222 protein-coding genes, 1 tRNA gene, 1 other RNA gene and 8 pseudogenes (2 of these 232 only partly in view) are annotated in these 226,643 nt (G+C 65.6%); 135 read left to right on the top strand and 97 right to left on the bottom strand.

Translation table 11 applies throughout. The features are described 5' to 3' along the window. Nucleotides 1-369: the 5' end (the start) of an FAD-dependent oxidoreductase gene (locus MSP7336_RS22615; protein WP_113964663.1), read on the bottom strand. It extends 996 nt beyond the left edge of the window; only the first 369 of its 1,365 coding nucleotides appear in the window; it begins with the start codon at nucleotides 367-369; its stop codon lies off the left edge, out of view. A gap of 68 nt (nucleotides 370-437) precedes the next feature. On the opposite strand from MSP7336_RS22615, the gene prfB reads away from it, so the two are divergent. From prfB to MSP7336_RS22565, 10 genes are all read left to right on the top strand, one after another. After that, the gene (gene prfB / locus MSP7336_RS22610; protein ID WP_069397931.1) at nucleotides 438-1,547 is read left to right on the top strand and encodes a peptide chain release factor 2; all 1,110 of its coding nucleotides are present in this window, start codon (nucleotides 438-440) and stop codon (nucleotides 1,545-1,547) included. Beyond that, a complete protein-coding gene (locus tag MSP7336_RS22605; protein WP_113964662.1) occupies nucleotides 1,534-2,508 on the top strand; it encodes a mechanosensitive ion channel family protein in 975 nt (324 codons plus the stop codon). The genes prfB and MSP7336_RS22605 overlap by 14 nt, the downstream gene beginning before the upstream one ends. Before the next feature lie 35 nt (nucleotides 2,509-2,543). Further along, a complete protein-coding gene (locus tag MSP7336_RS22600; protein ID WP_113965212.1) occupies nucleotides 2,544-3,017 on the top strand; it encodes an Rv3103c family proline-rich protein in 474 nt (157 codons plus the stop codon). Between the two features lie 48 nt (nucleotides 3,018-3,065). Then, nucleotides 3,066-3,755: a cell division ATP-binding protein FtsE gene (gene ftsE / locus MSP7336_RS22595; RefSeq protein WP_069397957.1), complete on the top strand. Its 690-nt coding sequence runs from the start codon at nucleotides 3,066-3,068 to the stop codon at nucleotides 3,753-3,755. Continuing rightward, a complete protein-coding gene (gene ftsX / locus MSP7336_RS22590; RefSeq protein ID WP_113964661.1) occupies nucleotides 3,756-4,649 on the top strand; it encodes a permease-like cell division protein FtsX in 894 nt (297 codons plus the stop codon). A gap of 2 nt (nucleotides 4,650-4,651) precedes the next feature. Further along, nucleotides 4,652-5,143 (top strand): SsrA-binding protein SmpB, encoded by a 492-nt coding sequence (gene smpB / locus MSP7336_RS22585; RefSeq protein ID WP_069397928.1) that lies wholly within the window; start codon nucleotides 4,652-4,654, stop codon nucleotides 5,141-5,143. Then, nucleotides 5,140-5,988, top strand: a complete 849-nt coding sequence (locus tag MSP7336_RS22580) for an EamA family transporter (protein WP_113964660.1) — start codon at nucleotides 5,140-5,142, stop codon at nucleotides 5,986-5,988. The genes smpB and MSP7336_RS22580 overlap by 4 nt, the downstream gene beginning before the upstream one ends. 22 nt (nucleotides 5,989-6,010) lie before the next feature. Then, nucleotides 6,011-6,850: a maleylpyruvate isomerase family mycothiol-dependent enzyme gene (locus tag MSP7336_RS22575; protein ID WP_113964659.1), complete on the top strand. Its 840-nt coding sequence runs from the start codon at nucleotides 6,011-6,013 to the stop codon at nucleotides 6,848-6,850. A gap of 111 nt (nucleotides 6,851-6,961) precedes the next feature. Further along, nucleotides 6,962-7,325, top strand: a transfer-messenger RNA (tmRNA) gene (ssrA, locus tag MSP7336_RS22570). A gap of 217 nt (nucleotides 7,326-7,542) precedes the next feature. Beyond that, nucleotides 7,543-7,881 (top strand): hypothetical protein, encoded by a 339-nt coding sequence (locus tag MSP7336_RS22565; RefSeq protein ID WP_069397926.1) that lies wholly within the window; start codon nucleotides 7,543-7,545, stop codon nucleotides 7,879-7,881. 443 nt (nucleotides 7,882-8,324) lie between these two features. Here MSP7336_RS22565 and MSP7336_RS22560 read toward each other — a convergent pair whose 3' ends face one another. The 18 genes from MSP7336_RS22560 to MSP7336_RS22475 all read right to left on the bottom strand — a co-directional run bounded on the left by MSP7336_RS22560 (nucleotide 8,325) and on the right by MSP7336_RS22475 (nucleotide 24,482). Next, nucleotides 8,325-9,095, bottom strand: a complete 771-nt coding sequence (locus tag MSP7336_RS22560; RefSeq protein WP_113964658.1) for an SDR family NAD(P)-dependent oxidoreductase — start codon at nucleotides 9,093-9,095, stop codon at nucleotides 8,325-8,327. Between the two features lie 102 nt (nucleotides 9,096-9,197). After that, entirely contained in the window at nucleotides 9,198-9,923 is a 726-nt protein-coding gene (locus MSP7336_RS22555; RefSeq protein WP_084226617.1) for a hemerythrin domain-containing protein, read from the bottom strand. A gap of 47 nt (nucleotides 9,924-9,970) precedes the next feature. Next, nucleotides 9,971-11,440: an MFS transporter gene (locus MSP7336_RS22550; protein ID WP_232321126.1), complete on the bottom strand. Its 1,470-nt coding sequence runs from the start codon at nucleotides 11,438-11,440 to the stop codon at nucleotides 9,971-9,973. Between the two features lie 66 nt (nucleotides 11,441-11,506). Further along, nucleotides 11,507-12,172, bottom strand: coding sequence for a nitroreductase family protein (locus MSP7336_RS22545; protein WP_113964657.1), 666 nt, complete (start codon nucleotides 12,170-12,172; stop codon nucleotides 11,507-11,509). Beyond that, on the bottom strand, nucleotides 12,169-12,561 hold the full coding sequence (locus tag MSP7336_RS22540; protein ID WP_069397923.1) for a Rid family hydrolase: 393 nt from the start codon (nucleotides 12,559-12,561) through the stop codon (nucleotides 12,169-12,171). The genes MSP7336_RS22545 and MSP7336_RS22540 overlap by 4 nt, the downstream gene beginning before the upstream one ends. Before the next feature lie 34 nt (nucleotides 12,562-12,595). Continuing rightward, the gene (locus tag MSP7336_RS22535) at nucleotides 12,596-13,483 is read right to left on the bottom strand and encodes an aldo/keto reductase (RefSeq protein WP_069397922.1); all 888 of its coding nucleotides are present in this window, start codon (nucleotides 13,481-13,483) and stop codon (nucleotides 12,596-12,598) included. Nucleotides 13,484-13,564: 81 nt separating this feature from the next. Beyond that, the gene (locus MSP7336_RS22530; RefSeq protein WP_232321125.1) at nucleotides 13,565-14,164 is read right to left on the bottom strand and encodes a cupin domain-containing protein; all 600 of its coding nucleotides are present in this window, start codon (nucleotides 14,162-14,164) and stop codon (nucleotides 13,565-13,567) included. Nucleotides 14,165-14,331: 167 nt separating this feature from the next. Further along, nucleotides 14,332-15,285, bottom strand: a complete 954-nt coding sequence (locus MSP7336_RS22525) for an NADP-dependent oxidoreductase (protein ID WP_244917509.1) — start codon at nucleotides 15,283-15,285, stop codon at nucleotides 14,332-14,334. Next, a complete protein-coding gene (locus MSP7336_RS22520; RefSeq protein ID WP_069397919.1) occupies nucleotides 15,278-16,708 on the bottom strand; it encodes a dihydrolipoyl dehydrogenase family protein in 1,431 nt (476 codons plus the stop codon). Before MSP7336_RS22520 ends, MSP7336_RS22525 begins: the two co-directional genes overlap by 8 nt. After that, nucleotides 16,705-17,118 (bottom strand): hypothetical protein, encoded by a 414-nt coding sequence (locus tag MSP7336_RS22515; protein WP_069397953.1) that lies wholly within the window; start codon nucleotides 17,116-17,118, stop codon nucleotides 16,705-16,707. The genes MSP7336_RS22520 and MSP7336_RS22515 overlap by 4 nt, the downstream gene beginning before the upstream one ends. Nucleotides 17,119-17,135: 17 nt before the next feature. Beyond that, nucleotides 17,136-17,570: a cupin domain-containing protein gene (locus MSP7336_RS22510; RefSeq protein ID WP_069397918.1), complete on the bottom strand. Its 435-nt coding sequence runs from the start codon at nucleotides 17,568-17,570 to the stop codon at nucleotides 17,136-17,138. A gap of 63 nt (nucleotides 17,571-17,633) precedes the next feature. Beyond that, complete coding sequence (locus MSP7336_RS22505) at nucleotides 17,634-18,554, bottom strand: NADP-dependent oxidoreductase (RefSeq protein ID WP_113964655.1); 921 nt, start codon at nucleotides 18,552-18,554, stop codon at nucleotides 17,634-17,636. Continuing rightward, on the bottom strand, nucleotides 18,554-18,784 hold the full coding sequence (locus MSP7336_RS22500; RefSeq protein WP_069397916.1) for a hypothetical protein: 231 nt from the start codon (nucleotides 18,782-18,784) through the stop codon (nucleotides 18,554-18,556). The genes MSP7336_RS22505 and MSP7336_RS22500 overlap by 1 nt, the downstream gene beginning before the upstream one ends. Before the next feature lie 94 nt (nucleotides 18,785-18,878). Next, nucleotides 18,879-19,625 (bottom strand): SDR family oxidoreductase, encoded by a 747-nt coding sequence (locus tag MSP7336_RS22495; RefSeq protein ID WP_069397915.1) that lies wholly within the window; start codon nucleotides 19,623-19,625, stop codon nucleotides 18,879-18,881. A 93-nt stretch (nucleotides 19,626-19,718) separates the two neighbouring features. Further along, the gene (locus MSP7336_RS22490) at nucleotides 19,719-20,078 is read right to left on the bottom strand and encodes a hypothetical protein (RefSeq protein WP_142706845.1); all 360 of its coding nucleotides are present in this window, start codon (nucleotides 20,076-20,078) and stop codon (nucleotides 19,719-19,721) included. Between the two features lie 26 nt (nucleotides 20,079-20,104). Next, complete coding sequence (locus MSP7336_RS22485; protein WP_069397913.1) at nucleotides 20,105-20,590, bottom strand: phosphoenolpyruvate carboxylase; 486 nt, start codon at nucleotides 20,588-20,590, stop codon at nucleotides 20,105-20,107. A gap of 363 nt (nucleotides 20,591-20,953) precedes the next feature. Continuing rightward, complete coding sequence (locus MSP7336_RS22480; protein WP_069397711.1) at nucleotides 20,954-22,738, bottom strand: sigma-54-dependent Fis family transcriptional regulator; 1,785 nt, start codon at nucleotides 22,736-22,738, stop codon at nucleotides 20,954-20,956. Between the two features lie 49 nt (nucleotides 22,739-22,787). Further along, nucleotides 22,788-24,482: a sigma-54-dependent Fis family transcriptional regulator gene (locus tag MSP7336_RS22475; RefSeq protein WP_244917508.1), complete on the bottom strand. Its 1,695-nt coding sequence runs from the start codon at nucleotides 24,480-24,482 to the stop codon at nucleotides 22,788-22,790. Between the two features lie 456 nt (nucleotides 24,483-24,938). Here MSP7336_RS22475 and MSP7336_RS22470 point away from each other — a divergent pair, with 456 nt between their 5' ends. The 26 genes from MSP7336_RS22470 (at nucleotide 24,939) to MSP7336_RS22345 (ending at nucleotide 54,354) form a co-directional block, all read left to right on the top strand. Next, nucleotides 24,939-25,151: a hypothetical protein gene (locus MSP7336_RS22470; RefSeq protein ID WP_069397710.1), complete on the top strand. Its 213-nt coding sequence runs from the start codon at nucleotides 24,939-24,941 to the stop codon at nucleotides 25,149-25,151. Nucleotides 25,152-25,291: 140 nt separating this feature from the next. Continuing rightward, entirely contained in the window at nucleotides 25,292-28,360 is a 3,069-nt protein-coding gene (locus tag MSP7336_RS22465) for a helix-turn-helix transcriptional regulator (protein WP_244917572.1), read from the top strand. Nucleotides 28,361-28,447: 87 nt separating this feature from the next. Further along, on the top strand, nucleotides 28,448-31,252 hold the full coding sequence (locus MSP7336_RS22460; RefSeq protein WP_113964653.1) for a LuxR family transcriptional regulator: 2,805 nt from the start codon (nucleotides 28,448-28,450) through the stop codon (nucleotides 31,250-31,252). Nucleotides 31,253-31,339: 87 nt separating this feature from the next. Further along, entirely contained in the window at nucleotides 31,340-34,147 is a 2,808-nt protein-coding gene (locus MSP7336_RS22455) for a helix-turn-helix transcriptional regulator (protein ID WP_113964652.1), read from the top strand. Between the two features lie 346 nt (nucleotides 34,148-34,493). Beyond that, on the top strand, nucleotides 34,494-35,447 hold the full coding sequence (locus MSP7336_RS22450) for an alpha/beta fold hydrolase (protein WP_069397716.1): 954 nt from the start codon (nucleotides 34,494-34,496) through the stop codon (nucleotides 35,445-35,447). A gap of 680 nt (nucleotides 35,448-36,127) precedes the next feature. Next, nucleotides 36,128-38,395, top strand: coding sequence for a winged helix-turn-helix domain-containing protein (locus tag MSP7336_RS22440; protein ID WP_069397706.1), 2,268 nt, complete (start codon nucleotides 36,128-36,130; stop codon nucleotides 38,393-38,395). Between the two features lie 289 nt (nucleotides 38,396-38,684). Then, complete coding sequence (locus tag MSP7336_RS22435) at nucleotides 38,685-38,948, top strand: tryptophanase (protein ID WP_244917507.1); 264 nt, start codon at nucleotides 38,685-38,687, stop codon at nucleotides 38,946-38,948. Next, the gene (locus MSP7336_RS22430; RefSeq protein ID WP_069397705.1) at nucleotides 38,949-40,295 is read left to right on the top strand and encodes an NAD(P)/FAD-dependent oxidoreductase; all 1,347 of its coding nucleotides are present in this window, start codon (nucleotides 38,949-38,951) and stop codon (nucleotides 40,293-40,295) included. A 179-nt stretch (nucleotides 40,296-40,474) separates the two neighbouring features. After that, a complete protein-coding gene (locus tag MSP7336_RS22425) occupies nucleotides 40,475-40,864 on the top strand; it encodes a four-helix bundle copper-binding protein (protein WP_198167773.1) in 390 nt (129 codons plus the stop codon). A 16-nt stretch (nucleotides 40,865-40,880) separates the two neighbouring features. Continuing rightward, nucleotides 40,881-41,348, top strand: coding sequence for a DUF5709 domain-containing protein (locus MSP7336_RS22420; protein ID WP_069397704.1), 468 nt, complete (start codon nucleotides 40,881-40,883; stop codon nucleotides 41,346-41,348). Then, nucleotides 41,336-42,754 (top strand): NAD(P)H-quinone dehydrogenase, encoded by a 1,419-nt coding sequence (locus MSP7336_RS22415; RefSeq protein ID WP_069397703.1) that lies wholly within the window; start codon nucleotides 41,336-41,338, stop codon nucleotides 42,752-42,754. The genes MSP7336_RS22420 and MSP7336_RS22415 overlap by 13 nt, the downstream gene beginning before the upstream one ends. A gap of 186 nt (nucleotides 42,755-42,940) precedes the next feature. After that, nucleotides 42,941-43,105, top strand: a complete 165-nt coding sequence (locus MSP7336_RS23935; protein WP_157123593.1) for a hypothetical protein — start codon at nucleotides 42,941-42,943, stop codon at nucleotides 43,103-43,105. After that, nucleotides 43,102-44,223: a transaldolase gene (gene tal / locus MSP7336_RS22410; protein WP_113964651.1), complete on the top strand. Its 1,122-nt coding sequence runs from the start codon at nucleotides 43,102-43,104 to the stop codon at nucleotides 44,221-44,223. The genes MSP7336_RS23935 and tal overlap by 4 nt, the downstream gene beginning before the upstream one ends. Nucleotides 44,224-44,262: 39 nt before the next feature. Continuing rightward, nucleotides 44,263-44,862, top strand: coding sequence for a molybdopterin-dependent oxidoreductase (locus tag MSP7336_RS22405; RefSeq protein ID WP_113964650.1), 600 nt, complete (start codon nucleotides 44,263-44,265; stop codon nucleotides 44,860-44,862). A gap of 8 nt (nucleotides 44,863-44,870) precedes the next feature. Next, on the top strand, nucleotides 44,871-45,611 hold the full coding sequence (locus MSP7336_RS22400; protein ID WP_069397700.1) for a ferredoxin reductase: 741 nt from the start codon (nucleotides 44,871-44,873) through the stop codon (nucleotides 45,609-45,611). Nucleotides 45,612-45,628: 17 nt separating this feature from the next. Then, nucleotides 45,629-45,901 carry a DUF6510 family protein gene (locus tag MSP7336_RS22395; RefSeq protein ID WP_113964649.1) on the top strand — a complete coding sequence of 91 codons (273 nt, stop codon included), beginning with the start codon at nucleotides 45,629-45,631 and terminating at the stop codon, nucleotides 45,899-45,901. Next, complete coding sequence (locus MSP7336_RS22390; RefSeq protein WP_113964648.1) at nucleotides 45,901-46,551, top strand: RraA family protein; 651 nt, start codon at nucleotides 45,901-45,903, stop codon at nucleotides 46,549-46,551. The genes MSP7336_RS22395 and MSP7336_RS22390 overlap by 1 nt, the downstream gene beginning before the upstream one ends. A 153-nt stretch (nucleotides 46,552-46,704) precedes the next feature. Then, complete coding sequence (locus MSP7336_RS22385) at nucleotides 46,705-47,220, top strand: YkgB family protein (protein ID WP_069397697.1); 516 nt, start codon at nucleotides 46,705-46,707, stop codon at nucleotides 47,218-47,220. A gap of 195 nt (nucleotides 47,221-47,415) precedes the next feature. Further along, the gene (locus MSP7336_RS22380; protein WP_113964647.1) at nucleotides 47,416-48,186 is read left to right on the top strand and encodes an SDR family NAD(P)-dependent oxidoreductase; all 771 of its coding nucleotides are present in this window, start codon (nucleotides 47,416-47,418) and stop codon (nucleotides 48,184-48,186) included. A gap of 33 nt (nucleotides 48,187-48,219) precedes the next feature. After that, nucleotides 48,220-48,714, top strand: coding sequence for a peptide-methionine (R)-S-oxide reductase MsrB (gene msrB, locus MSP7336_RS22375; RefSeq protein ID WP_113964646.1), 495 nt, complete (start codon nucleotides 48,220-48,222; stop codon nucleotides 48,712-48,714). Then, a complete protein-coding gene (gene msrA / locus MSP7336_RS22370; RefSeq protein ID WP_113964645.1) occupies nucleotides 48,711-49,265 on the top strand; it encodes a peptide-methionine (S)-S-oxide reductase MsrA in 555 nt (184 codons plus the stop codon). The genes msrB and msrA overlap by 4 nt, the downstream gene beginning before the upstream one ends. Before the next feature lie 93 nt (nucleotides 49,266-49,358). Next, nucleotides 49,359-51,065, top strand: a complete 1,707-nt coding sequence (gene ctaD / locus MSP7336_RS22365; protein ID WP_181786898.1) for an aa3-type cytochrome oxidase subunit I — start codon at nucleotides 49,359-49,361, stop codon at nucleotides 51,063-51,065. Nucleotides 51,066-51,121: 56 nt separating this feature from the next. After that, the gene (locus tag MSP7336_RS22360; RefSeq protein ID WP_113964644.1) at nucleotides 51,122-51,565 is read left to right on the top strand and encodes a hypothetical protein; all 444 of its coding nucleotides are present in this window, start codon (nucleotides 51,122-51,124) and stop codon (nucleotides 51,563-51,565) included. 65 nt (nucleotides 51,566-51,630) lie between these two features. Further along, nucleotides 51,631-52,656, top strand: a complete 1,026-nt coding sequence (locus MSP7336_RS22355; RefSeq protein WP_181786896.1) for an SIS domain-containing protein — start codon at nucleotides 51,631-51,633, stop codon at nucleotides 52,654-52,656. Nucleotides 52,657-52,666: 10 nt separating this feature from the next. Then, nucleotides 52,667-53,086 carry a hypothetical protein gene (locus tag MSP7336_RS22350; protein WP_142706843.1) on the top strand — a complete coding sequence of 140 codons (420 nt, stop codon included), beginning with the start codon at nucleotides 52,667-52,669 and terminating at the stop codon, nucleotides 53,084-53,086. Between the two features lie 29 nt (nucleotides 53,087-53,115). Continuing rightward, nucleotides 53,116-54,354 (top strand): thiolase family protein, encoded by a 1,239-nt coding sequence (locus tag MSP7336_RS22345; RefSeq protein WP_113964641.1) that lies wholly within the window; start codon nucleotides 53,116-53,118, stop codon nucleotides 54,352-54,354. 77 nt (nucleotides 54,355-54,431) lie between these two features. On the opposite strand, the pseudogene MSP7336_RS22340 reads toward MSP7336_RS22345, so the two are convergent. Beyond that, nucleotides 54,432-54,773: pseudogene (locus MSP7336_RS22340) on the bottom strand (cupin domain-containing protein); the annotation flags it as partial. Further along, nucleotides 54,758-55,750, bottom strand: coding sequence for an NAD(P)/FAD-dependent oxidoreductase (locus MSP7336_RS22335; RefSeq protein ID WP_181786894.1), 993 nt, complete (start codon nucleotides 55,748-55,750; stop codon nucleotides 54,758-54,760). The gene MSP7336_RS22335 and the pseudogene MSP7336_RS22340, both read right to left, overlap by 16 nt. A 150-nt stretch (nucleotides 55,751-55,900) precedes the next feature. Here MSP7336_RS22335 and MSP7336_RS22330 point away from each other — a divergent pair, with 150 nt between their 5' ends. The 4 genes from MSP7336_RS22330 (at nucleotide 55,901) to MSP7336_RS22315 (ending at nucleotide 58,410) form a co-directional block, all read left to right on the top strand. Continuing rightward, entirely contained in the window at nucleotides 55,901-56,515 is a 615-nt protein-coding gene (locus MSP7336_RS22330) for a GNAT family N-acetyltransferase (RefSeq protein WP_113964638.1), read from the top strand. Between the two features lie 28 nt (nucleotides 56,516-56,543). Further along, entirely contained in the window at nucleotides 56,544-57,233 is a 690-nt protein-coding gene (locus tag MSP7336_RS22325) for a TetR/AcrR family transcriptional regulator (protein ID WP_113964637.1), read from the top strand. Nucleotides 57,234-57,280: 47 nt separating this feature from the next. Next, a complete protein-coding gene (locus MSP7336_RS22320) occupies nucleotides 57,281-57,676 on the top strand; it encodes a GNAT family N-acetyltransferase (RefSeq protein ID WP_113964636.1) in 396 nt (131 codons plus the stop codon). 65 nt (nucleotides 57,677-57,741) lie between these two features. Continuing rightward, the gene (locus MSP7336_RS22315) at nucleotides 57,742-58,410 is read left to right on the top strand and encodes a TetR/AcrR family transcriptional regulator (protein WP_069397685.1); all 669 of its coding nucleotides are present in this window, start codon (nucleotides 57,742-57,744) and stop codon (nucleotides 58,408-58,410) included. Between the two features lie 11 nt (nucleotides 58,411-58,421). Here the strand turns inward: MSP7336_RS22315 and MSP7336_RS22310 are convergent, their stop codons facing one another. Continuing rightward, nucleotides 58,422-58,850, bottom strand: a complete 429-nt coding sequence (locus tag MSP7336_RS22310) for a Rid family hydrolase (RefSeq protein WP_113965208.1) — start codon at nucleotides 58,848-58,850, stop codon at nucleotides 58,422-58,424. A 140-nt stretch (nucleotides 58,851-58,990) separates the two neighbouring features. Here MSP7336_RS22310 and MSP7336_RS22305 point away from each other — a divergent pair, with 140 nt between their 5' ends. From MSP7336_RS22305 to MSP7336_RS22295, 3 genes and pseudogenes are all read left to right on the top strand, one after another. Next, nucleotides 58,991-59,428, top strand: a complete 438-nt coding sequence (locus MSP7336_RS22305; RefSeq protein ID WP_232321108.1) for a hypothetical protein — start codon at nucleotides 58,991-58,993, stop codon at nucleotides 59,426-59,428. Between the two features lie 52 nt (nucleotides 59,429-59,480). Then, nucleotides 59,481-59,720: pseudogene (locus MSP7336_RS22300) on the top strand (helix-turn-helix domain-containing protein); the annotation flags it as partial. Nucleotides 59,721-59,827: 107 nt separating this feature from the next. Further along, nucleotides 59,828-59,995, top strand: a pseudogene (locus tag MSP7336_RS22295) (response regulator transcription factor); the annotation flags it as partial. Nucleotides 59,996-60,037: 42 nt separating this feature from the next. On the opposite strand, the gene MSP7336_RS22290 reads toward MSP7336_RS22295, so the two are convergent. Beyond that, on the bottom strand, nucleotides 60,038-61,210 hold the full coding sequence (locus MSP7336_RS22290; protein WP_113964634.1) for a PPE family protein: 1,173 nt from the start codon (nucleotides 61,208-61,210) through the stop codon (nucleotides 60,038-60,040). A gap of 486 nt (nucleotides 61,211-61,696) precedes the next feature. On the opposite strand from MSP7336_RS22290, the gene MSP7336_RS22285 reads away from it, so the two are divergent. The 4 genes from MSP7336_RS22285 (at nucleotide 61,697) to MSP7336_RS22270 (ending at nucleotide 66,522) form a co-directional block, all read left to right on the top strand. Next, entirely contained in the window at nucleotides 61,697-62,188 is a 492-nt protein-coding gene (locus MSP7336_RS22285) for a DUF421 domain-containing protein (protein WP_113964633.1), read from the top strand. Between the two features lie 86 nt (nucleotides 62,189-62,274). Further along, the gene (locus MSP7336_RS22280) at nucleotides 62,275-64,887 is read left to right on the top strand and encodes a LuxR C-terminal-related transcriptional regulator (RefSeq protein WP_113964632.1); all 2,613 of its coding nucleotides are present in this window, start codon (nucleotides 62,275-62,277) and stop codon (nucleotides 64,885-64,887) included. 115 nt (nucleotides 64,888-65,002) lie between these two features. After that, nucleotides 65,003-65,224: a hypothetical protein gene (locus tag MSP7336_RS22275; protein WP_069397681.1), complete on the top strand. Its 222-nt coding sequence runs from the start codon at nucleotides 65,003-65,005 to the stop codon at nucleotides 65,222-65,224. Then, nucleotides 65,209-66,522 carry an acyltransferase domain-containing protein gene (locus MSP7336_RS22270; protein ID WP_139819718.1) on the top strand — a complete coding sequence of 438 codons (1,314 nt, stop codon included), beginning with the start codon at nucleotides 65,209-65,211 and terminating at the stop codon, nucleotides 66,520-66,522. Before MSP7336_RS22275 ends, MSP7336_RS22270 begins: the two co-directional genes overlap by 16 nt. Nucleotides 66,523-66,529: 7 nt before the next feature. Here MSP7336_RS22270 and MSP7336_RS22265 read toward each other — a convergent pair whose 3' ends face one another. From MSP7336_RS22265 to MSP7336_RS22250, 4 genes are all read right to left on the bottom strand, one after another. Next, nucleotides 66,530-69,718, bottom strand: coding sequence for an adenylate/guanylate cyclase domain-containing protein (locus MSP7336_RS22265; RefSeq protein WP_113964631.1), 3,189 nt, complete (start codon nucleotides 69,716-69,718; stop codon nucleotides 66,530-66,532). Between the two features lie 108 nt (nucleotides 69,719-69,826). Further along, on the bottom strand, nucleotides 69,827-73,027 hold the full coding sequence (locus MSP7336_RS22260) for an AAA family ATPase (RefSeq protein WP_113964630.1): 3,201 nt from the start codon (nucleotides 73,025-73,027) through the stop codon (nucleotides 69,827-69,829). 110 nt (nucleotides 73,028-73,137) lie between these two features. Further along, nucleotides 73,138-73,713 carry an N-acetylmuramoyl-L-alanine amidase gene (locus MSP7336_RS22255; RefSeq protein WP_280524372.1) on the bottom strand — a complete coding sequence of 192 codons (576 nt, stop codon included), beginning with the start codon at nucleotides 73,711-73,713 and terminating at the stop codon, nucleotides 73,138-73,140. A gap of 497 nt (nucleotides 73,714-74,210) precedes the next feature. Further along, nucleotides 74,211-75,344: a BTAD domain-containing putative transcriptional regulator gene (locus MSP7336_RS22250; RefSeq protein ID WP_113964629.1), complete on the bottom strand. Its 1,134-nt coding sequence runs from the start codon at nucleotides 75,342-75,344 to the stop codon at nucleotides 74,211-74,213. A gap of 249 nt (nucleotides 75,345-75,593) precedes the next feature. Between MSP7336_RS22250 and MSP7336_RS22245 the strand changes: the two genes are divergently transcribed. From MSP7336_RS22245 to MSP7336_RS22225, 5 genes are all read left to right on the top strand, one after another. Further along, nucleotides 75,594-77,252: a serine/threonine-protein kinase PknD gene (locus MSP7336_RS22245; protein WP_244917505.1), complete on the top strand. Its 1,659-nt coding sequence runs from the start codon at nucleotides 75,594-75,596 to the stop codon at nucleotides 77,250-77,252. A 36-nt stretch (nucleotides 77,253-77,288) separates the two neighbouring features. After that, nucleotides 77,289-78,083: a DUF1906 domain-containing protein gene (locus MSP7336_RS22240; protein ID WP_113964628.1), complete on the top strand. Its 795-nt coding sequence runs from the start codon at nucleotides 77,289-77,291 to the stop codon at nucleotides 78,081-78,083. 47 nt (nucleotides 78,084-78,130) lie between these two features. Then, nucleotides 78,131-78,829, top strand: a complete 699-nt coding sequence (locus MSP7336_RS22235; protein WP_113965200.1) for an Rv3717 family N-acetylmuramoyl-L-alanine amidase — start codon at nucleotides 78,131-78,133, stop codon at nucleotides 78,827-78,829. A 125-nt stretch (nucleotides 78,830-78,954) separates the two neighbouring features. Next, on the top strand, nucleotides 78,955-79,545 hold the full coding sequence (locus tag MSP7336_RS22230; RefSeq protein ID WP_220178580.1) for a LemA family protein: 591 nt from the start codon (nucleotides 78,955-78,957) through the stop codon (nucleotides 79,543-79,545). Between the two features lie 7 nt (nucleotides 79,546-79,552). Further along, complete coding sequence (locus MSP7336_RS22225; protein WP_113964627.1) at nucleotides 79,553-81,442, top strand: M48 family metallopeptidase; 1,890 nt, start codon at nucleotides 79,553-79,555, stop codon at nucleotides 81,440-81,442. A 5-nt stretch (nucleotides 81,443-81,447) separates the two neighbouring features. On the opposite strand, the gene MSP7336_RS22220 is transcribed toward MSP7336_RS22225, so the two are convergent. Then, nucleotides 81,448-82,452, bottom strand: a complete 1,005-nt coding sequence (locus tag MSP7336_RS22220; protein WP_113964626.1) for a synaptic vesicle VAT-1 family membrane protein — start codon at nucleotides 82,450-82,452, stop codon at nucleotides 81,448-81,450. 45 nt (nucleotides 82,453-82,497) lie between these two features. Between MSP7336_RS22220 and MSP7336_RS22215 the strand changes: the two genes are divergently transcribed. The 6 genes from MSP7336_RS22215 to MSP7336_RS22190 all read left to right on the top strand — a co-directional run bounded on the left by MSP7336_RS22215 (nucleotide 82,498) and on the right by MSP7336_RS22190 (nucleotide 88,760). Continuing rightward, nucleotides 82,498-82,908 (top strand): DUF4267 domain-containing protein, encoded by a 411-nt coding sequence (locus tag MSP7336_RS22215; RefSeq protein ID WP_113964625.1) that lies wholly within the window; start codon nucleotides 82,498-82,500, stop codon nucleotides 82,906-82,908. Further along, nucleotides 82,890-83,717, top strand: a complete 828-nt coding sequence (locus MSP7336_RS22210; RefSeq protein ID WP_113964624.1) for an LLM class F420-dependent oxidoreductase — start codon at nucleotides 82,890-82,892, stop codon at nucleotides 83,715-83,717. The genes MSP7336_RS22215 and MSP7336_RS22210 overlap by 19 nt, the downstream gene beginning before the upstream one ends. A 181-nt stretch (nucleotides 83,718-83,898) precedes the next feature. Then, entirely contained in the window at nucleotides 83,899-85,044 is a 1,146-nt protein-coding gene (locus MSP7336_RS22205; RefSeq protein WP_113964623.1) for a PecA family PE domain-processing aspartic protease, read from the top strand. A gap of 27 nt (nucleotides 85,045-85,071) precedes the next feature. Next, nucleotides 85,072-86,559 carry a PE-PPE domain-containing protein gene (locus MSP7336_RS22200; RefSeq protein ID WP_113964622.1) on the top strand — a complete coding sequence of 496 codons (1,488 nt, stop codon included), beginning with the start codon at nucleotides 85,072-85,074 and terminating at the stop codon, nucleotides 86,557-86,559. Between the two features lie 110 nt (nucleotides 86,560-86,669). After that, nucleotides 86,670-88,127: a PE-PPE domain-containing protein gene (locus MSP7336_RS22195; RefSeq protein WP_244917504.1), complete on the top strand. Its 1,458-nt coding sequence runs from the start codon at nucleotides 86,670-86,672 to the stop codon at nucleotides 88,125-88,127. A gap of 69 nt (nucleotides 88,128-88,196) precedes the next feature. Beyond that, nucleotides 88,197-88,760, top strand: a complete 564-nt coding sequence (locus MSP7336_RS22190; RefSeq protein WP_069395195.1) for a TetR/AcrR family transcriptional regulator — start codon at nucleotides 88,197-88,199, stop codon at nucleotides 88,758-88,760. Here the strand turns inward: MSP7336_RS22190 and MSP7336_RS22185 are convergent. Both MSP7336_RS22185 and MSP7336_RS22180 read right to left on the bottom strand, forming a co-directional pair. Continuing rightward, a complete protein-coding gene (locus MSP7336_RS22185; protein WP_244917503.1) occupies nucleotides 88,732-89,364 on the bottom strand; it encodes a TetR/AcrR family transcriptional regulator in 633 nt (210 codons plus the stop codon). The genes MSP7336_RS22190 and MSP7336_RS22185 overlap by 29 nt on opposite strands. Next, nucleotides 89,361-90,680, bottom strand: coding sequence for an aromatic ring-hydroxylating oxygenase subunit alpha (locus MSP7336_RS22180; protein ID WP_113964620.1), 1,320 nt, complete (start codon nucleotides 90,678-90,680; stop codon nucleotides 89,361-89,363). Before MSP7336_RS22180 ends, MSP7336_RS22185 begins: the two co-directional genes overlap by 4 nt. Nucleotides 90,681-90,831: 151 nt before the next feature. Here MSP7336_RS22180 and MSP7336_RS22175 point away from each other — a divergent pair, with 151 nt between their 5' ends. After that, the gene (locus MSP7336_RS22175) at nucleotides 90,832-92,592 is read left to right on the top strand and encodes an N-acyl-D-amino-acid deacylase family protein (protein ID WP_113964619.1); all 1,761 of its coding nucleotides are present in this window, start codon (nucleotides 90,832-90,834) and stop codon (nucleotides 92,590-92,592) included. 15 nt (nucleotides 92,593-92,607) lie between these two features. On the opposite strand, the gene MSP7336_RS22170 is transcribed toward MSP7336_RS22175, so the two are convergent. Next, entirely contained in the window at nucleotides 92,608-93,174 is a 567-nt protein-coding gene (locus tag MSP7336_RS22170) for a hemerythrin domain-containing protein (RefSeq protein WP_069395194.1), read from the bottom strand. A gap of 176 nt (nucleotides 93,175-93,350) precedes the next feature. Here MSP7336_RS22170 and MSP7336_RS22165 point away from each other — a divergent pair, with 176 nt between their 5' ends. The 6 genes from MSP7336_RS22165 to MSP7336_RS22140 all read left to right on the top strand — a co-directional run bounded on the left by MSP7336_RS22165 (nucleotide 93,351) and on the right by MSP7336_RS22140 (nucleotide 99,367). Further along, a complete protein-coding gene (locus MSP7336_RS22165; protein WP_113964618.1) occupies nucleotides 93,351-93,707 on the top strand; it encodes a DUF488 domain-containing protein in 357 nt (118 codons plus the stop codon). A 34-nt stretch (nucleotides 93,708-93,741) separates the two neighbouring features. Then, nucleotides 93,742-94,380 carry a GNAT family N-acetyltransferase gene (locus tag MSP7336_RS22160; protein WP_113964617.1) on the top strand — a complete coding sequence of 213 codons (639 nt, stop codon included), beginning with the start codon at nucleotides 93,742-93,744 and terminating at the stop codon, nucleotides 94,378-94,380. 146 nt (nucleotides 94,381-94,526) lie between these two features. After that, nucleotides 94,527-95,225 (top strand): hypothetical protein, encoded by a 699-nt coding sequence (locus MSP7336_RS22155; protein WP_142706841.1) that lies wholly within the window; start codon nucleotides 94,527-94,529, stop codon nucleotides 95,223-95,225. A 205-nt stretch (nucleotides 95,226-95,430) separates the two neighbouring features. After that, entirely contained in the window at nucleotides 95,431-96,105 is a 675-nt protein-coding gene (locus MSP7336_RS22150; RefSeq protein WP_142706839.1) for a hypothetical protein, read from the top strand. Beyond that, nucleotides 96,102-96,806, top strand: a complete 705-nt coding sequence (locus tag MSP7336_RS22145; RefSeq protein WP_113964614.1) for an ABC transporter ATP-binding protein — start codon at nucleotides 96,102-96,104, stop codon at nucleotides 96,804-96,806. Before MSP7336_RS22150 ends, MSP7336_RS22145 begins: the two co-directional genes overlap by 4 nt. Beyond that, on the top strand, nucleotides 96,806-99,367 hold the full coding sequence (locus MSP7336_RS22140; protein ID WP_113965195.1) for an FtsX-like permease family protein: 2,562 nt from the start codon (nucleotides 96,806-96,808) through the stop codon (nucleotides 99,365-99,367). Before MSP7336_RS22145 ends, MSP7336_RS22140 begins: the two co-directional genes overlap by 1 nt. Before the next feature lie 40 nt (nucleotides 99,368-99,407). On the opposite strand, the gene MSP7336_RS22135 is transcribed toward MSP7336_RS22140, so the two are convergent. After that, the gene (locus MSP7336_RS22135) at nucleotides 99,408-100,739 is read right to left on the bottom strand and encodes an acyltransferase (RefSeq protein ID WP_113964613.1); all 1,332 of its coding nucleotides are present in this window, start codon (nucleotides 100,737-100,739) and stop codon (nucleotides 99,408-99,410) included. 6 nt (nucleotides 100,740-100,745) lie between these two features. Further along, nucleotides 100,746-102,083, bottom strand: a complete 1,338-nt coding sequence (locus tag MSP7336_RS22130; protein WP_113965192.1) for a cytochrome P450 — start codon at nucleotides 102,081-102,083, stop codon at nucleotides 100,746-100,748. Nucleotides 102,084-102,699: 616 nt separating this feature from the next. On the opposite strand from MSP7336_RS22130, the gene MSP7336_RS22125 reads away from it, so the two are divergent. From MSP7336_RS22125 to MSP7336_RS22115, 3 genes are all read left to right on the top strand, one after another. Continuing rightward, complete coding sequence (locus MSP7336_RS22125; protein ID WP_113964612.1) at nucleotides 102,700-103,410, top strand: hypothetical protein; 711 nt, start codon at nucleotides 102,700-102,702, stop codon at nucleotides 103,408-103,410. Nucleotides 103,411-103,673: 263 nt separating this feature from the next. Further along, complete coding sequence (locus MSP7336_RS22120) at nucleotides 103,674-105,224, top strand: PE-PPE domain-containing protein (protein WP_113964611.1); 1,551 nt, start codon at nucleotides 103,674-103,676, stop codon at nucleotides 105,222-105,224. Nucleotides 105,225-105,605: 381 nt separating this feature from the next. Beyond that, on the top strand, nucleotides 105,606-106,340 hold the full coding sequence (locus MSP7336_RS22115; protein WP_113964610.1) for a hypothetical protein: 735 nt from the start codon (nucleotides 105,606-105,608) through the stop codon (nucleotides 106,338-106,340). Nucleotides 106,341-106,380: 40 nt separating this feature from the next. Here the strand turns inward: MSP7336_RS22115 and MSP7336_RS22110 are convergent, their stop codons facing one another. From MSP7336_RS22110 to crcB (MSP7336_RS22100), 3 genes are all read right to left on the bottom strand, one after another. After that, nucleotides 106,381-107,466, bottom strand: a complete 1,086-nt coding sequence (locus tag MSP7336_RS22110) for a DUF190 domain-containing protein (RefSeq protein ID WP_113964609.1) — start codon at nucleotides 107,464-107,466, stop codon at nucleotides 106,381-106,383. Then, nucleotides 107,463-107,822, bottom strand: coding sequence for a fluoride efflux transporter CrcB (crcB, locus tag MSP7336_RS22105; RefSeq protein ID WP_113964608.1), 360 nt, complete (start codon nucleotides 107,820-107,822; stop codon nucleotides 107,463-107,465). The genes MSP7336_RS22110 and crcB (MSP7336_RS22105) overlap by 4 nt, the downstream gene beginning before the upstream one ends. Before the next feature lie 105 nt (nucleotides 107,823-107,927). Continuing rightward, a complete protein-coding gene (gene crcB / locus MSP7336_RS22100; RefSeq protein WP_113964607.1) occupies nucleotides 107,928-108,323 on the bottom strand; it encodes a fluoride efflux transporter CrcB in 396 nt (131 codons plus the stop codon). A gap of 38 nt (nucleotides 108,324-108,361) precedes the next feature. Between crcB (MSP7336_RS22100) and pgm the strand changes: the two genes are divergently transcribed. The 4 genes from pgm to MSP7336_RS22080 all read left to right on the top strand — a co-directional run bounded on the left by pgm (nucleotide 108,362) and on the right by MSP7336_RS22080 (nucleotide 112,658). Continuing rightward, on the top strand, nucleotides 108,362-109,996 hold the full coding sequence (gene pgm, locus MSP7336_RS22095; RefSeq protein ID WP_113964606.1) for a phosphoglucomutase (alpha-D-glucose-1,6-bisphosphate-dependent): 1,635 nt from the start codon (nucleotides 108,362-108,364) through the stop codon (nucleotides 109,994-109,996). 29 nt (nucleotides 109,997-110,025) lie between these two features. Beyond that, complete coding sequence (locus tag MSP7336_RS22090; RefSeq protein ID WP_113964605.1) at nucleotides 110,026-111,228, top strand: MFS transporter; 1,203 nt, start codon at nucleotides 110,026-110,028, stop codon at nucleotides 111,226-111,228. Nucleotides 111,229-111,281: 53 nt separating this feature from the next. Beyond that, nucleotides 111,282-112,520: an NAD(P)/FAD-dependent oxidoreductase gene (locus MSP7336_RS22085; protein ID WP_113965190.1), complete on the top strand. Its 1,239-nt coding sequence runs from the start codon at nucleotides 111,282-111,284 to the stop codon at nucleotides 112,518-112,520. A 65-nt stretch (nucleotides 112,521-112,585) separates the two neighbouring features. Beyond that, nucleotides 112,586-112,658, top strand: a tRNA-Ala gene (locus MSP7336_RS22080). Nucleotides 112,659-112,757: 99 nt separating this feature from the next. Here MSP7336_RS22080 and MSP7336_RS23930 read toward each other — a convergent pair. The 3 genes from MSP7336_RS23930 to MSP7336_RS22060 form a co-directional block, all read right to left on the bottom strand. Further along, nucleotides 112,758-113,651, bottom strand: a complete 894-nt coding sequence (locus tag MSP7336_RS23930; protein WP_181786892.1) for a hypothetical protein — start codon at nucleotides 113,649-113,651, stop codon at nucleotides 112,758-112,760. Further along, the gene (locus MSP7336_RS24725; protein WP_425325772.1) at nucleotides 113,605-114,141 is read right to left on the bottom strand and encodes a PGRS repeat-containing protein; all 537 of its coding nucleotides are present in this window, start codon (nucleotides 114,139-114,141) and stop codon (nucleotides 113,605-113,607) included. The genes MSP7336_RS23930 and MSP7336_RS24725 overlap by 47 nt, the downstream gene beginning before the upstream one ends. Nucleotides 114,142-114,667: 526 nt before the next feature. Next, complete coding sequence (locus MSP7336_RS22060; protein WP_244917502.1) at nucleotides 114,668-115,576, bottom strand: TIGR03619 family F420-dependent LLM class oxidoreductase; 909 nt, start codon at nucleotides 115,574-115,576, stop codon at nucleotides 114,668-114,670. 320 nt (nucleotides 115,577-115,896) lie between these two features. Between MSP7336_RS22060 and MSP7336_RS22055 the strand changes: the two genes are divergently transcribed. After that, a complete protein-coding gene (locus MSP7336_RS22055) occupies nucleotides 115,897-116,475 on the top strand; it encodes an alpha/beta fold hydrolase (protein ID WP_244917501.1) in 579 nt (192 codons plus the stop codon). Here the strand turns inward: MSP7336_RS22055 and MSP7336_RS22050 are convergent. The 7 genes from MSP7336_RS22050 to MSP7336_RS22025 all read right to left on the bottom strand — a co-directional run bounded on the left by MSP7336_RS22050 (nucleotide 116,379) and on the right by MSP7336_RS22025 (nucleotide 121,577). Next, nucleotides 116,379-116,774 carry a hypothetical protein gene (locus MSP7336_RS22050; RefSeq protein ID WP_113964601.1) on the bottom strand — a complete coding sequence of 132 codons (396 nt, stop codon included), beginning with the start codon at nucleotides 116,772-116,774 and terminating at the stop codon, nucleotides 116,379-116,381. The genes MSP7336_RS22055 and MSP7336_RS22050 overlap by 97 nt on opposite strands. Before the next feature lie 20 nt (nucleotides 116,775-116,794). Further along, complete coding sequence (locus tag MSP7336_RS22045) at nucleotides 116,795-117,496, bottom strand: hypothetical protein (RefSeq protein WP_113964600.1); 702 nt, start codon at nucleotides 117,494-117,496, stop codon at nucleotides 116,795-116,797. Next, complete coding sequence (locus tag MSP7336_RS24530; RefSeq protein ID WP_264078086.1) at nucleotides 117,493-117,621, bottom strand: hypothetical protein; 129 nt, start codon at nucleotides 117,619-117,621, stop codon at nucleotides 117,493-117,495. Before MSP7336_RS24530 ends, MSP7336_RS22045 begins: the two co-directional genes overlap by 4 nt. A gap of 16 nt (nucleotides 117,622-117,637) precedes the next feature. After that, nucleotides 117,638-118,441, bottom strand: a complete 804-nt coding sequence (locus MSP7336_RS22040) for a CbbQ/NirQ/NorQ/GpvN family protein (protein ID WP_113964599.1) — start codon at nucleotides 118,439-118,441, stop codon at nucleotides 117,638-117,640. A gap of 23 nt (nucleotides 118,442-118,464) precedes the next feature. Then, the gene (locus tag MSP7336_RS22035; protein WP_113964598.1) at nucleotides 118,465-119,997 is read right to left on the bottom strand and encodes a nitric oxide reductase activation protein NorD; all 1,533 of its coding nucleotides are present in this window, start codon (nucleotides 119,995-119,997) and stop codon (nucleotides 118,465-118,467) included. 165 nt (nucleotides 119,998-120,162) lie between these two features. After that, the gene (locus MSP7336_RS22030) at nucleotides 120,163-120,885 is read right to left on the bottom strand and encodes a hypothetical protein (protein ID WP_113964597.1); all 723 of its coding nucleotides are present in this window, start codon (nucleotides 120,883-120,885) and stop codon (nucleotides 120,163-120,165) included. A gap of 86 nt (nucleotides 120,886-120,971) precedes the next feature. Then, nucleotides 120,972-121,577: a TetR/AcrR family transcriptional regulator gene (locus tag MSP7336_RS22025; RefSeq protein ID WP_069395078.1), complete on the bottom strand. Its 606-nt coding sequence runs from the start codon at nucleotides 121,575-121,577 to the stop codon at nucleotides 120,972-120,974. Nucleotides 121,578-121,686: 109 nt separating this feature from the next. On the opposite strand from MSP7336_RS22025, the gene MSP7336_RS22020 reads away from it, so the two are divergent. The 8 genes from MSP7336_RS22020 (at nucleotide 121,687) to MSP7336_RS21985 (ending at nucleotide 127,788) form a co-directional block, all read left to right on the top strand. After that, nucleotides 121,687-122,166, top strand: coding sequence for a helix-turn-helix transcriptional regulator (locus tag MSP7336_RS22020; protein WP_069395077.1), 480 nt, complete (start codon nucleotides 121,687-121,689; stop codon nucleotides 122,164-122,166). 5 nt (nucleotides 122,167-122,171) lie between these two features. After that, entirely contained in the window at nucleotides 122,172-122,594 is a 423-nt protein-coding gene (locus MSP7336_RS22015) for a VOC family protein (protein WP_069395183.1), read from the top strand. Between the two features lie 81 nt (nucleotides 122,595-122,675). Further along, entirely contained in the window at nucleotides 122,676-123,104 is a 429-nt protein-coding gene (locus tag MSP7336_RS22010) for a VOC family protein (RefSeq protein ID WP_069395076.1), read from the top strand. A 29-nt stretch (nucleotides 123,105-123,133) separates the two neighbouring features. Next, nucleotides 123,134-123,802 carry a TetR/AcrR family transcriptional regulator gene (locus MSP7336_RS22005; protein WP_069395075.1) on the top strand — a complete coding sequence of 223 codons (669 nt, stop codon included), beginning with the start codon at nucleotides 123,134-123,136 and terminating at the stop codon, nucleotides 123,800-123,802. Between the two features lie 11 nt (nucleotides 123,803-123,813). Beyond that, the gene (locus MSP7336_RS22000) at nucleotides 123,814-125,025 is read left to right on the top strand and encodes a cytochrome P450 (RefSeq protein WP_372507613.1); all 1,212 of its coding nucleotides are present in this window, start codon (nucleotides 123,814-123,816) and stop codon (nucleotides 125,023-125,025) included. Next, nucleotides 125,022-126,242, top strand: coding sequence for a M24 family metallopeptidase (locus MSP7336_RS21995; protein ID WP_069395073.1), 1,221 nt, complete (start codon nucleotides 125,022-125,024; stop codon nucleotides 126,240-126,242). The genes MSP7336_RS22000 and MSP7336_RS21995 overlap by 4 nt, the downstream gene beginning before the upstream one ends. Beyond that, on the top strand, nucleotides 126,232-127,353 hold the full coding sequence (locus tag MSP7336_RS21990; protein ID WP_069395072.1) for a M24 family metallopeptidase: 1,122 nt from the start codon (nucleotides 126,232-126,234) through the stop codon (nucleotides 127,351-127,353). The genes MSP7336_RS21995 and MSP7336_RS21990 overlap by 11 nt, the downstream gene beginning before the upstream one ends. Nucleotides 127,354-127,362: 9 nt before the next feature. Beyond that, entirely contained in the window at nucleotides 127,363-127,788 is a 426-nt protein-coding gene (locus MSP7336_RS21985; RefSeq protein ID WP_113964596.1) for a limonene-1,2-epoxide hydrolase family protein, read from the top strand. A 22-nt stretch (nucleotides 127,789-127,810) separates the two neighbouring features. Here MSP7336_RS21985 and MSP7336_RS21980 read toward each other — a convergent pair whose 3' ends face one another. Genes MSP7336_RS21980 through MSP7336_RS21965 form a run of 4 tightly spaced genes read right to left on the bottom strand, consistent with a single transcriptional unit; the run spans nucleotide 127,811 to nucleotide 132,639 of the window. Continuing rightward, the gene (locus tag MSP7336_RS21980; RefSeq protein WP_113964595.1) at nucleotides 127,811-128,575 is read right to left on the bottom strand and encodes an SDR family NAD(P)-dependent oxidoreductase; all 765 of its coding nucleotides are present in this window, start codon (nucleotides 128,573-128,575) and stop codon (nucleotides 127,811-127,813) included. Further along, on the bottom strand, nucleotides 128,572-130,917 hold the full coding sequence (locus MSP7336_RS21975) for a CaiB/BaiF CoA transferase family protein (protein ID WP_113964594.1): 2,346 nt from the start codon (nucleotides 130,915-130,917) through the stop codon (nucleotides 128,572-128,574). Before MSP7336_RS21975 ends, MSP7336_RS21980 begins: the two co-directional genes overlap by 4 nt. A gap of 10 nt (nucleotides 130,918-130,927) precedes the next feature. Next, nucleotides 130,928-131,899, bottom strand: coding sequence for an enoyl-CoA hydratase/isomerase family protein (locus MSP7336_RS21970; RefSeq protein WP_069395068.1), 972 nt, complete (start codon nucleotides 131,897-131,899; stop codon nucleotides 130,928-130,930). Beyond that, nucleotides 131,872-132,639 carry a TetR/AcrR family transcriptional regulator gene (locus MSP7336_RS21965; protein ID WP_113964593.1) on the bottom strand — a complete coding sequence of 256 codons (768 nt, stop codon included), beginning with the start codon at nucleotides 132,637-132,639 and terminating at the stop codon, nucleotides 131,872-131,874. Before MSP7336_RS21965 ends, MSP7336_RS21970 begins: the two co-directional genes overlap by 28 nt. Nucleotides 132,640-132,692: 53 nt before the next feature. Here MSP7336_RS21965 and MSP7336_RS24365 point away from each other — a divergent pair, with 53 nt between their 5' ends. Beyond that, nucleotides 132,693-133,682 carry a D-2-hydroxyacid dehydrogenase family protein gene (locus MSP7336_RS24365; RefSeq protein ID WP_084226343.1) on the top strand — a complete coding sequence of 330 codons (990 nt, stop codon included), beginning with the start codon at nucleotides 132,693-132,695 and terminating at the stop codon, nucleotides 133,680-133,682. 84 nt (nucleotides 133,683-133,766) lie between these two features. Here MSP7336_RS24365 and MSP7336_RS24720 read toward each other — a convergent pair. Together MSP7336_RS24720 and MSP7336_RS21950 are read right to left on the bottom strand one after the other, a co-directional pair. Further along, nucleotides 133,767-134,336 (bottom strand): annotated as a pseudogene (locus MSP7336_RS24720) (phosphatase PAP2 family protein); the annotation flags it as partial. A gap of 480 nt (nucleotides 134,337-134,816) precedes the next feature. Further along, a complete protein-coding gene (locus MSP7336_RS21950; protein ID WP_069395066.1) occupies nucleotides 134,817-136,355 on the bottom strand; it encodes an ATP-dependent DNA ligase in 1,539 nt (512 codons plus the stop codon). Nucleotides 136,356-136,476: 121 nt separating this feature from the next. Here MSP7336_RS21950 and MSP7336_RS21945 point away from each other — a divergent pair, with 121 nt between their 5' ends. Then, on the top strand, nucleotides 136,477-137,241 hold the full coding sequence (locus tag MSP7336_RS21945; protein ID WP_069395065.1) for an SDR family NAD(P)-dependent oxidoreductase: 765 nt from the start codon (nucleotides 136,477-136,479) through the stop codon (nucleotides 137,239-137,241). Nucleotides 137,242-137,329: 88 nt separating this feature from the next. Beyond that, nucleotides 137,330-139,495 (top strand): acyl-CoA dehydrogenase family protein, encoded by a 2,166-nt coding sequence (locus tag MSP7336_RS21940; RefSeq protein WP_069395064.1) that lies wholly within the window; start codon nucleotides 137,330-137,332, stop codon nucleotides 139,493-139,495. On the opposite strand, the gene MSP7336_RS21935 is transcribed toward MSP7336_RS21940, so the two are convergent. Then, entirely contained in the window at nucleotides 139,488-139,817 is a 330-nt protein-coding gene (locus MSP7336_RS21935) for a Zn-ribbon domain-containing OB-fold protein (RefSeq protein ID WP_069395063.1), read from the bottom strand. The two genes, MSP7336_RS21940 and MSP7336_RS21935, sit on opposite strands and share 8 nt — an antisense overlap. Before the next feature lie 50 nt (nucleotides 139,818-139,867). Here MSP7336_RS21935 and MSP7336_RS24715 point away from each other — a divergent pair. Then, nucleotides 139,868-140,210 (top strand): annotated as a pseudogene (locus tag MSP7336_RS24715) (thiolase family protein); the annotation flags it as partial. A gap of 56 nt (nucleotides 140,211-140,266) precedes the next feature. Continuing rightward, nucleotides 140,267-141,037: pseudogene (locus tag MSP7336_RS21930) on the top strand (thiolase family protein); the annotation flags it as partial. A gap of 57 nt (nucleotides 141,038-141,094) precedes the next feature. Here the strand turns inward: MSP7336_RS21930 and hypB are convergent. Both hypB and MSP7336_RS21920 read right to left on the bottom strand, forming a co-directional pair. Beyond that, nucleotides 141,095-141,844 carry a hydrogenase nickel incorporation protein HypB gene (hypB, locus tag MSP7336_RS21925; protein WP_069395061.1) on the bottom strand — a complete coding sequence of 250 codons (750 nt, stop codon included), beginning with the start codon at nucleotides 141,842-141,844 and terminating at the stop codon, nucleotides 141,095-141,097. Between the two features lie 12 nt (nucleotides 141,845-141,856). Next, entirely contained in the window at nucleotides 141,857-142,192 is a 336-nt protein-coding gene (locus tag MSP7336_RS21920; RefSeq protein WP_069395060.1) for a hydrogenase maturation nickel metallochaperone HypA/HybF, read from the bottom strand. A gap of 94 nt (nucleotides 142,193-142,286) precedes the next feature. On the opposite strand from MSP7336_RS21920, the gene MSP7336_RS21915 reads away from it, so the two are divergent. Together MSP7336_RS21915 and MSP7336_RS21910 are read left to right on the top strand one after the other, a co-directional pair. Further along, on the top strand, nucleotides 142,287-142,715 hold the full coding sequence (locus MSP7336_RS21915; protein WP_069395059.1) for a DUF302 domain-containing protein: 429 nt from the start codon (nucleotides 142,287-142,289) through the stop codon (nucleotides 142,713-142,715). A gap of 157 nt (nucleotides 142,716-142,872) precedes the next feature. Further along, nucleotides 142,873-143,352: a 2-isopropylmalate synthase gene (locus MSP7336_RS21910; RefSeq protein WP_069395058.1), complete on the top strand. Its 480-nt coding sequence runs from the start codon at nucleotides 142,873-142,875 to the stop codon at nucleotides 143,350-143,352. 5 nt (nucleotides 143,353-143,357) lie between these two features. Here MSP7336_RS21910 and MSP7336_RS21905 read toward each other — a convergent pair whose 3' ends face one another. Together MSP7336_RS21905 and MSP7336_RS21900 are read right to left on the bottom strand one after the other, a co-directional pair. Then, complete coding sequence (locus tag MSP7336_RS21905) at nucleotides 143,358-144,833, bottom strand: cytochrome P450 (RefSeq protein WP_113964592.1); 1,476 nt, start codon at nucleotides 144,831-144,833, stop codon at nucleotides 143,358-143,360. Nucleotides 144,834-144,909: 76 nt separating this feature from the next. Further along, nucleotides 144,910-146,388 carry a cytochrome P450 gene (locus tag MSP7336_RS21900; RefSeq protein ID WP_113964591.1) on the bottom strand — a complete coding sequence of 493 codons (1,479 nt, stop codon included), beginning with the start codon at nucleotides 146,386-146,388 and terminating at the stop codon, nucleotides 144,910-144,912. Between the two features lie 108 nt (nucleotides 146,389-146,496). On the opposite strand from MSP7336_RS21900, the gene MSP7336_RS21895 reads away from it, so the two are divergent. Beyond that, complete coding sequence (locus tag MSP7336_RS21895; protein ID WP_232320956.1) at nucleotides 146,497-147,162, top strand: TetR/AcrR family transcriptional regulator; 666 nt, start codon at nucleotides 146,497-146,499, stop codon at nucleotides 147,160-147,162. Between the two features lie 28 nt (nucleotides 147,163-147,190). Next, the gene (locus MSP7336_RS21890) at nucleotides 147,191-148,084 is read left to right on the top strand and encodes an SDR family oxidoreductase (protein ID WP_113964590.1); all 894 of its coding nucleotides are present in this window, start codon (nucleotides 147,191-147,193) and stop codon (nucleotides 148,082-148,084) included. Here the strand turns inward: MSP7336_RS21890 and MSP7336_RS21885 are convergent. Beyond that, entirely contained in the window at nucleotides 148,034-149,080 is a 1,047-nt protein-coding gene (locus MSP7336_RS21885) for a DNA polymerase IV (protein WP_113964589.1), read from the bottom strand. The two genes, MSP7336_RS21890 and MSP7336_RS21885, sit on opposite strands and share 51 nt — an antisense overlap. After that, the gene (locus MSP7336_RS21880; RefSeq protein ID WP_113964588.1) at nucleotides 149,077-149,673 is read right to left on the bottom strand and encodes a TetR/AcrR family transcriptional regulator; all 597 of its coding nucleotides are present in this window, start codon (nucleotides 149,671-149,673) and stop codon (nucleotides 149,077-149,079) included. The genes MSP7336_RS21885 and MSP7336_RS21880 overlap by 4 nt, the downstream gene beginning before the upstream one ends. A gap of 90 nt (nucleotides 149,674-149,763) precedes the next feature. On the opposite strand from MSP7336_RS21880, the gene MSP7336_RS21875 reads away from it, so the two are divergent. The 7 genes from MSP7336_RS21875 to MSP7336_RS21845 all read left to right on the top strand — a co-directional run bounded on the left by MSP7336_RS21875 (nucleotide 149,764) and on the right by MSP7336_RS21845 (nucleotide 157,017). Further along, on the top strand, nucleotides 149,764-150,312 hold the full coding sequence (locus tag MSP7336_RS21875; protein WP_069395051.1) for an NAD(P)H-dependent oxidoreductase: 549 nt from the start codon (nucleotides 149,764-149,766) through the stop codon (nucleotides 150,310-150,312). A 423-nt stretch (nucleotides 150,313-150,735) separates the two neighbouring features. Continuing rightward, on the top strand, nucleotides 150,736-150,975 hold the full coding sequence (locus MSP7336_RS21870; RefSeq protein ID WP_113964587.1) for a redoxin NrdH: 240 nt from the start codon (nucleotides 150,736-150,738) through the stop codon (nucleotides 150,973-150,975). A gap of 9 nt (nucleotides 150,976-150,984) precedes the next feature. After that, nucleotides 150,985-151,434 (top strand): class Ib ribonucleoside-diphosphate reductase assembly flavoprotein NrdI, encoded by a 450-nt coding sequence (gene nrdI / locus MSP7336_RS21865; RefSeq protein ID WP_069395049.1) that lies wholly within the window; start codon nucleotides 150,985-150,987, stop codon nucleotides 151,432-151,434. 23 nt (nucleotides 151,435-151,457) lie between these two features. Further along, nucleotides 151,458-153,575 (top strand): class 1b ribonucleoside-diphosphate reductase subunit alpha, encoded by a 2,118-nt coding sequence (nrdE, locus tag MSP7336_RS21860; RefSeq protein WP_181787018.1) that lies wholly within the window; start codon nucleotides 151,458-151,460, stop codon nucleotides 153,573-153,575. A 164-nt stretch (nucleotides 153,576-153,739) separates the two neighbouring features. Further along, the gene (locus MSP7336_RS21855; protein WP_181786890.1) at nucleotides 153,740-155,101 is read left to right on the top strand and encodes a tyrosine-type recombinase/integrase; all 1,362 of its coding nucleotides are present in this window, start codon (nucleotides 153,740-153,742) and stop codon (nucleotides 155,099-155,101) included. Beyond that, nucleotides 155,098-156,093: a toll/interleukin-1 receptor domain-containing protein gene (locus MSP7336_RS21850; RefSeq protein ID WP_181786888.1), complete on the top strand. Its 996-nt coding sequence runs from the start codon at nucleotides 155,098-155,100 to the stop codon at nucleotides 156,091-156,093. Before MSP7336_RS21855 ends, MSP7336_RS21850 begins: the two co-directional genes overlap by 4 nt. Nucleotides 156,094-156,096: 3 nt before the next feature. Beyond that, nucleotides 156,097-157,017, top strand: a complete 921-nt coding sequence (locus tag MSP7336_RS21845; protein ID WP_113964583.1) for an RNA-binding protein — start codon at nucleotides 156,097-156,099, stop codon at nucleotides 157,015-157,017. A gap of 85 nt (nucleotides 157,018-157,102) precedes the next feature. Here the strand turns inward: MSP7336_RS21845 and MSP7336_RS21840 are convergent, their stop codons facing one another. The 10 genes from MSP7336_RS21840 to MSP7336_RS21800 all read right to left on the bottom strand — a co-directional run bounded on the left by MSP7336_RS21840 (nucleotide 157,103) and on the right by MSP7336_RS21800 (nucleotide 164,751). Continuing rightward, nucleotides 157,103-157,606, bottom strand: a complete 504-nt coding sequence (locus MSP7336_RS21840; protein ID WP_113964582.1) for a hypothetical protein — start codon at nucleotides 157,604-157,606, stop codon at nucleotides 157,103-157,105. Further along, nucleotides 157,603-158,307 carry a hypothetical protein gene (locus MSP7336_RS21835; RefSeq protein ID WP_113964581.1) on the bottom strand — a complete coding sequence of 235 codons (705 nt, stop codon included), beginning with the start codon at nucleotides 158,305-158,307 and terminating at the stop codon, nucleotides 157,603-157,605. Before MSP7336_RS21835 ends, MSP7336_RS21840 begins: the two co-directional genes overlap by 4 nt. Before the next feature lie 2 nt (nucleotides 158,308-158,309). Next, entirely contained in the window at nucleotides 158,310-158,852 is a 543-nt protein-coding gene (locus MSP7336_RS21830; protein WP_113964580.1) for a hypothetical protein, read from the bottom strand. Nucleotides 158,853-158,918: 66 nt separating this feature from the next. Beyond that, nucleotides 158,919-159,497 carry a RuvC family protein gene (locus MSP7336_RS21825; protein WP_113964579.1) on the bottom strand — a complete coding sequence of 193 codons (579 nt, stop codon included), beginning with the start codon at nucleotides 159,495-159,497 and terminating at the stop codon, nucleotides 158,919-158,921. Continuing rightward, a complete protein-coding gene (locus MSP7336_RS21820; RefSeq protein WP_181786886.1) occupies nucleotides 159,494-160,510 on the bottom strand; it encodes a DUF2637 domain-containing protein in 1,017 nt (338 codons plus the stop codon). The genes MSP7336_RS21825 and MSP7336_RS21820 overlap by 4 nt, the downstream gene beginning before the upstream one ends. 34 nt (nucleotides 160,511-160,544) lie before the next feature. Continuing rightward, the gene (locus tag MSP7336_RS23925; RefSeq protein WP_181786884.1) at nucleotides 160,545-160,844 is read right to left on the bottom strand and encodes a hypothetical protein; all 300 of its coding nucleotides are present in this window, start codon (nucleotides 160,842-160,844) and stop codon (nucleotides 160,545-160,547) included. Further along, the gene (locus MSP7336_RS21815; protein ID WP_113964577.1) at nucleotides 160,841-161,176 is read right to left on the bottom strand and encodes a chromosome partitioning protein; all 336 of its coding nucleotides are present in this window, start codon (nucleotides 161,174-161,176) and stop codon (nucleotides 160,841-160,843) included. The genes MSP7336_RS23925 and MSP7336_RS21815 overlap by 4 nt, the downstream gene beginning before the upstream one ends. Before the next feature lie 196 nt (nucleotides 161,177-161,372). Continuing rightward, nucleotides 161,373-161,786, bottom strand: coding sequence for a hypothetical protein (locus MSP7336_RS21810; RefSeq protein WP_113964576.1), 414 nt, complete (start codon nucleotides 161,784-161,786; stop codon nucleotides 161,373-161,375). A gap of 26 nt (nucleotides 161,787-161,812) precedes the next feature. Then, entirely contained in the window at nucleotides 161,813-163,756 is a 1,944-nt protein-coding gene (locus tag MSP7336_RS21805; protein WP_113964575.1) for an FtsK/SpoIIIE domain-containing protein, read from the bottom strand. Further along, a complete protein-coding gene (locus MSP7336_RS21800; RefSeq protein ID WP_113964574.1) occupies nucleotides 163,756-164,751 on the bottom strand; it encodes a hypothetical protein in 996 nt (331 codons plus the stop codon). Before MSP7336_RS21800 ends, MSP7336_RS21805 begins: the two co-directional genes overlap by 1 nt. Nucleotides 164,752-165,058: 307 nt before the next feature. On the opposite strand from MSP7336_RS21800, the gene MSP7336_RS21795 reads away from it, so the two are divergent. From MSP7336_RS21795 to MSP7336_RS21775, 6 genes are all read left to right on the top strand, one after another. After that, nucleotides 165,059-165,952, top strand: coding sequence for a hypothetical protein (locus MSP7336_RS21795; RefSeq protein WP_113964573.1), 894 nt, complete (start codon nucleotides 165,059-165,061; stop codon nucleotides 165,950-165,952). After that, complete coding sequence (locus MSP7336_RS21790; protein ID WP_113964572.1) at nucleotides 165,949-166,533, top strand: hypothetical protein; 585 nt, start codon at nucleotides 165,949-165,951, stop codon at nucleotides 166,531-166,533. Before MSP7336_RS21795 ends, MSP7336_RS21790 begins: the two co-directional genes overlap by 4 nt. A 92-nt stretch (nucleotides 166,534-166,625) precedes the next feature. Then, nucleotides 166,626-166,778, top strand: coding sequence for a hypothetical protein (locus MSP7336_RS23920; protein ID WP_181786882.1), 153 nt, complete (start codon nucleotides 166,626-166,628; stop codon nucleotides 166,776-166,778). Beyond that, nucleotides 166,778-167,179, top strand: coding sequence for a hypothetical protein (locus tag MSP7336_RS21785; RefSeq protein WP_113964571.1), 402 nt, complete (start codon nucleotides 166,778-166,780; stop codon nucleotides 167,177-167,179). Before MSP7336_RS23920 ends, MSP7336_RS21785 begins: the two co-directional genes overlap by 1 nt. Beyond that, a complete protein-coding gene (locus tag MSP7336_RS21780) occupies nucleotides 167,179-167,559 on the top strand; it encodes a hypothetical protein (protein ID WP_113964570.1) in 381 nt (126 codons plus the stop codon). The genes MSP7336_RS21785 and MSP7336_RS21780 overlap by 1 nt, the downstream gene beginning before the upstream one ends. Before the next feature lie 2 nt (nucleotides 167,560-167,561). Further along, entirely contained in the window at nucleotides 167,562-170,051 is a 2,490-nt protein-coding gene (locus tag MSP7336_RS21775; RefSeq protein ID WP_113964569.1) for a hypothetical protein, read from the top strand. Between the two features lie 85 nt (nucleotides 170,052-170,136). Here the strand turns inward: MSP7336_RS21775 and MSP7336_RS21770 are convergent, their stop codons facing one another. From MSP7336_RS21770 to MSP7336_RS21760, 4 genes are all read right to left on the bottom strand, one after another. After that, complete coding sequence (locus MSP7336_RS21770) at nucleotides 170,137-170,742, bottom strand: helix-turn-helix domain-containing protein (RefSeq protein WP_181786880.1); 606 nt, start codon at nucleotides 170,740-170,742, stop codon at nucleotides 170,137-170,139. Further along, entirely contained in the window at nucleotides 170,739-170,960 is a 222-nt protein-coding gene (locus MSP7336_RS23605) for a helix-turn-helix domain-containing protein (protein WP_142706836.1), read from the bottom strand. The genes MSP7336_RS21770 and MSP7336_RS23605 overlap by 4 nt, the downstream gene beginning before the upstream one ends. 26 nt (nucleotides 170,961-170,986) lie before the next feature. Beyond that, complete coding sequence (locus tag MSP7336_RS21765) at nucleotides 170,987-171,274, bottom strand: glutaredoxin family protein (RefSeq protein WP_113964567.1); 288 nt, start codon at nucleotides 171,272-171,274, stop codon at nucleotides 170,987-170,989. A 111-nt stretch (nucleotides 171,275-171,385) separates the two neighbouring features. Further along, nucleotides 171,386-171,685 (bottom strand): hypothetical protein, encoded by a 300-nt coding sequence (locus MSP7336_RS21760; RefSeq protein ID WP_113964566.1) that lies wholly within the window; start codon nucleotides 171,683-171,685, stop codon nucleotides 171,386-171,388. A gap of 199 nt (nucleotides 171,686-171,884) precedes the next feature. On the opposite strand from MSP7336_RS21760, the gene MSP7336_RS21755 reads away from it, so the two are divergent. After that, nucleotides 171,885-172,859: a hypothetical protein gene (locus MSP7336_RS21755; RefSeq protein WP_142706834.1), complete on the top strand. Its 975-nt coding sequence runs from the start codon at nucleotides 171,885-171,887 to the stop codon at nucleotides 172,857-172,859. Nucleotides 172,860-172,918: 59 nt separating this feature from the next. On the opposite strand, the gene MSP7336_RS21750 is transcribed toward MSP7336_RS21755, so the two are convergent. The 3 genes from MSP7336_RS21750 to MSP7336_RS21730 all read right to left on the bottom strand — a co-directional run bounded on the left by MSP7336_RS21750 (nucleotide 172,919) and on the right by MSP7336_RS21730 (nucleotide 175,891). Continuing rightward, nucleotides 172,919-173,353 (bottom strand): hypothetical protein, encoded by a 435-nt coding sequence (locus MSP7336_RS21750; RefSeq protein ID WP_062894971.1) that lies wholly within the window; start codon nucleotides 173,351-173,353, stop codon nucleotides 172,919-172,921. A gap of 35 nt (nucleotides 173,354-173,388) precedes the next feature. After that, on the bottom strand, nucleotides 173,389-174,846 hold the full coding sequence (locus tag MSP7336_RS23600; RefSeq protein ID WP_142706832.1) for a hypothetical protein: 1,458 nt from the start codon (nucleotides 174,844-174,846) through the stop codon (nucleotides 173,389-173,391). Nucleotides 174,847-175,009: 163 nt separating this feature from the next. After that, on the bottom strand, nucleotides 175,010-175,891 hold the full coding sequence (locus MSP7336_RS21730) for a chymotrypsin family serine protease (protein ID WP_113964561.1): 882 nt from the start codon (nucleotides 175,889-175,891) through the stop codon (nucleotides 175,010-175,012). A 336-nt stretch (nucleotides 175,892-176,227) separates the two neighbouring features. On the opposite strand from MSP7336_RS21730, the gene MSP7336_RS21725 reads away from it, so the two are divergent. From MSP7336_RS21725 to MSP7336_RS21715, 3 genes are all read left to right on the top strand, one after another. Continuing rightward, nucleotides 176,228-176,422: a helix-turn-helix domain-containing protein gene (locus tag MSP7336_RS21725; protein WP_113964560.1), complete on the top strand. Its 195-nt coding sequence runs from the start codon at nucleotides 176,228-176,230 to the stop codon at nucleotides 176,420-176,422. A 95-nt stretch (nucleotides 176,423-176,517) separates the two neighbouring features. Beyond that, the gene (locus MSP7336_RS21720; protein WP_113964559.1) at nucleotides 176,518-176,889 is read left to right on the top strand and encodes a hypothetical protein; all 372 of its coding nucleotides are present in this window, start codon (nucleotides 176,518-176,520) and stop codon (nucleotides 176,887-176,889) included. Continuing rightward, nucleotides 176,886-180,122, top strand: a complete 3,237-nt coding sequence (locus MSP7336_RS21715) for a bifunctional DNA primase/polymerase (RefSeq protein WP_113964558.1) — start codon at nucleotides 176,886-176,888, stop codon at nucleotides 180,120-180,122. The genes MSP7336_RS21720 and MSP7336_RS21715 overlap by 4 nt, the downstream gene beginning before the upstream one ends. Before the next feature lie 710 nt (nucleotides 180,123-180,832). On the opposite strand, the gene MSP7336_RS21710 is transcribed toward MSP7336_RS21715, so the two are convergent. Beyond that, complete coding sequence (locus MSP7336_RS21710; protein ID WP_113964557.1) at nucleotides 180,833-181,255, bottom strand: hypothetical protein; 423 nt, start codon at nucleotides 181,253-181,255, stop codon at nucleotides 180,833-180,835. 116 nt (nucleotides 181,256-181,371) lie between these two features. On the opposite strand from MSP7336_RS21710, the gene MSP7336_RS21705 reads away from it, so the two are divergent. After that, the gene (locus MSP7336_RS21705; protein ID WP_113964556.1) at nucleotides 181,372-181,941 is read left to right on the top strand and encodes a hypothetical protein; all 570 of its coding nucleotides are present in this window, start codon (nucleotides 181,372-181,374) and stop codon (nucleotides 181,939-181,941) included. A 69-nt stretch (nucleotides 181,942-182,010) separates the two neighbouring features. Next, nucleotides 182,011-182,661 carry an 8-oxoguanine DNA glycosylase OGG fold protein gene (locus MSP7336_RS21700; protein ID WP_113964555.1) on the top strand — a complete coding sequence of 217 codons (651 nt, stop codon included), beginning with the start codon at nucleotides 182,011-182,013 and terminating at the stop codon, nucleotides 182,659-182,661. Between the two features lie 131 nt (nucleotides 182,662-182,792). Here the strand turns inward: MSP7336_RS21700 and MSP7336_RS21695 are convergent, their stop codons facing one another. Both MSP7336_RS21695 and MSP7336_RS21690 read right to left on the bottom strand, forming a co-directional pair. Further along, on the bottom strand, nucleotides 182,793-185,333 hold the full coding sequence (locus tag MSP7336_RS21695) for a DEAD/DEAH box helicase (protein ID WP_113964554.1): 2,541 nt from the start codon (nucleotides 185,331-185,333) through the stop codon (nucleotides 182,793-182,795). After that, the gene (locus tag MSP7336_RS21690; RefSeq protein WP_113964553.1) at nucleotides 185,330-187,420 is read right to left on the bottom strand and encodes a site-specific DNA-methyltransferase; all 2,091 of its coding nucleotides are present in this window, start codon (nucleotides 187,418-187,420) and stop codon (nucleotides 185,330-185,332) included. Before MSP7336_RS21690 ends, MSP7336_RS21695 begins: the two co-directional genes overlap by 4 nt. A gap of 309 nt (nucleotides 187,421-187,729) precedes the next feature. Here MSP7336_RS21690 and MSP7336_RS21685 point away from each other — a divergent pair, with 309 nt between their 5' ends. Beyond that, a complete protein-coding gene (locus MSP7336_RS21685) occupies nucleotides 187,730-188,737 on the top strand; it encodes a three-Cys-motif partner protein TcmP (RefSeq protein WP_062894984.1) in 1,008 nt (335 codons plus the stop codon). Here the strand turns inward: MSP7336_RS21685 and MSP7336_RS21680 are convergent. From MSP7336_RS21680 to MSP7336_RS21665, 5 genes are all read right to left on the bottom strand, one after another. Continuing rightward, nucleotides 188,734-189,480, bottom strand: coding sequence for a DUF5131 family protein (locus MSP7336_RS21680; RefSeq protein WP_113964552.1), 747 nt, complete (start codon nucleotides 189,478-189,480; stop codon nucleotides 188,734-188,736). The two genes, MSP7336_RS21685 and MSP7336_RS21680, sit on opposite strands and share 4 nt — an antisense overlap. 114 nt (nucleotides 189,481-189,594) lie before the next feature. Then, the gene (locus MSP7336_RS21675) at nucleotides 189,595-190,608 is read right to left on the bottom strand and encodes an ImmA/IrrE family metallo-endopeptidase (protein WP_065147231.1); all 1,014 of its coding nucleotides are present in this window, start codon (nucleotides 190,606-190,608) and stop codon (nucleotides 189,595-189,597) included. Nucleotides 190,609-190,612: 4 nt separating this feature from the next. Then, the gene (locus MSP7336_RS23595) at nucleotides 190,613-191,491 is read right to left on the bottom strand and encodes a hypothetical protein (protein WP_142706830.1); all 879 of its coding nucleotides are present in this window, start codon (nucleotides 191,489-191,491) and stop codon (nucleotides 190,613-190,615) included. A 49-nt stretch (nucleotides 191,492-191,540) separates the two neighbouring features. Continuing rightward, nucleotides 191,541-191,909 carry a hypothetical protein gene (locus MSP7336_RS21670; RefSeq protein WP_113964550.1) on the bottom strand — a complete coding sequence of 123 codons (369 nt, stop codon included), beginning with the start codon at nucleotides 191,907-191,909 and terminating at the stop codon, nucleotides 191,541-191,543. Between the two features lie 71 nt (nucleotides 191,910-191,980). Beyond that, nucleotides 191,981-192,508: a type II toxin-antitoxin system Phd/YefM family antitoxin gene (locus MSP7336_RS21665; RefSeq protein ID WP_113964549.1), complete on the bottom strand. Its 528-nt coding sequence runs from the start codon at nucleotides 192,506-192,508 to the stop codon at nucleotides 191,981-191,983. 505 nt (nucleotides 192,509-193,013) lie between these two features. Here MSP7336_RS21665 and MSP7336_RS21660 point away from each other — a divergent pair. After that, complete coding sequence (locus MSP7336_RS21660) at nucleotides 193,014-194,150, top strand: site-specific integrase (protein WP_113964548.1); 1,137 nt, start codon at nucleotides 193,014-193,016, stop codon at nucleotides 194,148-194,150. Nucleotides 194,151-194,162: 12 nt separating this feature from the next. Here MSP7336_RS21660 and MSP7336_RS21655 read toward each other — a convergent pair whose 3' ends face one another. Both MSP7336_RS21655 and MSP7336_RS21650 read right to left on the bottom strand, forming a co-directional pair. Further along, nucleotides 194,163-194,492: a helix-turn-helix domain-containing protein gene (locus MSP7336_RS21655; RefSeq protein WP_142706828.1), complete on the bottom strand. Its 330-nt coding sequence runs from the start codon at nucleotides 194,490-194,492 to the stop codon at nucleotides 194,163-194,165. Between the two features lie 30 nt (nucleotides 194,493-194,522). Continuing rightward, complete coding sequence (locus MSP7336_RS21650) at nucleotides 194,523-194,708, bottom strand: hypothetical protein (RefSeq protein WP_113964546.1); 186 nt, start codon at nucleotides 194,706-194,708, stop codon at nucleotides 194,523-194,525. A gap of 197 nt (nucleotides 194,709-194,905) precedes the next feature. Here MSP7336_RS21650 and MSP7336_RS21645 point away from each other — a divergent pair, with 197 nt between their 5' ends. From MSP7336_RS21645 to MSP7336_RS21625, 5 genes are read left to right on the top strand one after another with little or no spacing between them, the layout of a single operon-like run. Beyond that, nucleotides 194,906-195,250 carry a hypothetical protein gene (locus MSP7336_RS21645; RefSeq protein ID WP_142706826.1) on the top strand — a complete coding sequence of 115 codons (345 nt, stop codon included), beginning with the start codon at nucleotides 194,906-194,908 and terminating at the stop codon, nucleotides 195,248-195,250. Continuing rightward, nucleotides 195,247-195,873 (top strand): hypothetical protein, encoded by a 627-nt coding sequence (locus MSP7336_RS24600; protein ID WP_342353147.1) that lies wholly within the window; start codon nucleotides 195,247-195,249, stop codon nucleotides 195,871-195,873. Before MSP7336_RS21645 ends, MSP7336_RS24600 begins: the two co-directional genes overlap by 4 nt. Next, a complete protein-coding gene (locus tag MSP7336_RS21635) occupies nucleotides 195,870-196,157 on the top strand; it encodes a hypothetical protein (protein ID WP_113964544.1) in 288 nt (95 codons plus the stop codon). Before MSP7336_RS24600 ends, MSP7336_RS21635 begins: the two co-directional genes overlap by 4 nt. Beyond that, nucleotides 196,157-196,474 carry a hypothetical protein gene (locus MSP7336_RS21630; RefSeq protein WP_113964543.1) on the top strand — a complete coding sequence of 106 codons (318 nt, stop codon included), beginning with the start codon at nucleotides 196,157-196,159 and terminating at the stop codon, nucleotides 196,472-196,474. The genes MSP7336_RS21635 and MSP7336_RS21630 overlap by 1 nt, the downstream gene beginning before the upstream one ends. Further along, nucleotides 196,471-196,761, top strand: coding sequence for a hypothetical protein (locus tag MSP7336_RS21625; protein WP_113964542.1), 291 nt, complete (start codon nucleotides 196,471-196,473; stop codon nucleotides 196,759-196,761). The genes MSP7336_RS21630 and MSP7336_RS21625 overlap by 4 nt, the downstream gene beginning before the upstream one ends. 1 nt (nucleotide 196,762) lies before the next feature. Here the strand turns inward: MSP7336_RS21625 and MSP7336_RS21620 are convergent, their stop codons facing one another. After that, nucleotides 196,763-196,999: a helix-turn-helix domain-containing protein gene (locus MSP7336_RS21620; protein WP_113964541.1), complete on the bottom strand. Its 237-nt coding sequence runs from the start codon at nucleotides 196,997-196,999 to the stop codon at nucleotides 196,763-196,765. A gap of 437 nt (nucleotides 197,000-197,436) precedes the next feature. Between MSP7336_RS21620 and MSP7336_RS21615 the strand changes: the two genes are divergently transcribed. The 6 genes from MSP7336_RS21615 (at nucleotide 197,437) to MSP7336_RS21590 (ending at nucleotide 203,148) form a co-directional block, all read left to right on the top strand. Beyond that, complete coding sequence (locus MSP7336_RS21615) at nucleotides 197,437-197,958, top strand: hypothetical protein (RefSeq protein WP_113964540.1); 522 nt, start codon at nucleotides 197,437-197,439, stop codon at nucleotides 197,956-197,958. 63 nt (nucleotides 197,959-198,021) lie between these two features. Then, nucleotides 198,022-198,762 carry a TetR/AcrR family transcriptional regulator gene (locus MSP7336_RS21610; RefSeq protein WP_113964539.1) on the top strand — a complete coding sequence of 247 codons (741 nt, stop codon included), beginning with the start codon at nucleotides 198,022-198,024 and terminating at the stop codon, nucleotides 198,760-198,762. 539 nt (nucleotides 198,763-199,301) lie between these two features. Continuing rightward, nucleotides 199,302-200,825 carry a flavin-containing monooxygenase gene (locus MSP7336_RS21605; RefSeq protein WP_113964538.1) on the top strand — a complete coding sequence of 508 codons (1,524 nt, stop codon included), beginning with the start codon at nucleotides 199,302-199,304 and terminating at the stop codon, nucleotides 200,823-200,825. A gap of 113 nt (nucleotides 200,826-200,938) precedes the next feature. Further along, nucleotides 200,939-201,913, top strand: a complete 975-nt coding sequence (gene nrdF / locus MSP7336_RS21600) for a class 1b ribonucleoside-diphosphate reductase subunit beta (RefSeq protein WP_113964537.1) — start codon at nucleotides 200,939-200,941, stop codon at nucleotides 201,911-201,913. A 321-nt stretch (nucleotides 201,914-202,234) separates the two neighbouring features. After that, nucleotides 202,235-202,597 carry a hypothetical protein gene (locus MSP7336_RS21595; protein WP_069395044.1) on the top strand — a complete coding sequence of 121 codons (363 nt, stop codon included), beginning with the start codon at nucleotides 202,235-202,237 and terminating at the stop codon, nucleotides 202,595-202,597. A 152-nt stretch (nucleotides 202,598-202,749) separates the two neighbouring features. Next, nucleotides 202,750-203,148, top strand: a complete 399-nt coding sequence (locus MSP7336_RS21590) for a DUF3349 domain-containing protein (protein ID WP_084226356.1) — start codon at nucleotides 202,750-202,752, stop codon at nucleotides 203,146-203,148. On the opposite strand, the gene MSP7336_RS21585 is transcribed toward MSP7336_RS21590, so the two are convergent. Continuing rightward, nucleotides 203,137-204,180: an NAD(P)-dependent alcohol dehydrogenase gene (locus MSP7336_RS21585; protein WP_113964536.1), complete on the bottom strand. Its 1,044-nt coding sequence runs from the start codon at nucleotides 204,178-204,180 to the stop codon at nucleotides 203,137-203,139. The two genes, MSP7336_RS21590 and MSP7336_RS21585, sit on opposite strands and share 12 nt — an antisense overlap. Nucleotides 204,181-204,294: 114 nt before the next feature. Next, nucleotides 204,295-205,383: an iron-siderophore ABC transporter substrate-binding protein gene (locus MSP7336_RS21580; protein WP_113964535.1), complete on the bottom strand. Its 1,089-nt coding sequence runs from the start codon at nucleotides 205,381-205,383 to the stop codon at nucleotides 204,295-204,297. A gap of 156 nt (nucleotides 205,384-205,539) precedes the next feature. Between MSP7336_RS21580 and ctaD (MSP7336_RS21575) the strand changes: the two genes are divergently transcribed. The 5 genes from ctaD (MSP7336_RS21575) to MSP7336_RS21555 are packed head-to-tail and all read left to right on the top strand — an operon-like array spanning nucleotide 205,540 to nucleotide 210,950. Then, entirely contained in the window at nucleotides 205,540-207,288 is a 1,749-nt protein-coding gene (gene ctaD, locus MSP7336_RS21575; RefSeq protein ID WP_113965186.1) for an aa3-type cytochrome oxidase subunit I, read from the top strand. 19 nt (nucleotides 207,289-207,307) lie between these two features. Next, on the top strand, nucleotides 207,308-208,534 hold the full coding sequence (gene serB, locus MSP7336_RS21570) for a phosphoserine phosphatase SerB (RefSeq protein ID WP_181787016.1): 1,227 nt from the start codon (nucleotides 207,308-207,310) through the stop codon (nucleotides 208,532-208,534). 9 nt (nucleotides 208,535-208,543) lie between these two features. Further along, on the top strand, nucleotides 208,544-209,401 hold the full coding sequence (locus tag MSP7336_RS21565) for an ABC transporter ATP-binding protein (RefSeq protein ID WP_232320955.1): 858 nt from the start codon (nucleotides 208,544-208,546) through the stop codon (nucleotides 209,399-209,401). Continuing rightward, complete coding sequence (locus tag MSP7336_RS21560) at nucleotides 209,398-210,213, top strand: NUDIX hydrolase (protein ID WP_113964533.1); 816 nt, start codon at nucleotides 209,398-209,400, stop codon at nucleotides 210,211-210,213. The genes MSP7336_RS21565 and MSP7336_RS21560 overlap by 4 nt, the downstream gene beginning before the upstream one ends. Beyond that, nucleotides 210,210-210,950, top strand: a complete 741-nt coding sequence (locus MSP7336_RS21555) for an enoyl-CoA hydratase (RefSeq protein WP_113965183.1) — start codon at nucleotides 210,210-210,212, stop codon at nucleotides 210,948-210,950. Before MSP7336_RS21560 ends, MSP7336_RS21555 begins: the two co-directional genes overlap by 4 nt. Here MSP7336_RS21555 and MSP7336_RS21550 read toward each other — a convergent pair. Then, entirely contained in the window at nucleotides 210,931-211,536 is a 606-nt protein-coding gene (locus MSP7336_RS21550) for a TetR/AcrR family transcriptional regulator (RefSeq protein ID WP_069395036.1), read from the bottom strand. The two genes, MSP7336_RS21555 and MSP7336_RS21550, sit on opposite strands and share 20 nt — an antisense overlap. Before the next feature lie 82 nt (nucleotides 211,537-211,618). Between MSP7336_RS21550 and MSP7336_RS21545 the strand changes: the two genes are divergently transcribed. The 4 genes from MSP7336_RS21545 to MSP7336_RS21525 all read left to right on the top strand — a co-directional run bounded on the left by MSP7336_RS21545 (nucleotide 211,619) and on the right by MSP7336_RS21525 (nucleotide 215,775). Further along, the gene (locus MSP7336_RS21545; protein ID WP_113964532.1) at nucleotides 211,619-212,746 is read left to right on the top strand and encodes a histidine phosphatase family protein; all 1,128 of its coding nucleotides are present in this window, start codon (nucleotides 211,619-211,621) and stop codon (nucleotides 212,744-212,746) included. Nucleotides 212,747-212,892: 146 nt separating this feature from the next. Next, nucleotides 212,893-213,858 carry a class I SAM-dependent methyltransferase gene (locus MSP7336_RS21535; RefSeq protein ID WP_113964531.1) on the top strand — a complete coding sequence of 322 codons (966 nt, stop codon included), beginning with the start codon at nucleotides 212,893-212,895 and terminating at the stop codon, nucleotides 213,856-213,858. Further along, nucleotides 213,816-215,015, top strand: a complete 1,200-nt coding sequence (locus MSP7336_RS21530) for a class I SAM-dependent methyltransferase (protein WP_113965178.1) — start codon at nucleotides 213,816-213,818, stop codon at nucleotides 215,013-215,015. The genes MSP7336_RS21535 and MSP7336_RS21530 overlap by 43 nt, the downstream gene beginning before the upstream one ends. Before the next feature lie 67 nt (nucleotides 215,016-215,082). Continuing rightward, entirely contained in the window at nucleotides 215,083-215,775 is a 693-nt protein-coding gene (locus MSP7336_RS21525) for an esterase (RefSeq protein ID WP_113964530.1), read from the top strand. A 4-nt stretch (nucleotides 215,776-215,779) separates the two neighbouring features. On the opposite strand, the gene MSP7336_RS21520 is transcribed toward MSP7336_RS21525, so the two are convergent. Next, nucleotides 215,780-217,090 carry an outer membrane protein assembly factor BamB gene (locus MSP7336_RS21520; RefSeq protein WP_113964529.1) on the bottom strand — a complete coding sequence of 437 codons (1,311 nt, stop codon included), beginning with the start codon at nucleotides 217,088-217,090 and terminating at the stop codon, nucleotides 215,780-215,782. Nucleotides 217,091-217,318: 228 nt separating this feature from the next. Here MSP7336_RS21520 and MSP7336_RS21515 point away from each other — a divergent pair, with 228 nt between their 5' ends. From MSP7336_RS21515 to MSP7336_RS21505, 3 genes and pseudogenes are all read left to right on the top strand, one after another. Beyond that, nucleotides 217,319-218,056 (top strand): acyltransferase, encoded by a 738-nt coding sequence (locus MSP7336_RS21515; RefSeq protein WP_069395031.1) that lies wholly within the window; start codon nucleotides 217,319-217,321, stop codon nucleotides 218,054-218,056. A gap of 28 nt (nucleotides 218,057-218,084) precedes the next feature. Then, a pseudogene (locus tag MSP7336_RS21510) lies at nucleotides 218,085-218,436 on the top strand (PPOX class F420-dependent oxidoreductase). Next, the gene (locus MSP7336_RS21505; RefSeq protein WP_069395029.1) at nucleotides 218,429-219,766 is read left to right on the top strand and encodes a cryptochrome/photolyase family protein; all 1,338 of its coding nucleotides are present in this window, start codon (nucleotides 218,429-218,431) and stop codon (nucleotides 219,764-219,766) included. Before MSP7336_RS21510 ends, MSP7336_RS21505 begins: the two are co-directional and overlap by 8 nt. On the opposite strand, the pseudogene MSP7336_RS21500 reads toward MSP7336_RS21505, so the two are convergent. Then, nucleotides 219,705-221,798: pseudogene (locus MSP7336_RS21500) on the bottom strand (MMPL family transporter); the annotation flags it as partial. The gene MSP7336_RS21505 and the pseudogene MSP7336_RS21500 overlap by 62 nt on opposite strands. A gap of 97 nt (nucleotides 221,799-221,895) precedes the next feature. Between MSP7336_RS21500 and MSP7336_RS21495 the strand changes: the two are divergent. Continuing rightward, nucleotides 221,896-222,384: a TspO/MBR family protein gene (locus MSP7336_RS21495; protein ID WP_113964527.1), complete on the top strand. Its 489-nt coding sequence runs from the start codon at nucleotides 221,896-221,898 to the stop codon at nucleotides 222,382-222,384. Here MSP7336_RS21495 and MSP7336_RS21490 read toward each other — a convergent pair. The 5 genes in view from MSP7336_RS21490 to MSP7336_RS21470 are tightly spaced (at most 9 nt apart) and all read right to left on the bottom strand, a layout consistent with a single transcriptional unit that may run on beyond the window. Beyond that, nucleotides 222,381-223,739, bottom strand: coding sequence for a TIGR01777 family oxidoreductase (locus MSP7336_RS21490; RefSeq protein ID WP_113964526.1), 1,359 nt, complete (start codon nucleotides 223,737-223,739; stop codon nucleotides 222,381-222,383). The genes MSP7336_RS21495 and MSP7336_RS21490 overlap by 4 nt on opposite strands. 9 nt (nucleotides 223,740-223,748) lie before the next feature. Continuing rightward, nucleotides 223,749-224,510, bottom strand: a complete 762-nt coding sequence (locus MSP7336_RS21485; RefSeq protein WP_069395026.1) for an enoyl-CoA hydratase/isomerase family protein — start codon at nucleotides 224,508-224,510, stop codon at nucleotides 223,749-223,751. Further along, entirely contained in the window at nucleotides 224,507-225,268 is a 762-nt protein-coding gene (locus tag MSP7336_RS21480) for an alpha/beta fold hydrolase (RefSeq protein WP_113964525.1), read from the bottom strand. Before MSP7336_RS21480 ends, MSP7336_RS21485 begins: the two co-directional genes overlap by 4 nt. Next, nucleotides 225,265-226,320, bottom strand: coding sequence for an acyl-CoA dehydrogenase family protein (locus MSP7336_RS21475; RefSeq protein ID WP_113964524.1), 1,056 nt, complete (start codon nucleotides 226,318-226,320; stop codon nucleotides 225,265-225,267). The genes MSP7336_RS21480 and MSP7336_RS21475 overlap by 4 nt, the downstream gene beginning before the upstream one ends. After that, nucleotides 226,317-226,643 carry the 3' end of an acyl-CoA dehydrogenase family protein gene (locus MSP7336_RS21470; protein ID WP_069395023.1) on the bottom strand. Its footprint extends 822 nt past the window's final position, so 327 of the gene's 1,149 nt are visible here — the last part of the coding sequence; its start codon lies off the right edge, out of view; it ends in the stop codon at nucleotides 226,317-226,319. Before MSP7336_RS21470 ends, MSP7336_RS21475 begins: the two co-directional genes overlap by 4 nt.

The following is a 226,643-nucleotide window of genomic DNA, read 5'->3' as shown; positions in this document are numbered from 1 at the left end:
GATACTGCCCGGCAGATCCTCGCCGGGAATGCCCAGCGATCGATCCGATTGCGCCCCGACGGCATAGATCACCGCGTCGTAGCGCTCGGCCAGTTCGGCGGCCTCGATGTGCTCGCCCACCACCACGTTTCCGAAGAAGCGGAACCGGGGGTCGTCAGCGATCTTTTCGAATTGCCTGCTGACCGACTTGATCTTGGGGTGGTCGGGCGCCACACCGGAGCGCACCAGACCCCACGGTGTCGGCAGCATTTCCAGCATGTCCACGGCCACGTCGATTCGATCCGACGAATCGGCGGCGTTCAGCAGCGATGCCGCGGCGAAAAAGCCCGAGGGACCGGAGCCGACGATCGCGACGTGGTAAGGACGCATATACCTCGATGCTAACGGCTACCGGTGCGTAGGCTGCGTTGGTCGATCGGCCGGTAACCTGGGCAGCTGTGGAACCAGACCGTCAGGCCGACATCGCGGCGCTTGACTCCACGCTGACCACCGTGGAGCGGGTGCTCGATATCGAGGGTCTGCGTAGCCGCATCGAGAAGCTCGAACACGAGGCGTCCGACCCGAAGCTGTGGGACGACCAGGCCCGCGCCCAGCGGGTGACCAGCGAGCTGTCCCACGCCCAGGGCGAATTGCGCCGGGTCGAAGAGCTGCGCCGCCGCCTCGACGACCTGCCGGTGCTCTATGAACTGGCAGTTGAAGAAGAGTCTGCCGACGAGCTGGCGGCGGCGGACGCCGAACTCAAGGCGCTGCGTGCCGACGTCGAGGCCATGGAAGTCCGCACCCTGCTATCCGGCGAATACGACGAGCGGGAGGCGCTGGTCACCATCCGCTCGGGGGCCGGCGGGGTGGACGCCGCCGACTGGGCCGAAATGCTGATGCGGATGTATATCCGCTGGGCCGAGCAGCACAACTACCCCGTCGAGGTGTTCGACATCTCCTACGCCGAAGAGGCCGGCATCAAAAGCGCGACGTTCGCCGTGCATGCCCCGTTCGCCTACGGCACGCTCTCGGTGGAACAGGGCACCCATCGGCTGGTGCGGCTCAGCCCGTTCGACAACCAGCATCGGAGACAGACGTCGTTCGCCGAGGTCGAGGTGCTGCCGGTGGTGGAGACCACCGACCACATCGACATCCCCGAAGGCGACATCCGGGTAGACGTCTACCGCTCCAGCGGGCCCGGCGGCCAATCGGTCAACACCACCGACTCGGCGGTGCGGCTCACCCACATTCCCACCGGGATCGTCGTCACCTGTCAGAACGAGAAGTCGCAGCTACAAAACAAGGTGGCGGCGATGCGGGTTCTTCAGGCGAAGTTGTTGGAGCGCAAGCGCTTAGAAGAACGCGCAGAGCTCGACGCGTTGAAGGGGGACGGCGGCAGCTCGTGGGGTAACCAGATGCGCTCGTACGTACTGCACCCCTATCAGATGGTCAAGGATTTGCGCACCGACTACGAGGTCGGTAATCCGACGGCCGTGTTGGACGGGGACATCGACGGGTTCCTGGAAGCGGGAATCCGGTGGCGCAACAGGCGAGATGACGACTCATAGCTATCTCGCTTTTTCCATGGCCGACCGCTGGCACAACTTCTGGCACGGCGAGATCGGCGAATGGATTTTGTCCAAGGGCCTGCGGATCACCCTGCTGGTGCTCGGCGCGCTGCTGGCAGCCCGCTTCATCACGTGGATGGTCGGGAAAATCACCAAACGCCTCGAAGAGGGCTTCCAGACCGGCGACGCGTTGGTGCGCTCGGAGGCCTCCAAGCACCGCCAAGCCGTCGCATCGGTGATTTCCTGGGTTTCACTGGTGCTTCTGGGCGTCGTGGTTGCGGTCAAGATCACCAACATTCTCAACGTGCCGGTCGGCTCGTTGGTCGCGCCTGCTGCGGTGCTGGGTGCCGCGCTGGGCTTCGGCGCCCAAAAGCTGGTTCAGGACCTGCTCAGCGGATTTTTCATCATCACCGAAAAGCAGTACGGCTTCGGCGATCTCGTGCAGCTGAGCATGGTGGGCGCGCCCACTGAGGCGCTCGGGACCGTCGAAGAGGTCACTTTGCGGGTGACCAAGCTGCGGACGCCCGACGGCGAGGTTTACACCGTCCCCAACGGCAACATCGTCAGGTCGTTGAACCTGTCCAAGGACTGGGCGCGCGCCGTCGTCGACATCCCGGTACCGACCAGCGCCGACCTCAACCTGGTCAACGACGTGCTACATCAGGTGTGCGAAACCGCCATGGACGACACCCCGTTGCGGGACCTGTTGTTGGACAAGCCCGCCCTGATGGGCGTGGAGAGCATCGAACTCGACACCGTCAACCTGCGGATGGTGGCGCGCACACTGCCCGGCAAGCAATTCGAGGTGGGACGACGGCTGCGGGCTCAGGTGGTGCGGGCGCTCGGCCGTGCCGGCATCGTCACCGTGGGCGGCGCCTCCCCGACCATCGGGGCTATCGACCCGCCCGCGGCGGTCAGCGATTCTGAGGAAGAAACGCAGGGGTCGGTGCGCACGCGGTGAAATCCACGCTCGCACGCCTCAAAGACACGGTCAAGCTGTGGCTGACCGATGCGGTGAGGCTCAGACCGACCAAAGAAGGCAACGGTGAACGCGGCTGGCCGGGATATCTGTTCGGTGGTCGGGTCCGTACGTCCACCGTCGTGCTGATCGCCGCCTTCTGCGCGGTGTGGTGGACATACGACACCTACAAACCGGAACCCCCGCCACCCGCGCCGCAGGTCGTGCCGCCCGGCTTTGTGCCCGACCCCAACTACACCTGGGTACCCCGCACTCGCGTCCAGCAGCCGCCGTCGACGGTCACGGTGACCAAAACAGTGCCGCCACCGCCGACAACGACGCCCCCGCCGCCGACCACTACTACGACGACGCCCCCGCCGTTCCAGCTGCCGGTCTTGCCGCCGCCGTTCGGGCCGGCGACGTCGGCATCGACGCCGCCTCCTCCGACCCCGCCGCCTGCGCCGCCGCCGTTGCTTCCGCCGTTGCCGGGGTTGCCGGGACCGCCGCAGTAGCGGTTTGGTCGGTCCTGCCAAAACTCGCAGTTAGACTGGCGTGCCGTGATGATCGCCCTGGACCGTGTCAGCAAGCAGTACAAGTCGTCTGCTCGCCCTGCGCTGGACAACATCAACGTCACCATCGACAAGGGCGAGTTTGTCTTCCTGATCGGTCCGTCCGGATCGGGCAAATCCACGTTCATGCGGCTGCTGCTGGGCGCCGAAACCCCCACCACCGGCGATGTGCGGGTGTCGAAGTTCCACGTCAACACGCTGCCCGGACGCCACATCCCCAAGCTGCGCCAGGTGATCGGCTGTGTCTTCCAGGACTTCCGGCTGCTGCAGCAAAAGACGGTGTTCGAAAACGTCGCATTCGCGCTGGAGGTCATCGGTAAGAAACCCGACGTCATCAACCGGGTGGTGCCTGACGTCCTGGAAATGGTCGGCCTTTTTGGCAAAGCCAACCGACTGCCGCACGAGCTGTCCGGCGGCGAACAGCAGCGCGTTGCAATAGCCCGCGCGTTCGTCAACCGGCCGCTGGTGCTGCTGGCCGACGAGCCCACCGGCAACCTCGACCCGGAAACCAGCCGCGACATCATGGACCTGCTGGAGCGCATCAACCGCACCGGTACCACGGTGCTGATGGCCACCCACGACCATCACATCGTCGATTCGATGCGCCAGCGCGTGGTGGAGTTGTCGCTGGGCAGGCTGGTGCGCGACGAACAGCGCGGCGTCTACGGGATGGACCGCTGAGTGCGCTTCTCATTCCTGTTCAACGAGGTCCTGACCGGTCTTCGTCGCAACGTCACCATGACCATCGCGATGATTTTGACGACGGCCATCTCGATCGGCCTGTTCGGCGGCGGTCTGCTGGTCGTCCGGTTGGCCGACAACTCCCGCAATATCTACCTCGATCGGGTGGAGTCGCAGGTTTTCTTGACCGACGACATCTCCGCCAACGACTTAACCTGCGACAGCGCGTCCTGCAAGGCGTTGCGGGAGAAGATCGAGGCCCGCGACGACGTCAAGTCTGTGCGGTTCGTCAACCGTGAAGACGCCTACCAAGACGCCATCCGCAAATTTCCCGAGTTCAAGGACGTGGCAGGCAAGGAGTCGTTTCCGGCATCATTCATTGTCAAGCTGGAAAACCCCGAGCAGAACAAGGAATTCGACGACTCGATGCGGGGCCAGCCGGGCGTGCTCAACGTGCTCAACGAGAGAAAGCTGATCGACCGGTTGTTCGCGGTGCTCGACGGTTTGTCCAACGCAGCCTTCGCAGTGGCTCTGGTACAGGCAATCGGGGCGATCCTGTTGATCGCCAACATGGTTCAGGTGGCGGCCTATACCCGGCGCACCGAGATCGGCATCATGCGCCTGGTCGGCGCGAGCCGCTGGTTCACCCAGCTGCCGTTTCTGCTCGAGGCCATGGTGGCGGCCACCCTCGGCGTCATCATCGCGGTCGTGGGCCTGATTCTGGTACGGGGACTGTTCCTCGAGAACGCGCTCAAGCAGTTCTACCAAGCTCATCTGATCGCGCGGGTCGACTCCGCCGACATCCTGTACATCTCGCCGATCCTGCTGGTGGTGGGGGTGGCGATGGCCGCGCTGACGGCGTACGCGACCTTGCGTATCTACGTGCGGCGGTAGTTGTGGCCAAGAAGCCAACACCGTCCAAGACCGGCAGGCAGGTCCTGGCCACCAACCGCAAGGCGCGGCATAACTACTCGATTCTGGAAGTGTTCGAGGCAGGGGTGGTTTTGCTCGGCACTGAAGTCAAAAGCCTGCGTGAAGGACGGGCGTCGTTGGTGGATGCCTATGCCACCGTCGAGGACGGTGAGGTTTGGCTGCGTAACCTGCACATCCCGGAATATCACCACGGCACATGGACAAACCATGAACCGCGGCGGAAACGCAAATTGCTGTTACACCGCAAGCAGATTGACCATCTGACCGGCAAGATCCGCGATGGTAACCTCGCCCTGGTGCCGTTGTCCCTGTATTTCTCTGGAGGAAAAGTCAAGGTGGAGCTCGCGTTGGCGCGAGGCAAGCGGGCGCACGACAAACGGCAAGACCTGGCCCGCCGCGACGCACAACGTGAGGTGCTTCGTGCACTCGGTCGGCGCGCCAGGGGGATGAACTGATCGGGGCGGCGTACGCCCAGCTGTCCGCGGTCAGCTACGGCGTCAGCGATTTCGTCGGGGGCGTCGCCTCACGACGCGTGGCCGCGCTGCGCGTCATGCTGGTGTCGTACCCCGTGGCGGCGGTCATGCTCGGCATGCTGGCCATCCACGCCGGCGGGCCCATCCACGCGGGGGCCATCCTGTGGGGTTCGTTGTATGGGCTCAGCCAGGCCGTCGGCGTCTACTGGTTCTACGCCGCCTTGGGCGCCGGACCCATCTCGGTGGTCTCGCCGATCGCCGCCGTGCTCAACGCCGCCGTTCCCATCGCCGTGGGCGTGGCGATGGGCGAACGACCCGGACACATCGCCTCCATGGGCGTGGTGCTGGCCATGATCGCGGTCTTTTTGGTCGGCCAAGAGTCGCCGGACGACGAGGATGTCCGCACCCACCGGTTCACGCGCCGGGTGGCCTGGCTCACGGTCTGCGCCGGGGTGGCGTTCGGCCTGGATTTCGTGTTGCTGCATCAAGCGCCCGCAGAATGCCGGCTGTGGCCGTTGTTTTTCGCGCGGACGGCGGCCACCGTGCTGATTTTCACGGTGGCGGCGGCGACCGGAAACGCGAAGCTGCCGTCGAGGACGCCGCTGAGGCTGGCGCTGGCCGCGGCGATGCTGGACACCTTCGCCAACGTCGCCATGCTGATGGCGCTACACGCCTGGCTGCTGTCGTTGGCCAGCATGGTGGTTTCGCTGTATCCGGCGGCTACCGTAGTGCTGGCGATGCTGGTGCTGCGCGAACGGGTCACCCGCTGGCAGGGACTCGGCATGGTGATGGCGATGATCGCGGTGGCGATGATTACCGCGTCTTGACGCGCGTCTAGCATCAGGGCGCATGAGCAGCCCCTCGCGCCCGGTCACCCAACTCAGCAAATCCGACGTGTTGTCCGGTCTTTTCGCGTCGTGGGACGCACTGGACCGACTGCTGGCCGGGCTGTCCGAGGAGCAGTGGGCGACGTCGACGCCGCTGCCCGGGTGGGATGTGCGCGCGGTGGTCTCGCACATGATTGGCACCGAGTCGGCGCTGATGGGTGTGGCCACCCCTGATGTCGACCTCGATGTCTCCGCATTGGATCACGTGCGCAACGAGTTCGGCGCGACGAATGAGCGCTGGGTCCGGTATCTGAGCTCCGAGCCCGGGGAGAGCCTGCGTCAACGGTTCTTGGCGGTGACCGGCGACCGGCGTAAACGCCTGTCCGAGATGTCCGACGACGAGTGGAACGCGCCGACGCTCACCCCGGCCGGACCGGACAGTTATGGCCGGTTCATGCGGGTGCGGGTGTTCGACTGCTGGATGCACGAGCATGACATTCGCGACGGCCTGGGCCGCCCGGCCACCGATGCGGAGCTCGACGGCTCGGCGGCGCGGCTGGCGCTCGACGAGATGGCGGCCAGCATGGGCTACGTTGTCGGCAAACTTGGCAAGGCCCCCGACGGTTCGCGGGTCGCCATCGAGCTGACCGGCCCGCTGGCGCGCACCATCCGGGTGGTAGTGGAGGGTCGTGGCCAGGTGGTCGACGACTTCGGCGGGCTTGAGCCCACCGCGACGATCCGCCTCGACGCGCTGGCGTTCGCCCGGCTGGCCGGCGGGCGGGTGGCCAGCGCCCCCGTCGAGCTCGGCGGGGATGAGGCGGTTGGTGCGCGCATCGTCGAGCACCTGAACTACGTGATCTGAGCCCGCGGAGCTGGCGGCGGTCCACACCGGAAGATAAGGCGCTGGCTCCTTGTTACAGACGGCGTACCATTGATTGTCCTGCCGAAGGTCGGCAGGGATGCTCGAAGACTTGGGGCTGAACGGTTTCGACTTCGCGCATCGAATCAAGGGAAGCGTGCCGGTGCAGGCAAGAGACCACCGTAAGCGTCGTTGCAACCAATTAAGCGCCGTTTCAACACAGCGCGACTACGCCCTCGCTGCATAGCGACGGCTAGTCTGTCAGCCCGGGAGGCCCTCGGCCCGGATCCTGGCATCAGCTAGAGGGATCACCGATGTGTTCGGTCGCGGGGCACATCGGGACACCAACAGCGACTGGGATCGTCATCCCGGCTAGTCCGCGTGACCGGGAGATCCGAGAAAGACACAGCGGACTGCGCACGGAGAAGCCTTGAGGGTATGCCGTAGGACCCGGGTTCGATTCCCGGCAGCTCCACCACATAAGTGCTGGTCAGAGGCGTCGCGTCGATAAAGTCGGCGCGACGCCCTTTTTACTGACCCGAACAGCGGGGCCGCGCGCACATCAACGGTCCTGGTCAGAGCCGCGCCGGTGGGTTTCTTTAAATTCATGCTTTACGGGTACATCGTGTCCCGCTAATCTATGGGGTACATGACGTACCAAAAAGGTTACCGAGTGCACATTCAAAGGAACGATCATGAAGAAAACCCTCATCGCCGCCGGCCTGGCAGCCGCCGCACTGGTGTTGAACCCCCCAGCCCCCGCCCACGCCGACTTCGTATTTGAGGTCTGCCCATCTGGGATGGACGGGGTCGTGGCAGGCACACCCACGTCATGTCCGTTCGCCGACAACGTGCGGGCAAATTACTTCCGCTATGGTGGTGCCTCCGTCATCGGGGCATACAGTCCGGTCACCGACGTGATCTACCCCATGGACTGCAGTAGCGGCAGTTTCATCGCGGAGCTGAGCAGTGGTGCAATGCACCCGGGCGTCCTTTGCACCGGTGGCAACGGCGCTGCGGTGGTGATCTGGTAATGGCCACCAATGCAGCTATAAGAAACGTCATCACTGTGGTCGGCATTGTCGCCGCGGCCACCGCCACGCCGATGGTGGCGGCCGCACCCGCCTCGGCAGATCCCGGTCAAAACTGCAGGACCGAGTGGAACACGATGTACACCGTGCCCATCGGCGTCCGAACCATCTGTTACAAACCGGACGGCAGCTACCAGATGTGCACATCCCTCGGGACGGACGGTAAAGGACCCGGGACATGCATGGACTATCCAGCTCCCCCTCGGATGGGCGGACAGCCCACATTCAGCCCGCCGGTGCCGGGAATGCCGCCTCCACTGCCGGCAGCGTGATAGCCAACTACGAGCTCGTCGAAGTACTTCACCGATGATCCGCACTCTCACGCTTAAGTGCGTGCTCGATTATCCAGCGCGCCATAATGTTTCGGGCGGGCTACTCCGTCGGAGCTAGTTGCGGCCCGCCATGATGCCGCCATCGACGTTGAGGATCGCGCCGGTGACCCAGCTGGCCGCATCCGAAAGCAGATAGGTGACGGCGTTGGCGACGTCGGCGGGGGTGCCGACTCGTCCGAGCGGATGAATCGGCGCGAAACTGTCCATTGTGGCGTCGATCTCGTCCTTCGGGACCCACCGCTCCAGTGCCGGGGTCTTGACGGCGGCCGGTGCGACCGCGTTGACGCGAATCTTGTGCTCGGCAAGCTCGATGGCCAGGTTATGGGTGAGCGCATGCAGCCCGGCTTTTTGCATCGAGTGCCCACACGAGGGGGTCGCTCCGAGGGCCTGGTGCGCCCACATGCTGCCGATGTTGACGATGGAGCCGCCCTGGCCGTTGGCGATCATGCCCGCAACAACGGTCTGCGTCAGGAAGAACAAGCCATAGTTGAGCTCCAGGAACGAGTCGTAAAACTGGGGGTCGTACTCCAAAAACGGTTTGGGGATGAAGAATCCCGCCGCGTTGACAAGCTGGGTCGCGTCATCGTGCTGCTCGGACAGCGCGCGCTGCACGTCCGCGATCGCAGCCCGATCCGTCAGATCGGCGGTGATGCCCCAGGCTTGACCAGACCGGCTCGTCAGCTCAGCGACGGTATCTTCGACACGACCTTTGGACCGTCCGACAATCACCGCGCTGCCGCCATGGTCGACGACGTCGACCGCCACCTGCCGGCCGATGCCGGCGCTGCCGCCGACCACGATGACCTTCTTGGCCTCAAAATGCATTCGGAGTCCTTCCTGGTTCTAACAGCCGCAGCGGGACCGTCCGTAAGAGGACCGCCGGGTTGGGGCCGCACTGAGCCTCTGGCCACGCGGGGTGAGCTGTCATCACCTCAACCACCCCGGGTGAGTTATGCGCCCGAAGATCTCCGTGCTGCGTGACGGATTCGGCGTGCCGTGTATCAGTTGAGAATGGGCGGCAAATGCTTGTTGAGCCAGATCGCGGATCACCTCACGCAGCGGCGACGGCACACTGGCCACAGCCCGGTCGACCACCTCCGGGTCGGCCTCATACAGCATCATGCCGAACGCCAGCGGAACCGAGTCAGGATCGCCAGTCGCTCCAATAGCTCCACCCTTTGCGACGATCTCTTGAAGCTCGGCTGCGGTGATGTGACGCTCCATCAGCGGCACCAACTGTTCTTCTTCGGCACCCAGGTGCTCGTTCAGCAGCCAAACCAGTTGCTGTGTGTCCTTGGCCAGGATCTCGGCGACGTTTGCTGTCGGTGCAGCACTCCACTCGCGCACTCTCGTTTGCATCCCACTCAACGCATCGGCCAACTGTGCGTGTTGAGTTTCCATCGACTCGACCGGTGCAGCCGCCGCTGCCCCGACGCGCTGCAGCAGCAGCGGCCACACATCCTCATCTTCGCTTTGATGGTGGTGGTGCAGGGTAGCGGCGATGGCTTCGAAATGGTCCGCGACGATGCCTGCCCGCTCCGGGTCGGTGACACCGCAGAGTAGGCCCGGCATCAAACCGAACTCACGCCGAAACATCTTGTGCACCATCTCCATCTCGCGTCCGTCGAACCACTGGGTTGCGGTGTTGTCCACTATTTCCTTTCGATTTCCTTTCGATCTCTCGTTGAGCGGGTGACCGATCACCCTGAAGCAGACGGTTCCATCGCGGCCGGGGGGCCGCTGGCCAGGGCGGGTTGCGCGCCTGGTCGGTCGCGGCACAACGCGGCGATGTCGCAGGGGACAGGTTGGCACCCAGCAGGGGGATTGCTTATCGACAGCGCGGCGAATATCGCGCCCAGTGCGAATAGCGCGGCACTCACCTCTAACACGTGGGCGAATCCGGTCGCGCTCGCCGTGCCACCGGTGATAAGGCCGATGGACCCGATCGATATCAGCGCGGCCAGCCGTGCGACGGCGTTGTTGATCGCCGATGCCAAGCCGCTGCGTTCCGTCGGCACCGAGGCCAGTGTCACCGCCGTCAGCGGTGAGATAGCTGTGACCAGCCCGATGGCCAGCACGGTCATCCCGGGGATGAGGTCGGTAATCGCATGGAATCCATCAGGTTTCGGGCGGATCATCAACAGTCCGATCCCCGCCAAGGTGGGGCCGGTGATCACGAACGCGCGCGGTCCCATTCGCACGGCGATGCGCCCGACATGACGAGCGAACACGAACGACAGTGCCGGGATCGGCAGGGTGGCCAGCCCGGCCGCGGTGGCTGAGTAGCCGCCGATTTCCTGGGTATAGAGGGCCACGGCGAGCGATCCAAGTGTCAACGCGCCGTAGACGAACGCGGTGACAAGGTTGGCGGCAGCGAAATTGCGAAAACTGAACAGCGGCAACGGAAGCATCGGGCACTTGCTGCGCCGTTGCCAGCTCACGAATCCGGTCAGTGCCGCAATCCCGATCACCAATGGTGTGATGACCATCGGGTCGGTCCAGCCATCGTGTTGCGATTCGATCAACGCGTACACGGTCGCGGTCAGACCTACCGCCGATAGGCCCACGCCGACGGTATCGACGCGAGCACCTTCCACCCGCCCCGACATCGGGCACAACCAGAACGTCAGCGCATACCCGACCGCCATGGGGATCGCTGACAATACGAAAATCCAACGCCAGCCCAGGTAATCGACGCACATGCCGCCCAGCAGAGGGCCCAACGCAAAGGCGGTTCCTGTCCACCCGGTCCACACGCCGATCGCCGCGGACCGGTGTGCTTTGTCGAACACCGTGTTGATCAGCGCCAGCGAGCCCGGCACCAGGAACGCCGCACCCAGGCCCTGGATGATGCGGGCGGTGATCAGCATCGCCGGAGAGATGGCAACCGCCGCCAGAACGGATCCCACCCCGAAGGTCGACAGCCCGAACCGCATCACCGGAACGCGCCCGAACAGATCCGAGATGGACCCGCCGGGCAGGATCGCGGCCGCCATCGCCAACAGGTAGCCGTCGATGATCCATTGCTGCAACGTCAATCCGCCACCGAGGTCGTGCTCGGTGGCCGGCAAAGCAAGATTGATCACGGTGGAGTCGAGGAACGCCACCATCGACACCATCACCGCGACCGCCATCGCGCGGCTGGTCGGTGCCGCGTCGCGCAACGTCACTGCCGGGACCGCGGGTCGTCGCAGTCGCTGTCCATGGCTGTCCTCCTTGAGATTTGGCTCCCGCCCTCACCACCGGTCGAGATGCAACACATCGTCGAGCGGAAGCCGTTTGGCGCGGCGGAAGGTTGTGCCGGTGTAGTAAGCAGTGGGGACGGTTGTGGCGTGATAGACGTTGTCGGGCAGCCCGAGGATGGCCCGCATCTCGGCGTCGGCCATTATGGTCACCCCGGTCCACGTGGTCCCCAACCCCCGAGAACGCGCGGCGAGCATGTAATTCCATGTGGCAGGCATGATCGAAGCCCAATACTTGTTCGCGTTTTCGCCCGTCAGCGTGATGTCACCGTCGATGAGCTCGACGCACGGGATCATCAAGACGGGGACTTGGCCGATGTGCTCGGCGAGATACGTCGCACTGTCGGACACCTTGCGCTGCTCGAGGTTGCGCGCTGGGTCGTCCTTGAAGCGATCGGCGACCGCGAATGGGGAGGCGAGGATCCACTCCCATGTGCGCCGGTACACGTCGGCGATCGCGCGACGCTGTGCGGCGTCGGTGACCACGATGAAGCCCCAGTTCTGCAGGTTGGACGACGTCGGCGCCTGCACCGCGATCTCCAGGCATTCCCGGATCAGGCTCATGGGAACGGGTTTGGTCAAATCGAGCCGTCTGCGCACCGAGCGAGTCGTGGTCAGCAGTTCGTCGATGGACAAGTCGACGACGGGGTAATCGCTCACGACGGCAGGACGGCGATGACTTCCACTTCCACGCGCTGGTTGGGCCACACCAGCCCGTCGATGATGCTGAGCATCGCGGCGGGTTCGTGCTGAATGATCGCCTTGCTCACCGCCAGGTAGTCGGACACATTGTCGCGGCTGGTCAGCCATTGGCGCATGTAGACAATGTCGGTGAGCGTGGCGCCGGCCTTGTCGAGTGCGGTTTCGACGTTGGCCCAGCATTGCCGCGCTTCGTCGGCGAAGTCATCAGGTACGGTGCCGTCTTCGCGCAACCCGGGTGTTCCAGATACGAAAATCTGTGTACCGCTGCCGGATACGGCGACCGCATCGGCGTATCCAGGAGCGATATGGGCGCCGACTCCGGTGAAAATCCTATTGATGGTGGTCATCTCGAGGCTCCTTTGGTGTGAATTGGTGACCGAGCTAGAGGGCGCTGAGTGCTTTGAGGTCGTCATCGGTAAGGGTCACGGCTGCGGCGGCGATGTTCTCGTCGAGATGCTCCAACGACGATGTACCGGGGATCGGCAGCATGATCGGTGAACGCGCGAGCAGCCAGGCCAGCGCCAACTGGGATGAGCTGGCGTGGTGTGCGGCTGCGATCTTGCGCAACGGTCCGTCGGAGGCAGCCAGCGGGCCGGCGCCCAGCGGAAACCAGGGGATGAACGCAATACCCAGCTGCGTGCAAACGTTCACCAGTGGCTCGGCGTCGCGTGCAGTGAGGTTGTACAGGTTCTGCACGGAGGCGATCGGCGTGATCTGCAGCGCTTCCTCGAGCTGATCGACGCTGACTTCCGACAGCCCGATCAGCCCGATCTTGCCTTCGGCTTTCAGGTCGGCCAGCTCGCCGACCTGGTCGGCCAGGGGATAGTCGGGATCGATGCGGTGCAGCTGAAACAGTTGGATGCACTCAGTGCCGAGCCGGCGCAGGCTCATCTCGACCTGTTGGCGCAGATACTCGGGCTTGCCCAGCGGGGTCCAGGATGCCGGCGACGGTGTGTTCGTTCGGTCGGGACGGGTCCGCAGGAATCCGGCCTTGGTGGCCACGACGAGGTCGGCGGGGTAGGGGTGTAGGGCGGTGCGAATCAACTCCTCAGCGATGAACGGGCCGTATGAGTCCGCGGTGTCAATGAACGTGACGCCCAGCTCCACCGCGCGGCGCAGTACCGCTATCGCCTGGTGGGGGTCGCGGGGCGGCCCCCAGTTACCGGGCCCGGTTAGTCGCATCGTTCCGAAACCGAGTCGGTTGATGGTGAGGTGATCCCCGAGTTTCAGCGTGCCTGCGGCCGCAGCGGTTGGGCGATCACTTGTCATGCAACGACCTCTTGCTTCTCGATGGAGCCAAACCCGCGATGGGCCGAAATTTCTTGAGCATGAGTGGATTTCGAACCAGCGTCACAACAGGGGTTCGCCGGGGAATTTCAAACCGAAGCGTTTGCACAGCTCGGGCACGCTGTCGACATCCATCTCCAGGTCGTAGCGCACACACAGTTCGTGGAGGTCTTCTGGCGAGATTTTGTCCACACCGCCGAGGGCAGACAGCTCGTCGAAGTACTGCTCAAATCCTGCGGGGGAGATGATCTCAAGGATGCGGGCCGGCTCAGCGCCGGCGTTCCAGAATGTGTGCCACTGGTTTCGTGGCTTGAAAATGAAGTCACCGGGGCCGCCCTCGAGCACCTCATCGCCGAGCAACGCGCCCACGCGTCCTTCGATGATCCAGCTGTACTCATCTTCGTTGTGGTGGCGATGAAGCGGCGAGGCCAGCGCTCGCGGCGACATTGGATGCTCGAGGCAGGAGAAACGCCCTTCGGCTTCGAACTTATCGACGATGTGGCGCACACCGATCGTCCCAAGGAACACGGACTTGCCTTCGGTGCGGCCGACAGACCTAGCGGGCGGGCCGCCCGGCCTCAAGATGTCACTTGTCACTGCAATCTCCCCTTCTCCGCGATCTCTCATCTCAAAGGACACCTGAGGTTCACCGACGATCCGCATTGATGCCGCACGGTCCTGCAAGTACTGAGACTGCGCTCAGGCGGGGGAAGCTGTCATCACCCCAACCACCGATTCACCCGGGTGATTAACGCACCGCTATGAACGCAAGTGTGGACCGCTGAGGTTGTCGACCTTGCCCAGATAAGCGGCCAATCGGGTGGGCGACGTCACGGGATGTCATTTGTGACGACCACTCCGTTGGGCTCCTGGCCTGCGACGACCTGCGCGAGCGCGTGGCCGGCCTGATCCAGGCTGCAGGAACGCGGGGTCGGCATGCTCAACCAATGGGAGGCGAGAAGCGCGGTCAGGCGGTCAAGTTGAGTTCCGTCGGAACGGACGTAAACCGCGGTCGCGCTGATACCGCGAGTCGATGAAGGCAGGTCCGGGGTGATGGTGGCCAGTCGGCCGCCGTCGCCAAGCGCGGTCATCGCCGTAGCAGCACCCCCGGGGGCGGCGTTGGCGACGGCGTCAACAGAACCCTGTGCCAACGCCTTTGCGTGTTGTGGCCACATCCGATCCCGGTAGTCGATCACTTCGCGGGCGCCATACCGGCGGACTCGCTCGGCGCTGCGGGGGCCGGCGGTGGCGAGCACATCGACCCCGCGCAGGTTCGCCAGCTGGACGATGAGTCCGCCGGTGATTCCACCCGCGCCGTGAACCAGCAATGTTTCCCCACCGTGAAGTGCCAACGCTTCGCCGACTACCTGCTCGGCGGTCAACGCCGGCACCGGAAAGATCGCCGCGGTCTCCCACGAAATCCAGGGTGGTTTACGAGCGAGCGATCCGACGGGCGCAATCAGAAACGGCGCCCACGCGCCTTGGTCCCGCAGCGGCACAGGGTGGCACAGCACCTCATCGTCCACACTGAATCCGCTCGGGTGGGCGCCGACGGCCCTGACGACGCCGGCGGCTTCGACGCCGAGCGCCGTCGGCGGCCTCGTGCCAACGCCCCAGTCGCCGACCCGAACGATGTCGTCCCAGTTCCCAATTCCAGCGCCGCGGACCTCAATGAGGACCTCGTCTGGTGCCAACGGCCGCGGGTCGTCCACCTCGAGTGTCTCGACATCGCCGCCTAGGGCGCGCACCCCCGCCACAAGCATGGTCGCAGTCCCCTCACGCAATTTCGGATTCTTCGGCGAGCAGCGGGTCCCAGACCTGATTGACCGTTGGGTGTGGCGCGACAGCATGGCGTAGGAGAGTGGTGGGGACCTTCGCGAGGACGGCCAGGGTGGCTGCTTGGGCCAGTTCGGAGAACTGCGGGCCGACGAATGTCGCGCCGAGCAGTCTGTTGGTCGGGACCTCAATGACTAATTTCGCCCATCCATCGAAGCCGTCACGGTAAAGGGCGAGGAATGACACCGCATCGGGATAACGGGCGGTTCGCGTTCGCACCGTAAACCCTTCTGCGCGGGCCTGACTTTCCGTGCGCCCCACCCGGACTACTTGCGGCTCGGTGTAAATAACCTGCGCCAGATTGCCGGCATCCCGGGCTGCCAGCTCGTTCTCAGATAGATCTCGCCCGGCAGCTCGCGCAGCGATGATTTCCGCGACAAGACGCCCGTGGTAGGTGGAGATATGAGACAGTCGAGCACGCCCGGTGGTATCTCCCAGAGCGTAGAGCCAGCCGGCTTCGACGCCGACCGCCTGAAGATGGTCGTTCACAGAAATGGGCTCGCCGCACGACAGGCCAACGGTTTCCAGTCCGATGTCGTCGGTGTTGGTGCACCGTCCGGCGGCGAGCACGATCTCGTCTACCTCGATGGTCTGGTCGTGGAAAGTCGCGGTCACCGGCCCGCCTGCGGCGGGCCGGATTGCCGCCGACAACTCTGTCTCGAAGTGAATCTTGACACCTTTGCTCCGCAGCGATTGCGTGACCATCTCGCTGGCTTCGGGTTCGCAGTTTCGAAGCAGGGTCTTCGCGCGCACCAAAAGCGTTACCTCCGAGCCCAAACCGGCCAGGATGGTCGCGAACTCGACGCTGACCGGACCGGCACCCACCAACAGCGCGCGAAGTGGAACTTGGGTCATGGTCGTGAAGTCCCGATTGGTCCACGGGCGTGCTTGAGCCAACCCGGGTATCTCCGGTATGTATGGACGAGTGCCGGTCGCAACAACGACCGCGTGGCGTGCCATCAAGACAGTTTCGGTGTCATCGGCACAGGTCACTACCACCGTTCGTTCGCCGCTCAACCGACCGAACCCATGAAACACCGTTACACCGGCTTGTCGCAACGACGCGACTCGGTCTTGATCCGAGAGATACTCAATGATCGCGTCCCGTTTGGCGAAGACGCCGGCGACGTCCACCCTCTCACCTGAGATGGTCTCTCGCACACCAGGAACCGCTTTGGCGAGGTTGAACACCTCGATCGGACGAAGCAGTGTTTTGCTCGGGTTGCAGCCAAAGTAATGACACTCGCCACCGGCTAAACGATCCTCAACGAGCGCTACCGCGATGCCTAACGCCACAAGCTTTCGCACGGCAGCCACGCCGCCCACCCCGGCGCCCACGACGACCACATCGAAGTCTTTGCTTGCTTTCATGCGGTGTCAGTGCCCAGTATTGCGTAAGCGCCGGCCGCGCTTGCAGCGGAGAAGACACTGTAGCTAAGTGGTGATTCTATCCCGAGGGACACCGCCATCGCGGTTCCAAATATTATGAGCACCAAGGAAGCTGCCGCGCCAATGAGTTTTGGCCACCAGCCGGTTAGCAGCAAGACTCCCAGAGTTGTTTCGATGGCAGTGGCAGCCCATACGACGACGGTCAGCAACCATCCAGAAGCAAACGGAACAAGCTGGTGGGCATAGTCGGCGAAACGACTCATGTTCCCCCAGCTACCCTGCCCAAGCGGCTCCCACCAACCGAATCTGTCGGCAACAGCGGACAGGAAGGCCGCCGCGAGTGAGAATCGTAGTGCTGCACTGACAACCCGAACCGGATCGGGCTTGTGCATGTCCTTGACGCGCCAGCTCATCTCTCCGTGTTGTCGTCCGTGGTGAGCGGGTGGTCTCCGCTATCGACCAGGAATACTGCGAGCAATTCGGCGGGTTCGGTGCTGCTGGCATTTTCACTGATCGTGTGGTGCGCGCCGGGCGATTCACTCCACGTCTCACCGGCGTGATAGACACGTGCAGCCTCACCTTCGAGTTGGCTGCGGATCGCTCCGGAGATCACGTAGGCCATGATGAACGCCGATTTCGCGTGGTGGTGAGAGGCGCTTTTGCCTCCGGGCGGATAGCTGACGGTCACTGCTTCAAGTGATTTGCCTAGAAGGTTGGTAGGTTGATCGAAAACGGTTCGAACAACGGGGCTTTGACCTGATTCTTGCGGCGCCGGCTCGGCGTGAGCGGCGGGCACAAGTATCACAACAGCGATCAGTGCAGTGAGTAGTACTTTTCGGACCATCTGGCTGCCTTCCTTTCGACGTCGCTATACAGTGGGTAGTTGCCCACTGCATAGCGACAGCGGCTAGTCTTCGGATACGCGCAGGATCGTCTTGCCGGCGACGCGTTTTCCGGGGGCGAATGCGGCCGGGGCTTCGGCGAGTGGCAGCACGGCACCCACTACCGGCTTCAGGCGTCCGTCCCGCACCCGAGCGGCGAGGTTGGCAAGCTGGGTGCGATCAGCTTCGACAAGGAAGAAGATGGCGCGCCCATCACGCGGCTGCGTCTTCGGCGGCTCGGCGACGGTGACGAGCGTTCCACCAGACCGCACCATGGCCATCGAGCGTTCCATGATGTCTCCCCCGATCACGTCGAACACCACGTCGACTTCGCCCGCGTCCTCCAACTTTTCGGTCTCCAAGTCGAGGAAGGTGTGGACGCCGATCTCTTTGGCCAGGTCTTTGTCTGCGGTTCGCCCGGTACCGATGACGCGCGCGCCGACCTCGCGAGCGAGCTGCACCGCGGTCGACCCGACCCCACCCACGGCGCCGTGGATCAGAACCGTTTGGCCGGCGGCGAGGTGGGCGTGGTCGAACAGGCCCTGCCAGGCGGCCAAGCCGGAGATCGGCAGCGCCGCAGCCACCGTATGGTCGATGTCCATCGGCAGCGGTGCGAGATTACGGGCTTCCACTGCGGTGTACTCGGCCAGTGACCCGTTGCGGGCCCAGTCGGCGAGCCCGAACACTCGCTGACCGACGGTTAAAAGTGTGGTGCCGTAACCCAACTCAACCACCACTCCGGACAGCTCGTGGCCAGGCACGCTCGGTGTCCGGTTCCGGCCTCCGCGGTCGATCCAAGTGTGCGGCCAGTCAAGCTCCCCGCGTGTGAAACCCGCCGCGTGTACCTTCACGACGACGTCGTTGTCAGCAGCCTCGGGGTAAGGCAGCTCCGTCAGCGACAGGCCAGCGACACCGGCGTCACGATCTGAAACAGTGATGGCTTTCATTACAGGTCCTTCCTGATGTGGGTTCCCGCGGGCTGCGGTTCTAGGCTGACGAGCTCAAGGCCTAAATCGCGGACCCTGTCGAGGAGTCCGTAAAGCTGTGACTGGTCTCGGATTTCACCGGTGAACACGGTTTCGGTTGCGCCTGCCTCGAACCGCATCCCTTCCAATGCGGATCCCAGCCGCTCGGTGATTCGGCCTCGAATGCAGATCCGGTACATGGTCGGCTGCATCTACCCTCCGCTCGCCAGCTGCTGAGTCAGCATTCAACGACGCGGGGTGAGTCGTCATCACCCGGCGCGCCAATTCACCCGGGTGAGCGGGTGATCAGGAGTACGTGTCGATCCAGTCGGAGTATCGAGTGGAGAAGATCGTGGCGTTCTCATCGGGTGCGAGCGTCTGGTCGTCGATCACCGCGCCGAAGTATGGTGCCTGCGCGTCAGTCACGACCCGACGTTGATCACCAGTGGCAGCCAGACCCTTGCGGACAAAGTCGTCCATCCCCATCGCCTCGGGGCCGGCGATCTCCGCCACTCCGTTGATGGGAGGCGCGACAGCCACGTGGGCCACAGCGGTGGCGACATCGTCGGCGGCGATAGGACGGAACAACGCGTGGGGCAATCTAACGATGTCTCCGTCTGTCGCGGAATCAGCCAAGCCAACCGCGAATTCGTAGAACGGAGTTGCTCGCACGATCGAATAAGGGCGGCCCGAATCCCTGATCAGCTTTTCCTGAGCTGCTTTCGCGGTGTTGTAGCCGCTGTCCGGCATGTTGTCCGCGCCCACCACGGACAATGCGACGTGGTGTTTGACTCCCGCCTTTTGTTCAGCACAGAGAAGATTCGAGGTCGCGGTGGTGAAGAAGTGCATCACCGGTTCATCGTCGAACAGTGGCGAATCGGCAACGTCGACTAGGACATCCGCGCCGGCGACGGCGTCGGCGAGACCTTCACCGGTGAGCGCATTGACACCTGATCGGCGTGAAGCGGCGATCACGTCGTGTCCCTGCGCGCCGAGATTGGTCGCTACTTTGGAGCCGATGAGCCCACGTCCGCCAATGACTACGATCTTCATGGTGCACCTTCTCCTGTTGCGGCTCGTGTGTTACGCCGCGATTGAGTCAGGATTCACGACGGGGGATGAGTCGTCATCACCCGGCCAGGTAGTTCACCCGGGTGATACGCGGTTGATCAGGCTTTCCGCGGCGGGTGCGCTCATTTGAGAGCCGGCGCACGCCGCACATAAGCGCGCGTGCTGCCTGTCAACGAAGCTAGGTGATTCACATGCTTTTTCGCATGCGTCTCCGCATAACTGGCACTGTTGATCGGCGTTGGCCGCCTGCCGGTCACGGCGCTCCCAGACGGCCGCTCGTCCGCGCGCCATCGCCTTGCGACGTCGCTTGCCCGCGTACACGATCAGACCGGCCGCGATCAACGATCCGGCACAAATGCCGGCTGAAATACCGAATTCGATCAGCTGGCCATTGATTAACATAAGGACCGCGTAATCACCGGCGAGCACAGCCACGAACAAAGAGGCAATCCGCAACCGATTCACGGTGCCAGCCCCTCGGGCCCGATGAGGCGCACCGCGAAGACGCTGCGCAGATATTGAGTGGGACGCCCGCACGTGGTGCATGCCGGCGGGGTGCCGTATCGGGACGCCATTTCGCGCCGGTGGCTCACATACGCGGCCATCGCCGTCTGCACGGTGGCCAGGCATGCTTGGCAGAGTGTCTCGACGAGGTCGCCGTCTGGGCTCAGCCCCGTCTCGTCGCATTCGTCGACGGCGTGCACCTCGACGACCGCCATAGCCGGCGCACCGCAGCTGATGCCGGTCGATGCCCGCTGGGCACTGCAGGCGGGTTGCAGCGCCTGAAGCTGTTCCTCGATCGCCGGGACGGTGTCGATCGCGGCATCTGCGTTCCGATCCGCCGGACGCCGGGCGAAGGCGGCGGCATACCGGATTCGATGCAGCAGCCCCGGCGCTCGCGTGGCGCCGGAGCCGTTTTCAGCAGGTTTTAATTGGCGACGCTTCATCTGGGCTCTCCAATCTGTGGCGGTGGCGTTTCGAGGCGATCAACCAGCCCGCTCTTCCACCGTCATGCGACCCGGTGTTGCCTTATGCGGTCCCGAGCGCGGATCCGGCACCTGGTCAGCTCCACTGACCGTCCGCTCGCGATCCGCTAGCCAGCATTCATTGGCGTGGGATGAGTGGTCATCACCCGGCGAACTGGTTCACCCGGGTGACTTTCCTGGGGGTATTCGTGCACACAGGAGCAAGCGCAGCTGGACAGGGCCTGGCGGCCCCGGGCCGCGCGGAGGCTGCCGGCAACTATCGGGGCGTCGTGAGTCGCGATAATACTGTGGATCAATGCTTTTGGGATGAGAGCCCTAGAGGCGTTATGCGATGCCGTAGTCGTTTATCTTGCGGTAGATGGTCGCCCGCGACATTCCCAGTGCGCGTGCCGCCTCTTGCTTGTTGCCGCCGTTGTCTTGCAGGCTCCGGACAATCGCGTCGCGCTCCAGGGCTTCCATTTGAGTCAGCTTGCGCCGCGTGACTGCGCGGCACTCCGGTGGCAGCTTGTCGGCGCTGATAACGCCCGATCGTTGGCGGGCAACGGTTTCGGTCAGAACCCGCCGCAGCTGCGCAACGTTGCCCGGCCACGGCAGCCTGCTGAGTTGACGCATCGCGTCGGGCGCCAGCGCCACATCGGCTCCTCGGGTGATTTCACGCAGCAACAGCGGCACCAATTCTTCGAGGTCGTCAATCCTGTGTCGCAGCGCCGGCACGGTGACGGTATGAGTAAACAGCGGCAGCAGCTGCTTGATCGGTTTTGATGGAGCCGCGCAACTGCGAGTCAGCGCGATCCATCCCCGGCCTGCGCGGGTGGCCAGGATCGAGCTGATCGATTCGAGTGTGTCCTTGTCGATGTCATCGACGTCGGCGATCACCACTGCAAAGTCTTCATCGCCGGACGCAGCCGCCAGCTCGGCAACAAGACGCGCGGCGCTGGGAAATGTGTCGGCGCGCATGACCCGAACGGTCCGGCCCGGTTTCACATCCTGTCCGACCGCCTGCGCCAGTCGTGACCGGCCGGATCCTTTCTCTCCTTCCAGCACTACCCAGTCTCGGTCGTGGCAGTACTGGCGCACCTGATGGCAGCAGCGCAGCCAGGCCCTGTCATGACCCGCCAGGCCAGGGATTTGAGCGCGCGCCGGGTGGGCGATTTGCTGCGGCCCCGCGCTCGTCTCGGCGGAAAAGTCAACGTGGAAAACGACATTGGTCCGACCGGCACGCATCGTCAAGCGGTCGGCAGCAGTGATTTCGGCGATGCGCCCGCTTGGCAGAACAGCCAGCGCCGTGGCCGACGACGTGGAGCTGAGCAGATCCGAGGCGTGTTCGAGCAGCGCGGTCTGCTCGTTGCCGTCCAGCGCCCGGCGCAGGTAGGGGTTCATCAACACTACGTCGCCACCAATCGCGAGCACACCGCTCGAAGAGCGCCGTGTCTGTTCCAGATATGCCCCCAACAGCGCGGTCTCACCCTGATGAGCCACCAGCCGCATGCGATCCTCAATTTGGCGACCGGCGCTGGCAGCCAGCGCGAGTAACAGCGGATCGGATTCGTCGGCCAGACAACTCAGATTGACGGCGCCGATTACCCTGCGCGTTATAGGATCCCGGACTGGCGACCCCGCGCAGGCGAAACCGGTGAACATGGCGACGTAGTGCTCGCCGCCACGAATGAACGCAGGGCGCCCAGTCTCCAGCGCAGTGCCAATCCCGTTGGTGCCCGCCACCTCTTCAGCCAAGCTATAACCCGGTACGAGGCTCACCCTGTCCAACGCCTTGAGGATGGACACCTCCGGGGCCGTCCGTTCGACCACCACCCCGTCGGTTGATGTCAGGACAACGCTGACAGCTTGCGCAGCCAGATCATCGGTGACGCGCTGCAGCACCGGTGCGGCCGCGCGCGCCAACCGCGAGTCCATATTGGGTTCACGCACATACGGGAGCTCGACCCGGTCGGGGTGTATGCGCAGGACCTGCGACCGACGCCAGGAGTCCACCACACTGGGCTGCAAAATCTCACCATCGACTAAGCGCACCGCGTCAACGGACCCCACGGTCAGAAACTTTTCCCTGACCCGCTGAACCTCGGTCGTTCGGCCGGCCCGCGACCCCATCTTCCAGCTACCTCGACTCTGTCTCGCCGTCACAATACGGCCTGCCGGATCAGGCTATTCCGTAATCCCGCATCTTGCGATAGATGGTCGCGCGGGACATCCCCAAGGCTATCGCCGCCTGTAGCTTGTTGTTGTCGTTGTCTTCCAGGCTGCGGACAATGGCGTCTCGCTCAAGCGCCTCCATCTGGGTGAGTTTTCGTTTCGCAAGCGATCGACACTCGGGCGGCAGCTTGTCGGCGCCGATGATGCCTGAACGTTGTCGCGCAACGGTTTCCGCAACAACTCGCCGTAACTGTGCGACGTTACCCGGCCACGGCAGCTTACTGAGTTGACGCATCGCATCGGCGTCAAGGCGCACATCGGCGCCGGAGGTCAGCTCGTGTAGCAGAAACGGCACCAGTACCTCGATATCTTCAATCCGGTGCCGCAGCGCGGGCACTGTCACGGTGTGGGTAAACAACGGCAGCAGCAGCTGAACCGTCGGTGAAGGCGTCGACGAACTCATCGTCGCTGCGATCCATCCGCGACTCGCACGGGATTGCAACACCGGTACGACCGCTGCCAGCGTCTCCTCGTCGATGCAGTCGACGTCGGCAATCACCACGGCAAAGTCATCGCCATCGGTTTGGGTCACTATCTCGGCGACGAAAAGCGCTGGCGTCGCAAATGTTTCAGCCCGCAGTACCCGCACCGTCTTTATCGGGTGGGCGTGCTGTGCGACAGCCTGGGCCAGCTTGGCTCGTCCGGACCCCTTCTCGCCTTCCAGCAGTACCCAAACCCGGTCCTGGCAGCATCGCTCGACCTGCTCACAGCTGTGCCGCCATGAGCTGCTGCGCCCAACTACGCCAGGAATGTGCGACACGACCGAGTCGCGGGTCGAGATACGGTGCGTTGTTACCTGGGTCGACAGATGCACATGGAAAACGACGTTGATTCGCCCGCGGATCTCCGCATGGTCGACGACAGAAAGGTTGAGTGTCGTTCCGCTCGGCAGCACCGCCAGCGGATGTCGCATGGCCGTGGTGCTAATCAAATCCGAGGCGTGTTCGAGCAGTGCGATCTGGTCATTGGTGTCGAGCGTCTGGCGCAGGTAGCGGTTCATCAGCAACACGTCACCGCCGATTGCCAGCACACCGAATGGGAACCGTCGTGCCTCCTTGCGATACACCTCCAAAAGCGCGATCTCGCTGGCGTGGGCCGACTCTCTCAGCCTGTCTTCGATCTGGCTTCCCAGGCTCTTGACCAGCGGTAACAACACCGGATTCGAGCGACTGGCCCAGCAGGTGAGATCAACGACGCCGACGAGCCTCTGGGTTATGGGGTCGCGGATCGGCGCGCCCGCACAGGCAAGCTCGCTTAAGGGCCCGACGAAATGCTCGCCGCCACAAATGAACGCGGGCCGCCTGGTCTCGAGCGCGGTGCCGATCCCGTTGGTCCCGGCGAATTCCTCCGCGTAGCTGTAGCCGGGGGCGAGGCTCACCGAATCCAGTGCCTTCATGAAGGCCCTTTCGGAGGCTGAGCGCTCCATCACTACCCCGTCGGACGAGGTGAGGATGGCCGACATCGCGTCGATGGTGGCGTCTTGCGTGATCCCCTGTAGCACAGGCTCCGCGGCGTGAGCGAGTCGTGAGTCGCTATCCGGTTGCCGAACATAGGGCAGATCGAGGCGGTCGGGGTGGACCTGCATGGCCAGGGACCGGCGCCAGGAGTCCAGCACGGTTGGGGGCAAGGTGTCCGTCTCCAAGGATCCCTCGCACAAGAACCGTTCCCGCACTCGGCGAACGTCGGTTTGGATGTCGGCCCGGAAACTCATCGACGCGTGCACCTCGCTCCCGACCGCGCGGTGCAGCCGGCCCCCCGAATGCCAGCGTCCTCCGATTGAAACGCGCAATCCTGCTCAGATTGAGGCGTCCAGTATACGTCCGCGGCGGTGTCATGGGTCACGTCAGCTAATTGCACTCACGTGCATTGACCAGCGCGGAGGCGCCGCCTTGACTGGCAAGTCTGGCGGACGGCGACCACTGACTAGTCAGCATGCTGGTGCGCTGAACACCTGACGTTCAGTGGGTCAGCGGGTGTCTCACTTTGAGACGCGCATTCACCTCATGTTGAGACGCTCACCTTCCGCCCGCGGCGGTGTCATGGGTCATGTCAGCTAAATACACCGGCCACCCGGTGAACCAGCGAAAGGCGTGCAGAAATGACTACTTATCAGCTGACCGATCGCCTACACGGCCGTACCGTGCGCGTCCCAGCAGATCACATCGCAACGACCGTGGCCTCTTGGCTGGCCGAGTTGGGCGCCAGCAGTCCATTGGCAGAGGAGCTCGGCCAAGCGGTGCGCGATGGTGATTGGCCTGCAACACACGGCCTGGCCGACTATCTGTCGGTGGAAGTCCAGGTGGCAGCATGACGTCGGTCGGGGAGTCGAAGCGGCTTTACCCTGCTGAGCAGGCTCCGATGAGCGTTAAGCTGGCGGCTTCTGCCAGGTATGTTCCCTCGGATCATTTCCACACCCCGGGGCGGGTGAAGGTAGCGGGTTCATCGCAGCAAATGCTCGGGCGTGTGACGCATGCTGCGGCGCCCGCCCAGCGCGACAAGCCCCATCGCGAAGCGTCAGGGAGGGTGCGTTTACCGCCGATCCGTGGGCGTACGGGCGAGTTGCGGGCGATCGAAGCGTTGATCACGGCGGTCGCGCAGGGGCGCGCGGGCGTGCTGGTCATCGAGGGCCCGCCGGGCATCGGGAAAAGCCGCTTGTTGACTGAGGTTTCCGCGCTCGCCGAGAAGGCCGGCGTTCGGTCACTATTCGGCGAGGCGTTCGAGTATCAGCAGACGGTGCCGTTCTTCTCGCTGTTCATGGCGACCCTGCGCGCGGATCCTCCGGTCGGTGATGCGGAGGCTCTGCGCCACTTGGGTGCGTCGGCTGATCACCGCTACTGGGTGGTGCGCGATCTGCAATCCGCCATACAGGCGGCCGCGTTCCGAAAGCCCTTAGTGATCCTCCTCGAGGACATTCACTGGGCGGATAACGCAACCCTGCTCGCGCTGCGGTCACTGGCCGCGACACGGAGCGACGCACCGGTGCTGTGGGTGTTTACCGTGCGAACGGGCGCGGGCGGGCGGGCCGTTCGCGAGACGCTGACCGCGCTGGAACGCGAGGATGCCAGGTTTCTGCGGTTGACGGCCATGACAGCGAGCGCGATCGCCGACATTGTGCAAGACGCCGTGCGAGCCAACGCGGATGCGTCGCTGCTGAGCCTGGCCGAAAAGGCGCACGGCAACCCGTTTCTTTTGACTGAGTTGCTGCGAGGACTGGACGAGGACGGTCGGCTCGATGTCAGCGGCGGCCGCGCGGTCGCCACCGGAGACACCTTGCCGCGACGGCTCGGCGACACTATGCAGGAACGACTCGACCAGCTCTCCACTGCTGCGAGCCAAGTCGTGCGGGTGGCCGCAGCGCTGCCTGACCGGTTCTCGGCCCGGCTGCTCGCCGCAATGCTGGAACGCCCACCGACCGCCCTGATGTCGGCGGTAGAAGAGGCGGTCCGCGCCGATCTACTCATCGAAGACGGTGACCAGATGAGGTTTCGGCACGATCTGCTGCGCGAAGCGACGCGGCAGTCTTTGTCCCAGTCGCTGCGCCGGGCTATGGAGCGGCAATCGGCGACCATCATGCTGGACATGGGGGCAGCGCCCGAGGAGGTCGCAACCCAGCTCGCCCGCAGCGCCGAGGTGGGCGATCAGGTGGCGATCGCCGCACTCCGCGAAGCCGCGCGGTCAGTGGCCAATAGCGATCCGAGCGCTGCGTCGGATTTGAGCAAGCGCGCGTTGGAGCTCCTGTCGCCCCAAGACCCAAAACGTGGGCCAGTGATAACAGAAACGATCGTGCTGCTCAATCGGGCCACGCGCTACGAGGAGGCGCAACGGTTGGCCAGCAGCACCTTGTGTGCCGCGTTGGCGCCCGAAGAAGAGGCCAAGATTCGCCTCCGGCTCCCGACGGTAACCACAGAAACGACCACTCGACACATCGAGGAGAACCGCCGCGCACTGCAGTTGCCCAACCTCAGCGAGGTCACCCGGGCACGACATCTTGCATGGCTGGCGTACAACCTGGCGATGTATGGCCAACACGGACAGGACCGTACGGCAGCCAACGAGGCGGCGGCCGCTGCCGCATCCACCGGCGATCTGGAGTCGAGCATTCTGTCTGGAGTAGCGCTTGCCTGCCTGGACTGCGTAGACGGGAATGCGGACCGCGCTCTACACCGCATTGAGGAACTTCAATCCTTGACCCCTGCGGGCGATGTCACCTCTCATCACCTCGCGGCAATCCACCTGGCAAACCTGCTTGCCGTGGTCGGACGGTTGGACGATGCTGCAACGCTTGCCGCGGGCCGCACAGAAAAATCCCGGAAGGAACGCGATGGCATGGCGCTTCACATTTGGGCGCTGACTTCCGGGATGGTGCAGCTGGCTGCCGGTCGGTTGTCGGCTGCCCGTGTCAGCACCGAGTGGTTGCCGACGCCAGAGCGAACGGGATCGACCTTGGTCGACGCGATGCGCATGTTCACTCTGGCGGAGGTGGCGGCGCGCACCGACGACCGAACGTTGTTGCAAGAGATGGTGAGCGAGGCGCGCGAAGCGTACGCCGAGGGTTCACCTGCCGTACGTCGCGGGGCGGCGGGCGTGTTAGGGCTGGCAGCGTGGCAGCACGACGATGTTCATGAAGCGGCGCGCTGGCTTGGCGGCGACATCTCGCTCCTCGTGACGCCGCTTTTGCCGGCCGTCTTGGATCAGCTGACCTTGACCGCGCGAGTGGCGTCGGCCGCCGCTGATGCCGGCCTGCGAGCGCGTCTTCTGGACGACATTGACGTGCTCGAACGCGAGCGTCCCGGGATTGGGTTGTTCGCCACAGTCGCTCAGCACGCCCGCGGGATACTCGAGCGTGATGCCGGGGCATTGGTGTCTGCGGCGGAGTTGCTTGGCTCGTCGGGGCGGCCGCTTCTTTATGCCGGTGCTGCCGAGGACGCCGGCGGCGAGCTGGCTCGCGCACAGCGCAACGCTGAGGCGCTCGACCAGCTGAACGCGGCATTCGACACTTTCGTCGAGTGCGAAGCGATCGCCGATGCCCGCCGGGTCGCCCGCGCGCTGCGCCATCTAGGTGTGGAACGGCGCATCGTCACGCACTCGCGGGCAAAAACGGGNTTGCTTGGCTCGTCGGGGCGGCCGCTTCTTTATGCCGGTGCTGCCGAGGACGCCGGCGGCGAGCTGGCTCGCGCACAGCGCAACGCTGAGGCGCTCGACCAGCTGAACGCGGCATTCGACACTTTCGTCGAGTGCGAAGCGATCGCCGATGCCCGCCGGGTCGCCCGCGCGCTGCGCCATCTAGGTGTGGAACGGCGCATCGTCACGCACTCGCGGGCAAAAACGGGCTGGGACAGCGTGACCGATTCCGAGCTCAAGGTCGTCAACCTGATTGCCCAGGGCGCGACCAATCGTGAGGTCGCGACCGAACTGCACCTTTCCCCGCACACGGTCAAGACCCACGTCCACAATGCGTTTGCCAAACTGGGAATTACATCCCGCGCCCAGTTGGCGCAGCTCATGCGCGGTGGTGACTGACTGACAGCAAGTCGGTAGGTGACGTGGGCATGCCTACAATGACGTGCACTGCGGTGGCAGTCCGATAAACGGTAGACAGGACACCCGATGGGGCCTCCAACCGGCCTGTTCGACGTCGGCGGCCGGCGGCTGGTCACGCCGCCGATTCGGGGGCGGTCAGACGAGCTGAAACTGATCGGCGCGCAGATGACCGCGCTGACCCACGGACACGGAAGCGTACTGGTCATCGAGGGACCGCCGGGCATCGGCAAGAGTCGGTTGCTCACCGAGGTGTTGGCGCTGGCCGACAAGTGCGGGGTGCGCACCTTGTTCGGTGAGGCGTTCGAATACCAGCAGACAGTGCCTTTTTTCTCGCTGTTCATGGCCACCCTGCACGCCGATCCCCCGGTGGGGGACGCCGAGGCGCTGCGCCGGCTGGGCGGCTCGGCTGACCTGCGGTACTGGGTGGTGCACGATCTGGCCGATGCGATTCATGCGGCGGCCGCACAGACCCCGCTGGTGATTGTGTTGGAGGACATCCACTGGGCCGATAACGGCACGTTGTTGGCGTTGCGGTCGTTGACCACCGCGCCGGATGTGCCGGTGTTGTGGGTGTTGACCGCCCGCAGCGGGGCAGGTGGGCCGGCGGTGCAAGAGACTTTGTCGGTGCTGCAGCGCGCGAACGCCACATTTGTCCGATTGCCGGCAATCGCGCCGGACGCGGTCGCCGATATCGTCTGTGACGCAGTGCGGGCGAAAGCCGATGTGTCGCTGCTGAATTTGGCGGCCAAGGCGCACGGCAATCCGTTTCTGGTCACCGAGCTTGTCAGGGGGCTGGGCGAGGAAGGCCGGCTCACTGTCGACGGCGGTTGTGCCGGAGCCACCGGAGACGGGCTGCCGCGGCGTCTGGGCGCCAGCATGCAGCAGCGGCTGGACCTGCTCTCTGAGGGTGCTTCGGAGGTGGTGCGGGTGGCCGCAGTGCTGCCCGACCGGTTTTCGGCTGGCTTGCTGGCCGCGATGCTCGACCGCCAGCCGGTCTCGCTGCTGTCGGCACTCGAGGAGGCGGTGCGCGCGGACCTGCTCGTGGAAGATGGTGAGCGACTTAGGTTTCGTCACGATCTACTGCGCGAGGCCACCCGGCAGTCGTTGCCGCAGTCGCTGCGGCGGGCGATGGAGCGCCAGTCGGCGTCGGTCATGTTGGCGATGGGGGCGACGCCTGCCGAGGTGGCTACGCAGCTGGCACGCAGCGCCGAGCCGGGAGACAACGAGGCGATCGACGCATTGCGCCAGGCAGCTCAGTTGGTGGGCCGCGGCGATGCGAGCGAGGCCGCGGACTTGAGCAAGCGCGCTTTGGAGCTGTTGCCCTCAGATGACGCCGAGCACGGGTCACTGGTCGCGGAAACGGTGGAGTGGCTCAACCGGGCCAGCCGTTATGGGGAAGCCGAAGAATTGGCTGTTGCAGCGCTATCGCACGCGGCCTCGCCTGAAGAGGAGGCCGAGATTCGGCTCCGGCTCCCGACAATCAACATGCACAGCGCCCAGCGGCGCGTGCAGGAAAATCGGCGGGCGCTGGAGTTGAGCGACATCAGCGACATAACTCGGGCGCGACATCTGGCCTTGTTGGCTTACAACCTGCTGTACGACCAACCTGGGCAACAACGCAAGGCGGCCGACGAGGCCGCCGCGGCTGCGGCAGCAACCGGTGATCTCGAGTCGAAGATCGTGGCCGATGTCACCCTTGCTTGTCTGGACTGTGCGGACGGATATGCGGACCGCGCCCTGCGCCGCCTCGAGCAGGCTTGCGCGGTCGCCCAGGCGAGTGATCCGACGCCGGCCCATGACTTGCTCGCAGCGCACCACGCGAACTTGCTGGCGGTGGTCGGCCGGTTGGACGACGCTGCCGCTCAGATCGCCAACGGCACCGAGCAAGCCCGCCGGGAACGCAACACGATGGCCCTTGGCATTTGGGCTGATATCGATGCGTGGGTCCATCTCGCCGCGGGCCGGTTGTCCGCAGCTCGCGCCGAGGTGGAATCCCTGCCGCACTCGCCGCGGACAGGCGCGACCGACCTGGACATGATTCGCCTAGCGCTGCTGGCCGAAGTGGCGGTGCACACCGATGACCGAAACTTGCTGCAGCAGGTGGCCAATGACGCTCGCAACGCCTACCCAACCGGCGCATCTGTGGTACGTCGGGCAGCGGGGCAGGTGCTCGCGCTGGCGGCATGGGAGCGCGACGACGTCCATGACGCGATGCGCTGGCTCGGCGGCATCACCCTACTCGGGACGCCACTCACACCTGAGGTTTTTGATCTGGTGATCTTGGGTGCGCGGGTGGCCGCGGCCGCCGGCGATGCCGGCCTGCGCGCGCGTGTCCTGCAGGCCACCGACGCTCTGGAACGTGAGCGGCCACCGGTGCCGCTGTTCTCGGGGGTCGTCGGATACGCACGTGGGATCCTCGAACGTGACATCGGGGGATTGGTGTCTGCCGCGGAGTTGCTTGGCTCGTCGGAGCGGCCGCTTCTTTATGCCGGTGCTGCCGAGGACGCCGGCGGCGAGCTGGCTCGCGCACAGCGCAATGCCGAGGCGCTCGAGCAGCTGAACGCGGCATTCGACACTTTCGTCGAGTGCGAAGCGATCGCCGATGCCCGCCGGGTCGCCCGCGCGCTGCGCCATCTAGGTGTGGAACGGCGCATCGTCACGCACTCGCGGGCAAAAACGGGCTGGGACAGCCTGACCGACTCCGAGCTCAAGGTCGTCAACCTGATTGCCCAGGGCGCGACCAACCGCGCCGTCGCGGAACAACTGCACCTTTCCCCCCACACCGTTAAGACACACGTGCACAATGCTTTCGCCAAGCTGGGCATCACGTCTCGGGTTCAATTGGCGCAGCTCATGCGCGGTGGTGACTGACTGACAGCAAGTCGGTAGGTGACGTGGGCATGCCTACAATGACGTGCACTGCGGTGGCAATCCGATAAACGGTAGACAGGACACCCGATGGGGCCTCCAACCGGCCTGTTCGACGTCGGCGGCCAACGGATGGTCACGCCGCCGATTCGGGGGCGGTCAGACGAGCTGAAACTGATCGGCGCGCAGATGACCGCGGTGACCCAGGGGCGTGGGGGCGTACTGGTCATCGAGGGACCGCCGGGCATCGGCAAGAGTCGGTTGCTCACCGAGGTGTTGGCGCTCGCCGAAAAGGCCGGTGTTCGGGCGCTATTCGGTGAGGCGTTCGAGTATCAGCAGACGGTTCCGTTCTTCTCGCTGTTCATGGCCGCGCTCAACGCCGATCCACCGGTGGGGGACGCCGAGGCGTTACGGCAATTGGCCGGATCCGCCGATCTGCGCTACTGGGTGGTGCACGATCTGGCCGATGCGATTCATGCGGCGGCCGCACAGACTCCGCTGGTGGTTGTGTTGGAGGACATCCACTGGGCCGATAACGGCACGTTGTTGGCGTTGCGGTCGTTGACCACCGCGCCGGATGTGCCGGTGTTGTGGGTGTTGACCGCCCGCACTGGGGCAGGTGGGCCGGCGGTGCAAGAGACTTTGTCGGTGCTGCAGCGCGCGAACGCCACATTTGTCCGATTGCCGGCAATCGCGCCGGACGCGGTCGCCGATATCGTCTGTGACGCGGTGCGGGCGAAAGCCGATGTGTCGCTGCTGAATTTGGCGGCCAAGGCGCACGGCAATCCGTTTCTGGTCACCGAGCTTGTCAGGGGGCTGGGGGAGGAGGGTCGGCTCGATCTCTCCGGCGGTCGTGCGATGGTCACCGGAGACGGGCTGCCGCGGCGTCTGGGCGCCAGTATGCAGCAGCGGCTGGACCTGCTCTCTGAGGGTGCTTCGGAGGTGGTGCGGGTGGCCGCAGTATTGCCGGACCGGTTTTCGGCTGGCTTGCTGGCCACGATGCTGGATCGCCAGCCGGTCTCGTTGCTGTCCGCGCTCGAGGAGGCGGTGCGCGCGGATATTTTCGTCGAAGACGGTGAGCGGTTGAGGTTTCGGCATGACTTGCTGCGCGAGGCCACCCGGCAGTCATTGCCGCAGTCGCTGCGCCGGGCGATGGAGCGTCAGTCGGCGTCGGTCATGCTCGGGATGGGGGCGACGCCAGCCGAAGTAGCTACGCAGCTGGCACGCAGCGCCGAGCCGGGAGACAACGAGGCGATCGACGCATTGCGCCATGCCGCGCAATCGGTTGGCCATACCGACGCGAGCTCGGCCGCTGACTTGAGCAAGCGTGCTTTGGAGCTAATGCCCGCCCGCCACTCTGACTACGGCTTACTGGTCGCCGACACGGTGGAGTGGCTCAACCGGGCCAGCCGTTACGGGGAGGCCGAAGAATTGGCCGTTGCGGCGCTCTCGCAGGCGGCCTCGCCTGAAGAGGAGGCCGAGATTCGGCTCCGGCTCCCGGCACACACTAGGCACAGCACCCAGCGGCGCGTGCAGGAAAATCGTCGGGCGCTCGAGTTGAGCGACATCAGCGAGGTAACCCGGGCGCGACATCTGGCTTGGCTGGCCTACAACCTGGCGTTGCAGGACCAAGGTGGGCAACGGCGCACGACAGCCGATGAGGCTGCCGCAGCCGCGGCAGCAACCGGTGATCTCGAGGCCACGATCATGGCCGATGTCACCATCGCTTTGCTCGACGCTGGTGAGGGGTACACCAGCCGCGCCGTAGGTCGCCTCGAAGAGCTTTCCCCGCCCGCGTCCACGAACGATGCGGCGTTAGCGCAGGCGTATGCCGCAATGCATTACGCAAACTTGCTGGCAGTGGTCGGCCGGTTGGACGACGCGACGGCCCGGGTCGCCCACGGCATGGGCCAAGCCCGGAGGGAAGGGAACGCGATGGCCCGCGTTATCTGGGCCGTCTTCAGCGGGATTGTCCACCTCGCTGCGGGCCGGCTGTCGGCAGCTCGCGACGTGACGGAGTCGCTGCCGTCTCCACAGCCAACAGGCGCGACCGAGCCGGACATTCTGCGAATGGTGACTCTGGCCGAGGTGGCGGTACACACCGATGACCGAAATCTGCTGCAGCAGATGGTCAATGACGCGCGGAATGCCTACTCCGCCGGCTCAGCTGCGGTACGTCGAGGAGCAGCGTATGTGCTCGCGCTGGAGGCTTGGCAGCGCGACGACGTTCATGACGCGATGCGCTGGCTCGGCGAGGTCACCCTACTGGGGACACCACTTTTCCCCCATGCATTCGTTCGGCTGATCTTGGGTGCGCGGGTTGCCGCGGCCGCCGGCGATGCCGGTTTGCGCGCACGGGTCTTGCAGGCAATCGAGGTGCTTGAGCGTGAGCGGCCTGCGGTTTGGTTGCTGGCAGGCGTGGCCGGGTATGCCCGCGGGATCCTCGAACACGATGCCCAGGCGCTGGTGGATGCTGCACAGTTGCTTGGCTCGTCGGGGCGGCCGCTTCTCTACGCAGGCGCTGCCGAGGACGCCGGCGGCGCGCTGAGTCGCGCACAGCGCGACGCTGAGGCGCTCGAGCAGCTGAACGCGGCGTTCGACACTTTCGTCGAGTGCGAAGCGATTGCCGATGCGCGTCGGGTGGGTCGTGCGCTGCGCCGTTTAGGTGTGGAGCGGCGCATCGTCACGCGCCCGCGGGCAAAAACGGGCTGGGACAGCCTGACCGATTCCGAGCTCAAGGTCGTCAACCTGATTGCGCAGGGCGCGACCAATCGTGATGTCGCGACCGAGCTGCATCTTTCTCCGCATACGGTGAAGACCCACGTCCACAATGCGTTTGCCAAGCTGGGCATCAGTTCCCGCGCCCAGTTGACGCAGCTGATGCGCAACACCGATTGACCGACACGTCAAATGCGGGCCTGCTTAGTACTGCATCCATCCGGGCCTAAAGATCAACCCTCGGGCGATGGTTTTGCGCTACCCGCCCGACGACCGTAGTAGTCGACAACCAATCACACTCTCACTGATAGCGAGAGCCCAGCCAGGCTATGACCGCGCCGGTGAGCACACGAGGGAAAGAGCGAACAATGTTGAATGTCGCGCTCGGAATCTTGGCGATGGTGCCGGTGGCGTTCGGCGTCGCCGGGTATGTGATGGTGTCCCGGTGATCGCTGGTCAGGCCAGCTCGATCGCCGAATCGGCAAGCAGCGCACAGTCGCCGCCAATACGCCGCAACCGCAGGCGAATGCCCGACCCACGCCGATCGCTGGCCGGCAACCGCACAGTTACCACGAGCGATGGCGTTTCGTTGTCCGTTTGCGACTGGGGATCTCACGCCGCTGAACATACAGTCGTCCTTCTCCACGGCTTTTGTTTGAACAAAGAGTCCTGGAACATCCAGATGACGCAGCTGATCCGACGCTGGGGCAACAACATTCGGATCATCAGCTACGACCATCGTGGTCACGGCGACTCCGGCAATGCGTCAATGCATACCTACCGAATCGACAAACTCGCCGGCGATCTGGCCGAGTTGCTTGTCGCGCTTGGCGTTACGGGCCCGCTCACCTTAGTAGGGCACTCGATGGGCGGCATGACGGCGTTGGCCTATCTTCGCCGGCCGGCAAGCGAGCGTCCCGTGGAGCCAGACAACCTTGTCCTCGTCGCCACCGCCGCGGGAAATCTCGGCTCGCGCGGATTAGGCCGACTGCTGCGCACCCCCGCAACAAGCGTGCTCTACCACCTCGTCCACCGGATGCCTCGCGCGGGCACCGATGAAGTCGTTCAATTCCTGGCCCGGCCGGTGTGCGCGGCAGTGACCAGACACAGCGGATACGGTAAAGTCGCCCCGAAATCATTGGTCAACCGGTCCGCGGCCGCGGTCAACGCCACCCCGTCGACAACCAAAGTCGGGTTCCTGCGCGGTCTAAGAGAGTACGACTGCTCTGCGACCCTGAGCTCGATCACAGCCAAGACAACCATCATCAGTGGCGGAGCGGACAGGCTCACGCCAATGTGGCACACCCGCGAGCTGGCCGACGGTATCCCCGGGGCGATGCTCATCCACTGGCCCACCGCAGGCCACACGCTTTTGCATGAAATCCCGCAGGTGGTCACCGAAGCCATCAGTTCTACCATCGCGGCGGGCAGCCAGGTAGCTGAGGCGTCACCCGTCGAAGTTGAGCAGCGAGTGTCATGACGCGGCTGGCGGCGCGGCGTGGCGCGTCGCGGCGCAATTCATGCGGCGCTCAGATTGACCAGTCCGTCAAATACATGGGCCCGCTAGTTATACACCCATCCGGCACTAAAGATCACCCGTTGGGCGATGGTGCCGGCGGTGCCCGCGCAGCAACGTAGTCATTGCACTCCGGGTCGCCGCGACACCGCCGCTCAACTGGGAAACCGGCGACGGAGAGCAACACATACAGGAATCGAGAAAACGATGATGAGCACAGTGTTGGGAATGCTGATGATGATGCCGGTGGTATTCGGCTTCGGTGGCTACGTGCTGGTGTCCCGACGACCGTGAGACGCTCATTCACCTCATCCTGAGGCGCTCACCATCCGCACGCGGCGGTGTCATGGGTTGCGAGTCAATGCTTCGTCGAAAAGAGGAGAAATAAGGTGAGCGGCGAGAAAACCGTTGGGATCTTGGTGGACCGCGGGTCCGCAAGCCCCAACGGACACAGCCAGGATGCGCCCGAGGTAATCGCGGAGAACGCACCTGATTCAATAAGGTCGCCGCGATTTCCGAGCAGAACGAGCCCGGACGGCGCAAGGACAGACTGGGATGCAGACACGCCGGCGTCCTCCCCGGACGCTCCAACGCCGAATTTTCCTGCGCTGCTGCTGGGTTCAACGGATTCGCGGACTTCCGGCATGAGTGACTCAGCCGACCGCAACGACAACAGCGTTCCAGAGGCTGGTGCGTCAGCGATCTTGCTGGCCACCAAACTGCACGTCCCGGAGATCGGAGGCAATTTCGTCCACCGTGGTGCCCTGCTCGAAGCACTTTCGACGGGACGACACCGCAAGCTGACCTTACTGAGCGCTCCGGCGGGGTGGGGCAAGACGACATTGTTGGCGCAGTGGGCTCTGGGTGCTGGCGACGACGAGCGGTTCGGCTGGCTGTCGCTTGATGCTTCCGACAACGACCCGGTGTGGTTTTGGATGTACGTGATCGGCGCGCTGCAGAAGATCAGCCCCGGGGTGGGGATTCGCGCTGTCGAATTTCTGGCTATGGGTGCCGACCCAGTGCAGGTCGTTCTGCCTACTTTGCTGAATGATCTGGACACCATCGCCAACCCGATAGTGCTGATTCTCGATGACTACCACGTGGTGGTAAGTCGAGCGGTCCATGAGCAGCTGACATTCTTCATCAGCCACATGCCGGCGAATCTTCACTTTGTGTTGGCCACCCGATCGGATCCGACGTTGCCGTTGGCTCGGCTCAGGGCAAGCGGAGAACTCGCCGAGATGCGAACCGACGATCTACGTTTCGGCGAAAGTGAGACGGATCAGCTCCTGAACCACGTTCTCGGGCTGGACCTGACGCTCGCAGATATTCAAATGCTGCACCAACGCACCGAAGGGTGGGTTGCCGGTCTCTACCTGGCCGCGCTCTCGCTTGCCGGGCGCGCCGATGCCGCGGCTTTTATCAGGACGTTCGCCGGCGATAACCGTCATATCGTCGACTATCTGATGGCCGAGGTGCTCGACAGGCAATCGCCACAATTGCGCAGTTTCCTGCTACGTACCTCGGTCTTGGGGCGGCTCAGCGGCCCGTTGTGCGACGCCGTGCTGCAAACGTCTGGCTCGGCTTCGGTTTTGGCGAAGATCGAGCGCGAGAACCTGTTCGTGGTGCCACTGGACATGTCGCGTCACTGGTACCGCTATCACCAGCTGTTCGGGGAGTTGCTGCGCACCGAACTGCGTCGCAGCGAGCCCGATCTCGTCGCTGATCTGCACCGACGAGCCGCCGCCTGGTTCGAGACCGAAGGACTTGTCGATGAGGCAGTGCGCCACCTGATCGCTGGTGGTGACATCGCGCACAGTGCGGACCTCATCGCCGCGGACTGGGTCAACGAGTTCAACGGTGGCGGCCTGTCGACCGTTTCCGGCTGGCTCGACCTGCTGCCCGAGGCGACCGTGCTCGGCGATCCGCGGCTGGGCGTGGCGCGCGCCTGGATCGCCCTAAGCATGGGTCAACTCGATGACGCGGCCGAATGGATCGAGGCAGTCGAGGCCCGATCCCCGGCCGATGCTGACGCGATCAACGCGCAAGTCGTCGTGCTGCGCGCGCTTCACGCCTTCAAGACGGCTGAAGTCGGCGCCGCGCTCGAGCAGGCTCGCCGGGCGATCACCCTCGATCTCGGCGACGCGCCGTTGGGACGATCGAGCGCTTACTGCATCTATGGCTCCGCGCTGTATTTTTCGGGCAACACCCGGGAGGCGCAAGCGGCCTTCCAGCGGGCCGTGCGGCTCGCCGAAAAGGTGGGTGACCGTCGCGCCGGCGTCTACGCGTTGGGTTATCTGGCACTGATTTCGGCCGAACATGGGCAGCTCGCCGATGCCGAGCGTCAGATTCGCCGGGCGTCGGGCAGTTCCCGGGACCTGGCCGACCCCGAGCACTTCGTGGACGGGATGGTGTCGCTTGCCGCGGCGCACCTCCTCGCAGTGCGCGGTGACACGGCTGCAGCGGGGGTCCCCGCCGATATGGCCATTGCGTCGGCTCGCCAAGGCGGTGCAATTCTCGAGGTGGCCAAGGCGCTGTTGGTCAAAGCGGAGATCTTCGAGCAGCTTGGCGATCACCGAGGGGCGAAGGCGATTCTCGACGAGGTCGCCACGCTGGTGCGTGGGTCCGCGGACGCGAGCATCGCCTCGCCGCTGTTCGCGTCGGCCGAGCGGGGCGCGGGTGTTGCGGTGGGTTCGGGCAGCGACGGTGCTGTGGTCGGGGAGGCTCTGACTCCCAAGGAGCTTGAGGTTCTTCGCTTGCTTGCCACCCGGTTATCGCGGCGGGAGATCGGTGCGCGCCTGTACGTCTCGCTCAATACCGTCAAGACCCACCAGCGCGCGGTGTATCGCAAGCTCGGTGTTGAGCACCGCGGCGCGGCGGTCACCCGGGCGCGAGATCTGGGCCTGTTGTAATCCGCCTGCCCGGATCCGGCCAGCTGCGCCCAGTCATGCATCGTCGCCTCACATCACCCGGGTGAACACACGAGAAGGGCGATGACGATTCACCCCACCCGGCGGCAGCCTCTACCACAGCAGTGGATCCGCCGCCGCCAGGGAGACGGGAAGGAACCAGGACATGCTTACTGCAGCCATGAGGCCGCGGGCGCGATTGGTGTCGTCAACGACCCGGAGCTTCCCGAGCCGTGGTTCGCTGACGCAATCGCGTCCGACAACCAGACCACGGATCATCTCTGACGAGGACATGGCGTGGTTACTGGTCGAGGCGGTGAAGTCACGTCTGTCTGACGATGAGCGCTCGCTTGTCTTTGTCGAATTAGGCTGTGGGGAAAGCTATCTCGCGATCAAGCGCACCCTCAACGCCCTCACGTCAATCCGGATGCCATTGCCGGTATCGATGCTCGCAAAGCTGACCTGCTGGCTGAATGGTTACGCCGGTAGCCCAGAGGAGCCGCAACTGCGCATCATGCTCGCGGTTATTCGCCTACAGCAGCTCGGGGAGGTCTAGATGCGCAAGCCTCGAAAGACCGACCATGCTCCGTCAGTAGTGATCGTGGGTAGTGGGTTCGCCGGATTTGAATGTGCGCGACGGCTCACAACCTTGCTGCGCCGCAAGAGATCACCCGCGACCGTCACCCTCATCTCACCAGTGGATTATCTGCTGTACACGCCGCTGTTGCCGGACGTTGCAGGCGGCGTAATCGACCCGCGTTTCGTCACGATTCCGTTGAGCGACAACTTGCCTGGTGTGCGGCTGATCCGCGGCTACGTCGACGCGGTGGATTTCCCGGCACGAACTCTGCGCTTTCGCGATCAGGAAAATGCCACCCAGGAGCTGGCGTGGGATCGGCTCGTACTCACTCCGGGCTCGATCACTCGCCGCTTCGACATTCCCGGGCTCAACGAGCATGCCCGCGGCCTGAAATCGATCGTTGAAGCCCTCTATCTGCGTGACCACATCCTCGAACAGTTCGAGCTGGCCGCCATCGACCGCGACCCGCGCCGTGCGCAGGCACGCAAAACCGTTGTGGTTGTGGGAGCGTCGTATTCGGGCACTGAGCTGATCGCCCAGCTGTGCGCGATGGCGGCGTCGGCCGCGCGCAAATTCCAAATCCCGCGGGACGATATCCGGCTGATCTTGGTCGAACTGTCAGACCGGATGATGCCCGAAATCGGCCCGAAGCTCGCCGCGAGGGCCGAACGTGTGTTGCGGCGCCACGGTGTGCAGATCCAGATGGGTGTCACCCTCACCGAGGTCGGCCCTGATTACGCCATCCTCACCGACGGCACCCGCATCGATACATACACGGTGGCCTGGTTGACGGGAGTGGTGGCCAGCCCGTTGATCGATACGCTGGGTCTACCGACCGAGCGCGGTCGGCTCAAAGTCGGCCCGGACCTTGGTGTGCCCGGCATGCCAGGGGTATTTGCCGGCGGTGACGCCGCTGCGGTCGCCGACGTCACCAACCCCGGGCGCATCACCCCGCCGACCGCGCAACACGCCACCCGCCAGGGCAAAACCCTCGCTACCAATGTCGCCGCCAGTCTCGGCCACGGAAAGCCACGTAATTACCGGCATCGTGATCTGGGCACCGTTGTCGACCTTGGGCCGGGCTTTGCGGTGGCCAATCCACTCAACATCCACATGTCGGGGCTGCCGGCCAAGGCTGTCACCCGCGGCTACCACCTTTACGCGATACCGAGTGCCGCGAACCGCTGGGCCGTCTTCACGGCGTATCTGACCGCGCTCGTTTTCCCGCGTCCCATGGTGTCGTTGGGTGTGGCTCCGTCCTCCATCGCGCGTTTCTCGGTCAGTGAGGAGTTTGGTCCTCCGGCACAGAGCGCCGCCGGATAGCGCAACTCGCAGTCTCGTCACGCCGTTTATCACCCGGGTGAGTGGCTGAGGTGGGCGAGGACAGTTCACCCCCTTGCGCGCCATGCTCTTAACGTCCCCGCAGCTGTGTTCTGTTGTGTGAGACAACCCCCAACAACGAGGACCCTGACAAGGAGAACATAGTGAGCGCCGCCAGGAGAATGCTGGAGACTTATCCACGAGATCTAGGCCGGATCGATAAAGACAAGCTGGTCGAATGTATCGACGCCTGCATTGAATGCGACCAAGCGTGCACAGCATGTGCAGATGCGTGCCTCAGTGAAGACGACGTCCAGTACTTAGCCAAATGCATCCGTACTTGCCTTGACTGCGCGGATGTTTGCGCGACAACCGGCCGCGTCCTGTCCCGGCATACCGACTACGACGCCAACGTGACCAGGACAGTGCTCCAAACGTGTGCCATCGCCTGTAGGACAAGCGCGGACGAGTGCGACAAGCATGCGGCGCACCACGAGCATTGCCGCGTGTGCGCCGAGGTATGCCGTCGCTGTGAACGAGCGTGCCGCGACCTTCTTGGGTCGCTTGGTTGAGACATGCAGATACGGAATGGAGACGGCGCTGATGGGGATATCTGAATTCGACGACGTCGAGGCACATCTGCTGGTGCCGGAAGAGAGCGTGGACTCTGAACAGACCGGCGTCGACCTGGACGAAGGCTACTCACCCCCGGAACGCCCGCAGGAGTTGCAGGCGTGGGGTCTTACCGCTGCCGAAGCGCGTACCCATGAAAGTCTGACGCGCCGACTCTCCCGTGAGCTGCCCGACGTGACCGACCAGTGGGATGGCGACGGAATCGGCGATAGCCCCGACAGCGACGGCGAGCCGATCGACGATCAGGTCGGCGGCAGGCGCGCGGGCCGACTCGTCGCCTTCGACGTCGACCCTACCGATCCGGGTACCGATTACCTTGCCTACGACGTCGGCATCGACGGCGGCGCTGCGTCGGCTGAGGAAGCCGCCATCCACATCATCAGTGACGACGACACCAGTTCCGGTGGGGGATGGGGTCTTTGACCCGCGTTGTGATCCTCGGCGCCGGCCCGGCCGGTTACGAAGCGGCGTTGGTGGCCGCCGCCCGCGGTCCCGACGTAGCCGAAGTTACCGTCGTGGACTCCGACGGAATCGGGGGTGCGGCCGTGTTGTGCGACTGTGTGCCATCGAAGACATTTGTCGCCTCCACCGGGCTGCGCACCGAACTGGGCCGGGCGCCGCTGGGGCTCGACGTCGATGTCGGCGACGCCGAGATCGCACTGCCGGAAATCCACCAGCGGGTCAAAACACTGGCCGCAGCCCAGTCCGCTGACATCACCGCCGACCTGCTCAGCATGGGCGTCGAGCTGATCGCCGGTCGCGGTGAGTTAGTCGACCCGAATCCCGGGCTGGCGCGCCACTGTGTCAAGGTGACCGCGCCCGATGGCGCCACTACCCTGCGAGACGCCGACGTCGTACTGGTCGCGACCGGTGCCAGCCCACGGATCCTGCCGTCGGCACAGCCCGACGACGAGCGCATCCTGACCTGGCGGCAGCTTTATGACCTCGCTACGCTGCCTGACCATCTCATCGTGGTGGGCTCGGGTGTCACCGGCGCCGAATTCGTCAACGCCTACACCGAACTCGGTGTCCCGGTGACGGTGGTGGCCAGCCGCGACCGGGTATTGCCGTACGAGGACGCCGACGCCGCTGCGGTGCTGGAGGAGTCGCTTGCCGAACGGGGGGTAAAGCTCGTCAAAAACGCACGCGCGCAGTCGGTTACCCGCAGTGACGGCGGAGTTGTGGTGACCACGACCGACGGCCGCACTGTCGAGGGCAGCCACGCGCTGATGACGATCGGATCGAGCCCGAACACGGGCGGTCTGGGCCTCGAGCGCGTTGGCATCGAGCTGGGCCGCGGCGATTACCTGACCGTGGACCGGGTGTCGCGCACGTCGGTGCCGGGGATCTACGCCGCCGGGGACTGTACCGGGCTGTTGCAATTGGCCTCGGTCGCCGCGATGCAGGGCCGGATCGCGATGTATCACGCCTTGGGTGAGGCCGTCAGCCCGATCCGGCTGCGCACCGTCCCGGCAACGGTGTTCACCCGGCCCGAGATCGCCGCGGTCGGCGTGCCGCAGACGGCGATCGACGACGGCTCGGTGCCGGCCCGGACCATCATGCTGCCACTCGAAACCAATGCGCGCGCCAAGATGTCGGAGCTGCGTCACGGCTTCGTCAAGCTCTTCTGCCAGCAAGCCAGCGGCGTCGTGATCGGCGGCGTGGTGGTCGCTCCGATCGCATCGGAGCTGATCCTGCCGATCGCGGTGGCGGTGCAGAACCGGATTACAGTCAGCGAGCTGGCGCAGACGCTTGCCATCTACCCCTCACTGTCTGGCTCCATCACCGAAGCGGCTCGGCGGTTGATAGGCCACCATGACGTGGACTAACCGGACTAACGCACGGACGCAGCTTTACGTATCACCCGGGTGAATGGTGTTGGGGGGTGATGACAATCGCCCCAGGTTCGGGCCACGCTCGCTACCAATAGACCGCTGCGACGTGAATCGTCGCACACAAACCGAACGTTCAGCCCGGCTCGGCCGGTGAGCACGCTCGGGAGAAGGGAATCACCGATGGGCCCGGGGTTCAACCGCGCCAAGCGCCGCGCGTACTTGACGCCGCAGGAGCGCCAGATGCTCGCCGGCGCGTTCTGGCCGGTCATCGCGTCTGCGGCGCTGTTCGTCACTGACCGACTCACACGTCGGCGGCAGCGCCGACAGGAAACGGGCATCCAATGACACAACACCCCACCCTGTCCGCGCTGTCGGCGGCCGGTGTGTCCGTCTGGCTGGACGATCTTTCCCGCGACCGCCTGATATCGGGCAACTTACAGCAACTGATCGACACCCGATGCGTTGTCGGCGTCACCACCAACCCCTCGATCTTTGAGCGTGCAATCTCTCACGGGCAGGCCTACAACCAGCAGATCACCGAACTGGCCGAGCGCGGCGCCGACGCCGAATCAGCGATCCGCACCGTCATCACCGACGACGTGCGGCAGGCATGCGATGTCCTCCGCCCGCAGTGGGAAGCCTCCGGCGGCGTCGACGGACGCGTGTCGGTCGAGGTCGATCCGCGGCTGGCCCACGACACCGACAAGACGGTCAGCCAAGCCGTCGAGCTGTGGAAGATCGTCGACCGGCCCAATCTTTTCATCAAGATTCCTGCCACTTCGGCCGGTATGCCGGCCATCACCGCGACAGTGGCGGAAGGTATTTCAGTCAACGTGACCCTCATCTTCTCGCTCGAACGCCATCGTTGCGTGATGGACGCCTACCTGGCCGGCCTGGAAGCCGCGCAACGCGCCGGTAAAGACCTCAGCCAAATCCATTCGGTGGCATCCTTATTCGTCTCTCGCATCGACACCGAAGTCGACCGGCGGTTGGAGATGATCGGTACCTACGCAGCTATGGTCTTGCGCGGACGGGCGGGGATCGCCAACGCCCGCCTCGCCTATGCCGCCTATCAGCAGGTCTTCGAACACGGACAGCGCTTCGCCGCGCTCAGCTATGACGGAGCCCACGTGCAGCGCCCGCTGTGGGCCTCCACCGGGGTGAAAAACCCCGCGTATCTAGACACCATGTACATCACCGAGCTCGTCGCACCGCACACTGTAAGCACCATCCCGGAAAAAACGTTGGAGGCACTCGCTGATCACGGCGTAATTACTGGCGACTCCATCACCGGCACCTTCGTCGACGCCCAAACAGTGCTCGACGACATCAGCGCGGTCGGCGTCGACCTCAAGGATGTTTTCACGGTCCTCGAAAACGACGGTGTCGCCAAATTCGCGGCATCGTGGCGGCAACTGCTCGACTCGTATCCCGCCTCCGCAGATCCGCGGCCGGGAAACTGAGCTCGACGGCAAGCGCGCCTCGAAACCTGAGGAAGACCAATGAGCATCGTCAACAAAGGCTTTCGCGGCCGCCGCACTGAGTCAGCCCTCGAGCTGCCACCCGGTCAGCATCTGACCACGGACTTTCCTGTCCTGCAAACAGGACCGACTCCCCGCATCAACCTCGACGACTGGCGATTCACCATCCGCGACGAGCGCGGCGGCGTACACGCATGGACGTGGACCCAGTTGATGTCGCTGCCCAGCGAACAGGTCAATGTCGACATCCACTGCGTCACCACGTGGTCCAAGCTGGATACCGAGTGGGAAGGCGTTCCGCTGGACACCCTTTTCGAATCGACCGACACCACGGCCGAGTTCGCGCTGGTCGGTTCCTATGGTGGTTACACCACCAACTTGCCAATGCGCGACCTTCTCGGTGGAAGGGCGTGGATTGTGTACGCCTACGACGGCGCACCGCTGCGCCCAGTGCACGGCGGCCCGGCGCGACTGCTGGTGCCGCACCTGTACTTCTGGAAATCCGCGAAGTGGGTGAAATCCATTGAGTTGCGGGACAGCGACATACCGGGATTCTGGGAAGGGCTGGGCTATCACAGCTACGGCGACCCGTGGCGAGAACAACGCTACGCCGGGGATTGACGACGGCCGTGGACGTCCACGTGAAACCCAGGCTCGAGTGGCGGGTGGCGCGCGTGGTGCACTCCAGGCGCGAGACCGAGTCTGCGCGCACGATCGGGCTGACCGTGCCCGGCTGGCGCGGCCACTTGGCCGGCCAGCACATCGATCTCAAGCTGACCGCTGAGGATGGTTATAGCGCACAACGCAGCTACTCACTGAGCAGACCGGCCGACGGCGAGCGCATCGAGTTGACCGTCCAGCAGATTGACGACGGAGAGGTCTCGCCTTATCTCATCGGGCTTGCTGAAGGCGACGAGATCGAGCTACGCGGACCCATTGGCGGCTGGTTCGTGTGGAGCCCGGCCGAGCAGGCCCGCGTTCTGCTGGTTGCCGGCGGATCGGGCATCGTGCCGTTGATGGCCATGCTGCGAGCGCGGGTTGTGGCCGGCGTGTCGTACTTTCGGCTGGTCTACTCGGTACGCAGCCCGGCCGACGTCTACTACGCCCAGGAGTTGGGCCGCCTCGAGCGTGAGTGTGACTGGCTCCGGGTCGCGCTGGTCTACACCCGCTCGGCGCCACCGCAGACCGCGCGGACCCCAGGGCGTCTGCGCTCCGCCGACCTGGTGGCGACCCGGTGGACCCCCCGCGACGGTGTGCGCATCTACGTCTGTGGCCCAACGGGATTCGTGGAATCGGTGACAACCAAGCTGATCGAGCAGGGGCATCAGCACTCAGCCATCCGGACCGAGCGGTTCGGGCCGAGCAATTAATACAGGGACGAGGAACGATGGCCGAACCAACGTACGTTGACGGCAACGCCGCCGGCGGCGCCTTCGCGGCAGTACTCGGATTCGATGTCACGACCATGACGGTGAGCTGCGGAGGCTGCGGTCGGGTCGCCGCCTTCGCCGAGAACCATGTCTATAACCGCGGCCCGGGCATCGTGGTGCGCTGCCCGAGCTGCGAAGCTGTTCTGGCCCGGCTGGTGCAAACCCCCACCGATGTGTGGCTCGACTTCCGCGGCGCCCAGTCTTGGCGTGTGCCGCTCCGGGACCGGTGATGGAGTCCCTCGACGCACTCGCCGGGCGCGTGCGCACCGCCGACATCGTGGACGCAATGCGGCGACGGCACCAACATCGCTGTCATCTCCTCGATCTGGTGAGTCCGACACCGGGCCGCCGGCTCTTCGGTCCCGCCGTGACCATTTCGTATTTCCCGGCATGTCGGGCCGCTCTGCCGCCCGAGCGCTACAACTTCAAGAGATTGTTCTATGACGCCATCGACGGTGGCGGCGACGGACGCGTGCTGGTTCTGGCCAGCAACGGCTACACCGATGCGTCACTGGGCGGTGGGACCAAGCTGTCGCGGGTCTACAACCATCGGCTCGCCGGCATTCTCGCCGACGGTCGACTGCGCGACTTCGCCGAGCTCGAGCAGTATGACCTCGCCATCTTTTGCCGCGGCGAGACAACGCGGTCGGGAGGTGACGTCGTCACTCCTTATGAGGCAAACCGTCCGGTGGTGATCGCGGGGGTGGCGGTCCGTCCCGGCGACTATGTGTTCGCCGACGCCTCCGGCGCTGTGGTCATACCCGCCGCCGAAGTGCGGGCTGTACTGCTGGCCGCCACCCAAATCGTGGTGGAGGACGCCGAGTCGATCGTCGCCATCAAAGGCGAAACCCCAACCTCACTGGGAAGAGCGGAGAACTGATCGGCATCGCCGATGGCTCACCCGGGTGAATTGCGCGCCCGGATGAGGACAACTCACCCCTTGCGCAGAGATAGTGGTCGCTGATCTGAACCGCGACAGCGCGAGTTCAGCAACGAGCATCGATGAAACCACACAGGCAGAACGGAGACCGCCATGTCACAGAGTGAGGCCACCGCCGCGATGACTCATGAGCCGGCAAAGTTTCAACCAACCGCCGTCGCGGCTCTCGTCGCACGGTACGGTCTGGTGATAGTCCTGGCCTGGTTCGGCGCCATGAAGTTCACTTACTATGAATCCCACGGCATTTCGCATTGGGTTGCCAATAGCCCGTTCTTGAGCTGGTTTTACCACATCATGTCCATCGAGGCCTTTGGTCGATTCAACGGATCGATAGAACTGATCACTGCGGCGCTGCTGGCTGCCAAGCCGTGGTACCCGAAGGCCGCTGTGGTGGGTGGCATTATCGCCACGATGTTCTTCGTGACCACACTGAGCTTCATGGCCACGACCCCCGGTACCGGCGAAGCATCTGCTGGTGGCTTTCCCATCTTGTCGGCCGACGGGGAGTTCTTGATGAAGGACATTGCGCTCATAGGCTTAGCGCTGTTCCTGCTGGCCGATGCTTTTGAGGCAACCCGTAGGCAGGCGGCGGTCGCCAAAGCGGACTGACGCTGGCACATGTCCGCGCCTTGACCGGCTGGGCTATCGATCTGTAGGCGTATCTGTCACCGAAACCGGTTCCCGGTTCATGGATTTCGTTTATCACCCGGGTGAATAGGTGGTTCGGGTGATGCACGCTCACCCCGGGGAGTTGCAGCCTCATTAGGACCAGAGAAACGGCCGGGAACCAGGAAAGGAATTGATATGCATTTCGAGGGCAAGAAAATCGTTGTTGTGGGCGGTAGTGCCGGCATGGGTCGGCAGGTGGCCCTCGACGTGGTCGATCACGGCGGCAGCGCGGTGATCCTTGGACGGTCCAAGGACAGGGTCGATGACACTGTCGCTGAGCTGACGAGCCGGCGTGGCCAAGCTTGGGGCATCGCCGCCGAGCTGACGGACCGCTCTGCGGTCTCCGATGTGCAGCGCACGCTGTCCGAGCAGCACGACGACGCGACCCTGCTCGTCAACGCGGCCGGATACTTCATCCCGAAGCCGTTTCTCGAGCTCGACGCGCAGACCTATGACTCGTATCTCGAGTTGAACTATGCCTTGTTCTTCCTGACTCAGACCGTCGTTGCGGGCATGATCGCCAACGGTGAGGGCGGCTCCATCGTCAACATCGGCGCCATGTGGGCACATCAGGCCATTGGTGCGACCCCGTCGTCTGCGTACTCGATGCAAAAAGCCGGTCTGCACGCGCTCACCCACAACCTGGCCATCGAGCTTGCCGAGCACAAGATTCGCGTCAACGCGGTGGCACCAGCGGTCGTCAAGACCCCGCTGTATGAAAAATTCGTCCCGAAAGACGAGGTCGACGCCACCCTGGAGACTTTCGCGCCGATTCATCCGCTGGGACGAGTAGGCACCCCCGCCGACGTCGCCAACGCCATCACCTATCTGCTCTCTGATGCGGCCAGCTGGGTCACCGGCGCGATCCTCAACGTCGACGGCGGCATCATGGCCGGCCGCAACTAAATCCGACCTGCATTCACTTAACGAAGGAGCATCGTGACACACGAATACACCAAGAACCCAACCGTCGTCGACGCGTTGAGCCCTGAGCAGTACCACGTCACGCAGGAAAGCGGCACCGAGCGTCCATTCTCCGGCGAGTACTGGGCCAACAAGGAGCCCGGCATCTACGTCGACGTCGTCTCCGGCGAGCCGCTGTTCGCATCGGTCGACAAGTTCGACAGTGGCACCGGTTGGCCCAGCTTCACCGAACCCATCGACGCAAACAACGTCGTCGAGAAACACGACCGGAGCCACTTCATGGAACGCACCGAGGTGCGTTCTGCGCACGGCGACAGCCACCTTGGCCACGTTTTCCCTGACGGGCCGCGGGCTCAGGGTGGGCTGCGGTATTGCATCAACTCGGCGTCGCTGCGCTTCATTCACCGCGACAACCTCGAAGCCGAAGGGTACGGGCAATATCTGAGCCTGTTCGCGAACGGGGGTTCGGAGCCGCGCAGCGAGGCAACCCCAAGTGAGCAGACGTCATGACACACCACTACGAGATGGCGATCCTGGCGGGTGGCTGCTTTTGGGGCATGCAGGATCTGATCCGCAATCAGCCCGGGGTGGTGTCCACCCGGGTTGGGTACACGGGCGGTGAGAACGCGCACGCCACCTATCGCAATCACCCCGGCCACGCCGAGGCCGTCGAGATCGTCTACGACCCGGACGAGACGGACTATCGCACGCTGCTGGAATTGTTCTTCCAGATCCACGATCCGACCACCAAGAACCGCCAGGGCAACGACGTCGGCACCAGTTACCGGTCGGCGATCTTCTACCTCGACGAGGAGCAGAAGCGGATCGCCGAGGAGACCATCGCCGACGTCGACGCGTCCGGGTTATGGCCGGGCAAGGTGGTCACCGAGGTCAGTCCCGCCGGAGAGTTCTGGGAGGCCGAGCCTGAGCACCAGGACTACCTGCAACGGTTCCCGAACGGCTACACCTGTCACTTCATCCGGCCGGACTGGAAGCTGCCGCACCGGAGTGACCTTCGCGATGGCGCACCAGCGGCGACGCAGCCGAGCCGCGATGCTTGACCGCCGGCCGTCAGGCAATGGCTTGCCCGGCGTTCCTGCATCGTTGGCTAAAACCTAATCGCCGCAACCATTCACGCTGAGGAGACCGACCAAGTGTCCACGACCGTGCCGCCGCTGGAGGGGCTGGAGGCTCGCCGGCCCCTCCCGGGGCGCGGCGACGGTACGGGCAACCTGATCTACCGGCTGATCACTACCACCGATCACAAGCTGATCGGGCTCATGTACGTGGTCGCTTGCTTCACCTTCTTTTTCGTCGGTGGGTTGATGGCGCTCTTCTTGCGCGCCGAGTTGGCCGTTCCGGGGTTGCAGTTTTTGTCGAACGAGCAGTACAACCAGCTGTTCACCATGCACGGCACGGTGATGCTGCTGTTCTATGCGACGCCGATTGTGTTCGGGTTCGCCAACCTGGTGCTGCCGCTGCAGATCGGCGCTCCCGATGTCGCATTTCCTCGGCTCAACGCGTTGTCGTTCTGGCTGTTCTTGTTCGGAGCGCTGATCGCGCTGGCGGGATTCATCACCCCCGGCGGTGCCGCGGATTTCGGCTGGACCGCCTACGCCCCGCTTTCCGACGCGGTTCATTCCCCGGGCGCCGGAGGAGATCTGTGGATACTGGGGCTGATCGTGGGCGGACTGGGCACCATCCTCGGTGCGGTCAACATGATCACCACGGTCGTGTGCCTGCGCGCACCGGGTATGACAATGTTCCGAATGCCAGTGTTCACCTGGAACATCCTGGTGACCAGCATCATGGTGATAGTGGCCTTTCCGTTGTTGACGGCCGCGCTGTTCGGGGTGGCTACCGACCGCCACCTCGGCGCGCATGTCTTTGACCCGGCCAACGGCGGAGTTCTGTTGTGGCAGCACCTATTCTGGTTCTTTGGCCATCCCGAGGTCTACATTATCGCGCTGCCATTTTTCGGCATCATCTCCGAGGTCATCCCGGTATTTTCCCGCAAACCGCTGTTCGGTTACTCCACCATGGTGTACGCAACGATCAGCATCGGCGCGTTGTCGATTGCAGTGTGGGCTCATCACCTGTATGCCACCGGGGCGGTGCTGCTGCCGTTCTTTTCCTTCACGACTTTCCTGATCGCGGTGCCCACCGGGATCAAGTTCGTCAACTGGATTGGCACAATGTGGAAGGGCCAGCTCACTTTTGAGACCCCGATGCTCTTCGCGGCGGGCTTTTTGGTGACGTTCCTGCTAGGTGGGCTTTCGGGAGTGCTGCTGGCCAGTCCGCCGATCGACCTCCACGTCACCGACACCTATTTCGTGGTCGCGCACTTCCACTACGTGCTGTTCGGCACCATCGTGTTCGCCACCTACGCCGGCGTGTACTTCTGGTTCCCGAAGATGATCGGCCGGCTGCTCGACGAACGGCTGGGCAAACTGCATTTCTGGTTGACCTTCATCGGGTTTCATGCCACGTTCCTGGTGCAGCACTGGCTGGGGGCGGCCGGCATGCCGCGACGCTACGCCGACTACCTGCCCACCGACGGCTTCCAAACGCTCAACGTCGTCTCGACCGTAGGGGCGTTCATTCTCGGGGCCTCGGTGCTGCCGTTCGCGTGGAATGTGTTCAAGAGCTGGCGCTACGGCGAACCGGTTGCCGTCGACGACCCGTGGGGTTACGGCAATTCGCTGGAGTGGGCCACGCATAGCCCGCCGCCGCGGCACAACTTCACCGAGCTGCCCCACATCCGCTCCGAACGGCCCGCCTTCGAGCTGCACTACCCACACATGATCGACCGATTGCGCGCCGAGTCGCACGTCCGGCGGGTGGGCGCGAATGCGCAGTGACCGTCATCGAGATGACGACGCAATCGAAACAACTCAAGTCAAACTAGGAGGAGCGCGTGAACGGTTATTTCGCCGGCGCTATTAGTGGCGTTGTCGGCGGACTCAGCATCGCCGCGCTAGGCATGGCGTACGGCGGGGCAACCGGCCGGGGTCTTTGGGCGCTCCCCAACAGCATCGGTGGTCTCATTCTGGGCCCGAGTCGCGGAGGTGCTAAATCATTTGGAGTGCCCACCTTGGTTGGTGCGGCCTTGCACATCGTTTTCTCGGCCCTATTCGGCGTCATCATCGTTGTCCTCGCGCAGGGCGTCACGCACGCGTACGTCGCAACTGGTGTGGTGGCTGGCGTAGCGCTTTGGCTCATAAACTATGTTGGCATCGGCGCGATTCATGCGGCCTCTCGTGAGGTCGCCAAGCTGAATCCTGTCCCGATCGCGCTCGGACTTCACATCCTGTTCGGGTCGATTACCAGCGTGATCGCCGTCTTGATCCTGCGGTCGTGAGGTGTTCTCGTCATGACGAGGAGACGAGACCGCAAATCTGTTGCCGTCTGCGGCCCATGAGATCGATGACTGAGCCATTTCGGGTCGACCTCGAGAAGCAGGCGCAGGCCTTGCTTGATTTTGAGCGCGCGCCAATATCGTTGGGGCTCTACCCATTAGTGCGCAAACACCATGACCGGATCGTACTGACGGGTATGGGCGGATCGCATATCGCGGCGCTGCCGAGTTGGCGCCGTTTGGTGTCGCGCGGTAAGGCCGCATGGTGGATCGACACCGCGAGCCTGTTGGCCAGCCCCGAACTCATCACCGCCGGCTCTCTACTGATCGCCACGTCAGGATCGGGTAGGCGCGAAGAAATAGTCGCCCTGATGCAAAAGTTCGACGAGACCAGCAGGCCCGCAACCATCGTCGCGATCACCGAGGATGCCGCGAGTCCGTTGGCCCAGTGCGCGGACTGCGAGATTCTACTGCGTAGCCGATCCGTGGGCGGCTTGCCCGGATTTTTGAACACACTGGCCGCTCACGACTATCTCGCGTCGCTGATTCTCCGCGAAGACAGCGCCGACCTGTCATCCGCCGCGCGCGTTGTGGCCGCCACGACGTATCAATCCGTCCTAGGCGAGGTGGCAGCCCGGGTGGTGGCCAATCCGGAATCCGAGCTGGCTTACACCGGGTTTCGCGAACACGCGGCCACGTCCTTATACGCGGGCTTGCTCACCACGCGGACGACCGGCATCGCTGCCACGGGCTACTTTGGTCGGCAGCTCCGTCATGGCTCCCTGCGGCAGGTTGGCACGAATCTGACGGCCGTGCTGTTCAGCGGGCGCGATGCTGCAGCCAACACGGCAGCGGGGCGTCTGGCCCGCGATCTGGTGGCGGCGGGCTCAACGGTGATCGTTGTCGGTGACGCCGACGTGCCCGGAGCGATCGGTATTTGCAGTCCCGCAACGCACAGCAGCGGCCAAGTAGCTCACGGGGTGGTGATCGCCGAGCACTTCGTGTCTGCACTGGCGACAGAATCGGTATCGCTGACACCCCGTGATCGAGAAGTTCTGGTGGCCGCTAACAAGGGCGTGATCGGAGATGGCTGAGGGTGTTGTATTGACACGTGCGGCTGCGCTGCTGACCCTCACACCGGCGGGGCCGAGTCCGACCGGCAGCCTGTCGATCGTGGTCACCGCCCAGGCGCTTGCGGAGTACGATCTTCTGCTCGCCAAGTGTTGCGTCGATATCGACCTCGCCGACGTCCCCGGTGGTGTCCAACACACCTATGAGATGGTCACCAGGCCAATTCGATTGGACACGCTGAGCAGTGATCCGGCCGTAGTGATCCGCGCCATCGACATCGTCGGGCGCACCGACCTCGTGATGGCGGTGCGGTTTGAGCTGAATGACCGGTTCAAACAGCGCACCTCGGTGTTTCGTCACGACTTCGGAGACATCTGCCTCACCGCGGAATCACCGGTGGCCACCAGGCGACTGCCGCTGAGCCGACTCCCTGCTGCCAACGATGCGACGTGAGGGGCTCGCAGCGACGAAAGGATATTCCAATGACTGAGGCGTATGTCCTCGGCGGAGTGCGCACGCCGTTTGCCCGCTACGGGAGCATGCTATCGGCGATCCGTGCCGATGACCTTTTGGCAATGACGCTCAAGGGCGCATGCGAACGAGTGGGCGTTCCCCCGGACGCCGTCGAAGATGTCATCGCCGGGTGCGTGAACCCCGCCCATGAGGGGATGGGTGATATCGCACGATGGGCTGTACTCGCCGCCGGATTTCCCGACAGCGTCGCAGGATTGACGGTGAATCGGTTCTGCGGCTCGTCACTGAGCGCTGCGGTGAGTATCAGTCACGCCATCAAAGCCGGTGATCTCGGCGTGGGCATCGCCTGCGGAGTGGAATCGATGTCCCGGTCGGGCTGGGCGCTGATGAAAGGCGACGCGGCTTTCAGCCCGCGCGGGCCGGTGTTCATGCTCGACACCATGTGGAGTGGTGCCGGCGGCCCGCCGAACCCAGTGTTATTGGCGCGCAACGCCTACATCAGCATGATCGAGACGGCGCAAAATGTCGCGGATCGCTATTCACTGACCCGCGAGGAGATCGACGTATTTGCACTGCGATCGCATCAGCACGCTAAAGCCGCTCGCGACCGAGGGAGGCTGGCGAAAGAGATCATGCCGGTGCCCATCGCGGCGACCAAGAAGACGGCGGCGCGCTTATTTGAGCATGATGAGTTCATTCGCGATGACACCACCGCCGAGGCATTAGCGGCGCTTCCTGCTCAGCCGGGAACCACACAGATGACGGCGGGCAACTCCACTCCGTTGACCGACGGTGCGAGCGCGGTACTAATCGCTTCGGGGGAGCGCGCGGCCGAATTGGGCGTCCGGCCGTTGGCCAGAGTGGTGTCGAGCGCCGTCTATGGAATCGATCCGCTGATCATGGGTATTGCTCCGGCCTGGGCGATGCCGGCGGCGATCCGCCGCGCCGGGCTGACCCCGCAGCAGATCGACGTCTGGGAAATACACGAGGCCTTCAGCGCACAAGCTTTGGGAGTGCTGCGGGAGTTACCGAATCAGCTCGACGGCTTTGTCGTGCCTGATGACAAGCTCACACCCAACGGTGGTTCGGTGGCGATCGGACATCCGTTTGGCGCAACCGGAACGCGCTATTTGTTGACATTGTCCACGGAGCTGCGGGAACGTGGTGCACGCTACGGCGTGATCGGAGTGTGCATCGGCTCAGGGCAGGGTGTAGCGGTCGTAGTGGAAAACCCTGAGGCCGTTTAGCTTTCAGTTGGACTGGTGACGCTCAGTCCCTTTCGCGCCTCAAGCTCCTCTTCGGTAACCCATTGGCGCATCGGTTACCCTGGCGCGTACACCATCGTGAGAACGAAGCTGCAAGGAACGTCGGTGCGGTTGTTGGCGCCCTGGTAGTGGATCACGTCGCCGCCGGGTGCCCAGAACGCGTCTCCAGCGCGCAGCACGCATGGTGCTTGGCCCTCGAGCTCGAACAACATCTCACCATCAATCATGTAACCGAATGCCGGCCCGCCAGGAACGCGATGCGGCGGATAGCCAGGAGCACCCGGTGGATGTTTGATCACAACAGTCATCACATGAGCACCCTCAGGAATCATCGGTGGCTGTACTTCCTGCACCACGGTGATTGTTGATTTCGATTCGGAGTCAGTCATATCCGGCAACATTCGTTACTTCTCTTTGGTTGCGAAACGAACGCACAGTTGTGGGTGATCCAGTGCTCAGCGTCGAGCGCGGCCGCGCAGCCCGCGGCCGCAGCAATGACCGCTTGGCGGTATCTGCGGTCGATCAGGTCGCCGGCCGCAAACACGCCGTCCACTGAGGTGTGGCTCGTATCGTCGCGGGTCCGGACATAGCCCCGGTCGTCGAGTTCGATAAGTCCCCGCAATAGTTCCGAGCGAGGCACTTGCCCGACCGCGACGAATACCGCCGCAACGCCAATGTCGTACTCGGCAGTGCTATGCAGGTCGCGCACCCGCAGCCCAGTGACGTGGTGTGTGCCCTGCACGGCTAGCACTTCGGTGGACGTCAGGATTGTGACATTGGGATGAGTCCGCAGCCGGGCAACGGCGATAGCGGAGGCCCGTAATCGGGGGCGGTGGTGGACGAGCATGACACGGCGGGCTCGCGGTGCAAGATGGAGTGCCTCTTCGATCGCGCCGTCGCCACCGCCGACGACGGCCACGTCGCAACCGGTGAACTGGTCCCCGTCGAGTTTGGCGCTCGTGCTCAGTCCATGACCCGAGAACTCGCGTTCGCCGGGCACATTGAGGGACCGGCCGACGGAGCCCATCGCGAGGATCAGGGTCCGGGCACGACGCAGGCCGTCGCCAATCTCTACGGTCTTGACTTCGCCGTGAACAGCGAATCGATCGACGTCACCTGCGTGAAGCTCGGCTCCGAACCGCTGTGCCTGGTCACGCATCGCAGCCGCCAACGCTGGTCCGCACACGGACGGGGCCAGACCGGGAAAGTTGTCCACCTGCCCGGCGGTCACCAGTGCGCCGCCGGGCCTTTCGCCCTCCACGACGAGGGTGTCCAACCCAGCCCGCGCGCTGTAAATCGCCGCAGTGTAGCCGGCAGGACCTGACCCCACGATGATGACATCACAAATCCGGTCCGCGGATCGAAGGTTGGAGCCCATGCTCCACATCTAGTGGGTCATACGACCCAGTGCAAGTAACGAAGCGAAGTTGACAGGGCAGAGCCGCGGCGATAGCGTTGGGTCAAATGACCCAGTTCTGGGAACGCCGGACGCCAATCCGCGCGGGTACGCGCGGCGGTAGCGGGCGCCATGGCTGAGCATCGCCATGTCGAGCTGGATCCGGCGTCGCGAGAGATCCGCACCTACCGGTTGCTGTTGCGGCCCTGGCGCCTCGACGACGAGAGCGCCGCGCGCACGATCTATGGTGACCCCCAAGTGGCTTCGTGGTTGAGCCCGGCCCTGCCGACGATCGTGGATGCCCCCGAAATGCGGCGCGTGCTGAGTGTCTGGGTGGCTGAAAGCGACGCGACCGGGCTACCGTTGGGCCGCTGGGCGATCATCGACAACCATTCCGGACAGTTGATTGGGGGAGTAGCGCTGCTGCCATTGCCGCCCGGGCGAACCGACCTGGAGATCGGATGGCAAGTAGCCCCCGCCATGTGGGGCCATGGCTATGGAGCCGAAGCAGGTCATGCTGTTGCGCATCAGGCCTTTGACAGCGGGAACGTCGACGAGGTGTACGCGGTCGTGCGGCCGCGTAACAGCCGTGCGGTGGCCACCGCACGACGGGTGGGCATGGAATGGGTCGGCGAGACCGACAAATACTACGGGTTGTCCCTCCAGGTGTATCGACTCCGGAAGGCGGACCTGGACTTGCCGGAACCGGGCTGCGGCCCACCGCCCCGTGGCCTTGGACATGGGTGAGCGTCAAGGAGAGCGTAGGCTGGGTCGGATGACCCAATACGGTTCGGATCGCCTTCCCCCGACCGGGCGGGGGAAGGCGACACGCGACCGGATCCTTGGTTGCGCAGCCGAACTGGTCCTCACCGAGGGAGTTGAGGCTCTCAGTCTGGACAATGTGCGCCGGGCCGCCTCGGTGAGCGGCTCGCAGCTGTCACACTATTTCGGCGATAAGAACGCGTTGATCCGCGCCGTGATCGAGCGGCAGACCGAGGTACTGCTTGACTTTCACCGTCAGCCGGCCCTACGGAATTTGGACACCTTCGACGATTACGAAAAGTGGGTGGAGCTGACGCTGAAGTTCAGCGGCCGCGTGGCCCGCAACCATGCGATGCCGACCTACGGGGCGCTGGCCGGTCAACTGAGCAAGTACGACGAACAGACCCGGGAACTTCTCGCCGACGGCTACCGGCAATGGATTTCGTTGTTGCGCCGTGGTCTAATGCGGATGAAGAAGAAGGGCCTGCTCACCGAGATCGCCAACCCCACGGAGCTGGCTAACGTTCTGGTCAGCGCTCACCAGGGCGGGACTCTGATGACCGGGGCCTACGGCAAGACCTGGCCCGATCGCGACGCGTTGACATTCGCGCTGGCCTATCTACGCCAATTCGCTGCTGACCGGAGTGACAGGCGCTCAGCGACCAGCAAGACGGGACCCCGTCGGGTGGCCGCGCATGCTTGATATCCGCCGGACCGGCGGGTGTGAGGACATGGAAGGGATCCTTGATTGTGACTGAATCACCGACGCCGATGGGCAGTATCGAACGCAGCGCCCACGATGGCCTACGGACGATCATCACCGACGACGCCCAAGACAATCGGTTCGAGGTCGCTGTAGGCGACCAGGTGATCGGTTGGCAGCCCTACCGCCGCTACCGCGGCAACATCGTGTTGATGGCTACCCAGGTTGATGAGCAATGGCGTGATCGGGGTGTCTCCTCGGCCATGATCAGTGGTGTGCTCGCACTGATCCGCAAGGCCGGTCACACGGTCATTCCCCGGTGCAAGATCACGGCTGACTACATTCTGCGCCATCCGGAATACCGGGACATGGTGCCCGACCAGTATCAGGTATTGCTCCGCCCGGTGTCGCGCCCGCCTGCGCCGGCGGCTTCCGACGGATAACCGGGCTGCGTTACCCGTGTAATGAAACCGACTTGTCCGCTTCGGAATTGACACAGCACCACACGATGACCAGTCACAGCAGTGTCGGCTTGACCGCCCGTGGACGCGCCACTCACGCGCGCATCGTGGGGGCGGCTGCCGACTTGATCTATCGCCGCGGCCTGGGCAATACCAGCCTGCGCGACGTTCGCGATGCCGCTAATGCCAGCGGCTCCCAGCTGACGCACTACTTCAGCGACAAACATGCCCTCGTGCGGGGTGTGATCGCATGGCGCCGCGAAGAAGTGGTGGGCTTCCACACCAGGAGTCCGTTGGCCCGGTTGGACAGTTTTGAGGCTCTTCAGGACTGGGTCAATCTCAGTGTGCAGAGGCAACTCGACACCGACTGCGTCAACGGATGCACTTTCGGTTCCCTGGTCGGTGAGCTGCCGCGGGACGATGAAGACTTCCGGGCAGAGGTGAGTGCTGCCTATGACGAGTGGATTGCAGTATTCAGTACTGCTTTGGCCGCGATGCGCCGGCGCGGAGAGCTGCGCCCCGACGCCGATCCACGCCACCTGGCCCGGGCGCTGATCGCGGCCCACCAAGGCGGCTCGCTGCTCACCCAAACCACCAAGAGCGTCAAACCCTTGCGCGACGCCCTCAACGCCGCTGTGCAGTATATTCAGTCGTTCGCGACCAAACCGGTTGTCCCCAATCAACGACGCACACGAACACGTGGGCGCGCGGACTAACCGTAGCGGGCCTACTTGCTGCCGGATCCGACGACAGCGACAACCTCAATCTCAACGCGCTGGTCGGGCAGTGCAAGTGCCTTGACACCCACCGCAGTCCACAGCGGCAGACGTTCGCCGAACCGTTTCCGGAACTGGTCCACCATCAGCGACATGTGTTGACCACCAATGGAATCGTCAGCGGTGGGGACGTGGTAGGAGCGGACATTCACGACGTCACGCCAGCTGGCACCCGCCTCGGCGAGGGTCTTTTCGACGTTGTCACACGCCTTGGCGATCTCGTCCTCCAAGGAGGTGGCCGACAAGGTGAAATCCTCGCCCCAGCCGCCCTGGCCGGAGATCTCGACGCGATCGCCGATGCGTAGGGCTTGTCGGTATAGGTTGCGGCTGCGGGCAATCTCGCCGTATCCCGGGGTGTCGAAGAATTCCAAGTTGGACATGCGCAGTTTCCATTCGTAGCGGTTTGGTTGAGCGTGGACCGAGCCTGGGCGAACTGTCATCACCCTCCAGCACGATTCACCCGGGTGAACGATCGGCCGGGGTGATGACGGTTCACCCTACCGCGCGTCACGCTGCATTTATGAGCAGACCTGAGGAGGTCATCGCCTCGGTGGCGGCGCAGCGCCGCCGCGCCGCGACCACAACCCGAAGCGGAACCTTACTGGGGCGTAACCCGGCCGCTATTCCCCGCGAGATCGAACATCTCGATTTCTCGCTGCAGTGTCAGCTGGCCTTCCTGGACAGCGGGTTTCGATGCGACCGGCCTGCGGCGGCGTATGTGGAATTCCACATGGTCGGCTACTGCAAACGCTTTGACTGTGACGAGAATGGCAATGCGTGCGGCTACGTCTGCGCCAGCCACCTGGAGAGGTTGGGGTACACGGCCGAGTGCATCGCCGGAGAGTTGCAGCCGGCGGGTCTGGTGCGGCGGCTGTCGGGCCGTACCGCTCGATGCCCGAGCTGTGACCGCTCGATCCGGTCCGCCGCCGACATTCTCCAAGTCGTGGTAATCCTTTAGTGCGCAACTTGGTTGTTTGAGTTGGTGTCTGGTCGGTCGATAGCGGCGCATCATGCCTGACGCAGACGGGCTGGCGACATTCCTTCGGACTCGGCGTGGCCTGTTGAAGCCGGCGGACGTGGGGCTAGCCGAAGCCGAAGGGCAGCGCAGACGGGTGACGGGACTGCGCCGCGAGGAAGTCGCGATGCTGGCAGGCATCAGCGCGGAGTACTACCTACGACTTGAGCAAGGCCGGGAACGGCGGCCCTCGGATCGCGTGCTGGCAGGCCTGACCACGGCGCTGCAGCTGAGCGACGACGCCGCCGAGTACATGCGTAATCTGGCCCGCCCTGCAGGTCATAAGCGGCGGCGCGTACCGGAACAACGACTCGATCCCGGTGTTGAGGCCCCAAGGAGCTTGAGGTTCTTCGCTTGCTTGCCACCCGGTTATCGCGGCGGGAGATCGGTGCGCGCCTGTACGTCTCGCTCAATACCGTCAAGACCCACCAGCGCGCGGTGTATCGCAAGCTCGGTGTTGAGCACCGCGGCGCGGCGGTCACCCGGGCGCGAGATCTGGGCCTGATGTAATTCGCCTGCCCGGTACGTGGCGGGCCGTGACCAGTTGTCGTGTCAGTGCCACTTGGGCCGATCCGGCGTCGGCGGGTGTGCCGCGACCGCGGGGCGGTTCTGCGGGGCCGCCCCTCCGAGGCCGCGCAGGGCCGCACTCGCCAACACCGTCTCACCGAGCACGAAGTCGGAACTGACAGATTCGACGATCGTCGGGGCACCGAGGCTGGTGCTCGGCGATGCTGCCGCCAGTCGGGTGATCGCCGGTGCGGACGCGGCCCAGCTCGGCGGGACCGATATGGTGCCGATCGATGCGGCCTGCCCGGCGCTCGCCGACACCGATCCTGGGGTGCCAACGCGCGTGAAACCCGACGCTAGCTGGTTCGTTGGCGAACCGAGCTGGGCACCCAGAGCCGATCCGAGTGGTCTGTGCCCGGGTGCTGGTGCGGGCAGACCCGGTGGTCCCTCCGTCATGCCGCGGTGCGCTTGCGTCAAGCCGGCATTGATCGTCGCGAGTATCGCGGTATACGGAGTCGAAAGGTTCACGAACGACAAGGGATCAAACATGCTGAGAATTTGCGCGATCTGTAGAAGCCCAGAAGTCGACGACGGCGGCGAGGTGAGTCCGGCTAGCACTTGGGGCACAGTCGATATCAGCTGCGGGCTGGCGGCCTGGGCGACTGCTGCGGCTTGATCTGCCAGACCGGCCGGGTTGGTGGCCTGTTCGGGCGGCGTGAATGGTGTCAACGTCGCCGCGACCGCCGACGTGGCCGCATACCCGTACATCGCGGCAGCGTCTTGGGCCCACATTTCGCCGTAATGGGCTTCGGTAAGCAGGATCGCCGGGGTGTTTTGGCCCAGAATGTTGGTCGCGACCAGCATCATCAGCTGCGCGCGGTTGGCGGCGACCACCGCGGGAGGCACCGTCATCGCAAACGCTGCCTCGTAGGCCGCTACTGCTGCCCTGGCACCGGCGGCGGCCTGCTCGCACAGGGTGGCCGTCGCGATAAGCCACGTCACGTAATGTGCGGCGGCGCCTGCCATCGAAACCGACGCTGGCCCCTGCCAGGGCCCGCTGGTCAGCCCCGAGACCACCGACATGTAGGACGCTGCCGCGGAATGCAGGTCGGCGGCCAGCCCATCCCAGGCGGATGCGGCGGTCATCATCGACGCGGAACCCGGCCCCGAATACATGAGCCCGGAGTTGATTTCCGGCGGCAACGCACCGAAATCCATCGTCTACAACCACCTGTCCTTACTTTCGGCGCCGGGCACGCATGCCAGAACGCGCGACATGGGATGAGGCGACCACACCGGTGCTGCAGCAGCTGAATTGGTCGTCTCCGCAACGGATGCGGTGTCATGTTCAGCACATGATGTTTTTCGGTCAGCATTCGCCAACATGGGGTGATTGGTCATCGCCCGGCGAGCTGATCCACCCGGGTGAATTGCGCGGCATTCGGTCCGCAGTCGAACGATGGCGATCAGGCAGGAAGCGTCCGCGAGCTCACGATCAATTGTTTTGGGCTGCAGCCACGTTCACGGTTTGCCCGAAGACTTTGTCCTGGTTGTCGATCTTGCGATGCACGATGACGGGTGAAAGTGGTTCACCCGGGTGAGTAAGGGGTCGGGGTGATGACAGTTCACCCCACCTGGCTCCAGCCTTCTTGCAGAAGCCGGGAGAGGTCGCGTCGAGGACTCATTGCTGAAACGGAAACAGGTGTGGAACACATCGTTCATGTACTGATCGGTGACCTATCCGGCGCAGCCGATGCCGCGATCAAGACGTCGGCCCTGTTCTTCACTGCCGCGATCTTGCTTCGCTTCACAGAGCGGCGCACTCTCGCCGAATTCGCGCCGTTTGACTGGATCGCCGCCGTCGCTGCGGGCGCGATCGTCGGCCGAGCGGCCACCGCGACTGATACCTCGTGGCTGAGCGCAACCGTGGCGCTCGTCTGCCTGCTGCTGGCGCACGCGGTGTTGACGAGGTTGCGCTTCGTTCCCTGGATGCGCAGGTTTGTTGATCCTCCCCTGAAAGTACTGATTCGGGACGGGCAGGTGGACCGACGTAACCTCCGCCGATGCGGCCTCACCGCAGCCGACCTGCAGGCCGTGCTACGACAGCACGGGCACGACAGCGCCGACGGTGTTCACCTCGCTATCTTCGAAGCCAAGGGCGCGATCTCGGTCCTCTGCGCTGATGCGAGGAAGTAATCGCTTCGGCACTGAAATTTCAAGTTTCTTTGTCAAAGTCACCCGATGCCGCGCCTCGCGGGCCTAGCCGCTCGTACCCTTTTAGGGTGCGCTTGTCGTGGCCGTTAATAGGCCGCTCGCAGGAGATGCGAGCCATCGAGACCGCGCTCTGCGCATCGGATGTTTCCGGGATCGTCGTCCACGGGGCCGCGGGTGTGGGCAAAAGCAGGATCGTGCGCGAGGCCTTGTCGGTTGCTGAGTCGCGGGGATACGAAACCCGGTGGGCAGTCGGCACATCATCGGCGCGGACGGTTCCGCTCGGTGCTTTCACCGCATGGGCGCCCTCAGATGTCAGTGACACTGTCAAGTTGTTGCGGGGAGTGATCGAGTCGCTTACTGCGGCACCCGAAGGCGTCAGGGTGGTGGTGGCTGTCGACGACGTACAGCTCCTCGATGATTTGTCGATATTCGTGGTGCACCAGATTGTGCAGCGCGGCGAGGCGAAAGTGGTCCTCACGGTCCGCGACGGCGAACCGATTCCCCCTGCGATAACAGAGATAGTCAAGGTCGGCTCGTTCGACCAGCTCGACCTGCAGCCGCTGTCGCTCGAAGAGACCACGTCGTTGCTCTCGGCCGTCTTGGGCGGTTCGGTGGATCCCGATGCGGCTCAGCGGCTGTGGAAGCTGACTCGCGGCAACGTCTTGTATCTGCGCAACATCGTCGAACAGGAGGTCGCCGACGGCCGGCTCGTGCAACAGCATGGGTTTTGGCGGTGGATCGGGGATCCGAAGATGCCGTCAGGGCTGGTTCAGCTGATCGAATCCCGGATCGGGGCCCTGCCGGCGTCGGTGAGCGATGTCGTCGAGGCGCTGGCCGTGGGCGAGCCGATCGAGCTGGCGGCCCTGAAGCGGATCACCGATTCTGCGGCGGTCGAGGAGGCCGACACCCGTGGGTTGATCACGCTCGAGCCTGTCGAGGGTGGTGTGCAGGTCCGGGTGGCGCATCCGCTCTACGCCGAGGTACGCCGCAGGCGTGCGGCACCGACCCGGCTGCGTCGGCTGCGTGGACTGGTTGCCGACGAACTCGCCGCATCCGAGGACCGTGACGACCTCCAGGTCGTGGTGCGCCGGGCAGCGCTGAGTCTGGACTCCGACCTCACACCCGACGCTAACTTGCTCACTCAAGCCGCCCATGGCGCGGTCTGGCTGGCGGACCTGCCCCTGGCCGACCGCCTTGCCCAAGCGGCAGTCGCCGCCGGCGCGGGGCCGGAACCGAACTTTGTTCGTGCGCATGCACTTTCGTGGCTGGGGCGCGGTGAGGACGCCGACGCGGTGCTGGCTGAGATCCAGAGCAGCGAGCTGACCGACGTCGAGCAGGCCCGATTGGCGTTTTTGCGGGCCAGCAACATGCTCTGGGCGCTGGGTGATCCCCCGCGAGCGAAAGAAATCATCGACGATGCGTCGGGTGTCACATCACCGGAGGCCCGTAGCTATGTCGATGCCTTTCTCACCGTGTACTGGTTTGCGGTCGATGATCCGGACGCGGCCATCCGGGCCTCGAAAAAGCTTGTGTTGGAGGATCTTCCGGCTGTCGTCGGTGCGGAAATAGCGTGGGTTCTGGCTGACATATCCGCCGATGCGGGGCGCGCCACTGAAGCGGTGGACGTCGCGGACGCGGGTTATGCCGTTGCGGCACGCTCATTCGACGCGCCGCATATGAGATTCAACATCGCCGACGCACACGTCAGCGCCCTGCTGCTGGCGGGTCGGATTGCCGATGCCCTCGATGTGGCCGAGCGGGTGCGTCGGCAGGCGGCCGACCTTCCCGGGGCGGTGCAGTTGCTCGGTGCTGCCGTGGCGGGGCGGGCCGCCCTGGGTGCCGGACGCCTTGATTCCGCGGTGCCGTTGCTCGAGCAGGCAGCAACAGGACTGGCCGCCACGCATGCGCTGGGCTGGGGGTACCGCTATCAGGTCCCGCGCGCGACAGCGCTGGCCATGCGGGGTTCGACTGGCGAGGCCGCGGCAGCGCTTGCCGGCCTGGACAAACAACGACGCGCGTTCCGGTCGCTCGATTATGAATTGAGCCTGGCTCGGGCGTGGCTGGCCGCGGACCAGGGCGCCGTCAGCGAGGCGATCGCCATCTCGTTGGCAGCGGCCGAAAGGGCCCGTGCTGAGGGGCAGTTCGCGGCGGAAGTGCTATGCCTGCAGACCGCCGTGCAGTTCGGTGATTGCACCAGCACAACCAGGTTGCACGAGCTCGGATCAATGGTCGAGGGGCCGCGTGTCGGTCTGGTTGTGCGGTTCGCCGAGGCGCTGCGCAACAGCGACGCCGCCCAGTTGGCTGTGGTGTCAGAAGAATTCGAAAGCATGGGCGATCTGGTCGCAGCTGTCGACGCGGCCGCGCACGCCGCCGTCGCGTATCGCAGCCAAGACCTACGCGGATCGGCGCTGGGATGTGCGGCGCGGGCCGCCAGCCTGGCCGAACAATGCGGCGGGGTCGATACGCCGGCGCTTCGTCAGACCACAGGGTCGTTGCCGCTGACCCATCGCGAACGCGAGATCGTGATGCTGATCGGTGAGGGATTGTCAAACCGCGCGATCGCCGAGCGATTGACGGTTTCCGTGCGCACCGTCGAAAGCCACATCTACCAGGCGATGGCGAAGACCGGAACGACCAGCCGCGACGAACTGGCTGCGTTGCTACGACCGCAATCTAAGTAGGGCCGCGCCGAGACTCGGCAAAAGCTCAGTAGAGCGCTACTGGGCTGGTTCCACCGCAGGTGACCGACGATTTTCATCGCGGAGGCTGACACCAGGACGTGGACGGAGGAACGACGTGGGTAACGCAAAGCTCGCCGGTTGCGGCGCCGCTACGACGATCCGCCCACACGCCACCGGCCACAAACGGGCTAAGGACGGCACCCTGCTGCGCGTCGACCGCGAAGGCTGCACCGGCTGGATCGCCACCCGCTACGACCTGAACTTGCGGGTGATTGCGCAGGTCAGGGGTTCAGACGAAGAAGTGCACCGCACGGTGGCCCGGTGGGCGCAGGGCTAGACGTGGACATGAGCCCATCGGCCATGCCGTGGGTGTTGTCAGCGAAGTCGACGGCTGCGTTGGCTGAGCAAGCTGCCCGGTTGCGGGCGTTCGTCGAGCAGCGCCCAGACGCGGATCCGAAGGATGTTGCCTACTCGTTGACCGCCACCAGGGCGTCGTTTGACCACCGCGCCGTAGTCGTCGGAGCCCACCGTGACGAGTTGATGAGTGGATTGGCTGCTCTCTCCTCTGGTACGCCCGCGCCGAATACGGTCACTGGAAAGGCTGCTGCCACAGGCGGAATCGTCTTCGTTTTTCCGGGTCAGGGATCGCTGTGGCCCGGGATGGCTGTCGAGTTGCTGGACTCCGCGCCGGCTTTCGACGCCCAAATGCGGCTATGCGACGCCGCTTTCGCCGAATTCGTTGACTGGTCCTTGCTCGAGACCGTACGAGGGGTCGGTCTCGTCAGCATGGACCGTGTCGACGTTGTGCAGCCCGTGCTGTTTGCGGTGATGGTGTCGTTGGCGGCGCAATGGCGAGCGCTGGGCATTCAGCCAGACGCCGTCCTCGGGTATTCGCATGGTGAGATCGCGGCGGCCTATGTCGCGGGTGCCTTGTCGTTGCGAGACGCGGCGAAGGTGGTGTGTCTGCGTAGCAGAGCGATCAGGGCAATCGCTGGAACCGGCGGTATGGTCTCGATCGCACGGCCTGTCGCGGAGGTGTTTGCGCTCATCGAGCCATGGACTCAGTTGATTTGCGTTGCCGCGCAGGATAGCCCGTCTCTAACTGTGGTGAGTGGCGACGCGACGGTATTGGACGAGCTGACGATCGTGTGCGAGCGCGAAGATGTGCCGGCCATGCGGATTCCCGTCAACTACGCCTCGCATTCGGCACATGTCGAGGCACTGCAGGAGCCATTGCGGGAGTTGCTTTCCGGGCTGCAGCCGCGGACCGGCGAGATCGAGTTCATATCGGCGGTCACCGGCGCCGGAATTGACCCGAGCATCCTGGACGGCGACTACTGGTTCGCCAATCTGCGCCAACCGGTGTTGTTCGAACAAGCCATTTGGTGGTCGTACGAACATGGTTACCGTACGTTCGTCGAATCGAGTCCGCATCCGGTGTTGGTTGCGGGTATCCACGAATCATTGCAGGACTGCCGCAACGACCACAGTGTGGTCGGAACGCTTCGGCGTAACGAAGGTGGGATGTCGCGGTTCTTATTGTCAGCCGCTGAGATGCACGTACACGGCACATCGCCCAACTGGCAGAGCATCTTCGACGATGCCGGCGCGTGCCGCATTGATTTACCCACTTAGGCCGAGGCTATTCTGTGCATTCGATCATCGCCTCGGCCCAGGTGATATGTCCTTCGAAGCCAAGCGATTCCGCCATTTCGCGGTAGCGATTCACCAAGTCCCGGTAGCCAACGTCGTCGCCGCGGGCGCGGGCAAGCAGTGCACGCAGCCGCAACAGCGTGATCTTGCGCATCGCCGGACCTTGATCGGCCCGCAGTTTCGTCAACCGGTCGATCTCAGCCTGCGCTTCGGCCAGATCGCCCTCGGCACCACGCTCGAGCAGCGCCTCCACCAGAAAGCCGGTGCCCAGAAGGCCAAGACCGAGCCGTTCTGCTTGGTGTAGCTCGTCTACGGCTTTCCGCATCACCGCTATGGCGGCATCGCGGTCGCCTTGCCCGGCCCTCTCTCGGGCGGTCCACGATTCGACGATCTGGAGCATCTGAAGGCCGACCCGCTTGCGTTGCCAGATATCGCGGGCCTGCGAAATCAGCTCCAGCCCGCGACGCCGGTCGGCCGCTGCGTCGCTCATCAGCAGCACGCCACCTAAACCGTACTTGGCCACGCTCAGTGCGGTGTCGTTGCCGGCCCTCTCGGCGGTCTGCACCGCCCCCTCGATCGCTTGCACCTTGAAGTCATCGGCTCGAAGGACCCCGTAGTGAATCGACCAACCATAGGTCCAGGCCACGACGGTCGCGAGGGTTGCCGGGTCGCTGTTTTGGGCCATATCGACGGCGTCTTGAAAGTCTTGGCGCCACCCAGGGCGGCCGAGCCAATATCGAGCGATGCCGCGCCATGTCAACGTGACCGCCAGAGGCGATCCGATACCGAAGTCCGCTCCCATGGCGGGATCACCGGCGGCCAGGTCGATGACGGTCTGCGACCACCGCAAGATTTTGTCGAATTCACCGCTATCGGCCCAGTTGAGGAGTACCACGATCGCCAACCCCACGGTCAAGGTGGGATCCCCGATCGATTCGAGCAGCGCCAACTGTTCGGAGACCAGCCGCGAGCCCTCGCGGGAGCGCCCGGCGTAGGCCAGCTCGCTGGCCAGCGCGGACATGCCGATGGCCAGCGAGACCTTGTCCCCGGCCGCGGTGCACAACTCCCGAAGCTCCGCGAAGCGGCTCCGGCGGTCCTGGACAAATCGGCCATGCCACTCGGTGGCACACAGCATGGTGCGGGGGGCGATGCGCATCGACAGCTGACCGGGGTCGTCGGCAGGCAGGGTGTCGGCGATGCGGCGTGCCCGCTCCCAACTGAGCCGGGCGGCGTCGAGATCGCGGATGGTCGACCACGCGGCGGCGCGCATGTGCCAGTCGTATGCCGCGTGCGGATCGCCCGCAGACTCGAGATGTTCGGCGATCAGCGCCGCGTTGTCCTCTACCGAGCCCGGCTCGCGTTGTTGGATCGCGGCGGCCAGGCGCCGGTGCCATTGGGCGCGATCGGATTTCAATTGTGATTCGTAGGCCACTGTGCGGATGAGCGGATGGTGAAAGGCGTACTCGGGCCTTGGAGTGAACCGCACCTGATCGATCAGTTCCGCGCGCAACAGGTCGTCGACCACCGGATCGATTCCCAGCGCGACCAGCAGCTCGGCTTCGAAGCGGGCACCGATCACCGAGGCCGCGGTCAAAGTGCGCTTGGCTGCGGGGGCCAGTCGGTCGATGCGCGCTTCAATGGCGGCCTGCACCGTGGCCGGCACACTCAACTCGGCAACATTCGCCTGGCAGACGTGGCTCCCGCGCGCACCGCTCAGCACTCCGCGCTGCACCAACTCGCGCACCATCTCTTCGGCGAAAAACGGGTTGCCCGCGGCCCGTTCTGCGATGATCGCCGCTAGCTCACTGACCGAGGGATCGGTGCCCAGGAGTTCGCTCATCAGTGCTGCAATATCCGAATCACCCAGTGGCCCAAGCGCTATCGTCTGGAAGCCGGGTGCTCGGGTCAGCGCTCCCCGGTACTCGGGGCGGGTGGTGATCAGCACCATCGACGGGGTGCGCGGGATGACGGTGAACAGATCGGCCAGCATGGACTCGCTGACCGCGTCGATCCAATGGGCGTCCTCGATGATGTAGAGCACCGGTCGGGTGCGCACCAGCGCCGCGGTATTGACCAATGCGCTCAACCGGCGCCGACGGGCATCCGGATCGATCGCCGGCAGCGGCACTTCAGGGTCGGCGACGCCGAGCAGGTCCTCTAGCAGCAGCAGATCTTGCGGGTCGGCATCGGGCATCGCAGCGTGCAACCGCGCGCGGGCGGCGGGACCGTCAAGGCCGGCCACGCCGCTGGCCGATCGCAGCACCTGCGCCACCACGCCGAAGGAGATGTCAACGGCATGCGACTCACAGAACGCCCAATACACCTCGACCCCGCGACCGGCGGCCAATGCCGCAACCTCGCGGGCCACCCGGCTTTTGCCGATGCCCGGCGGTCCCATGACCGTCACCGCACCGCCGCGACCGCCGACCGCGCGGTCCAGCATGGCCTCCAGGGCCGCCATCTCCCAGCGCCGCCCGACCAGGCTTGTCTCGGCGGGCCCGACCAGCCCCTCTCGCGGGCCGATCCGCACTAGCCGGCGCGCGCGCACCGGTTCGTCGGCGCCTTTGACGCGCACTGACTCCGGTTCGCCCAGCATCGCGAGGTGCTCGACCAGCTGTGCGGTCGACTCCGAGAGCATCACCGCACCGGGGGGAGCCGCCGATTCCATCCGCTGGGCAAACCCGACCGTCTCGCCGACGGCTCGGTACCCCAGCGAGCCCGAACCGAGCTCACCGGCGATCACCCGACCCGAATTCAGGCCCACCCGCAACCGCAGCGCCACCCCATCGTGGCGCTGGACTTCTTCCGCCAACCGGTTGGCCTCCTGCTGCATGGCCAGCGCGGCAAGGCACCCGCGAAAAGCATGATCCTCCAACGCAACCGGCGCGCCGAAGATGGCCATCAGCCCGTCGCCGGTGTACTCCACGCGCCCGCCGCCGTAGCGCTGCACCACCGATGCCAGGCGCTCCAGCATCTCGGTCATGATCTCGCGCAACCGCTCCACGTCCACGGCCGCGGCGATGTCCATCGACCGCACCATGTCGGCGAACAGCACCGTCACCTGCTTGTACTCGGCGGTGTCGGCAGAAGACGCAATCCGGGAACCGCACTCGTCACAGAACTTGGCTTTCTCCCGCAGCCCAGCCCCGCATGACCCGCATATCACGCCCGCCGTCATCCGAGCACCACCGATCCAGGGCCCCGACAATCTTGATTGCCCAGAATAGGGCTTTCACCAGCAAAGTACGGCGTTATTGGGCTCCGATGTAATGCGGTGCGGAGCGCATCACGGATGGGTCGGCCAATTGCCGAGCATCGTCTCGGCCCAGGCGATGTGTCCTTCGAAGCCAAGCCTTTCCGCCATCGCGCGGTACCGATTCACCAAGTCCCGGTGGGCAACGTCGTCGCCGCGGGCCTGGGCCGCCAGCGCGCGCAGCCGCAGCAGCCAGATGTCGCGCATCGCCAGATCGTCGTCGGCTGGAGCAGACGCTAACCGCTCGATCATGGCCTCGGCTTGCGCCACGTCGGACTCGGTCCCATTCTCGAGCAGCGTCTCCGCCAGAACGCCTATCGCAGGAATGGCGTAGCCCCACGCCAGCGGTTGTCTGTCGCTGACCCGGTCACCGACAGCGGCGCGCATGAGCGGTATGGCCTCGTGGCGATCTCCACGGCGGGCCTTCTCACGCGCCAAGTACGCGTTGACGAGCGGCAACTCGGACAACGAGTGTCCGCGGCGCCGGAACGCTTCGCTGGCCTCCGTGAGCAGCTTCCGTCCGCTGGAACGCTCCGCATCCGTCTGGCGGTGTACCAGCGCGTGGCCCAGCGTAACCCGGGCCCAGACCACCGCCAGGTCATCACCGGATCGTTCGGCAATTCCCAGCGCATCCTCGATCTCGCGCAGGGCCGAGTCGTGGGGCCTCAGCACGCCGAACGCAATTCCGGGGAAGTAGACGTAGGTGACCACCGTGGCGTAGGACAACGGGTCGGCGCTGCGGGCCATGCTCATGCCGTGCCGCAGGTCGTCTGGCCATCCTGGGCGACCCAGGCAATACCGGGCGGCAGCCCGTGTCACCAAGGCCAGCGCCAACGGAGAACCGATGATGAAGTTCCCTTTGGACGCATCTCCGTCGGCCAGCTCGATGGCCCGCTGGGACCATCGCAGCAAGACATCCCACTCGCCGCTTTGTGCTTTGGCATAGGTCACCGGAAACGACAGCCCGACCGTCAACGTCGCATCGCCGATCGACTCGACGAGGACCATGGCTTCCGACGCCAGTTGCGACGCCTCGCGGATCCGGCCCTTGAATGCGTGATCCAGCACCAGTCCGGCCATGCCGATGGCCAGTGACGCGTTGTCGCCGGCTGTGCTGCACAGCTCGCGCAATTCATCGAAGCGATCACCCGCCACATCCATCTGGATTCGCCAGGCGATCCCGCACAGCATGGTGCGCGGCGCGATGCGCATCGCTGTCCGGTCGGGATCCTCGGCGGGAAGCGCGTCGGCGATCGCTCGGGCGCGCTCCCAGCTTCGTCGCGACGCGACGATGTCGCGGTAAGTCGCCCAGTTGGCGGCGCGCATGTGCCACTGGTACGCGGCGCGCAGATCCCCGGCGGCCTCCAGGTGTTCGGCGATCAACGCGGCATTTTCATCCGCCGCCGCCGGGTCGTGTGATTCGATCGCGGACGCGACGTGCTGGTGCAGCCTGGCGCGGTCCGCTTTCAGTTGCGATTCGTAGGCAACCGCGCGGATCAGCGGATGCCGGAAGGCGTACTCGGCGCTTGGGGTGAACCGCACCTGATCGATCAGTTCCGCGCCGAGTAGCTCGTCGACCACCGCATCGACCCCCAGCCCGGCCAGCAGCTCGGCTTCGAAGCGGGCGCCTATCACCGACGCCGCGGTCAATGTCCGCTTGGCCGGGGCGCTGAGCCGGTCGATGCGGGCTTCGATGGTCGCCTGCACCGTGGCCGGCACGCTCACCTCGGCGACGTCGGTGTGACAGACATAGCTCCCCGCCGCGCCGCTCAGCACCCCGCGCTGGGCCAACTCGCGAACCATCTCCTCGGCGAAGAACGGGTTCCCGGCGGCTCGTTCGGCGATGATCGCGGCCAGTCCGCCCGCTGAGGGATCCGCACCCAGCAGCTCAGCGAGCAGCGCCACCGTCTCCGAGTCGCGCAGGGCGGTCAGCGCTATCGTCTGGGCGCCGGGCGCCCGCATCAACGGCCCTTGGTACTCGGGGCGGGCAGTGATCAACACCACCGACGCCGTGTGGGGAACGACGGTGAGGAAATCGGCGATCATCGCCTCGCTGACCGCATCGATCCACTGGGCATCTTCGACGATGAACAGCACCGGTTCGGTGCGCGCCAACGATGCGGCGTTGATCAGCGCGGTCAGCCGGCGTCGCCGCGCGTCGGGATCGATCTGGGGCAGTGCCACGTTCGGGTCGGCGATGCCCAGCAGATCATCAAGCAGCAGCAGGTCCTGCGGGTCGGCGTCGCGAAATTGATCCCGGACCCGCGTGCGGGCGGCTTGGCCGTCGAGGTCGGCGACACCGCTGCCTGCCCGTAGCAGTCGCGCGACCACGTGAAACGAGAGGTCGCGGGCGTGCGATTCGCAGAATGCCCACACCACCTGCACCCCGCGACCGGCTGCGGCGTTCGCGGCCTCGCGGGCCATCCGGGACTTGCCGATGCCCGGCGGTCCCACCACATGAACCACGCCACCGCGGCCCCCGACGGCGCGGTCGATTATGGCGTCGAGGGCAGCCATCTCCCAGCGCCGACCGATCAAGCTCGCCTCGGTGCGCCCGACCGGGGGATGGCGCGGGCCGATCCCCAGCAGTCGGCGGGCGCACACCGGCTCGTCGGCTCCCTTGATGCACACCCAATCCGGCTCAGCCAACATCACGCTGTGCTCGACCAGGCGGGCGGTCGATTCCGAAAGCATCACCCCACCAGGCGGGGCAACGGACTCTATCCGCTGCGCCATTCCCACCGGCTCACCGGTCGCCGCGTACCTCAGCGGCCCCGAACCGACCTCACCGGCGATCACCCGACCCGAGTTGAGGCCCACGCGCAGCCGCAGCGCCACGCCGTCGCGGCGGTGCACCTCGGTCGCCAACCGGTTCACCTCTTGCTGAATGCCAAGCGCGGCCAGACACGCCCGAAAAGCGTGATCCTCCAACGCCACCGGGGCACCGAAGATCGCCATCACGCCGTCGCCGGTGTATTCCACGGTTCCGCCGCCGTAGCGGCGGACCACCGCGGTCACCCGCTCCACGAGCTCGGTCATGATTTCGCGCAACCGCTCTACATCCAGGGCGGCCGCGATGTCCATCGAGCGCACTACGTCGGCGAACAGGACCGTCACCTGTTTGTACTCAGCGGTATCGGCAATAGCCGCGGTCGGGGCACCGCATCGGTCGCAGAACTTGGCCTCCGCGCGCAGACCGGTGCCGCACGATCCGCACGCCACGCCCGCCGCCATCCGAGCACCGCCGATCCAGGGTCTGAGCGCCCCGATTTGCTGACAATTCTGAGTGCCAAGAATAGTGGGCGTGAGCTGCGTCGGTATTTAGTTGCTGGGATACGACTTCGTCACGGGCCGCCGTTCTCGATCGCTGCGACTCGTGCGGCAGCGTCGGGCCCGCAATAGCGCTGTAGATCCACCCGGCCGGCGGCAAGCAGGCCATCGATGCGGCGTTTGAGGTCACCGGAGGCGAGGTGGGCATAGAGGTTTGCGCCCGGGCACGACGTCCGGGCCAGGTCCCGGTGCCCGGCCAGCGTGGCGCTCGTGACCCCGAAGGTCTGGGCGGCCCATGCGAACGCAGCAGCGGTGCTGTGAAGCTGTGCCTCCGACACGGTTTCTTGATCGAAGTCGCCTTCGCACAGGACCAAAAAATGGCCGGTGGTGTCGTAGTCCGTCGCGGTGTCGCCGGCAAGCTCGGTGCTCCGCAGCTCGTAGATGTTGCCATCACGGTCGACGCCGACGTGATATGCGATGTCGATCCAGCCCAGCTGGTCCTGGTGGTATCGCTGGTCCTGGCGCAACCGGCCTGGGGCATTACGGTTTTCGCCGAGGACCACGGCCTCGTGGTGGAGAGTCAAACGGGTGATGGTGTGGCGCCTTCCCCCGGGGCGGGCGGGGCGCGCGCCCCATGCATCCCGGCACAGCAGTAGCGGTGAACCGGTGCTCGGGGCAAGCGGGGGCGGTGTGACGGGTGCTGCCGGTCTGGTCGTCAGGCCGACGGGAGACGCTGAGACACGGTCCGTTCGCGGTGTGGTCGCGGTCGAGCAGGCGCTGACCATTGACGCCAAACCGACGCTGCCCGCCAGGCGCAGCAGCTGACGACGGTTGACGCAATCCGGGCAGTGGTCGGGCCGTTCGGGGCCAGGCGCATCCATGGCCTCACGATACGGACGTAGTTTTCCGTCGCGAGGCGAAGTCCTCAAATCTGCTTTATGCCACCATTTCTCGAGCGTCTGCAGACCTCAGCGCTAGCTTGGGGATGACACCCGGCAGACCCCTCCTCAGCCGGGTGCCAGCACACCCTTGGGCGAGCACCGATAGGTCCCGGCACGCACATTGAGAGGTTCTCAACAGATCCTTGAGAAATTCTTGCGTCGGCGTGCCCGGGCACCGGACCAGCAGAGTTGGGCGCGGACTTTCTCTAGCGTGGACGAACGTGGAAGACGAACTCGTGGTGCCCGATCCGGATACGGTCGCCGTCGGAGAGGTCCGCGCTGGCGGCGATCCGCTGGCCCCGCACCTCGACGCCGTTGGCCGATCGCAGATCGATAATCATGAACTTCGTTCCGGTGTCGATGATTACGGCGTGGTGGCGGCTGATTTCCTGGTCGCCCAGGACGATGTCGTTGTCCGCGAGACGCCCGATCCGGGTGTCCGCCGATTCCAGGGGGTAGCGGCGTCCGGCGGTGTCGCACAGCTCTGCCACCGCATCTTGACGGGGCTGCGCCATGGGCACTGCGGAGGTGGCAATGGTCTTCACGGCGCTGGTTTGTGCGGCTCGTTTGGTGTCTAAAGGTTCTTGGCGCAGGATCCGTTCATACAAGGCATTGACCGCGGGATTGGGGTCGATGCCCAATTCGTCGGCCAGCGTCGCTTTTAGTCGCTGGTAGGCGTCCAGAGCGTCGGATTGGCGTTTGGCGTCGTAATAAGCGGTGATCAGCTGCTGCCACAGCGGTTCACGGTAAGGGTTCTCGGTGGTGAGTTTTTCGAGCTCACCGATAATGCCGTAGGCGCGTCCGCATGCGATTTCAGCTTCGGCGAAGGCGGTGTACGCGAGCAGTTTGTCTTCGGTCAGCGCGGGGGTCCATCGCTCGACGAAAGCAAAATCACGCAGGTCTTCGAGGACCGGCCCGCGCCATTCGGCCAGCGCGTCCGCCAGATGGCGGCTGGCCTGTTCGAATCGTCCCGCAGCGGCCGCGTTTACTCCCGCGGTCTTTGCGGCGATGAAACGCCCCAGATCGCAATCAGGATCTGCGATGTTGAGTCGATACCCCGGCGGTGCGCTGGCCAGCAGGCTGCGCCCGTCGTACCCGGCGCTGCACAAAACTCGGCGCAGGTTGGATACATAGGACTGGATGGTTGCGCGCGCTGCCGGTATCGGCGATTCGTCCCACACGGCATCGATCAATTCCTCGACACCAACAGGTCGATTGCGGTTCAGCACGAGCATGGCGAGCACCGCGCGCTGTTTCGGGGCGCCCAACGCCACGGGGGTGCCGTTCGCGCTCAGCTGCAGCGGTCCCAAAACGCCGAAGTCCAGACCGGACTCCCCCATTGCGTTACCAGCCTTTCAGTCCAACCGGGGGGCTCGGGTTCTCCCATTCTGCTGCGCCCCGCGTCCACTTCGGGCTCGATCGCAAAATTCCGAACGAGCGGCGCAAATAACTGCACCGGGTCGCATATTCATATCCAACCAACTGTTATTGCCAGCAGGTTCCCGAAATTGTCTTCGGTGTCGGTAGGCGATCGCATACTTGATGGCCTGAAGGTTTTCGACCGTCGCATGCTGAGGGGTGATCGCGTAGTGAACGAGCCGGCTGATGGCCCGCTGGGGCCGCGGGCGGGTTCACGGTTCGGCCACTATCTGCTTAGGCGGCTGCTGGGCAGCGGCGGGTTTGGCGACGTGTATGAGGCTGAAGACACCGTGATGGACCGCCTGGTCGCTTTGAAATTGATCACGGCTCCGTATTCGCGAAACGAGGTGTTCAGAGAGCGGCTGTTCCGGGAGGCCCGGCATGCCGGACGGTTGCACGACCCGCACGTTGTGCCCATCCATCACTGCGGGGAAATCGACGGTCAGCTCTACATCGACATGCGCCTGGTCGAGGGCACCGACCTTCAGGATGTGCTGGCCAACGAGGGACCGCTGAGCCCGCCCCGGGCGGTGGCGATCGTGCGCCAGGTCGCGGCCGCTCTCGATGCCGCCCACAACGCCCAGATGGTGCACCGCGACGTCAAACCGGCCAACATCCTGCTCACCGCGGATGACTTCGCTTGCCTGGTGGATTTCGGGCTCGCCAATGCCGCTAATGACGCCAGCCTTACCAGCTCTGGTACCACGATGGGCACGTTTGCCTACATGGCTCCTGAGCGTCTCAGCCACGCCGAGGTGAGTCACAGCACCGATATCTACGCCCTTGCGTGTGTGCTGTATGAATGCCTGACCGGCTGCCCGCCATACGCGACCGGGGATCTGCCCGCGCTGATCACCGCGCATCTGACGGCGCCGATCCCGCGCCCGTGCCAACGACGACCACACATCCCGGAGGGTTTTGACGAGGTCATCGCGCGGGGGATGGCCAAAAAGCCGGCTGATCGCTACGCCAGCGCCCGCGAGCTGGCCGTTGCCGCCCAGCGCGCACTCACTGCTTCGGGCCGAAATCTCGCAGACACGATCCCGGCCAGCACGCCAACTGTGGATCGTCCGTTGCCATCCCAGGAGGTGCTCCCATTCACCGCCCTGATCAATCCCTCGGGGGTTGCGGTGGACGTCGCCGGCGACGTCTACGTCGCCGACTTCAGTAACGTGCGGGTGCTCAGATTGCCCGCAGGTTCGAATACGCAGGTCGAGCTGCCGTTCACCGGTCTGACTGGTCCGGCGAGTCTCACGGTGGACATCGACCGCCATGTCTACCTCACCGACTACAGCAACCGGGTGCTGAAACTGCCGGCGGGCTCGACCGAACCGGTCGACCTGCCGTTCACCGGCCTGGTCTTGCCGCTAGGCGTGGCAATCGACGCGGCCGGCAACGTCTACATCGCCGACGCCACCAACAACCGGGTTTTGCAACTGGCCGCGAACTCGGACACCCCGACTGAGCTGCCATTTACCGGCCTACGCTTTCCCAACGCGGTGGCAGTGGACGTTGCCGGCGATGTCTACGTCACCGACTCCACGAACAACCGCGTGCTCAAACTGATTACCGCATCGAACACCCAGGTCGAGCTCCCGTTCACCGGGCTGAACAACCCCTATGGTGTGGCCGCGGACATTGCCGGCAACGTCTACGTCGCCGACAACCTCAACGCCCGAGTGCTCAAACTTCCGGCGGGGTCGAGCAGCCAGGTCGAGTTACCGTTTACCGGCCTCAAGGGTCCTGTCGGTGTGGCCTTGGACCACGCGTGCAGTGTCTACGTCACCGACTTCATTGATAATCGGGTGCTCAAGCTGCCGGCGGAGTAATGCTTGACAAGACGCAGATGACGATTGAGGTGACGAGTGCTTGCTCGAAAGCCTGACCGGCGGCTGGTCTTTTCGCGGCGCGAAGTCCTCAAATCTGCCTTGTTGTCGCCAATTCTTGCGGGCTCGGGAACGCTGGCCGCCGTGTTCGACGCCCCGCGGGCTTTTGCCGCAAACGGCAAGCTGATCGATTTCACCGAACGACTGGTCCCGGCCGATCAGATCAAGGCCGCGGGTTACGACGGCGCAGTGGTCTTTGTATCCGAGTCCCGGCCGGATGCAAATTTCGATTTCAAGCCGGTCACCCGTCAGTACGCGGATGAGCTACGCACGGCCGGACTTCAGATTGTCAGTAACTTCCAATACGGCAAGCCTGGTTGGCCGGATCCATCGGATTTCACCCGCGGCCGTGACGGCGGCCTCGCAGACGCTCAGACGGCTCAACGACTACACGCTGCGGCCGGAGGTGGCGCTTCGGCGCCGATCTTCTTCAGTGTCGATGAGGACATCGACCTCAAAACATGGAAAAGCGTTGCGGTCGAGTGGTTTCGAGGCATCAATTCGGTGCTTGGTGTTGATCGCACCGGTATCTATGGGCATTCACGGGCGTGTGGGTGGGCAATCGAAGACGGCGTTATCGGGCGCTCCACTACTGCAGGCCACTGGTGGGCGTGGCAGACAGCGGCGTGGTCACACGGTGAGCGCGAATCCCGGGCGGTGCTCTATCAGGCGGTGGTCAACACCCCGTCGAGCCCGGGTCCTCTGCTGGGCGGCATTCACGTGGACGTCGACGATGTGCTTGCAGCCGATTTCGGGCAGTGGGACCGTCATTAGTGTCAGTCAGATTGATCGCCATCGCACTAGTGGTTGCGGGTGTCGCCATGACGGCCGGAATTGAACCGCGCGCATCAGCGGCGCCGAATATCGCTGGAACGACGGTCTTTTTAGATGCGGGCCACAACGGTGTGGCCGACTCGTCGTTGACACGGCAGGTCCCGAACGGGCGCGGTGGCACGAAAGAGTGCAACACCAGTGGCACCGCGACCGACGGCGGCTATGCCGAGCATGCCTTCAATTGGGATGTCGCGCTGCGTGTCCGCGACGCGCTCAGCCAGATGGGTGTGCGTACTCAAATGTCCCGGGATGGCGACAATTCCGTGGGGCCCTGCGTCGATCAGCGGGCTGCGTTGGCGAACGCGATGCACCCGGACGCGATTGTCAGTATCCACGCCGACGCGGGACCGCCAACCGGCCGCGGATTCCACGTGAACTACTCCAGTCCGCCGCTCAACGACGTGCAGGCCGGGCCCGCCGTGCAGTTGGCGGAAACCATGCGTGATTCGCTGGCCGCGGCCGACCTGCAGCCATCGACCTATGTTGGGTCGAACGGTCTGTATGGCCGCGCCGACCTTGCCGGACTGAATCTAGCCGAATACCCGGCGGTCTTAGTCGAGCTCGGCAACATGAAGAACGCCGACGAGGCCGCTCAAATGGGCAGTCCCGAAGGGCGCGCGAAATTCGCGGCGGCGGTGGCTCAGGGGATAGTGGCTTACTTGAGCCTCAAGGCGCCTGCAAGTTAGCAGAGCGACTCAGAAGAAACTAGCGAGTCTCGCTCCAGTTGGAAAGTGCCTATTTGCTCTCTATCGCACAAGCATCTGAGCGACCATGTTGAGAACCGTTGGTGTCGAGAGCAAAGGTGGAGCACGTGGTCATCGCCCTTATTGTCGTCGGCGTAATCGTCGCGATCCTCGTGATAGTTGCGCTGAGCGTCTACAACGGATTGGTCCGTTCGCGGAACGGCTACAAGAACGCGTTCGCGCAGATCGACGTTCAGCTGACCCGGCGGCACGACCTGATCCCGAACCTCGTCGAAACCGCCAAGGCCTACCTGGCGCACGAGCGCGGCACGCTCGAAGCGATCATCCAAGCGCGCAACTCCGCCATTTCTGCACAGGCGGCAGCCACCGCCAAGCCGGGCGATCCCGATGCGATGGGTCAGCTGGCAGCCTCCGAGGGCGCGCTAAGTGGAGCGCTCGGCAGGCTGTTCGCGTTGAGCGAGGCGTATCCCGACCTCAAAGCCAACCAGAACATGATGCAGCTTTCGGAGGAACTGACCTCGACGGAGAACCGCGTCGCGTTCGCCCGCCAGGCCTACAACGACGCGGTCATGAGTTACAACAACAAGCGCGAAGTGTTCCCGGCTGCCCTGTTCGCGGGCATGTTCGGCTTCACCGCGGCAGCACCGCTGGAGGCGACCGGTCCGGAGGTGCGTGAAGTCCTGCACGTTGAGTTCTGATTAGGCGATGGACTTCTTCGAGCGTCAGCGGCAGGTGCGCGGCGCATCGAAAAGGTTGGTATTGCTATTCATCTTGGCAGTACTGGGAATCACCGCGATGGTGGATCTCGCTGTCCTCGCAGGAATCATGTACGGGGGCCGGGCCACGCCGGAGCGGTTGGTCGGCGTCTTGCTCTTCGTGAGCGCCGCTGTGCTGCTGATGATTGGCACAGTGTCGATTGTCAAGACGCTGTCGCTGCGTCGTGGGGGCGGGACCAAGGTTGCCGAAAGCCTGGGTGCAGTGCGGGTGCCGGACATGCCGACAGATCCAAATCTCAAGCGGTACCGCAACGTCGTCGAAGAAATCGCCATCGCATCGAGCACACCAGTGCCCGTGCTCTATTACCTGCCACAGGAGAGCGGGATCAACGCGTTCGCCGCCGGGTACACGCCGGCCGATGCGGCGGTGTGCGTCACCCAAGGCTCGCTGGACCGGCTCAACCGTGACGAGCTCCAGGGTGTGATCGCACACGAGTTCAGCCACATCGTCAATGGCGATATGCGGTTGAGCCTGAGGCTCATCGGCGTGTTGGCCGGCATCACCGCGTTGTCGGTTGTCGGTCGCATGCTGTGGTATTCGGACAGCGGGCGCGGTCGAGGCCGCGACAACGCCCTGCCGCTGTGGGTCTTGGGGTTGGTTGTTCTAGTGGCCGGCTGGATCGGGGTCTTCTTCGGCCGGTTGATCAAAGCGGCTGTCAGTCGTCAACGGGAATATCTCGCGGACGTGTCCGCGGTCCAATACACCCGGCAGACAAGCGGATTGGCAGGAGCGCTGAAGAAAATCGGCGGACTCGAGGCCGGCTCGCGCTTGCGCACCCCGAAAGCCGAAAACGTCAGCCACATGCTGTTCGGTGAGGGCATGACCTTGTCGTCGCTCTACGCGACTCACCCACCTCTGATCAAACGCATTCAGGCGCTCGAACCCGGCTTCACGCCAAGCAACCTCGATGAGCTGCGGCAGCGCTGGTCGCATCAGCCGCCGGACGGCCTGCAAGAGGATCAGCGGATGGGCTTGGCCGAACAGCCGGTAGAGCGAGCTGCTCCGCGCCGCGTCGACACCCGCGAATACGCAGCGGCCGTTGGTAATCCGACCGCCGCGTCGTATCACGCGGGAATCCGCATGCACAAAGCCATCCCGCAGCGAATTGCCGACCTTGCGCACAATCCCGCCACCGCGGTTCCACTGATCTACGGCCTCGTCTTCGATCGCAAGGAAAATGTCCGGCGGGCGCAGTATCAGATCGTGGCCCGGTATCACGGCAAACAACTCGCCGACGAGTCATGGCGGTGCGGTGGGGAATTGGTGCGCTTAGACCCGAGCCTGCGTCTGCCCGTCGCGTCGATCGCGTTCCCGGCTCTGCGCAACCGTGCCGAGGGCGACACCCAGCTGATGACTACCGTGCTCGGCGAACTCATCAACGCCGACGGTCAGATCGACCTCTTTGAATACTGCCTTGGCACATTGGTTTTCGTCGGCTTGCACGAGGCGTTGACATCGGCTTCGCCGTGGAAGAGCAAGCGGCAAAGCCTGGCCAGCGCCCAAAACGCAGTCGCCTGTCTGATCGCTTTGCTCGCGCAGGCCGGCAACAGCGATCCCCGGGCCGCTTCCGCGGCATTTCAGGCTGGGATCTCAGTGGCCTACCCGCACGCGCGGATCGCGTTCATGCCGGTTCGCGACGTGTTCGAGCTCGAACGCGTGTGGCCGGTGATCGACGGGCTCGAGGGCGACGACAAGGCCGCGCTGGTGCACGCCGTCATGGCGACCGTCATGGCCGACCGGACCGTCACTCAAGAGGAAGCCGAGCTGGTCCGCACCGTGTGCGCTGTGCTGCACTGCCCGGTTCCGCCGGCGATCTGAGCCTCTTATGGCACCAGGACAACCTTGCCGACGTTTTCTCGCGCAGCGAGGATGCGATGCGCCTCCGGCGCATCCGCGAACGGCACCGCCGCATGAACTATCGGGGATGCCGTGCCGTCGGCCAGTGCCGTTGATAGTGGTCCCACCCAAGGCTCGATCGTGCCGCGGTCGTCCCACAGGCGCAGCATGTTGAGGCCGATCACCGTCTTGGAATCGCTTAGCTGGTTGACCAGGTTGAACCCGCGGATCATGGCCAATAGCTGGGGCGCCGCCCGGCGCAGTGACCGCTTCTCTCCCTGCTGCAGCGACGAAAGACCATAGGCCACAAGGCGTCCGCCTGGGCGCAACAAGTTGTAAGACCGTCGCAACGACGTGCCGCCGAGCGGGTCCAGCACGATGTCATACGGCTCCAAGCCGTCCCACCAGCCCTTGCGCCGGTAGTCGATGGGGCGATCGACGCCTAACTCGGTGAGCTTGCTGTGCTTGCCCGGTGATGCGGTGCCGTGCACGATCGCGCCGGCCTTTTTGGCCAGCTGGATGGCCGCGATACCGACGCCGCCGGCGGCCGCGTGCACCAGCACGCGTTCGCCGGCACGCAGCGAACCGTAACCGTGCAGCGCGGCCCACGCTGTCGCATAGTTGACCGGGATCGCGGCGCCCTGCTCGAAACTCATCGACTCGGGAAGCGCGATGGTGTCGGCCGCGGAAGCGTTGACGATCTCGGCGTAACCACCGAAACGGGTTCCGGCCAATACCCGCTCGCCGATGCGTGCCGGGTCCACACCGTCGCCGACGGCCTCGATGGTCCCGGCCACCTCATAACCGACCACGCACGGCAGCTTCGGCGCGTCGGGGTAGAGCCCGACACGGGCCAGGTGGTCGGCGAAGTTCACCCCGGCCGCACGCACCGCAATGCGTACTTGGCCGGCCGAAGGCGACGGCGGGTCCGGACGATCCTGCACCGTCAGCACCGATGGTGGGCCGTGTTTAGTGATGACGACTGCCCGCATAGCTCCTCCGAGGTGTGCAAGTAACCGCGACTATAGGCTGCCCGCATGGCCATCGACCGCGCCGCGCTCGCCGCCGGGTCTATCCGGCTCGCGTCCGGCATCTCATTTCTCGTCGACCCTGTCCGGGCGAATCGACTCTGGGGTGATCCCGCCGAACCGGCAGCGACCACGCGACTGCTGTTGCGGTCGATGGGATACCGCGACGCCCTGATCGGCGGGCTGCTGACCACCGCGGCGCTGCGTGGCAAAAACACCCGCGGTTGGTTCCTGGCGTCCGCCGGCGCCGACGCCGCCGATCTGCTCGGCGGGATCAGTGTTCATCAGCAGATGAAGCGATCCCAGCAGCTCATTGGTCTGGGCGGCGCGGTCGTCGGCATCGCTGTCGGCTTGTGGGGCGCGGTGCGCCGGATCACGTCAGCGGAGGAAAGGAAGCGCGCATGCGAGTTGGTGTCCTGACATTTGTGACCGACGAGGGGATCGGCCCAGCCGAGCTGGGTGCCGCACTCGAGGAGCGTGGCTTTGAGTCGCTGTTCGTGGCTGAGCACACCCACATCCCGGTCAACGCCAAGACGCCGTACCCCGGCGGTGGCCCGATTCCACCGAAGTACTACCGCCCGCTGGATCCGTTCGTGGCGCTGACGGCCGCGGCCGGCGCTACCGAGAAGCTGGTTGTGGGGACCGGAATCGCGTTGGTCCCACAGCGCGACCCGATCCTGACGGCCAAGGAAGTCGCGTCGCTCGACCTGGTGTCGCAGGGACGGTTCCACTTCGGTGTGGGTGTGGGCTGGCTGCGCGAGGAAATCGCCAACCACGGCGTCGACCCTGCGGTGCGCGGGCGCGTAGTTGACGAACGGCTGCGCGCAATGATCGCGATTTGGACGCAGGAACAGGCGGAATTCCACGGCGAATTCGTTGATTTCGACCCGATCTATTGTTGGCCCAAGCCGGTGACGCAGCCGTACCCGCCGCTGTATTTGGGTGGGGGACCGGCGAGTTTCAAGCGCATCGCACGGCTGGGCGCCGGCTGGCTCGCGATGAGCCCATCGGCGAACGCATTGTCGGGTCAGTTGAACGAACTGCGGGCACTCGCCGACCACGACGTGCCGGTGATCAACATCCATTCGGGACAACACAGCGCGAAAGACCTTGAGCGGTACCTGGATGTCGGCGTCGGGCACGTATTGATCGAACTGCCGACCGAGCCGCGTGACGAGACGCTTCGACGGCTGGACCAGTTGCGGACCGAGTTCTCCAGACTGACGTAAGCGTCAACAGCGGGCAGCTGCGGTGCAGGTCATCCGCCTGAGCTGGCAAGAACCCACGAGCCACTCCAGTCACGGCGTCACCAGGACTGTCAATAGCGTCGCACAAAGCGCGTCGGTAACTTAATCTTCGCTGAGAAGGTCCTGGGGGTAATTGCCGCGCTTCGACGGAAGGAATTGGGCCATGCGAGGTCGTCAACCGCGCCGCAGGGGGCGAATCGGTCGGTGGGGTGTTGGCCTGGTCGCCGGCGCGTTGCTGGCATTGGGTTTGACCCCGTTGGCAGCGGCGCCGCGCGCCCACGCCGACTTCGACGACATCTTCGACCCGATTATCGACGCGATCGCACAATCGGTCGCTGCGGTGGATCCCAGCCCGACGCTGACGCTCGACTCGGGGCTGGACCTCAGCAGCATCATGGCGCCCGCACTGGCCGCCGACGCAACGTCGGCGCTGGCTGCCGAGGACCTACCGGAAAACGCCATCCCGCTGACGATGACCGCGGTCACCGAGCCGATAATCAATCTCTCGATAAGCGGCGGATCAGAGCTACCCATCCTGCTCGACACCGGATCCAATGGCCTGGTGGTGCCCTGGTACCAAATCGGCCTGGATAACCTCACGTTCCCCACCAGTTTCGGTATCGGCGCTTACAGCGGCGGCCTCCAGTACTTCTATGTCACGCTGCCGGAGCAGACCGTGGACTTCGGTCATGGCATTGTGTCCGGCCCGACCAGCATCGACGTCGAGCTGTTTGCGTGGCCGACGACCCTGCAGGGGTGGTTCTTGTACCCGAGCTTCGAGGCCTTCTTGCGACCCGCAGAAGCCGTCGGCGTGTTGGGAATCGCGTCCGATGCGGTGGGTCCCGACGACGGCCCCACTACCGTGATCTCAGCGCTGCCGGGCGACCTCAGCCAAGGGGTGCTCATCAACGAACCCGGAGGTTACGTGCAGTTCGGCCCCGACCCGCTGAGCGGGGGAGTCACCGTTGACGGCATCGCAAATGCCGTCCTCAACGTCCAGGTCGGTAACGGGGACAAGACGCTTGTCAACACAATTATCGACTCCGGCGGCGTCTACGGAACCATCCCGCAGGGGGCCCTTGACCAGGGCGGCACAATTGGCCAGACCCTGGCGCCGGATCAGCTAATCAACGTGTTCACCAAAGACGGCCAGACACTGCTGTACTCGTACACGACGACTGCGACGAACAGCCCAACCATCGTGCCGGACAGGCAATTCATGAATACCGGTTTCATGCCCTTTAACCTGGGGCCGATCTACATCGGATACGACCCCGCCACAACGACTTTCCACAGCCTGCCGACGTAGCTCTAAAAGTCGGTTACTGGCAAGCCGATGTGGCCCGGGTTGCAGGAGGTCGCATTGCGGGGCAAGGGTTTTCGTCGGTTGCGTCGCGGAGTGCTCGCCGGCACATGCAGCGGCGCGTTGGCGCTGACGTCGGTGCTGACCGCGTCGTCGGCGTTCGGCGACGACACCGCGGTGATCATGGGTGGCAGCGGAATGCCGATTCCGATACCGGAGTTCGTCCAAGCTGTCAACGAGCTCTATCTGCACTGCGACCCCCCGGCATGCAGCACAAATCCGCTGACCACCCCCGAGGGGTTGTATCCGCTGATCGTAGGACCCAGGGCGCTGACATTCGATGAGTCGGTAGCCCAAGGCGTATCGATCCTCAACAACGAAATCCAGCGACAGCTTGCCGAGGGCGATCACGTCACCGTCCTCGGGTATTCGCAGAGCGCCACGATCGCGTCGTTTGAGATGGCGAACCTCGCGGACGGATCTGCCGGCATAGACGCCGACCCAGACCAGCTCAGCTTTGTGCTCCTGGGAGATCCCAGCAACCCCAACGGCGGTTTGCTCACGCGCGCCGACATCTTGCCGGGTTCCGACCCCACCATCCCGAGTCTGGGTATCACTTTCGGCGGTGCAACGCCGGTCACCGATTACCCGACCGCCATCTACACAGCGGAATACGATGGTTTTGCCGACTTTCCCCGGTATCCGCTCAATCTGCTCGCAGACCTCAACGCGCTGTTGGGCATTGTTTTCGTCCACGGCAAGTACCCGATTTTGACTGACCTGTCGAGTGCCGTGGAGGTGCCGACGTCTGCCGGTTACGACGGAGCCACCACCTACTACATGATCCCCACCGAGAATCTGCCGCTGCTGGACCCGTTGCGCTCCATCCCCGTCGCCGGTCCGGTGATAGCTGATCTGCTGCAACCTAGTTTGCGAGTGCTGGTGAACTCGGGCTACGGCGACCCGGAGTACGGCTGGGTGAATGAGAACGCCGACGTGCCTACTCCCGCGGGCCTGTTCCCGAGCCTCGATGACCTGGAAAAGGTTCCTGGCCTACTGGTTTCGGGAGCAATAGAGGGGATTCAGAAGGCGATCAGTGACTTGGCCAACCCGTCGGAGTTGTTCTCGCTGGAGAACAATCCTGTGCTCAATTTGCTGGAGACGCTCCCCTCGAGGGAGTTGATATCCAACATCATCTCCTTCCCGCCGCCAACGGACACTTTGCAGGGAGTCGTGAACGCGTTCAGCGAGGCGGCCTCGAATCTTTACGGGACTGTTGTTCCCGTCGCGGACATCGTCAACGCCCTGATCACCACGCTCCCAGCCGAAAACATCGACCTGTTCACATATTGGCTTGATCAGGGGGACCTCGTCGCGGCGATCGGTTATCCACTCATGGCCAACGTCACGCTGATTCCGCTGGCAGGCCTGATCGCGCTGGCGACCGTTGGCGAGGGCGCCCTGATCGCTGCGCTTGACCTGGTGAGTCCGTTCGTCGACGTGGCAAGCCTGTTCCCGTAGCTCGGCAGGGCGACTCTAAAAGATTAGAGAAACTATTCCCAACGCCGACAAGCGTTGTTAGCATCGCTGCGTTCGACCGCCAGATAACGGCCGCGTTGTAGGAGGTCGCTTTGCGGGGCAATGGTTCTCGTTGGCTACGGTTAGCGTTGCTGGCCGGTGGGGCGATTGGTCTGACGTCGATGCTGACGGCGGCCGCGGCGTTCGGTGACGATACCGCGGTGATCATGGGCGGCAGCGGCATCCCCATACCGCCCCCGGTCTACGTGGACGGCATCAACGACTTGTATCTGCATTGCGACCCGCCGGCATGCACGCTCGGCCCCTTGGCGACCCCCGAAGGCTTGTATCCACTGATCGGCCCCAAAGAGTTGACCTTCGATGCCTCTGTGGCCCAAGGCGTCAGCATTCTCAACCAGGCGATCGGGCAGCAACTCGCCGAGGGAAACCACGTCACGGTCCTCGGCTACTCGCAGAGCTCCACTATTGCGTCTATGGAAATGACGAATATTCTCAACGGATCTGCCGGCATAAATCCGGATCCGGACCAGCTCAGCTTCGTGCTGCTCGGCGATCCCAACAATCCCAACGGCGGCTTTTTCGAGCGCTTCGACTTTCCGCCCGGGTCGGATCCGACCATCCCGAGCCTGGGAATGACGTTCAGCGGCGCGACCCCGGTCACCGATTACCCGACGGCGATCTACACCGCGGAATACGACGCCGTCAGCGACTATCCACGCTACCCCCTCAATGTCCTCGCCGACCTCAACGCCGTCTTGGGTTTCGCCTTCGTGCACACCCAGTACCCGAGTTTCACCCCCGAGCAGCTCGCAAACGCCGTGGAAGTGCCGACATCTCCCGGATACGACGGGGACACAACGTATTACATGATCCCCACCGAGAACCTGCCGCTGCTGGACCCGTTGCGCTCGATTCCCGTGGTCGGTCCGGTGGTGGCTGATCTGCTGCAACCGGATTTACGAGTGCTGGTGAATTTGGGCTATGGCGACCCGAACTACGGCTGGGTGAACGAAAACGCCGACGTGCCCACCCCGCTCGGATTGTTCCCCAGCCTCGGTGATTTGGAGAAGGTTCCCGGACTGCTGGTGAGCGGCCTTCAAGAAGGCATCCAAAACGCGATCAGCGATCTGCAAGACCCGTCGCGGTTGTTTTCGCTCGAGGGCAATCCACTGCTGGACTTGCTGCAGACGCCATATTTCACGGCCGTGGCCTCCGAGGACTTTTCCTTACCGGCTACCCCTGCAGACGGTCTGCTCGGAATCGTGAATGGGTTCAGCGCCGCCCTGTCCTCCGTGTACTCAGCGCTGCTTCCGACGGCGGACTTCGCCAATGCGCTATTCACCACACTCCCCGCCGTCGATGCCGACGTGTTCTCCTTCGAGCTCGCGCAGGGCGACCTCCTCGACGCCATCGGTTTACCGATTGCCGCCGACGTCGGGCTGCTGCCGATGTTGGGGCTGTTCGAACTTGCCACCGTCGGGGAAGGGGTCGCGTTCGCCGCCATCGACCTGCTCAGTCCGTTTGTCGATCTGTCCGGTCTCTTCTCGTAAAATGTGGCCATTGCCGAACGGAGAAGCCGAAACCCACAGCAGCGCCGAGAACAGTTGTGCGACGCGGCCATTGAGCTACTCGGCGCCGCTGGTGCGCGTGGGCTCAGCCATCCGAAGGTCGATCAATGCGCCGGTGTCCCGGCCGGGACGACATCGTTTTACTTCCGCACTCGCAAAGCGCTGCTGCAAGCCACCGCAGCGCGTCTGACCGAATTAGACAACAGCGACCTGGCCAGAATGTCGGAGCTGGCCCACGACGGCAGCGGCTCTTACTCGGGAACGGCGGGCTTGGCAACCATGGTCACGATGGCAGGAGTCGAGCCGTGGCTCACCCGAACCAAAGCGCGCTTCGAGCTCGCTTTGCAAGCCGGCCGCGATCCCGAACTCGCCGAAACGCTCGACCAAGCCGCCCGCCGCTTCCAACAGCTGATCCGAGAAGCGGTGAAGCAATGGCAACCCGCGGGCACTCGACCGCGTCGCGCTGTCATCGATGAACAAGCCTTCGCTGCCCTGCGTTTCATCGAAGGCGTCATGCTCGACTACGCCAGAGGCACCCGCACCACACACAGCGTCAAGCGCATCGACCGACTCATTCAAGCCATTCTCATTGGCGTGCGTGACGCTCCTCGATAGCTCTCAGCAGCGCGTCCAGGCCGTATTCGAAAACCGCGTCGTAGTCGGTGGGTGACTGAAGCGCTTCGACGAGCGCTTGATCCGGCCAGTCATCCGTCCACAGCGAAGGATCCTCTTCGTCATGCTTGGCGCCCCGAACAGCCGAGAACTGCATCACCGCTGAGGATATGACGTGAACCTGCACCGCCCGCAGAACCAGTGCGGCCTGCGTTCCGGCGATGCCTAATTCGGCCAGCTGTGCGGCCAAGGCCTGCTGAATCGGCAGGAACAGCCTCGGCGTGCGGTCGCGCTCGTGTGCGATGCGGAGCAAGTGCTGCCGGTCGATCAGAACCCGACGTTGCGAATGCGCAAGTGATGCAATGCGTTCCACCGCACTGTCACCTTCGATAGGCAGACTCGCCATTTCGGTGAGCAATCGCTCAACCAGTTTGTCGAACAGTGCGTCCTTGCCCCCGATGTGCCAGTAGATCGAAGTGACCGCTACCCCTAGTTGCTCGGCGAGGCGACGCATGGTGAAGGCGTCCACCCCATCGCGTTCGATCAGCCGGGCCGCGGCGTCCAGGATCGCCTCGGCGCTGACGGTATTACCCGGCGCTGTCGTCAAGGGGTTTCGCCCCCGGTTAACCGGTCGGATTCGGGCAGGTCCAGATAGCGTTCGAGATTGCGGTGCGTGCTGATCACCCGCCGTTCCTCATTGGACAGCACCAGGTGGGTGAAGCCAGGCTGGTGCAAACCGCGCTGAAGCCCGGCCAATACCGCGATGTCCTGACTGATCACCAGGTCGGGATCCGCCTCGTCCGCTGTCATCCGGACATCGACCGGTTTGCTTCGCGGCGCACCGGGTGGCATACGCGTCCACAACATCATCACCAGTTCGCCGTGATCGGGATCGGGCCCCGGTAATGCGGTCATAACCGTCAGGTGATCGGCATTGGCCAGCAACGTCATGTTCGGGAAGATGTTGTACTGGTGCAGCCGCAGCATTTGATCGGTGCTGGCCCAGCTCAAATCGACACCGCGCTCGGCTGCGAAAGCTTTTGTGCGGTCGGCGATCACGTCCGGTAGCGGCCGGTGCTCCCCATCCGGGAAAGGCGTGCCCTCCGCAACACCCATCAGCGCGCCCTGGGTGGTGACATACGCGTCCCACACCTCGCGGTCGCTGAGCGCTTCCTTGATACGCGGGCTGGGCACACCGTAGAGCTGCTCCGACTTGCCGGTGTGTCCCCAGATCACCTGCGGGGCATAGACGTCGTCCATGCAGCGGTGCAACTCCGGATGCAACGTCTGGATGTGGTAAGTCTCGCTGAAACCGTCGGCGATCGTCTTCCAGTTCGCGGCGACCTCGATGGTCATCGAGGCATAGCAGCGGAAATCGCCGAGCCCGAGCCAGGCGATGTCGCGCGGCACCATTTCCAGATAATCGGGCAACGGCATCGCGTCGACGTCGAGGTTGACGAAGACGAGCCGCTCCCAGGTATCGACGCTGACCGCGTGCAGCCCAAGCTCCGACATCGGCAGCGTCCCGAACGCTTTTCGGTTCGGGACGCGCTTGAGCGCACCGGCGAGATCCCATGTCCAGCCGTGATAGCCGCACCGCAGCTCCCGCAGCCCCGACCCTGCGCCCGCGCACAACGAGTTGCCGCGATGACGGCAGACGTTCTGGAATGCGCGCAGCGTGCCGTCATCGCCGCGCACGATGAGGACCGAGTATGGGCCGCAACGGTATTCGAAGTAGTCGCCCGGTTCGGCGACGTGATCGACACTACAGGCGACCTGCCACACCTTCGGCCACATCCGCTCCACCTCGAGCTGGGCGAACGCCGCCGAGTAGTAGCGCTCGGCGGGCACCAGGGTGGGCCGCTTCGGCGGGGTGCCGATGGCATCCTCGCGTCGGGTTTCACGCGCAGTTTCGGTCGTCATCGAAAGGCTCCCGTCGCCTCTGTAACGGTGTTACAGTGGCCCACTGTAGCTTGTGGGCGCCGAGATCGACGGCAGCGCGGAAAAATGCGAGTAGGTCCCACGCTGGCGTCGATCTCGACGCGCAACCGGCCCGGCAGGTAAGGGAGTAATCGTGTTCGACCTCAAGATCACGGGCGGCACCGTCGTGGACGGGACAGGCGCGGACCGATTCGCCGCCGACGTCGCCGTCAAGGACGGCAAGATCGTGGAACTATCTCGCCGCGGTCCGGATAGCCCCCCGCTGGAAGGCGAGGCCGCCGAGACGATCGACGCGACCGGCAAGATCGTCGCGCCGGGGTTCGTGGACATCCACACCCACTACGACGGCCAGGTCAGCTGGGACGACCTGCTCGAGCCCTCCAGCAGTCACGGCGTGACGACGATCGTCATGGGCAACTGCGGCGTCGGCTTCGCGCCGGTGCTACCGGGTCGGGAGGACTGGCTGATCGGCCTGATGGAAGGCGTCGAAGACATTCCCGGCGCGGCGCTCACCGAGGGCATCACCTGGGGGTGGGAGAGCTACCCCGAATACCTCGACGTCCTCGAAACCCACGAATTCGCCGTCGACGTGGGCAGCCAGGTGGCTCACGGCGCGGTCCGCGCCTACGCGATGGGTGAGCGCGGCGCCCGCAACGAGCCCGCCACACCCGAAGACATCGCGGCGATGGCGCGCCTGGTGCAGGAGGCCATCGAGGCCGGTGCGCTGGGGTTTTCGACGTCGCGCACCCTGGGGCATCGGGCGATCGACGGCGAACCGGTACCCGGCACCTATGCCGCCGAGGATGAGCTGTTCGGGCTGGGCCGGGCCATGGCGGCCGGTGGCCAGGCCGTCTTCGAGCTGGCCCCGCAGGGCGTCGCGGGCGAGGACATCATCGCGCCCAAGAAGGAACTGGAGTGGATGCGGCGCCTGGGCGCCGAGATCGACCGGCCGATCTCCTTCGGCATGATCCAGGTGGACGCCGCCCCGGATCTGTGGCGCGAGCAGCTGGAGATCTCGGCGGCCGCGCACGCGGCGGGGAGCCGGTTGTATCCCCAGATCGCGGCGCGACCGTTCGGCATGCTGTTCGGCTTTCCCGGGCATCACCCATTCACCCACCGGCCAACCTTTCGCCGGCTGAAGGCCGAATGCAGCCCCGAGGAACTGGCGCAGCGCCTCGCCGATCCCGCGGTCAAGGCGGCGATCGTGAACGAAGACGATCTGCCGCCCGATCCAAATCGGTTGTTCGACAACATGTTTGCCCTGGCTCAATACTCGATGGGCCGGATGTATGCGCTCGGTGATCCTCCCGATTACGAGCCGACCGACGAGCGAACCGTGGCGAAAATCGCCGCCGAGCGCGGTGAGGATCCGTTGGCCACGTTCTATGACCTGATGCTCGAGCGCGATGCCACAGCGATGCTGATGTTGCCGTTCTACAACTACTCCTACGGCAACCATGACGCGATCCGCGAGATGCTCACGCATCCTGCGGGCGTGGTCGGGCTTTCGGATGGCGGCGCTCACTGCAGCATGATTTGTGACGCGTCGTACCCGACCTTCCTGTTGACGCATTGGGCGCGGGATCGTCGCCGCGGGCAGAAGCTGCCGCTGGAGTACGTCATCCGCAAGCAGTCGCACGACACCGCACAGCTGTTCGGGCTCTCGGATCGCGGGGTGATCGAAATCGGAAAGAGGGCCGACGTCAACGTGATCGACATGGATGCGCTCACGCTGCACCCTGCCCGGATGGCCTACGACCTGCCGGCCGGCGGCAGCCGGCTCGTCCAGGGTGCCTCCGGGTACAGCGCCACGATCGTCAACGGCGTGGTGACCCGCCGCGACGGCGTCGACACCGGGGCGCGCCCGGGCCGGTTGGTGCGGGGAGCGCGCTGAGCGTCAACCCTCCCGTTAGCCGATGCCGTGCGCGATCAGGTCACGAGCGCGGTCGAGCAATGACGCGAACGGGCCGACCGCGAAATTCAGTTTCGCCGACTCCACGCCGGCATGCGGACGGGTGGGAGCGATGGCCTCGGCTGCTCGCACGGCGGTTCCCATCCTTTTGAGGTCGTCGTCGTTGAGTTGCCGCTGCAGTTTGGAGAATTCTTCGTTCTCCTCGTGCTGGGCGTGCTCGAGGACCGCGTCCCTGAGCTTGGTGAGCTCGTCGATGAACTGCTGCGACGTAACGTCGAGACCCTCGATCTTGGACAGCAGCTCCTTGGCCTCGTGCTCTTCTTTGAGTCGGGCGTCGACAATGGCATCGCCGGCCGCCAGCTCACCGCGGGCCCGGGGATGGACCACCATTTCCTCGGCTGTCTCGTGGACGGCGAGCAGCTGACGCAACTGTACGAAGGGCTTCTCCCGCGCTTGCGGGTCCGACGCGTGCAGCACCTGGTCGAACATGTCCTCAATAAGGTTGTGCTGCGCCTTGAGGAAGGCGATAACTTCGTCGGGCGATTGAATGATCATCTCGGACATGCCGAACACCTCCAGTGTGAGGTAAGGGGACAGATGGGGGCAGATTTGCTTCGCTTAGCAGCGCGGATACCCCGACCTGTGTGGAACTAAACGTTTGCAGATTGCTGGCGCGGCGTTACCAGAAAAGGCTGGAGGCGTTGACGTTTGCGCCGGGCGGCCGGAGCTATCCTCGCTTCATGGCCAAGACCCGTATCCGGGTAGCCCGGGTCTACGAAGACCCGACCAGCGACGACGGCCAGCGCATCTTGGTGGACCGGGTGTGGCCGCGCGGGTTCCGCAAGGACGACCCACGGGTGGGCATTTGGTGTAAGGACGTCGCCCCGTCCAAGCAACTACGCGACTGGTATGGCCACAAGCCGGAGCGGTTCGACGAGTTCGCGGCACGGTATACCGAAGAGCTTGCCGGCAGCGAGGCGCTGGCAGAACTACGCAAGCTGGCCAAAGCTGGTCCCCTGACGCTGGTGACCGCAACCCGTGACGTGGACATCAGCCAAGCAGCGGTGCTGGCCAAGCTGCTCAGAGGCCGACCCTGATTCACCCTGCGCTTCGGTAGGCTCCCTGGTCGACATGACTGACACCGAACCGATTTTGCCGCGGGAGCTGACCAAGGGTTTGCCCGATGAGGTCCGCAACGTCCCGGCACCGCCATCGGTGGCCGAGGTGCCCGAACCGTACGCATTTCGTCTGGCCGATCCGGTCCGCGACGCCGAGATGATCTCGGAATGGATGAATCGGCCGCATCTGGTCGAGGCGTGGGAATCGGCCTGGCCACCGGACCGCTGGCGGCGATACTTGGAGGCACAGATCAACGGGCAGTATTCCCGCCCGTTCGTTGGCAGCCTGGAGGGAAAGGACGGCGGCTACGTCGAATTGTACCGCGCCGCAAAAGATTCCATCGCGACGCGGTACGAGGCTGACCCCTACGATCTGGGCATACACGCCGCCATCGCCGACCTGGACCTGTTGAGCAAAGGCATTGGACCTTATCTGCTGCCGCATTTCGTGGCCAGCGTGCTCGGCCAGGAACCGAACTGCCGGCGCATCATGTTCGACCCCGACCACCGCAACACGGTCGCGCGTAAATTCTGCGAGCGGGCCGGGTGCGTGTTCCTCGGCGAACATGACATGTCGAATCGGCGGATGGCGTTGTACGCGCTCGTGCGTTCCCCCGACGACGTGCCACGGTTGCGCGATCAAGAGTCGTAGTGGGCCTGCTCGCGGGCGAGTCTAAGTAGCGCACGGCGAAACCGGGCGAAAGCTCAGTAGAGCGCTACTGGGTCCACGTCGCCGAATAACGGCGACGATTCCTCGAGATGAACTCGCAAGCGTGGTGACGTTCGAGGGAGATGATCATGCAGCGAGCACTTCGTCCCTTTGCCACAGCCGGTGTCGTCGTCATGGTCGGTGCCAGCCTCGTCGCCATCACCCCGGTGGTTGCACCCAATATCGAGCAGCGCGCGGTCGTGCTCGCCGCTGTCGAAGACATCATTGACCTGGGTACTCCTATCGAAGCGGTGGGCTTGGCCGATGCGCTGCCGAGCCTCGGTGATCTCAGCGCAGCATTCGGCGACGGACTGCCCGACCTCGGCAGCGCACTGAGCGCTGCCGCAGATCTCCCGGCGCTCGACGCGATCACCGACTTCTGGCAGGAGATCCAGGGATGGGTGGTCACCGGTCTTGCCGCTCTGTTCGGATTGCTTTTCTGGGGTGTATTGGTCCCAGGGGCTGGGTTTTTGCAACTCACCTGGCAGGCAATTGCGGATTTCTTTGGCTTCGACCCGTATCCGTACGCCGCGGTGGCATTCGACAGCGGCGTCCCAGATGTCTTTGGCGCGGGTGCAGTCGATGCTGTGTTGTCCGCCGGAGTGGACAGCACCGTGGGGGACATGTCCGCAGTGTTCGGTGGTGCAGAGGGGCTGTTGGATCTCACCACCGTCGTCCAGGATCTCACCGCCGCGTTCGATCCTGCTGAATTTGGTGACGTCGGCGAACTGGTAAGTGCCAGTTTGACCCCGGATATCGGTGACATTCTGAGCAGTCTGATCCCGTGATTGCTGAGTCAGCGCTTGCTGTGCGATCGGTAGTCGTATGCGGTTGACTCGAGGAGTTCGGGCCGACTCGCAGGCGAGCCTAAGTAGTGCACGCCGAAACCTGGCGAAAGCTCAGTAGAGCGCTACTGGGTTCACGCGGCCCGAATACCAGCGACGATTCCTCGAAATGAACTCGCAAGCGTGGTGACGTTCGAGGGAGATGGTCATGCAGTTAGCGCTTCGCCCCTATGCCACAGCCGGCGTCGTCGTGGTTGCCGCCAGCCTCATCGCCATCACCCCGGTGGTCGCGCCCAATACCGAACAGCGCGCGGTCGAGCTTGCCGCGGTTGAAGACATCATCGATTTGGGCGGCCCCATCGAAGCGGTGGGCTTGGCCGATGCGCTGCCGAGCCTCGGTGATCTCAGCGGGGCGTTGGTCGACGAACTGCCCGGCGCGGATATCCCGCTCAGCCTTGCCGCCGGCGACGACTGGTGGAGTGAAGCGTTGCCTTACCTAGGCGCCTTGACATTTAGCATCATCTTTTGGGGTGAAATTCTCCTTAGCCCCATCTTGGTGCCGATCGTTAATACCTTTTCCGCCATATGGGAGTGGCTGGGCGGTGTTTTCGGCTTCGATCCGTATCTGCCCGCCGTCGAGGGTTTGGCATCCGCGGCAAGCTTTGCAGATGTCATACCCGACACCCTGGCCGCAGAGGCGCTCGATCCTTTGACGGACACTACTTCGCTGGTCAGCAGTGCAGCGGAGGCTTTGGATCTCACCACGGTCGTTCAGGATTTGACCGCCGCGTTCGATCCCGCCGAGATTGGCGACATCGGCGAACTGATGAGCACCGGCCTGATCCCGGATATCGGTGAGCTGCTGAGCGGTCTGATCCCATGACGCCGGTACTGCAGCTCGACGGCGTTGCCAAGAATTACCGCCGGGGCGACGAGCAGGTGCGCGTCCTCGTCGACTTCGACTTCAGTTTGAACGCAGGCGAATTCGTCGTCGTGACCGGCCCATCGGGGGCCGGCAAATCTACCCTGCTGCATATCGCGGGCGGGCTGGATGCGCCGGACAGCGGCACGGTGGCGGTGGCGGGCCAGAACATGTGGGCGATGAGCACCGGTGCGCGCGCCGCGTTCCGGCGACGCAACCTCGGATTCGTGTTCCAGTTCTTCAACCTGGTGCCAATGCTGACCGCGGTGGAGAACGTCTCGTTGCCATTGGTTTTGGACGGTATGGCTGCCCGAGCAGCCGACGCACGCGCGGAGGAGCTGCTGGAACGGGTCGGACTCGGCAACCGCGCGCGGCACCGGCCGGCCGAACTATCGGGAGGACAGATGCAGCGGGTGGCGGTGGCGCGCGCGCTGGCGGCGCGGCCGTCCATCGTCCTCGCCGACGAGCCGACCGGAAACCTGGACAGCCACTCGTCGGTCGAGGTCTTGGATCTCCTGCGGTCACTGTCAGACGAAGACGGCACCGCGGTCGTCCTCGTGACACACGACCAGGCCGCGGTGCGGTACGGCTCCCGCGAGCTGAACCTCGTCGACGGGCGTGCGTGCATGGTCGAGGCTGCCGCACTCGTCGAGGAATGGTGATGCATCGGCTGCGCGCCGGATGGCTGGCTTTCCGGCGGATCCACCTCGCCGCATTGATTGCCGACTGGCGCCGGACACTGCTCAGCGTGATCGGCGTTGCGGCGGGGGTGACGGTGGTCCTCGGGGTTTTGATACTCAAGTCCGAGCTTGTCCGCCCGTTCGATTCGTTCGGTCCGTCGCTCACCCACGCCGCCGACAGCGGGGTGGTCGAGGTTACCCCGAACATAAGCGGCCGGTTGCCGATCGAGACGGTGAACCGGCTGCGCGCCGAGGTGCCAGGAGCAGAGGCGGTCATCCCGACCGTCGCCGGCTTGACCCCCGTGGACATTTCAGGCGGCACGCACGGGTTCTTTCTGCTGGGCGGATCGTGCCAGATCGAGCTGTTGGTCGGCCCGTTCAACTGCGAGCAGCGCGCCCGCGACGAGAAACCTGCTGAAGGCCCCGGCGTGCCCCTGCAGATCCCAACGCTCATCGCCCAGCGGCATGGCCTGCAGCTCGGTGACGAATTGCGCCTTCCCGGGCTGCCACCACGTTCGGCGCACCTGGGTTGGACGTTTTCGGAGTTCGACCGTGTCAAGGGCATCAACGACGGCTACGTGCTGCTAGCCCCCACCCCCGACATCGCCGCGAACCTGCTCTCCACACCTGGTTATGCCACGGCCGCGTTCATCCTGCCGAGACCGGGCGCCCAGATCAGGGCCGACATCGACCGGGTCATCGCCGGTGTCGCAAAAGCGGGCCCGCCCCGCCCGCAGCAGCCGGCCATCTTCGAGAACGGTGCGCAGAGTTTCAACCTGACCGTGATCGCCGGAGTGCTGATCGGCTTCCTCATCGCCGTCAACACCATCCTGCTGGCCATCGAGGACCGCCGTGCGGTGATGGGGACCATCGGCGCGATCGGCGCCAAACCGGGCGGGTTGTTCGGTGGAATGCTCGGCGAGGGCGCCGTGGTGGGTGTTCTCGGAGGACTGCTGGGGCTGCCCAGCGGTTTCCTGCTGGGGACGTATCTGGTGAACCGGTTCGGGCGATCCATGTTGGCTGGTTCCGGCGGCACCATCACTGCGCACTTCACCCCGGACTTAGTTGTGAGCGCGCTGGCCGCGGGGATCGTCTGCGGAATCCTCACGATGATCGGACCGGCCGTCAGGTTGGTCCGCGAAGGACCGTTGGCGTCGATGGCAAGCGCCGGTGGGGTGCAGCGCGCGCGGAAGATGCCGATGTGGCCGCTGGTGGTCGGGCCGGGGCTGCTGGCAAGCGCCGTCGTCGTGTTGAGGATCTTCGAGCACGGGTCGCTGCCGCTCAACGCCGGCATCAACGGCATGACGTTGGGGTTGTGCGGGGTGGTGTTGGTGACGCTGTGGTGTGCCCCGCGCAGCGCCGAGAGATTGATCGACCTGTTGACCGTCGCGCGTCCTGCGGTTGGGCGTCTGCTGCATGCCGATATCCGGCGCTACATGATGCTGTTCGCTCTCTCCGCCGCACTACTCGCCGAAGGCACCAGTTTTTCCATCGGCTCATACAGCATGCAGCTACTCGGCGCCAGGGAGGTTGCCGCGCAGAAAACTAACCGACTGCCGGCTTCCTTGGTGATCGCAGCCCAATCCGTACTCGATCAGCGAGACGGCCGGATCGCCGACTCGACGTTCAAGCTGGTAACCGGCGCCGCTGATGGGCGGAGCGTGTCGTCGCGCTGGCGATCGACAATCTCGTCAGAGACGTTGCCGCGCCTCGTCATTGGCGTCACGGCCGGTGATTGGTACAGCGAGGCGCTTTATGAGCCGACCGGTGGTGGCCATGACAGGCTGTGGCAGGGCTTGCGGGAAGGGGAAGTTGGCCTGAGCGAGATTGCCGCCAGTCGGCTCAAAGTCGCCGCGGGTGAAACGGTCGAGCTACCCACCGTCAAGGGCCCGAAGCGTTTTCGGGTGGCCGGGATCTTTCATCCACGGATGATCGATGACACAGCGGTGGGCGACATCGTCCTGGTGTCCGAGACACTGGCGCGCTCCGATTGGGCCGCGGTGCGCGACCAGGTCGCAGTGGCCTATCCGTCCGCCGCCGACGCGACCGCCCACCGCAACGATTTCGTCAACCTCGGCGCCGGATTGTGGGTGTACGACAGCGAGCGGTGGCGCTCGGTGGCCACCAGCGGGATCACCCGATTCCTGGAGCCATTCACGATCTCGGGGTACGTGGTGATGGCAGCCGCCGGCTTTAGCTTGCTGAACGTATTTGTCCTCGGACTTGTGCAACGCAGGCGTGAGCGAGCCGCATTGCGGGCGATCGGGGTCACCTCTGGCCAAGAACAGGCGGTGATCATCGCCAACGCCGGCCTGCTCGGCTCGCTGGTCGCCGGCTTCGCCGTGTTCGGGGGTATGGGTCTGACGTATCTCTGGTCGCTGGGCTCACCGGTGTACTACGGCATCAAGATTGATTGGGATGTGCTGGGGCTACCGCTGCGAACCGGAGTCGCAGGGGTTTTCGTACTGGTGCTGGCCGCCGCGGTCTTTCCCGTGATCCATGCGCGGCGGCTGGAGACGGCAGAGGTGCTGCGCACTAGTTGACGTGGTTCGGACACCAGCCCGCGGAGGGGGCGGGCTGGTGTCAATCACGCCTGTCAATCGCGCCGGCCACCGGGTGCAACCGCGGAATATCGTCGCCGGCGCTCCGAAACTGGTGAATGTATTCCCGAATCTCCGGGCTGGACATGGCCTCGTAGTCCTTGGGCGGCAACGCCGTATGGAGCACAACTCCACGACCCCCGGCTCCCTCGATTACCACACAGCCTCCCGCTATGGGTAGTCGCATCAACGGCGTGCAATAAGACGGGCGGGTGTCTTCGAAGCGGATGTCGTAGAGACCGAAGCCGCTCCAATTCGTTACGAGCGGGTTCCAGTGGACCGGATTGAATGCGCGCGTCACGCAGCGGGCGGCCCGCCATCCACCCGCGGCGTCGAGGAACCGTTGGTTGATTCGGATATCGCAGAGTTGGGTGAAGTCGTCTACCTTGCAGCGGATGCGTTCGGCAATCGAATTCGCAGCGTCGCCGCGTTGCAGGTCGATGTTCAGCGGTGTGATGATGTTGCCCAGGAGCATCGGATCAAGGCCACAACGCTTGCGGGCATTCACCGCGATCATCAGGGTGCGCTGGTCCAGCGCAGGATCCGCCTGCATGATCGCCTCGGAAAGATGACCGCACACAACGTCGTTCACCGACAGGCGCATTCTGGTCCCGTACGCATGGCGCATGCGGGTGATTTCGTCCTCGCCGAAGTAGATACTCAGGGTGCGCTGCTTTCGGGCATCCTTTGCCATGTAGAGCGCGCTACGCGCGGTTTCTGTAAGGCCGAGAAAACGCACGCCGGGCTCGGAAGCGCCACCGGCAGGAAGATGCTCGTCAAGGTAGGAGGCGCGGTTTTCGACGATCAGCGGCTCAGTGAGTGGCTTGTCGGCAGCCGCGTCGGCCCACGCGTTCATCAGGTGCATCACCGTGTGCATGTCGCCGACCGAGTGGTGCCATGACAAGCCGATCGCGGTCGCAGCGTCCGCCAGCTGTGTGACACGTACCGTGCACAGCGGGCCGCGCCCCAGTCGAGCTGTGGCTACGTTCACTTGGTCGACGAGCCAGCGTCCGGAGTCTTCCGAGACTGAACGGATCGCTTCACGCAGCGTGCGACCCGACGACTTCGACGTGAAGGGCACGCCTTGACCCCGGCACCGGATTCGCATTGTGCCGTCTGCCATAGCCAGTCGCCCCGCGAAGATCGGCAGATTTATGAGGGCCCGCTCAAACGCACGCCTGAGAACGTTTGTGTCCAGACACCGCTCGAAGAAGAAGACGATGTGGACCGCGAAATTCGCGACGATGGCGTCGCCCACATTGCAGCGGATGTCGAGCTGTTGCGGCTGTGTCGGCTTGATCAGTTGGGTCGACATCGTGGGCTACCTTCGCCGATTCACGACGATCAGGCCCCCGAGTTTCGGGGTGTGGGTGACGCCCCGAAAATGCACCTTCTCATCGGGGGCCGCATCGGTCTGGATCCGGAAGTTCTCTAGGACTGTCCGCAGTACGATGTCCATTTCGGCGGAGACGAATTCAGCGCCGACGCACCGCCGTGATCCCACACCGAACGGCAGCCATGTCTGTGGCGCGGGCCTGCTGCCGAGAAAGCGAGTCGGGTCGAATCGTTCGGGGTGAGGGAAGATCTGCGGATCATCATGGATATCGGCGATGCGCACGAGCACCGTACGGCCCTGCGGAATGCGCCACCCGCCGAGGTTGAAGTCCGACGACCTGACCTTGCGGCCAACGACATCGAGGACGGTTCGGGCGCGCAGCGACTCCGAAATTGTGGCCCGGCGAAATTCACTGCCACCCTCCTCGAGCTCTCTTATCAGTTCGGCCACAACGTCTGGGTGGCGTCGCAGCCGCTCAAACAGCCAACTCAATGCTCCTGTCGAGGATTCGTGGCCGGCAGCGATCAGGGTCAACAGCTCGTCGCAGATATCCATCGGCGGTATTGCGGTTCCGTCGTCGTTCCGGCTGCGCAGCAACAGTGCCAGGATGTCCCGCCGGTCGGCGAGATTCGGATCGGCCTCGGCCCTGTCGATCAGTGTGAATATGATGCGGTCAATCGCGCGCCGGGATCGATCGAGCTTGCCCCAGGGGCCGAGGCGCCCGGTCCGGAACGGCGGCCGCGGCACGAATGCCATGACCGATCCCAATTTCATGAACGACGGCAAGATTTCGCGGAGTTCGCCGAATTCGGGTTCTTCGGCGCCGAAGAGGGTCCGCAAGATCACGTTCAGCGCGATCCTGTTCATCGGCTCGAGAATCCGGAATTCTTTGTTCTCAGGCCAATTCGCGGCTTCGCGGAGTGTCTCTTCGACGATCATCTGTTCGTAGCCCTTGAGGCATTGACCGTGAAGTGGTGGCGAGAGCAGTCGACGCCGATCGCGATGTGGTTGGTCGTCGAGCGCGAATACCGATCCAGGCCCCAACAGGTTACCGATATTCGGCTGGACGTTGACCAGATCCTCGGCTCCCGTGGTGCACATCAACCGCACCAGGGCCGGGTCGGACACGATGACGGATCGACCGAAGAACGGCACATTCATTTCAAAGATGTGCCCGTACCGGTTGATCCAATGCCGCATCGAACGGCGGCGGAAAAAGGCGAATGCTGCGCCCTGCACGAGCTTTGGCAGGCGAATCCGCGGTGGATTCAACCCGTGCGGCGTCAATACTTCGCACGGATCGGCCTTCGCCGGATCGATCATGCGGTCTCCCAACTTTCCCAAGGGAAAAGCGTTGCTCGCGGGCGGTCCGGCGATCCCAGTAGTGCGCTACTGCAATCTCCCGGATCTCGGCGCGGCGGCACTGAGTCACGCGATCGCGCTGATGCGAGCCGCGGGTGTTGCCTCAGTAGTGGCGTCGCGGCCGACACGAGATTTCCGTAGCGCGCTACTGGGGTCGATAGTGCGGGGTTCGCGTCACGATGGTCGAACGACNTCTCCCAACTTTCCCAAGGGAAAAGCGTTGCTCGCGGGCGGTCCGGCGATCCCAGTAGTGCGCTACTGCAATCTCCCGGATCTCGGCGCGGCGGCACTGAGTCACGCGATCGCGCTGATGCGAGCCGCGGGTGTTGCCTCAGTAGTGGCGTCGCGGCCGACACGAGATTTCCGTAGCGCGCTACTGGGGTCGATAGTGCGGGGTTCGCGTCACGATGGTCGAACGACACAGGGGGAGGAGACAGCGATGTGTACCGCAATATCCCTCGCAGCCAACAACCCGCTGGAATGTCCGCGGTTTCAACTTGGTGGGCCCAGTCGATGGCCGTCGAAGAAGGCGCCCCAGCTCCTGATACGACGTCGTTATGTCCTAGCCGGAATCGTTGTGTTGTGCGCCGGCCTGGTCGCCGCCGACCCGGTTGACTCACCCGCTATCGAGCAGAGCGTGGTTGCGTTGATCGCCGCCGAGAACGACTTCGACATGGTTAGCCCGTTGGACCTGGTGGTCGGCGGCCTCGGTGGCGCCGACGGGTCGCTCAGCGACGCCCTGGCAGCCACGGCGGGAGCGCTGCCAGACCTTGACGATCTCGGCGGGACGTTCGTTGACGGACTGGCTGGCGCCGATATCCCCCTCGGCCTTGCCGGCGACGATTGGTTCACCCAAGCGTGGGACTGGTTGAACCAAGCGTGGGACTTCGTCACTCACTTTAACTGGATAATGGGTCCTCCCACTTTGCTTATTCTGTACCTTGCACCAATCTTGACGCCGATAGCGAATTATCTGTCCTCTATATGGGATTGGCTAGGTAGTCTTTTCGGCGTCGATCCCGACGCGCAGGCTGTCGAGGGCCTGGCATCCGTAGTGAGCTTTGCAGATCTCACCCCCGAGGCGCTGGCCACGGGAGCACTCGATGTTGCTGCGCCGGACACTGGCTCGGTGTTCAGCGACGCAGTGCAGGCGTTGGATCTCACCACCGTCGTCCAGGACCTGAGCGCGGCGCTGGATCTGAGCGGGATAATCCCCGGCCTCGACACGGTTTTCGACACCGCAGGCGTCGCGGACATCGGCGAGGTGCTGACCAGCCTGATCCCCTGATTCCTCAGAGTCGTAGGGCCCGCAATATCGGTGCCGTACATTTCGGCGCCGTCTGGGCAAGGGACAAAAGCGAACTCAGAACCGCAAACTGACGCAACATAAGTAGTCACCGAACGCAACATCAGTAATAACGCTCCGACGCCGGGCGAAAGTCCAGTGGCACGCTACTGAGGTCGTCGCATCGCGACCGAGTGACGATTCCTATCGCGAAGCTCAACTCGACATCGTGGCCATGTCTGCGAGAGGACAGATAGGGACCGACCATGAGTCCACGAATTCCGTCGGTCGCGGCGCTCACCATGAGTGTCGCCGTTGCTGGCGCCGGCCTGATCACCATCGATACAGTGCCGCCACGGACATCCGACGTCCAGGTCCGCGAAATCCAGCTCACCGGCGGTGACAACGCAGATTCGCCGCTGGGCGCCGGCACGGCGTTGGTTTACGACGGCAGCGGCATCCCCATACCAACCCCGCAATATGTGGATGCCGTCAATACGCTGTACCTGCAGCCGCGCGGCTTCACCGGCACCGTCCAACCCTCGTTCCTACCCAATGGGCTGTATCCGCTTACCGGTCCGAAAAGCCTCGGGTTCGGCACTTCGCTGGCCCAAGGCCAGGAGATCATGTTCTCCAATATCAAAGACCAAATAGACGCCGGCGGGGTGAGCCCTGAGAATCCCGTCGTGGTTTTCGGCTACTCCCAGAGCTCCATGGCCGCCTCGCTGGTTATGCAGCAGCTCCACGACGCTGGTGTGCCCAGCGGCGATGTGCACTTCATACTGGTCGGCGATACCGCTGCTCCCAACGGCAGTTTCACGACCACCTTCGATTTTCTACCGGGTAACCCGTCGCCGTTCGCCGCTTTCGACTCCGCCTCCGCACCTCCGACACCATCTGACCTCTACCCGACCGACATCTACACCATCGAATACGACGGTAGCGCCGACTGGCCGAGCTACCCGTCGAACCTGCTGTCGGATCTCAACGCCCTCATGGGGATTTTTTTAGCGCATTTCTTGTATGCGAATCTCACCCCCGAGCAGATCGACAACGCGATTCTCTTGCCGGGATCTGCGGCGCTCACCGGGGAAGGGTTGACCGACTACCACATGATTCCGAACGAGAATCTGCCGTTGTTGATGCCGTTGTTGTTGATCCCGGGGGCCGGAAAGCCGCTCTATGACCTGCTGGAACCGGTCACCCGGATCATGGTGAACCTGGGCTACGGCAGCATCACCGAAGGCTGGAATCAGGGTCCGGCGAATGTGCCGACCAGCTTCGGGCTGTTCCCCGATATCAACCAAACGCAGCTCTCCGAAGCACTCAGCAGCGGCTGGCAGCAGGGTGTCAACGACGCGCTTCATGCCATTCAGAACCCGGTCAGCTACGAAGAACAGATCGCACCGTGGATGCCGTTTGCGGAGTCGTTGTACACACATGGTTTCGCCCCGGAGAACCCATCGTTTGACGACGTGCTGGAGGGGCTGCTCAAGTTAGGCGGCTTCCCGGTTTCGGACGTGACGCTAAGCTCGCCGCCAACCGACATCATCAACATGATCAGCAGCACTCTGGCCTACGACTATTCGGCGTTGCTGCCCGCTGCCGACATGATCAATACGCTCCTCATTGGCCTACCCGCATACAACGCCGAGATCTTCATGGATCAACTCGAGGCCGGTGATCTCCTCGGCGCGTTCCTTGATCCGATCGCCGCCGACACCGCGCTGGTTCCGTACACCCTTCTGCTCGGTGCGGCACCGGCCCTGTATGCATTGCTGGGCACGCTGGACAATTTTGCGGAGTTGTTCTCGTAGCTGCCGGAGTCGCGTGAGAGGTTTCCCGCCAAGCCGGTCGTCGCCCATGACATTGCCGCAGCGAGGCGAGCGCTCTTCGAAGCCAAGCGATTCCGTCGTCACGCGATCGCGCTGATGCGAGCCGCGGGTGTTGCCTCAGTAGTGGCGTCGCGGCCGACACGAGATTTCCGTAGCGCGCTACTGGGGTCGATAGTGCGGGGTTCGCGTCACGATGGTCGAACGACACAGGGGGAGGAGACAGCGATGTGTACCGCAATATCCCTCGCAGCCAACAACCCGCTGGAATGTCCGCGGTTTCAACTTGGTGGGCCCAGTCGATGGCCGTCGAAGAAGGCGCCCCAGCTCCTGATACGACGTCGTTATGTCCTAGCCGGAATCGTTGTGTTGTGCGCCGGCCTGGTCGCCGCCGACCCGGTTGACTCACCCGCTATCGAGCAGAGCGTGGTTGCGTTGATCGCCGCCGAGAACGACTTCGACATGGTTAGCCCGTTGGACCTGGTGGTCGGCGGCCTCGGTGGCGCCGACGGGTCGCTCAGCGACGCCCTGGCAGCCACGGCGGGAGCGCTGCCGAGCCTCGATGATCTCGGCGGGACGTTCGTTGACGGACTGGCTAGCGCCGATATCCCCTTCAGCCTTGCCGGCGACGACTGGTTGACCCAAGCGTGGGACTGGTTGACCCAAGCGTGGAACTGGTTGAACCAAGCGTGGACTTTCGTCTTTACCTGGGTGTTTAACCCGAACTGGCTATGGGCTCTTACCTTCGTACTTCTTTGGAACTTTGCCCCCGTCATAAGCCCGATAGCGGATTCTATATGGGATTGGCTAGATGGTCTTTTCGGCGTCGATCCCGACGGGCAAGCTATCGAGGGCCTGGCATCCGTAGTGAGCTTTGCAGATCTCACCCCCGAGGCGCTGGGCGCGGGAGCACTCGATGTTGCTGCGCCGGACATTACCCCGGTGTTCAGCGATGGAGCTGAGGCATTGGATCTCACCACCGTCGTCCAGGACCTGAGCGCGGCGCTGGATCTGAGCGGGATAATCCCCGGCCTCGACACGGTTTTCGACACCGCAGGCGTGGCGGACATCGGCGAGGTGCTGACCAGCCTGATCCCTTGATTCCCAAGGGTCGCAGGTCGCGCGCAACGAAATGCGCAAGTCAGTAGTCGTACTCGGCCAATTGCGTGTCGGCGGGCCGGCTCGGCCGGTCGATGGACACCACCGCCGGAACCATCTCGCTGGTGACCACACCATGTTCGGCTGTCAGCTCGTCGACGATGTCGAAACTACGCGCAATCCACTCCGGTTTGTCGATGATGATGGTCACCACCGGGACCCGACGCGTCAACTGAAACAGCTTGTCACCGTGGGGTTTATGGTCGCCATGAAAGCCCCAGATGCCGCGCAGCACCGTCGCGCCGCGGGCCAACCCGGATTCCAGCAGGTGACGCACCAGCGCACGATGGATCGGGGCGCCGTCGTGTCCGGCGGCCTCGCTGGTGTGCACCATCAATTTCTGCCAGAGCGTCCGCCCGTGGTTGTCGGTGCTCGGCAGCCGATGAGGGCGGGTGAACAGCCGCCCGTCGCTCTTGCATAACCGGACCCGTTCGATGGTGAGCAGCGGGTTGGGAATGGCGGCGCTGAGCTCGGTGACGGCGGCCGACACCTGCGCTGCGCTCCCGATGGAGATGATCATCAGCGGCACGTTGACATTGCGACTGAAAAACCGTGCCCGGTAACGCTGGCCGTGCGCCGTGCCGTCGACTCCGAGAAACACTCCCGCGCCGGCGAATCCGAGCCGATACAACAGATCGCACACCGCCCGGTATGCCGGCAACCCGTTGACGCGTTCCTGGCGGCCGACGTAGACGGTGAGCTTGACGGCGTCTCGACCGTCAGCGTCCGAGACGGTGTCGGTGCCGGCCAGCCGCGCGCGCTCGAGGGTGATCAGGCCGCGGCCGGTCATCGCCACCACCTCGTCGACCAATCCGGTGATCTTCGACTCGACGTCAACCGCGGCGATCGCGACCGGTGGATCCTCGGACAGGCTCAGTGATTCATCGGTGCGCAGCACATGCCGCAGCCCGAAACCGCCGATGCCGCGCAACATCACGCTGGTGGCGATTTGCCGGTCGCCGAACAGATTCAACATCGCGTCGGCTAAGAAACCGTGCGGTACAACGTCACCCACCGTGCGTTGACGTTCACCGAAGTAACCGGTCAGCTTCAGGTACGGTTGGGTCATAGCCGCCCCGCGATCCATTGCCCGAGCGTCGCGGCGGCCATGCCCAGCACCACGCTCACCACGATGTTGGCGACCGCGGGCCACACCTGACGCTCCTCACCGAGCCGCTGAGTTTCCAGCATCCAGGTGGAAAAGGTGGTGTAGGAGCCGACGAACGCGGTGCCGGCAAGCAACGCGGCGGGCCGACTCAGCGCCAGCCCGCCGATCAACCCGAGCAGCGCTGCGCCGCTGACGTTCACCGCCAACGTTCCGACCGGAAACGAGCGTGCCGCCCGGCGCCCCACCGCGCCGTCAACCAAGAAACGCAACACCGCGCCGAAGCCGCCGGCCACCAGCACCCCAACCCACAGGATCATCGGCGCCGCTCCTCCTCATCGCTTCGCTCTGCATCGTCGCCGGCGGGCATCGTCGGCGACGCTCCTCCTCATCGCTTCGCTCTGCATCGTCGCCGGCGGGCATCATCAGCGCACTCGCACCCGGCGCACCGCTGCCGTAGCCAGATGCACCGCCACCAGCCCGGCAGCGATACTGGCCCCGGTGTAGCCGGCGGCCAGGCCGTATCGGTGGTGCTCGATCATCCGCAGTGTTTCGACCTGCATGGTGGAGAAGGTGGTCAGCCCGCCGCACAGCCCGGTGCCCAGCAGCGGGCGCCGATAACTCGACAGCGGTAGCCGCTCCAGCAGCCGGGTGGTGAAGTAGCCCACCAAGAGTGCGCCGACGATGTTCGCGGTGAACGTCGGCCACGGCCAGCGCGTCGGGTCGTCGACCGCCAGGCTGCTCAGGCCTGCGCGCGCCGCAGTGCCCAACGCGCCGCCGACGAACACCGCGGCCAACTCGCGGTAGTCACGACCAGGCATCCAAGCAGCGTATGCGGGAGATCGGCAGAATTGGTGTCATGGCGGCCCACCCACGAGCCGGTCAGCCGGCCCAACCCGAGGATCTCGTCGATCTGCCCCATCTGGTGACCGCGTACTACACGACAGAACCCGACCCCGACGACGTCGCTCAGCAGGTGGCGTTCGGAACCTCGGGACATCGGGGCTCGGCGCTGGACGGGGCGTTCAACGAGGCGCACATCCTGGCCATCACGCAAGCGATCGTCGAGTACCGCGCCGCGGCCGGCACCACCGGTCCGTTGTTCATCGGCCGCGACACCCACGCGTTGTCCGAGCCGGCGTGGGCGACGGCGCTGGAGGTGCTCGCCGCCAACGATGTCGTGGCCATGGTCGACGCCGCCGACCGGTACACGCCGACCCCGGCGATCAGCCACGCCATCCTCAACTACAACCGCGGGCGCGCCGACGGCCTCGCCGATGGGATCGTCGTGACCCCGTCGCACAATCCACCCCGCGACGGCGGTTTCAAGTACAACCCGCCGCACGGCGGTCCCGCCGGCAGCGATACCACGAGCGCAATCGCCAACCGCGCCAACGAAATTCTGCGCGAGGGACTCTCCGCGGTGAAGCGGATACCGTTCACCCGGGCGCTGAAGAACAGCTGGCGCCACGATTACCTCGACGCCTATGTCGATGATCTGCGCAACGTGGTGGACATCGCCGCCATCCGCGACGCCGGGGTGGTGATCGGTGCGGACCCGCTTGGCGGGGCCAGCGTCGACTACTGGGGCGTGATCGCCGAGCGGCACAACCTTGATCTGACCGTGGTCAATCCGTTGGTCGATGCGACGTGGCGGTTCATGACGTTGGACACCGACGGCAAGATCCGGATGGACTGCAGTTCGCCCGACGCGATGGCGTCCTTGATCGCGCACCGGGATCGCTACCAGATCGCCACCGGCAACGACGCGGACGCCGACCGGCACGGCGTCGTGACTCCGGACCAGGGCCTGCTCAACCCCAACCACTACCTGGCCGTCGCCATCGAATACCTGTACACGCACCGGCCCTTGTGGTCGGACAGCGTCGCGGTTGGCAAGACCGCGGTCAGCTCCTCGATCATCGACCGGGTGGTCGGCGGCATCGGGCGTCGGCTGGTGGAGGTGCCGGTCGGGTTCAAATGGTTCGTCGACGGCCTGTTCAACGGCACGATCGGCTTCGGCGGCGAGGAGTCAGCGGGGGCGTCGTTTCTGCGCCGCGACGGCTCGGTGTGGACCACCGACAAGGACGGCATCATTCTCGCGTTGCTGGCCGCGGAAATCCTCGCGGTCACGGGTTCCACGCCGTCGCAGCGCTACCGCGAGCTGGCTAGCAAATACGGTGAACCGGCCTACGCCCGGGTGAACGCGCCCGCCGACCGCGAACAAAAAGCCCGGTTAGCAGCGCTCACGGCAGATGAGGTGACCGCCACCGAACTGGCCGGAGAGCGCATCACCGCAAAGCTGACCACAGCCCCCGGCAACGACGCGCCGCTGGGTGGGCTCAAGGTCACCACCGAAAACGCCTGGTTTGCTGCGCGGCCGTCGGGAACCGAGGACGTCTACAAGATCTACGCCGAGTCGTTCCGCGGCCCGGAGCATTTGACCGAAGTCCAGCAGGCTGCCCAGGCGGTGGTGGATAAAGTCATCGGGTGATCTGTCTTGCCCAGCGCCCGCGGAGCACGATGCCACGCGAAGCCTGGGTGTTGATCGCGGCGAACGCGATGATCGCGATTGGCTACGGTGTGGTGTCGCCGGTGCTTCCCGCCTACGCCCGCAGCTTCGGGGTCAGCATCGGGGCGGCGACGTTCGTCATTACCGCGTTCTCCCTGACCCGGCTGTGCTTCGCCCCGGTGAGTGGCGTGCTGGTGCAGCGGTTGGGGGAGCGGCGCATCTACCTGAGTGGGCTGTTGATCGTGTCGGTGTGCACCGGCGCATGCGCGTTCGCCCAGACGTATTGGCAACTGCTGCTGTTCCGCTCGCTCGGCGGCGTCGGGTCGACGATGTTTTTCGTCTCCGCATTGGGCCTGATGATCCGGATCAGCCCCACCGACGCGCGCGGACGCGTCGCCGGGCTGTTCGCCACCGCGTTTTTGCTCGGCTCGGTAGCCGGGCCGGTATTGGGCAGTCTTACAGCGGGATTGGGTCTGGGTGCCCCGTTCCTCATTTACGGGATGGCGGTGTTGACGGCGCTGATGGTGGTGTATTTCAGCCTGCGTCATTCAACGCTGCCCGCCCCCGCCGACGAGTCGCAGCCGACCGTGACAGTACGCGTTGCGCTGCGACACCGCGCCTACCGCTCGGCGCTGCTGTCGAATTTCGCGACGGGCTGGTCGGTGTTTGGGCTGCGCATCGCATTGGTGCCGCTTTTCGTCGCCGAAGTGTTGGGCCGCGGCCCGCGGATGACAGGGTTGGCGTTGGCGACGTTCGCATTCGGCAATGTCTCCGCCGTCCTGCCCAGCGGCCACCTGTCCGACCGGATCGGGCGGCGCATCCTGCTGATCGCGGGGCTCTCGGCGGCCGGGCTGGCGACGATTTGGGTGGGCGCGTCAACTTCGGTGCCTTTGTTCTTGGTTGCGGCGTACCTGGCCGGCGCGGCTTCTGGCGTGTTCACGTCACCGCAGCAGGCCGCGGTCGCCGATATCTTGGGCAGCAATGCGCGCGCCGGCACCGCGGTCGCGACGTTTCAGATGATGGCCGACCTCGGTGCCATCGCGGGTTCCATGGCGGTCGGCCAGATCGCCCAACACCTGAGCTTCGGGTGGGGATTCGTCGTCAGCGGGATGATTTTGCTGGCAGCGGCGGTCGGCTGGATGCTGGCGCCGGAAACCCGGGTAGCCGCCAAGCCGGTGGTGCCCGGGCCATGGGAGGCGCCCGAGGTCGCCTGACGCCCGACTGAAGTCGCTAGGCTGAATTACGGTCGGGCATCGGGAGGTTCGTGATGGTTGGCGGCACACCACGATCAGCTATCGTGGCTGGCGCGGGCATCGTCGGGTTGTCGACGGCGTGGTTTCTGCAAGAGCGCGGCGTGGATGTCACGATGGTCGACCGCGTCGGCGTGGCTGCCGGCGCGTCGTGGGGCAACGCCGGGTACATCGCACCGGCGCTGGCGATACCGCTCAACGAGCCGCACACGCTGCGCTATGCGTTACGGGTATTGCCGAGAACCACCGCTCCCGTGCGTATTTCAATGTCAGCAGATCCGGCGTTGTGGCGCTTCCTGATTCGGTTCGCGGGCAATTGCCGTAACTCGTCATGGCGCCGGGCCGTACGAGCCAACCGTGCGCTGAGCGACGAATGCATCGACGCCTACGACGCGTTGGTCTCCCATGGCGTCGACGCGCCGGTCAACGAGGCACCGATCACCGCGTTGTTCCGCACGTCTCACGATGCCGAACACCATATGGACGAGCTGCGGCGCTTTCAGGATGCGGGCCAGCCGATGTCGGTCACCCAGTTGACCGGTGCGACGCTGCGCGAACAGGTGCCGCTGGCATCGGAGGCGGTGACCGTCGGGCTTCGCATCGACGGTCAGCGCTACGTCGACGCCGGTCGTTTCGTGACCGCGCTGGGTCGTTCGGTCGTCGAACGCGGTGCGACACTGCACATCGAGGAGGTTGCCGACATCTCGCCTTCTGCCGATGGGGTGAAGGTGGTGACCCGCGACGGTCCGGTGTTGTCGGCTGACGTTGCGGTGGTCGCGACCGGCGCGTGGTTGCCGCGCTTGGTCCGCCGCTGGGTGCGGATCCCGGTGCAGGCGGGGCGTGGCTATTCATTCACGGTGCCAGTGGGGCGTCCGGTGGCGTGTCCGATTCACTTGCCCGATGCGCGGGTCGCCTGCACGCCGTTGGGCGACAAGCTCCGGGTCACCGGGACAATGGAATTGCGCGATCCCGACCTGCCCGCGTCGGAAGCGCGGGCCGACGCCATCGCCGAAGCGGCGCGCCAATACCTCGACGGGGTTCGCTGGGAGCAACGCAGCGAGGTCTGGGTGGGGCCGCGCCCGCTCAGCCCCGACGGTCGTCCGCTGATCGGGCAGGTAACAGCGGGGGTCTACGTCGCCGGCGGGCACGGCATGTGGGGCATGACGCACGGCCCAGCGACCGGGCGGATGCTGGCTGAGCACATTGCTACCGGCAAGCAGGCGGCCGCCCTGCGGGAATTCGACCCCACCCGCTGAGACCGCTGGTCAGCGACTTTGTACGGAAGTTGCTGGTGGTGTAGCTTCGATGGGCACACCTTGATGGGGCTATGGCGCAGCTGGTAGCGCACCACACTGGCAGTGTGGGGGTCAGGGGTTCGAGTCCCCTTAGCTCCACTTATTTCGATAGCTGATCGCTCTACGTTCACCGGAGCTCGAACCCTCGCATCACCCGGGATGCGTTGCTGTCGTAGGCAACTGGCGTAAGCCCGCGGATTATCCGTTGTTTTGGCCTGGGCTACCGGGTGCTCCGGGGGTGCCGTCGGCGCTGCCATCGCCGCCGGGACTCCCGTTGCCGCCGGATTGGCCGTTGCTGCCGCTGCCACCGTCGCCACCGGTACCGCCGCTGCCGTCGCCATTCGGTCCGGGGAGTCCGCCGTGACCGCCGTGTCCTCCGCTGCCGCCGGTGCCGAGGTTGCCGATACCGCCGTCCCCGCCGGTTCCACCAGGGCTGCCGGTGCCGCCGATGCCGTCCCCGCCGTTCCCGCCGTACCCGCCGGCGCCGCCGACGCCCAATCCGTTGGCGGTGCCGATGCCGTCGCCGCCGTTCCCGCCGGTGCCGCCGGTGCCGCCGATTCCGCCGGGACCGATGCCCGTGCCACCGGTGCCACCCTGGGCGCCCCAGCCGCCGTAACCTCCGAAGACGGGGTGGAGAAATGTGCCTCGCAGCGCACCGGTCCCATTCCCGCCGTCGCCGCCCTTCCCGCCGGTGCCGCCGGTACCACCGGCCTGGCCAACACCGCCGCCGCCCCCGCCAGCGGGTCCCCGGCTGAAGCCGCTGCCGCTCGATCCACCCGCGCCACCCGCGCCGCCCTGACCACCGCGGCCGTCGCCGCCGCCCCAGCCGCCGCTGCCCCCGGTTCCGCTGGCCAGCAGGCCTTCCCCACCGCGGCCGCCGGCTCCGCCGACCGCCCCGCTGGCGCCGCTAATGCCATTACCGCCATCGCCACCGGTGCCGCCGTCACCGCCGATGGCACCGCCAGCACCGTAGCCCCCGCCACCGCCTCGGCCGGCGACGTGACCCGCACCGGTGGCGTCACCACCGTTGCCGCCGCGACCGCCGTCACCACCGTTGCCGACGTTGTCGGACAAGATGTTCCCCAACCCCATAGCGGAACCACCAGCACCGCCGAAGCCGCCATCGCCGCCATTTCCTGAGATGGTGCCGCCGGCACCGCCGTGACCACCGTTGCCGCCGTCCCNCCCCGCCGCGCCCGAAGATGAGGCCCAGTCCGTAGCCGCCGGTTCCGCCGAGCCCGCCATCGTGGCCCATCCCATTGGTCCCGCCGTCCCCGCCGGCTCCGCCGGTACCGCCGATGCCCATCAGCCAACCGCCGGCCCCGCCGGTACCACCGCTGGTGCCGCCGTCCCCGCCGTCGCCGCCGTTACCGAACATCCCGGCGTCGCCGCCGGGAGCACCACCGGCCCCGGTGGGATCGTGGAAACCATCACCGCCGTCGCCGAACAACAGTCCGCCGGGACCACCGCTGTGGTGCTCAGACGTTCCGTCGGCGCCGTTGCCGATCAGAAAAACCCCAAAGGTCAGGTTGATCAAGGCGTTGACCTGCTGGCCGAGCGGGCTGGTGATCCAGTCCTGCATGGCGTCGTGCATGGGCAGGTACACGAACTGCTCGAACCACGCCGTCGGGTCCGATGCGGGAACAGCGGCAGCGGCTCCCCAATCAAGACTGCTCGGGTCGAACAGGCTGCTCCAGTCGAAACCGGGTGACAGATCCACACTGGCGGCGTCCAGGCTCAAGCTGGGATCCAGACTCACCAGCTCCGGCAACGGCTCGAAGATCGGATCAAAGATCACATCCAGTAGGTCGGCCTTAGCTGGCGGCGCAGACGCCAACGGGGCCATCGCCAACACGAAGAACCCGCCCAAAGCGGTGCCGGCTCCAACCAGTCGGCCCCGAACCGCACCGGCTTTGTGTGGCCGTTGACCCACCCGATGCCTGCGATGAACACCCATTTGTCCGTGCTCCTGACCCGGCTATGTCCGTAGGAATCGTCGCTGGTATTCGGTGGCACAAGCCCAGTAACGCTCTACTGGGCTTTGGCCCGTTTCGACGCGGTACTACTTAGATTCGCTGCTACTTAGATTCGCTGCGACGCTGGTGCCGTTAGGAGTGCCGTTCGCGGATCTCGACTGCGGTTTCAAGCATTTGCTGAGTGCTGGTGAACCAGTCCTGCAGGTTCAAATCCACGATGAGCTCGTCGGCGCCGGCTTCGGCGGCCGTTTGGACGTCGTCCATGATCTGGTCGAGGGTGCCGACGAACGCCGACCGGTCGGGTCCTGCCGGACGGGGCGTGAAGGTGACGTTTCCCACCACGACCATTTCCATCCGGCTGGTGTCGCGGCCATAGTCAGAAGCCATTTCCCGGATGCGGTCCCAGCGGGCGCGCAGTTGCGCGGCCCCGGCCGCTCCGGGTGTGCCAAGTAGCGGCAGCCAGCCGTCCGCGCGTTTAGCGATGCGCTGCAACGCTTTTGAACTGGTGCTTCGGCCCAGGTTGCTGCCACCGCCGCCCAGCATCACCGGGATTTTCGAAACCGGCTTGGGCAACACTGCGGCGTTGTCGATGATCACGCGCGGACTCCGGAAGGTGACCGGGTCCGGACCCCACACCGCATCGAAAACGTCCAACGTCTCGTCGAGGAAGCGACCGCGATCCGCTCGGGTCGCCCCAGCGGCCCGAAGTTCGTCGGTGGACCAGCCGGTGCTCATGCCCGCGATCACGCGGCCACCGCTGATCTGATCGATCGTGGCCAGCCCCTTCGCCAGCTGGACCGGTGTGTGAAGTGCAGCAACGAGAACGGCGGTGCCGAGGCGCACCTTTTCGGTCACCGCCGCAGTGAGCACGGTCAGGGGATCGGCTGCCTGCCGCGAGGTTTCCGGCCACGGCATGTTGGGCGGGGCATACGGCTCGGCGGGCGCCTGCGGGAACAGCAGACGTTCATACGTCCACAAACTCGCGTAGCCGGCCGCTTCGGCAATCCTGGCTGCTTCGACCACGTCGTGTTGCAGGTCCACTCCCAACCTTTGAGGCAGACGAAGCCCAACTTTCACGTAGGGGATAGCGACGACAAGGAACCTTGAATTCCGGTGGTCTGCAAGGGTGTCCGTTTCTGTGGAAAACATGGCACATCCAGCGCGGCACGCCTGCGGCCAGTGTTGGCACCCTCGTCTCATGACGTCGCCGTTCGGCACACCCGCGTGGCGGCACGGAAGGAGACAGGCATGAAGCGCCTTCGCCAGCGACTCAGGCTGTGGCGCTACCGGCGATGGGAAACGCGCTATTTGCTGCGTTACCTCGACGGCTCCGACAGATTCGACGTGCTCTGATCGCCAGCATGACGACCGTAACTTCCCCCGACGGAACCGTGGTCGGCTACGAATCCGTCGGTGCCGGACCGCATCTGCTGCTTGTACACGGCAGCACGGGCACGCGCGCTCGCTGGTCGGTGGTGACGCCGACGCTGGCACAGCGCTACAGCGTGCACGCGATGGACCGCCGCGGCCGGGGACTCAGCACGGCCGAGGCTGAGCCGTACAGCTTGGCCCGGGAGGCCGAGGATGTCGCCGCCGTTGCCGAGGCCGTCGGCGGCGACGTCTATGTCATCGGGCATTCCTATGGGGCGTTGGCGGTCCTGGAAGCCGCCCTGATCACATCGGCTTTCCGTCGGATCATGCTCTACGAGCCACCTATTCCGTCGCCGGGCCTTGAGGTCACCTCGCCGGAGGGCATGGCATCGGAAGCCGCGGCAAATGAAATCCTGCGCGTTTCGCTGACTTTGCGGCGTTGGCTTAGTGGATGCCGGCGATCACGCTGGCTTTATGGATGGTGTTCGGCCTGCTGCCGGGCCACGCGCTCGTCGTGGATACGAACCAGTTCCCGGAACCCCAGCCGGTGGTACTTGGGAATCGGCTGAATGCCCCACTGGTCCTGGGCGGTGTCCTTGCCCTCGGCGCCCTCCGGCGGCCCCAGCGGGGGATAGGGGAACTTGCATTCCAAGGTGTCGTCGGAATACCGGATCTTCAACAGCTCACTGCAGATCTGGGTGAGGCTCAAAGTTGGGTAGCCGTAGTAGATCGCCATGAACGGCAGCGTGAAAGCCCCTTCGATGACAAGGGCGACCAAACAGACCAGCACTGCGCGTTTGATCCATTTGTGCATTCGGGCGTAGTAGGCCGTGGTTCCCGGCGGAAGGCCTTCTGATGATGGCGTCACTTGCTACTCCTTGAACCGGTTCAGTCAGAAAAGATTTCGCGGTTGACCGTGTGCAGATACGGGATGGCCAGGAAAGGGGTGATGTAGAAGATGTCGTAGAGCCACCAGCCGATCACCGGAAACACGACGCCGGCGTAGCGCACATCGGCGTACATCGTCATGTTGAACACGTAGGCACACCAGATGACGAGACCCATCCAGCAGGTGATGACCATCCATTGGTGGCCCCAGCGCTTCATCTGCAAGAAACCGATCGCGGCGGCGACCCGCATGGAAAACACCGTCAGAATCAGCCCGGCCACGTAGGCTTTCTCGCCCGGCCCGGCCGCGCCGCCGACCCACAACTCATTGTAGTGCCAGAAATAGCCGGCATCGAACATGTTTCCCCAGCCGACCATGAGCACCCGATTGATCAGGGTGTGGTTGGCGACCAAATCCAGCGCCCAGCCAAGGCTGTTGAGCATCCCGTCGACCAGCACCAGATAGCCGATGAGGGTGACGATCATCGGCCGGACCGACAGGCCCGCCCGCAGCGCCTGGCGCTGCAGCCACACACCGCGCATAAAGATGGGAAAGCCGATGACACCGGGCGCCCACATTCCCATCAACGCGGCACCGACGATCATCCATTTGTCGGCTCGGCGCTGAGCCAACCGCGATTCCTCGTGGTGGTGATCCAAGCCGACCGGAGCGCTGCTGGCCCCGATCACCGGCGAGCTCATAATTGCCACCAACCCCGGGCGAAGGACATGTACAACTGGATGAGGAACATCGTCAGCAGATACCCGTAGATGACCACCTGCAGAACGATCAGCGCTCGTTTACGTTTGCGTTCCTGGTAATCCATTGGAGCCGGTCCCTTCCTAGTTTCGTGTGCTCGGCGTATCGGCGGTGTCCAGACATGCCGCCGCGACCTCACGCAAACCCTCGGTAATGGCGCCGTCAGTGCTCAGCGGTGCCAGGATGCAGGCCTCTGCGGCTTCCAATTCGGTTGCGCCGGCGACGATCATCGCTGCCGCGGTCACCAGCACCCGGGTGGACGGCGGCTCGAAGTGAAAGGCCTCGTCCGCGGTGCGGATCGCGACCGCGCAATCAACGAGTCGCCGCGCCGTTGCCGCCGGTACCCCCGTTTCGGCGACGATCACCTGGGCCTCGCGATCGGGGGGCAGATAATTCAGCGCGAGCGTCACGAACCGTTGCCGGAAAGACGGTTTGAGCTCTTTCAGAGAGCTGCGGTAGGCGGGATTGTACGAGCAGACAAGCATGAATTCGTCTGGGGCGTGCACGACTTCGCCGGCCCGGTCTAGATACAGCGCGCGACGGTGATCGGTCAGCGAATGCAGAATCGCCAGCGAGTCGTGCCGGGCTTCGACCACCTCGTCGAGATAACAAAGGGCACCAGCCTTGACCGCTCTGGTCAGCGGTCCATCGGTCCAGACGACGTCCCCTCCGGTCACGATGAAGCGGCCGACGAGATCCGAACTGGTCAGATCGTCGTGACAGCTGATCGTGACGACGGGTCGGCCGAGCAGCAGGCCCATGTGCTCGACCAGCCGAGTCTTGCCGCACCCGGTCGGTCCGGTGAGCATCACCGGCATTCGCCGATCAAACGCCTGCTCGAACAGCTTGACTTCGTTGCCGTTCGCCAAATATGTGGTGGTCGTCATCTCTTCCTCTGCGAAGTCATGGATCAGGCCGCGACGAGCTCGCGGTGGACATGCGCCAGGACCCGCGGAAGTTCCTCCACTCGCCGGATCCGCTGGGAACGGCGGGGCCCGAAGACATCCGGGAGTGGATCAACACGAGTCGGACCGACACCGATGTAGTAGATCGAGACACCGGCATCGTTGGCCTCGGCCACCGCGTGGGACACGTCGGCAAACGCGTAGCGGCCCTCATAACCCTCGTCGGACATCAGGCCGTCGCCGATGACGATGAGCAGGCGCCGTTCGGACGGCTGCCCGAGCAGCCGACTGGTCAGATGGCGCACCGGAGCGCCGAGCCGCGTGTATCCGCCCGTCGTCAATCCCAGCCGGCTGGGGCGCACGAACCTCGCGTCCGTGAAGTCTTTCAGGCGCAGCACTTCCACTCGATGCCTGGTGTTGCCGGTGAACACGAAAACGCCGTGGCGCTCGCGGGCGAGCTTCAACGCCCGTGAAAGAGCATCCGCGCACGCCAATTCCAGCTGAAATATCCGACCGCCGTGCACTCCTAACGACGAACTGCCATCCAGCAGAAGTGCGGTGGTGACGTCGCGGCTGCTCGGCGATAGCTCGCGGAAGATTCGCGGCTCGGCCGCCTCGCCGGCCGCCAGGTCGACGAAGTGGTTGACGTATCGCTCGACATCGATATCGGATCCGTCCTCCAGACCGCTCGCCATCGCGCGATGGGTGTGCTCTTCAAACCACCTCCGCAGGTCGGGGGAGACGGCCGCGGGCGGCGACGTCGGTGCGGGAAGCGCGCGCTCGAGCACCGGGACATGGTCGCGGATGAAGCTGTTGGTCCACATGTTCCATTCGGGATACGGAATTCCGGGCCGGCGATCCGGGGCGAACTCGAGATCGCTGTCCTGCGGCCGGCTCGGCGGGGGCAGATTCGAATTGCGCACCCCGCCGTCGCCGCCTGCGGGCACCGAGTACGGACGCGGCATGCGTTTGTGCGTTGTCGTCCACGGCATCCTGCCGAAGGTCCTGCGCAGCTTGTCACTGAGTGCGTGGGGCCGGGTGTAAGCCAACGGAAGTTGGCCAAGCAGTGGATGCACGTTAAGGGGCCGATCGGTGGCCGCCAGGTGGATCGCCCGGTCCAGCATCTGCCCGGCATCCATATCCGCCGGCGCGATCTCGAGATCGGGAAGCAGCCTTTGTATTTCACGGCGTAACCCGGGCCAGCGCGCGGCGATCCACCCGAGGGCGACCGACGCCTCGACGAGTGTGAGTGCGCGCAGCTCCCGGGCTGACAGCTCATTCAGGCGGTATTCGGTGATACGTTCCTTCGATGGCGAACATTGCAGCGCCACACCGCAAGTCAGGGTTCGCCGGGTCCAGTCGCGGTTGACGGTCGGGTAGGGCACGTGGACATAGTTCAGCGCCGCGTTCAACCCGAAGCTGCGCCGATCTCCGGTGACTAGTCGCACCCCCTCGCGACGGTGCTCGCTGAATGCAACTGCGGACACGGCGCAACTGCGCTCGAGCGTCAGTGCGTGTCCGTTCCAGCGGTCGGCCATTGGCTCAGAACGTGCCGATGTTGGAAAACATCCAGTACCAGAACATGATGATCAGGATGGTGCCGCCCCAGGCTGCGGCGTAGCGGAGTAGCTCCCAGAGATACGCCATGATCTGCCTTCCTTAGCTCGCAGTCTCACTGACTAAAGTCATTTGGCGGGTCGCTGTCAGTCGGTGAACAGTTCGCGGTTGACCGTGTGCAAATAGGGGAGCGCGAGAAACGGGCTGATGTAGAAGATGTCGTAGAGCCACCAGCCGACCACCGGCAGCACGACACCGGCGAACCGGACGTCGGCGTACATCGTCATGTTGAAGACGTAGCCGCACCAGATCACGACGCCCATCCAGCAGGTGACGATCATCCACTGGTGGCCCCAGCGCTTCATCTGCAAAAAGCCGATGGCCGCCGCGATGCGCATGGTGAATACCGTGAAGATGAGCCCGATCTCCAAGCCCTTTTCGCCTGGGCCTGCCGCGCCGCCTATCCACAGCTCGTTGAAGTGCCAGAAGTATCCGGCGTCGAACATGTTGCCCCACCCGGTCAACAGGACTCGGGCCAAGAGCGTGTGGTTGGCCACCATGTCGAGTGCCCATCCCACCGTGTTGATGGCGGCATCGATGATCACCAGGTAGCCGAGCAGCGTGACGAGCATGGGCCGCACCGACAGACCGTCTCGACGGGCACGGCGCAGCAGCGCGACTCCACGGAAAAACAGCGGCAGGCCGAAGATGCCCAGGGCCGTGGTACCGATCAGAACGCTGCCCGAGATCAGCCACTTGTCGGCCCGGCGCTGCGCAAGTCGGGACTGTTCGAGGTGATCATCGAGGCCGAGTCCGTCGCCTAGACCGCCGGATCGAGGGTCGGCCGGGTTCTTCGTTGATCGAGTCACAGCAGTCCGTCCGTTTCGACGAGCCGACGGTGGGCGGGTTCCGTCAAGGTATCAAAGCTGACCGCAGTCAACAAGAACTGCTCGGTTCAGCTCGCCGGCGCCAGGCTGCGCAAAGTTCTGGTGACGAAGTCGTCCACGAGGGCGTGACGTGTCGGCCAGTCGTGAGTGGTGATCAGCAGCGCGTACAAACCGAGCAGAAAGAAGACGGCGCTGTTCATCGGATTTACCTCGGCGTCGATCTCGCCGCGGTCACGCGCGAGCTGGATCTGCTCGGCGACCAGAACGATCACGGGGTGGTCCCTGCCGTCCTCCGCGGCCGGCCGGGTCTGCGAGAAGTGCAGCGCCAGAAAGTCGTTGAACAGTACGTCGCCCAGCCGTCGCTCCAGGCCCAGAACCAGGCGCACCGCCTCAGCCAACACCGCTGGCAGGTCGCGCGGCACTTTGAGGAACTGGTTGAACTGCTTGACGATGCGCTCTTCCTCTCGTCGTTCCAACTCCAAAAGAACGTGCTCTTTGGTGGGGAAGTGAAAGAAGAACGTGCCGTGCGCGACGCCGGCGGCGGTGACGATGGTGCCGACATCGGCGTCGGCCATCCCGGTCCGCTTGAATTCCGCGATGGCCGCGCCCATGAGACGTTCCCGGGTCTGCAGACGTTTCGCCTCACGCACTGACACCCTGTCCGTCACGGCCATGCCCGAATCCTTCTGCGATTGAGTGGAATCACTAGACAGTATCGCTTGCCCCGGGAGCGCATACCCGAAGTGTAGGTGTTTGATGACTTGAGTCAGTTAGATCTGGGCAATGGCGCCGCGCCGTGGCACGATTTGTCAGGTGCCCCCTCGATGCGCACCAAATCAACGTCTGCGCGAGCTGAAGCTGCTGCGCCAGGTCCGCGACCGGATGGATCGCGAGTACGCTCAGCCGCTGGACGTCGAGGTGCTCGCCCGCGGGGTGAACATGTCGGCCGGACACCTGTCGCGCCAGTTCAAGATCGCCTATGGCGAGTCGCCGTACTCCTATCTGATGACCCGGCGCATCGAACGTGCGATGGCGCTGCTGCGTCGCGGCGACATGTCGGTCACCGAGGTCTGCTTCGCCGTCGGTTGCTCGTCGCTGGGCACGTTCAGTACTCGCTTCACCGAGCTGGTCGGCATACCACCCAGCGCCTACCGGCGCCGGTCGACCGACGCGATGGCGGGAATGCCGCCGTGCGTGGCAAAACAAGTGACCAGACCGATCAGGAATCGAGAAGCACGCGCCACCGAGCCGCACCTAGTGTGACGGCCATGGACATCACCATTCATTCGAGCTTCCTTCCGCACGACGACCCGGAAGAATCACTGGCGTTCTACCGCGACATCTTGGGCTTCGAGGTCCGTCTGGACGTGGGTAGCGGAAAGATGCGCTGGATCACCGTCGGTCCGCCCAATCAACCGGACACGTCGATCGTGCTGCACCCGCCGGGGGTGACGCCGGGGATCACCGACGACGAGCGCCGCGTCGTCACCGAGATGATGGCCAAGGGGACTTTCGGCATGCTGCTCTTGGCCACAAAAGATTTGGACAGCGCATTCGAGCGGTTGCAGGCCGGTTTGGAAAACAGTCAAGCCGAAATCATTCAAGAGCCGACCGAGCAGCCCTACGGTATCCGCGACTGCGCGGTGCGCGACCCCGCGGGCAACATGATCCGCCTCCAGCAGCGGCGCTGAACCCGTCGTCATGGTTGAGCACTTGACCTGAACTATGGTTGAGGTCCTACCGTCGAGGCCGTGACGAATCAGTTGACTTCGATGGGCGCAATCCGCTTCGCCCGCCGCTCCGCCAATTTCGCGGAGACCGTCGCGTTCTACCGCGACCTTGTCGGGCTGCCGCTGTGCGCGACGTTCGTGAACAGCTACGGCAGCACCGGTGCTATTTTCGGGTTACCCACCGCTGCAGTCACTTTCGAGATCGTCGAAGCGACCGAACCCGTCGCGGTCGACAGCCACGAGCAGTTGTGCCTGTATTTTCCGGACGAGGCGGCCCAGCGCCAAGCGACCGCCGGTTTGCGTGCCGGGAAGATCCAACCGACCGACTCGCACCCCTACTGGGCGGCGACCGGCGCGGTGACCTACCGAGATCCCGATGGGCGCGAGGTTGTGTTCGCCCCGTTTGTGTTCGGGGTCAACGAACCCGCCGAAGGTGCCGCTTCGGGTGAACACTGGACCCCGCCCCGCTAAATAAATCGCTTGATTTAAGCATCACGGGGGTGTTCACTGAGGCGGTGACGGCTGCGAGGGTGTTGCACACCGACCGGTCCATGGCGACCCGTGAGGCAATCCTGACCGCGGCCGAACGGCTGTTGGCCGAGCGCGGCATGTATGCGGTGTCCAACCGGCAAATCAGCGAAGCCGCCGGGCAGGGAAACAACGCCGCAGCGTGCTATCACTTCGGCACCCGCACTGATCTGCTGCGGGCCATCGAAAGCAAACACCGTGCGCCAATCGAAAACTTGCGCCGCCAGATGCTTGCCGACATCGGTGAATCCTCCGACTTGCGGGACTGGGTGGGCTGTTTGGTACGCCCACTCACCGATCATCTGGCCGCTCTGGGTACCCCGAGTTGGTATGCGCGTTTCGCGGCCCAGGCCATGGCCGACCCGACCTATCGCCAAGTCGTGGCCAAAGACGCGCTTGCCTCGCCGCTGTTGGTGCAGGCACTCGACGGCATCAGTCGTTGTCTTCCCGATTTGCCCAGGCGGGTCCGCGCCGAACGTACCGTCATGGTTCGCAATCTGCTGATGCACACCTGCGCGGAGCACGAAGGCGAGTTCGCGGGATCGCACTCATCGTCGGGTTGGACGCAGGCCGCCGACGGACTCGTCGACGCGATCGTCGCACTGTTACAGGCGCCCATCGGGACTACAAGCCGCACATGACGAGGAGCGCCATGGACGACACGCCGTATTATCCGATGACACGGTCGGCGAGTTGTCCGTTGGCGCCCCCGCCAAAAGTATTGGAACTCAACGCCGTCAAACCCCTGAGTAGGGTGCGCATCTGGGACGGCAGCACTCCGTGGCTGATCACCGGGTATGACGCCATCCGTTCGTTGTTCGGTGACTCGCGGGCCAGCGTCGACGACCGTCGGCCCGGATATCCGCACTGGAACGAGGGCATGCTGGCTACCGTGCACAAGCGCCCGCGGTCGGTGTTCACCTCCGATGCCGAAGAGCACACCCGGTTTCGCCGGATGCTGTCCAAGCCGTTCACGTTCAAGCGGGTCGAGGCGCTGCGCGCGGCGGTGCAGCAGATCACCGACGATCACATCGACGCCATCCTGGCCGGCCCGCAACCGGCCGACCTGGTGAGCAAGCTCGCGCTGCCGATACCGTCGCTGGTGATCAGCCAGCTACTGGGTGTGCCGTATGAGGACGCCGAGTTCTTTCAAGAGCAAGCCCACAAGGGGATGGGCCGCTACGCCACTGCCGAGGAATCCGCAGAGGGTGCAACGGCATTAGCGAAATATCTGGCGAACCTGGTGCGCGCCAAGGCAACCGATCCGACCGAAGATCTGGTGTCCGATCTTGCTGAGCGGGTCAACGCCGAAGAACTGAGCGTGCGCGAAGCCGCGCAGCTGGCCACCGGGGTGTTGATCGCCGGGCACGAGACGACGGCCAACATGCTCTCGCTGAGCGTCGTCGCGCTGCTGGAACATCCGGACCAGGCAGCGCTGCTGCGTGACAGCGACGACCCGAAGTTCATTGCCGACGCGATCGAAGAGCTGATGCGCTACCTGAGCATCATCCAAACCGGTCAGCGGCGAGTAGCCGTCGAAGACATCGAAGTCGCCGGCGAGGTGATCCGCGCCGGGGAAGGCATCGTCCTCGATATCCCACCGGCGAATTGGGACGCGGCGGTCTTTGCCGACCCGCACCGGCTGGACCTGCAGCGCACCGAAACGATGCCGCACGTTGGGTTCGGCTACGGCCGTCACCAATGTGTGGGCCAGCAGCTGGCCCGGATGGAATTGCAGATCGTCTTGCACACATTGCTGCGGCGGATTCCCACCCTGCGGCTGGCCGTCCCGATACAGGATTTGCCGTTCAAACACGACGCGCTGGCCTATGGGCTCTACGAACTACCCGTCTGCTGGACATGACGGCAGCACCGACGATCGAGATTCCCGACGAGCCGGATGTCGGCCGCATGCGCCGCGACATCGGTGCCCGGCTCCGGTCGGAGATGGCCCGCCAGGGCGTCGACGCGCTGATCTTGCTGATGAACGGCAATGTCACCTACGCGACGGGCGCCAGCTGGCCGTTGTTGGACGCGGGCCTGTCGCACGTCGAGCGCCCGGTGGCGATCGTGCTGGCCGACGACGAGTATCCGCATCTGTTCATGCCGTTTCGGGGCGGCGCGGCATCGGAGACTCAGCTGCCGGCCGACCACGTGCATGGCCCGCTGTATCTCGAATTCGACGAGGGGATAGAGCATTTCGCTAAGACGATCGCAGAGCTGATCCCGGCCGGCACCGTGGTGGCGGTCGACGAACTAACCGGGGCGATGCGGCGGGCAGCAGACCGGCTGTTTCCCGGCGGTCCGCCGTCAGACGCCGCGGCGGTGGTCGACGCGGCCAACCTGGTCAAGACTCCGGACCAGATCTCGTGTGTCCGCAGGGCGTCACGCATCACCGAACAGGCCGTCGTCGATGTGCAGCGTGCGCTGGCGCCCGGCGTGCGTCAGGTCGATCTGTCGGCGGCGTTCGTGCGTCGTGCCTTCGAACTCGGCGCGACCGCGAACATGTTGGAGGCGATCTGGCAGGTCATGCCGAGTTCTCGGGCCGAGGGGGTGTGGACGACTCACGGGGATCTGGCGCTGCCGCTGCTGACCACGGAGCGTGAACTGCAGAAGAGCGATGTGCTCTGGACGGACGTCAGCATCACCTACCGCGGTTACTGCTCGGACTTTGGTCGCACCTGGCTGGTCGGCGCCGATCCGTCGCCGCGCCAGCAGGACCAATTTCGGCAGTGGCGCAGCATCCTCGACGCGGTACTCGCGGTCACCAAAGCCGGTGCGACGTCAGGCGATTTGGCGCGCGCGGCGATCGCCGCGAACGGCGGCCGCAAACCGTGGCTGCCGCACTTCTATCTCGGCCACGGGATAGGCACCTACCCGGCCGAAGCACCGATGATCGGAACGGATCTGGGCGAGGAATTCGACGACAACTTCGTGTTCCCGGCGGGCATGTTGCTGGTGCTCGAACCGGTGGTGTGGGAGGACGGCACCGGCGGTTATCGCAGTGAGGAGATCATCGTGACTACCGAAGACGGGTTCGTCCAGATCACCGACTACCCCTATGCGCCGTATGGCTGCTGAGATCACGCCCGACGATCGGGCCCTGCGGACGGCGCGTCGCCGGCGTGCGCTGCAGCAGATGGAGGCACATGATCTGGACGTCCTGGTGCTGGGGCGACAAGCCAACGTCCGCTATGTCACCGGGGCGCCGCAGTTGTGGATCGCCGGGACCCGGCCGTTCGGTCCGGTCTGCGTTGTGGTGCGGGCTACCGGCGAAATTCACCTGAACAGCACTTGGGACGAAGGGATTCCGGAGGAGATCGGCCGCGACCATCTCTATGGCCTGGCCTGGAATCCGCTGACGCTGATCGCGGTGCTGAAGAACATCGATGGCGCATCCACCGCGCGGCGGGTCGGAACCGACGCGATCTCACCGACTTTCGCCAAGCTGCTGCCTTCGGCGTTTCCCAACGCCGAACTCGTCGACGCGGAACCGGCCATGGGGGCGGCGCGTCGAATCAAGACGTCGGAGGAGATCGCGGCGATGAGCACGGCTGTGCGGGTCGCCGAAGCGGGAATCGCCGCAGCTGTAGCGGAATTGCAGCCCGAGATGTCGGAGAAGACGTTGGCGGGCGCGGTGCTGGAGGCGATGGCCGCAGGCGGTGTCAGCACGCCCGCGACCCAGGACGCCGCCTGGGTGACCTCCCGGGAACATCCGTGGCGACGGGCCAACGGTGATGGGCGCGTGCGATCCGGTGACCTGGTCGCGTTGGCCGCTGGCGCGCTGGCCGGCGGATACCTCGGCGAAGTGGGTCGGACTTTTCCGGTGGGCCGGGTTGATTACAAGTCTGTCGACAAGCTCTATCAACGTTCGGATAGGTTGTGGGACAGCCTGTTTGCCGTGTGTCGCCCGGGCGCCCCAGCCAGCAGCCTGCTCGCGGCCTATGACGCGGTGGGGGAGCCGTTGCCGGCGATGCCCGTCGCGCACGGCCTGGGCTTGGGCTTCGATCCACCTGTGGTGTCTCCGGTGTTGTCCGCAACCGCGCAGCAGGAGCGACTCGATCCGGGAATGATCCTGGCGCTCACCGGCTATGTGTGGCAGCAGGGCGTGGGGGCGGTATTCGGACGGGAGGTCGTTGTCGTCACCGACGACGGGGCGCAGCGATTGACCAAAAGCCCCGGGGGTCCTTAGGAGTACAGCATGGGAAGCGAGATCGAACGGGTCGTGCTCGACTTCGTGCACGCCGCATACGGCGAGCATATGGATGTCGACGCCATGACGGCGTTGATGGCCGAGGACTTCGTGTGGCAGCTCAGTGTGCCGCTCTCACCGGTCATTTACGGACGTGACGCCGCGCGCGCCGAGCTGGAGAAACACAACCAGCTGTCGACGGGCATGATCGACGGCAGCGAGATCCGCGCGGTGGTCTCCAACGACAGTACTGTGGTGGTCGAGCGGGTCGACGTGAATCGCATCGGCGACACCAGGGTCACGTTCCATGTCACCGCCATCTTCGAAGTTCGTGACGGCGCGATTACCTGCTGGCGCGAATACTGGGATACCGGCGACATCGCACAGCAGCTCGGCATTGATCCGATGCAGATGTTCGCCCAAATCGGCCAGTGAACGCCGCGGCGCCGGTCGTCGATCACCAGGTCTGCTCGGCGGCGCGCACCAGCATGTGGTTGACCGCCACCCGGCGATCACGAGTCACCATGTAGCGCACCGCGTCGGCGATATCGTCGGGCCGCAGCTTGACCATGCCTGCGGTGCGACGGTCAAAGGCCTCGCGGGACTCGGCCGGCAGGTGGGTGTTGATCTCGGTGTCGACGGTGCCGGGTCCGACAACACCGACTCGAACCCGTTTGCCGATCAGCTCTTGGCGGATTCCTTCGCTGAATGCGTTGACCCCGAACTTGGTCAGCGAATAGACCGCGGTGCCCGGCCGAGCCACCCAGCCGGCGGTGGAGCTGATGGTGACCAAGTCGGCGACACCGCGCGGTGAGCTGGCCGCCGCATCGATGAGGTGAGGAACCGTGGCGTGCGTAACGTAGAGGACACCCTGAATGTTCACCGCTACCAGGTCATCCCAGTCCTGCAGCGTCGCCTCGGTGGCTGTCCCCATGCCCAGGAGGCCGGCGTTGTTCACCACGGTGTCGAGCCGGCCGAACTCGCTGACGGCGTGCTCGACCGCCGCCGCTACCTGGTCGGCCTTCGTGACGTCGGCCGGCGCCACCAGCGCGGTCCCGCCCGCCGATTCGATCTCGGCTTTCAGCTGCTCGAGCCGATCAGCGCGCCGTGCGACAAGGGCGACCGCGGCGCCCTCGGCGGCCAGCACCCGGGCGGTGGCCGCGCCGATGCCGCTGCTGGCTCCGGTCACCAGCGCGGCGGTGTTTTCCAGGGCGCCGGTCATATCACGTCCACGCCGGCACCGATGATCTGCTGGAAGACGTAGTCGTTGTGTTCACCCAAATCCGGTGCACCCCGGGCGATCTGCGCGTCTGTGCCCGACATTCGCCAGGGCGGTCCCAAAATAGGTCGCTGCCCTTCGCGATGGTCGCTGACGAAGCGGTAAAACTCGCGCTCCCACAGCAACTGGTCGCCGATCACGTCCAGTGATGTCGCGCTCTTGCTCGCCGGGATACCGGCCGACCGCAATCGCTGCGCCAACTGTTCGGCGTCATGGCGGACGGTGAGGCGGGCGATCTCGGCGTCCAGCGCCTCGACATGCTGTTGTCGGCCGGCCAGACTGGCGTAGCGCGGGTCATCGGCCAGCGCGCCGGCCTCGAGCACCGTGCACAGCTGACGCCATTGCGCGTCGTCAACCACCGCGACGCTGACCCACTCGCCGTTGGCGCACGGATAACAATTGTGCGGGCACATGTCGGGATGGGCATTGCCGTCCGGTTCGAGTTCCCGTCCGGTCAAGCCGTATTCGAAAAGACGGTCACCGATCATCGACGTTAGGGTTTCCACCGCCGACACGTCGACGAACTGCCCTTCTCCGCTGAGCTCCCGGTGCAGTAGTGCGACCGTGGCGGCGAACGCGGCCGCCGCGCCCACCGTGGAATCGCCGTAGCGCATACTGGCCCCCAGCGGAGCACCGCCCGGATAGCCCACCAGCGAAGCGAGTCCGGCCAGCGCCGCAAAGCATGGCGCATACCCGGTCTGGTAGCCCAGCGGTCCGTCGTTTCCCCACATCTTGATCGACACCGCGACGATGTCGGGCTTGATCGCCTTCAATTGCGGGTAGCCCAGACCCAGGCGTTCCATCGCGCCGGGCCGCAGGTTGTCGATGACGATGTCGCTGCGGGCGATCAGGCCACGCAGCCGATCCAGTCCGGCCGGTGACTTGAGATCCAGGTCCACGCTGAGGATTTCCGGGTTGATGCTGAGGAAAAACGGCGCGTGGTTGATGTCGGTGCCGCCGTAGGCGCGCATCTCCTCGGGGTTGGCGGCGGTCTCGACTTTGATCACTTCGGCGCCGAGAAACGCCAGCAGCTTGCCGGCGTACGGGCCGGCCCACACCTTCGTGAGCTCGACCACGCGAACTCCTTGCAACGGTCCGCCGCGCGCCGTCTTCGGGGTTTTGAGTTGCGGCGACTGCACGGCCGGGCGGGCGCGTGCGGTGGCGAGACCGTCGAGTACCTCGGCGGTGTGCTGACCGAGAGCCGGTGCAGGGCAGCGAATGTACGCCGGTGTGGTGCTCAAGCGGTACGGCACTGTGGGGTGGGTGACCGTACCCAGTGTCGGGTGCGTCACCTCCGCAAAGAAGCCGCGATGCCGGTACTGCGGCGAATCGCGCAGCGCGGCCGCGTCGTTGACCGGAACCAGCGGCACGCCCAGCTTCTGGGCCTTTTCGGTCGTCTCGTCTTTGAGCTGGGTCCGCACCCAGGACGCAAACCCCCGCTGGAAGGTCGCGACCTTCTCTGGGGTCACGGAGAATTCGAGCCAGTCGTCGTCGAATGCGTCGAGCCAGTGCGGATGGCCCAGCAATGTTTTCAGCCCGGCCCAGTGCTGGACGCTGGTCATATACAGGTAGACAAACCCGTCCGCGCAGGCGAAAAAAGAGGCCGGGCCCTGCTGGTCGTAGTCATCGCGGCTGTTTTGCGGGGCGATCTCACCGCTGATGAACCGACCCACGACGCAGTCGGCGCGCGACACCAGCACCGCCTGCTGGGATACATCGATGAACTGGCCCCGCCCGGTGTGCAGATGCCAGAACAGCGACGCCGCCAGGCACAGCGCGGCGTCGAGGCCAGCTTCGTAGTCGGCCAGGAAGCAGCCAGGTCCTTTGAGCGGTGGCTTCGCCGGGTCGGCATGACTGGGGGTGTGGTAGCCCCACCCGCTGCTGTGGAAGACGTTGAGGCTCTTGACGTTCTGTAGCTCCGGCGCTGCCTTTTGCCCGTACGGGGTGATCGAGCAGATCTGCACGGTTGGGTGCCGACCGGCCAGCTCGGCGTCGGACGAACGGTCGTCGATAACGGCGTCGGCGGACGCGATGACCTCGTGCAGCCGTTCGACTCCGGCCGCGGAAGTGAGGTCGAGTTCGACCGAGCGCTTTGAAGTATTGAGATAGGCGAACAGCCCGCTGGTTCCATCGACGATGGGGGCCATCGCCCGGGTCGCAGAACCGCACCCGGGTCGCTCGACCTTGATGACGTCGGCGCCAAAGTCGGCGAGTAGCTTTCCGCAGTATTCGCCGGCCACCGATTCGGCCAGCTCGACGATCCTGATGCCAGTCAGTACCGACATGCGCTTGCCATCAAGGCTTATTGCGTCCCGAGCGGGACAGGCGCCACTCGGGCGGGAAGTTCATGTCGTTGTCCTTGACCACGTTGTTCAGGCCCTTGCTGAACGTCCCCTCCGTCAAATCGACCTCGTTGACTTGATCGTTTTGGATCAACGGAAGCATGCCTTCCACCATGCCGGTCAAAAGGCTGCCGAAGTACTCACCCTTGTGCTGCTTGTACAGCTCGAGGAAGGTCTTCTGTACCGCAACGGTGTCGGTGGGGCGAGAGCGCGAGCAGGCCAGCGCGTACTTCATCGTCTCCTCTTCGAGTTTCTCGCGCGGCACGACGCTGTTGACGAACCCGCACTCGTACATTTCCTTCGCGCTGAACGGCCTGCCGGTGAACAGCATTTCGGAGAACTTTCGCAGTCCCATGGTTTCGGCCCACCACCACAGTCGCGGACCCCAGCCGACATAGCGAAACGCCGGATGACCGAACAGGGCGTCGTCGGAGGAGATAACCAGATCGGCGTCCCCGGCCTGATAGAAATGCCAGCCGTAGCAGTAGCCCTTGGCCTCGACGATGCTGATCTTGCGCAGCTCTTGAAGGGGCCGATTGCCGGCGGGCGCCTTGGCGTAGAAGTCGGTGACCGTCGACAGGTAGCGGTAGGAGCCACCCGGCGGATATTTGACGTTGTCGTCGTTGATCGCAAGCTCGTGCAGCAGTGGCATGCCGGGGTTCTCCAGCATGCCGCGCTGTTCGGGTAGGTCACCGCCGCTGCCGAAATCCTCGCCCTCGCCCCGGATTACGATCACCTTGACATCGTCGTCGACGTTGCACTTGTGGATCAGATCGGCATAGTTCTGGCGCATGCCCAGCGTGGTGGAGTTCTGCGCGTCCGGGCGATCGAAGGTGATATAGGCGATCCTGTTCTTGACGTCCTTTTCGAATTTGATGAACGGCGCGGCGTCTTTCTTCATTTGCTCATAGTCGTATTCAGGCATTGATCGTCTCCCGTCGTTGGTGCCGCCGCCAGTGTGTCAGCGCTGGAGCGGCTTTGGGTGGTTTGTACTTTCCGCTTAACCGGGGCAGGGTGGCGCGGCGCGCTGTCGTGAGTAAGGTGCCCCCGCTGCTTGCTCGTCAAGATGCCCGTGGCGATGGCCGCCAAGACTCCGTCGAGCTGCTCGGGCGTGTCGATGATCCGGTCGCCGTGTGCGAACCGCAGCAAGAGGCCGTTGATGAACGTCAGCGTGACGTTGCTCAGGTCGTCGACGACAGCAGGGTCCAGCTCCGCGCCGCGGGGCAGAAGCTGCACCAGGATGTCGTGATGCAGTTTGGTGAATGCGTCTGTGCCGCGCTGCAACGTCGCGGCCATCGCCGGGTCGCGGGTTGCCTGCATGGTGAGCTCGTAGCGCGCTTTCGTGCGGGTCAGTTCCGGCTCCTCACCGGATTCAATGACCAGTCGGGCCAACGTCGACGCGGTGGCACCGGCCTTTGACGGAGCACTGTCGGCGACGGACGCCAAGCGTGCGAGGTCGAGTTCGGCCATGCGTTCGGCGACCGCGCGCAGCAGTGCCGAGCGGGTGCGGAAGTAAAAGGACGTCGTGCCGGCGGGGACCCCGGCCCGGCCGTCGACCTTGAGATGGCTCAAGCCCTTGGCGCCGTCTTCACCCAGCAACTGGATCGCCGCGTCGCAAAGTTCGCGTCGGCGCTCGGCGGGGTTGGGCCTGCGTCGCTTCGCTATGGCAGTTCCGTTCGCGATCTCGATTCCGGTGTCGTCACGAAGGAGACTACTCTATGTTCGTAGTGTTTACGCCTAGCCCGATCGCCGTGTGCGACATTGGCACGGTGAAGGTTGCGATTCTCGACGATTACCAGAACGTCGCGCTGAGCATGGCCGACTGGTCACCGGTGGCGGCCCGCGCGGAAATCACCGTTTTCAACGATCACCTCGCCGAGCCCGACGCCGTTGTCGAGAGGCTGGCCCCGTTCGACGTGGTGTGCGTGATGCGTGAGCGAACGCCGTTGTCGCGCAGCATCATCGAGCGGTTGCCGCGGCTGAGGATGATCGCCTCTACCGGCCCGTTCAATGCTTCGATCGACGTGGCAGCCGCCAAGGAGCGCGGCATCCACATCAGCGGCACCGGTGGATACATCGAGTCCACGGTCGAATTGACCTGGGCGCTGATCCTGGCCGCTGCTCGACGCATCGTCGACGAGGCCTCGTCGGTGCGCGCCGGTGGCTGGCAGATGTCGGTCGGTCGGCAGCTCGGCGGAGCGGTATTAGGGGTGCTGGGTTTGGGCCGGATCGGAAGCCGCGTCGCACGGGTCGGCGCGGCATTCGGCATGGACGTCATCGCGTGGAGCACCAACTTGACTCCCGACGCCGCCCAAGCTGCGGGGGCTACCTATGTCGGCAAAGACGAATTGTTCAGCCGCGCTGACGTATTGACCATCCATCTGGTGTTGAGTGAACGCACTCGCGGACTGGTGGGTGCGGCCGAATTGGGGTTGATGAAGCCGACGGCGTTGCTAGTCAACACCTCGCGCGGGCCGATCGTCGACGAGGTGGCTTTGATCGAGGCATTGCGCTCCCACCGGCTCGCGGGAGCCGGCCTCGATGTCTTCGACATCGAGCCGTTGCCCGCCGAACACCCACTGCGCACGCTGAACACCGTGGTGGCCACCCCGCATATCGGCTACGTCGCCGACCTGGTCTACCGGACTTTCTACGGCGAGGCCGCCAGCAAGATCGCCCGCTGGCTCGACGACGTCGCTGCCGGATGAGCGGCGGCGCGTCCAGCGCGCCTCGAGGTAGCCGATCACCCACATCATGATCGCCGCCAGCGCCCACCCGAGCAGGATGTCGATGACGTAGTGCTCGGCCGAATAGACCAGAGCGAACGCCATCGTCAACGCGTAGACAACCAGCAGGGGACGCCACGTTGCTCGAACGCGGCGCCACAGGAACATCACGACCAGCGCCGACAGCCCCGCGTGCAGCGACGGGATGGCCGCCACCAAGTTCACGCTGGCCTGCCCGGAATTCACTAATGCCCCCGCGGACTGCAGGTGCAGCGTGCCCCAGCCGCGCGTGGAGATCCGCTCCACGAAGCTATGTGCGCCGGCCTGGTGGACGTGCATTGCACCCAGCAGGCCGCCGTCGGGCACGCCGGCGGGGCTTCGGTACATGCACGGCGGGTTCGACGGCCCGCCCGTGACGTCATGGGCGGTGCAGCGTGCGGCGGCCCACGGTGGCGCCGAGGGCATCACGATGTAGACGATCAGCGCGGTGAAAGACAGCGCGACGAACCGTCGCACGAAAGCCGCCCAATCGGCCCGGTCGCGTAGCCAGAGGAAACCGGCGACCACATAGGGCAGCAGGAAGAACGACATGTAGACGGCGCTGATAATGACTTCCCACCAGGGCGGGTCTGCCATCTTGAGGTGCTCCTGCAGCCACACCGTCGGGACCGTCCCGAAAAACATCCACCGGTCCGCCTGTGGCTGCAACTGCCACAGACAGGGCGCGCCGAGCAGCGTCGCCGCTCCGCGGCTGAGGTCGTACACCAGAAGCACCACGGCGAAGGGCAGCCAGTCGCGCACGACCGCGAACACCTTCTGACGGCGGCCGATGCTGGCGGCCATCAGCCCGGTCGCGATGTAGAGCAGCAGTAATTCGCGGTTGAACGCCAGCCCCGCGGTCACCGTCCGATAGACCACGACCAGCAGCCACACCGCCACCGCGATGCGGCGCAGCATCGTCAATCGCCGGTCACGGGTTTCGTCGATGGTTGCTGAGCACGGTACCGCCCGTTCATGGGCATCTTCACCGGTTGCCACTGACACCAGAGCAGACTCCCCATCGACGACGGCAATGCACTGTCTGTACATATTGCCGTAACCTTCGCCGGCGGAGCCTTAACTTCGGTCGTACAGTGCCCGCACGGTGTCGATCGTGTCGGCTTCGGCTGGGCTTTTGTCGTCGCGGTAGCGCAGCACCCGGGCGAATCGCAGCGCCAGCCCGCCGGGGTAGCGCGACGAGCGCTGGATCCCGTCGAACGCGATCTCGACCACCTGCTCGGGCCGTAGTTGCACCACATAGCCGGCGGTGCCGCCGACGGCCAGCTCGGTGAACCGGGCCGTCTGCCAGTCCAGCATGGCATCGGTCATGCCCTTGAACGTCTTGCCCAGCATGACGAAGCCGCCGGTGGCGGGATCCCGGGCGCCGAGGTGGATGTTGGAGAGCTTGCCACTACGCCGACCGGATCCCCACTCGACGGCCAGCACCACCAGGTCGAGGGTGTGCACCGGTTTGACCTTGAGCCAGCCGGCGCCGCGGCGCCCGGCCTCGTACGGTGCGGTCAGCGCCTTGGCCATCACTCCTTCGTGGCCGGCGGCCAGTGTGGCGTCGAGGAAGTCGGCGGCGGCGGTCGCGTCGCCGGTGACCAGCCGATCGACTCGATGCCGCGACGGTGTGATCTCGTCGAGCACCGCCGCCCGCTCGGTGGCGGGCGCGTCGAGCAGGTCCACCCCGTCGCGGTGCAAGACGTCGAAGAAGAACACCGACAGCGGCTGGGCGGTTCGGGCGGCCGCGATGTCGACGGAGCGGCCGAAACGCGACCCGGTGACCTGGAACGGATGCGGGCGGCCGTCGGGCCGCAATGCGATCGCCTCCCCGTCGGCGATCAGGTCGGTGACCGGCAATGCCAGCGTCGCCTCGACTACCTCCGGCAGCCGTGCGGTGACGTCGTCGAGGCTTCGGGTGTACACGGTGACCTGATCACCGGCCCGGTGCACCTGCACCCGCGCTCCGTCCAGCTTCGCCTCGAATATCGCTGTGCCGCCGAGCTTTTCGAGCGCCTCGGCAACACCGGCTGCCGTCTGGGCCAGCATCGGACCGACGGGTCGGCCCACCCGGAGGGTGAACTCGTCCAAAGCCGGTGCTCCGCCGGTGAGCGCGGCCGCCGCGACCGCGGGCAGGTCGCCGCCAAGCATTGCGGCGCGTCGTACCGCCGCGGCGGGGATCTGGGCGGCGGCGGCGACCGCATCGGCCATCACGCCGGCCAGCGCGCCCTGGCGCAGCTCACCGCCGAGCAGGCGCCGCAGGAATGTCTGCTCGGCTTCGGTGGCCGACGCGAACAACCCGGCGAGGAGGGCGGCGCGGCGGGCCTGCGAGCCCTTGCCCGACACGGCGCGGATCTCCGAGAGCGTGGCGTCGACCTCGATGACTGTCAGGCTCGGTTGCGCGGCGGGCGCCGGTAAGGACCGCAATGCCGCCCAGCCCACCCCGATTTGGCGTTGCGGCAGCTCACCGGAAAGCCACGACACGATGACGGCGACCAGTTTGGGGTCGGCGTCGGCTCGGCTGAGTAGTTCAGCGATCCGCGCGATTTTTGCTCGTCGGGATGCGGAGCCGCTCACGTCGACCGAGGCGGCGGCCACGTCGCTCAGCAGCACAGCCCAGCTTTACACGCCTGCCCGACAACGTCACGTGGCGCCGCGATAACGTGCTTGGTTAAGGCTGGCGACGATGCAGAGGAGCCGGGCCAATCGGCACCCGTCAAACAAGGAGGTTTGGATGGAGATCAACGGCAAGAAGGTGGTCGTCATCGGCGGCGCCTCGGGTATGGGCCGCGCCAGCGCCGAACTGCTGGCCGAGCGCGGGGCCAGCGTCGCGATACTCGACCGGGAGGGGTCCGACGGCAAGGACGTCGCCGCGGGTCTGAAAGGTGGCGGGTCGTTCTACCCGGTCGACGTCACCGACTTCGCCGGCACCGAGGAAGCCCTGCAGAGCGCCGTCGACGCGTTGGGCGGCCTGCATGTGGCCATCACGACCGCCGGTGGCGGCATCGCCAAGCGGACGATGTCGAAGTCCGGTCCGCACGATCTCGAGTCCTTCCAGTCGGTCATCGATCTCAATCTCATCGCCACCTTCAACATCAGCCGGCTCGCGGCGGCGCATATGAGCAAAAACGAACCGGAGGATGAGGAGCGCGGCGTCATCATCAACACCGCGTCGATCGCGGCGTTCGAGGGTCAGATCGGTCAGGTCGCCTACACCGCGGCCAAGGCCGGCATTGCCGGTATGTGCTTGACGATGGCGCGCGACCTCGGATCGCTGGGTATTCGGGTGCTCGCCATCGCGCCGAGCCTGTTCGCCACCGGGCTGACCAAGGGCATCCCGGAGGAGTACGCCGTTCAGCTGACCAAGGACGCGGCGTTCCCGAAGCGGCTGGGTCGCCCCTCGGAGTACGCCAAGTTGGCCGCGGCGATCGTCGACAACCCGATGCTCAACGGCCAGTGCCTGCGCCTCGACGCCGGACAGCGGTTCGCGCCCAAGTGATGCCACGCCGCGAAAGTGCAACTGCCGACGCGTTTACCGAGTAACCGCGTCGCTAGCTGCACTCTCGCGAAGTAGAAGAGGAGACCCCATGGCTATCGCACTGACCGACGACCATCGCGAACTCGCTGAGGTGGCGCGGGCGTTTTTGACCTCGCAGAAGGCCCGCTGGGCGGCGCGGTCGCTGCTGGATGCGGCCGAGGAGCCGCGGCCGCCGTTCTGGCACGACCTCGTCGAACTCGGCTGGCTGGGCTTGCATATCGATGAGGAGCACGGCGGATCGGGCTACGGGCTGCCCGAATTGGTGGTGGTGGTCGAGGAACTCGGCCGGGCGGTGGCGCCGGGACCGTTCGTGCCGACCGTCATCGCCTCGGCGGTCGTCGCCAAGGACGGCACCGCGGAGCAGAAGGCCCGGCTGTTGCCCGGGCTGATCGACGGCACTGTCACCGCCGGCATCGGGCTGGGTGGAGACGTCCGGCTCGACTCCGGCGTGGCCAACGGCGACGCCGGAATCGTCTTAGGCGCCGGGCTGGCCGAGCTGCTGGTGATTGCGGCCGGCAACGACGTGCTGCTGCTGGATCGCGGCCGCGACGGCGTGTCGGTCGAAGTGCCCGAGAACCTCGATCCGACCCGACGCTCGGGGCGGGTCGCCTTGAAAAACGTCAAGGTTGGCGACGCCGACATCCTGTCGGGGGCGCGGGAATCGGCGCTGGCGCGGGCGCGCACGCTGCTGGCGGCCGAGGCGGTCGGCGGGGCGTCGGATTGCGTTGACACCGCGGTCGACTACGCCAAGGTGCGCCAGCAGTTCGGCCGCACCATCGCCACCTTCCAGGCGGTCAAGCATCACTGCGCCAACATGCTGGTGGCTGCCGAGTCGGCGACCGCCGCGGTGTGGGACGCGTCGCGGGCCGCAGGCGAGGATGAGGAGCAGTTCCGGCTCATCGCCGCTGTCGCTGCGGCGCTGGCGTTTCCGGCCTATGCGCGCAACGCCGAACTCAACATCCAGGTGCACGGCGGCATCGGCTTCACCTGGGAGCACGACGCGCACCTGCATCTGCGCCGCGCACTGACCAGTCGCGCGCTGTTCGGCGGCGACGCCCCGGCCCAGGACGTATTCGACCGCACCGCGGCCGGCGCTACCCGGGCCAACAGCTTGGATCTGCCGCCCGAGGCCGAGGAGTTGCGTGGCCGGGTCCGTGCCGATGCGGCCGAGATCGCTGCGTTGGACGACAAGGCGCAGCTGGACAAGCTGATCGCCACCGGCTATGTGATGCCGCATTGGCCCAAACCGTGGGGCCTGGCCGCCGACGCGGTCGAGCAGCTGGTGATCGAGCAGGAGTTCGCCGCGGCGGGCATCAAACGCCCGGACTACCAGATCACCGGATGGGTCATCCTGACGTTGATCCAGCACGGAACGCAAAAGCAGATCGAAAGATTCGTCGAGAAAGCGCTGCGCAAAGAAGAAATCTGGTGTCAGCTCTTCTCCGAGCCCGATGCCGGGTCGGACGCGGCGGGCATCAAGACCCGAGCTACCCGAGTCGACGGCGGCTGGAAGATCAACGGGCAGAAGGTGTGGACCAGCGGCGCGCACTACTGCCACCGCGGGCTGGCGACGGTGCGCACCGATCCCGACGCGCCCAAGCACGCCGGCATCACCACGGTGATCATCGACATGAAGGCCCCCGGCGTCGAAGTGCGGCCGTTGCGCCAGATCACCGGTGGATCCGACTTCAACGAGGTGTTCTTCAACGACGTGTTCGTGCCCGACGAAGACGTGGTGGGCGAGCCCAACACCGGATGGACGGTGGCGCGCGCGACGTTGGGCAACGAGCGGGTCAGCATCGGCGGCGGCACGTCGTACTTCGAAGGCGTGGGTGCGCAGCTGGTGCAGCTGGCGCGGCAGGGGGCAGATCGATTGGCAGGAGCGTCGGTTCGCGTCGGGACTTTCCTGGCCGGCGAGCACGCGTTGCGGCTGCTGAACCTGCGTCGCGCCGCGCGCAGTATCGAGGGAGCCGGGCCGGGTCCGGAAGGCAACATCACCAAACTCATGCTGGCCGAGCACATGGGCGAAGGTGCCGCGATCGGCGCGGCGCTACTGGGTCCGGAGATGGCACTGTCCGATGGGCCCGGCGGGCTGGTCAGCCGGATGCTGATGGGCGCACGGGGCATGGCGATCGCCGGCGGGACCTCCGAGGTCACCCGTAACCAGATCGCCGAGCGGATCCTCGGGATGCCCCGTGACCCGCTGATCAAGTAGCCGGGCCGAAAACCAACCCCTGCTCGTGGTGTCGCACCTCAACCGGCATGCCGCAGACCACCGAATCGGGTTCGCAGTCAACGATATTGGCCGCGACCCGAAGCCCTTGTTGTTCGGCCAGTTCGATGATCGCGATCACGTATGGCGTCGGGATCTCGGGGTTGTAGGGATGAAAGTTGACCGTGTAGGTGAACACCGTGCCCCGCCCCGAGACCGGCCGGGCAACCAGCGGTCTGCCGCAATCGTCGCACGTTCCGGCGGGCGGGTGCACCCATCGCTCGCACTCGTCGCAGTGCTCGATATGCAACTTCGGGTCCGCCACGCGCAAGACAGTACACTGACCCGAACTCGCGGCGCGGACGGACGGTACTGATGCAACCCTTCGAGAAAGACGCCATCGTTTCCGGTATCGGCATCTCACGCATCGGACGTCGCACCGGTATCCCCGGACTCGAACTCACCTGCGAGGCGGCGCGCGCCGCGATCGCCGACGCCGGGCTGACCGCCGCGGACATCGACGGTGTTGCCACACTTGGGGATACGCCGGTGGCCGAAGTCAGTGCCGCGCTGGGCATCGACGCGCCCGACTATAAATCCGGATTCGGAACCGCCGGTCTGCTGACACCGGTGATGGATGCGTGTCAGGCGGTTTCGGAACGTCGGGCCCGCCATGTGTTGGTCTACCGGACGGTGCAGATGATCGGTGGATCCGTGCTGCAGTCGTCGGAGTCGAAGGAGAAAACCAGCGAGCCGGAGCGTGAAAGCCCCACCATCGGCGGAATGGACGATGTCGTCGAACTCATTGCCGTCCATGCGTATTCGGCGGCGAATTGGTTGGCGATGAATTGTCGACGGCACATGCATCTGTACGGGACCACCAAGGAGCAGCTGGGGTGGTTGGCGATCAACAGCCGGCGCAACGCGGCGTTGAATCCCCTTGCCGTGTACCGCGAACCACTGACCATGGCCGATTACCTGGCCGCCCGGCCGGTCTCCTCGCCGTTCGGGCTGCTGGATTGCGACGTGCCGGTCGACGGGTCGATCGCGGTGGTGGTCTCCACCGCCCAGTACGCCGGCGACTGCCCGAATCCGCCGGTCGCGGTGGAGGCCATGGGCGGGTCCGACGGCGCCGGAGGCTGGTTCCATCGACCGGATTACCCGAAGATGGCCTCGACTGACGCAGCGGCGCAGATGTGGTCACGAACCGACTTGACGCCGGCCGACATTCAGCTCGCCGAGCTCTACGACGGCTTCACCTTCCTCACCTTGGCGTGGCTGGAGGCCCTGGGCATCTGCGGTGACGGCGAGGCCGGGCCGTTTGTCCAGGGCGCCGAACGGATCGCCCGCGACGGCGTGCTGCCGCTGAACACCTACGGCGGCCAGCTCTCCGCGGGGCGCATGCATGGCTATTGGGTGCTGCATGAAGCCTGCCTGCAGCTGCGCGGTCAGGCCGGACAGCGGCAGGTTCCCCGGCGTCCGCAGGTGGCGGTGGCGGCTGTGGGCGGTGGCCCGATCGCCGGGTGCATGCTGCTGACCTGCTGAGTGAGCAGGTCGCTATTCGTCGGGCTTCTCCACCACGAAGCCCACATTGGCGCCTGGTTACCCGCTGGTGGTTGCCATGAATCGCCGCAGCCAGCCGAACCAGGCGGTCATGCCGGCGCCGGTGCGGGCACTGATCGGCAGGACCGCTGCCGACGGATTGACGTCGCGGACCCGAGCGACATAGGAGTCGACGTCGACATCCAGGTACGGGACGAGGTCGATCTTGTTGAGCAGCACCGCGTCCACCGCGCGGAACATCACCGGGTACTTCAGCGGCTTGTCGTCACCTTCGGTGACCGAGTAGACCATTGCCTTGGCATGCTCGCCGACGTCGAACTCAGCCGGGCAGACCAGATTTCCGACGTTTTCGATGATGACCAGATCGAGCGTGCTTAACTCCAGACCCTGCAGCGCGCGGTTGACCATGGGGGCGTCGAGGTGGCACTCGCCGCCGAACCCGTTGCCGGTATTGAGCAGCGACACCTGGGCGCCGCGCCCAGAGAGCTTGGCCGCGTCCATGTCGGTGGCGATGTCGCCCTCGATCACCCCGATGGCGAACTCGCCGGCCAGCTCGTCCAACGTGGCGCTCAGCACCGTGGTCTTGCCCGAGCCGGGCGAGCTCATCAGGTTCAGGGCGCGAATCCCGTTGCGCTCGAAGGCGTCCCGGTTGTAGCCGGCGCGGACGTCGTTTTCGGCGAAGATCGCCTCCAGCACGTCGATTCGCTGCGAGCCGGTCTGGTAGCCGCTGTGGTCATCGTGCTCGTGGGTGTGCACGGTGCCGTCGTCGTGTCGATGAAACCTACCCATGGCGTACACCTTTCAGGAAACGTCGAGCGAGGTGACCAAGAACTCGTCGCCGTGCAGCACCTCGACGTCGGCGCTTTCGCAGTTCGGGCACAACAAGCTCCACTGCGAGTTGGGTGTCGAACGCCGTCCGCAGCCGCGACACTGCACCTCGGTGTTGATCAATTCCAGCTCCAGCTCAGCGTCGGGCATGTCCTCGTAATCGCGGACAAGCGTCCAACAAAACGACAAGGATTCGGGCACCACCTGACGCAAGGCGCCGATCTTGACGCGGACCACGTCGACGTGGCGACCGTCGGCATACGGTCTGACGACTCCGGCGATTGCCTGGCACAGCGACAGCTCGTGCATGGCTGATCACCTCCGTCTCCGCGGAGTCATGAGAACCGTTGTACACCCGAGAGCGGCACAATGGGAGCAGCAGCCACGAGAGAGGACCCCGTCCATGGGAATCGCGCTGTCGAGAACACTGCACTCCTCGTTTGACGATGCGGTCGCCCGCACGCGAGAAGCGCTCGCCCAGAAGGGATTCGGCGTACTGAGCGAGATCGACGTGAAGGCGACGCTGAAGGCCAAGCTCGGCGAGGACATCGAAGACTATCTGATCCTGGGCGCGTGCAATCCGACGTTCGCCCACCAGGCGGTCAACACGTTCCGGCAGATCGGCGTGTTGCTGCCCTGCAATGTCGTGGTGCGCCGAGATCCGCAGAAGCCGGACACGATCATCGTCGACGCGATGGACCCGCGACTGATGGTCGACGTCACCAAAGAGCCCGGGTTGGATCCGATCGCCGATGCGGTGCGCGGGCTGCTGCAGGAAGCCCTCGACCAGGTCGCTTCCGGGAAACCAGCCGGGGAATCAGCCGGAAACTGAGTTGCACACCTCGCCCGTTAACGTCTAGTGTCGCGTTCGTGCAGAGTCTTCTGGTAGTAGCCAGCACCCGCAGCGGGGTCTGATTCTGACCGACCCCCCGCTGTGGGTCGCAAGCTACTGCCCGTCGGTCACCCTCCAGATCAGAGAAGACCGGCACATGACAACCCAGTTCATCCCCTCCCGTTTCCCCTCTCGTCTCAAGGGCGTTCCGCTGCCCCGAGGGATCCGCGAGGACGCCAACACCATGTCGTGGAGCACCTTCGTCGACACCTACGCGCCCAGCGCCGGACCGCTGCGGCTGGGTAGCTGGGAATGCGCCGACGCCGAACGGCCCGCCACCCGGCTGGGGCCTCAGGCACGCACGTACCGCGCCACCCTCGGATTCGGTGATCGCGTCGAAACCGCGACGGCCACCGCGACAGGCCCGGTCGCGGCGTTGACCGAGATGCTCTATGAGCACGGCATCCCCGTCGAGATGCTGCGATTCCACCAACTGCGCCCGGACGACAACCACGTCGCCACCTTTATCCAGGGCAGCGACGGACTCCGGGCCGAATGGGCGATGGGCTGGTCACCCGATGCGACTCAATCCGCGCTGCACGCGGTCATCGCCTGCGCGAACCGGCTGATGACCTGACCCGACTACAGCGGGCGCAGCACGATCGGCATACCGTCCATCGGCAGCGGCATGCCGCCGTAGTCCCAGCGCGGCTGGTAGCCGGGCCGGGGCAGCTCGAGCCGATAGCGGCGCAACAGCCGATGCACGACGGTCTTGACCTCGAGCCGGCCGAACACCATCCCGATGCACTTGTGCGCCCCGCCGCCGAACGGCGCAAACGCGTAGCGGTGCTTCTTGTGCTCGGCGCGGGGTTCGGCGAACCGCTCCGGGTCGAACTTTTGCGGTTCGGTCCACAGCTCAGGCAGCCAGTGGTTCATGCCCGGCCAGGTCACCACGTTGGTGCCGGCCGGCACGTAGTAACCCAGCAAGTCGGTGTCGCGCACGGTCTGGCGCATGTTGAACGGCAGCGGCGTCACCAGCCGCAGCGACTCGTCCATCACCAGGTCCAGCGTCTCGAGTTTCTCCAGCGACTCGATGTCCAGCGGGCCGTCGCCGAGCCGAGCCGACTCGTCGCGGCAGCGGTCCTGCCATTCCGGATGGGCGGCCAGGTTGTAGACCATCGTCGTGGTCGCCGACGTGGACGTGTCGTGGGCGGCCATCATCAAGAAGATCATGTGGTTGACGATGTCCTCGTCGGTGAAGCTGTTACCGTCCTCGTCCTCGGTGTGACACAGCACGGTGAGCATGTCGGTGCCCTCGGCGCGACGCCGTTCGGCGACCCGCTCGGTGAAGTAGTCCTCCAGCACCTTGCGGCCCCGCAGTCCCCGCCACCATTTGAACGGCGGTACCGGATGGCGGATGATCGCGCCGCCGGCGCGGGTGGTGATCGTGAAGGCCTTGTTCACCTTGGTGACCAGTTCACGGTCGGTGCCCGGCTCGTGGCCCATGAACACCATCGAGGCGATGTCGAGGGTGAGTTCCTTCATCGCCGGGTGGAACAGGAAGCGCGCGTCGTTGGTCGGCCAGTCGTGCACGATCGCCGTCGCCACCCGGTCGATGTGCTCGACGTAGCCGGCCAACCGGGTGCGGGTGAACGCCTCCTGCATGATCCGCCGGTGGTACATGTGCTCGTCGAAGTCGAGCATCATCAGGCCCCGGTTGAAGAACGGCCCGATGACCGGGTGCCAGCCCTTCTGCGAGTAGTCCTTGTTGCGGTTGGAAAAGATGATCTGGGTGGCGTCGGGGCCCAGGGCGACGATCGATGGCAGGACCGGCGAGTCGGCGAAGGTGACCGGGCCGCGGGTCTGGTAGAGGTGCAGCGCGAAACCGGGGCCGCCGCGGAACAACTCGATGATGTGGCCGAGAATCGGTAGGCCCGAGTCGCCGATGACCGGCTTGAGACCACTGCCGGGCGGCGGCTCGGCAAGTGTCTTCTTCTTCCAGTCGACGCTCAGCAGACGCTTTTCGAGCATCCCCATCCCGGGGATGTTGTTCACCGTCGGAGTCAGGCGGCGTTTGGCCTGATCGAGCAGGTAGTGGGGGGTGCTGATGGTCGCCATCGGGGCTCCTTACCGGTGGTGCCAGCCGTCAATGAACCCCATCCTGTCGGTGAAACTTGACGCCTGTCAAGTTTTTTTAGAGCGGGCGCAGGATGATCGGCATGCCGTCCACCGGGACGGGCATGCCGCCGTAGTCCCACTTCGCCTGGTATCCCGGGCGGGGCAGTTCTAACCGGTACCGGCGCAGCAGCCGGTGCAAGATCGTCTTGATCTCCAACTGCCCGAACACCATTCCGATGCACTTGTGCGCACCACCGCCGAACGGGGTGAACGCATAGCGGTGCCGATTGTGCTCATTGCGTGGTTCGGTGAACCGCTCCGGGTCGAACTTCAGCGGATCCGTCCACAGCTCCGGCAGTCGGTGGTTCATGCCGGGGTAGGCGATGACGTTGGTGCCTTCGGGCAGGTAGTAGCCGAGCAGCTCGGTGTCACGCACGGTCTGGCGCATCGCCCACTGCACCGGTGTCACCAGCCGAATCGACTCCTTCATCACCAAATCGAGCGACTCCAGCTTCTCCAGCGACTCGATGTCCAGCGGGCCGTCGCCCAGCCGGTCCGACTCGTCGCGGCAACGCTGCTGCCATTCCGGGTGAGCGGCCAGATGGTATGCCATGGTGGTCGCGGTCGACGTCGACGTGTCGTGGGCGGCCATCATCAAAAAGATCATGTGGTTGACGATGTCCTCATCGGAGAAGCTGTTGCCGTCCTCGTCCTCGGTCTGGCACAGCACCGTTAGCAAGTCGTTGCCTTGCTTGCCGCGTCGTTCCTGCACGCGCGCGGCGAAGTAGTTCTCCAGCAGTCGCCGCGCGCGCAGCCCTCGCCACCAGGTGAACGGCGGCACGCTGGTGCGAATGATCGCGTTGCCGGCGCGGGTGGTGATCGTGAAGGCCTTGTTCACCTTGGTGACCAGCTCGCGGTCGCTGCCCGGCTCGTGGCCCATGAACACCATCGAGGCGATGTCGAGCGTGAGTTCCTTCATCGCCGGATACAGCAGGAATCGCGCGTCATTGACCACCCAGTCGTTGGCGACCACCTGGGACACCACTTTGTCCATCTGCTCGACGTAGCCGGTCAGCCGTGTTCGCACGAAGGCTTCCTGCATGATCCGCCGGTGGAACATGTGCTCCTCGAAGTCGAGCAGCATCAGGCCGCGGTGAAAGAACGGCCCGATCACCGGAACCCAGCCCTGCTGGGAGTAGTCCTTGTTGCGGTTGGAGTAGATGATTTGGGCGGCGTCGGGTCCCAGCGCGGCGACCGTCGGCAGAATCGGCGAATCTCCGAATACCACCGGGCCTTTGGTGCGGTAGACGAACAACAGAAAGTCGGGTCCGCCCCGTAGCGCCTCGATGAGGTGGCCGACGATCGGCAGCCCCCGATCGCCCATGACGGGCTTGAGCCCGCTGCCCGGCGGGGGATCGGCGAGCTTGCGCGGTGCCCAGTCGGTGTTCAGCAGCTTGCGCTCGACGGCCCCCATGCCGGGAAAGTTGTTGATCGACGGCGTCAGCCGACGCTTGGCCTGATCGAGTAGGTAGTGCGGGGTGCTGATGGTCGCCATCGACGCTCCTCACCGAGATTGTGGCCGCCGTCACTGAAAACTTATCCTCAGAACATACTTGACGGCTGTCAAGTTTCGTTTTCTTCTGGTGTGGTGCAAGGTCGAAGGGTGAGCACCTCGCAGGACGCCCGGCGGACCGCCGATCAGGCACCGGCTGCATCGGCTCCGACCAAGCGCGGAGACAGACAGCGGCAGGCGATCATGCAGGCGGTGCGCGAGCTGCTGGAGGAAAAACCGTTCGCGGAGCTGTCGGTCAGCACGATCAGCGACCGCGCAGGGGTGGCCCGCTCCGGCTTCTACTTCTACTTCGATTCGAAGTACTCGGTGCTGGCGCAGATCCTCGCCGAGGCGAACCAGGAGCTTGAAGAGCTCACGCACTACTTCGCCCCGCGTGGCCCCGACGAGTCACCGGCCGCGTTCGCCAAACGGATGGTCGGCAGCGCCGCCGCGGTCTATGCACACAACGATCCGGTGATGTCGGCGTGCAACCATGCCCGTCACACCGATGCGGAGATCCGCGAGATCCTCGACCAGCAAGTCGACGGGGTGATCGAGCAGATCATCGGGATTGTCGAAGACGAGATAAAGGCCGGCACCGCCCATCCGATCAGCGACGACATCCCGGCATTGGTGCGCACATTGGCGGTCACCACAGCGCAGATGCTTTCCGGTGATACCGCGTATCTGGGGGCAGATGCCGATGTGCAGCGCGGCATTCGGGTGCTCGAACAGCTGTGGCGTTGCGCGTTGTGGGGCGGGTCGACCGACTCCTGAGGGTGCTACCAGCGGTATCGTCACCGCCATGGCGACAAAGCTTGGCGAGTACTACGCGGGCAAGAAGTGTTTTCTCACCGGGGCGGCCAGCGGCATTGGCCGGGCGACCGCGTTGGCGCTGGCGGCCTACGGCGCCGAGCTGTATCTGACCGACCGCAACGCCGAAGGTCTGGCCGAAACCGTGGCCGACGCCCGCGCGCTGGGCGCCAAAGTGCCCGAACACCGGGCGCTGGACATCGCCGACTACCAGGAGGTCGTTGCGTTCGCTGCCGACATCCACGCCAAGCACTCGAGCATGGACGTGGTGATGAACATCGCCGGGGTGTCGGCGTGGGGGACCGTCGACCGGCTCAGCCACGAGCAGTGGACCAAGATGGTCGCGATCAACCTGATGGGTCCGATCCACGTCATCGAAGCGTTCGTGCCACCGATGGTGGCAGCGGGCCGGGGCGGGCATCTGGTCAACGTGTCGTCGGCGGCCGGTTTGTTTGCGATGCCCTGGCATGCCGCCTACAGCGCCAGCAAATACGGGCTGCGGGGCCTGTCGGAGGTGCTGCGCTTCGATCTGGCGCGCCATCGCATCGGGGTGTCGGTGGTGGTGCCCGGTGCGGTGCGCACCGGTCTGGTCGAAACCGTCGAGATCGCCGGAGTGGACCGCGACGATCCGCAAGTGAGCCGGTGGGTGGCTCGCTTCGCCGGTCACGCGGTGTCCCCGGAGACCGCGGCCGACAAAATACTGCGGGGGGTCGCCAAGAACCGCTTTTTGATCTACACCTCGCCAGATATCCGGGTGGTCTACGCGTTCAAGCGACTGGCGTGGTGGCCCTACAGCGTGGTGATGCGACGGGTGAACGTGCTCTTCACCCGGGCGCTACGGCCGGCCCCGGTCCGGCATCTGCAGCTCGAGGCGCACCCCGAGTAGCCGGACCGGTCGATCGAGTTCGAACAAATCCAGCACGCGCAGTGCCGCGGCGACCACCACGTCGGCGTCGACAGTGGGTTCGTCCAGCTTGCGAATCTTGGTGCGGGTGAAGAACGTTGCGGTGCGCACGGTGACCGCCACCCGGGTGACGACGCGTGACTGCGTGATCACCTCGGCTAGTGCTCGTCGCGCCAATTCAGTTACCGCCGAATCCATTTCACTGCGCTCGGTGAGGTCATGCGGGAAGGTGATGACGTGGCTGCGTGACCGCGGCACCCAAGGCTCGGAGCTGATCTCGTCATCGCCGCCGCCGTTGGCGAGCAACAGCAGCCAGAGTCCCGTCTTCGGCCCGAACGTTGACGTGAGTAGCTCCGCGTCGGTGTGCGCCAACTGCCTGACCGTGTTGATATCAAGTGCAGCAAGTTTTTTCGCGGTTTTCGGGCCGACTCCCCACAGCGAGTCGACGGGTCGGTCGCCCATCACCGACATCCAGTTGGCGTCGGTGAGCTGGTAGATGGCCCCCGGTTTGGCGTAACCGGTCGCCACCTTGGCGCGCTGCTTGTTGTCGCTGATGCCGACCGAGCACGACAGCCCGGTGTTGGTCGAGACCACATTGCGGATCTGTTCGGCGAGCGGCATGGGGTCAGCGACGTCAGCGCCGACAAACGCCTCGTCCCAGCCCCACACCTCCACCGGATGACCCAGATTGCGCAGCGAGTCCATCACCTCCTCGGAGGCCGCGTCGTAGGCGGCCGGATCCGAGGGCAGGAAGGTGGCGTCGGGGCAGCGGCGCGCGGCGGTGCGCAATGGCATGCCCGCGTGCACGCCGAACTGCCGGGCTTCGTAGGAGGCGCAGGTGACCACCTTGCGCGGTTCGGTCGGATCACCGCTGCCACCGACGATGACCGGCAGCCCGGCCAGCTCGGGGTGTCGGCGCAACTCCACCGACGCCAGAAACTGGTCGAGATCGACGTGCAAAAACCAGCGTGGCCTCATGTGCCGCAAAGCTTGCGGGCCAGGCTTTCCCATGCATCACCGAGTGTCTGCATGGTGTGACCGCCGTGCAGGAGTTGGTGTTCGACGTAGTCGGCTTCGAGCAGCGCGAGCAACGCATCGGTTTGAATGTCGAGGTTGCCGGTGGTGCCGGCCGCCTCCAGCAGCACGCGTACGTGGGTGTGGTGCACTGCGGCGGGCGCGCCGTGGCGGGCTTGGCTGCTCGCCGCCGAGAGCAATTCGCGGTGGGCGTGCACGAAGCAGAGCCGCTCGCGGCCGAATGCCAGCAGCCGATCCAGCGGTGGCGCACCCGGGCCCAGCGGCGGCGGACCGAAAAGGAACGCCTCCTGACTCGCGCGCTCGTCCTCGTCGAGAAGCACCATCATCAGCCCGGCTCGACTGCCGAACCGACGAAACACGGTGCCCTTACCGACGCCGGCGGCGGCCGCGATGTCGTCGATGGTGACCGCGTCGGCGCCGCGCTCGGCGATGAGCCGGCGCGCGGCGTCCAACAGCAATGCGCGGTTGCGCGCGGCGTCACCCCGTTGCTGGGGGACCGAAAAGGGGAGGTCACGCACCCGATCACCAGGGCTCACGACTGTAGGGTAACGTGGCCGGAACAAAACGGACCATAGTCCGGTTTGATCGTGCAAAGATGTAGCCAACAACTGAAGGGAAATCGAGGCATGTCCGACATCAAGGTGCTGGCGTTGGTGGGGAGCTTGCGGGCGGCGTCGGCCAACCGCCAGATCGCCGAGCTGGCCGCCGAGGTCGCTCCGGACGGCGTGACCGTCACCGTGTTCGACGGGCTCGGCGATCTGCCCTTCTACAACGAAGACCTTGACCTCGACCCGGAGGGTGCGCCGGCCGCCGTCACCGCGCTGCGGACCGCCGCCGCCGAGGCCGATGCCGCGCTGGTGGTCACCCCGGAGTACAACGGCAGCATTCCCGGCGTGCTCAAAAATGCCATCGACTGGCTTTCCCGGCCGATCGGAAACGGCGCGCTGAAGGGCAAGCCGATGGCCGTCATCGGCGGAGCGCTGGGCCGCTACGGCGGCGTATGGGCCCACGACGAGACGCGCAAGTCCTTCGCCATCGCCGGTCCGCGCGTCGTCGAGGCGATCAAGCTCTCGGTGCCGCTGCAGACGCTCGACGGCAAGGCTCCCCGCGAGCACGCCGAACTGAGCGCCAACGTGCGCGACGTGGTTGGCAAGCTGGCCGCAGAGGTGAGCTGAAGGCTTTGCTGTAGCGCGACCGGAAGCGAACCGGGGGCCGCGCTTGTCGGTGGCCGGTGGTAAACCGTGTCGGCATGACTGGTAAGGGTCCGACGTGGCCGAACTGTGACCTACGACACGCCGATGACGGGGCTCCGAGACGGCTTACGACCAGGGAATTTCATGAATGTTGTTCAGAAGATGTGGTATCCCTTCTTATTGTCAGCCACTAGGTGTAGTGTTTCACCTCACCGACAGACCCGAGGTTCCCAAGGTCAGCCGGCCCGCACGGAAAGCTCGATATGTGGACGACATGTCAGCCCGACGTGGTCGGCGAGGACGGGGAATTTCGGGGCGTGGCGGTCTGCTGCACCAGCAGCGCAGATGAATTCCGGATAGTTGCCAGTCTGTCAGCTCGTCACCTTTGAAGGAGTCGTACCGCCGATGACCATCACCGTGTACACCAAGCCGGCATGCGTCCAGTGCAACGCCACCTACAAGGCGCTGGACAAAGAGGGCATCGCTTACCAGACCGTCGACATTTCCGTTGACAGTGAAGCCCGCGACTACGTGATGGCGTTGGGCTATCTGCAGGCCCCGGTGGTGGTGGCCGGAAACGAGCACTGGTCGGGTTTCCGGCCGGACCGGATCAAGGCGCTGGCAACCCCGGCGCTGAGCGCATAGGAGTCTTTCGTGGCATCGTGCAGCCTGGTGTATTTCTCCAGCGTGTCGGAGAACACCCATCGCTTCGTGCAGAAGCTGGGCATCCCGGCTACCCGGATACCGCTGCACGGCCGCATCGAGGTGGACCGGCCGTATGTGCTGGTGTTGCCGACCTACGGCGGCGGCCGGGCCACCCCGAACATCAACGACGGCGGTTACGTGCCCAAGCAGGTGATCGCCTTCTTGAACAACGAGCACAACCGCTCGTTGATCCGCGGGGTCATCGCCGCAGGCAACAACAATTTCGGTGCCGAGTTCTGCTACGCCGGCGAGGTGATTTCCCGCAAATGCGGTGTCCCTTATCTCTACCGCTTCGAGCTGATGGGAACCGACGAGGACGTGCAGGCCGTCCGCGCCGGTTTGGCTGAGTTTTGGAAGGACGACACGTGCCACCAACCGTCGCAACTGCAGAGCGTGTAACCCCCGCCGCCGGCCACGGCGCATTGCCGGGGGAGACGGATTATCACGCGCTGAACGCGATGCTGAATCTGTACGACGCTGACGGCAAGATTCAGTTCGACAAAGACCGGGAAGCCGCACACCAGTACTTCCTGCAGCACGTCAACCAGAACACCGTCTTCTTCCACAATCAGGACGAGAAGCTCGACTACCTGATCCGCGAGAACTATTACGAGCGTGAGGTTCTCGATCAGTACTCGCGCAACTTCGTCAAGAGCCTGCTGGATCGGGCTTACGCCAAGAAGTTCCGCTTCCCGACGTTCCTCGGCGCATTCAAGTACTACACCTCCTACACGCTGAAGACCTTCGACGGGAAGCGCTACCTGGAGCGATTCGAGGACCGAGTGTGCATGGTGGCGCTGACCCTGGCCGCCGGCGACACCGCGTTGGCCGAGAAGCTGGTCGACGAGATCATCGACGGCCGGTTCCAGCCGGCCACCCCGACGTTCCTCAACTCCGGCAAGAAACAGCGCGGCGAGCCGGTGAGTTGTTTTCTCTTGCGCATCGAGGACAACATGGAGTCCATCGGGCGCTCGATCAACTCGGCGCTGCAGCTGTCCAAGCGGGGCGGCGGAGTGGCGTTGCTGCTCACCAATATTCGCGAGCACGGGGCGCCGATCAAGAACATCGAGAACCAGTCTTCCGGCGTCATCCCGATCATGAAGCTGCTGGAGGACTCGTTCTCCTACGCCAACCAGCTCGGTGCGCGCCAAGGTGCCGGTGCGGTGTATCTGCACGCGCATCACCCGGACATCTACCGTTTCCTGGACACCAAGCGCGAAAACGCCGACGAGAAGATCCGGATCAAGACGCTGAGCCTGGGTGTGGTCATTCCCGACATCACCTTCGAGCTGGCCAAGAAGAACGAGGACATGTACTTGTTCTCGCCGTACGACGTCGAACGGGTCTACGGCGTGCCGTTTGCCGACATCTCGGTGACCGAGAAGTACTACGAGATGCTCGACAATCCGCGGATCCGCAAGACCAAGATCAAGGCGCGCGAATTTTTCCAGACGCTCGCCGAGCTGCAGTTTGAATCGGGTTATCCCTACATCATGTTCGAGGACACGGTGAACCGGACCAACCCGATCGAGGGCAAGATCACCCACTCGAACCTGTGCTCAGAGATTCTGCAGGTCTCGACCCCGTCGGTGTTCAACGACGACCTGTCCTACGCCCATGTGGGCAAGGACATTTCGTGCAACCTCGGTTCGTTGAACATTGCCAAGACGATGGACTCGCCGGACTTCGCGCAAACCATCGAGGTGGCGATCCGGGCATTGACGGCGGTTTCCGATCAGACCCACATCAGGTCAGTTCCTTCGATCGAGAAGGGCAACAACGAATCTCACGCGATCGGGCTGGGTCAGATGAACCTGCACGGCTACCTGGCCCGCGAGCGCATCTTCTACGGGTCCGAAGAGGGCATCGACTTCACCAACATCTACTTCTACTGCGTGCTCTACCACGCGCTGCGGGCATCGAATCGCATTGCGATCGAACGAGGTACGGCCTTCAAGGGCTTCGAGCGGTCCAAGTATGCGACGGGGGAGTTCTTCGACAAGTACACCGACCAGGTCTGGGAACCCAAGACCGCCAAGGTGCGTCAACTCTTCGACGACGCCGGAATTCGCATCCCCACCCAGGATGACTGGCGGCGGTTGAAGGAGTCGGTCCAGGCGCACGGCATCTACAACCAGAACCTGCAGGCGGTGCCGCCGACCGGGTCGATCTCCTACATCAACCACTCGACGAGCTCGATCCACCCGATCGTGTCGAAGATCGAGATCCGCAAGGAAGGCAAGATCGGCCGGGTCTACTACCCGGCGCCCTACATGACCAACGACAACCTGGAGTACTACCAGGACGCCTACGAAATCGGCTACGAGAAGATCATCGACACCTACGCCGCGGCCACCCAACACGTGGACCAGGGGCTGAGCCTGACGTTGTTCTTCAAGGACACCGCCACCACCCGGGATGTGAACAAGGCGCAGATCTACGCCTGGCGCAAGGGCATCAAGACGCTGTACTACATCCGGCTGCGGCAGATGGCGCTGGAGGGCACCGAGGTCGAAGGCTGCGTCAGCTGCATGCTCTAGAGGTGTTCTAGCTAAGTCGCAGGCCAGGGAAAATGTCCCCTGGCCAGCGTTTTTGTTCCTGGGGTCGCGTAGCAGCTTTTGCGCCCGATGAGCAAGAATGGGCACCGCGGGTGGCACGTACGTGGCACGCGGCATGGCACATGGCACGGCGGAGGGCGGCACGCATGGCACGGCAGTTCGGGAACATCCGGAAACTACCCAGCGGCCGGTACCAGGCGCGGTACCCGTCACCCGTCGATGGCAGCTCTACCCCTGCGCCGACCACGTTCACCACCAAGAAGGCGGCCTCCGCGTGGCTCGCCGACGTGCAGACCTCGATCGAGAAGAACCAGTGGAAGTCTCCCGAGCAGGTCGCCGCGGAGAAGGCCGAGCATGCCGCCGCCCGCGCTGAGGTGCTCACCGTGGCCCAGCTCGCCGAGGTCTGGCTGGAGACGATCCCGAGTGAGAACCACCGCGTGATCTCAATCAGCCGCGTGCGCAGGTTCATCAACCCGGAGCTCGGCGACATCCCGATCGACGAGCTCACCAAGGAGCGGTGCGATCGCTGGTACCGCGACATGCAGACGACCCTCTGCCCCGGGGCGCCGACTCAAGTTCGGCGGACGTTCGCGGCGCTGCACGCGATGCTCAAGATGGCCGTGCACGAGGATTGGATTCCGGTCTCCCCGCTGCGCATCAAGGGCGCGCTGATCGACACGCCGGCGCGGGAGCCGCAGACCGCGACCGTAGCGGAGGTGGACCAGCTCGCGGCCGCGATGCCGGCGGAGTTGTCCATGGCGGTGCAGCTCGCGGCGTGGTGCGGCCTACGCGCCGGTGAGGTTCTTGGGCTGCAGCTCGATGACATCGCCGAGGACCGCGCCGTCGCAGGAGAGGGCACCGGCGTGATTCGTATCTACCTCCGCCGGCACGTCGTGCAGGGGCGAGGCACCGGTTCGATGACGATCGTGCCGGGCACTAAGGCAGCCGACAAGGTCGAGTCTGTTGTGGTACCGCCGCACCTGGTTGCCCCGTTGTGGGCGCACGCCGAGAAGTACGGCCGGAAGACGGAGCCACGGTGGTTGTTTCCGGGCACGCGGACGGTGGACATGCCCTGCGGGTACGCGACGCTCGACCGGCGCTTCCGCCTCGCGAAGGAGGCATGCGACTTGGAGCACCTGACGTTCCACGATCTGCGCCGGACGGGGAACACGATCGCGGCGTTGGCCGGCGCGACAGCGGGGGAGATGAAGCAACGGCTTCGGCACCGCACGAGTGAGGCCGCGGAGAGGTACATCGTCGCGGCGAAGGGGGCCGACGTCGACCTCGCAAAGCGGATGAGTGAGCAGGCGATCACAGGCCACGCCGCGGTCAGCGTGGAGCACATCGACGCTGTGATCGAGACCGTCTCTGCGTTGGTGGAGCAGGTCCGGGTGGGCGGTGATGAGGAGTTGGCTCGGTATCTGCTCGACAAGCTCGAAGTAGTCAACGCGGCGGCGACCCGAGCCGGACAAACGGACGTCGAAGCCGGTGCGAACATATGCCGGTGACTACCGAACCACCCCAAGTCTTCATGTCTTACTCGCATGACAGTGAAGAGCATCGCGACTGGGTCCTGCAACTATCCCACCGGTTGCGCAGCAACGGTGTCGACGTCTGCCTGGACCGTTGGAACGTCAGCCTCGGCGGCAACCTCGCCCACTACATGGAGCGCGCCGCGGACCAGAAGTATCGCGTGATCGCCGTCGTGTCCGAGAACTACAGTCGCAAGTGCAACGACCGAGAAGGCGGAGCCGGAGTCGAGGGGCAGATGCTGTCCGCGCGGCTGTTCGCGGACTTGGGTTCCAACCCCGTGATCCCGATCATCCGGAACAACCCGGGCAACCCGCCGGTGTTGCCCGCATTCCTCGGCGGGCGGATGTACGAAGACTTCCGCGAGGACGCCTCCCAGGAGGACGCCTACGAGCGGCTGCTTCGCGAGATCCATGGAGTCCCTGTCGACGCCGCGCCGCCATTAGGCCCGAACCCGCTCGAAGGGCGCACGGCCGTCGAAGCGAGTCTGGCGATCAGGAACTCGCCGGAGCGGTGGCACAACCCGTCGCCCCACGGCGACGTCGAGTTCGTCTACTCCCAGAACAGCGGCAGGTACAAGCTCGGCAGCGGCACCGCGCAGTTCACGCTGGACGTGGGACAGCGCGGGCTCGGGACCGTCTACGTGCTTAACGATCCTGGCGACATCGCCAACGTCGCGGTGATCAACCGGGCTCGGGAACGCTCGGAGCTCCTCACTGATGTTTCCCGGTTCGATCTGAGCAGCAGATCCGTCACCCCCGGCGTGGGCGACGCCGTCGTGCTGCACAACCGGAACGGGTTCTGGGCGCTGGTGTACATCACGAAGATCCACGCGCGTGAGGCGCTGAACCGCGAACTCGTGATCAACTTCCGGTTTGAGATACAACTCGACCGGACTCCGAACTTCAGCGGATTCGAATTCCCCGACACGGACGCCCCGCAGAAGTCCGAGAGCCAGACGGAGCATTAGTAGATGGTCGTTCACCCCGAGCAGGATGAGCAGGTTCGGCACCGCCTGAACGAACTCGCAGAGCTCGCCGAAGCGTGCCGCGACGCATTCCTTGGCACCGCGGAGACTTCGCATTGGCAACCTGCCATCTCGTCTCCCGCTGCGAAGCTCAAGGTGGACCTTGATCAGCTCGACCCCGCCGGGTTCACCCTGGTCTCCGAGGTGATCGTCACCTACCTGGAGATCGCGGCCGGCCACCTTGGCGGACTCGCGGCGCTGTACCGCAGCGGTGAAGCGATGTTTCCGCCGCTGCCGCTCGCCCGGTCCGTTCTCGAACTCACAGCGCACGTGATGTGGGTGATCGGGAAGCCGCCGGTTGTGGCTGCGGACATCCTTGCGAGGGCGTACTTGGAGGAGTTCACCAGCCGCGAGACGGCGAAGCAGTCGGCCGGTCGCATGGACGCGAAGACATCCGCGCCGCACCAGAGGGCCAAGCGGGAGTGGATCGAGTTTCGCGACCGGGTGATCGCCACGTTCCCCAAGACCATCGCCGAAGACCTCGGCGGGAATCCGATCGGCCGCACGATCTCCGGCCAGGTGTTCCCCCGCCCCGAAGACTGCGTCGAGGAGATGTTCGATCAGCTCCACGCGGCGGTCGGCGGCATCACCAAGCGGCAGGCTTCCGGCGTGTACGGCTTCCTCTGCGCTGGAACGCACCCGTCGCTCTACCAGGCCAAGCAGTGGAGACAGTACGTCGACCACGGTGACCATGTCGGCACGATCCTCCGCGTCGGCGTCCGGGATCTCGAACGACTCCTCTTCGTTCCTGTCGCCGCGTACTACAACGCACTCTCGTACACGATCAGCTTCTACGGGTTGGACCTCGCCGCCCACGAGGAACTCACCCGCAAGATCGACAAGCTCATGCCGGGCGCACTGACCTGACCGATCGTGTCGATCTTGCGCTACCTGAACACGAAGCAGCCACCTCACCCGATCGGATGAGGTGGCTGTTCCCGTTGATCGCGGATTACGTGGGGACCCGTTGCGGGCGGGGATCAGAGACGTTCTGCCACAGTCCGTCAGTAATGCCCGGCCCGTAGCTGCCGCCGACACCACAGACAGGTACCCCGTTGCGATCGCAGGGCTCGTAGTCCGGTGTCGTCGGGGACAGGCACCCGCCCTTCGGCCAGCCGCGGCGACCGACTTCCCAGGTGTTGATGTTCGGCACGCCGCCGGGCATCACCCAGTACACCGCGCCGCGCGGAGTGCGCACGAAGCTGTGGCAGCCGTCGGCCCAGCGGTAGTCCTTGAAGTCCGCGGCGGCCGCGTCGGCAGCAGCTCTGTGTTCCGCCGGGATCTCGACGAAGCCCTCCGTCGCCGCGAGTGCGGGCGCATCACGCAGCGTGCACGGCGGCGACAGCCACAGGGACAGCCCGGCGGCCACCGCAACGAGCACCGCGGCCACCATCGTGACGGGCGAGAGGATCCAGTCGCGCACCGCGGTGGCCGCGGTGCGGATGCGGGCGCTCATCGGACGCCTCCCCGCGCGGAGCAGCCGTATTCCTTCACGGTGCGGTCGAGCGGGGCGCCGCCGATTGGCACTGGCCCGGTCTCATTCAGCACCCAGACATTCCCGTCGGGCATCAGCACCGCGGAGTGGCAGGCGGTGACGCCCCCACTCGGCGCGGCGAACATGAACGGCAGGCCGGCGCGCATCGCCCGCTGCGCTGCGGTCTGATCCACCGCCGTGCTGAGCGAGGAGAGATCCGGGACCCCTTCCGGCCGGGGCGATGTCGGGGCGGGGACGGCTGCGGCGATCGCGAAAGCGTCCCGACGCGTCTCCCACGAGTCCAAGCCGAACCCGCGATCGCCGCAGCCGAGGAGGTCCCGCCGAGGGCTGAAGGCGGTTCCGCCGACAGGAGCCGTGTCGGGATGGTTCAGGATCCACACCGCGCCGTCGGGCATCCGCATGTAGGTGCGGCAGGCCGAAACCTGGCCGCCCTCGTCGCGCTCGGGAAAGACGAACGGCTGCCCAGAGGCGGCCGCATCGCGCGCGCCGACGATGTCCACCCATGCGGGCAGATCGTCGACGCCGATCTTCTGCGGAGCGAGAGCGGGAGCTGCGACGGTCGCGCTGCTCGGGGCGGCGGACTTGGGCGCCGGATCGGTGGTGCAGCTGGTCAGGGTGACGGCGGCGATGGCGATGGCGGCGGCCATGTTGAGGATCTTCATGGTCAGTTTCCCTTCGGGGCGGTGGTCTGGCCGGGCAACGGGGTTCCGCCGCCCCCGTGCTGATTCGTCGGGCGTCCGGCGTCGACATCGTTCGGCGCCGCGCCGTCGCAGCCCGTACGACCGGCTTCCCAGGCCGTCACGGTCTCGGGGTCCGCAGCCAGCATCCCGCCTCCGCCGCGTCCGCCCCACTCGGTGGCACCCGCTGCTTGCCACAGCCTCCCGTCGCCGGTCCGCACGACGATGTGGCACACGCCGTCGACACCGAGCACAGTTTCGATGTCGGGTGCTGCGGCGGGCCGATACACCCCGGCGCCGCCGGAGCATGGCTGTGCTCCGGGCGGTTGCGTGCACGCCGGGCTCGGCGACGGGCACGGCTTTGCCGCGGCTTCTCCCGGCAGCACGGTGCCGTCATCGCAGCTGTGCAGATGCTCGTTGCTGAATGTGGGCGAAGGCCCTGTGTCGCGGACCAACGGCGGCGCCGAGCAGGCCGTGGCCAGAATCGAGCCGGTGACGAGGATCGACAGGGCGGGGACGGGGATCTTCATGGTGTTCTCCTTGGTGAGGAAGGTGGTGGGCGCTCATCCGAGGTCGGTTGGATGCGGAGTCTGGGGTCAGGCGGCGCGCAGCTGCGCGCTCGGTGGGCGGATCTTCGCCAAGGCCTTGCGGCGAGGGACGGTGATCTTGAACGGCAACACATCGCCGCGGCGGAGCCAGGCCACTCCGAGCGCGGCGGCGAACGCAGCGTCAGCGCGGTCCTGGATGTTCTTGTCGCGGGTGGCGGCAGGCCAGGCTGCCGCGTAGGCGGCGACCACCTCGGCCTTGCTCGCGTTGCCCTTGCCGGCCGCGAATTGCTTGATCTGAGACGGGGCGACCTCGATGATCGGAGCGCCTCCCGCGACGAGTCCCTCGGCCACGGCCCACCAGAGGAAGCCGCGGCGCGTCAGGCTCGAGTCCTTCTCCTTCACCGAGAACTGGAGGCCCTCGACCACGACCAGTTCCGGCGCGCACGCCAACACCTGCTGCACGATCCCGTCTACGAGTTCGCGGTGCCGCTGTACGTGCGCGCCGAGGTTGTCGTCCGCCGGAGCCGGGCTGCGGTGCACCGCGGTGGCCAGCTCTCCGGTCTCCAGGTTGATCGCTGCGATTGCAGACCCGGTCAACGACAAATCGAGTCCGATCACGGTGCTCATGCCGATGCCTCCGCCAGCTCCCGCGCCGCGGCCTGGATGCGACCGACGGCGGTGCTGCTGATGCCCACCTCGCTGGCGATCATCCGCTGCGAGGCACCCTGCGCCGTCATCTCCAGCACGCGGGTCACCTGCTCGACGGTGGCGGCGGTGCGACCGTCGGCGACGAGGTGCTCCGCGGTGGCGCGGTGCACCGCGATGTCCTCGGGGTCAAGGGGCGCGGCCGGTGCGGGGCGCGGGGCGGGAGCCAACCCGTCGCGGTGCACCTCGAAGCGGGGCAGCTGTGGGTCAGCCTGCTCCGCGGTGTCGGCGAGGGTCGGGGCGACCTGCTCCGCGGGCTGGACGGGGCGCGGGTCACGCTGCGGGTCGGGGCGCTGCTCCGCCTGTTCCGCGATCGGGGCGGTATCGACATCCTCGCTGGTCAGCGGCTGCCCCGCGGGCTCGGCGGGGCGGTGCACCGCGGGGTGCGGGTCAGCCTGCACCGCGGTCGGGGCGACCTCACGGGGCGGCTGCGGGGCGGAGTCTCGCACCTGCTCCGCGGGGCGCTCCGCGGTGCGGTGCACCGCCAGCTGCTCCGAGGCGGTGGTGCGGCGCGGTCGGGTCGCGGCCACCAGGCCCACGGTGCACACCGCGATCAGGCCGTCGAGGATCAGCGGGAACAGCGCGGCGTCCGCCCGGCCGTACCCGTAGTCGACGGCGAGGTCGCGAATCGCCGCGAAGCTGAGGCGGAACGCTGCGCCGGCCAGCATCACGATTGCCAGCAGGAAAAACCAGAAGATCGCCCGGCGGTCGCCAGCCGCACGCGTCCACGCGGCCATGAGGTGAAACAGGCCGAGCAGCGCGACCGGTGCCAGCATCGCAAACAGCACCGGGCCGATTGCCGCGACCCCGAAGTCGTAGCGGATCACGGCGTGCGCGATGTTCGCGGCGACACTCGCCACCGTCGCCGCGATGAGCAGGGCCCACAGGATGCTGCGAACCTCGTGCATCGGACGGGCGGTCTCGGTGGTCGTCATGGTGCGGTCCCTCCTCGGAACGGGTGTTGCAGGTTTAGATGGTCTGACCTGCGGAAACGTCTCGAACAGCCACAGTGGCTGTTTCAGACCAGCCACGGTGCGCTCGAACAGCCACGGTGGCCGGATCGGCTCGTAGCGCGGGATTGAGCGGCACTTTGAGCGACGCTTTGAGCGCCGGATTGAGCGCCGGCACGGTCTCCGCGACGGGTTCTGAGGGGCAAAAGCCCAGGTCGCGGGTCCGCAAACACATACCTGCCTCATCGGCGGGGTCGGTGCTCACCTTGAGGTCGGTGACTGGATTGAGCACGGGGTTGATCACGGTTGAGCGGCTCACGAGACGGTCTCCCGCTCATCCCGAGCGGCTGCGAGGCGCGCCGTCACGGCGGGCCGGCCGATGTGCATCAGCGTCGCGAGCGCTCGCTCCGATGCGCCGCACTCGTGGAGTACCAGCATCAACTCGTTCTCGTGACGGGCGATCTGCGCCTGCCGGCGACGCCACCGCGCGAGGGCCTCAGCGGCCGCGGTGGGGCTCGGAGCCTCGGGCTCGATGTCGCGCAGTGCCTGCGACGCTGCTTGGATCGAGCCTTGCAGCATCGATGCGGCGAGGGGCAGCTGCGCGGCTGCCCGGGCAGCCGCGGCGGTGTCGGTGACGACGAACCGGGTCATGGGGCACCTCCGAGCACGGGGATCAGACCGGCACCGGCTGACGTGTCCGCACCGGCACAGGGCAGGTGTCCCGAACCGCATGCCGTGTGTCCCGACCGCATCTGAGTGGGTGTCCCGACCGTGACTGGACCAGTGTCCCGACCGTGACTGAAGGTGTCCGCGGAAGAGAATGCCGTGGTCAGAGCGTTTCGGGGGCTCATGCGTTCATCCACACGCCGTTGGGCAGCTGCGTCATGGGCCGCCCACGCCCCGCTGCGCGGGTGCGGCGCAGGTTCTCGCTCAGGGTCTGCGGCCGCACCCCGACGGCCCGCGCCGTGGTCACGACCGGGGCGCCGCCGAGGACGGCCACCCCGAGCGCCGCGTACTCGAGCTTCCGGATGTCAGGCGCCGCCGACCGCAGCGCGACGACGGCGTCAACGAGCTGATCCGGCGTCGGCGGCGTCTCCTGCGCGGCGAGTTCAGCCAGCGGCCCAGTCGCCTCGACCAACGCGTCGAGCAACTTCTTCACTGCGTCGGGAGCGAGGTCGGACGCGGCCTGGACGTTGGCGGCGGTGGGCCTGCGCTTGAGGTGCTCGTCGCACGGGGCGTAGGGCTTCGGGTCCTTAGCCATGATGGTCTCCTGTTTCTTGAGGTGGATCAGTTCGTGTGGCCGTCGGCCAGGGGACGGGCACCGGGGCGGTAGCCCTCGTTGGCGGGGTCGTCGACCACGGCAGCCGGGATCGGGCGGCCGTCCTCGTCGTCCAGGTAGCGGGCGGGGAGGCTGTCACTGCTCGGCTCCGAGACGGGCGTCCAGTCGGCCCAGCTGCCGTCGGAACCGGGGGCATCGCCGCGGGGGAGGCGGTAGGCGAACCGGCGCTGCTTCGGCGCCTGACGCACCGCGGTGTCGAACCGGCGCTCTGCTTCGGACCGGGGTGGGTTGAAGTAGGCGCGGATTTTCTCGGCGCGGTTGGTGTCCGCATCGACTAGCACGCCGAGGCCCTTGTCCTTCTTCGTGATCGTGGCCGCGATCTCGGAGGCGCGCGACCGGGCGTCGGTGTTGAACAGGTTCGCCAGGTTGATCGGCTTCGGCTCGCCGAGCGACACCAACGTGTTTGTGTTCGCCCGGATCATCCCGGCGTACCCGTCCGAGTACGCGCTCTGGCCGGCGGTCACGTAGAAGATGCGGAATTCCCGCGCCTGCGATGCGATGAAGTTCAGGTGCGCCTGCGTCCTCTCGGCGGCCTTCTGCGCGTCGCCCTTCTCCTCCTTGAGGTCGAACAGCCATGCCGGGAGCTCATCGAGTACGGCGAGGATCGGAGTCGGTCGGTAGTCGATCCCGCGGTAGGACAACGCAGCGGCGATCGCCTGGCGGCGTTCGAGCTCGTCACGGAGCCAGAGGATGGCCCTGTGCAGCACCGCCTGCGAACCCGACGCGTAGTGCACCACGCCGGGCAGCCCCTCCCGCGCGATGTTGCGCATGTCCTTGCCGCGTTTTGCGTCCCACAGCAGGACCTGCGCGCCCTGCAGTACGGCGGCGCGCACCAGCTGGCTCAGCATGACGGTCTTGCCGCTGCCGGTACCGCCGAAGACGGCCCCGTGGGGCACCACGTCCTGCGGCACCAGGATCGGAATCTCGCGTCCCGTCTCCTCGTCGACACGCACTCCGAACGGGAGGAAGAAGTCCTTCACGGCGTAGCGCTCCGGTTCGGTTCTCGGCCGAGTAAACAGCTCGGGCCGAAGCAGTGCGGTCTTCGGGAGCTCGCGCGTGACGGCGCCAGTGTTGAGGTGGATGACCGGGAAGACGCCGCGGCCCTTCACCTCGAGCTCGGGTGCGTTCAGCGCCTGCCGCAACGCGTCCTGCTTCGCCTGCACGTCACGGAGCAGCATCCCCCCGCGCAGCCTCAGCTCCACGGTGCCGCCACGGTGGTCCGCCCCGAAGCTGTGCACGACCGGGTAGCGGCGCAGCTTCTTGTTCGACCTGTGCGTCTGAAAGAGGCCGGCAAGATCGAAGACCCGCTGCTGTCCCTCTTCGGTCTCGTAGAACAGCCGAGCCCGGGTTCCGTGTGCGCGCCACGCTGTTCCGGGTCCCTCGATCCCGCGCCGCTGCAGAGTGACGATGCGCGGGTCGGAGTGGCGCTTCACCTCGAACTCGCCGAGGTTGCCGCGCTCCCGGATCTTCGCCGCGAGGAAGTCCCCGACCGCCTTGCGGCGCACGTCCGGCGGGCACGTCACATTCGCGAACACGCCCCCGTTCTTGACGAAGACCTCGACCTGGAAGCGGCCTGGATCAGCGGGGGTGAGCACCTGGCGCACGCCCTCGGCGATCCAGTCCGCGCCCGACAACTGCCGGTCCTCGGACGGCTGCTGAGCGGGGAGCGGGCGGGCGGCTTCGATCTCCGGAAGCAGCCGCTCGTACTCGTCGGCCCACTGGGCCAGACGACGTTCCTGCGCTTCGGCGGCGGCTGCGGTCTCCTGTGCGGACTGCGGCTCGGGTGCGGGCTCGCCCGGAGTCACCAGGCGCAGCTTGGGCTCGGGTTCGGTCGGCTGCTCAGCGGGCTTGGCTGCGCGACCCGCCAAGCTCAGGGGGTTGACGGCGTTCATCAGACCCAGTCGCCGTCGTCGTTGTAGTCGATGGGAGCGGCCGGCAGTTCCTTGGCGGGCTGCGCCTGCCCCACCGCGGTCGGCGCCTTGTCCATGGACAGGCGCGTGGTGAACCAGTCGCGGGCCGCGTCACGCTGGAACGGGCTCGCCGACTCCACCCGGGCTGTGCGCTCGAGGTGCGGTCGCACCCGGTCCAGTTGCGTTGCGCCGATCGAGTAGTCGCGGGTGTCGACGCTGATCTCCACGTCGCCATCACCGACGGCGGCGATCCACGCCACAGTGGCTGCGGGGGTGAAGGTGCCGGTCTCCGGATTGGTCTCGCCGAGCCCCGCGAGCTGGCACGCCTGCAACCATGCGCTGCGGATCGGCGCGTCATCGCCGCTGCGGGTGATCGCCTGAGCGAACGCCGTGCCGGTCTCCCACGGCACATAGGCGCCGAACGTCGCGTACCGCTGCAGATCCTCGTCGCTCATCGGCGGTGCCGCTGGCAGCTCCGGTTGCGGCATCGGGGGCGGGGCGAGGCCGATCCCGTCGGGGTCGTAGACGGAGGGGTCGGGCATCTGCTCGGCCGCCAGTTCCCGCGCAGCCTGGACCTGCACCGCGTGGTGGTCAGCGGCGATGGCACGACCGCGAGCGAGGGTGGCCGCGTCGGCGCCGGCGGCGTCCTTCTCCTTGTCGGCGGTCTCGGAGCGCAGACCGGCGATCACAGCCCAGGCGATGAGGCCGCCGACGATGACCACGATCCAGACGGCATGGTCCGAGACCCAGTCGCCACCCGAGCCGGACGACGGCGCGGTGGTGGGTGCGGGGGTGGTGGTACCGAGCCCCTTCAGATCCTCGATGCCCTTGCAGAACTCGGCCATCGCAGGCGACGGGTTCTCGCAGCCGGTGGGGTCGGCGGCGGCCGGGGCGGCGGTACCACACGCCGCGGCGGTCACCGCGAGGGTCAGCGCGGCGGTGAAGCGGCCGTATCGGATGTTTGCTGTAGTGCGCATAACCCCACATGTACACCACATCTGTTCGGTACACAAGGCTGCGCGCGAATGGCGCATTGAGATGCCGGTCGATGGATTCTCCAAAATAGAGAATGGTTCGTGGGAGAAGCGCATCAGTCGAGGTAAACCGTGGCGTTTGGCGATCCTGATGAGCGGCGAGGCCCCATTCTCTGAAACGGAGAATGGGGCAGAAGGTCAGGCGTGGAACGCTTGTGTACGGAACAGACATCGTGTACACCAGAACTGTATATAGGTGAGCTAAAAACTTTGCTACACATTGTGTAGCGAGGTTTGAGGGAGGAGAACCGTGACCGAGAACAGTGCGGAGAAGTGGGACCGGGGTGAGCCACCGCCTCCGGGTACTCCGCCGCCGGCGGAGCCCGCGGTCGATGCAGTCGCGGTGCAGATCGACCCACCTGCAGAGCGGAAGTGGTACCCGCCGACGCCGTGGGACCCGCATGGGCTGGGGATCGCGTGGCCGGAGTCGGAGGAGCCGCCCGAGATCATCCCCGACAAGCACATGGACCCCGACGGGTACGCCCGAGCCATGATCGCGGTTCGACGCAAGCGGCACTGGAACGGGGAAACGGACTGGGAGCCACCCAAGCCGAACCCGCACATGCAGCTCGACGCACCAGTGTTCAGCTCCACCGTCGAGGTGGATCCGCGGCCGTACCTGAAGCCGCTCGACCCACGTATGGGCGGATGGCGCCTCTACGACCCGGACCACGCGGTGGCGCCGGAACGGTACCTGCTGCGACAGGGCACCGCGCAGGAACCGCTCGGTATCGGCGTGAGCGTGTACCGGGCGCCGAGCAGCATCTACTACAAGCCGTTCTCCACCGAGATCCTGTGGGAGAACCCCCACAGCGGTGAGCTGCGGTTCTGCGTCGCCCGGTACTACGCACCGTGGCGCGAGCCGTGGCAGAGCGACAACGACCGCATCTCGGCGGAGATTCGGCGGCGCACCAGCTGCATCTGCGGCTACACGGAGTATGCGGCCATGGACCTGAAGGTCGCGTGCTACTGCGAGCTGCCCGGCTGGTCCTACTACGAGGAGTACTGGACCGAGGTGACCAAGCCGGTCGACGTGCCGACCCCTCCCCGCACCCTGCCCGCGCAGCACCCGATGCACACGCGCTGGGGACGGTTCCGCGACCGGTGGTGGCAGCTCACGCATCGACGGGAGGCGCAGCGATGAGTGCCCGGGCGATGATGCGGGTGGTTCAGGACCTCGCGCTCGCCGCCGGTGATACCGCTGCGCGCACCGCGGTGTACGGCAGCATCGTGCAGGCTCTCGCGGAGCTGACCGGCGAGCCCGATGCGGACACTGCGAATATCCGTGACGACTCGGTGCTCGCCGCCGCTCGCCGTGAGGTCTCGGAGCAGACCGTGGCCGCGATGGGCGACTGGATCGGCTGCCGGTGGGGCGCGATCGCGGTTGATGCAGCGGTGCTCGACGCACTCGACCAGTTGAACCTCGAGCCGGTGTCTTCTCTCCCCGCCGGCGCCCTGGCATACCGAGCCGCAGCGGAGGATCTCGCGCTCGCGGCGGGTGAGAGCTGCACGGCTGTCTCGTGGGCCGGAGCCCAGGCAACGGCGAGGTGGCTGCGCCTCTATGGCGGGCGGGTGCTCAACAGTCTCGCGGAGCTCGCCGCTGTCGATCCGGTGCTGACGGCCGCGGGCCGCGAGCTGGCGGAGCGCGAGAAGGACCGCGTCACGGGCTGGGTGATCGAGGTCTGGGAGGCGATCGACGAGAGGGCAACGGAACCCGCTGCGTAGCGCCGGCGAGCGGCCGTGCGCCACGTACGTGCGACGTGACGCGCGGGGTCCGCCGGACCGACAGAGACCAACGAATCCTCAAGGAGCAGAAGATGACCAACCCCAACACCGCCGACGGCAGCGCCGAGGACACCCCGATCCGCACCTGGTCGAGGATGGACCTCCCCGAGCGCGAGCGGCCGGACGGCGTCGTCGACGATCCGTTCAGCTTCTTCACCGGGTCCGGCGACGAGGAGGGTCTGTGATGAGCTTCCACGTCATCGCCATCGACGACGGCCAGCACGAGCCGGCCTCACGGCTGCCTGAGGCTGCGGCGCAGCTCGCCGATGAGGTGCACGCGGCGGTCGACGCCTTGGCGGAGCTCGATTCCGATGCGTCGCCTGACGCGGTGCTCGCTGCGTTCGCGAAGTGGAGCCGCTCGCCGATCGGCCGCGCCGAGGGCGACCTGCTGCTGCTCATGCACGAGTGCGGAGTCTCGGTGCGCGCACTCGTCGAGGTCACGGGAATGAGCGACCACGCCGTCCGCGACCGCATCGGTTGGGCTCGTGCGGATCGTGCCCGGAACGCGGACTCCGCCCCTTCGTGGGAGTGGGACAGCGACCTCACCGTGCCCCCGGGCGTGGGTGTGCGCGAGGAGGACCGCTGATGGCCACCATCACCAACGCGGGGCGGGAGATGCAGCTCTACATGCACAGCCTCGCCTCCGCGCTCGCCTGCGCATACGGAGGTGAGGCGGCGCAGTTCCAGGTCTCCGGCCGCGAGCCCAGCCCCGCCGCGCAGAAGGTGCGCGTGCAGCAGGAACTGGACGTCACCCTGCATCACCTCGACCGCTTGATCCGCTCCAAGAAGGTGCCGCCCGTCGGTGTGCCGACAGCCACCCTCGGCCGTCGACTCGTCGAGCGCGGCGAGAAGTACGACGCCGTCAACGGCACCTACACACCGGGCCCCGGATTCGAGACGTTCCTCGGCGCAACGGTTTTGGACACCGCGGCCGCGATGGAACTCGCCGCACAGGAAGGTAACTGACTATGGCCATCAACCCCGACGACATCGACGTCGAGTTCGAGGAGGTCGACCCCAAGGTGAAGGTGACTCCCGAGCCACCTCCGCTCGACGTCGAGTACGAGGACATCGACCCCAACAACCCGAAGCCGGACACGGACTCCAAGGCCGGCGACACCAACGCGAAGACCGGCGACACGAAGCCTGACACCAACGCGAAGACAAGCGACGCTGACACCAAGACCGGCGACACCAAGACGAGCGACGCTGACACCAAGAAGCCCGACGCGAAGCCGAAGCCGGCGGACCTCCGCGCTGCGGGCAAGGAGCTCGCGGGCGCGTACGGCAACACCTTCAAGCACCCGGTCTCGGGCATCCCCGGGCTGATCCGAGCCGAGTACCGATTCGGTGAGAAGGCCGGTGACGACATCGCGACGAAGCTGGGCGACAAGGGCGCGAAGGCCGCGCTCGGCAAGGTGGCGAAGTACGGCGCCCGCGCTCTGCCCGGCGTGGGCATGTTGTACGGCGGCTACACGGCGGTGAAGGAGTTCAAATCCGGCGACTACGTGGGCGGTGTCCTCGGTCTGGTGAGCATGGTGCCCGGTCCGATCGGCTGGGTCGGAATCGGTCTCGGACTCGCCTGGGACACCTGGGGTTTCGGCCCCAAGGAGTTCGGCCAGTGGGACAAGCCCGACGGTGAGAACACCTACATGTTGCAGGCCGCGGCGAAGGAGGTCGCCGGTGTCTCCAACTCCGACGCGGCGCTGCGCACGGCTCAGGCGAACGTGTTCAGTTTCCTGGATGGGCCGAACGGCACGGTGTGGGACAGCAACCCGCCCGCAGCGCTCCGCCTCGACACGCCCGACGTGGCGGCCGCGGCGACGGAGTATCTGACCGGGATCAGCGAGCACTTCGCCGAAATCGACAAGGTGATGCAGCAGGCGGGGGAGCAGTACATCTCGGAGCAGCGGCAGCTCCTCGCCCCGCACTTCGCGGCGATGGCCAAGCTCAAGGGTGAGGTCAAGACGATCACCGACCAGCTGGCCGCGATCAGCAAGGGCGCCGAGACCAGCTACGACGCGGTGAAGGAGGCCAACAAGCAGGCGCGCAGCCAGCTGGCCGGCGGCGGCACCCTGTCCGATCACGGTCCGGCTCAGACGATGATCACGAAGTTGGAGCAGGGACAGGCGGCGGTGATCGCAGCCGAGGACAAGCTGACGAAGCTGTTCGACACGACACCGCCTCCCGTGGTGGCGGTGCGCTCGGGCACGCCGACGGGCACCACCCCGGAGAAGAAGGTGACGGAGACGCCGGCCAAGCCTGTCACCGCCACCCCCGCAGCGGTGACGCCCGCAGCGCAGACGCCGACCAAGACCGAGACGCCGAGCAAGACGAACGACGACCTGAGCAAGCTGCTCTCCCAGTTGGGGCAGCAGAAGGCGGCCACCCCGTCCACGTCGAACCCGCTGGGGTCCGGCAGCGGTCTCGGCGGCGGTTCCCCGCTCGGTTCCGGACAGGGGCTCGGCAGCGGACAGGGCGGCACCCCGCTCTCGTCGTCGAAGCCCGACACCTCGGAGAAGAAGGACGAGGGCAAGAAGCTCGGCGACGACCGCAAGCTCGGCGAGCGCAAGACGGACGACAAGGAGAAGAAGCTCGACGACAAGTCGCTCTCCGGCGCCAAGCCTGAGCAGGCGAAGGCAGCTGTGCCGAACCAGGAGCAGAAGCCCGGCGTGGTCGCGCCGGCGGCCACCGTGCCCGCTCCGGGTGCAGCTGCTCCCACCCCGGCGCAGCAGAACGCGGCCCACGCCGCCGCGGCACAGGAGCAGAACCGGGAGGTCGACGTGAAGGGGCAGAAGACCGTGTTCCCTGACGCGAAGACTGCCAAGCTGGCGCAGCTGCTCTCGCAGGCTGATCCCGCTCATCCCGTGTCGCTGGCCGATGCGGCTGCGCAGGCCGGGCTCACGCCTCCCGTGCCCGGACAGGATCCCGGGAAGCAGGTCTCGCCTGCCGATGCGAAGCCCGGCGACATCATGGTGGCCGGCGACAAGTCGTACATGTTGCTGGGAGAGGGCAAGTTCTATGACCTCACCGAGTACAAGATCGTCGGCGCTGCGGAGCTCCCACAGCAGCTCGGCGATCGCGCGGGCTACTTCCACCTCAACGACCCGGCACCCGGCGCTCCCGCTCCGGGACAGCCGGGTGAGCAGGCACCGCAGGGGCAGCAGCCTCCTGCGCAGCCGCAGGGTCCGGTGTCGGGTCAGACCGGCGGTGTGCCGTTCAACGTGCCGAACGCCACGGGTGCACCTACGGGACCGACCGACGGGTCGCAGGGCGGGCAGCAGCCTGGCGCTGCGGCACCGGGTACCGGCGGCGTGCCCAGCGTCGGCTCGCCCGGTGTGCCGAAGCCCGCAGCTCCAGGGGCGGGTCCGGCCAACGCTGCGGCCACCAACACGGGCACTGGCACCTCGGTGCCGTCGTCGACGCCCGGAGCGCTCGACCCGGGTGCGATCAAGTAGAAGTCCGGGCAGAAGAACACCCCGTCACCAAGTAGGTGGCGGGGTGTTCTGTTCCTCCTGGTCTCGGTCAGGTTACCGGCGCCGGTCAGCTGGGACGCTCGGGTACATCCGCCTCTCGGATCAGCCATGCGCCCGGAACCGGCGTGTCGGCGCCGGCACGCAGCGCGGCCTGCGTCCCCCGGCTGATCCGCACCTGCAGCGCCTGACGCGTGATGCCCAGCAGCTCGGCGGCCTCCGCCACGCTGAGGTATCCGTTCGCCCGGCGCCAGCTCGCGACGGCGGCGTGCTGGGTCGCCGCCGAGATGTTCGGCTTCCGCAGTTGCGACGCCCATGCGGCGAGGGCAGCGGGTTCGATGCCGTAGCCGTTCGGCCACGCCGGCGTCGTCGCCGGGAGACGACCGTCGCGGATCGCCTTCCGGATCGTGGTGTGGTGCACGCCAGCTCGCTCGGCGGCCTCGCTCACGGTGAGCATCCCGGCCGGGACGCGGCGCTGCGGGCGACGGCCACGGTGCGAGACTGCCACCCACTCCTTCTTCGTGACCCGGCGGCGCCCGCGGCGTTCTGCACGGAGTCGGCCGTCGAGGATCATCTTGTCCACGGTGAGGCGAGTGACGCCGAGCGCATCCGCCGCGTCGAGCACCGTGAGGAACCCGGCGGCGTGGATGGTCTCGGAAGACTCGTAGGCGGTCACGACTGCTGCCGCCCGGCGGGAACCCAGCCGTCCGCCCGCAGCCGGTACTCGATGACCTCCTGGCGCGAGAGCTTGACCCGCTGACCGATCCTCCATGCGCGGAGCTCCCCGCGCGCGATCATGCCGGTGACCGCCTTGGGGCCGGCGCCGAGGATGCGCCCGGCTTCGGGCCGGGAGATGAGCTCGTGCGACTGGGGTGTCGTGGTGTCGATGTCCATGTGCGTCGTCCTAGTTCCTGTTCCGGTCAGGCCGCGTCCGTGGCGCGGGTGAACCGGCGGAGGTGGGAGCGGATGTCGGGTCCGAACACCGTCGTTGCGCCTTCCGGGGTTGCGAGCAGCGTCACGGGGGTTGCGGGGCGCTGCCCGGGTCGGTGGCCCTCGTAGAGCATGCGGAGCGTGGCTTCTGCGGCGGCGTCTGTCGTCACGTCCCGTTCCGTGAACGGAACGGCGTGCTGTTCGAGAGTCTTCTTCACCCAGGTGCAGGGGGCGCAGCCCGGCTTGGTGAAGACGACGGCGGAGAGGGTTTCGATCATGTGGAACTCCTTGTTCGTGGAAGTGGAGCCGGCCGCCGCACCGTGGGGGACAGATGCGGCGGCCGGAGTCGGGGGTGGGTCAGGGCTGACGCCCTACCTCGCTGCGCTCGGTCAGAGCTTCGCGCCGGCGGCCAGTGCCGCAGCGAGGTGCACCAAGGCCAGGTGCAACTGCTGCTCGGCGGTGCGCGTCCACTCGCCCTCCCAGGTCTCCCCGCGCGCGACGTCGACGAGGAGGTCGCGGTCGGGGCCGATCCACAGCGCGTCGTCGTCGGCCGGCTCCGCGCTGGCGAGGATGGCGCGCACCCGGTTGGCGAGGCGGTCGGGGTCCAGCTCGGCGGTGATCGCGTCGATGCGCGCGGTGTGCTGGCAGCTAGCGCAGGTGGTGGGCAGGGCGGTGAGGGTTGCGGTCAAGGTGTGCTCCGTAGTTTGCTGAATCGGTGGAATCGGTCAAATCAAGCCTACCGGTCGAATCGGTGGCACGCCACGTATTGGTCTGGTGTAGCTGGTATTTGAGATAGTGAACCAGGTCGGCGACTGAGTGTGCAGGGTCGGCAATAGAGTTTGCTGTGTCGAGTGGCGAGTGCGGGCCGGGAGCAGGGAGACTAGAGCCATGGAGACGAAGGACTGGCCGGAGCAGTCGGCGAACCTCTACCGCCGCGCAGGCCAGGAGCTGGCGGCAGACCCGAGCAACCACAGCGCAGCGGGGGTGATCCTGCACGGGGTGTTCGCCGAGGCGCTCTACCTCTGGCGCACCGGCAGCACCTCGGGGGAGTCGCTGGACGAAGTGCGGTTGCAGCTGCTTGACCGGGGCGTTGCCGCATGCGCGGCCGAGCAGGTGTGTGCGTACCGGACGATGTCCACTGCGTCGTGGGTCGGCCAACACGAGCAGTGGCTCCACCAACGGGTCCGGGAGCTGGTGCTGGATGCCCCGCTCGCCGATACGGCCGAGGAGGCCGCGTACCGTGCCGCGGCGACGCAGCTGGGGATGTTGGCGTATGGCGAGAATGTGGACCTCTGCTACGCGGTCGTCGCAGGTGCCGCCGCCGTTGCCCGACTGCAACGGTTCAGCCGCGCCGACGTCGAGGGTGACATCGAGGACCAGATCGCAGACGCGGCGAAGGCCGACCCGCTCTTGGCGGTGGCCTGGGCCCACATGCCGGCCGATCACCGCGGTGGGCCCGTCCAGTGGGTGTTCAGCGCCTGGGAAGAGATCCGGTGTGCGGCTGAGGAACTGGTGGCCTTGGACCAGGTCGCACACGCACCGATCTCCGTTGAGCAGCGGATCGCGATCGCCCGCCACGAGGTCACGCACGGACTGCTCGCGAAGGCCCGGGACATCGAGGATGACAGGTTGCAACAGGGCTACCGCTCGGTCAAGACCTACGGGGAAGCCCTCGCTGAGGGGCGCGTGCGGTGGGAAGCCGCCGGCGGGTCTCCGGAAGGTGCCCAACAGGCGATGCGCCTTCACGCGGACACCGTCGCAGACGCGGAGGGGGTCATGCTCTCTGACGAGTCACGGAACACGCTGCTCAACGCGGTGCACGAACGGTGGGCGCAGCTCGCCCCGCCGGTGTCGAGGATCTGACCCCGAACACGCAACGGCCCCGGCACCCTCGCGGTGACCGGGGCCGCGTGCTGTCCGTGTTACTTCACCGCAGGGTACGGGGAGCTGCCGCCGGTGGTTCCCCCGGAGGTGCTATACGGCTTCGCCTGGGGTGCCGTGGGTTTCGGGTCCGCAGGCTTCGACGGGGTATCGACGCTGCTGCCGCCCGTCACCTTGTCGGCGCCCTCCTCTTGGATCACGGTGGCGCCGTTCACCCAGGTCTGCCAGCCGGTTGCGAGCGTGCCCAACGAGGTGGCCGCGGAGTCTGCGCGGGACTTCGCCGCGTCTCCCAGACCGGTGGGCACCTCGCCGTCGGCGCTCTCCCCGTCGACGGTGATCCCGAGCGCCTTGGTGAGGGCGTCGAACTCGCTCTTCAGGTCGTTGCCGATGCTGGTGATCGCGGTCTTCTGGGCGCCGAAGTCCTTGATCCCGGCGTCGACGGTGGCCTTGTCCTTGATCGAGATCTTGTCGGTCATGGAAGTGAATTCTCCTGTCGTTCAGGCCGTTTAGTTCAGGCTGCGGGCTTGTCTCTGTTCTGAGCGATGGTCCCGCCGTCGACGGCATCGCCCCGCTCGTGCATGAGGCCGAGGGGGTCGCTGTTGGACGCCACGCCGCGCTCCCGGTCGCCGTCACCGGCCTGGCGGCTGGCCGGAGCTGCACCGCCGGGGGCGCCCATCATGCCCGGCGCCATGGGCATCCCGCCGCCGGTCACCGGCCGGCCCTGCTGCTGCGTCTCGCCAGCCCGCTGCGATGCCGACTCGGCAGCGCCGGAGGTGTGCGTGCCGGGAGCCGGTTGGTTGAAGGCAGTGCGCTCGGTGCCCTGCGGGCGACCGGCCACATCGCTCGGCGTGGTCAAGTTGGCGGCAGACTGCCCCGACGTCACGGGGTTCTGCGCGGCGGTCGCACCGGAGAGAGATGGCGGCTTGAACTCGGGGCCGCGCAGCACCGTGCCGGCCTGCTGCGCCGCGGGAGTCGGGCTGGGACTGCTAGTAGTACTGGACGGGCTGCCGATTCCGGTGACGAGCCCGCCGAGACCAGCGGCCTCAAGTGCGGTGCGGTCGTTGGCCTCGGCCTCCTTGCGCTTGGCATCCGCCGCCGCCTGCTGCTGGTTCTGCTGCGGCACCTGCGGCATGGTCGGCATCTGCGCGGTGGGCTGCTGCGCGGCCTGCTGCGCCTGCTGCGGCTGCTGGTTCTGCTGACCCTGCGCAGCGGTGAGGAGCGCGGCCGTCTCGGCGGGTGTCAGACCGCTCGTGGAACTCGTTGTGGTGGACGGCGCGTTGGAGGAGGGAGTCGCCGCGGGGGTACCGGAGGGCTTCGCAGTCGGGGAGGCAGTGCGAGCGGCGGGGGTACCGGATCCGGTCGACTGGGTGCCGGTCCCTGAACCGGTGCCGGTGGACTGCCCGGGGAGGGTTACGCCGGTGGTGCCGTCACCGGTGACCTTCGTCTGACCACCGGTGATCCGCTTTGCCTTCGCAATCGCACGGGAAATCGCTTCGAGCAGTGCCTTGTTCGCGGCTTTGCGCTTGCGCTGCAAGTCGATCAGCGCCTGCTTCGCCTTGACCAACGCCTCACCCGCGTCGTCAGCCTTCTTCGCGAGGTCCTTGTCGTCGGGCGCGGCGTCTGCCGCTTCGTTGGCCTTGTCGCACGCTGCCTGTGCATCGGTGACGGCCTTCTCCGCGGTGTTCATCACCTCAGCTGTCGGCGCCGAAGCCTTCCACGCGTCGGCCGACTTCTTGAGGTCATCCCAGACATCCTTGGAGATCGCGGCGTCGGTGGCCAGCGCGGAGAGGGTTTTGCCGATCTCGGCGGCGTCGCCGGTGAACTTGTCGGGACCCTTACCGCCGGTGGCGCCGGCGACTTTGCCGGTAGTGCCGGAAACCTGCCCCGCGGTGTCGTTCACACGCGCGGAACTGCCCGTTCCCGCCGCGCGGGAGTAGATGGTCGAGAAGTCCGGGTCCGTGTACGTCATGGGCTGAGTCTACGTGCGTTTAGGCTGGTAGAGGCGTGGTGACGCGGATTCAGGGAGCTGGAGTCACCATGTCGATGCAGTCCGAGGTGATGGTCGATCTGGGATCCGTGATCACCGCGGTGTCCGCCGCTGCGCAGTGGGGATCGAGTTAGCTATATCGAGGCTACGGCGTGCTGATCCTCTGCGAGAACAGCCCCGGCTGTGGCGCGTCGAACGGGACGGTGTGCGGGTCTAGCTTCACCGCGGTGCCGGTGGCCATCAGTGCCGTCTCCAGATAGGTGGCAGACGTGACCGCCGAGAGGTCTGACGTGGTGACGATGCCTACCAGGGCGGCACGGCCGTCCCCGTTCACCAGGAAGACGGGGGAGCCGCTATCGCCGTGCTTCGCTCCGCTGGCGAACTGGATCATCTCGTCTGCGTCAGCAAGTCGGGCACCGCAACGCACACCGCTCACCGCTCCGTCGAAGCAGACGTAGGAGCCGAGCGGCACCAGCTGTTGCACACCCGCCGCGGTGAGCACGCCCGCGACGGGCCACGAGCCACTGATCCGGGTGGCGCCGATGGAGACTCGGCTGGTCTCGATCACCGCAGCGTCGACCGGACCTGCAACTACGGGGGTGGCGGTGCCGAGCAAGCGTGGGTCGCCGGTCGGGCTGCCCATCAGGTACTGGTCCGCGCTGTAGTCCTGCGCGCAGTGCCCCGCCGTGAGATAGCCCGCGGCGACGGCCGGACCGAGCGTGCACGGCACAGTGTCGCCGGCGTCGGAGCCCTTCGCGTGGATGATCTCGACGCCGGGCAGCGGGTCGAGGCCGAACTGCGCGCGGTACTGCGTGGCGTCCCGCTCGCCCTCATGCCCCAGACCGTCGACGTTCTTCCACGTGTAGGTCGCCGTGTTCACCGCAGCGCTCGTCGGAGCAGCAACCGCACCGCCGGTGCCGACGTTCGGCCACGGCTTCGGCTCGGCCGGTGCGGTACCCGAGCACGCCGACAGCACCACCGCGGCGGCTGCCGTGGCGGCGATCAGGGCGTACTTCCTGCTGCTCATGTGTTCGAGTCTACGGGGCGGATCCAAACGGAACGCCGATTCGACTGTCACGTCCCTCCTTGGGAAGGCTGTTGCGGCAGGGGATTACGGTGCGGTGATCGGGTCACCCGCCGGGGTGGAACGGTGGAAGATACTGAGGTGCAAGGTATTTCGTGAGTCGCATCGGTCGCGGCAAACATGGTTCATTCTCTGTTTTAGAGAATGAGCCCAAGGGGGACATGGTGATTCGACTTAGACCTGTGGTGAAGAAAGATGGTCAGCAACGTGGCGTGTGGCTTGCATCGGCCGGAATAGCTGGTACTACTGGTTGCAGGCAACCCAGCAAAGGAGGAACAGATGACCAAGACCGCGATCAAGAATCCGATCTTCGTCGAGTCGCCGTGTGCGGCCATGGAACTGGGCGTCACCACGCAGACGATCCGGAACATGATCGGCCGCGGCGAGCTACCGGCCATGCGCGTCGGTCGGCGCTTCAAGATCACACGCGACGACCTGGACGCCTACAAGGCGGCCGCCGTCGTCTCTGCCTGACCCTGACCCACCCCTGAGACAAGAAAAACCCGGCCGTGGGGGCCGGGCTTGTCTCTCGAACCGAAGTCCGAACTACACGAAGTTGTGAGGCCATTATGGCACATCTGCAGCATCCTGCTACCCCCTTCCCGTCCGACACGCCGATCCCGCCGGTCGCGCCCTACCGCCAGCCGGGAGTGATGCGTGTGCTCGCCCGGGAGCTCGGCGCCGCGATCGATCGCGCTGACTGGGCCTACGCGGAGAGCGTCCGCTTCGCGTTGAACGCGGTCGCTGGATCGACACCGCCCTCCGCGCCTGCGCCTGCGCCCGCTCCGGTGCGCCCCGGCTTCATCGCGGGGGCATGGCCGATGACGCCCGCCGAGACGAACGAGCGCATCCGGAGCTACCACGCCACGGTGATGCCCTCGGCGTCGTTCGACGAGGCCGAGGCGCACGCTGCGCGCTGCGGACTGGCGGTGATCCGATGACCGCCGCTTCGGAAACGCTCGTGTCGCAGCCCATCGACGTCGACGCTGCGCTCGCCGGCAGCCGGGCCATGGGGCAGTGGCTGCGCGACATGCGCGCCCACGTCGCGGCCGGCCGCGGCACGGAGGCACCAGCTGCCCCGGCTGCGGTCGACGACCCCGCCGCGCGCGCGGCGCTGATCGAGGCCCGCAAGCCGCACGTCGAGACTTGGCTCAATCGGTTCAGCGACCTGGGACTGCCGCTGGTGCGCGTCGCCCCGTTCGCCAAGAAGACGATCGACCGGGGGTGGCAGCAGACCACTCAGACTGACTGTCCGCTGATCGAGCAGCACGTGACCGGAACCGGTAACCCGGGCTTCGTCCTCGGCCAGGACGTCATCGGATGGGACGCCGACAACGCGTTGGGCACCGAGGCGTTCCGGGAGGCTGGTCTGCCTCTGTTCACGGTTTCGGCGGGGTCGCAGGACCCCGACTCGCGTCACCCCGGCGGTGTCCACGTCTTGTGGCGTCGCCCCGCCTGCTGGCCGAAGGGCATCACTCTCAGCTGCCCGGACAACGCGGTGAGGCTCGCGAACGGAGGCCTGGTCGACGTGCTGGTCGGCCCGCACCAGATGGTGCTCCCGCTCAGCGTCGTGGTGACCAGCGAGGGCGACCAGCCGTTCCGAGTCGGCGCGTACATGAGTGCGAGCGAGGCCGGCTACTGCGACCAGGAGCAGGACGGCTGGCTGATGGCCGACCAGGACGGTGACCTGCCCGAGCTGCCGATGTGGGCGTGGCCGGATGCGATGTTGCAGTACGCGCCAGCCGGATCAGTGCGCGGCGAGGTGCCCGCAGGGCTGGAGGCGTTGGTGGGCACCGTCGCGGAGGCGGTGGAGCCGGAGCCGCGGGCGCCTCGGGAGCCGGGCGACGGCGACGAGCTGACCGAGCAGATCGACGCGTTGCCTCTGCTCGACATGATCGAGGCGGCCGGAATCCTGGGTACCAGGGGCGGTTTCGACTCCTGCGGCGACTGTGAGACCTGGTTGCGCAACGGGAGCAGTGCCGAGAAGTCGATCACCATCCACGGCGGGTGCCCGCAGTACGGGCACGGGGTGCACGTGTGGACCACCGGCATCCCGACCCTCCCGCAGGGCACCCACTCCCGACTCGACGCGTTCATCGGGCTCAGCGGTGGCGACATCGAGACTGATCGTGGTCGGGCGATGCAGGGTCTGGGTCTGATCACCCCGAAGTCCATGGACTTCGCCGACGCGCTGGACCGTGCGGCCGAGAAGTTCGAGGACCGCGCCGACGATCCGGAGTCGTGCACGGGTGAACTGGTGCCGATGCCCGACCCGGCCGAAGCTCCGGTGACGGTCACCCAGACCGGGCTCAGTGGCAAGGGTGGCAAGCCGGTCACCACCGTCACCCGACGGAGCGGAACCAGCTGGGTGGGCTACCCGGCCACGGCCGAGCACTGGCTCGAACAGGCGGCGAAGTGCAGGGCGACCGCCCGCACGCTGCGCGCCGCTCAGCCCGGCGCGGAACCGACCGGCGGGGAGACGGTGACCGCCGCGAGCCAGCAGGTACTCGGAGCTGCCCCGACTCAGCCGATCCCGCAGCCGGCAGACCTCAACGAGCCGATCGACGCTGAGACCGTCGAGGTGCCGGGTCAGCCGGAACCGGCTGCGGGCACCGACCTGGCTCCTGACGATGCGATCGAGGGCGAGCTGGTCGGCGGTGTCGACGCGGTGGAGCTGGAGAAGGTGATCCGCGACCTCCGGGCGAAGATCATCGTGATCGAGGACCAGATGCGTGAGCTGGAGGTTCCCGCGGTGCAGCGGATCTGGGACTACGCCGAGTCGCAGGGCGTGTATCCGCACGGGCTGACCTGCGCGCTGCTGCCCCTCGCTGTGTCCTCGGTGCCTCCGAACGTCGTGCTGCCGGCCCGTAACGGTCAGACCACGGCCAAGGTCATGGGGCAGGGGGTGAACATCTACTCGGTGAACGTCGCCGTCTCCTCCGCGGGGAAGGGCGAGACGGAGAACGCGGCCGACGCCGCGATCCCGCTGCAGCAGGGCGTCAAGCGGCTCGGTCTCGGCACCGCTGAGTATTACGCGAAGGAGTTGCGCGGCGTCGACGACGGGGAGCCCGTCATCCACACCACCTCCATCCTGAACGTGATCGACGAGATGGACCAGCTGAACGCGTACCTGTCGCAGCCGGGTAACAAGCTGCCTGGGTTCATGACCATGGCGTACCAGAACGGCCAGGGCGGCCAGGGGACAAGCAACAAGGACAACGCGTCGGTGCTGCCGAAGCACGGCTCGCGGATCGGGTTCATGGTCAACTCGCAGCCGGAGAAGATGACCGTTCTGGCCCAACACAACGCGATCGGGGCCGAGGCCCGGTTCATCGCCGGCAACACCGGCCTGATCCACCCCGATCACCTCGGGCCGCTGTACGGCCTCACCGTGGCGCCGGTGATGGCGGATCAGAGCTCCCAGCCGTGGCACCACACCGGCCACGTCGCCGACCCTCCGATCCCGTGCCAGCAGCCGCAGAGCGCCCGCGCCGCAGCGGCTGCGGTGCCGAACATCGGGAACATCGGCAGCCACCGTGCTGAGGATGGCGAGGAGAAGAAGGGGCACCGCGGCTGGGATGACGCACCACCGATCTGGGTGACGCTGCCGCCGAAGGCCGAGGCTGCGCTCGCCGAGTCGCACCGCATCTCCGCAGAGCTCGCGGCCGATCCGACGCTGGCGCTCAAGGCGGACGTGAGTGCTCACCGCGTCGTGACGATCTTGCACGCGTCGGTGGGCTTCGCGGTGCTCGACGGTGGGTACAACCCCACCGATGCCCAGTGGGAGGCTGCGGAGTTGCTGGTGACCGGCTCCGACCTGGTGAAGGAAATGTGCCGCGCGTACATCGCGCTGAAGACGCAGACGGCGGCGTTCGAGGAAGGCAAGATCAGGGGCGCCGGGAACGCCGGCAGCCGCGCCGCCGAGGCCGCGATCACTACGAGCGCCCTGCACAGCGCGATGAACGGGATCCTGGACCGTCTGCAGAAGGCTGGCGGTGTGGCGACGCCTCGCGATGTGCGCAACGGCGTGACGGGAAAGTTCGGCGGACTGAGCAAGCCGCAGCGGAACCAGATGTACCCGGCCTTCACCGCGTTGGAGCGCGCGCAGCGGGTCCACCTCGGCGGGGACGGGACGTGGCGCATCGGACCGGCCCCCGCGGTGATCACCAGCTAGCAGCGGAGTACGTAGACGCCCCGATCGATCACCGGTCGGGGCTTCTTCGTACCCGAACGGCCTCTGTGCGGCGTGGTGTCAGATAGCGCACGGAACGTGGTCCGAATTCACTTCCTTAAAGTCGAAATCGGACATGTGGGCTCTGCAGCAGCCCACACCCGTTTCGAAAACACCCTCTGACCTGCGATGTGGGCTTGTGGGCTTGTGGGCTTGTGGGTTGGGGGGACACTCGCGGATGCAGGGGCTCTCTCTAACTCTCCAACATCTAATTTTCTTTACTAACGTGAATACTGAGACCGTCTACCCCGCTGTGAATGCCACCCCGGCCCACAGAGCCCACACGGCCCACAAGCCCACATCGCAGGTCAGAGCATGTTTTCGGTGTGGGCTCTTCGGATGGTGTGGGCTGCCGATGTCCGATTTTGACTTCAGGACAGTGCATTTCGGGCACATCAGGATGCACCAGCTGAGTCGTCACCCGCTGAGCGGTCACAGACTCACCGGAACATCCCGCCGCGCCGACGCCCCCGGCGACACGTCGTCCACGGAACGCCGCTGCCATGGACATACACGTGGGAGCCGCACCCCGACGCCGGCGAGCGCCTGACGCTGGAACTCAGGCTGTGGTCGCGGACGAACGGGACCGGGTCGGCAACCGCACGCCCGACACGCAGTGACGGTTGTTGAAGTGCTGGCGGACCTACCGCGAATCAGATCCCGTCCAGGCGCCGCCGGACCACGTCGACGTCCCGCGACCGGTCACGGACGAACCGCCGCGACTTCAAGGTGAACTCCGACTTCTCGATCACCACCAGCTTCAACCCACGCTCAGGGATCAGCGTGCGCTTGCGCTCGTCGTAGAGGCGGCGCTGCTCGCCGCGGCCGACCCCGGACACTGTCTGCCGGCGGTCAAAGAACGGCGAGGGTTGTGAGTGCTGCTCCTCCTGGAACTCGACGACCAGCCGCAGCTCCGGCCAGTACCCGTCTACGGGGAGCGTCGAACCTCGGGGCCGTGTGGGAGACGGGTCTCCACGGAGCCAGTCGAACCTCTCCTGGCGGCGGCCAACCACGCCGAGGATCTCGTCGCAGAGGTCGAGGACGTAGTGCTCATCGGAGTCCGAGCGACCGGCCATCGCGCGATCGTCTCACCGATCCCCACCGGTTGCCCACACCCCTCGTGGGAACCACGCCGCGCCCCGTCCACCGAACTCCGCCACACGTCGGTCCCTTCCCTTACGCTGCCTTCACCATGCAGAGCAAGGAGCCGTGGCGCCCGCCGCCGAAGCTCGAAGAGATCGCCGCCGTGGTGGCCCGCGTCGAGCTGATCCCCGCCGACCGCCCGCTCACCGCGCGGGAGATTCGGATGCTCGACAGCCTCGCGGCCCAGCTGCGGCGGCGGTCCCTGAATGACCGGTCCGAGGGGCTCCTCGACCTCCTGCGCCGCGTGTCGGCGGTCCGTACCGGCAAGCGCGACGCCGGTGGTCCCGCACCCGGCGCGAAGAACCCGGCGGAGGAAGGTAGAGGACGAGTCGGTCGCATTCACCGTGAATTGTCCGAGTTGGCGGCCATGCAGCCGCTTCAGGGGAAAAGCCTCGGGCGACTCCATGAGATCGTCGAAGAGACGGCGCGACTGGTCGAGAAGGGTCCCGCGTACCGGCGCGCGTACGAGCGGGCGCTGCATATCCAGAAGAAGGCCCTGCGGCCGCCGCAACAGAAGAAGGCGACCGGCAAGTCCCGCGGGCTCGTCAAGAACCCGGAGCTGTTGTACGGCGGCCGCGAGGTACTCGGCGGGGCACCGTCGACGGGGCGCCGGCGCTGACGGTGTCCGACACCTGCCATCTGAAGTTTCGGTGACCTGATCGACGAGGTGTAGGAGGGCGGACGTCACGTGGAGTTCCCCACCGACGAAGAGGTCCTGGCTCACGGCTTCCGGTTCCGGCCGGCATGGTGGACGCCGAGGGTGCCGCAGGGATGGGGTGACTTCCTGTCGCAGCTGCCGGCACGGGACCGCGGCTACCGCATCATCACGCGCGCCGACCTGCTCGACGCCGCGACGAGTCACGGGCTGCCGCAGGCATTGCTTGCCAGCTACGTGTGGGGGACTGGTTCCTCGGCGTTCCTCGTTGGCCGCCGGGCACGGGTGTTCCGGGACAACGATGTTCAGCGCATGGGCGACTCGCTGCGGGCGGTTGCCGACGCCTTGCGCAGCGACGATACGGTCGAGGCGTACACGTCGATGCTCCGAGGACATCCGCACAACCTCAAGCACCTCGGCCCGTCGTTCTTCACCAAGTTCCTGTACGCCGCGGACGCACGTGACGGCCAGCCGGGAGGAGCCTTGATCCTCGACCAGTTCGTGGCTGTGGCGCTGAAAGAAGTTGATGGATGGGAGATTTCGCGGAACGGGCCGTGGGATCCATCCACCTATGAGAAGTGGATCGACCACGCCCACAAGATCGCGACCGCCGAGGATGTCCGGGCCGACGCGGTCGAGATGGCCTACTTCAACCACGGAAGGGCGATCGCTTCACGACGCTGATCGATTGGGCACTGCGAAGCGAGCACGGGGAACGCGCGTGACCGCCCTCTGCGCGACGACACGCCGGAACCGCACACAGAGGTGCTCGCGGGCACGCCGCCGAATAGCCCATGTAGGTAATGGGTCCAGCGTTACGCGTACGCCATGCCCTCCTCGGCGAACAGCGCCTCGATCAGGTTCTTGTTCGTGGCCGCGGCGATGCGCTCGTCGACGCCATTCTTGGTCAGATCGAGAGCCCGCATCACGCCATCGATCTCGGCCACCGCCAAGCACCGCCGAACTCGGTCGGGGTGGTCCTGGGCATACTTGGAGAGCGCCGCCCACTTCGCGTGAGTGTCGGCGAGGCTGTGGTTGTGCGGATCGACGATGTCCATGACGTACTTGCCGTCACCCTCGTCATGCCAAAACAGGAAGTCGGGGTGCATCAGCTGGTACTTGTCGCCGAACTCGTACGGCACCGCGAGTGCGTGCTTCCCCGAGGACGGGTTCCGGTACCAGCCGACGAGCGTGGTCGCATCCAGCTCAGCTTTGAGCACCGCGGCCTCCCACGACGAGCGGGAGGTGTCGACGGGGAACTCGCCGGCGTTCGGCTTCCCGTCCGGGATCACGTACAGATGCGACGGGTACGTCGTGATCGGCTCAGTGGTCCCACCGCGCACCTTCTCAGTCGCCGCGGCGTAGACATCGCGAGCTTCGACCGTCGTCGGCAGCATCGGCGTGGAGCCGGTGTGCCACAGCGGTTCGATCTGATCCCGGATGTGGCGGGGACGCCTTGACACCTCGGACTGATACTGGTTGCGCCATGTGTCCATCAGCGCCGCGGCCTGTGTCTCGACGGTCTCTTTGAAGCCGAGCTCGGCCATCGCGGTCAGCCGCGCCATTGCGTCGACCTCGTCCTCGCCGCGGTCACACAGGTCGTTGAAGTACCAGTTGGCCGAGCCGTCTGGGAGGACACGGCGGGCGCGGCGGAAGTACCCGTCGAGATCACGCTCGTTCGTAGGAGCGTCGCTCTTCCCCTCGCTGAGCATGATCATCTCGCCGTACTCGACAACCGTGGTGTTGATCGTCAGCGACAAGATGTCCTTGGTCTTCGCATCGACTTCGCCGCTACGCTGGCCGTCCGCGGCCCGCATCTGGTCGACGATCCACTGTCTGGCCTTCGCCGACCCCTGCTCCACGAAGCCGTGCTCGGTGAGCGCCGCAGCGAGACGCATCAGCTGCGCGGTACGTGAAGCGAACGTGGCCCGCTGCCGCGTGTACGAAGGCAAGGTGTCGAGCAGTTCGAACACCTCCGTCGGCACCTTCGACGAGCGCCCGCACACCACCGGGGCCACCACGATCTCGACCTCGACGGTCTCGTCCTCGGTCAGCGCGTTCACGACCCGGGCGACGTGCTCGGCCCGGAAGCCCGGCAGGTACGCGGCCACCTCGTTCAGGCGGTCGTTGCCGTCGACGCGCTTGGCCAGTGGGGTACGCACGAGTCTGCCGATCAGCTGCGCGATCTCGGTGTAGCTGTCCTTGTTCTGGAAGCTGATCATCACCTCCGCGCGGGGGCAGTCCCAACCGGTGGTGAGCGCTGACTTGAACAGCACGACCCGTGCACGGTCGTCACCCGCGATGGCCTCCGGGGCGATGTACCGCACGGTCTTGTCGCCCACCTTGAGCGGGCCGTGCGGGTCACCGAAGGCGTGGGCGATCGCGTAGTCGGTGAGCTCCGGCCAGGTCGACGAGATCACCGACAGGATCTCTACCAGCCGTGCCTCGGTGACCTTCGGCTCCACCTGGACCACAAGCAGCGGTTCCACCGGCCGGTCGCCCGTGGTCTCGTGGTGGGTCCGCCACGCCTCGTCGGAGGTCTTCAGGTCCTCGACAGCCAGGGCGAGCATCGTGTTGTCGGCCGCCTGGGTCTCACCGACGCTGCGGAGCAGGATCCGGTCCTTGAGCAGACCCGACTCTCGTACCTCGCCGGCCCTGACCGCGTGCAGTCTTCGAACGCGATTAGCCGCCGTCATGGCAGCCTCGAACCGATCCGGGGTGGCCGAGATGCCGAGGACCACGGGTGCTGGCGGTTGCACCGTGCCGATGTTGGTCGGGCCGCCGCCGACGATAGTGCCGGCGATGGTCTTCCGCTCGTTGTTGCTCGTACCGGAACCGCGGTGGGCCTCGTCCCAGATCACGATGAAGTCCTCGCCGCGCTCGCGCACCGTGTTGGCGATCATGTCCCACACGCCGTGGGTCCGCTTGTCGTTGCGGGTGCCGTCGGCGCGGACCGCGTGCAGGGTGGAGTTCTTCTGCATCGCCTGGATGTGCACGAAGTAGATCAGCCCCGGTTCGAGGGTGCGCTGATCTTCCTCGGCGAGGAACCGGATCCGGTTGACGTCGATCCTGCCGCCGGACGCGGTGGTGATCTTGCTGATCGTCTGCGCGTTGAGGGCGCGGTCGTCGGTGATCCACAGAACGGTGGTGTTCGGCCTCGGCTCGCGAGTCGGGGTGCCCAGGTAGATCCCTTCGAGCACCGCGGTCGCGATCACGGTCTTGCCCGCGGCGGTCGGGGCGGTGAGACCGACGGCCGTCAGCTCGCCGTCCTCCAGGTAGTCGCGGCGTGCTTTCGCGAGGCTCGACAACAGGACTTCGACGGCGGTGCTTTGGTACGGCTCCAGCGTGAACTTCACCGCACACCTCCGGCGAAGTTGTCGGTGTAGTTCAGCAGGTAGTCCTCGTAGAGCTGGACGGTGTCGATCCCGATCGGTAGCCGCTCTACCGCCTGCTGATACTCGGCGAGGGAGTCGGTGACGATGAACAGCACCCCGGGTGGTTCGCCGGTGGTAGCGGCGGTGGTGACGGCATCCGCGAACGCAACGAGGGCATCGATCTCGAACAGCACCCCGTAGGTGCCGGTGAGCGCCCAGCCCTCACCGGGGTCGGCTTCGATCCGATCCCCACGGGCTCCGCCTTGGAGCCAGAACAGCGGTGCCAACCTGGGGAACTCGATGCCCCGCCGGGCAGAGGAGGGGTCGAGGTAAACGAGATCGAACATCTCCACGTTCGCCGGCAGACCGTCGGAATACTCGGACCCGTCCGGACGCACCCCCTTCACCACGGTCGAGATCCTCGGGCGGCACACGTACTCGAACACGCCCTTGGACTCCCACTCGGCGTCGCCCGGATGCAGGCCGGCCTTCCGCAGCTTCTTAGCCTCGGTGGCCGACAACTCGTTGTTGGTCACCAGGATGGCCTGCCGGTTCCCGCCGTCGAAGGTGTTGAGCTCCATCACCGCCTCCACGGTGGTGCCCGATCCGCCGAAGAAGTCGAGGATGACGGCGTCGCGGTTGCCCTGGCTGAAGCCCATGACGATGTCGATGATCAGCTCGACCGGCTTGGGATAGGGGAACCGCTTGCTGCCGAGGATCCTCTTCAGGCGCGAGTTCCCCTCCGTCGTGCGGTGCGTCAGTTCGTTCCACATCGACGGGATCTTGTCCCCGGACACCATGTTGGCTCCGAGGATGACCGTCGGGACGCCGGGCTCGTGGCCGAGGACTTCCGTCTCTCCTGACTCGACCTTGGCGATCTCCCCCTCCGACAGGTACTGGATACCGAACGGCGCGATGGCTGCGGCTTTTCCCTTCTTCCGGAGCACCTTGATGTAGCCCTTGTCCCAGTTGGCCATGAAGGACTCGGGAACCAGCCGCCACACGCAGTGGTCACCCTTGCCGGTGATGGGCCAGATCGCCACCGTCCCTTCCGGCGCCGGCATCTCGTAGGGATAGTCGGCCCGATCGCCGGTGTACTCGCCGCTCTTCTCCAGATCGGCGAGCGTGGGGCCGGTGGAGTGCACCGCGCCCGTCTTCTCGTCGATGAAGATCGGGAAGGCCTGGTTGGGGCGCTGCGTCTTGTCGAACGCCGCGAGATTCATGGCGTGCCACGCGGCTCCGGGCTTGTTGCCGGTGAACGTCATCTGCTGGGGTACGAAGTCCGTCGGCGTGATGCAGACCAGGTGCTCGTGGACGAAGTTGAACCCAGCTTTCGGGTTGACGGCCTCGCTCGTCTGCAGCGTGACCAGCTGGACATTGTGGGCACGGAAGGTCTGCTCGGCGAGCAGCTGGAGGCGGTGCGCTTCCGCGTAGCCGATGCTGATGCAGATGACGCCGTTCGGCTTGAGCAGGTCCCTCGCGATGAGCAGTCGCCGCTCCAGGAACGACAACCACTTCGACGACTTCGCCCGGTCGGCCTGGTCCACGTACCGGTCGTTGTAGATCCAGCCGTCGTTGCCGGTGTTGTATGGCGGATCGATGTAGATCAGGTCGATCTTCTCGCGGTGGGTCGTGCGTAGCGCCTGCAGAGCGTGGTAGTTCTCGCCGTTGATCACCACGTGCCACGGGGCGTCCTCTGGACCGTTCGGGATCCGTTCCACCGAGCGCAGGCCGGGGTAGATCGGCTCCCCGAACTCCCGGACGACGGCGAGGTCATCCACCGGTCGCTCGCCACCATCACCGCTGAGGACGGCGACCTTGCGGTCCTGGTCGGCGAAGCCCACCACGATCCAGGTCTCGGTGCTCGACTCGTCGCGCAGCGAGACGCGGACGCCCTTGCGGATCGGGTAGTCGACCAGGCGGACGGACTCCGGCAGGTGCCGGTCGAAGACCAGACCGAAGTGGCGGGAGCCGCGCAGCAGGTCCACCTCACGGGCAAGGTGGCTGCGCAGTGACTCGTCAGGGACGCGACTGATCAACTGGTCGAGGATGTTGGTCTCGTCGGCCATGCGGTCCTTCCAATACGGGCAGCTGGTGGATACGAAGAACTTCTAAGCACCTGTAGACGGGATTCACCATCGCGAATCCCGTCATGGACCAGCCTAATCTGTGGCGGCGACAACTCCCGGTGCGCCTCAGCTGCCGTGTCGGTCTTACCGTGAGGGTTATCGGTTCTAGCCTATCGGCGTGCACCCCTCGTGGACGTGGGGCACAGCCGCGACACGCTGAGGTCCCGGGCAGCGTCGATCCGGACAGCTAATCTCAGCGATGGCAGACGCACACGCCGAGGCCGTGTGTGCGAAGCGGGGAGGCGCTGCATGTCGCGTGAGTGGTCCTACTGGACTCGCAACAAGCTTCAGATCCTGGCCGACTACCTGCCCCGGTTCAACTCAGCGAGCCAGCGGTCCGAGCAGCGGATCTATCTCGACCTGATGGCCGGCGAGCCCGACAACGTCGAGAAGCACACCGGTGAGAAGTTCGACGGATCACCTACCGTCGCCCTGAAATCAGACCCCGGGTTTACCACGCTCCGGTTCGGGGAGTTGGGCACCAAGGCCGACAAGCTGTCTGCAGCCCTGGCCGAACGGTTTCCCGGCGACAACAGGTACCGGGTCGTCAAGGGTGACTGCAACGAGACGATCGATGAGGTGCTCAGGGAGCTCCAGCCCCTCAACTGGGCGCCCACGTTCGCCTTCCTCGATCAGCAGGGCGCCGAGATCCACTGGGACACCATCGAGAAGCTGGCACGGTTCCGGCGGAACAAGAACAACTGGAAGACGGAGCTCTGGATCCTGATGTCACCGGCGATGATCGCCCGCGGCGTGCGCGGGACCAACGCCGAGGAGTTCGAGCGGCAGGTGTCACTGCTCTACGGCGGCGACGACTGGCTCCGCATCAAGCGCGCGTTGCACTCCCGCGCGATTACAGCTGGCCAGTATCGGCAGGAGATGGTCAACCTCATGCGGTACCGACTGGAGACAGACCTCGGCTACCAGTTCACCCACCGGATCCCGATGACGATGTCGACCAACAAGATGACGATCTTCGACATGGTGTTCGCGACAGATCACTACGTCGGCGACCGGATCATGCAGCACCTCTACAACCAGGCTGCGCAGCGTGAGCCCGAGATGATGCGCCAGGCCCGGGCGGCGAAGGAAGAGAGGGAAGCCGAGGAGGCCGGAGTGGTGGGGCTGTTCGACACCCGCGACCTCACCGTGAAGCCGGATGCCAAGCTGGGACAGGTGTTGTGGCAGCCCGAGCCGACTTGGGATCCTGCCTCACGTGACTGGTGGTACGCCGACGAGGACAGCGGCTACCACTAACCGGTTGCTGCACCGGGCATCTCGTCCCACAGCTGACCGTCGAGCTCGCGGCCAGCTGCCTTCGGGGTGCGGCCGCCCCACTGCTTGAAGAAGAACGGCACGCCCTCGTCACGACAAGCATCGCGGATCCCTCGTGCCCACGACAGTTCCATCGGCCGGTACCGAGGACCGGACTCGCCGCCGGCGATCACCCAGCCGATGCCGGTGAGGTCGATGCCGTCGAGCGGGCCGAGAAGCGGTTCGCACGACAGGAACCTCACCGCGGCCGGCACCTCGCGGAGGTGGTCGACTCGGCTCAAGACGTCGGAACTCTCCACCGAGACGCCCATCCAGAGGTTGTCCGGCCAGTCGAGCTTGTCGGCGACGCGGCGCAGTCGCAGACTGCGCTTGGTCAACACCTGATACGTGTGCTGCGGGGTGTCACGGCACACGTCGAAGACGTCGCGGATGAAGTCCAGCGGCACCCGGGCGTGGAACAGGTCGCTCATCGAGTTGACGAACACCACCCGGGAGTTGCGCCACCGCCGCGGCTCGTCGAGGGCCTGCGGGTGCACCGTGATTCCGAAGCCGGGGCCGGACGTACGCGGGTCGCCGTCCTGCTGGTACTTGTCCGAGCCCATCGCTTTGAGGCGCTTGGCCAGGGTCATCGCGTAGCAGTGGTCGCAGCCGGCGGACACCCGGTCGCAGCCGGTCACAGGGTTCCAGGTGGCCTCTGTCCACTCGATCGCCGAACGATCAGCCATTGGACTCTCCTCACCTGCGGTTTCCTGCTTTGGCCGCCACTCTATGGTGTGGTACCGACTCCCACTCGGTGTTGCAACTGTGACCGGTGTGTCGCAAGTGATTCAGTCGGCGGTTCACCAGCACTCGTGGTTGCCTGACGCCATCTCGGCTACGGAGTACTCCGTGAAGCAGGATGGGCACCTGGTCGGGCGCGGAGGTGCCGTGCAACTGCACCGGTTGCAGTTCGGGCACTTGAAGTCCGTGCAACTGTCGCAGCGGCCGCTGGACATGCGCGTCTGGAATGTCTTCCCGCACACCGGGCTGGAGCATTCCTGCGACTGGTACTTCCATGTGCCCGAGCCGTTCACCGTGGTGGGACGCAGCGCGAGGAAGACGAACCGTTCCTCGTAATCGAGCGCGGCCTCGACGCGCAGGTCGTCGAGTATCGAGCCGGTCTTGTATTCGATCCCCTCGTGGAACTCCCGCCGTACGGCGGAGTCCACCGCCTCGGCGGCGACGCGCCTGAACCCTTCCTGCGCGAGGCCCTTCGGTGGCTGTGGGTCGTCGTAGGTACTCGCGGCCGCGGTGACGACCCCGTCGAGGTCGGCGACCGCGAGGATCCACCGGGAACCGGCCGGGAGCATCTCAAGCACCCGCATCATGATCGCCGGACGAGAGGCCTCCAACCGGGCGAACAACCCGGCCATCACATCGGCCGGATGGAGCGAGGCATCGAGACGGTCGCCCGTGCCCACGGGCATCAGGACCTGCGCGGCGAACTGGTCAGACACCTGCTCCTCAATCTTGCGCCGGACGCCGTCGGCCATATCGATCAGCGCGAACCCCCACTGGTCGTGTGTCTGCTGCAGGTGGTGGCCGAGCTCGTGGAGCAGGGTGAAGTTGTCACGGCGATAGGTGGCCGGGTGGAGGTGAATCGTGGGCGGTGACGGGCGGTAGTACCCGCCCCCGCCGCAGCCGGTGTCGACGAGGTCGTCCTCAATCTCGACCTTGATCCCGGTGCTCCGCGACAGCGTCCCGAGTGGATCGCTGCCCAGCGCCGACAAGTTGAAGGTCGTGCACTCCTCGATGATGCGCGCGGCTATAGCCCGGGCGTCGCGGTTGGCGGCAAGCTCATCCCACCCGTCCACCGGACTACCTGGTGTCCCGGCCAGCGCGGCTGATGGCGTCGCGCAGTTTGGTCTCGCGCATGGCGTCGCCGTCGTTGCGCGCCGCGAGCAGGAATTCGCGCCTGGCGAGGCGGCGGATGTCAGCCTCTCCGAGACCGGTCTCGGTGGTACGCGCGGTGATCAGACGCTTGTAGCGAGGCTGGGCCATGTCAATCACGACGTCGGCGAGGGGGTCAGCGCCGACGAGCGAGTCCTCCTCGACGCCGAGCCGCTCAGCCACGGCGGCGAGCTGCTCCGAGGTTGCCGGCACGACGCCTGTCATCAGCGACCGCAGTTCCGGCAGCGCGAGTCCCAACACCTCGCCGACGATCCGCGAATTGCCGCCTGCCTGCTGAACCTTCGCCGAGTCGAGGAACAGCCCCTCCTCGGCGCCGCCGGAGTTGAAGCACAACTCGGTCCAGTGTTCGACCATCAGGCGGTCGGCGTCGGTGTTCTCCGCGTCGCGGGCCGAGCCCGCCGCGAAGTCCAGTCCGGGGTCGTCTCCGTCATCGAGCGCGAAGGAGATCGGGGGGATCCGATCGGGCGGGAGCAGCCGACCGAGGCTGCGATCCAAGAGGTGGTTGCCGATCCCGGTCTCCCGCGTAGGCCACAGGGTGACGGGAACCTCGAGCGGCGAGTCCTCCACAACCAAGCCGGGAGCGAACGACACCTCACCGGGAAGAGTCACCGGCCACGCCAGCACGAACCCGTGCTTGGCGGCGGCGATCACCGCAAGCCCGACGACCTCGCCCTCCCAGGACAGGATCCACAGGTCGCCGGTGCGGACGTGTTCGCTCTGCGCACCGCGGTCCCAGAGCTCGTGCGCAGAAGCCGGTACGCCTACCGGGCGATCACCGACGCTCACTGCTCACCTCCCACGGTCGTCGCTGCAAAAAGAATCGCCAGAGTACAGGTCATGAGTCGAACAGCCGATTCTGGTAGACCTCTCGGGCCACCTTCACCTCGTCCGCAGGCAGTTTGCCCAGGTACTCGCATTTGCCGGTATGCCCCGTGACGGCCTTGTAGACCGGATGGATGTAGCGCGAGGTCCACCACCCTGCGGCACCCAGGCGGGTCGCGTGGATCTCCGGCATCGCCTTGCTGGGCAGGTCCTCGGGCTTCTCGTCGCTGGTGATCCGGGACAGACCAGCCCACGTCGTGTCGTCGCGGCGCTCCGCCATGCACGCCATCGGCCGCACCGATTTGCCGACGCGCGCCGGGTTCTTGGTGGCCTCCTTGGTCACCCAATAAACATCGCCGAACTTGGCGTCCCCACCTGGCATGGGCGGCAGCCTACAAGCGCATGCCGACAGCTCCGGTGTGCCGCGCTGCGGTGCACCTGCGTGTTGCGGGCCTACCGGCGCCGAGCCTGAGCTCCGCGAGTCACGCAACGCAGCGGCTGCGTCGTCTCCCGCAGTCCGAACTCCGACTGCACGGCGGCGAGGCGGGCGTGCACGTGCTGGCGCAACTCCGGCGACATCTCGGATTCGAAGTGCAGCAGCGCCCGTAGGACACCGTCCTCGTGGCCGGCCTCGGCCTTGGTGCGCGAGGGTTCCGCGTCGGCGACCTGGTGAACGGCGCGGCGGAGGTCCACGATCCTGTCGAGCTTCACCTCGTCGCGCTTGGCAGCCGCCTCCGCGATGGACAGGCCGGCATCCTCGTCACGAAGAGCGTTGCCGTAGTGGCAGTCGGCGCTGCGGAGAAAGGTGAGGACCTCGTCGCGGTAGGGCGCAGTGTCCTCCAACGCGACGAGCGCGGCCACCGGCTTGCCGCCGCGCACGATGACGATCTGTTGGCCTGTCCGGATCACCTGTTCGACTGCGGCGTCGAGCCCGTCGGCCAGTTGAGAGGTGGTCATGCAGGCGGTCTCGGTAGAGGTCATGAGGGGACCGTAGCGGTACCGGCGACGCCGGTGATCAGAACGGGCCGGTCATTCCCGGTCCCGTTCCTCGTCGTCCCACTGCTCGCCGTCGTTGCGGTGATCCTCGTTGTCGTACACGTCGCGCTTGTCGTCCATGCCGGCACCGTGCCCTCGGCGCTCCCGTTTCGTCCCCCGCGGCGCGCCCGACACTCCCGAAACCCCAGCTCACCGCCCCCAATGAAACCCAACCCCCGTCACCTACGAGAATTTCTTCCCACCTCTTCTTCTCACCCCCACCTGCTGCTTTCCGAAGCCCGAAACCGCCTCCGCGCCAGCCCATCACAGTCACATCCGGTTTCTGTGCGGTGACCGACGGGAATTTTGATTCCCGCAATTATCGACTCTGTTACCAGGGGAAATAGCTTGAGAAACTAGGCGTTCCCGCAGAGGCCGCAGGTAGACGCCGAGGCCGTGCGGACGCGCCGCGTTCCCCGCCGCAGCGGACGCTGCGCATAGTTTCCGCGCCATGATGCTTCCCGCAGTGACCACCGCCGCGCAGCCGCCGGACCTCGCACCCGATGTGGTCGCACGGATCCGGTCCGCCACCATCTCGTCACAGTCGGAGGGCACCCGTCGCGCCTACGTTTCGGCGTGGCGACGGTTCGAGGGTTGGTGCCGGCGCAGCGGGTACGAGTCGCTGCCGGCCCACCCGACGGTGATCGCCGCGTACCTCGTCGACGCCGCCGAGACCATCGACGAGTCCGGTGAGCGCGCCTACTCGCCGCAGTCGTTGGGGAAGTGGATCGCGGCGATCGGGGACCGGCACCGCCGCGTCGGTATCGATCCGAACCCCGCAGCGCATGAGCTGGTGCGGCAGACGATGTCGGGGATCAAGCGGCAGTACGCCAGTCGAGGTGACCGGCCCCGGACGCCTCGTACCCCGCTGCTCACCGACGACGTGATGCTGTTGGTGATGGCCGCGCGAGAGCAGATCGACGGGTGGGTCAGCGCGGTCTACGAGCGCCGAGACTCCGCGCTGCTGCTCATGGGATTCGCGGCCGCACTGCGGCGCAGCGAGCTCACCGAACTCACCGGCGCCGATGTCGAACTACACACGGCGGACGGCGTCCATGTGCACCTGCGGAAGTCGAAGACGGACCAGATGGGGTCGGGCGCCGTGTACCCACTGCCGCGCGCGAAGGACCCGAGGCGCTGCCCACCTTGCGCGTATGTTCGTTGGGCAGCAGCAGTTTCCGCGTTCGACGGCGGCGGGAAGGACGCGGTGATCGCCCTGATCGCCGACACCCCGGAGTTCGGGGGGCGACATGTGTGTCGTTCGCGCGCGGCGAAGTTAGCCCGCAGTGCTCCGTTGTTCCGCTCGATCCGGCGCAACGGGATGCTCACCGCCACGGCGCTTTCCGGTGCGGGGGTGCACGCCGTGATCCGGCGGCGAGCAGTGCGCGCGGGATTCGATCCCGAGGCTGTCGAGAGACTTGGCGGGCACAGTCTGCGGGCGGGATTCGTGACGCAGGCGGCGCGAGCCGGGGCCGACCACCACTCGATCATGCGGCAGACCGGTCACCGGTCGCCCGCGATGGTCACCAGGTACGTCAGGGAGAGCGCACCGCTGATCGGGAACGCGGTGACGCAGCTTGGGCTCTGACCGGCGCGGGCGTCAGATCTCAGCGGTGGCGGCGTGGAACAACGCCACGCGATCGACTCCGTAGGCATCCGCCAGTGCGGCGAGTTCCGCCACCCTGCATGGGCGCTGACCCAGCTCGATGCGGGTGACCACAGACTTGTCGATGCCGGAGGCCTCCGCCGCCTCGCGCACCTGCATCCCCGCCCGCTCACGCGCTGCGGCGAGTGCCTGCCCGATCTCGACGTCGGCCTCCGTCACCCGTTGCGGCACCCACTTGGAGTCGTCACCCATCCGGACATTCTCCAGTGTGGGTTCAGACGTGACGGTGCGGCCCTCCCGGTTGCCGGTTCCTACTCCGCCCACGCCACGACCTCAGCGCCTGCCGCAGCTCGCCTATCCCGCCGGCGACTCCGCGACGATCATGACCAGGTGCCGTTCCGTCGGCGCGGACACCTCGTCGGACGCGGACGTGATCATCACCGGAGCGTCGAGGAGCATCGACAAGAACTCGGCCAGTCGAGCGATGTCGGAGACGCTGGCGCGGATCACGGGGCGGGTGGTGGTGGTGATGTTGCTCATCTCTGCAGAATGGCACGCCGCGTCGGCATCTGACACGTCGAAAATTCCCCCTCTGCAACAAAGTTCACTGATCCTGCAACACGTCGACGAGTCTCGGCAGGTCTCGGAGGTGTTGCCGGTTCGGATGCACCTGCACCGGATCGTGCATCGAGGAATTGGCTCGCGGGGTGTCAGTGCTGCCCGACAGACTTGGCGGCATGACCGAGAACGGCGACGGCCACGGCTGGCCTCCGATCGACCCTGCCGACGGCTGGGCGAAGCTCCTCACCGAACTCAGAGCGGACCTGGAGCGCATCGATCCGGGACTCGTTGTGCGGCAGGTGAAGCAGAAGGGAGGTCAGCTGTGCGTATGGGCCGAGGCGAGTGACCCCGCACTGGCCGAGGCAGTACACGCGCGGATCGCCGAAGCCGAGCAGCAGTCAGCCACCACCTGCGAACGCTGCGGGCAGCCCGGGCGGATCCAGCAGCGCCCCGACGGTTGGTACCAGGCGTTGTGCCCCGAGCACTCGGAAGCCGCGAGCGAGACGGAGGGGCAGTCGTGAAGTGGATCCCCGACACGAAGACGCTGGAACTCACCGCCCGCAACATCGCCGCGCTCACCGCCAAGCTGGATGATCCCGCCTCGGCTCGGATGCTGCAGTCCGGCGACGGGAAGGCCACCGTCCATGCCGTCGAGACCGCCGCCGCCGACAAGGTGACTGCGGCCGCCGCCGAGGGCGTGGTCACCGTGACCCGCGCGCAGCTGGCCGAACTCGCGGTCGAGGGCGCCATCGTCACCGTCGCCGGGATCACGGTGGTGAGCGTGCCGGACAGCGCGCACTACTCGGACCGTCCCAGCGGCGTGGTGCTCATGCCCAGCTCGGGCGAGGTGCTGGAACCGGACACCTCGCACTGGCATCTGCGGCACGTCTGCGAGGTCTGCGGCAAGACACAGATCCTCACACCCGCTGAGGCTTTCGACGCCGGTTGGGATTACCCGCCGCGGATGGGCCAGTTCGGCGTCATCAGCCCGAGGACGTGCGGGGACTGCCCGATGACCGAGACCGTCTGGGCGGCGCTCACGCTGGAGCAGCGCAGCCGGGAGGACCTCAGCGATGAGCAGCTCGACACGATCGCCCGCATTCTCGCCGAGCCGATGTCGATCACGGTGGAGCAGCCGGAATGATGTCGGTCCGCGAGCTCATCGAGCAGCTGTCCGAGCTCGACCCCGAGGCCCCGATCTTGGTGACCGGCTACGAGTCGGGCTTCGAGCCGTGCATCCTCAGCGTGGTCGAGGTGCAGGAGCTGGACCGCGGTGACGACCAGGAGTACCTCGGACGGTTCGAGACCGTCGACGAGGCGCGGCGGCAGGCTGCGCAGGATCCGCAGGGCTGGGTGTCCATGGTCGGCGTCCCCACGCTGGTCGGCGAGCCGGTCACCGCCGTGGTCCTGTGCCGGGATGGTCGGTGATGGAGCTGCACTCCCACCTGCCGAAGAACCTCACCGACACTGATGTCGTCGCAGTGGAGGTCACCGCACCGTTCCGGGTGCGCGTCACCCACCGCGACGGCACCTCGACCGTGCACCGGTTCAGCTCGGAGGAGTTCACCGGCATCGCAGAGCCGCTGCGGAACCCCAAGGTGTTCGCGTCGGCCGCGGTGATCGGCCACTGCCTCGGGTGGGATCTGCACGGTGGCCTGTACGACCGCGGTGGCGACGCCTTGTGGCTGCACGCGCACGGCTGGTGCGACGGGAGCCACGATCTCACCGCAGTGGTGGAGCGGTGACCGACACCGAACCACACCGGTGGCCCGGCTGCCCATGGCCCGGGTGGGCGCAGCTCTACGCGAGGCTGATCAGAGACGCGCGTGCCGCTGACCCGGAACTGGTAGTCGAGGACTTCGAGCCGGGGTCAATCCATCCGAACAGCATCACCTCTTCGCTGTCGCCGGCCGCTGCCGACAGACTCTTCGACCGCATCGAGGAGGCGGAGCAGCTGTCCGAGATCACCTGCGTGGTGTGCGGCGGCGAAGGCGCCGGGTGGCCGCCGCTCTGCGGCGAGCACGGTGGGTGACCTACGCCGCGCCGCGTCCGTGCTTGTCGGGGCGCACCGGCTCACCGGTGGCCTCCAAGTCGCTCACCGCGATGCGCAGGCCACCGGACGGCATCTTGCGAGCGTCCAAGTGCCCGTTGGTGATCCAACGGCGGATTGTCCAGTGGGAGCAGTCCATCAACTGGGCGGCGTGCTCCACGGAGACGTACGAGGGGGCGACGCCCCCGACGGTGAGGGCGGACAGGTCGAGCTTCGGCACGGGGAACTCCAGGCATCGCGAACGATGCTGGTGCACCCCCGGAAGCCCCCTCCGAGGCGGGGTCCGGGCGGCATGTCCAGCTGGTGCGGCACTCGCCTGCGCGGGGGAGCGGGTCACCGCTCCCGGGCAGCCGCGCTCGGAGTCGCGACCTGCCAACAGTGTGCAGGTTTGGTGTGACAGGCTCTACTGAGACGGGCGGGATGCCTTCGGCGTGTCGCGGCAGAAGAGATGGCACGGAGATGGCACATCGGCGAGCTGCTCGACGTCTGCGGCCTCGTTACCAGCAGCAATGCCCGACTGGGGAGCTGCGTGTCCTGCATGCTGTAGACCCGGTCAGACCTGGTCGCCGAGTGTGGGCCTTATGTACGCCAACCTCCGGCTGAGCGTGCACAAAGCCCACACTCGATGGAAGGTGTCTTGGTTAAGGACCCGAAAAGATGAATGCTGCCACCGCCCATCCGATCGTCGACTCGACGTTGGAGCGTTATGCGGACGCGCTGGGCGATGATCTTCCCGCCTACCGCAATCATGTGTATCGGGGACTGACCTACCACCAAGAACTGTGCGGTGCGGCGCTGCCCGATTGGGTCGCGCTCGCGTGGGCCGTGCATGACCTGGGCATCTGGACCGCGGGCACTTTCGATTACTTGGAGCCTTCGTGCGACCTCGCGTCGGCGCTGGCCGGCGAGTTCGGTATCACCGAAGTCGGCCGCGCACGAACGATGATCGCCGAGCATCACAAGCTGCGCGCCCTAGACGACCCGATGAGCGAGGCGTTTCGCGTCGCCGACCGTATCGACGTCAGTCGTGGCCTCTTGACCGGTTCCCTTCAGCGATCCTTCGTCAAAGGGGTCGTGAGGGAATTGCCGTACCTGGGGTTCCATGCCTTCCTGGTACGCGGTCTCCTCGGTTACGCCGCCACTCACCCACGCCGCCCTTTTCCGATGCTGCGATGGTGACGTGGCGCCCTCGGTCTGCGCAGGTCAGCGGGTCCCGCGCGGTATGGTGCTGATGTGGTGAGAATGCCGCGGCCCCCTCGGCCCCACTCCAGCGTCAAGCCCGGGGTCAAGGTCGACGCGCGCAGTGAACGCTGGCGCGAACACCGCAAGAAGGTGCGGGGCGAGATCGTCGAGGCGGCATTCCGCGCCATCGACCGGCTCGGGCCGGACCTGAGTGTGCGGGAAATCGCCGAAGAGGCCGGCACCGCGAAACCGAAGATCTACCGGCATTTTCGCGACAAGTCCGACCTGTTCCAGGCGATCGGCGAGCGGCTGCGCGACATGTTGTGGGCGGCGGTCGTCCCGTCGGTCGACTTCACCACCAACTCGGTGCGCGAGATCATCCGACGCAGCGTCGAAGAGTACGTCAACCTTGTCGACGAGCATCCCAACGTACTTCGGTTCTTCATCCAGGGCCGTTTCCCGGAGCGCTCGGAGTCGACGAGGCGGGCTCTGAACGAGGGCCGAGAGATCACCTTGGCAATGGCCGAGATGTTCAACAACGAGATGCGGGAGATGGAACTCGACCGCGCCGCGATCGAACTCGCCGCTTTCGCCGCGTTCGGGTCAGCGCAGTCGGCGACCGACTGGTGGCTGGGCCCCGCGCCCGAAAGCCCGCGCAGCATGCCCCACGACAAGTTCGTGACCCACCTGACCACCATCATGATGGGGGTCATCAGCGGCACCGCCGATCTGCTGGGCGTCGCGCTAGACCCCGATCAGCCATTCCACGACGCGGTGCCGCGCAACTCGGCGGCGAGCTAGGTCTGATTTTCCAGTCGCCCGACGGCGCCCTCTGGTAACTTCCCCGACCGAAGGTGCCTTTGCTGGGTGCCGCCAAACGCACGCTCGACGAGGGATGACAATGACCATAGCCATGGCCAAGACAAGCGTGGTCGCCGCTGCCGCGATCGCGACAGCAGCCCGCAGTCGCGCTCCCACCCACCGCGTGGGCCGACCCTGACCCGCATATCCCCAACGGAGCCGCCGACTGGTGCCCAGGCGGCCAGCACGGCGGATACGGAGGCCAGAAGTATTGTCTCGGCGAATCATTCGCCGACGGCACGTTCTACGCGGAAACGTGGAGTTTGGGCCCGAGCGGTCCGTTCGGCCCAGGCGCTTGGACCGGCTCTCCCTATTGCAGCCGATGGATTGAAGGTTCTATACAGGGGGGGCCAAGGCGGATGCGGCGGTGGCCCTCAATGGCTCAACAACTAGCTTAGCTAGTTTGCGCAGCGGCATCCGAAGGCCACGAGCAGCGCGCAGAAGTACCCGGTACCGCCGTTCCCAGGTACGATCGCGGCATGACGATCGCAGAGTCGACGACACAACCCGACACCGCCGCGCGGCCGGTTCGCACCCGTGCGCTGATCATCGGGACGGGGTTTTCCGGACTGGGCATGGCGATCGCCCTGCAGCGTCAGGGCGTGGACTTCCTCATCCTGGAGAAGGCCGACGACATCGGGGGCACCTGGCGCGACAACAGTTACCCGGGCTGCGCGTGCGACATCCCGTCGCACCTGTACTCGTTCTCTTTCGAGCCCAAGCCGGACTGGAAGCACCTGTTCTCCTACCAGGACGAGATTTGGGATTACCTGCGGGGCGTCACCGACAAATACGGGTTGCGCCGCTACATCGAGTTCAATTCGCTGGTGGATCGTGCGCATTGGGATGACGAGGAGTACCGCTGGCATGTGTTCACCGTGGACGGACGCGAATACGTCACCCAGTTCTTGATCTCCGGTGCTGGTGCGCTGCACATTCCGTCCATCCCCGACATTGAGGGGCGTGACGAATTCCGCGGGGCTGCCTTCCATTCCGCCGAATGGGACCACAGCGTCGACCTGACCGGTAAGCGAGTCGCAGTGATCGGCACCGGCGCCAGCGCTATCCAGATCGTGCCGGAGATTGTCGGCGATGTCGCTGAATTGCAGCTCTATCAACGGACTCCGGCCTGGGTGGTGCCGCGCACCAACGAAGAGATTCCGCCGGCGCTGCGGCGTGCTTTCCAGAACGTTCCGGGGCTGCGCGCTTTGTTGCGCCTCGCGATCTACTGGGGTCAAGAGGCGCTGGCCTTCGGCATGACCAAACGGCCGGACTTGCTGAAATTCGTTGAGGCCTATGCCAAGTGGAATATTCGCCGCTCGATCAAGGATCGCGAGCTGCGCCGCAAGCTGACCCCGAACTATCGCATCGGGTGCAAGCGAATCCTCAACTCCTCCACCTATTACCCTGCGATTGCCGATCCCAAGACCGAACTGGTCACCGACCGCATCACCCGCATCACGCCGGACGGGATCGTCACCGCCGACGGGCGGGAACGGCAGGTCGACGTCATCGTGTACGCCACCGGTTTTCACGTCACCGACTCCTACACCTATGTGCAGATCAAGGGACTGCACGGAGAGGACCTCGTCGACCGCTGGAACCGGGAGGGCATCGGCGCGCATCGCGGCATCACCGTCGCCGGCATGCCGAACCTGTTTTTCCTGTTGGGGCCCAACACCGGGCTGGGACACAACTCGGTGGTGTTCATGATCGAGTCGCAGATCCGCTATGTGGCCGATGCGATCAAGACCTGCGACAAGCGCGGCGCGCAGGCCATGGCGCCTACCCGCGCCGCCCAGGACCGGTTCAACGACGAGCTACAGCGCAAGCTGGGCCCGTCGGTGTGGAACACCGGTGGCTGTAGCAGCTGGTATCTCGACGAGCATGGCAAGAACACCGTGCTCTGGGGCGGCTACACCTGGCAGTACTGGCGCGACACCCGCGCGGTGCGGGCGGGCGAGTACGAGTTCTTCGGAATCGGTTCCCGCGCGTCCGCATAGAAGAAGACACGCCACGACACAAGGTGTTGTGTTACGGCCAGTTGTCGCATACCAGGGGTAGTGTTTGAGGCCTGGGCCAAGCCGCCCGTCCGTCCTGGTGAAGTGGGGTTCTGGTGAGCGAAAAACTGAAGCTGATCGACCGGGTCTCGGCCATCAACTGGAACCGTCTGCAAGACGAAAAAGACGCCGAGGTGTGGGACCGGCTGACCGGAAACTTCTGGCTGCCGGAGAAGGTGCCGGTGTCCAACGACATCCCGTCGTGGGGAACGCTGAACGCTCACGAGAAGCAGATGACGATGCGGGTGTTCACCGGTCTGACATTGCTGGACACCATCCAGGGCACGGTTGGCGCGGTCAGCCTGATCCCCGACGCGCTGACCCCGCACGAGGAAGCGGTGTACACCAACATCGCCTTCATGGAGTCGGTGCACGCCCGCAGTTACAGCAACATCTTCTCCACGCTGTGCTCGACCGCCGAGATCGACGATGCCTTCCGGTGGTCGGAGGAGAACCCCAACCTGCAGCGCAAGGCCGAGATCGTCATGCAGTACTACAAGGGTGACGAGCCGCTCAAGCGCAAGGTGGCCTCCACGCTGCTGGAGAGCTTCCTGTTCTACTCCGGGTTCTACCTGCCGATGTACTGGTCGAGCCGGGCCAAGCTGACCAACACCGCCGACATGATCCGGCTCATCATCCGCGACGAGGCCGTACACGGCTACTACATCGGCTACAAGTTCCAGCGCGGGCTGGCGCTGGAGGACGCCGCCAAGCAGGCCGAGATCAAGGACTACACCTACGAGCTGCTGTTCGAGCTGTACGACAACGAGGTCGAGTACACCCAGGACCTCTACGACGAGGTCGGGCTGACCGAGGACGTCAAGAAGTTCCTGCGCTACAACGCCAACAAGGCACTGATGAACCTCGGCTACGAGGCGTTGTTCCCGCGCGACGAGACCGACGTCAACCCGGCGATCCTGTCGGCGTTGTCGCCTAATGCCGACGAGAACCACGACTTCTTCTCCGGGTCGGGCTCGTCGTACGTGATCGGCAAGGCCGTCGTCACCGAGGATGAGGACTGGGACTTCTGATATTCGCAGGTCAGCGACGCTAGTCAGCCCTAAGGGGATTCCGGACCAAGCGTGACGCCGAGCGGTTTGCCGCCGAGGGCTGGGGTGAGGCCGGTAGGTCTGCGGGTGCGTGATGTGGATCTGCTGCGCAAACATCTGGCGGTCCGTGAGAACGCCGCCAGTAAGGGGCCCAGATCCACCCGGGTACGACTCGATCACCCGGGTGAGTCGGCAACGCGGGTGATGACAATTCAGCCTGACTTCGGACAGCGTTGACCCATGGCAGCCGGGACTTCGAGTCCCCGCTACCTATCGGTGTCAATCGCAACAAAAGGAGTGCAGATGGCTGTCAATACCTTTCGTGGGGTTACCTTTCGTGGGGTTGTCGATATCCTCGACGCGGCTGTTGGAGGCCCCGACGCCGAGGTTGGCCCACCGCACCACGCATTCTGGCGCAATGTCACTCGGGATGAGTTCGTCGCGACGAAGTTGTTCGGCCAACCCATCCTGGTGCTCGGCGATGGAGCGCATTCGAATGTAATCCTGTCGTTGAAAGGTGAGCCGCCGTTCGGCACTGGCCCCGATGCGAAGTTTCCCCGTATGCCAGTCGGATTCGACCCGGTGGCCGACGATGATATCCGTTCGATCGAACAGTGGATCGACGACGGCGCTCCGGACGGTTCCGATACTCCCGGGACCGCATAGCGGTCCGAACTGGACGCGAATCCCAGCTCGCCAAGAATGTTGGCGCGTAGGGGATCGGGTTTTGCGCACTGTGAACGATGCATGAATTGTGGGAGTACTCCGGTGGCTGAGTGGCGCCGATAGCCCTCAACCATGACACTAGGGGCGTGCCAATAACCCCAGCTTCGGCCGCGTCGTCGGCGGCCTCTTTTTTGCGATCGGTAGTGCGGTGGCTGCAGGTCGGCTATCCCGAAGGCGTGCCCGGGCCCGACCGGGTGGCGCTGCTGGCGTTGCTGCGCAGCACACCGCTGACCGAGGAGCAGATCGAGCAGGTCGTTGACGCCATCGATGAGGAGGTCGAAGGCGAAATCGACCGCGACGTGATCGGAGACTTCATCTCCGGCGTGACGAACTACGACGCCAGCCCGGAGAACATCGCGCGGGTGGCCGCCCGGCTGGCCGCCGCCGGATGGCCACTGGCCGGTATCGAGGGCTTCCCGTCCGACGGCACCGACGAGCAGTCCACCCCTAACGGCGAGCGGTCAGCCTCACAAGGTTCCTCACAAGGTTGACGTGTCGATGACGAAGCGGTAACGCACGTCGCTGGCCAACACCCGCTCGTAGGCCTGATTGATGTAATCCGCCTCGATGACCTCGATTTCGGGCGTCACACCGTGTTCGGCGCAGAAGTCCAGCATTTCCTGGGTTTCCGGGATACCGCCGATGTTGGATCCGGTCAGGCTGCGCCGCATCAGCGCCAGGGCGAAGGCCGGCACCGGCATCGGGTGTTCGGGGATGCCCAGCTCGACGAGTGTGCCGTCGACGTCGAGCAGCTTGAGGTACTGGCCGAGATCCAAGTTGGCGGAGACCGTGTTGAGGATCAGGTCGAAGCTGTTGCGCAGCTTCTTGAAGGTGTCCGGGTCGGCCGTGGCGTAGTACTCGCTGGCACCCAACCGCAGGCCGTCTTCCATCTTCTTCAGCGACTGCGACAGCACCGTCACGTCGGCGCCCATCGCCTTGCCCAGCTTGACGCCCATGTGGCCCAGGCCGCCCAGCCCGATCACCGCAATGCGCTTGCCGGGTCCGGCATTCCAGTGCCGCAGCGGCGAATACAGCGTGATGCCCGCACACAGCAGCGGGGCAGCGGCGTCCAGCGGCAGCGCGTCCGGGATGCGCAGCACATAGTTCTCATCGACGACGATCGCCTGGCTGTAGCCGCCATAGGTCGGCTGACCGTCGCGGCCAATGCCGTTATAAGTGGTGATCATGCCGCCGCCCTTGCAGTACTGCTGCAGTCCGGCCAGACAGCTGCTGCACTCACGGCAGGAGTCGACGAAGCAGCCCACGCCGACGCGGTCGCCGACCTGGTATTTGGTCACCTCCGAGCCCACCGCGGTTACCACACCGGCGATCTCATGGCCGGGCACCACGGGGTAATTGGGCTGACCCCACTCGGCTTTGACGGTATGGATGTCGGAATGGCAGATCCCGGCGAACTTGATGTCGATCGCCACGTCGTGCGGGCCGGGGTCGCGCCGAGTGATTGTGGTCTTGGTCAGTGGTTCGGTCGCCGAGGTGGCGGCGTATGCGGAAACAGTGCTCATTAACAAACCTCTTGCGTGCGCGTTTTCAGGTCAAATTCCAAATCAAATTCTAGGAGCTACCCAAAAACCTTAGCATAGGTAAGCTATTCATTTCTGGGTCGATTGTTTGCGCCCTCAGTTGATCGGGGCGTTGACCCAGCGCAGGTCCTCGACGATGCCGCGGGCCGCGACCAGACCCTGTCCGGTCTGCCAGACCTCGTTGTTGACCACGAACACCCGTTTGTCGCGATACGCCGAGAGTTTGCGCCACGGGTTGCTTTCGAACACCGTGGGCGCGCGGTCCTTCGCGGCCGGTGAGGCGAACGACACATACACCAGGTCGGCGTCGGCCGCGCTGAAATCCGGTGTGCCCGCCAGGTCGGCGTCGCTGATGCCGAGCTCGACGTAGGGCTTGTCGGTGAACCGCTGCGAGGCCGGGCGGTCGACGCCGACCGCGCGCAGCACAGTGGCCGGAAAGTTGTCGGCGCCGAAGATTCGCATCGTGTTCTCGGTGAACTGCACGATCGACGCCTGGTAGTGGGCAGCGTCGTGGGTTGCGCAGGTCTCGGCGGCTTTCGCGGTGAAGTCGGCGATCAATTCGTCCGCGCTGTCGCTGCGCCCCGTCGCGGCGCCAACGGCCCGCAGGTTGTCCTCCCACGCTGCACCGGGCGCCGCGGTGAAAACCGTCGGGGCGATCGGCGCCAGCCGCGGATACAACTGTGGCGTCAAACCCACCGAGCCCAGGATCAGGTCCGGTTTGGCCGCTGCGATGGCGTCCACGTCGGGGGCGCTGCGAGCGCCCACCGGGGGCACCTGGTGTAGGACCGCGCCCAGGTAGGAGGGCTGATCCGACGATCCGTCCGGAAGCGCGGCGGCCACCACCCGGGACTGCAGGCCCAGCGCACACAGCGCGTCGAGCGCGTCCGGTGAAAGGGCCACGATGCGTTGCGGGTCGGCGGGGACGTCGACGTCGGCAGGCTGCACACCGCCCGCGTTGTGTGCTGATCGCGTCGGCGGGCCCGGGTCCGGCGCCGCCGGCTGCGCCGGGCAGGACTCGTCGGGCCGGCGCTCGTTGCCCAATACCCCCGCCCCGGCGATCTGAGTGGTACTGGTGATCACCGATCGCGATGGCGCTGGTGCGCCCCCGGAGCCGCACGCTGCAACCGAAACCGCCGTAACCGCTGCCACCGCCGCCGCAGCGAGGCGCAGACCGCGAAACAGCACGCGCTCGACGGTAACATTCGGCCGGCTTGGCAACAGGGCTCCTCAAATCAGGCGGCTTGAATACGACGGGTTGTAGGACCCGGCCCGGAGTACGGCACTTCGGGGGCTAGGATTCACCTAAGATCCCAGTTGCCTGTCCGACTTTTGGAGGAGCTCTTGACAACCGAAGCGCCCCCGCTGGGAGAACTCGAGGCCCGCCGTCCCTTCCCGCCGCGGATGGGCCCCAAGGGCAACCTCGTCTACCGGCTGGTGACCACTACCGATCACAAGATGATCGGCATCATGTATGTCGTCACCTGCTTCGGCTTCTTTTTCATCGGCGGGCTGATGGCGCTGTTGATGCGCACCGAACTCGCTGCACCGGGCTTGCAGTTCCTGTCCAACGAACAGTTCAACCAGCTGTTCACCATGCACGGCACGATCATGTTGCTGTTTTATGCCACCCCGATCGTGTTCGGCTTCGCCAACCTGGTGCTGCCGCTGCAGATCGGCGCACCGGATGTGGCGTTCCCGCGGCTCAACGCGTTCTCCTACTGGTTGTTCTTGTTCGGCGGGTTGATCGCGACGGCCGGGTTCATCACACCTGGCGGCGCCGCCGACTTCGGCTGGACCGCCTACACCCCGCTGTCGGATGCCGTTCACGCACCCGGCGCCGGGGCCGACTTGTGGATCATGGGCCTTGCGGTCGCCGGTCTGGGCACGATCCTGGGTGCGGTCAACATGATCACCACGGTGGTGTGCATGCGGGCGCCCGGCATGACGATGTTCCGGATGCCGATCCTGACCTGGAACATCCTGATCACGTCGATTTTGGTGTTGCTGATCTTCCCGCTGCTGACCGCGGCACTTTTGGGTTTGGCCGCCGACCGGCATCTCGGCGCTCACGTCTACGACGCCGCCAACGGCGGAGTCTTGTTGTGGCAGCACCTGTTCTGGTTCTTCGGTCACCCCGAGGTGTACGTCGTGGCGCTGCCGTTCTTCGGCATTGTCAGCGAGATCTTTCCGGTGTTCTCGCGCAAACCGATCTTCGGCTACACCACGCTGGTCTACGCGACGATGTCGATCGCGGTGTTGTCGGTCGCGGTGTGGGCGCACCACATGTTCGCCACCGGCGCCGTCCTGCTGCCGTTCTTCAGTTTCATGACATATCTGATCGCGGTGCCGACCGGGATCAAGTTCTTCAACTGGATCGGCACAATGTGGAAGGGCCAGTTGACATTTGAGACACCGATGCTGTTTTCGGTGGGGTTCGCGGTCACCTTCTTGGCGGGTGGCTTGACCGGTGTGCTGCTGGCCAGCCCGCCGCTGGATTTCCACGTCACCGACACCTACTTCGTGGTCGCGCACTTCCACTACGTGCTGTTCGGCACCATCGTGTTCTCGACGTTCGCCGGGGTGTACTTCTGGTTCCCGAAGATGACGGGCAGACTGCTCGACGAGCGGCTGGGCAAGCTGCATTTCTGGTTGACGTTCATCGGTTTTCACACCACGTTTTTGATCCAGCACTGGCTGGGTGACGCGGGAATGCCGCGCCGCTACGCCGATTACCTGCCCACCGACGGCTTCCAGACGTACAACGTCATCTCGACGATCGGCTCGTTCATTCTCGGTGCATCGATGCTGGTGTTCGCGTGGAACGTGTTCCGCAGCTGGCGTTACGGCGAGCCGGTCACCGTCGATGACCCGTGGGGCTACGGCAACTCGCTGGAGTGGGCGACCAGTTGCCCGCCGCCGCGGCACAACTTCCACGAGCTGCCCCGTATCCGCTCCGAGCGACCGGCCTTCGAGTTGCACTATCCGCACATGGTGGAACGAATGCGGGCGGAGGCTCACATCGGCCGGGCCCACGGCGGCCCAGAAGGCGGCGACGTCACCCGGGCCGACGACGTCGAAGTTCGCAGCTGACTGTCGTTCGGGGGTGACCGTGCCCAAGGTGTCGGTGCTGATCACCGTCACCGGTGTTGACCAGCCAGGTGTGACGTCCGCGCTGTTCGAGGTGCTCTCGTCGCACCAGGTCGAGCTGCTCAACGTCGAACAAGTGGTGATCCGCGGCCGGTTGACGCTAGGTGTACTGGTCTCGGCGAGCGCGGCCGTCGCGGACAGCAAGGCGCTGCGCGACGACGTCGAGACGGCCATTCACGCCAAAGGCCTCGAGGTCACCATCGAAAGAAGTGACGATCTGCCGATCATTCGTGAGCCGTCCACCCACACCATCGTGGTGCTGGGCCGGCCGATCACCGCAACGGCGTTCGGCGCGGTGGCCCGCGAAGCCGCCGCGCTCGGTGTCAACATCGACGTCATCCGCGGCGTTTCCGACTACCCCGTCACCGGTCTGGAACTGCAGGTCTCGGTACCGCCGGGCGTCGGCGGTCAACTGCAGGCCGTGCTGACCCGGGTCGCGGCGGACCAGCGCGTCGACATCGCCGTCGAGGCCTACAGCCTGTCCCGACGAGCGAAGCGTCTCATCGTGTTCGACGTCGACTCGACCCTGATCCAGGGCGAGGTGATCGAGATGCTGGCCGCGCGGGCGGGAGCTCAGGACGCGGTCGCGGCGATCACCGAGGCGGCCATGCGCGGCGAACTGGACTTCGCCGCGTCGCTTCATCAACGTGTCGCCACCCTAGCCGGCCTGCCGGTCGAGGTGCTCGACGAGATCGGCGCAGGACTCGAACTCACCCCCGGTGCACGCACCACGCTACGCACGTTGCGGCGCTTGGGATTTCACGTCGGTGTGGTGTCTGGGGGTTTCCGGCAGGTCATCGAGCCGCTCGCACACGAGCTGATGCTCGACTTCGTCGCCGCCAACGAGCTGGAGATCGTCGACGGCAAGATCACCGGGCGGGTCGTCGGGCCGGTCATCGACCGTGCCGGAAAGGCCAAGGCGCTGCGCGACTTCGCCCATCAGGCCGGCGTGCCGCTGGAACAGACCGTCGCGGTCGGCGACGGCGCCAACGACATCGACATGCTGGCCGCGGCAGGATTGGGTGTCGCGTTCAATGCCAAACCCGCGCTGCGCGAGGTAGCCGATGCGTCGCTGACCTATCCCTATCTGGACACCGTGCTGTTCATCCTCGGGGTGACTCGCGGCGAAATCGAGGCGGCCGACGCGGTCGATGGCGTTTTGCGCCGCGTCGAAATACCCCCGGAGTAACGCAGCGACGTGGTACGGCACGATGGTCGGGTGCCCGAAAGCGATGCAGCGCACCCCGATCTGCTTATCGACTTTCGCGAGGTTTCGCTGCGCCGCAGCGGCACGGTGTTGGTCGGTCCCGTTGATTGGTCGGTGGAGCTGGACGAACGGTGGGTGATCATCGGCCCCAACGGTGCCGGCAAAACGTCGTTGCTGCGCATCGCGGCGGCCGTCGAGCATCCGTCGTCCGGTGTTGCCTACGTGCTCGGCGAGCGGCTGGGCCGGGTGGACGCCACTGAGCTGCGGGCTCGGGTGGGGCTGAGCTCCTCGGCGTTGGCCCAGCGCATACCCGGCCAGGAACTGGTGCGCGACTTGGTGGTCTCCGCGGGCTACGCGGTGCTGGGCCGCTGGAAGGAGCGCTACGAGGACGTCGACTACAACCGGGCGATCGACATGCTGGAAAGCCTCGGCGCCGAGCATCTGGCCGACCGGACCTACGAGACGTTGTCGGAAGGGGAGCGCAAGCGGGTGCTGATCGCTCGCGCGATGATGACCGACCCCGAGCTTCTGCTGCTCGACGAGCCGGCCGCGGGTCTGGATCTGGGTGGCCGCGAGGAGCTGGTGGCCCGGCTGGGCGATCTGGCCGCCGACCCCGATGCGCCGGCGCTGGTGCTGGTCACCCACCACGTCGAGGAGATCCCGCCCGGCTTCAGCCACTGCATGCTGCTCTCGGAGGGCCGAGTCGTCGCTGCGGGATTGCTGGCCGACGTGCTGAACGCCGACAACCTGTCCGCAGCGTTCGGTCAATCGATCGCCGTGGACGTCATCGATGGGCGTTACTTCGCCCGGCGCACCCGCGCCCGAGCAGCCCACCGGAGGCGCGCATGACCACACCGCTTACCCCCCGGCCGGCCGCGACCGTGATGTTGATCCGTGACGTACCAGACGATCCGGGTGGGCTCGCGGTCTTCTTGATGCGCCGGCACTCGGCGATGCATTTCGCCGCAGGCGTGATGGTGTTCCCCGGCGGCGGGGTCGACGACCGCGACCGCAGCGCCGACATCGCCTGGGCGGGCCCGGGCCCGACGTGGTGGGCGCAGCGGTTCGGCGTCGAGCCCGGCCTCGCCGAAGCACTGGTGTGTGCCGCTGCCCGCGAAACGTTCGAGGAATCGGGGGTGCTGTTCGCCGGCCCGGCCGACGATCCGCACGCGATCGTCGGCGACACGTCGGTGTACCGCGAATCGCGGTTGGCACTGGCGCAGGGCACCCTGTCATTCGGCGAGTTTCTCCGCCAGGAGGAGCTGGTATTGCGGGCGGATCTGCTTCGGCCATGGGCTAACTGGGTCACCCCCGAAGCCGAACGCACTCGCCGCTACGACACCTACTTCTTCGTCGGGGCGCTGCCGCAGGGCCAGCACGCCGACGGCGACAACACTGAATCCGATCACGCCGGGTGGAGCACCCCCGAGCAGGCCATCGAGGATTTCGCGGCGGGCCGCAGCTTCCTGCTGCCGCCGACCTGGACACAGCTGGATTCGCTGGCCGGTCACACGGTCGCCGACGTCTTGGCGGTGGAACGCCAAATCGTCGCAGTCCAACCGAATCTGGAGGTCAAGGGCGACAACTTCGAGATCGAGTTCTTCGACTCCGACCGCTACCACGCGGCGCGCAAGGCCGGCGGACACCGATGGCGGCTGTGAACGAGTTCGTCAACATCCACTCCGACGCCGACCGCCCCGGGGTGGCCGCGCTGGTGCTGGCGCGGCCACCCACCAACGCGATGACCCGGCAGGTCTACCGGGAAATCGCACAGGCCGCCGACGAGTTGGGGCGGCGTGACGACGTCGCCGTCGTCATCCTGTTCGGCGGGCATGAGATCTTCTGCGCCGGCGACGACATGACGCAACTGCGCACGCTGAGCGCGGCCGAGTGCGAGAGCTGGGTGCGGGTGCGGCATCAGGCCGTCGAGGCCGTCGCCGCGATCCCGAAGCCGACCGTCGCCGCGATCACCGGATACGCGCTGGGCGCCGGCCTGTCTCTTGCGATGTCGGCCGACTGGCGGGTCAGCGGCGACAACGTGCGATTCGGCGCCACGGAAATCCTGGCCGGCCTGATTCCGGACGGCGACGGCATGGCCCGGCTGACTCGCATCGTCGGGGTCAGCAGAGCCAAGGAGCTGGTTTACAGCGGACGGTTCTTCGACGCCGAGGAGGCGCTCGCGCTGGGCCTGATCGACGACATGGTCGCGCCCGACGACGTCTACGACGCCGCGGCGGCCTGGGCGAGCCGTTTCGTCGACGCTCCCCGTTACGCACTGGCCGCGGCCAAGGCCGGCATCGACGACCTGTTCGAGCTGACTCCCGCCGAGCGGCGGGGCGCCGAGCGCCGCCGCTACCTCGACGTGTTCGCCACCAGCCTCAGCGCTGACCGCCGATAGCCTGTGCGCTCGACGAATGCAGCAGCGCGGCAAGGGCATCCGCCGTGCGGTCGCAGTATCCGGCAGCATCGGTCATGCCGAGCGTCACCGCGCGAACCAGCGTGGTGTTGACCAGGAAGTCGAACGCGGCTTCAGCATGCTTCGCCACGCCGTCGCTCAGCAACAACTCAGTGAACAGTGCGCGCACATCCCGTTCGTTGCGCAACAGAAACCGTTGGTAGAGCTCCTGGTCGTGCTGCCAGGCCAGTAGTAGCCCCGGGACCGCGGCACGGGTTACCGGATCGGCCAACTGGGCCAGGAAAACTTCCACCCATGCCCGCAAATCGGCGCGCAGGTCGCCCGTCGCTACCGGAAGCGGCGCCGGTTGGATGTGGCTGAAGGCGGCATCTTCGATTAGCGCCTCCCGGCGTGGCCAGCGGCGATAGATTGTGGGCGTGCTGACACCGGCGCGGCGAGCGACCGCGGCAATCGTGGTGCGCTGATATCCGACCTCGGCCAGCAGTGCGCGCGTGGCAGAAAGAACGTCTTCGTCCTTCTGTGGGTCACGCGGACGGCCCGGCGACTGGGGCACCGGCTCGGATGTCATCGCCCAAAAACTACCGCAAATCGCTTGTTTAATTACGTGAGGCCCTATAACGTAATCTCACCAACCTGAGAAGGAGATAAGTATGCCGTCGCTCGCCGCTGGCTCCTGGATCACTGGTGGTGTCGCGCTGGCCGGAGCCAGCATCATTGCCGCCACCCCGCTCATGTCGCCGTTGCCGCAGGCCCACATCTCCGAGCTCATCCAGCTGCTGGCCGGCGAGGACATGGTCTTGGATCTGGTCCGGCACGGCGAGTCAGAGGACAACGTGGCAGGCGTCATCGGGACGCTGCCGCCGGGCGCGCCGCTGACCGATCTCGGCAGGGACCAGGCGGTCGCCGTCGGGGAATCGCTGTACAACGGCGGCGACAACGACATCGACGCGGTCTACGCCTCGGAGTTCCTGCGCGCCCAGCAGACCGCTTGGCCGTTGACCGAGTTGTTGGCGGGGGGCACTGTCACCAGTGGCGACATCCCGGACGGTCCCACGCCGATCCTGGACCCGGGCCAGATATTGCCCGGGCTCAACGAGCTCAATGCCGGCATTCTCGAGGGCGTCAGTACGTCGCAGGGAGGCGAACTTGTCGCCGCGCTCTATGTTCTGGCCCCACTGGCTTGGATGACCGGACAGTTCTGGGTGCCGCAGCTGGGCTCCACGATCGACCCGAACGGAATGGCTTTCCAGGACCGTTTCAGCGACGCGGTGCAAACGATCTACGACGCGGGCGACACCAATGGCGACGGCGATCTGTACTCCGTGGCCTTCTCGCACTCGGCGTCAATCGCGACCTGGGTCATGATGAACGTCAAGAACCCCGATTTCGGGGTACTGCTGGACGAGGTCCAGAACGGCGGGCTGTTATCGAACACCGGCCAGGTCATCCTCGAGGGCAACCCCACCGACGGCTGGACGCTGATCAGCTACGACGGGCACGAGGTTGACCAAGATCCGGGTCTGGCGATAAACCTCTTCGTCGACTACCGGGATTTCATCGTCGCACCGCAAATGGCGGCCTGGCACATCTGGGAGGCCTTCCTCGGCGGTGACCCGATGGAGATCAACAATGCGCTGCAAACCGGATTCGAAGACGTGAGCGCGGCGCTGGTCCAGTTCCCCCAGGCGGTGATCGACGACATCCTCAATGCCTTCCCGAGCGCCGGTTCCGACGCGGCCGGAGAGCTGATCAGCGACGCCTTCACGCTGGCCATCTAAACCGCGCTTGCGATCGCCGCTGTGCTGATGGCGGCGACCCGCTGCGCCCGGCTCCGCCGCGCTTGCGATCGCCGCTGTGCTGATGGCGGCGACCCGCTGCGCCCGGCTCCGCCGCGCTTGCGATCGCCGCTATAGGCTGAGCCACCATGACGACCGACCCGGCGCCGCAGCCGCATGCCACCGCCGAGCAGGTGGAAGCGGCCCGGCGCGACAGCAAGCTGGCCCAGGTGCTCTACCACGACTGGGAGGCGGAGAACTACGACGAGAAGTGGTCGATCTCCTACGATCAGCGCTGCGTCGAGTACGCGCGGGACTGCTTCGACGCCATCGTTCCCGACGACGAGCTTCGCCGGTTGCCGTACGACCGCGCCCTTGAATTGGGTTGTGGCACGGGCTTTTTTCTGCTGAACCTGATCCAATCCGGGGTTGCACGGCGTGGATCGGTCACCGATCTGTCGCCCGGCATGGTCAAAGTCGCCACCCGCAACGGCAAGTCGCTGGGTCTCGATATCGACGGCCGCGTCGCCGACGCCGAGCGCATCCCCTACGACGATGACACCTTCGACCTGGTGGTTGGACACGCTGTGCTGCACCACATTCCCGATGTCGAACTGTCGCTGCGTGAGGTGCTCCGGGTGCTGCGCCCCGGCGGCCGCTTCGTGTTCGCCGGCGAGCCGACCACCGTCGGCGACGGTTACGCCCGGTCGCTGTCCACGCTGACGTGGCGCGCGGTCACCAATGTCACCAAGTTGCCGGGGCTCGGCAGCTGGCGGCGCCCCCAGGCCGAGCTCGACGAGTCCTCGCGCGCCGCGGCTTTGGAGGCCGTCGTCGACCTGCACACGTTCACTCCCGGCGCCTTGGAGAAGATGGCGGCGAGGGCCGGTGCCGCCGACGTCGAGACCGCCACGGTCGAGTTCACCGCGGCAATGGTGGGCTGGCCGCTGCGGACCTTCGAATACGCGGTGCCGCCGGACCGGTTGGGTTGGGGCTGGGCTAAATTCGCGTTCACCAGCTGGAAGACACTGACCTGGATCGACGAGAACCTGTGGCGTCGGGTGGTGCCGAAGGGCTGGTTCTACAACGTGATGATCACCGGGGTCAAGCCGTCCTGAACTTCGGGCTCGACGACGTCGCCTACCTGACGTCGGCTGCGGGCGCGGAGGCGCTGGAGGTGGTGGCTGCCTTCGAGCTGACCGACCGGGTGGCCGACGTCGCCGCGATCCGAGCCCGGTTCGGTGACCGGACACCGGCGCTGGTGGAAACGGTGCTGTTGCGGCGGCGCGCGGTCGACAAGATGCCGGGTGCCGCCGACTGGTTGTTCACCGACGAGGCACTGCAGCAGGCCAGCCCCGCGCCCGTCGCATCGCATCGGGCGCGGCGGTTGGCTGGCCGCATCGTGCACGATGTCACCTGCTCGATCGGCACCGAGCTCGCGGCCCTGCGCGACGCAGCGGCCCGGGTGATCGGCAGTGACCTTGATCCGGTGCGGTTGGCGATGGCGCGACACAACCTGGGCGACGACGCGGCGCTGTGCCGCGCGGACGCGCTGCGCCCGGTCACCCGCGGCACGACCGTCCTGGTCGACCCGGCCCGGCGGACGGGCGGGCGCCGACGCTTCGACCCGCGCGACTATCAACCGGCTCTGGACCGGCTGTTCGACGTGTACCGCGGCCGCGATCTCGTCGTAAAGGCAGCTCCCGGAATTGATTTCGACGTCGTGAGACGCTTAGGCTTCGACGGTGAGATCGAAGTGACCTCCTACCGTGGAGCAGTCCGGGAGGCGTGCTTGTGGTCGGCCGGGTTGTGCCAACCGGGGGTGCGTCGACGGGCGAGCGTGCTGGACCGCGGCGAACAGATCACCGACGCCGAGCCGGACGACTGCCCGGTGCGCCCCGCCGGGCGCTGGATCATCGACCCCGACGGCGCGGTGGTCCGGGCCGGCCTGGTGCGCCACTACGCCGCCCGGCACCGGCTGTGGCAGCTCGACCCGCACATCGCCTACCTGTCCGGAGATCAGCTGCCTGCCGGAGTGCGCGGTTTCGAGATCATCGCGCAGCTTCCGTTCGAGGAACGACGACTACGTCAGGTGCTGGCGGGACTCGACTGCGGATCGCTGGAGATCCTGGTACGCGGGGTGGATGTGGACCCCGACGCCCTGCGGAAGCGGCTACGGTTGCGCGGCCAGCAAGCCCTATCGGTGGTGGTCAGCCGCATCGGCTCGGGCAGGACCGGCAGCGTGACGGCGTTCGTTTGTCGTCCGTCGCGATGACGGTTTAGTAGGCTCACTAGGCGACGGCGGGTCCGCCGTCTTCCGAGTTCGTGAGGACCAATCGACCATGCGCACTTCGATCGCCGCCGCACTGCTGGCGGCCGGGGTCCTCGTCGGGCCGCTCGGCGGGCCGCTGGCGGCCGCCGATCCGTCCTGCGCCAGCATGGGCGGCAGCGTCGACGCCAGACAGATGTGCCATGTGCACGCGTCGACGCCCACCTACACCCTCGACATGGCATTCCCGGTCGACTATCCCGATCAGCAGGCACTGACCGACTACCTCACGCAGAACCGGGACGGGTTCACCAACGTCGCGCAAACGTCGGGATCGCGCGATCAGCCCTACCAGATGGAAGTCACTTCCGAGCAGTTCCACTCGGGCAAACCCCCCAAGGGCACCCACAGCGTGGTGCTGAAGGTGTTCGAGGACCTCGGGGGGCCGCGCCCGTCGACGTTCTACAAGGGGTTCAACTACGACCTCGATCGACGCCAGCCGATCACCTTCGACACGCTGTTCGCGCCGGGCACCAAGCCGCTGGACGCCATCTATCCGGTGGTGCAACGCGAGGTGGGACGCCAGACCGGGCTGGCGGCGGCGATCCTGCCCGGCGCCGGGCTGGACCCGTCGCACTACCAGAACTTCGCCATCACTGACGACGCGCTGATCTTCTACTTCGCGCCGGGAGAATTGCTGCCGCCCTTTGCGGGCGCTATCCAGGTTCAAATCCCGCGCAACGCCATCCCGCCGCTGGCGGTGTAGGCAGCTACGCCGGGGCGAAGCTGTATACCTGACCGTCGCTGGTCGCGGCGACCACCCGGCGGTCGTGCCCGATCGCGACGCCGACCGGATAGCCGGTGGCCTCCGGCAGGGGATAGCTGTTGATCGTGTGGCCATCGCCGGGATCGAAGACGAGCAGCGACATTCCCGGCTCACTCTTGACCACCGTGTAGCCGACGCCGCTGCCGGCCAGACTCGACGTCGACAGCGGGTTGACGTCGTCTCGGCGCCACACCTGTTCGGCGTGGTCACCAGCGTCTTTGAACGCGACCAACTGCGTGTCGGGGCCGCCACCGGAGACGATCAGCCCGTCTGGCGTCAGCGTGGGCGGTGTCTGCGCCAAGAACTTCAGCGGCACCGACCATTTCGGCTTACCGTCTGCGGTCCGCAACGCCCACAATTGTTGGTCGCGGCCATTGACATAGGCGGTCGACCCGTCGGCGGAAAGCACCGGGCTGGCAAGCACGCCGTCCCCAACGGCGTCGCTGGTCCACTCCTGAGTCAATTGTGGATTTTGGCCCGGGTGATATCGCAGCCCGACCAGCACGGCCGCGGGCGCATCCGGCTGCCAGAGGCCCAGCAGCACCATACCGGTTGCCGCAGAAAATGCCGGCGCTGCCGCTATCGGGCAGCCCGGCCGGGCCGGGGCGCAATCGGATAGCCCGCGCGTGAAATCGGACGGATCGACGCCGTCTACCAGGTCCAGACTGCTGGCGACGGTTCCCCGGTGTGCGTCGAAGATCAGCATCTGACCGAGATGCGTGACGATTAACAATCGGCCGTCACCGAGAAGCCTTGGGGTCAAAGGTGTTCCAATGACCGGTGCGCGCCACCGGATCCACTGGGTGGGTGGAAAAGAGATGATCGCACCGGGCTGGCCGACGTAGACGTTGTCGAAGCCGTCGAACAGCGGGCCGGAAAAGCCGCCGCCTTGATGCAGTCTCGTGCACCAGCGTTGCCGGCCGTTGTTGTCGTTCTCCCACTCCATCAGCGAACAGCCCGCGGGGGTTTGCGCGTTGAGTGCCATCCACCCCCGGCCGCTGATCGCCGGTGCCGCCGCCAGGCTGCCCTTCACCGAGCGTGTCCAGCGCAGTTCGAGCATCGACGCACCGCTGATGGGGGTGTAGCTGCTGTTGGCCGCATCGGCGTATTGCGCCGCCCACCCGGGCGCAGGTGCGGCATCGACCCACGAGTCGGTGCTCCGGCAGCCGCTCAGCGCGAGCAGAAGTGCGAGTATGGCTGCGGCTGTTCGTCGAGCGTGGGGGTTATGGCGAAAAACTCCGCCTTTTTCGGCCATAGCCCCCACACTCGACGCACGGGTGGCGGGCCAAGACACGGTGCCGAGAGTAACTTGTGCGTGCTCGACTCTGCTGCATTGTCCGGCTCGCCCCCTCGCCGCTTCGCGGCTGGGGGTACCCCCACAGCCCGCCGTTCCGGCGCGCATCGTCGCCGGACTGTGCTGCATTGTCCGGCTCCTCAGCCCGCCGTTCCGGCGCGCATCGTCGCCGGACTAGGCTTTTCGGCCATGACGACCATGTGGGGAGCGCCGCTGCATCGCCGGTGGCGAGGGTCCCTGCTGCGGGACCCTCGCCAGGCCAAGTTCTTGACGCTGGCATCGCTGAAATGGGTGCTGGTCAATCGGGCCTGGACCCCGTGGTACCTGGTGCGCTACTGGCGGCTGTTGAAGTTCAAACTGACCAACCCGCACATCATTACCCGCGGCATGGTGTTCCTCGGCAAAGACGTGGAGATTCACTGCACTCCCGAACTGGCTCAGTTGGAGATCGGCCGCTGGGTGCATATCGGCGACAAGAACACGATCCGCGCGCACGAGGGTTCGCTGCGATTCGGCGACAAGGTAGTGCTCGGTCGGGACAACGTGATCAACACCTATCTCGACATCGAGATCGGCGATTCGGTGCTGATGGCCGATTGGTGTTACGTCTGCGATTTCGACCACCGCATTGACGACATCAACATGCCGATCAAAGACCAGGGCATTGTCAAAAGCCCCGTCCGCATCGGGCCGGACACCTGGGTTGCGGCCAAGGTGACCGTGCTGCGGGGCACCACCATCGGCCGTGGCTGCGTGCTGGGATCGCACGCGGTGGTCAAGGGCGACATCCCCGATTATTCGATCGCGGTCGGCGCGCCGGCCAAGGTGGTCAAGAACCGCCAGCTGGCCTGGGAGACGTCGGCCGCGCAACGCGCCGAACTGGCCGCGGCACTGGCCGACATCGAACGCAAGAAGGCGGCTCGCTGACGAGCGGCATCGCGTCTAGGTTGAAGGGGTGCCGAGCTTTGACGAGGTGTCCCGCTCCAAGTATGTGCTGCTGACCACCTTCACCAAGGACGGCAGACCCAAACCCACCCCGGTATGGGGCGCCCCCGACGGCAACCGACTGCTGGTGATCACCGACGACGGGTCGTGGAAAACCCGGCGGATCCAAAACACCCCGCGGGTGACGATCCAGAAGTGCGGGGTGCGGGGCAAACCGAAGGGCGAGCCCGTGGAGGCGATTGCCCGGGTGCTGCCCAAGTCCGAGACCAGACGTGTCTACGACGCTGTGGTCAAACGATATTGGTGGCGGCATCGACAAGGTGCACATCGGCTTGGAGGTCAAAGCCGCACCCAATGCCTAACCTGTTGTGGTTTCGGCGGGATCTGCGGTTGGGAGACCTACCGTCGTTGACCGCCGCAGCCTCAGACGGCGATGAAGTGCTCGCGTGCTTCGTGTTGGACCCGCGGCTCGAGGCGTCCTCCGGCCGGCGCCGACTACAGTTCCTCGCCGACGCGTTGCGGGCATTGCGCGACGAGCTCGATGGGCGGCTGCTGGTAACCCGCGGGCCACCCGAAGAGCAAATCCCCTTGATAGCCAAAGAGATCGATGCGTCAGCGGTGCATGTGACCGAGGACTTCGCCCCTTATGGCAGGCGCCGCGACGAGCGGGTTCGCTCGGCGCTGGGGGAGGTGCCGCTGGTGACGACGGGATCGCCGTATCTGGTTTCGCCGGGACGGGTGGTGAAGGACAACGGCGAACCATACCAGGTGTTCACCGCCTTCTTTCGTCGGTGGCGCGAAATCGGTTGGCGGGCACCGGCACGATCGGGCCGCGACTCGGCGCGCTGGCTTGATCCGGCGGGTATCTCGACGGCGGCCGCGATCCCCGATCCCGGCATCGAGCTTGACGTGTCGGCCGGCGAGGCAGCCGCGCTGCGGCAATGGCACGATTTCGTCGACGACGGCCTGGACCGCTACGCCGAGGAGCGCAACCGGCCGGATCGCAACGGCACCAGCCGAATGTCGGCGCACTTGAAGTTCGGCACCATCCATCCGCGGACCATGGTGACAGACCTCGACCTGCGCCAGGAGGGACCTCGTGCATACCTGCGGGAGTTGGCCTTTCGCGACTTCTACGCCGCGGTGTTGCACCATTGGCCGCACAGCGCCTGGAGCAACTGGAATCGCGATTTCGACGCCATGGAAACCGACACCGGTGAGGACGCCGCGAAGTTGTTCGAGGCGTGGAAAGCCGGCGAAACCGGGTTTCCCGTTGTGGACGCGGGTATGCGCCAACTCCGCCAGACCGGATACATGCACAACCGGGTCCGGATGATCGTGGCATCGTTTCTGGTTAAGGACTTGCACTTGCCGTGGCAGTGGGGTGCACGCTGGTTTTTGGATCAGTTGGTCGACGGCGACGTGGCCAACAATCAGCACGGCTGGCAATGGACCGCCGGATGCGGTACCGACGCCGCCCCGTACTTCCGGGTGTTTAATCCGACGACGCAGGGCCAGAAGTTCGACTCTGCAGGCGATTTCATTCGCCGCTGGATTCCCGAGCTGGCGGGCGCCGATGACGTCCACCTGGCGCGTGGCCCGCGTCCGAGCGGCTATCCGGCACCGATCGTCGATCACGGTGAGGAGCGGGCGGAGGCGCTTCGACGTTATCAGCGAGTCGGCGGAAAGTAGGCCACCAGATCCGGATACCGATCATCGCGAAGAGTGCCGGAATGACAAGGGTGCGAACGATGAAGGTGTCCAACAAAATACCGAGCCCGACAATGATCCCTAACTGAGTCAGCACGATCAGCGGCAGCACCCCGAGCGTGCAAAAGACCGCCGCCAGCACGATTCCGGCGCTGGTGATGACCCCGCCGGTTGCCGAGACGGCACGCACCATGCCGTCGCGGGCGCCGTGATCAGGGGTCTCCTCACGTGCGCGGGTCACCAGGAAGATCGTGTAGTCCACGCCGAGCGCGACCAGGAACAGAAACGCGAACAGCGGTGTGCTGTTGTCCAATGCGGGAAAACCGAATATGTGAATGCCGGCCCAACCGCCCAGGCCCAGCGCGGCCAGTGCGCTGAGCACTGTCGCGGCAACGAGCACCGGCGGTGCGAGCAGCGCGCGCAGCAGCACGTAGAGCACGGCCAGCACCACCGCGAGAATCGCCGGGATCAAAACGACCCGGTCACGGCTCGCGGCCGCACGAACATCGGCCGCTTGGGCGTCCGCGCCCCCGACGAGTGCCGCCGGATCTGCCGATCGTACCGAATTACGAAGTGCAGCAATGGTATCGAATGCTTCGTTGGTCGATGGAGCCGCATCGATCACCACCGACCACTTGGTCAGTCCAGTGGGCGACTGGCCCGCGGATGCTGTTGAGACGACGCCGGGCACCTCGATGATGGCGTTCTGCACCTGGCGTGTCCGCGTCGTATCTGCGATCACGACGGTGGGGTCCGAGGCGCCGCCGGGGAAATGCGCGGCCAGCGTTCGGAATCCGGACACTGAGTCCGCTTGGACGCGGAACTGTTCGGTTTGCGACAGACCGATGTGAGTCCCCAGCAGCCCGGCGCTGGAGGCGGCCAATATGGTGACCGCGACGGCGCAAACCTGGGCGGGCCGGCGGCTTACCGCATCGGCGACGCGGTGCCAGCCGCCGACCGTCGTTGTTTGCGCGTCGCCGGTGCGTGGAATGAACGGCCAGAACACCCGCCGTCCGCACAGCGCCAGTAGCGGCGGCAAGACGAACAACACCGAAATCGCGGCCACGACCAGTCCGCAGGCCGCGCACACACCCAGGCTGCGGGTGCTCGGCGTGATCGCCAAAATCAACGTCAGCAGGGCCAATACGACGGTCGCGTTGCTAGCCAAAATCGCCGGCCCGGCTGCGCGCACCGCATGGCGCAGTGCCGCACGGTGATCGGTTTCGTTACGCAATTCTTCGCGGTACCGGGAGATCAGCAGGAGTGCGTAGTTGGTGCCCGCGCCGAACACCAGCACGCTGGTGATGCCGGCGGTGGAGCCGTCGAAGTTAAGCCCAGTCGTGTCCGCAACGAGCGTGCCTACCGCCGAGGCCACTTGGTCGGCGAAACCGATCACAGTCAGCGGCACCAGCCACAGCACCGGCGAGCGGTAAGTGATCACCAACAGCAGCGCGACGACGAGAACGGTCACGACAAGCAACGTGACGTTGGCACCCGAAAACGCGTTGGCGATATCGGCACCGAAGGCAGGCCCGCCGGTGACGTGGGCGATCAGCGTTGTGGGCAGTCCGTCGGCCGCTGCCGCCCGCAGTGCTTTGATCGCATCATTGAGCTCGAGCCCGGACAGCTCGGCGCTCAGCGACACCATGCTGATGGCCGCTTTGCCGTCGCGGGATGTAGTCGTCGGTTGGGCGGGTCGGGGCATGCTCTGCGCAACCCGTTGCATACGGCCTCGCGCTTGCTCGCTGGCGGCCAGGTCAGCCGGCGTCAATGCGGACCCGTCCCTGCGAGTAGTCACCAGAATTGCCGTTGCCACATCACCACCGGGGAATTGGGCCAATGCGGCCGCGGCTTTGGCCGACTCCGACGAACTCGGCAACGAGACCGGCGATTGGCCGGCGGCGCTGTTGCTGCCGGCCAACGCCATCAGCGCACCGGCGGCGATGGTGATCGCCAGGGCGATCAGCCACGAGCGACGGTTCGTTACCAGCGCGGCCTGGCGCTCCCAAAACACCCTGGGCAGCCTTTCATCGATGAAGCGGTTCTGTGGGTGTTTTCCAGTGGCAGACAGGGTATAGGACGTCGATCGGAGGAGATCGAAGGAGGACGGTATGCGCGTCACTACTTTGGCGGCCACGGCTGCGTCGGTGGCCGCCACCGCGGTGATCGGCGGTCTGGCCAGTCGGCCGGCCGTTCGCTCCCCGTGGTACGCGCGGCTGCGCACACCGTCCTTTCAGCCACCGCCGCAGGTGTTTCCAGTGGTGTGGCCGACTCTGTATACCGACATCGCACTCGTCTCAGCCCCGACTATTGACCAGTTACGTGACCGCGGGCAATGGCGGCAGGCCCGCGCCTATCGGACAGCGCTCGCCGTCAACCTCGTCCTCAACGGCAGCTGGTCGTGGATATTCTTCAATCGCCACCAGCTGGGAGCGGCCGCGGCCGTCGCCGCCGCGTTGACTGCCAGCAGTGCCGACTTGACTCGCCGCGCCGTGGCGGTGCGCGGCGTCCAGGCCGCGCCACTGGCGCTTTACCCCCTGTGGTGTGCGTTTGCGACGGTGCTGTCCACCCGGATCTGGCTGCTCAACCGTCGACGCTAATTGCTATTGCGGCCCAACAGGTGTCGCAGAGCCTGCTCGAGGTCGGGATGGCGGAACCGGTGGCCGGCCTGCTGCAGGCGGGCGGGGCTGACCCGTTGACTTGCGCAGGCAAGTTCGCGGGCGCCCTGATCGCCGAGCAACAACCTGGGCCCGAGTGCCGGTACCGGCAGCACAGCCGGCCGGTGCAGGACCCGGGCGAGCGTGCGGGTGTAGTCCGCGTTCCGTACCGGTTGCGGGGCGACCCCGTTGACCGGCCCGGACAGCGCGGTGTCCCACAGCGCGCGGTGATAGATGTCGACGAGGTCGTCGATACCGATCCACGACAGCCATTGCCGCCCGTCGCCGACCCGGCCACCGAGCCCGGCGCTGAACAACGGGCGTAGCAGCCGCAGGGTGCCCCCGCGAGGGGACTGCACGATACCGGTGCGCACCTGCACCACCCGAACACCGGCTTGTTCGGCAGGCGCGCAGGCCTGTTCCCACTCGGCGACGACGTCGGCGAGGAACCCGTCACCGCGACCGCTGTCCTCGGTCAGAACTTCATCGCCGCGGTCGTAGCCGTAATAGCCGACCGCCGAGGCGCAAATCAACACTTTCGGTCCGCTGCGGGTCTTCGCCAAAAGCTCGGCCAGCCGCCGGGTGGGGCCGATTCGGCTGTGGCGAACGGCGCGCCGATGCGCCTCGGTGAACCGCCCGCCAATCGATGCACCGGCTAGATGAATCACCGCGTCGACGCCGACCAGCGCGTCGGGGTGCGGATCATCTGGATTCCATTGCCGCTCAACGTCGTTGGTTGTCGGACGGCGAACCAGCCGGATCACTCGATGGCCGCCGGTGCTCAGGAATGCGGTCAGCGCCGAGCCGACCAGTCCAGACGACCCGGTCACCGCAATCGTGGCCGGAGTCATGCCGTGCCCGGCCGCGCGCTGGTGTGCGGTGAGGTCGTCGGCCAGCTGGCGATGCCGGTAGGCGAACATCGGCCGCAGCGCCGCGGCGGGAACCGGGGTCTCGACGCGGTCGATCACCCGGGTCGCTGTGGCGCTCACTTCTTCGAAGTCGTGGATGTGGCGCCATCGCACCGCGAGCCGTGCCGGAAGTGATGCTGGCCCGCGGCTGCTGATTTCGTCGACGAAACGCCGCGGCGGGTCATAAGAGTCCGCCTGATGTTGGGCCACCCAGCGCAGCCCGGCCGGCAGCGCAAGCTCGGCGCGGCCGTCCTTGAGCGACTCGGCTTCGGCGATCACCCGCATGGGTTGCCAGGGCGGCGACAGCCGCAGGATTGCACCGGGCCGGGCATGCCAGGCGAACACCTCGTCACGCGGCGCGTCGACCACGCTGGAATACACACCGCCCATGACTCGACGCTACCGACCCGTGAACACCGGGGCACGCCGCTGGGCGGCCGCGGCAATCCCTTCTCGAAAGTCGTCAGTCGCCTGCAAGCGGGTTTGTTCTTGCAGTTCGTGGGCGGTGGCCGCTTCAACAGCTTCGGCAAGTCCGGCGCGCATGGTGGCGCGGATGCTGGTCAGCGCCAACGGAGCCGAGGCGGCGATGCGTCCCGCGAACCGCAGCGCGGCCGGGCGGACGTCGCCGTCGGCCGCCAGCTCGTCGACAAGTCCTGCAGCGTAGGCCTTTTCGCCGTTGAAGCGCTCACCGGTAAGCAGCCATTCGAGCGCCTTCTGCTGGCCGACGACTCGTGGCAGCGTCGCGGTGATCCCGAAGCCCGGGTGGAAGCCGAGCTGGCTGAAGTTGGCCGCGAATCTCGACGACGGTGACGCCACCCGGAAGTCTGCGCTCAATGCCAGCCCGAGCCCGCCGCCGATCGCCGCGCCGTTGACCGCCGCGACGACGGGCTTGGCGGACCGGAACAACCGCAGAGCCTGGACATAGAGCTCGCCGGGCGTGGAGACCTCGGTTGCAGGGCGGGAAAAGTCCGCGCCGGCGCAGAAGTGTTTTCCCTCGGCGCACAGCATGATCACCCGGCAGTCGATGTCGTCGTCGAGTTGCGCGTAGGCGTCGGCGATGCCCTTGACCAGTGCGGTGTCGAAGAAGTTGTTCGGCGGCCGATGGATCTCGACGGTTGCCACGTGATCGGCAAGCTCCACGGTCACGTCCGGGGTGTTCACAGTTGCTCCAATAGTTCGCGTACGGCGGTGTTGAAGATGTCGGGCTGGTCCATGTTCGCGGCATGCCCGGCGTTGTCGATGAGAAGCTTGCGGGCATTAGGGATGTGGCGCTGCATGTAGTCCGCCCCGGCCAGGAAGTCGGTGTCTTGCGCGCCGACGACAACGAGCGTCGGCACCTCGATGGCCTCCAGTGACTCGATCACCCGGGCATCGTTTTGGACCATCGAACCGCGGGCGGCGCGGGGCAGCCCCTCGGGATGCCTGTGCACGGCCCGCGCCACTTCCGGTGATGTATTCGGCGATGCGCCGCCCTCCAGTCGCTGCGCGGTGCGCTCCACCCAGTCGTTCCAGCGCTTGCGGGCTTCGGTGTTGCGGTAGCCCGGCCCGGTGTCGACCAGCACCAGCGCGGCCACCCGCTGCGGGTGCGCGAGGTGGAACGCCAACGACAGGTAGCCGCCCAACGACATACCGCACAGCACCGCCCGGTCAGCACCGGCGGCGTCGAGGACTGCCGCCATGTCCGCGACGCTGATGTCCTGCCCGTAGCGGGCCATATCCTCCGGCGCGTCGCTCTCGCCGTGACCGCGCTGGTCCCAGACGATCACCGGGCGGTCCGTCGACAGCGCGCCGATGTTGGGATCCCACATGCGCGCGGTGGCGGCGAAACCGTGGGTGAGCAATACCGGCACACCCGCCCCCTGCGGGTTGTGCACCCGGTACGCCACCTCGACGCCGTCCGGACGCCGCAGCCGGCTCACTGGATTACGTCCGATCCGGACTGAATCGCCGGGTACAACGCGTCGGGACCGGCGGACACCAGTGCCGCGCCGAGGCGGTCCGCCCAGCGCTGGTGGCCTCCCGCTTCATCTCGCCAGGCCCACAGCCGGCGGGTCAGATAGTGCAACGGATACTCCTTTGTCATGCCGATCGCGCCGTGTGCCTGATGGGCGGATCGAGTGGCTCGCAGTGCGCCCTGGTCGGCAAGCAGTTTGGCGCAGGCGATCTCGAAGCCGCCGCGGCCGCGCTCGACCGCGGCGACGGCGCCGGCCACGGCCGCGGCCACCATCGTCGCCTGCTGGTGGATGGTGACGAGATGCGCCTGCACGGCTTGGAACCGGCCGATGGGGCGCCCGAATTGCTCACGCTCGCGGCTGTAGCGCAGCGTCATCGCCGCGAGCGCACTCAACGCGCCGGCCATCAGCACTGCCCGCCCCAAAGCTGCTCGCTCCGCGAGCGTCTGTTCGCTGACTTCGTCCGGCGCGTCGGCTCGCGCACTGATCGGCACACCGTCGAAATGCACGGTGTCGCGGGGCTCACCGGCCAGGTTGACGGCGCGGCGGACCGTGGGATGCGGTCCCGGCGCGGCCGGACCGGGCGCTATCAGGACGACGCCGTCGACGAGTCCGACAACATGCTCGGCGCGATGGGCCCAGGCCACCCCCGGCACCGTGCCGAACAGTCGATCATTGTCGAGATGCAACTGCCCGGTTGTTGGCACTACAGCGCGAATTCCGTTGGGCAGCACCAGACCCGCAGATCCCAGCAGCCAACCGGCGACCAGGCCGGCTTCCGCGAGCGGCACCGGCGCCGCGTGCGCTCCTGCCGCCCCCAACAGCTCGACCGCATCGGCCACACCGCCGCCCGACCCGCCCAATTCCTCAGGCATCGGCACATCGGCGAACCCGGTTTCGGTCAGTGCCTGCCACAGCTCGTCGGCCCAGCCGGTGACCTCGGCCTCGGCGACGACGTCCCAGCCGCAGTGTTCGTCGAAGAATTTCGTTGCGGCGCTGTGCAGTTCGTTATCACTCATGTCAGACCCTTGGCAGCGACTGAACGCAGCACCTCGGTGGTCCCGCCGCGGATGGTGTACGAGGGTGAATCCAGCACAGCGCGACGCAGCAACCGATCGAACAACGACGGTGGCCGCTCAGGTTCCACATCGCACAGCAGCTCTCGGTCCAGCAGTTCCCGCAGCGCAATCACCACGTCTTGTTCGAACCGGGTGCCCATCTCCTTGATGAGCGCGGCTTCCGCCGAGGGGGTGCCGCCCGCGTCGATAGCTCTGGCCACCGCGAGCGAGAGCCGGCGCAGCACCCAGTATTGGGCGGCCAGCTCGCCGATCCAGCGGCGTCC

The sequence above is a fragment of the Mycobacterium shimoidei genome, assembly GCF_900417275.1.
Classification (GTDB): domain Bacteria; phylum Actinomycetota; class Actinomycetes; order Mycobacteriales; family Mycobacteriaceae; genus Mycobacterium; species Mycobacterium shimoidei.
The sequence above is the reverse complement of the archived record's forward strand: the minus strand, read 5'-3'. Positions and strand labels throughout refer to the sequence as shown.

Coding starts and splice junctions, on each gene's coding strand:
- MSP7336_RS22605 (WP_113964662.1), top strand. CDS start 1,534: ATGACGACTCATAGCTATCTCGCTTTTTCCATGGCCGACCGCTGGCAC.
- ftsE (WP_069397957.1), top strand. CDS start 3,066: ATGATCGCCCTGGACCGTGTCAGCAAGCAGTACAAGTCGTCTGCTCGC.
- MSP7336_RS22575 (WP_113964659.1), top strand. CDS start 6,011: ATGAGCAGCCCCTCGCGCCCGGTCACCCAACTCAGCAAATCCGACGTG.
- MSP7336_RS22565 (WP_069397926.1), top strand. CDS start 7,543: ATGAAGAAAACCCTCATCGCCGCCGGCCTGGCAGCCGCCGCACTGGTG.
- MSP7336_RS22560 (WP_113964658.1), bottom strand. CDS start 9,095: ATGCATTTTGAGGCCAAGAAGGTCATCGTGGTCGGCGGCAGCGCCGGC.
- MSP7336_RS22540 (WP_069397923.1), bottom strand. CDS start 12,561: ATGACCACCATCAATAGGATTTTCACCGGAGTCGGCGCCCATATCGCT.
- MSP7336_RS22535 (WP_069397922.1), bottom strand. CDS start 13,483: ATGACAAGTGATCGCCCAACCGCTGCGGCCGCAGGCACGCTGAAACTC.
- MSP7336_RS22530 (WP_232321125.1), bottom strand. CDS start 14,164: ATGCGGATCGTCGGTGAACCTCAGGTGTCCTTTGAGATGAGAGATCGC.
- MSP7336_RS22520 (WP_069397919.1), bottom strand. CDS start 16,708: ATGAAAGCAAGCAAAGACTTCGATGTGGTCGTCGTGGGCGCCGGGGTG.
- MSP7336_RS22515 (WP_069397953.1), bottom strand. CDS start 17,118: ATGCACAAGCCCGATCCGGTTCGGGTTGTCAGTGCAGCACTACGATTC.
- MSP7336_RS22510 (WP_069397918.1), bottom strand. CDS start 17,570: ATGGTCCGAAAAGTACTACTCACTGCACTGATCGCTGTTGTGATACTT.
- MSP7336_RS22505 (WP_113964655.1), bottom strand. CDS start 18,554: ATGAAAGCCATCACTGTTTCAGATCGTGACGCCGGTGTCGCTGGCCTG.
- MSP7336_RS22500 (WP_069397916.1), bottom strand. CDS start 18,784: ATGCAGCCGACCATGTACCGGATCTGCATTCGAGGCCGAATCACCGAG.
- MSP7336_RS22495 (WP_069397915.1), bottom strand. CDS start 19,625: ATGAAGATCGTAGTCATTGGCGGACGTGGGCTCATCGGCTCCAAAGTA.
- MSP7336_RS22485 (WP_069397913.1), bottom strand. CDS start 20,590: ATGAAGCGTCGCCAATTAAAACCTGCTGAAAACGGCTCCGGCGCCACG.
- MSP7336_RS22480 (WP_069397711.1), bottom strand. CDS start 22,738: ATGGGGTCGCGGGCCGGCCGAACGACCGAGGTTCAGCGGGTCAGGGAA.
- MSP7336_RS22470 (WP_069397710.1), top strand. CDS start 24,939: ATGACTACTTATCAGCTGACCGATCGCCTACACGGCCGTACCGTGCGC.
- MSP7336_RS22460 (WP_113964653.1), top strand. CDS start 28,448: ATGGGGCCTCCAACCGGCCTGTTCGACGTCGGCGGCCGGCGGCTGGTC.
- MSP7336_RS22455 (WP_113964652.1), top strand. CDS start 31,340: ATGGGGCCTCCAACCGGCCTGTTCGACGTCGGCGGCCAACGGATGGTC.
- MSP7336_RS22450 (WP_069397716.1), top strand. CDS start 34,494: ATGCCCGACCCACGCCGATCGCTGGCCGGCAACCGCACAGTTACCACG.
- MSP7336_RS22440 (WP_069397706.1), top strand. CDS start 36,128: ATGAGTGACTCAGCCGACCGCAACGACAACAGCGTTCCAGAGGCTGGT.
- MSP7336_RS22435 (WP_244917507.1), top strand. CDS start 38,685: ATGGCGTGGTTACTGGTCGAGGCGGTGAAGTCACGTCTGTCTGACGAT.
- MSP7336_RS22430 (WP_069397705.1), top strand. CDS start 38,949: ATGCGCAAGCCTCGAAAGACCGACCATGCTCCGTCAGTAGTGATCGTG.
- MSP7336_RS22425 (WP_198167773.1), top strand. CDS start 40,475: ATGCTGGAGACTTATCCACGAGATCTAGGCCGGATCGATAAAGACAAG.
- MSP7336_RS22420 (WP_069397704.1), top strand. CDS start 40,881: ATGGAGACGGCGCTGATGGGGATATCTGAATTCGACGACGTCGAGGCA.
- MSP7336_RS22415 (WP_069397703.1), top strand. CDS start 41,336: ATGGGGTCTTTGACCCGCGTTGTGATCCTCGGCGCCGGCCCGGCCGGT.
- MSP7336_RS23935 (WP_157123593.1), top strand. CDS start 42,941: ATGGGCCCGGGGTTCAACCGCGCCAAGCGCCGCGCGTACTTGACGCCG.
- tal (WP_113964651.1), top strand. CDS start 43,102: ATGACACAACACCCCACCCTGTCCGCGCTGTCGGCGGCCGGTGTGTCC.
- MSP7336_RS22405 (WP_113964650.1), top strand. CDS start 44,263: ATGAGCATCGTCAACAAAGGCTTTCGCGGCCGCCGCACTGAGTCAGCC.
- MSP7336_RS22395 (WP_113964649.1), top strand. CDS start 45,629: ATGGCCGAACCAACGTACGTTGACGGCAACGCCGCCGGCGGCGCCTTC.
- MSP7336_RS22390 (WP_113964648.1), top strand. CDS start 45,901: ATGGAGTCCCTCGACGCACTCGCCGGGCGCGTGCGCACCGCCGACATC.
- MSP7336_RS22385 (WP_069397697.1), top strand. CDS start 46,705: ATGTCACAGAGTGAGGCCACCGCCGCGATGACTCATGAGCCGGCAAAG.
- MSP7336_RS22380 (WP_113964647.1), top strand. CDS start 47,416: ATGCATTTCGAGGGCAAGAAAATCGTTGTTGTGGGCGGTAGTGCCGGC.
- msrA (WP_113964645.1), top strand. CDS start 48,711: ATGACACACCACTACGAGATGGCGATCCTGGCGGGTGGCTGCTTTTGG.
- MSP7336_RS22355 (WP_181786896.1), top strand. CDS start 51,631: ATGACTGAGCCATTTCGGGTCGACCTCGAGAAGCAGGCGCAGGCCTTG.
- MSP7336_RS22345 (WP_113964641.1), top strand. CDS start 53,116: ATGACTGAGGCGTATGTCCTCGGCGGAGTGCGCACGCCGTTTGCCCGC.
- MSP7336_RS22335 (WP_181786894.1), bottom strand. CDS start 55,750: ATGGGCTCCAACCTTCGATCCGCGGACCGGATTTGTGATGTCATCATC.
- MSP7336_RS22330 (WP_113964638.1), top strand. CDS start 55,901: ATGGCTGAGCATCGCCATGTCGAGCTGGATCCGGCGTCGCGAGAGATC.
- MSP7336_RS22325 (WP_113964637.1), top strand. CDS start 56,544: ATGACCCAATACGGTTCGGATCGCCTTCCCCCGACCGGGCGGGGGAAG.
- MSP7336_RS22315 (WP_069397685.1), top strand. CDS start 57,742: ATGACCAGTCACAGCAGTGTCGGCTTGACCGCCCGTGGACGCGCCACT.
- MSP7336_RS22310 (WP_113965208.1), bottom strand. CDS start 58,850: ATGTCCAACTTGGAATTCTTCGACACCCCGGGATACGGCGAGATTGCC.
- MSP7336_RS22305 (WP_232321108.1), top strand. CDS start 58,991: ATGAGCAGACCTGAGGAGGTCATCGCCTCGGTGGCGGCGCAGCGCCGC.
- MSP7336_RS22290 (WP_113964634.1), bottom strand. CDS start 61,210: ATGGATTTCGGTGCGTTGCCGCCGGAAATCAACTCCGGGCTCATGTAT.
- MSP7336_RS22265 (WP_113964631.1), bottom strand. CDS start 69,718: ATGACGGCGGGCGTGATATGCGGGTCATGCGGGGCTGGGCTGCGGGAG.
- MSP7336_RS22260 (WP_113964630.1), bottom strand. CDS start 73,027: ATGGCGGCGGGCGTGGCGTGCGGATCGTGCGGCACCGGTCTGCGCGCG.
- MSP7336_RS22250 (WP_113964629.1), bottom strand. CDS start 75,344: ATGGGGGAGTCCGGTCTGGACTTCGGCGTTTTGGGACCGCTGCAGCTG.
- MSP7336_RS22235 (WP_113965200.1), top strand. CDS start 78,131: ATGACGGCCGGAATTGAACCGCGCGCATCAGCGGCGCCGAATATCGCT.
- MSP7336_RS22225 (WP_113964627.1), top strand. CDS start 79,553: ATGGACTTCTTCGAGCGTCAGCGGCAGGTGCGCGGCGCATCGAAAAGG.
- MSP7336_RS22220 (WP_113964626.1), bottom strand. CDS start 82,452: ATGCGGGCAGTCGTCATCACTAAACACGGCCCACCATCGGTGCTGACG.
- MSP7336_RS22215 (WP_113964625.1), top strand. CDS start 82,498: ATGGCCATCGACCGCGCCGCGCTCGCCGCCGGGTCTATCCGGCTCGCG.
- MSP7336_RS22210 (WP_113964624.1), top strand. CDS start 82,890: ATGCGAGTTGGTGTCCTGACATTTGTGACCGACGAGGGGATCGGCCCA.
- MSP7336_RS22205 (WP_113964623.1), top strand. CDS start 83,899: ATGCGAGGTCGTCAACCGCGCCGCAGGGGGCGAATCGGTCGGTGGGGT.
- MSP7336_RS22200 (WP_113964622.1), top strand. CDS start 85,072: ATGTGGCCCGGGTTGCAGGAGGTCGCATTGCGGGGCAAGGGTTTTCGT.
- MSP7336_RS22180 (WP_113964620.1), bottom strand. CDS start 90,680: ATGACGACCGAAACTGCGCGTGAAACCCGACGCGAGGATGCCATCGGC.
- MSP7336_RS22170 (WP_069395194.1), bottom strand. CDS start 93,174: ATGTCCGAGATGATCATTCAATCGCCCGACGAAGTTATCGCCTTCCTC.
- MSP7336_RS22165 (WP_113964618.1), top strand. CDS start 93,351: ATGGCCAAGACCCGTATCCGGGTAGCCCGGGTCTACGAAGACCCGACC.
- MSP7336_RS22160 (WP_113964617.1), top strand. CDS start 93,742: ATGACTGACACCGAACCGATTTTGCCGCGGGAGCTGACCAAGGGTTTG.
- MSP7336_RS22155 (WP_142706841.1), top strand. CDS start 94,527: ATGCAGCGAGCACTTCGTCCCTTTGCCACAGCCGGTGTCGTCGTCATG.
- MSP7336_RS22150 (WP_142706839.1), top strand. CDS start 95,431: ATGCAGTTAGCGCTTCGCCCCTATGCCACAGCCGGCGTCGTCGTGGTT.
- MSP7336_RS22145 (WP_113964614.1), top strand. CDS start 96,102: ATGACGCCGGTACTGCAGCTCGACGGCGTTGCCAAGAATTACCGCCGG.
- MSP7336_RS22140 (WP_113965195.1), top strand. CDS start 96,806: ATGCATCGGCTGCGCGCCGGATGGCTGGCTTTCCGGCGGATCCACCTC.
- MSP7336_RS22135 (WP_113964613.1), bottom strand. CDS start 100,739: ATGTCGACCCAACTGATCAAGCCGACACAGCCGCAACAGCTCGACATC.
- MSP7336_RS22130 (WP_113965192.1), bottom strand. CDS start 102,083: ATGATCGATCCGGCGAAGGCCGATCCGTGCGAAGTATTGACGCCGCAC.
- MSP7336_RS22120 (WP_113964611.1), top strand. CDS start 103,674: ATGAGTCCACGAATTCCGTCGGTCGCGGCGCTCACCATGAGTGTCGCC.
- MSP7336_RS22110 (WP_113964609.1), bottom strand. CDS start 107,466: ATGACCCAACCGTACCTGAAGCTGACCGGTTACTTCGGTGAACGTCAA.
- crcB (WP_113964608.1), bottom strand. CDS start 107,822: ATGATCCTGTGGGTTGGGGTGCTGGTGGCCGGCGGCTTCGGCGCGGTG.
- crcB (WP_113964607.1), bottom strand. CDS start 108,323: ATGCCTGGTCGTGACTACCGCGAGTTGGCCGCGGTGTTCGTCGGCGGC.
- pgm (WP_113964606.1), top strand. CDS start 108,362: ATGGCGGCCCACCCACGAGCCGGTCAGCCGGCCCAACCCGAGGATCTC.
- MSP7336_RS22090 (WP_113964605.1), top strand. CDS start 110,026: ATGCCACGCGAAGCCTGGGTGTTGATCGCGGCGAACGCGATGATCGCG.
- MSP7336_RS22085 (WP_113965190.1), top strand. CDS start 111,282: ATGGTTGGCGGCACACCACGATCAGCTATCGTGGCTGGCGCGGGCATC.
- MSP7336_RS23930 (WP_181786892.1), bottom strand. CDS start 113,651: ATGGGGTTGGGGAACATCTTGTCCGACAACGTCGGCAACGGTGGTGAC.
- MSP7336_RS22055 (WP_244917501.1), top strand. CDS start 115,897: ATGACGACCGTAACTTCCCCCGACGGAACCGTGGTCGGCTACGAATCC.
- MSP7336_RS22045 (WP_113964600.1), bottom strand. CDS start 117,496: ATGAGCTCGCCGGTGATCGGGGCCAGCAGCGCTCCGGTCGGCTTGGAT.
- MSP7336_RS24530 (WP_264078086.1), bottom strand. CDS start 117,621: ATGGATTACCAGGAACGCAAACGTAAACGAGCGCTGATCGTTCTGCAG.
- MSP7336_RS22040 (WP_113964599.1), bottom strand. CDS start 118,441: ATGACGACCACCACATATTTGGCGAACGGCAACGAAGTCAAGCTGTTC.
- MSP7336_RS22035 (WP_113964598.1), bottom strand. CDS start 119,997: ATGGCCGACCGCTGGAACGGACACGCACTGACGCTCGAGCGCAGTTGC.
- MSP7336_RS22025 (WP_069395078.1), bottom strand. CDS start 121,577: ATGGCCGTGACGGACAGGGTGTCAGTGCGTGAGGCGAAACGTCTGCAG.
- MSP7336_RS22020 (WP_069395077.1), top strand. CDS start 121,687: ATGGCGCCGCGCCGTGGCACGATTTGTCAGGTGCCCCCTCGATGCGCA.
- MSP7336_RS22015 (WP_069395183.1), top strand. CDS start 122,172: ATGGACATCACCATTCATTCGAGCTTCCTTCCGCACGACGACCCGGAA.
- MSP7336_RS22010 (WP_069395076.1), top strand. CDS start 122,676: ATGGGCGCAATCCGCTTCGCCCGCCGCTCCGCCAATTTCGCGGAGACC.
- MSP7336_RS22000 (WP_372507613.1), top strand. CDS start 123,814: ATGGACGACACGCCGTATTATCCGATGACACGGTCGGCGAGTTGTCCG.
- MSP7336_RS21995 (WP_069395073.1), top strand. CDS start 125,022: ATGACGGCAGCACCGACGATCGAGATTCCCGACGAGCCGGATGTCGGC.
- MSP7336_RS21990 (WP_069395072.1), top strand. CDS start 126,232: ATGGCTGCTGAGATCACGCCCGACGATCGGGCCCTGCGGACGGCGCGT.
- MSP7336_RS21985 (WP_113964596.1), top strand. CDS start 127,363: ATGGGAAGCGAGATCGAACGGGTCGTGCTCGACTTCGTGCACGCCGCA.
- MSP7336_RS21980 (WP_113964595.1), bottom strand. CDS start 128,575: ATGACCGGCGCCCTGGAAAACACCGCCGCGCTGGTGACCGGAGCCAGC.
- MSP7336_RS21975 (WP_113964594.1), bottom strand. CDS start 130,917: ATGTCGGTACTGACTGGCATCAGGATCGTCGAGCTGGCCGAATCGGTG.
- MSP7336_RS21970 (WP_069395068.1), bottom strand. CDS start 131,899: ATGCCTGAATACGACTATGAGCAAATGAAGAAAGACGCCGCGCCGTTC.
- MSP7336_RS24365 (WP_084226343.1), top strand. CDS start 132,693: ATGTTCGTAGTGTTTACGCCTAGCCCGATCGCCGTGTGCGACATTGGC.
- MSP7336_RS21945 (WP_069395065.1), top strand. CDS start 136,477: ATGGAGATCAACGGCAAGAAGGTGGTCGTCATCGGCGGCGCCTCGGGT.
- MSP7336_RS21940 (WP_069395064.1), top strand. CDS start 137,330: ATGGCTATCGCACTGACCGACGACCATCGCGAACTCGCTGAGGTGGCG.
- hypB (WP_069395061.1), bottom strand. CDS start 141,844: ATGGGTAGGTTTCATCGACACGACGACGGCACCGTGCACACCCACGAG.
- MSP7336_RS21920 (WP_069395060.1), bottom strand. CDS start 142,192: ATGCACGAGCTGTCGCTGTGCCAGGCAATCGCCGGAGTCGTCAGACCG.
- MSP7336_RS21915 (WP_069395059.1), top strand. CDS start 142,287: ATGGGAATCGCGCTGTCGAGAACACTGCACTCCTCGTTTGACGATGCG.
- MSP7336_RS21910 (WP_069395058.1), top strand. CDS start 142,873: ATGACAACCCAGTTCATCCCCTCCCGTTTCCCCTCTCGTCTCAAGGGC.
- MSP7336_RS21905 (WP_113964592.1), bottom strand. CDS start 144,833: ATGGCGACCATCAGCACCCCCCACTACCTGCTCGATCAGGCCAAACGC.
- MSP7336_RS21900 (WP_113964591.1), bottom strand. CDS start 146,388: ATGGCGACCATCAGCACCCCGCACTACCTACTCGATCAGGCCAAGCGT.
- MSP7336_RS21890 (WP_113964590.1), top strand. CDS start 147,191: ATGGCGACAAAGCTTGGCGAGTACTACGCGGGCAAGAAGTGTTTTCTC.
- MSP7336_RS21885 (WP_113964589.1), bottom strand. CDS start 149,080: ATGAGGCCACGCTGGTTTTTGCACGTCGATCTCGACCAGTTTCTGGCG.
- MSP7336_RS21875 (WP_069395051.1), top strand. CDS start 149,764: ATGTCCGACATCAAGGTGCTGGCGTTGGTGGGGAGCTTGCGGGCGGCG.
- MSP7336_RS21870 (WP_113964587.1), top strand. CDS start 150,736: ATGACCATCACCGTGTACACCAAGCCGGCATGCGTCCAGTGCAACGCC.
- MSP7336_RS21855 (WP_181786890.1), top strand. CDS start 153,740: ATGGCACGGCAGTTCGGGAACATCCGGAAACTACCCAGCGGCCGGTAC.
- MSP7336_RS21845 (WP_113964583.1), top strand. CDS start 156,097: ATGGTCGTTCACCCCGAGCAGGATGAGCAGGTTCGGCACCGCCTGAAC.
- MSP7336_RS21840 (WP_113964582.1), bottom strand. CDS start 157,606: ATGAGCGCCCGCATCCGCACCGCGGCCACCGCGGTGCGCGACTGGATC.
- MSP7336_RS21835 (WP_113964581.1), bottom strand. CDS start 158,307: ATGAAGATCCTCAACATGGCCGCCGCCATCGCCATCGCCGCCGTCACC.
- MSP7336_RS21830 (WP_113964580.1), bottom strand. CDS start 158,852: ATGAAGATCCCCGTCCCCGCCCTGTCGATCCTCGTCACCGGCTCGATT.
- MSP7336_RS21825 (WP_113964579.1), bottom strand. CDS start 159,497: ATGAGCACCGTGATCGGACTCGATTTGTCGTTGACCGGGTCTGCAATC.
- MSP7336_RS21820 (WP_181786886.1), bottom strand. CDS start 160,510: ATGACGACCACCGAGACCGCCCGTCCGATGCACGAGGTTCGCAGCATC.
- MSP7336_RS21815 (WP_113964577.1), bottom strand. CDS start 161,176: ATGACCCGGTTCGTCGTCACCGACACCGCCGCGGCTGCCCGGGCAGCC.
- MSP7336_RS21810 (WP_113964576.1), bottom strand. CDS start 161,786: ATGGCTAAGGACCCGAAGCCCTACGCCCCGTGCGACGAGCACCTCAAG.
- MSP7336_RS21805 (WP_113964575.1), bottom strand. CDS start 163,756: ATGAACGCCGTCAACCCCCTGAGCTTGGCGGGTCGCGCAGCCAAGCCC.
- MSP7336_RS21800 (WP_113964574.1), bottom strand. CDS start 164,751: ATGCGCACTACAGCAAACATCCGATACGGCCGCTTCACCGCCGCGCTG.
- MSP7336_RS21790 (WP_113964572.1), top strand. CDS start 165,949: ATGAGTGCCCGGGCGATGATGCGGGTGGTTCAGGACCTCGCGCTCGCC.
- MSP7336_RS23920 (WP_181786882.1), top strand. CDS start 166,626: ATGACCAACCCCAACACCGCCGACGGCAGCGCCGAGGACACCCCGATC.
- MSP7336_RS21785 (WP_113964571.1), top strand. CDS start 166,778: ATGAGCTTCCACGTCATCGCCATCGACGACGGCCAGCACGAGCCGGCC.
- MSP7336_RS21780 (WP_113964570.1), top strand. CDS start 167,179: ATGGCCACCATCACCAACGCGGGGCGGGAGATGCAGCTCTACATGCAC.
- MSP7336_RS21775 (WP_113964569.1), top strand. CDS start 167,562: ATGGCCATCAACCCCGACGACATCGACGTCGAGTTCGAGGAGGTCGAC.
- MSP7336_RS23605 (WP_142706836.1), bottom strand. CDS start 170,960: ATGGACATCGACACCACGACACCCCAGTCGCACGAGCTCATCTCCCGG.
- MSP7336_RS21765 (WP_113964567.1), bottom strand. CDS start 171,274: ATGATCGAAACCCTCTCCGCCGTCGTCTTCACCAAGCCGGGCTGCGCC.
- MSP7336_RS21755 (WP_142706834.1), top strand. CDS start 171,885: ATGGAGACGAAGGACTGGCCGGAGCAGTCGGCGAACCTCTACCGCCGC.
- MSP7336_RS21750 (WP_062894971.1), bottom strand. CDS start 173,353: ATGACCGACAAGATCTCGATCAAGGACAAGGCCACCGTCGACGCCGGG.
- MSP7336_RS23600 (WP_142706832.1), bottom strand. CDS start 174,846: ATGACGTACACGGACCCGGACTTCTCGACCATCTACTCCCGCGCGGCG.
- MSP7336_RS21730 (WP_113964561.1), bottom strand. CDS start 175,891: ATGAGCAGCAGGAAGTACGCCCTGATCGCCGCCACGGCAGCCGCCGCG.
- MSP7336_RS21725 (WP_113964560.1), top strand. CDS start 176,228: ATGACCAAGACCGCGATCAAGAATCCGATCTTCGTCGAGTCGCCGTGT.
- MSP7336_RS21720 (WP_113964559.1), top strand. CDS start 176,518: ATGGCACATCTGCAGCATCCTGCTACCCCCTTCCCGTCCGACACGCCG.
- MSP7336_RS21715 (WP_113964558.1), top strand. CDS start 176,886: ATGACCGCCGCTTCGGAAACGCTCGTGTCGCAGCCCATCGACGTCGAC.
- MSP7336_RS21710 (WP_113964557.1), bottom strand. CDS start 181,255: ATGGCCGGTCGCTCGGACTCCGATGAGCACTACGTCCTCGACCTCTGC.
- MSP7336_RS21705 (WP_113964556.1), top strand. CDS start 181,372: ATGCAGAGCAAGGAGCCGTGGCGCCCGCCGCCGAAGCTCGAAGAGATC.
- MSP7336_RS21690 (WP_113964553.1), bottom strand. CDS start 187,420: ATGGCCGACGAGACCAACATCCTCGACCAGTTGATCAGTCGCGTCCCT.
- MSP7336_RS21685 (WP_062894984.1), top strand. CDS start 187,730: ATGTCGCGTGAGTGGTCCTACTGGACTCGCAACAAGCTTCAGATCCTG.
- MSP7336_RS21680 (WP_113964552.1), bottom strand. CDS start 189,480: ATGGCTGATCGTTCGGCGATCGAGTGGACAGAGGCCACCTGGAACCCT.
- MSP7336_RS21670 (WP_113964550.1), bottom strand. CDS start 191,909: ATGCCAGGTGGGGACGCCAAGTTCGGCGATGTTTATTGGGTGACCAAG.
- MSP7336_RS21665 (WP_113964549.1), bottom strand. CDS start 192,508: ATGACCTCTACCGAGACCGCCTGCATGACCACCTCTCAACTGGCCGAC.
- MSP7336_RS21660 (WP_113964548.1), top strand. CDS start 193,014: ATGATGCTTCCCGCAGTGACCACCGCCGCGCAGCCGCCGGACCTCGCA.
- MSP7336_RS21650 (WP_113964546.1), bottom strand. CDS start 194,708: ATGAGCAACATCACCACCACCACCCGCCCCGTGATCCGCGCCAGCGTC.
- MSP7336_RS21645 (WP_142706826.1), top strand. CDS start 194,906: ATGACCGAGAACGGCGACGGCCACGGCTGGCCTCCGATCGACCCTGCC.
- MSP7336_RS21635 (WP_113964544.1), top strand. CDS start 195,870: ATGATGTCGGTCCGCGAGCTCATCGAGCAGCTGTCCGAGCTCGACCCC.
- MSP7336_RS21630 (WP_113964543.1), top strand. CDS start 196,157: ATGGAGCTGCACTCCCACCTGCCGAAGAACCTCACCGACACTGATGTC.
- MSP7336_RS21615 (WP_113964540.1), top strand. CDS start 197,437: ATGAATGCTGCCACCGCCCATCCGATCGTCGACTCGACGTTGGAGCGT.
- MSP7336_RS21610 (WP_113964539.1), top strand. CDS start 198,022: ATGCCGCGGCCCCCTCGGCCCCACTCCAGCGTCAAGCCCGGGGTCAAG.
- MSP7336_RS21605 (WP_113964538.1), top strand. CDS start 199,302: ATGACGATCGCAGAGTCGACGACACAACCCGACACCGCCGCGCGGCCG.
- MSP7336_RS21595 (WP_069395044.1), top strand. CDS start 202,235: ATGGCTGTCAATACCTTTCGTGGGGTTACCTTTCGTGGGGTTGTCGAT.
- MSP7336_RS21585 (WP_113964536.1), bottom strand. CDS start 204,180: ATGAGCACTGTTTCCGCATACGCCGCCACCTCGGCGACCGAACCACTG.
- MSP7336_RS21560 (WP_113964533.1), top strand. CDS start 209,398: ATGACCACACCGCTTACCCCCCGGCCGGCCGCGACCGTGATGTTGATC.
- MSP7336_RS21550 (WP_069395036.1), bottom strand. CDS start 211,536: ATGACATCCGAGCCGGTGCCCCAGTCGCCGGGCCGTCCGCGTGACCCA.
- MSP7336_RS21545 (WP_113964532.1), top strand. CDS start 211,619: ATGCCGTCGCTCGCCGCTGGCTCCTGGATCACTGGTGGTGTCGCGCTG.
- MSP7336_RS21535 (WP_113964531.1), top strand. CDS start 212,893: ATGACGACCGACCCGGCGCCGCAGCCGCATGCCACCGCCGAGCAGGTG.
- MSP7336_RS21525 (WP_113964530.1), top strand. CDS start 215,083: ATGCGCACTTCGATCGCCGCCGCACTGCTGGCGGCCGGGGTCCTCGTC.
- MSP7336_RS21520 (WP_113964529.1), bottom strand. CDS start 217,090: ATGGCCGAAAAAGGCGGAGTTTTTCGCCATAACCCCCACGCTCGACGA.
- MSP7336_RS21515 (WP_069395031.1), top strand. CDS start 217,319: ATGACGACCATGTGGGGAGCGCCGCTGCATCGCCGGTGGCGAGGGTCC.
- MSP7336_RS21505 (WP_069395029.1), top strand. CDS start 218,429: ATGCCTAACCTGTTGTGGTTTCGGCGGGATCTGCGGTTGGGAGACCTA.
- MSP7336_RS21495 (WP_113964527.1), top strand. CDS start 221,896: ATGCGCGTCACTACTTTGGCGGCCACGGCTGCGTCGGTGGCCGCCACC.
- MSP7336_RS21490 (WP_113964526.1), bottom strand. CDS start 223,739: ATGGGCGGTGTGTATTCCAGCGTGGTCGACGCGCCGCGTGACGAGGTG.
- MSP7336_RS21475 (WP_113964524.1), bottom strand. CDS start 226,320: ATGAGTGATAACGAACTGCACAGCGCCGCAACGAAATTCTTCGACGAA.